The sequence below is a fragment of the Streptomyces sp. NPDC016677 genome, from assembly GCF_055562815.1.
In genome coordinates, this window is the sequence record NZ_JBVHEO010000002.1 from 1 (window position 1) to 222,558 (window position 222,558).

General features: G+C 73.4%; 204 protein-coding genes, 4 pseudogenes and 1 riboswitch (1 of these 209 only partly in view). Of the genes and pseudogenes, 100 read left to right on the forward strand and 108 right to left on the reverse strand.

The genetic code is table 11. The features are described 5' to 3' along the window. Positions 1-216, forward strand: a pseudogene (locus tag ACZ3IG_RS05275) (oxidoreductase); the annotation flags it as partial. A 70-nt stretch (positions 217-286) separates the two neighbouring features. Here ACZ3IG_RS05275 and ACZ3IG_RS05280 read toward each other — a convergent pair. Both ACZ3IG_RS05280 and ACZ3IG_RS05285 read right to left on the reverse strand, forming a co-directional pair. Next, positions 287-1,897 carry an MFS transporter gene (locus tag ACZ3IG_RS05280; RefSeq protein WP_467429226.1) on the reverse strand — a complete coding sequence of 537 codons (1,611 nt, stop codon included), beginning with the start codon at positions 1,895-1,897 and terminating at the stop codon, positions 287-289. After that, entirely contained in the window at positions 1,894-2,178 is a 285-nt protein-coding gene (locus tag ACZ3IG_RS05285) for a hypothetical protein (RefSeq protein WP_467429228.1), read from the reverse strand. The genes ACZ3IG_RS05280 and ACZ3IG_RS05285 overlap by 4 nt, the downstream gene beginning before the upstream one ends. An 844-nt stretch (positions 2,179-3,022) precedes the next feature. On the opposite strand from ACZ3IG_RS05285, the gene ACZ3IG_RS05290 reads away from it, so the two are divergent. Both ACZ3IG_RS05290 and ACZ3IG_RS05295 read left to right on the forward strand, forming a co-directional pair. Further along, positions 3,023-3,418: a peptidase inhibitor family I36 protein gene (locus ACZ3IG_RS05290; RefSeq protein ID WP_467430498.1), complete on the forward strand. Its 396-nt coding sequence runs from the start codon at positions 3,023-3,025 to the stop codon at positions 3,416-3,418. A gap of 209 nt (positions 3,419-3,627) precedes the next feature. Next, a complete protein-coding gene (locus tag ACZ3IG_RS05295) occupies positions 3,628-5,181 on the forward strand; it encodes a hypothetical protein (RefSeq protein WP_467429229.1) in 1,554 nt (517 codons plus the stop codon). A 4-nt stretch (positions 5,182-5,185) separates the two neighbouring features. On the opposite strand, the gene ACZ3IG_RS05300 is transcribed toward ACZ3IG_RS05295, so the two are convergent. Next, positions 5,186-6,637, reverse strand: a complete 1,452-nt coding sequence (locus ACZ3IG_RS05300) for a hypothetical protein (protein WP_467429231.1) — start codon at positions 6,635-6,637, stop codon at positions 5,186-5,188. Positions 6,638-6,932: 295 nt separating this feature from the next. Here ACZ3IG_RS05300 and ACZ3IG_RS05305 point away from each other — a divergent pair, with 295 nt between their 5' ends. Beyond that, positions 6,933-8,207 (forward strand): MFS transporter, encoded by a 1,275-nt coding sequence (locus ACZ3IG_RS05305; protein WP_467429232.1) that lies wholly within the window; start codon positions 6,933-6,935, stop codon positions 8,205-8,207. A gap of 37 nt (positions 8,208-8,244) precedes the next feature. Here the strand turns inward: ACZ3IG_RS05305 and ACZ3IG_RS05310 are convergent, their stop codons facing one another. Continuing rightward, complete coding sequence (locus tag ACZ3IG_RS05310) at positions 8,245-8,445, reverse strand: TetR family transcriptional regulator C-terminal domain-containing protein (RefSeq protein WP_467429235.1); 201 nt, start codon at positions 8,443-8,445, stop codon at positions 8,245-8,247. Between the two features lie 54 nt (positions 8,446-8,499). On the opposite strand from ACZ3IG_RS05310, the gene ACZ3IG_RS05315 reads away from it, so the two are divergent. Then, positions 8,500-8,775 (forward strand): hypothetical protein, encoded by a 276-nt coding sequence (locus ACZ3IG_RS05315; protein WP_467429236.1) that lies wholly within the window; start codon positions 8,500-8,502, stop codon positions 8,773-8,775. 60 nt (positions 8,776-8,835) lie between these two features. On the opposite strand, the gene ACZ3IG_RS05320 is transcribed toward ACZ3IG_RS05315, so the two are convergent. The 4 genes from ACZ3IG_RS05320 to ACZ3IG_RS05335 all read right to left on the reverse strand — a co-directional run bounded on the left by ACZ3IG_RS05320 (position 8,836) and on the right by ACZ3IG_RS05335 (position 11,900). Further along, positions 8,836-9,039 (reverse strand): cold-shock protein, encoded by a 204-nt coding sequence (locus tag ACZ3IG_RS05320; protein ID WP_037622929.1) that lies wholly within the window; start codon positions 9,037-9,039, stop codon positions 8,836-8,838. 304 nt (positions 9,040-9,343) lie between these two features. Next, positions 9,344-9,988 carry a dihydroxyacetone kinase subunit DhaL gene (dhaL, locus tag ACZ3IG_RS05325; RefSeq protein ID WP_467429238.1) on the reverse strand — a complete coding sequence of 215 codons (645 nt, stop codon included), beginning with the start codon at positions 9,986-9,988 and terminating at the stop codon, positions 9,344-9,346. Continuing rightward, complete coding sequence (locus ACZ3IG_RS05330) at positions 9,985-10,995, reverse strand: dihydroxyacetone kinase subunit DhaK (protein WP_467429240.1); 1,011 nt, start codon at positions 10,993-10,995, stop codon at positions 9,985-9,987. Before ACZ3IG_RS05330 ends, dhaL begins: the two co-directional genes overlap by 4 nt. 125 nt (positions 10,996-11,120) lie before the next feature. Further along, a complete protein-coding gene (locus tag ACZ3IG_RS05335) occupies positions 11,121-11,900 on the reverse strand; it encodes a class I SAM-dependent methyltransferase (RefSeq protein ID WP_467429242.1) in 780 nt (259 codons plus the stop codon). A 212-nt stretch (positions 11,901-12,112) separates the two neighbouring features. Between ACZ3IG_RS05335 and ACZ3IG_RS05340 the strand changes: the two genes are divergently transcribed. Both ACZ3IG_RS05340 and ACZ3IG_RS05345 read left to right on the forward strand, forming a co-directional pair. Then, positions 12,113-13,372, forward strand: coding sequence for a sensor histidine kinase (locus ACZ3IG_RS05340; protein WP_467429244.1), 1,260 nt, complete (start codon positions 12,113-12,115; stop codon positions 13,370-13,372). After that, the gene (locus tag ACZ3IG_RS05345; protein ID WP_467429246.1) at positions 13,369-13,998 is read left to right on the forward strand and encodes a response regulator; all 630 of its coding nucleotides are present in this window, start codon (positions 13,369-13,371) and stop codon (positions 13,996-13,998) included. Before ACZ3IG_RS05340 ends, ACZ3IG_RS05345 begins: the two co-directional genes overlap by 4 nt. A 22-nt stretch (positions 13,999-14,020) precedes the next feature. On the opposite strand, the gene ACZ3IG_RS05350 is transcribed toward ACZ3IG_RS05345, so the two are convergent. The 3 genes and pseudogenes from ACZ3IG_RS05350 to ACZ3IG_RS05360 form a co-directional block, all read right to left on the reverse strand. Then, positions 14,021-15,253: a Gfo/Idh/MocA family protein gene (locus ACZ3IG_RS05350; protein ID WP_467429247.1), complete on the reverse strand. Its 1,233-nt coding sequence runs from the start codon at positions 15,251-15,253 to the stop codon at positions 14,021-14,023. A gap of 144 nt (positions 15,254-15,397) precedes the next feature. Further along, positions 15,398-16,795 (reverse strand): annotated as a pseudogene (locus ACZ3IG_RS05355) (glycoside hydrolase domain-containing protein); the annotation flags it as partial. A 617-nt stretch (positions 16,796-17,412) separates the two neighbouring features. Then, positions 17,413-17,901: a 5-carboxymethyl-2-hydroxymuconate Delta-isomerase gene (locus ACZ3IG_RS05360; RefSeq protein WP_467429248.1), complete on the reverse strand. Its 489-nt coding sequence runs from the start codon at positions 17,899-17,901 to the stop codon at positions 17,413-17,415. 326 nt (positions 17,902-18,227) lie between these two features. Here ACZ3IG_RS05360 and ACZ3IG_RS05365 point away from each other — a divergent pair, with 326 nt between their 5' ends. Further along, positions 18,228-19,796: a hypothetical protein gene (locus ACZ3IG_RS05365; protein ID WP_467429251.1), complete on the forward strand. Its 1,569-nt coding sequence runs from the start codon at positions 18,228-18,230 to the stop codon at positions 19,794-19,796. Between the two features lie 120 nt (positions 19,797-19,916). Beyond that, positions 19,917-20,384 (forward strand): SRPBCC family protein, encoded by a 468-nt coding sequence (locus ACZ3IG_RS05370; RefSeq protein ID WP_467429252.1) that lies wholly within the window; start codon positions 19,917-19,919, stop codon positions 20,382-20,384. A 212-nt stretch (positions 20,385-20,596) separates the two neighbouring features. Here the strand turns inward: ACZ3IG_RS05370 and ACZ3IG_RS05375 are convergent, their stop codons facing one another. Continuing rightward, complete coding sequence (locus ACZ3IG_RS05375; protein ID WP_467429253.1) at positions 20,597-21,562, reverse strand: DMT family transporter; 966 nt, start codon at positions 21,560-21,562, stop codon at positions 20,597-20,599. 73 nt (positions 21,563-21,635) lie between these two features. Here ACZ3IG_RS05375 and ACZ3IG_RS05380 point away from each other — a divergent pair, with 73 nt between their 5' ends. Further along, a complete protein-coding gene (locus ACZ3IG_RS05380) occupies positions 21,636-22,130 on the forward strand; it encodes an Lrp/AsnC family transcriptional regulator (RefSeq protein ID WP_467429255.1) in 495 nt (164 codons plus the stop codon). Between the two features lie 19 nt (positions 22,131-22,149). On the opposite strand, the gene ACZ3IG_RS05385 is transcribed toward ACZ3IG_RS05380, so the two are convergent. Then, positions 22,150-22,944 (reverse strand): SDR family oxidoreductase, encoded by a 795-nt coding sequence (locus ACZ3IG_RS05385; protein ID WP_467429256.1) that lies wholly within the window; start codon positions 22,942-22,944, stop codon positions 22,150-22,152. Positions 22,945-23,060: 116 nt separating this feature from the next. Between ACZ3IG_RS05385 and ACZ3IG_RS05390 the strand changes: the two genes are divergently transcribed. Next, positions 23,061-23,948 (forward strand): helix-turn-helix domain-containing protein, encoded by an 888-nt coding sequence (locus ACZ3IG_RS05390; RefSeq protein ID WP_467429257.1) that lies wholly within the window; start codon positions 23,061-23,063, stop codon positions 23,946-23,948. 79 nt (positions 23,949-24,027) lie between these two features. Here ACZ3IG_RS05390 and ACZ3IG_RS05395 read toward each other — a convergent pair whose 3' ends face one another. From ACZ3IG_RS05395 to ACZ3IG_RS05405, 3 genes are read right to left on the reverse strand one after another with little or no spacing between them, the layout of a single operon-like run. Beyond that, positions 24,028-24,702, reverse strand: a complete 675-nt coding sequence (locus ACZ3IG_RS05395; protein WP_467429259.1) for a 3-oxoacid CoA-transferase subunit B — start codon at positions 24,700-24,702, stop codon at positions 24,028-24,030. Beyond that, positions 24,699-25,367 carry a 3-oxoacid CoA-transferase subunit A gene (locus ACZ3IG_RS05400; protein WP_467429261.1) on the reverse strand — a complete coding sequence of 223 codons (669 nt, stop codon included), beginning with the start codon at positions 25,365-25,367 and terminating at the stop codon, positions 24,699-24,701. The genes ACZ3IG_RS05395 and ACZ3IG_RS05400 overlap by 4 nt, the downstream gene beginning before the upstream one ends. Next, positions 25,364-26,569, reverse strand: coding sequence for a thiolase family protein (locus tag ACZ3IG_RS05405; RefSeq protein WP_467429264.1), 1,206 nt, complete (start codon positions 26,567-26,569; stop codon positions 25,364-25,366). The genes ACZ3IG_RS05400 and ACZ3IG_RS05405 overlap by 4 nt, the downstream gene beginning before the upstream one ends. A gap of 83 nt (positions 26,570-26,652) precedes the next feature. On the opposite strand from ACZ3IG_RS05405, the gene ACZ3IG_RS05410 reads away from it, so the two are divergent. Continuing rightward, the gene (locus ACZ3IG_RS05410; RefSeq protein WP_467429266.1) at positions 26,653-27,540 is read left to right on the forward strand and encodes a LysR substrate-binding domain-containing protein; all 888 of its coding nucleotides are present in this window, start codon (positions 26,653-26,655) and stop codon (positions 27,538-27,540) included. Between the two features lie 457 nt (positions 27,541-27,997). Here the strand turns inward: ACZ3IG_RS05410 and ACZ3IG_RS05415 are convergent, their stop codons facing one another. From ACZ3IG_RS05415 to ACZ3IG_RS05425, 3 genes are read right to left on the reverse strand one after another with little or no spacing between them, the layout of a single operon-like run. Beyond that, the gene (locus ACZ3IG_RS05415) at positions 27,998-30,538 is read right to left on the reverse strand and encodes an ABC transporter permease (RefSeq protein WP_467429269.1); all 2,541 of its coding nucleotides are present in this window, start codon (positions 30,536-30,538) and stop codon (positions 27,998-28,000) included. A 3-nt stretch (positions 30,539-30,541) separates the two neighbouring features. Next, positions 30,542-31,294, reverse strand: coding sequence for an ABC transporter ATP-binding protein (locus ACZ3IG_RS05420; protein ID WP_467429271.1), 753 nt, complete (start codon positions 31,292-31,294; stop codon positions 30,542-30,544). Next, on the reverse strand, positions 31,291-31,584 hold the full coding sequence (locus ACZ3IG_RS05425; RefSeq protein WP_467429273.1) for a hypothetical protein: 294 nt from the start codon (positions 31,582-31,584) through the stop codon (positions 31,291-31,293). Before ACZ3IG_RS05425 ends, ACZ3IG_RS05420 begins: the two co-directional genes overlap by 4 nt. A gap of 144 nt (positions 31,585-31,728) precedes the next feature. Between ACZ3IG_RS05425 and ACZ3IG_RS05430 the strand changes: the two genes are divergently transcribed. The 6 genes from ACZ3IG_RS05430 to ACZ3IG_RS05455 all read left to right on the forward strand — a co-directional run bounded on the left by ACZ3IG_RS05430 (position 31,729) and on the right by ACZ3IG_RS05455 (position 35,767). Further along, a complete protein-coding gene (locus ACZ3IG_RS05430) occupies positions 31,729-32,994 on the forward strand; it encodes a sensor histidine kinase (RefSeq protein ID WP_467429275.1) in 1,266 nt (421 codons plus the stop codon). Positions 32,995-33,015: 21 nt separating this feature from the next. Continuing rightward, a complete protein-coding gene (locus ACZ3IG_RS05435) occupies positions 33,016-33,675 on the forward strand; it encodes a response regulator (RefSeq protein ID WP_467429277.1) in 660 nt (219 codons plus the stop codon). Positions 33,676-33,798: 123 nt separating this feature from the next. Continuing rightward, complete coding sequence (locus ACZ3IG_RS05440; protein ID WP_467429278.1) at positions 33,799-34,185, forward strand: sortase-dependent protein; 387 nt, start codon at positions 33,799-33,801, stop codon at positions 34,183-34,185. Further along, positions 34,182-34,814, forward strand: coding sequence for a class F sortase (locus ACZ3IG_RS05445; RefSeq protein ID WP_467429279.1), 633 nt, complete (start codon positions 34,182-34,184; stop codon positions 34,812-34,814). The genes ACZ3IG_RS05440 and ACZ3IG_RS05445 overlap by 4 nt, the downstream gene beginning before the upstream one ends. A 49-nt stretch (positions 34,815-34,863) precedes the next feature. After that, positions 34,864-35,355 carry an RNA polymerase sigma factor gene (locus ACZ3IG_RS05450; protein WP_215166423.1) on the forward strand — a complete coding sequence of 164 codons (492 nt, stop codon included), beginning with the start codon at positions 34,864-34,866 and terminating at the stop codon, positions 35,353-35,355. Next, complete coding sequence (locus tag ACZ3IG_RS05455) at positions 35,339-35,767, forward strand: hypothetical protein (protein WP_467429282.1); 429 nt, start codon at positions 35,339-35,341, stop codon at positions 35,765-35,767. The genes ACZ3IG_RS05450 and ACZ3IG_RS05455 overlap by 17 nt, the downstream gene beginning before the upstream one ends. Positions 35,768-35,800: 33 nt before the next feature. On the opposite strand, the gene ACZ3IG_RS05460 is transcribed toward ACZ3IG_RS05455, so the two are convergent. Beyond that, positions 35,801-36,514: a GntR family transcriptional regulator gene (locus ACZ3IG_RS05460; RefSeq protein ID WP_467429283.1), complete on the reverse strand. Its 714-nt coding sequence runs from the start codon at positions 36,512-36,514 to the stop codon at positions 35,801-35,803. 79 nt (positions 36,515-36,593) lie between these two features. On the opposite strand from ACZ3IG_RS05460, the gene manD reads away from it, so the two are divergent. From manD to ACZ3IG_RS05485, 5 genes are read left to right on the forward strand one after another with little or no spacing between them, the layout of a single operon-like run. Further along, positions 36,594-37,814 carry a D-mannonate dehydratase ManD gene (gene manD, locus ACZ3IG_RS05465; protein ID WP_467429284.1) on the forward strand — a complete coding sequence of 407 codons (1,221 nt, stop codon included), beginning with the start codon at positions 36,594-36,596 and terminating at the stop codon, positions 37,812-37,814. 5 nt (positions 37,815-37,819) lie between these two features. Next, positions 37,820-39,265 (forward strand): mannitol dehydrogenase family protein, encoded by a 1,446-nt coding sequence (locus ACZ3IG_RS05470; RefSeq protein ID WP_467429286.1) that lies wholly within the window; start codon positions 37,820-37,822, stop codon positions 39,263-39,265. Between the two features lie 54 nt (positions 39,266-39,319). Further along, positions 39,320-40,714, forward strand: a complete 1,395-nt coding sequence (locus tag ACZ3IG_RS05475) for an MFS transporter (RefSeq protein WP_467429287.1) — start codon at positions 39,320-39,322, stop codon at positions 40,712-40,714. Then, positions 40,711-41,787 (forward strand): L-idonate 5-dehydrogenase, encoded by a 1,077-nt coding sequence (locus tag ACZ3IG_RS05480; protein WP_467429290.1) that lies wholly within the window; start codon positions 40,711-40,713, stop codon positions 41,785-41,787. The genes ACZ3IG_RS05475 and ACZ3IG_RS05480 overlap by 4 nt, the downstream gene beginning before the upstream one ends. A gap of 32 nt (positions 41,788-41,819) precedes the next feature. After that, positions 41,820-42,806 (forward strand): sugar kinase, encoded by a 987-nt coding sequence (locus ACZ3IG_RS05485; RefSeq protein ID WP_467429292.1) that lies wholly within the window; start codon positions 41,820-41,822, stop codon positions 42,804-42,806. An 11-nt stretch (positions 42,807-42,817) separates the two neighbouring features. Here ACZ3IG_RS05485 and ACZ3IG_RS05490 read toward each other — a convergent pair whose 3' ends face one another. Beyond that, on the reverse strand, positions 42,818-43,693 hold the full coding sequence (locus ACZ3IG_RS05490) for a helix-turn-helix domain-containing protein (RefSeq protein ID WP_467429294.1): 876 nt from the start codon (positions 43,691-43,693) through the stop codon (positions 42,818-42,820). A 120-nt stretch (positions 43,694-43,813) separates the two neighbouring features. Here ACZ3IG_RS05490 and ACZ3IG_RS05495 point away from each other — a divergent pair, with 120 nt between their 5' ends. The 5 genes from ACZ3IG_RS05495 to gap all read left to right on the forward strand — a co-directional run bounded on the left by ACZ3IG_RS05495 (position 43,814) and on the right by gap (position 48,222). Beyond that, complete coding sequence (locus ACZ3IG_RS05495; RefSeq protein WP_467429296.1) at positions 43,814-44,395, forward strand: non-oxidative hydroxyarylic acid decarboxylases subunit B; 582 nt, start codon at positions 43,814-43,816, stop codon at positions 44,393-44,395. Positions 44,396-44,427: 32 nt separating this feature from the next. After that, entirely contained in the window at positions 44,428-45,852 is a 1,425-nt protein-coding gene (locus tag ACZ3IG_RS05500) for a non-oxidative hydroxyarylic acid decarboxylases subunit C (protein WP_467429298.1), read from the forward strand. 28 nt (positions 45,853-45,880) lie between these two features. Next, positions 45,881-46,117 carry a non-oxidative hydroxyarylic acid decarboxylases subunit D gene (locus ACZ3IG_RS05505; RefSeq protein WP_467429301.1) on the forward strand — a complete coding sequence of 79 codons (237 nt, stop codon included), beginning with the start codon at positions 45,881-45,883 and terminating at the stop codon, positions 46,115-46,117. Between the two features lie 9 nt (positions 46,118-46,126). Then, complete coding sequence (locus tag ACZ3IG_RS05510; RefSeq protein WP_467429302.1) at positions 46,127-47,083, forward strand: GlxA family transcriptional regulator; 957 nt, start codon at positions 46,127-46,129, stop codon at positions 47,081-47,083. A 140-nt stretch (positions 47,084-47,223) separates the two neighbouring features. Then, positions 47,224-48,222 carry a type I glyceraldehyde-3-phosphate dehydrogenase gene (gene gap / locus ACZ3IG_RS05515; RefSeq protein ID WP_467429304.1) on the forward strand — a complete coding sequence of 333 codons (999 nt, stop codon included), beginning with the start codon at positions 47,224-47,226 and terminating at the stop codon, positions 48,220-48,222. 163 nt (positions 48,223-48,385) lie between these two features. On the opposite strand, the gene ACZ3IG_RS05520 is transcribed toward gap, so the two are convergent. Continuing rightward, entirely contained in the window at positions 48,386-49,189 is an 804-nt protein-coding gene (locus tag ACZ3IG_RS05520; RefSeq protein ID WP_467429305.1) for a sulfite exporter TauE/SafE family protein, read from the reverse strand. Positions 49,190-49,274: 85 nt separating this feature from the next. Here ACZ3IG_RS05520 and ACZ3IG_RS05525 point away from each other — a divergent pair, with 85 nt between their 5' ends. Continuing rightward, a complete protein-coding gene (locus ACZ3IG_RS05525; RefSeq protein ID WP_467429307.1) occupies positions 49,275-50,060 on the forward strand; it encodes an AraC family transcriptional regulator in 786 nt (261 codons plus the stop codon). Between the two features lie 191 nt (positions 50,061-50,251). Here the strand turns inward: ACZ3IG_RS05525 and ACZ3IG_RS05530 are convergent, their stop codons facing one another. Then, positions 50,252-50,848 carry a TetR/AcrR family transcriptional regulator gene (locus ACZ3IG_RS05530; protein WP_467429310.1) on the reverse strand — a complete coding sequence of 199 codons (597 nt, stop codon included), beginning with the start codon at positions 50,846-50,848 and terminating at the stop codon, positions 50,252-50,254. A 151-nt stretch (positions 50,849-50,999) separates the two neighbouring features. On the opposite strand from ACZ3IG_RS05530, the gene ACZ3IG_RS05535 reads away from it, so the two are divergent. Further along, positions 51,000-52,238, forward strand: coding sequence for an FAD-dependent monooxygenase (locus ACZ3IG_RS05535; RefSeq protein WP_467429312.1), 1,239 nt, complete (start codon positions 51,000-51,002; stop codon positions 52,236-52,238). Between the two features lie 18 nt (positions 52,239-52,256). Here the strand turns inward: ACZ3IG_RS05535 and ACZ3IG_RS05540 are convergent, their stop codons facing one another. From ACZ3IG_RS05540 to ACZ3IG_RS05550, 3 genes are read right to left on the reverse strand one after another with little or no spacing between them, the layout of a single operon-like run. Next, positions 52,257-52,877: a TOPRIM nucleotidyl transferase/hydrolase domain-containing protein gene (locus ACZ3IG_RS05540; protein ID WP_467429314.1), complete on the reverse strand. Its 621-nt coding sequence runs from the start codon at positions 52,875-52,877 to the stop codon at positions 52,257-52,259. Between the two features lie 58 nt (positions 52,878-52,935). Continuing rightward, positions 52,936-53,952, reverse strand: a complete 1,017-nt coding sequence (locus tag ACZ3IG_RS05545) for a DUF4832 domain-containing protein (RefSeq protein ID WP_467429316.1) — start codon at positions 53,950-53,952, stop codon at positions 52,936-52,938. Positions 53,953-53,964: 12 nt separating this feature from the next. Further along, on the reverse strand, positions 53,965-54,939 hold the full coding sequence (locus ACZ3IG_RS05550) for a hypothetical protein (protein ID WP_467429318.1): 975 nt from the start codon (positions 54,937-54,939) through the stop codon (positions 53,965-53,967). Between the two features lie 137 nt (positions 54,940-55,076). Between ACZ3IG_RS05550 and ACZ3IG_RS05555 the strand changes: the two genes are divergently transcribed. The 6 genes from ACZ3IG_RS05555 (at position 55,077) to ACZ3IG_RS05580 (ending at position 61,975) form a co-directional block, all read left to right on the forward strand. After that, the gene (locus tag ACZ3IG_RS05555) at positions 55,077-56,030 is read left to right on the forward strand and encodes a carbohydrate ABC transporter permease (protein WP_467429319.1); all 954 of its coding nucleotides are present in this window, start codon (positions 55,077-55,079) and stop codon (positions 56,028-56,030) included. Between the two features lie 10 nt (positions 56,031-56,040). Further along, complete coding sequence (locus ACZ3IG_RS05560) at positions 56,041-56,979, forward strand: carbohydrate ABC transporter permease (RefSeq protein WP_467429322.1); 939 nt, start codon at positions 56,041-56,043, stop codon at positions 56,977-56,979. A gap of 32 nt (positions 56,980-57,011) precedes the next feature. Beyond that, positions 57,012-58,361 (forward strand): ABC transporter substrate-binding protein, encoded by a 1,350-nt coding sequence (locus ACZ3IG_RS05565; protein ID WP_467429324.1) that lies wholly within the window; start codon positions 57,012-57,014, stop codon positions 58,359-58,361. Between the two features lie 52 nt (positions 58,362-58,413). Then, the gene (locus tag ACZ3IG_RS05570; RefSeq protein WP_467429326.1) at positions 58,414-59,913 is read left to right on the forward strand and encodes a glycoside hydrolase family 36 protein; all 1,500 of its coding nucleotides are present in this window, start codon (positions 58,414-58,416) and stop codon (positions 59,911-59,913) included. 99 nt (positions 59,914-60,012) lie between these two features. Further along, a complete protein-coding gene (locus tag ACZ3IG_RS05575; RefSeq protein WP_467429328.1) occupies positions 60,013-61,170 on the forward strand; it encodes an ROK family transcriptional regulator in 1,158 nt (385 codons plus the stop codon). 115 nt (positions 61,171-61,285) lie between these two features. Beyond that, a complete protein-coding gene (locus ACZ3IG_RS05580) occupies positions 61,286-61,975 on the forward strand; it encodes a GntR family transcriptional regulator (protein ID WP_467429330.1) in 690 nt (229 codons plus the stop codon). Positions 61,976-62,048: 73 nt separating this feature from the next. Here the strand turns inward: ACZ3IG_RS05580 and ACZ3IG_RS05585 are convergent, their stop codons facing one another. Continuing rightward, the gene (locus ACZ3IG_RS05585; RefSeq protein ID WP_467429333.1) at positions 62,049-63,170 is read right to left on the reverse strand and encodes a lipid II:glycine glycyltransferase FemX; all 1,122 of its coding nucleotides are present in this window, start codon (positions 63,168-63,170) and stop codon (positions 62,049-62,051) included. A gap of 150 nt (positions 63,171-63,320) precedes the next feature. On the opposite strand from ACZ3IG_RS05585, the gene ACZ3IG_RS05590 reads away from it, so the two are divergent. Then, positions 63,321-64,175 carry an SCO6745 family protein gene (locus tag ACZ3IG_RS05590; protein ID WP_467429335.1) on the forward strand — a complete coding sequence of 285 codons (855 nt, stop codon included), beginning with the start codon at positions 63,321-63,323 and terminating at the stop codon, positions 64,173-64,175. A gap of 24 nt (positions 64,176-64,199) precedes the next feature. On the opposite strand, the gene ACZ3IG_RS05595 is transcribed toward ACZ3IG_RS05590, so the two are convergent. The 7 genes from ACZ3IG_RS05595 to ACZ3IG_RS05625 all read right to left on the reverse strand — a co-directional run bounded on the left by ACZ3IG_RS05595 (position 64,200) and on the right by ACZ3IG_RS05625 (position 73,016). Next, positions 64,200-65,996, reverse strand: coding sequence for an FAD-binding dehydrogenase (locus tag ACZ3IG_RS05595; RefSeq protein ID WP_467430499.1), 1,797 nt, complete (start codon positions 65,994-65,996; stop codon positions 64,200-64,202). 249 nt (positions 65,997-66,245) lie between these two features. Then, positions 66,246-67,703, reverse strand: a complete 1,458-nt coding sequence (locus ACZ3IG_RS05600) for a coagulation factor 5/8 type domain-containing protein (RefSeq protein ID WP_467429337.1) — start codon at positions 67,701-67,703, stop codon at positions 66,246-66,248. A gap of 81 nt (positions 67,704-67,784) precedes the next feature. After that, positions 67,785-68,630 carry an alpha/beta fold hydrolase gene (locus ACZ3IG_RS05605; RefSeq protein WP_467429339.1) on the reverse strand — a complete coding sequence of 282 codons (846 nt, stop codon included), beginning with the start codon at positions 68,628-68,630 and terminating at the stop codon, positions 67,785-67,787. Positions 68,631-68,656: 26 nt separating this feature from the next. Next, positions 68,657-69,001, reverse strand: coding sequence for a DUF2218 domain-containing protein (locus ACZ3IG_RS05610; RefSeq protein ID WP_467429341.1), 345 nt, complete (start codon positions 68,999-69,001; stop codon positions 68,657-68,659). Between the two features lie 147 nt (positions 69,002-69,148). Continuing rightward, on the reverse strand, positions 69,149-70,348 hold the full coding sequence (locus ACZ3IG_RS05615; protein WP_467429343.1) for an NAD(P)/FAD-dependent oxidoreductase: 1,200 nt from the start codon (positions 70,346-70,348) through the stop codon (positions 69,149-69,151). A 202-nt stretch (positions 70,349-70,550) separates the two neighbouring features. Then, positions 70,551-71,495 carry an RNA polymerase sigma-70 factor gene (locus ACZ3IG_RS05620; RefSeq protein WP_467429346.1) on the reverse strand — a complete coding sequence of 315 codons (945 nt, stop codon included), beginning with the start codon at positions 71,493-71,495 and terminating at the stop codon, positions 70,551-70,553. Positions 71,496-71,549: 54 nt separating this feature from the next. Further along, a complete protein-coding gene (locus ACZ3IG_RS05625) occupies positions 71,550-73,016 on the reverse strand; it encodes an FAD-dependent monooxygenase (RefSeq protein ID WP_467429347.1) in 1,467 nt (488 codons plus the stop codon). Between the two features lie 80 nt (positions 73,017-73,096). Here ACZ3IG_RS05625 and ACZ3IG_RS05630 point away from each other — a divergent pair, with 80 nt between their 5' ends. Then, complete coding sequence (locus tag ACZ3IG_RS05630) at positions 73,097-73,708, forward strand: TetR/AcrR family transcriptional regulator C-terminal domain-containing protein (RefSeq protein ID WP_467429348.1); 612 nt, start codon at positions 73,097-73,099, stop codon at positions 73,706-73,708. A 30-nt stretch (positions 73,709-73,738) separates the two neighbouring features. On the opposite strand, the gene bla is transcribed toward ACZ3IG_RS05630, so the two are convergent. Then, on the reverse strand, positions 73,739-74,683 hold the full coding sequence (bla, locus tag ACZ3IG_RS05635) for a class A beta-lactamase (protein WP_467429349.1): 945 nt from the start codon (positions 74,681-74,683) through the stop codon (positions 73,739-73,741). Between the two features lie 84 nt (positions 74,684-74,767). Between bla and ACZ3IG_RS05640 the strand changes: the two genes are divergently transcribed. Together ACZ3IG_RS05640 and ACZ3IG_RS05645 are read left to right on the forward strand one after the other, a co-directional pair. Continuing rightward, a complete protein-coding gene (locus ACZ3IG_RS05640; RefSeq protein ID WP_467429350.1) occupies positions 74,768-75,742 on the forward strand; it encodes a LysR family transcriptional regulator in 975 nt (324 codons plus the stop codon). Further along, positions 75,739-76,641 (forward strand): serine hydrolase, encoded by a 903-nt coding sequence (locus ACZ3IG_RS05645; protein WP_467429352.1) that lies wholly within the window; start codon positions 75,739-75,741, stop codon positions 76,639-76,641. The genes ACZ3IG_RS05640 and ACZ3IG_RS05645 overlap by 4 nt, the downstream gene beginning before the upstream one ends. Positions 76,642-77,206: 565 nt before the next feature. On the opposite strand, the gene ACZ3IG_RS05650 is transcribed toward ACZ3IG_RS05645, so the two are convergent. The 3 genes from ACZ3IG_RS05650 to ACZ3IG_RS05660 form a co-directional block, all read right to left on the reverse strand. After that, positions 77,207-77,398, reverse strand: coding sequence for a hypothetical protein (locus tag ACZ3IG_RS05650; RefSeq protein ID WP_467429353.1), 192 nt, complete (start codon positions 77,396-77,398; stop codon positions 77,207-77,209). A 332-nt stretch (positions 77,399-77,730) separates the two neighbouring features. Further along, positions 77,731-78,633 carry an alpha/beta fold hydrolase gene (locus tag ACZ3IG_RS05655; protein ID WP_467429355.1) on the reverse strand — a complete coding sequence of 301 codons (903 nt, stop codon included), beginning with the start codon at positions 78,631-78,633 and terminating at the stop codon, positions 77,731-77,733. A 498-nt stretch (positions 78,634-79,131) separates the two neighbouring features. Continuing rightward, positions 79,132-79,506, reverse strand: coding sequence for a VOC family protein (locus ACZ3IG_RS05660; RefSeq protein WP_467429357.1), 375 nt, complete (start codon positions 79,504-79,506; stop codon positions 79,132-79,134). A gap of 88 nt (positions 79,507-79,594) precedes the next feature. Between ACZ3IG_RS05660 and ACZ3IG_RS05665 the strand changes: the two genes are divergently transcribed. Both ACZ3IG_RS05665 and ACZ3IG_RS05670 read left to right on the forward strand, forming a co-directional pair. After that, on the forward strand, positions 79,595-80,056 hold the full coding sequence (locus ACZ3IG_RS05665) for a MarR family winged helix-turn-helix transcriptional regulator (protein WP_467429359.1): 462 nt from the start codon (positions 79,595-79,597) through the stop codon (positions 80,054-80,056). A gap of 141 nt (positions 80,057-80,197) precedes the next feature. Continuing rightward, the gene (locus ACZ3IG_RS05670; RefSeq protein ID WP_467429361.1) at positions 80,198-80,461 is read left to right on the forward strand and encodes an HU family DNA-binding protein; all 264 of its coding nucleotides are present in this window, start codon (positions 80,198-80,200) and stop codon (positions 80,459-80,461) included. A gap of 135 nt (positions 80,462-80,596) precedes the next feature. Here the strand turns inward: ACZ3IG_RS05670 and ACZ3IG_RS05675 are convergent, their stop codons facing one another. The 4 genes from ACZ3IG_RS05675 to ACZ3IG_RS05690 form a co-directional block, all read right to left on the reverse strand. Further along, positions 80,597-80,797 carry a hypothetical protein gene (locus ACZ3IG_RS05675; RefSeq protein WP_467429363.1) on the reverse strand — a complete coding sequence of 67 codons (201 nt, stop codon included), beginning with the start codon at positions 80,795-80,797 and terminating at the stop codon, positions 80,597-80,599. Between the two features lie 136 nt (positions 80,798-80,933). Next, positions 80,934-82,832 carry a molecular chaperone HtpG gene (gene htpG, locus ACZ3IG_RS05680; RefSeq protein WP_467429364.1) on the reverse strand — a complete coding sequence of 633 codons (1,899 nt, stop codon included), beginning with the start codon at positions 82,830-82,832 and terminating at the stop codon, positions 80,934-80,936. An 88-nt stretch (positions 82,833-82,920) separates the two neighbouring features. After that, a complete protein-coding gene (locus ACZ3IG_RS05685) occupies positions 82,921-83,454 on the reverse strand; it encodes a hypothetical protein (RefSeq protein WP_467429366.1) in 534 nt (177 codons plus the stop codon). 63 nt (positions 83,455-83,517) lie between these two features. Then, entirely contained in the window at positions 83,518-84,615 is a 1,098-nt protein-coding gene (locus tag ACZ3IG_RS05690) for a LacI family DNA-binding transcriptional regulator (protein ID WP_467429368.1), read from the reverse strand. Between the two features lie 272 nt (positions 84,616-84,887). On the opposite strand from ACZ3IG_RS05690, the gene ACZ3IG_RS05695 reads away from it, so the two are divergent. From ACZ3IG_RS05695 to ACZ3IG_RS05710, 4 genes are read left to right on the forward strand one after another with little or no spacing between them, the layout of a single operon-like run. Continuing rightward, entirely contained in the window at positions 84,888-86,255 is a 1,368-nt protein-coding gene (locus ACZ3IG_RS05695; RefSeq protein WP_467429369.1) for an extracellular solute-binding protein, read from the forward strand. A gap of 21 nt (positions 86,256-86,276) precedes the next feature. Next, positions 86,277-87,227, forward strand: coding sequence for a carbohydrate ABC transporter permease (locus ACZ3IG_RS05700; RefSeq protein WP_467429371.1), 951 nt, complete (start codon positions 86,277-86,279; stop codon positions 87,225-87,227). Between the two features lie 2 nt (positions 87,228-87,229). Continuing rightward, on the forward strand, positions 87,230-88,123 hold the full coding sequence (locus ACZ3IG_RS05705; RefSeq protein ID WP_467429372.1) for a carbohydrate ABC transporter permease: 894 nt from the start codon (positions 87,230-87,232) through the stop codon (positions 88,121-88,123). 43 nt (positions 88,124-88,166) lie between these two features. After that, a complete protein-coding gene (locus ACZ3IG_RS05710; protein WP_467429374.1) occupies positions 88,167-89,984 on the forward strand; it encodes a glycoside hydrolase family 2 protein in 1,818 nt (605 codons plus the stop codon). Positions 89,985-90,033: 49 nt separating this feature from the next. Here ACZ3IG_RS05710 and ACZ3IG_RS05715 read toward each other — a convergent pair whose 3' ends face one another. Next, the gene (locus ACZ3IG_RS05715) at positions 90,034-91,707 is read right to left on the reverse strand and encodes an RICIN domain-containing protein (protein WP_467429377.1); all 1,674 of its coding nucleotides are present in this window, start codon (positions 91,705-91,707) and stop codon (positions 90,034-90,036) included. A gap of 129 nt (positions 91,708-91,836) precedes the next feature. On the opposite strand from ACZ3IG_RS05715, the gene ACZ3IG_RS05720 reads away from it, so the two are divergent. Beyond that, positions 91,837-92,376, forward strand: coding sequence for an AAA family ATPase (locus ACZ3IG_RS05720; protein WP_467429378.1), 540 nt, complete (start codon positions 91,837-91,839; stop codon positions 92,374-92,376). On the opposite strand, the gene ACZ3IG_RS05725 is transcribed toward ACZ3IG_RS05720, so the two are convergent. From ACZ3IG_RS05725 to ACZ3IG_RS05735, 3 genes are all read right to left on the reverse strand, one after another. After that, entirely contained in the window at positions 92,377-93,519 is a 1,143-nt protein-coding gene (locus ACZ3IG_RS05725) for a winged helix DNA-binding domain-containing protein (protein ID WP_467429380.1), read from the reverse strand. It lies immediately after the preceding gene. A gap of 4 nt (positions 93,520-93,523) precedes the next feature. Continuing rightward, complete coding sequence (locus ACZ3IG_RS05730) at positions 93,524-94,555, reverse strand: aldo/keto reductase (RefSeq protein ID WP_467429381.1); 1,032 nt, start codon at positions 94,553-94,555, stop codon at positions 93,524-93,526. 84 nt (positions 94,556-94,639) lie between these two features. Continuing rightward, complete coding sequence (locus ACZ3IG_RS05735; RefSeq protein ID WP_403534410.1) at positions 94,640-95,062, reverse strand: VOC family protein; 423 nt, start codon at positions 95,060-95,062, stop codon at positions 94,640-94,642. Positions 95,063-95,211: 149 nt separating this feature from the next. On the opposite strand from ACZ3IG_RS05735, the gene ACZ3IG_RS05740 reads away from it, so the two are divergent. From ACZ3IG_RS05740 to ACZ3IG_RS05755, 4 genes are all read left to right on the forward strand, one after another. Continuing rightward, positions 95,212-96,222, forward strand: a complete 1,011-nt coding sequence (locus tag ACZ3IG_RS05740; RefSeq protein WP_467429385.1) for a helix-turn-helix transcriptional regulator — start codon at positions 95,212-95,214, stop codon at positions 96,220-96,222. Positions 96,223-96,308: 86 nt separating this feature from the next. Continuing rightward, positions 96,309-96,857 carry a DinB family protein gene (locus ACZ3IG_RS05745; protein ID WP_467429387.1) on the forward strand — a complete coding sequence of 183 codons (549 nt, stop codon included), beginning with the start codon at positions 96,309-96,311 and terminating at the stop codon, positions 96,855-96,857. A gap of 279 nt (positions 96,858-97,136) precedes the next feature. Then, complete coding sequence (dacB, locus tag ACZ3IG_RS05750) at positions 97,137-98,495, forward strand: D-alanyl-D-alanine carboxypeptidase/D-alanyl-D-alanine endopeptidase (RefSeq protein WP_467429390.1); 1,359 nt, start codon at positions 97,137-97,139, stop codon at positions 98,493-98,495. 177 nt (positions 98,496-98,672) lie between these two features. Further along, positions 98,673-99,443, forward strand: coding sequence for a GNAT family N-acetyltransferase (locus ACZ3IG_RS05755; protein WP_467430501.1), 771 nt, complete (start codon positions 98,673-98,675; stop codon positions 99,441-99,443). A 4-nt stretch (positions 99,444-99,447) separates the two neighbouring features. On the opposite strand, the gene ACZ3IG_RS05760 is transcribed toward ACZ3IG_RS05755, so the two are convergent. The 3 genes from ACZ3IG_RS05760 to ACZ3IG_RS05770 form a co-directional block, all read right to left on the reverse strand. Next, a complete protein-coding gene (locus ACZ3IG_RS05760) occupies positions 99,448-100,500 on the reverse strand; it encodes a YncE family protein (protein WP_467429392.1) in 1,053 nt (350 codons plus the stop codon). Positions 100,501-100,608: 108 nt separating this feature from the next. Then, positions 100,609-102,642, reverse strand: coding sequence for a CocE/NonD family hydrolase (locus tag ACZ3IG_RS05765; RefSeq protein WP_467429394.1), 2,034 nt, complete (start codon positions 102,640-102,642; stop codon positions 100,609-100,611). Positions 102,643-102,654: 12 nt separating this feature from the next. After that, entirely contained in the window at positions 102,655-103,959 is a 1,305-nt protein-coding gene (locus ACZ3IG_RS05770; protein ID WP_467429396.1) for an ATP-grasp domain-containing protein, read from the reverse strand. 77 nt (positions 103,960-104,036) lie between these two features. Between ACZ3IG_RS05770 and ACZ3IG_RS05775 the strand changes: the two genes are divergently transcribed. From ACZ3IG_RS05775 to ACZ3IG_RS05795, 5 genes are all read left to right on the forward strand, one after another. Next, positions 104,037-105,209, forward strand: a complete 1,173-nt coding sequence (locus ACZ3IG_RS05775; protein ID WP_467429398.1) for a glycoside hydrolase family 16 protein — start codon at positions 104,037-104,039, stop codon at positions 105,207-105,209. An 88-nt stretch (positions 105,210-105,297) separates the two neighbouring features. Next, positions 105,298-105,783: an SRPBCC family protein gene (locus ACZ3IG_RS05780; RefSeq protein ID WP_467429400.1), complete on the forward strand. Its 486-nt coding sequence runs from the start codon at positions 105,298-105,300 to the stop codon at positions 105,781-105,783. A 31-nt stretch (positions 105,784-105,814) separates the two neighbouring features. Continuing rightward, the gene (locus ACZ3IG_RS05785) at positions 105,815-108,121 is read left to right on the forward strand and encodes an FdhF/YdeP family oxidoreductase (protein ID WP_467429402.1); all 2,307 of its coding nucleotides are present in this window, start codon (positions 105,815-105,817) and stop codon (positions 108,119-108,121) included. Between the two features lie 140 nt (positions 108,122-108,261). After that, positions 108,262-109,113: an endo alpha-1,4 polygalactosaminidase gene (locus ACZ3IG_RS05790; protein WP_467429403.1), complete on the forward strand. Its 852-nt coding sequence runs from the start codon at positions 108,262-108,264 to the stop codon at positions 109,111-109,113. A gap of 6 nt (positions 109,114-109,119) precedes the next feature. Next, on the forward strand, positions 109,120-109,905 hold the full coding sequence (locus tag ACZ3IG_RS05795; RefSeq protein ID WP_467429405.1) for an alpha/beta fold hydrolase: 786 nt from the start codon (positions 109,120-109,122) through the stop codon (positions 109,903-109,905). A gap of 4 nt (positions 109,906-109,909) precedes the next feature. On the opposite strand, the gene ACZ3IG_RS05800 is transcribed toward ACZ3IG_RS05795, so the two are convergent. The 3 genes from ACZ3IG_RS05800 to ACZ3IG_RS05810 all read right to left on the reverse strand — a co-directional run bounded on the left by ACZ3IG_RS05800 (position 109,910) and on the right by ACZ3IG_RS05810 (position 113,655). Continuing rightward, complete coding sequence (locus tag ACZ3IG_RS05800; RefSeq protein ID WP_467429408.1) at positions 109,910-111,244, reverse strand: enolase C-terminal domain-like protein; 1,335 nt, start codon at positions 111,242-111,244, stop codon at positions 109,910-109,912. Positions 111,245-111,276: 32 nt separating this feature from the next. Further along, positions 111,277-112,614, reverse strand: coding sequence for a gluconate:H+ symporter (locus ACZ3IG_RS05805; RefSeq protein ID WP_467429409.1), 1,338 nt, complete (start codon positions 112,612-112,614; stop codon positions 111,277-111,279). Between the two features lie 165 nt (positions 112,615-112,779). Further along, a complete protein-coding gene (locus ACZ3IG_RS05810; protein WP_467429412.1) occupies positions 112,780-113,655 on the reverse strand; it encodes a LysR substrate-binding domain-containing protein in 876 nt (291 codons plus the stop codon). Between the two features lie 74 nt (positions 113,656-113,729). Here ACZ3IG_RS05810 and ACZ3IG_RS05815 point away from each other — a divergent pair, with 74 nt between their 5' ends. Then, entirely contained in the window at positions 113,730-114,902 is a 1,173-nt protein-coding gene (locus tag ACZ3IG_RS05815; protein ID WP_467429413.1) for an L-talarate/galactarate dehydratase, read from the forward strand. 88 nt (positions 114,903-114,990) lie between these two features. Then, positions 114,991-115,917 carry a 5-dehydro-4-deoxyglucarate dehydratase gene (gene kdgD / locus ACZ3IG_RS05820; protein WP_467429414.1) on the forward strand — a complete coding sequence of 309 codons (927 nt, stop codon included), beginning with the start codon at positions 114,991-114,993 and terminating at the stop codon, positions 115,915-115,917. A 210-nt stretch (positions 115,918-116,127) separates the two neighbouring features. On the opposite strand, the gene ACZ3IG_RS05825 is transcribed toward kdgD, so the two are convergent. The 5 genes from ACZ3IG_RS05825 to ACZ3IG_RS05845 all read right to left on the reverse strand — a co-directional run bounded on the left by ACZ3IG_RS05825 (position 116,128) and on the right by ACZ3IG_RS05845 (position 121,135). Continuing rightward, entirely contained in the window at positions 116,128-117,120 is a 993-nt protein-coding gene (locus ACZ3IG_RS05825; RefSeq protein WP_467430504.1) for an endonuclease/exonuclease/phosphatase family protein, read from the reverse strand. A gap of 144 nt (positions 117,121-117,264) precedes the next feature. Continuing rightward, positions 117,265-117,564, reverse strand: coding sequence for a hypothetical protein (locus ACZ3IG_RS05830; protein ID WP_467429416.1), 300 nt, complete (start codon positions 117,562-117,564; stop codon positions 117,265-117,267). Between the two features lie 73 nt (positions 117,565-117,637). Beyond that, a complete protein-coding gene (locus ACZ3IG_RS05835; protein WP_467429418.1) occupies positions 117,638-119,233 on the reverse strand; it encodes an MFS transporter in 1,596 nt (531 codons plus the stop codon). Between the two features lie 171 nt (positions 119,234-119,404). After that, complete coding sequence (locus ACZ3IG_RS05840) at positions 119,405-119,875, reverse strand: MarR family winged helix-turn-helix transcriptional regulator (RefSeq protein ID WP_467429419.1); 471 nt, start codon at positions 119,873-119,875, stop codon at positions 119,405-119,407. A gap of 183 nt (positions 119,876-120,058) precedes the next feature. Beyond that, on the reverse strand, positions 120,059-121,135 hold the full coding sequence (locus tag ACZ3IG_RS05845; RefSeq protein WP_467429421.1) for a GlxA family transcriptional regulator: 1,077 nt from the start codon (positions 121,133-121,135) through the stop codon (positions 120,059-120,061). Between the two features lie 69 nt (positions 121,136-121,204). On the opposite strand from ACZ3IG_RS05845, the gene ACZ3IG_RS05850 reads away from it, so the two are divergent. After that, a complete protein-coding gene (locus tag ACZ3IG_RS05850) occupies positions 121,205-122,212 on the forward strand; it encodes an NADP-dependent oxidoreductase (RefSeq protein WP_467429423.1) in 1,008 nt (335 codons plus the stop codon). A 102-nt stretch (positions 122,213-122,314) separates the two neighbouring features. Here ACZ3IG_RS05850 and ACZ3IG_RS05855 read toward each other — a convergent pair whose 3' ends face one another. Beyond that, positions 122,315-123,652, reverse strand: a complete 1,338-nt coding sequence (locus ACZ3IG_RS05855; protein ID WP_467429424.1) for a family 43 glycosylhydrolase — start codon at positions 123,650-123,652, stop codon at positions 122,315-122,317. Between the two features lie 405 nt (positions 123,653-124,057). On the opposite strand from ACZ3IG_RS05855, the gene ACZ3IG_RS05860 reads away from it, so the two are divergent. Continuing rightward, positions 124,058-124,432, forward strand: a complete 375-nt coding sequence (locus tag ACZ3IG_RS05860) for a VOC family protein (RefSeq protein WP_215166462.1) — start codon at positions 124,058-124,060, stop codon at positions 124,430-124,432. Here the strand turns inward: ACZ3IG_RS05860 and ACZ3IG_RS05865 are convergent. Continuing rightward, positions 124,413-125,459 carry a LacI family DNA-binding transcriptional regulator gene (locus tag ACZ3IG_RS05865; protein ID WP_467429426.1) on the reverse strand — a complete coding sequence of 349 codons (1,047 nt, stop codon included), beginning with the start codon at positions 125,457-125,459 and terminating at the stop codon, positions 124,413-124,415. The two genes, ACZ3IG_RS05860 and ACZ3IG_RS05865, sit on opposite strands and share 20 nt — an antisense overlap. Before the next feature lie 147 nt (positions 125,460-125,606). Between ACZ3IG_RS05865 and ACZ3IG_RS05870 the strand changes: the two genes are divergently transcribed. Beyond that, positions 125,607-126,122 (forward strand): GNAT family N-acetyltransferase, encoded by a 516-nt coding sequence (locus tag ACZ3IG_RS05870; protein ID WP_467429427.1) that lies wholly within the window; start codon positions 125,607-125,609, stop codon positions 126,120-126,122. A 33-nt stretch (positions 126,123-126,155) separates the two neighbouring features. On the opposite strand, the pseudogene ACZ3IG_RS05875 reads toward ACZ3IG_RS05870, so the two are convergent. Continuing rightward, a pseudogene (locus tag ACZ3IG_RS05875) lies at positions 126,156-126,895 on the reverse strand (sulfotransferase family protein). 530 nt (positions 126,896-127,425) lie between these two features. Here ACZ3IG_RS05875 and ACZ3IG_RS05880 point away from each other — a divergent pair. Beyond that, on the forward strand, positions 127,426-128,520 hold the full coding sequence (locus tag ACZ3IG_RS05880) for an AI-2E family transporter (protein ID WP_467429429.1): 1,095 nt from the start codon (positions 127,426-127,428) through the stop codon (positions 128,518-128,520). Positions 128,521-128,545: 25 nt separating this feature from the next. On the opposite strand, the gene ACZ3IG_RS05885 is transcribed toward ACZ3IG_RS05880, so the two are convergent. The 5 genes and pseudogenes from ACZ3IG_RS05885 to ACZ3IG_RS05905 all read right to left on the reverse strand — a co-directional run. Continuing rightward, the gene (locus ACZ3IG_RS05885; protein ID WP_467429430.1) at positions 128,546-128,878 is read right to left on the reverse strand and encodes a DUF3140 domain-containing protein; all 333 of its coding nucleotides are present in this window, start codon (positions 128,876-128,878) and stop codon (positions 128,546-128,548) included. Positions 128,879-128,884: 6 nt separating this feature from the next. Then, on the reverse strand, positions 128,885-129,127 hold the full coding sequence (locus ACZ3IG_RS05890; protein WP_467429431.1) for a hypervirulence associated TUDOR domain-containing protein: 243 nt from the start codon (positions 129,125-129,127) through the stop codon (positions 128,885-128,887). Between the two features lie 97 nt (positions 129,128-129,224). After that, positions 129,225-130,418, reverse strand: coding sequence for a cytochrome P450 family protein (locus ACZ3IG_RS05895; protein ID WP_467429433.1), 1,194 nt, complete (start codon positions 130,416-130,418; stop codon positions 129,225-129,227). 213 nt (positions 130,419-130,631) lie between these two features. Then, entirely contained in the window at positions 130,632-131,924 is a 1,293-nt protein-coding gene (locus tag ACZ3IG_RS05900; protein WP_467429435.1) for a YeeE/YedE family protein, read from the reverse strand. A 298-nt stretch (positions 131,925-132,222) separates the two neighbouring features. Continuing rightward, a pseudogene (locus ACZ3IG_RS05905) lies at positions 132,223-132,618 on the reverse strand (MOSC domain-containing protein); the annotation flags it as partial. A 175-nt stretch (positions 132,619-132,793) separates the two neighbouring features. On the opposite strand from ACZ3IG_RS05905, the gene ACZ3IG_RS05910 reads away from it, so the two are divergent. Both ACZ3IG_RS05910 and ACZ3IG_RS05915 read left to right on the forward strand, forming a co-directional pair. Next, positions 132,794-133,027 carry a hypothetical protein gene (locus tag ACZ3IG_RS05910; protein ID WP_215166335.1) on the forward strand — a complete coding sequence of 78 codons (234 nt, stop codon included), beginning with the start codon at positions 132,794-132,796 and terminating at the stop codon, positions 133,025-133,027. A gap of 61 nt (positions 133,028-133,088) precedes the next feature. Then, the gene (locus tag ACZ3IG_RS05915) at positions 133,089-133,595 is read left to right on the forward strand and encodes an NUDIX hydrolase (protein WP_467429436.1); all 507 of its coding nucleotides are present in this window, start codon (positions 133,089-133,091) and stop codon (positions 133,593-133,595) included. A gap of 58 nt (positions 133,596-133,653) precedes the next feature. On the opposite strand, the gene ACZ3IG_RS05920 is transcribed toward ACZ3IG_RS05915, so the two are convergent. From ACZ3IG_RS05920 to ACZ3IG_RS05930, 3 genes are all read right to left on the reverse strand, one after another. Next, the gene (locus ACZ3IG_RS05920; RefSeq protein WP_467429438.1) at positions 133,654-134,277 is read right to left on the reverse strand and encodes a DUF998 domain-containing protein; all 624 of its coding nucleotides are present in this window, start codon (positions 134,275-134,277) and stop codon (positions 133,654-133,656) included. Positions 134,278-134,326: 49 nt separating this feature from the next. After that, positions 134,327-135,403: an NADH:flavin oxidoreductase/NADH oxidase gene (locus ACZ3IG_RS05925; RefSeq protein ID WP_467429439.1), complete on the reverse strand. Its 1,077-nt coding sequence runs from the start codon at positions 135,401-135,403 to the stop codon at positions 134,327-134,329. A gap of 81 nt (positions 135,404-135,484) precedes the next feature. Beyond that, positions 135,485-136,393, reverse strand: a complete 909-nt coding sequence (locus ACZ3IG_RS05930; RefSeq protein WP_467429441.1) for an NADP-dependent oxidoreductase — start codon at positions 136,391-136,393, stop codon at positions 135,485-135,487. A 433-nt stretch (positions 136,394-136,826) separates the two neighbouring features. Here ACZ3IG_RS05930 and ACZ3IG_RS05935 point away from each other — a divergent pair, with 433 nt between their 5' ends. Continuing rightward, a complete protein-coding gene (locus ACZ3IG_RS05935) occupies positions 136,827-137,483 on the forward strand; it encodes a response regulator (protein ID WP_467429442.1) in 657 nt (218 codons plus the stop codon). Positions 137,484-137,717: 234 nt separating this feature from the next. Next, positions 137,718-139,250 (forward strand): amidohydrolase, encoded by a 1,533-nt coding sequence (locus tag ACZ3IG_RS05940; protein WP_467429444.1) that lies wholly within the window; start codon positions 137,718-137,720, stop codon positions 139,248-139,250. 96 nt (positions 139,251-139,346) lie between these two features. On the opposite strand, the gene ACZ3IG_RS05945 is transcribed toward ACZ3IG_RS05940, so the two are convergent. Next, complete coding sequence (locus tag ACZ3IG_RS05945) at positions 139,347-140,183, reverse strand: alpha/beta fold hydrolase (protein WP_467429445.1); 837 nt, start codon at positions 140,181-140,183, stop codon at positions 139,347-139,349. 434 nt (positions 140,184-140,617) lie between these two features. On the opposite strand from ACZ3IG_RS05945, the gene ACZ3IG_RS05950 reads away from it, so the two are divergent. From ACZ3IG_RS05950 to ACZ3IG_RS05965, 4 genes are all read left to right on the forward strand, one after another. Further along, complete coding sequence (locus ACZ3IG_RS05950) at positions 140,618-143,362, forward strand: helix-turn-helix transcriptional regulator (protein WP_467429448.1); 2,745 nt, start codon at positions 140,618-140,620, stop codon at positions 143,360-143,362. 88 nt (positions 143,363-143,450) lie between these two features. Next, on the forward strand, positions 143,451-144,182 hold the full coding sequence (locus ACZ3IG_RS05955) for an alpha/beta hydrolase (protein ID WP_467429450.1): 732 nt from the start codon (positions 143,451-143,453) through the stop codon (positions 144,180-144,182). 143 nt (positions 144,183-144,325) lie between these two features. Beyond that, on the forward strand, positions 144,326-145,585 hold the full coding sequence (locus tag ACZ3IG_RS05960; RefSeq protein ID WP_467429453.1) for an ABC transporter substrate-binding protein: 1,260 nt from the start codon (positions 144,326-144,328) through the stop codon (positions 145,583-145,585). Positions 145,586-145,721: 136 nt separating this feature from the next. Beyond that, positions 145,722-146,750: a helix-turn-helix domain-containing protein gene (locus ACZ3IG_RS05965; protein ID WP_467429454.1), complete on the forward strand. Its 1,029-nt coding sequence runs from the start codon at positions 145,722-145,724 to the stop codon at positions 146,748-146,750. Between the two features lie 187 nt (positions 146,751-146,937). Here ACZ3IG_RS05965 and ACZ3IG_RS05970 read toward each other — a convergent pair whose 3' ends face one another. Further along, the gene (locus ACZ3IG_RS05970; RefSeq protein WP_467429456.1) at positions 146,938-147,846 is read right to left on the reverse strand and encodes an SDR family oxidoreductase; all 909 of its coding nucleotides are present in this window, start codon (positions 147,844-147,846) and stop codon (positions 146,938-146,940) included. A gap of 275 nt (positions 147,847-148,121) precedes the next feature. Between ACZ3IG_RS05970 and ACZ3IG_RS05975 the strand changes: the two genes are divergently transcribed. The 3 genes from ACZ3IG_RS05975 (at position 148,122) to ACZ3IG_RS05985 (ending at position 151,029) form a co-directional block, all read left to right on the forward strand. Continuing rightward, positions 148,122-148,754, forward strand: a complete 633-nt coding sequence (locus ACZ3IG_RS05975) for a CBS domain-containing protein (protein ID WP_467429458.1) — start codon at positions 148,122-148,124, stop codon at positions 148,752-148,754. Between the two features lie 80 nt (positions 148,755-148,834). Continuing rightward, the gene (locus ACZ3IG_RS05980; protein WP_467429459.1) at positions 148,835-149,662 is read left to right on the forward strand and encodes a lysozyme; all 828 of its coding nucleotides are present in this window, start codon (positions 148,835-148,837) and stop codon (positions 149,660-149,662) included. A 140-nt stretch (positions 149,663-149,802) separates the two neighbouring features. Continuing rightward, the gene (locus tag ACZ3IG_RS05985) at positions 149,803-151,029 is read left to right on the forward strand and encodes a cytochrome P450 (RefSeq protein ID WP_467429460.1); all 1,227 of its coding nucleotides are present in this window, start codon (positions 149,803-149,805) and stop codon (positions 151,027-151,029) included. A 67-nt stretch (positions 151,030-151,096) separates the two neighbouring features. Here ACZ3IG_RS05985 and ACZ3IG_RS05990 read toward each other — a convergent pair whose 3' ends face one another. The 6 genes from ACZ3IG_RS05990 to ACZ3IG_RS06015 all read right to left on the reverse strand — a co-directional run bounded on the left by ACZ3IG_RS05990 (position 151,097) and on the right by ACZ3IG_RS06015 (position 156,919). Continuing rightward, positions 151,097-152,365: a cytochrome P450 gene (locus ACZ3IG_RS05990; RefSeq protein ID WP_467429462.1), complete on the reverse strand. Its 1,269-nt coding sequence runs from the start codon at positions 152,363-152,365 to the stop codon at positions 151,097-151,099. Then, a complete protein-coding gene (locus ACZ3IG_RS05995) occupies positions 152,362-152,976 on the reverse strand; it encodes a GTP-binding protein (protein WP_467429464.1) in 615 nt (204 codons plus the stop codon). Before ACZ3IG_RS05995 ends, ACZ3IG_RS05990 begins: the two co-directional genes overlap by 4 nt. Then, the gene (locus tag ACZ3IG_RS06000) at positions 152,957-153,319 is read right to left on the reverse strand and encodes a DUF742 domain-containing protein (protein ID WP_462705174.1); all 363 of its coding nucleotides are present in this window, start codon (positions 153,317-153,319) and stop codon (positions 152,957-152,959) included. Before ACZ3IG_RS06000 ends, ACZ3IG_RS05995 begins: the two co-directional genes overlap by 20 nt. Continuing rightward, positions 153,316-153,735 carry a roadblock/LC7 domain-containing protein gene (locus ACZ3IG_RS06005; protein ID WP_403535436.1) on the reverse strand — a complete coding sequence of 140 codons (420 nt, stop codon included), beginning with the start codon at positions 153,733-153,735 and terminating at the stop codon, positions 153,316-153,318. Before ACZ3IG_RS06005 ends, ACZ3IG_RS06000 begins: the two co-directional genes overlap by 4 nt. A 107-nt stretch (positions 153,736-153,842) precedes the next feature. Then, entirely contained in the window at positions 153,843-155,603 is a 1,761-nt protein-coding gene (locus ACZ3IG_RS06010; RefSeq protein ID WP_467429466.1) for an ATP-binding protein, read from the reverse strand. 410 nt (positions 155,604-156,013) lie between these two features. After that, positions 156,014-156,919 carry a LysR family transcriptional regulator gene (locus ACZ3IG_RS06015; RefSeq protein ID WP_467429469.1) on the reverse strand — a complete coding sequence of 302 codons (906 nt, stop codon included), beginning with the start codon at positions 156,917-156,919 and terminating at the stop codon, positions 156,014-156,016. 145 nt (positions 156,920-157,064) lie between these two features. Here ACZ3IG_RS06015 and ACZ3IG_RS06020 point away from each other — a divergent pair, with 145 nt between their 5' ends. Both ACZ3IG_RS06020 and ACZ3IG_RS06025 read left to right on the forward strand, forming a co-directional pair. Continuing rightward, the gene (locus ACZ3IG_RS06020) at positions 157,065-157,415 is read left to right on the forward strand and encodes a YybH family protein (protein WP_467430505.1); all 351 of its coding nucleotides are present in this window, start codon (positions 157,065-157,067) and stop codon (positions 157,413-157,415) included. A 132-nt stretch (positions 157,416-157,547) separates the two neighbouring features. After that, positions 157,548-158,435, forward strand: coding sequence for an NAD-dependent protein deacetylase (locus ACZ3IG_RS06025; protein ID WP_467429470.1), 888 nt, complete (start codon positions 157,548-157,550; stop codon positions 158,433-158,435). Here the strand turns inward: ACZ3IG_RS06025 and ACZ3IG_RS06030 are convergent. Further along, positions 158,432-161,821 (reverse strand): pyruvate carboxylase, encoded by a 3,390-nt coding sequence (locus tag ACZ3IG_RS06030; RefSeq protein ID WP_467429472.1) that lies wholly within the window; start codon positions 161,819-161,821, stop codon positions 158,432-158,434. The genes ACZ3IG_RS06025 and ACZ3IG_RS06030 overlap by 4 nt on opposite strands. Before the next feature lie 145 nt (positions 161,822-161,966). Here ACZ3IG_RS06030 and ACZ3IG_RS06035 point away from each other — a divergent pair, with 145 nt between their 5' ends. The 3 genes from ACZ3IG_RS06035 to ACZ3IG_RS06045 all read left to right on the forward strand — a co-directional run bounded on the left by ACZ3IG_RS06035 (position 161,967) and on the right by ACZ3IG_RS06045 (position 164,485). Further along, a complete protein-coding gene (locus tag ACZ3IG_RS06035; protein WP_467429474.1) occupies positions 161,967-162,572 on the forward strand; it encodes a flavodoxin family protein in 606 nt (201 codons plus the stop codon). A 172-nt stretch (positions 162,573-162,744) separates the two neighbouring features. Further along, positions 162,745-163,521, forward strand: a complete 777-nt coding sequence (locus ACZ3IG_RS06040) for an SDR family NAD(P)-dependent oxidoreductase (RefSeq protein WP_467429476.1) — start codon at positions 162,745-162,747, stop codon at positions 163,519-163,521. Between the two features lie 229 nt (positions 163,522-163,750). Further along, complete coding sequence (locus tag ACZ3IG_RS06045; protein ID WP_467429477.1) at positions 163,751-164,485, forward strand: L,D-transpeptidase family protein; 735 nt, start codon at positions 163,751-163,753, stop codon at positions 164,483-164,485. Here ACZ3IG_RS06045 and ACZ3IG_RS06050 read toward each other — a convergent pair. From ACZ3IG_RS06050 to ACZ3IG_RS06085, 8 genes are all read right to left on the reverse strand, one after another. Beyond that, complete coding sequence (locus ACZ3IG_RS06050; protein WP_467429480.1) at positions 164,454-165,686, reverse strand: MFS transporter; 1,233 nt, start codon at positions 165,684-165,686, stop codon at positions 164,454-164,456. The genes ACZ3IG_RS06045 and ACZ3IG_RS06050 overlap by 32 nt on opposite strands. Before the next feature lie 5 nt (positions 165,687-165,691). Next, positions 165,692-166,210, reverse strand: coding sequence for a GNAT family N-acetyltransferase (locus ACZ3IG_RS06055; protein WP_467429481.1), 519 nt, complete (start codon positions 166,208-166,210; stop codon positions 165,692-165,694). Then, positions 166,203-167,393, reverse strand: coding sequence for an alanine racemase (locus ACZ3IG_RS06060; RefSeq protein ID WP_467430506.1), 1,191 nt, complete (start codon positions 167,391-167,393; stop codon positions 166,203-166,205). Before ACZ3IG_RS06060 ends, ACZ3IG_RS06055 begins: the two co-directional genes overlap by 8 nt. 5 nt (positions 167,394-167,398) lie before the next feature. Further along, positions 167,399-168,715 carry a DUF6271 family protein gene (locus ACZ3IG_RS06065; protein WP_467429483.1) on the reverse strand — a complete coding sequence of 439 codons (1,317 nt, stop codon included), beginning with the start codon at positions 168,713-168,715 and terminating at the stop codon, positions 167,399-167,401. Beyond that, complete coding sequence (locus ACZ3IG_RS06070) at positions 168,697-169,764, reverse strand: phytanoyl-CoA dioxygenase family protein (protein ID WP_467429485.1); 1,068 nt, start codon at positions 169,762-169,764, stop codon at positions 168,697-168,699. The genes ACZ3IG_RS06065 and ACZ3IG_RS06070 overlap by 19 nt, the downstream gene beginning before the upstream one ends. Positions 169,765-170,187: 423 nt before the next feature. Beyond that, positions 170,188-170,991 carry a siderophore-interacting protein gene (locus tag ACZ3IG_RS06075; protein ID WP_467429488.1) on the reverse strand — a complete coding sequence of 268 codons (804 nt, stop codon included), beginning with the start codon at positions 170,989-170,991 and terminating at the stop codon, positions 170,188-170,190. 39 nt (positions 170,992-171,030) lie between these two features. Further along, on the reverse strand, positions 171,031-171,918 hold the full coding sequence (locus tag ACZ3IG_RS06080; protein ID WP_467429489.1) for a PDR/VanB family oxidoreductase: 888 nt from the start codon (positions 171,916-171,918) through the stop codon (positions 171,031-171,033). 154 nt (positions 171,919-172,072) lie between these two features. Continuing rightward, positions 172,073-172,702 (reverse strand): MSMEG_1061 family FMN-dependent PPOX-type flavoprotein, encoded by a 630-nt coding sequence (locus tag ACZ3IG_RS06085; RefSeq protein WP_467429491.1) that lies wholly within the window; start codon positions 172,700-172,702, stop codon positions 172,073-172,075. 127 nt (positions 172,703-172,829) lie between these two features. Here ACZ3IG_RS06085 and ACZ3IG_RS06090 point away from each other — a divergent pair, with 127 nt between their 5' ends. Then, on the forward strand, positions 172,830-173,453 hold the full coding sequence (locus ACZ3IG_RS06090) for a TetR/AcrR family transcriptional regulator (protein WP_467429493.1): 624 nt from the start codon (positions 172,830-172,832) through the stop codon (positions 173,451-173,453). Positions 173,454-173,456: 3 nt separating this feature from the next. On the opposite strand, the gene ACZ3IG_RS06095 is transcribed toward ACZ3IG_RS06090, so the two are convergent. From ACZ3IG_RS06095 to ACZ3IG_RS06125, 7 genes are all read right to left on the reverse strand, one after another. Next, positions 173,457-174,245, reverse strand: a complete 789-nt coding sequence (locus tag ACZ3IG_RS06095; RefSeq protein ID WP_467430509.1) for an ABC transporter ATP-binding protein — start codon at positions 174,243-174,245, stop codon at positions 173,457-173,459. A 218-nt stretch (positions 174,246-174,463) separates the two neighbouring features. Then, positions 174,464-175,480, reverse strand: a complete 1,017-nt coding sequence (locus tag ACZ3IG_RS06100; protein ID WP_467429495.1) for a FecCD family ABC transporter permease — start codon at positions 175,478-175,480, stop codon at positions 174,464-174,466. After that, positions 175,477-176,523: an ABC transporter substrate-binding protein gene (locus tag ACZ3IG_RS06105; protein WP_467429497.1), complete on the reverse strand. Its 1,047-nt coding sequence runs from the start codon at positions 176,521-176,523 to the stop codon at positions 175,477-175,479. The genes ACZ3IG_RS06100 and ACZ3IG_RS06105 overlap by 4 nt, the downstream gene beginning before the upstream one ends. 54 nt (positions 176,524-176,577) lie before the next feature. Continuing rightward, positions 176,578-176,780, reverse strand: a riboswitch (cobalamin riboswitch). After that, positions 176,775-177,878 carry an ACP S-malonyltransferase gene (locus ACZ3IG_RS06110; RefSeq protein WP_467429498.1) on the reverse strand — a complete coding sequence of 368 codons (1,104 nt, stop codon included), beginning with the start codon at positions 177,876-177,878 and terminating at the stop codon, positions 176,775-176,777. It overlaps the preceding riboswitch by 6 nt. A gap of 47 nt (positions 177,879-177,925) precedes the next feature. After that, entirely contained in the window at positions 177,926-179,209 is a 1,284-nt protein-coding gene (locus tag ACZ3IG_RS06115; RefSeq protein WP_467429500.1) for a beta-ketoacyl-[acyl-carrier-protein] synthase family protein, read from the reverse strand. Next, positions 179,206-179,484 (reverse strand): acyl carrier protein, encoded by a 279-nt coding sequence (locus ACZ3IG_RS06120; RefSeq protein WP_467429502.1) that lies wholly within the window; start codon positions 179,482-179,484, stop codon positions 179,206-179,208. Before ACZ3IG_RS06120 ends, ACZ3IG_RS06115 begins: the two co-directional genes overlap by 4 nt. A 318-nt stretch (positions 179,485-179,802) precedes the next feature. After that, on the reverse strand, positions 179,803-180,795 hold the full coding sequence (locus ACZ3IG_RS06125) for a sporulation protein (protein WP_467429504.1): 993 nt from the start codon (positions 180,793-180,795) through the stop codon (positions 179,803-179,805). A 299-nt stretch (positions 180,796-181,094) separates the two neighbouring features. Here ACZ3IG_RS06125 and ACZ3IG_RS06130 point away from each other — a divergent pair, with 299 nt between their 5' ends. The 3 genes from ACZ3IG_RS06130 (at position 181,095) to ACZ3IG_RS06140 (ending at position 183,398) form a co-directional block, all read left to right on the forward strand. Continuing rightward, the gene (locus tag ACZ3IG_RS06130; RefSeq protein WP_467430510.1) at positions 181,095-181,730 is read left to right on the forward strand and encodes a tellurite resistance TerB family protein; all 636 of its coding nucleotides are present in this window, start codon (positions 181,095-181,097) and stop codon (positions 181,728-181,730) included. 100 nt (positions 181,731-181,830) lie between these two features. Beyond that, positions 181,831-182,334, forward strand: coding sequence for a lamin tail domain-containing protein (locus ACZ3IG_RS06135; RefSeq protein WP_467429505.1), 504 nt, complete (start codon positions 181,831-181,833; stop codon positions 182,332-182,334). A gap of 269 nt (positions 182,335-182,603) precedes the next feature. After that, positions 182,604-183,398 carry a CAP domain-containing protein gene (locus ACZ3IG_RS06140; protein ID WP_467430512.1) on the forward strand — a complete coding sequence of 265 codons (795 nt, stop codon included), beginning with the start codon at positions 182,604-182,606 and terminating at the stop codon, positions 183,396-183,398. A 228-nt stretch (positions 183,399-183,626) separates the two neighbouring features. Here ACZ3IG_RS06140 and ACZ3IG_RS06145 read toward each other — a convergent pair whose 3' ends face one another. Next, entirely contained in the window at positions 183,627-184,616 is a 990-nt protein-coding gene (locus ACZ3IG_RS06145; protein WP_467429506.1) for a MerR family transcriptional regulator, read from the reverse strand. Positions 184,617-184,709: 93 nt separating this feature from the next. Here ACZ3IG_RS06145 and ACZ3IG_RS06150 point away from each other — a divergent pair, with 93 nt between their 5' ends. Next, entirely contained in the window at positions 184,710-186,311 is a 1,602-nt protein-coding gene (locus ACZ3IG_RS06150; protein WP_467429508.1) for an alpha/beta hydrolase family protein, read from the forward strand. 117 nt (positions 186,312-186,428) lie between these two features. Here the strand turns inward: ACZ3IG_RS06150 and katG are convergent, their stop codons facing one another. Together katG and ACZ3IG_RS06160 are read right to left on the reverse strand one after the other, a co-directional pair. Further along, complete coding sequence (gene katG, locus ACZ3IG_RS06155) at positions 186,429-188,654, reverse strand: catalase/peroxidase HPI (RefSeq protein ID WP_467429509.1); 2,226 nt, start codon at positions 188,652-188,654, stop codon at positions 186,429-186,431. 37 nt (positions 188,655-188,691) lie between these two features. Next, positions 188,692-189,123, reverse strand: coding sequence for a Fur family transcriptional regulator (locus ACZ3IG_RS06160; protein WP_467429510.1), 432 nt, complete (start codon positions 189,121-189,123; stop codon positions 188,692-188,694). Positions 189,124-189,315: 192 nt separating this feature from the next. Here ACZ3IG_RS06160 and ACZ3IG_RS06165 point away from each other — a divergent pair, with 192 nt between their 5' ends. Beyond that, entirely contained in the window at positions 189,316-189,738 is a 423-nt protein-coding gene (locus ACZ3IG_RS06165) for a DUF350 domain-containing protein (protein ID WP_215166278.1), read from the forward strand. A gap of 99 nt (positions 189,739-189,837) precedes the next feature. Here ACZ3IG_RS06165 and ACZ3IG_RS06170 read toward each other — a convergent pair whose 3' ends face one another. After that, positions 189,838-191,271, reverse strand: coding sequence for a WGR domain-containing protein (locus tag ACZ3IG_RS06170; RefSeq protein WP_467429514.1), 1,434 nt, complete (start codon positions 191,269-191,271; stop codon positions 189,838-189,840). A gap of 96 nt (positions 191,272-191,367) precedes the next feature. Then, positions 191,368-192,126, reverse strand: a complete 759-nt coding sequence (locus ACZ3IG_RS06175) for a DUF3152 domain-containing protein (protein ID WP_467430514.1) — start codon at positions 192,124-192,126, stop codon at positions 191,368-191,370. Between the two features lie 239 nt (positions 192,127-192,365). On the opposite strand from ACZ3IG_RS06175, the gene ACZ3IG_RS06180 reads away from it, so the two are divergent. The 4 genes from ACZ3IG_RS06180 to ACZ3IG_RS06195 all read left to right on the forward strand — a co-directional run bounded on the left by ACZ3IG_RS06180 (position 192,366) and on the right by ACZ3IG_RS06195 (position 195,645). After that, positions 192,366-193,067 carry a response regulator gene (locus ACZ3IG_RS06180; RefSeq protein WP_467429515.1) on the forward strand — a complete coding sequence of 234 codons (702 nt, stop codon included), beginning with the start codon at positions 192,366-192,368 and terminating at the stop codon, positions 193,065-193,067. Between the two features lie 23 nt (positions 193,068-193,090). Further along, positions 193,091-194,656, forward strand: coding sequence for an ATP-binding protein (locus ACZ3IG_RS06185; RefSeq protein WP_467430517.1), 1,566 nt, complete (start codon positions 193,091-193,093; stop codon positions 194,654-194,656). After that, on the forward strand, positions 194,653-195,321 hold the full coding sequence (locus ACZ3IG_RS06190) for a GerMN domain-containing protein (RefSeq protein ID WP_467429516.1): 669 nt from the start codon (positions 194,653-194,655) through the stop codon (positions 195,319-195,321). The genes ACZ3IG_RS06185 and ACZ3IG_RS06190 overlap by 4 nt, the downstream gene beginning before the upstream one ends. Positions 195,322-195,384: 63 nt before the next feature. Continuing rightward, positions 195,385-195,645, forward strand: a complete 261-nt coding sequence (locus tag ACZ3IG_RS06195; RefSeq protein WP_467429519.1) for a zinc-ribbon domain-containing protein — start codon at positions 195,385-195,387, stop codon at positions 195,643-195,645. On the opposite strand, the gene ACZ3IG_RS06200 is transcribed toward ACZ3IG_RS06195, so the two are convergent. After that, positions 195,629-196,558: a hypothetical protein gene (locus ACZ3IG_RS06200; RefSeq protein ID WP_467429520.1), complete on the reverse strand. Its 930-nt coding sequence runs from the start codon at positions 196,556-196,558 to the stop codon at positions 195,629-195,631. The genes ACZ3IG_RS06195 and ACZ3IG_RS06200 overlap by 17 nt on opposite strands. Further along, positions 196,555-197,820, reverse strand: coding sequence for a glycosyltransferase family 4 protein (locus ACZ3IG_RS06205; RefSeq protein ID WP_467429521.1), 1,266 nt, complete (start codon positions 197,818-197,820; stop codon positions 196,555-196,557). The genes ACZ3IG_RS06200 and ACZ3IG_RS06205 overlap by 4 nt, the downstream gene beginning before the upstream one ends. Before the next feature lie 369 nt (positions 197,821-198,189). Here ACZ3IG_RS06205 and ACZ3IG_RS06210 point away from each other — a divergent pair, with 369 nt between their 5' ends. The 6 genes from ACZ3IG_RS06210 (at position 198,190) to melA (ending at position 205,391) form a co-directional block, all read left to right on the forward strand. After that, the gene (locus ACZ3IG_RS06210; RefSeq protein WP_467429522.1) at positions 198,190-199,407 is read left to right on the forward strand and encodes a S8 family peptidase; all 1,218 of its coding nucleotides are present in this window, start codon (positions 198,190-198,192) and stop codon (positions 199,405-199,407) included. 465 nt (positions 199,408-199,872) lie between these two features. Then, positions 199,873-201,201 (forward strand): ABC transporter substrate-binding protein, encoded by a 1,329-nt coding sequence (locus tag ACZ3IG_RS06215; protein ID WP_467429524.1) that lies wholly within the window; start codon positions 199,873-199,875, stop codon positions 201,199-201,201. A gap of 14 nt (positions 201,202-201,215) precedes the next feature. Then, a complete protein-coding gene (locus ACZ3IG_RS06220; protein ID WP_467429526.1) occupies positions 201,216-202,169 on the forward strand; it encodes a carbohydrate ABC transporter permease in 954 nt (317 codons plus the stop codon). After that, positions 202,166-203,059 (forward strand): carbohydrate ABC transporter permease, encoded by an 894-nt coding sequence (locus tag ACZ3IG_RS06225; RefSeq protein ID WP_467429527.1) that lies wholly within the window; start codon positions 202,166-202,168, stop codon positions 203,057-203,059. The genes ACZ3IG_RS06220 and ACZ3IG_RS06225 overlap by 4 nt, the downstream gene beginning before the upstream one ends. 20 nt (positions 203,060-203,079) lie before the next feature. After that, positions 203,080-204,069 (forward strand): carbohydrate kinase family protein, encoded by a 990-nt coding sequence (locus ACZ3IG_RS06230; protein WP_467429529.1) that lies wholly within the window; start codon positions 203,080-203,082, stop codon positions 204,067-204,069. Further along, positions 204,066-205,391, forward strand: a complete 1,326-nt coding sequence (gene melA / locus ACZ3IG_RS06235; protein WP_467429530.1) for an alpha-galactosidase — start codon at positions 204,066-204,068, stop codon at positions 205,389-205,391. The genes ACZ3IG_RS06230 and melA overlap by 4 nt, the downstream gene beginning before the upstream one ends. A 10-nt stretch (positions 205,392-205,401) precedes the next feature. Here the strand turns inward: melA and ACZ3IG_RS06240 are convergent, their stop codons facing one another. Continuing rightward, positions 205,402-206,496: a DUF4037 domain-containing protein gene (locus ACZ3IG_RS06240; RefSeq protein ID WP_467429532.1), complete on the reverse strand. Its 1,095-nt coding sequence runs from the start codon at positions 206,494-206,496 to the stop codon at positions 205,402-205,404. 368 nt (positions 206,497-206,864) lie between these two features. On the opposite strand from ACZ3IG_RS06240, the gene ACZ3IG_RS06245 reads away from it, so the two are divergent. From ACZ3IG_RS06245 to ACZ3IG_RS06255, 3 genes are all read left to right on the forward strand, one after another. After that, entirely contained in the window at positions 206,865-207,605 is a 741-nt protein-coding gene (locus tag ACZ3IG_RS06245; RefSeq protein ID WP_467429534.1) for a class I SAM-dependent DNA methyltransferase, read from the forward strand. A gap of 116 nt (positions 207,606-207,721) precedes the next feature. After that, positions 207,722-209,092: a M23 family metallopeptidase gene (locus ACZ3IG_RS06250; RefSeq protein WP_467429536.1), complete on the forward strand. Its 1,371-nt coding sequence runs from the start codon at positions 207,722-207,724 to the stop codon at positions 209,090-209,092. Between the two features lie 21 nt (positions 209,093-209,113). Then, positions 209,114-210,067, forward strand: a complete 954-nt coding sequence (locus ACZ3IG_RS06255) for a GlxA family transcriptional regulator (protein ID WP_467429537.1) — start codon at positions 209,114-209,116, stop codon at positions 210,065-210,067. Here ACZ3IG_RS06255 and ACZ3IG_RS06260 read toward each other — a convergent pair. The 5 genes from ACZ3IG_RS06260 to ACZ3IG_RS06280 form a co-directional block, all read right to left on the reverse strand. Then, positions 210,050-211,159: a GNAT family N-acetyltransferase gene (locus tag ACZ3IG_RS06260; protein WP_467429539.1), complete on the reverse strand. Its 1,110-nt coding sequence runs from the start codon at positions 211,157-211,159 to the stop codon at positions 210,050-210,052. The two genes, ACZ3IG_RS06255 and ACZ3IG_RS06260, sit on opposite strands and share 18 nt — an antisense overlap. A gap of 115 nt (positions 211,160-211,274) precedes the next feature. Continuing rightward, complete coding sequence (locus tag ACZ3IG_RS06265) at positions 211,275-211,670, reverse strand: hypothetical protein (protein WP_467429540.1); 396 nt, start codon at positions 211,668-211,670, stop codon at positions 211,275-211,277. A 208-nt stretch (positions 211,671-211,878) separates the two neighbouring features. Next, positions 211,879-212,601, reverse strand: a complete 723-nt coding sequence (locus ACZ3IG_RS06270; RefSeq protein WP_467429542.1) for an FAD binding domain-containing protein — start codon at positions 212,599-212,601, stop codon at positions 211,879-211,881. A 196-nt stretch (positions 212,602-212,797) separates the two neighbouring features. Then, on the reverse strand, positions 212,798-213,127 hold the full coding sequence (locus tag ACZ3IG_RS06275; RefSeq protein ID WP_467429544.1) for a hypothetical protein: 330 nt from the start codon (positions 213,125-213,127) through the stop codon (positions 212,798-212,800). Positions 213,128-213,191: 64 nt separating this feature from the next. Continuing rightward, entirely contained in the window at positions 213,192-213,638 is a 447-nt protein-coding gene (locus ACZ3IG_RS06280) for a DNA-binding protein (protein WP_467429546.1), read from the reverse strand. Positions 213,639-213,785: 147 nt separating this feature from the next. On the opposite strand from ACZ3IG_RS06280, the gene ACZ3IG_RS06285 reads away from it, so the two are divergent. After that, a complete protein-coding gene (locus ACZ3IG_RS06285; RefSeq protein ID WP_467429547.1) occupies positions 213,786-215,240 on the forward strand; it encodes a benzaldehyde dehydrogenase in 1,455 nt (484 codons plus the stop codon). A gap of 56 nt (positions 215,241-215,296) precedes the next feature. After that, positions 215,297-216,160, forward strand: a complete 864-nt coding sequence (locus ACZ3IG_RS06290) for a DMT family transporter (RefSeq protein ID WP_467429550.1) — start codon at positions 215,297-215,299, stop codon at positions 216,158-216,160. A 401-nt stretch (positions 216,161-216,561) separates the two neighbouring features. On the opposite strand, the gene ACZ3IG_RS06295 is transcribed toward ACZ3IG_RS06290, so the two are convergent. Further along, a complete protein-coding gene (locus tag ACZ3IG_RS06295) occupies positions 216,562-217,494 on the reverse strand; it encodes an SDR family NAD(P)-dependent oxidoreductase (protein ID WP_467430518.1) in 933 nt (310 codons plus the stop codon). A gap of 286 nt (positions 217,495-217,780) precedes the next feature. On the opposite strand from ACZ3IG_RS06295, the gene ACZ3IG_RS06300 reads away from it, so the two are divergent. Continuing rightward, the gene (locus ACZ3IG_RS06300) at positions 217,781-218,236 is read left to right on the forward strand and encodes a hypothetical protein (protein WP_467429552.1); all 456 of its coding nucleotides are present in this window, start codon (positions 217,781-217,783) and stop codon (positions 218,234-218,236) included. On the opposite strand, the gene ACZ3IG_RS06305 is transcribed toward ACZ3IG_RS06300, so the two are convergent. Together ACZ3IG_RS06305 and ACZ3IG_RS06310 are read right to left on the reverse strand one after the other, a co-directional pair. Beyond that, on the reverse strand, positions 218,218-220,629 hold the full coding sequence (locus ACZ3IG_RS06305) for a glycoside hydrolase family 65 protein (protein WP_467429554.1): 2,412 nt from the start codon (positions 220,627-220,629) through the stop codon (positions 218,218-218,220). The genes ACZ3IG_RS06300 and ACZ3IG_RS06305 overlap by 19 nt on opposite strands. A 21-nt stretch (positions 220,630-220,650) precedes the next feature. Continuing rightward, on the reverse strand, positions 220,651-222,558 hold the 3' portion of the coding sequence (locus ACZ3IG_RS06310) for a phosphoketolase family protein (protein ID WP_467429556.1). 522 nt of this gene lie beyond the right edge of the window; only the last 1,908 of its 2,430 coding nucleotides appear in the window; its start codon lies off the right edge, out of view; it ends in the stop codon at positions 220,651-220,653.

Below are 222,558 nucleotides of genomic sequence, written 5' to 3' on the forward strand. Positions count from 1 at the left end.
GCCCACCTCAAGGCCGTCGTCGTCCCCACCGGCGTCTACGCCGCCTCCGAGGACTGGGGCGCCGAGGGCCTGGACGGGCGGATCGCGCGGGCCGGACGGGAACTCGCGGAGCTGATGACCGGACTGTCCCACGCGGTGCCGCAGCCCCGGCGGGACTCCTTCGACGAGGTCACCCCCTTCACGCAACGCCTCGCCGCACTGCGGACCCACGAATGAGACGCCCGAGGGCCGGTGGCCGGGCTGCGGCACCCGGCCCCCGGCCCCCACACGTGGTCCGGCCGGGACGTCACGGCCCTCCGCCCGCGGCCACCGGTCCGGTGGCCGCGTCGAAGGCATGGGTCACCTCGGGCGCGGTTCCCGGCACGAGCAGCCGGCGGGCGTCCTCCTCGAAGCGGCGGTCGGTGGCCGTGAGCCGGCCGTGGTGCTGGGCCAGGTGCTCCGACCAGGACGCGACCAGATAGTTCTCGACGAACCGGCCGGGATCAGCGCCGTCCTGGTAGAGACCCCAGGTGAGGGCGCCCGTGCGGCGTCGGGAACGGGCGACGTGCCGCATGGCACCGGTGAAGGCGGCCCGGTCCTCCGGGGCGACCCGGTAGGTGACCGAGACGAGCACCGGACCGTCGTCCGGGCCGGGCTCGAACACCAGGGGCGGGGCGGGCCAGTGATCGGACAGGCTCGGGCCCGCCGCGTCGGTGGCGTACAGCGGCCAGCGGCGCACGCACAGCGCACCCGCCAGCAGCAGGGCGCCGCCGAGCAGCAGGGCCCCGGTCAGCCCCAGCCGGTCGGCGAGGAGGCCCCACAGCGGAGCAGTGAGCGCCTGCCCGCCCTGGAACACCACGAGGTACACGGCGAGTCCCCGGGCCCTGACCCAGCCGGGCAGCCGTTGCTGGACAGCGGCGTTGAGGGTCGACAGTACGCCGATCCAGGCCAGGCCCGCGGGCAGCAGCGCGGCGGCCGCGAGCCAGGGGATCCGGACCGTGGCCAGCACCACCAGCGTCACGGCGAAGACGGCCGCGCCCGCGGCGAGGATGCCGTTGGCGCCGAGCGCGCGCCGGATCGCCGGGAGCGCGAAGGCGCCGCCCACCGCGCCGATGCCCACCACGCCGAGCAGCAGTCCGTACCCGCCCGAGCCGAGCCCCAGGGAACGGCTGGCGACCAGCGGGAGCAGCGACCACATGGCGGCCCCGCCGGGAATGAACAGGGCCGTGCGCAGCAGGACACGGCGGACGCCAGGGGCGTGCCGGACGTAGCGGCGGCCCGCCTGCACGGCCGCCAGCAGCCCCTCGCCCCGGCCGGCGGGCCGGGGTGCGACGGGCCGTCGCCACAGCAGCAGGACGGCCGCGATGCCGAGGTAGGACAGGGCGTTGAAGGCGAAGACCCAGCCCGCTCCCGCCGCCGCGACCACCAGGCCGCCGACGGCGGGGCCCACCGCGCGGGCCAGGTTCATGTTCACGGCACCCAGCGCGGCCGCCTGTCCGAGTTGCTCGCGCTCCACCAGCTCCGGCTGGATCGCCTGCCAGGCCGGGCCCATCAGCGCGGTGCCGCAGCCCAGCAGGAAGGTGAGGGCGAGCAGGAGGTACGGGGTGAGGGCCTCCTGGAAGGCGAGCACCGTCAGCACACCGGACACGGCGAGCATGGCGAACTGCGCCGCCAGGAGCACCGTACGGCGGTCGTAGCGGTCGGCCAGCACGCCGGAGGGCAGGGCCAGGAGCACGACCGGCAGGCTGGCGGCGGTCTGCACGAGGGTCACCAGCGAGGCGCTGTGTCCGACCAGCAGCCACTGGGCGCCGACCGTCTGCATCCAGCTGCCGGTGTTCGACACCAGTTGCGCGATCCACAGGGCACGGAAGACACGTGCCGCCAGCGGCGCCCAGGCCGAGGTGTCCGGCGCCCTCATGACCGCGGCCCCGTCCGGGCGGGCACGGCGGACGACAGCCGGCGGTCGGCCGGAGACGTCCCCACGAGCGGTACGGCCAGGGCCCGTACGAGGAGGCGTGCGCCCGCGAGGGCCCCGACGAACATGGCCGGGACGGTCGGGACGAGGCCGCGGCCGGCGGCGATCACCTCGGCCCTCGGGGGGCGGGGGTCGCGGGTGTGGGTCTCGGCGTTGCGGACGACCAGGTCCGCCGCGTCGACGGTGGCGCGGGGAATCAGCCCGCCGACCGGCATCGTGGACACCTTTCGACAACCTCCTGCGGGGCGTACGGCATGGCGGTGGCGTGCGGGCCGCGTCCGCGTTCGGGTCCGGCTCGGGATCCGAGTCCCGCGAAGCGGCGCGCCGCGGTCACTTCGCCGTCACGCTAGGCCGCCCCGTTCGTCCCCGGTCTCCCCTCAGCGCACCGGATCTTGTCCCGCAGCGCATCGTGCGCCGCCGTCCGCTGTGCCACCGGCCGACTGCGTGCCGCCGGTCGGGAGGTGCGACATCGCCGCCTGCTGGGCGGCGGCGTCATGCCAGGTGGACGAGGCGGCTCTGGTAAGCGAAGATCACGGCCTGTACCCGGTCGCGGAGTGCGAGCTTGTGCGGGATCCGCCCCAGATGGGACTGGTCGCCTCCGCGAGGTGCGGGGCGGCCGCGATCCCGGTGTCGGACAGGCCGCGGCCCGATGGACGAGTACCTCGCGCTCGCGGACGCCGAGCCGGCTCAGCCGGTCCGTCGTGGCCGGCGCGGCTGCCGCCGGGGACGTGCGGGCGGAGGTTCTCCAGCAGGCGGCGGGTGGTCCGCGGGGAGACCACCGCGTCGCCGCCGGCCACGCTGCGGATGGCGGTGAGCGGTTGCTCGGGCCTGGTGTTCTTGCCGTACGCGGTGTACCCCGCCGCGTACGGCACAGTTAAGGGACGCCCGTCCTCCCGGAAGCGTCTTCTGTGGTCAGGCGGTGTTCCCGGGCCCCGGCCCGCTCGATCACCTCCGTCGTCGGGCCGGTGGAATGCCTGGGCCTTCCAGTTCGGGTGAGTCCTCCGCTGGAGTGAACGCGGACGCGAGCCGCCCCCGGCCGCCGCCGTCACCCCGTATCAGTAGAGCGTGATGACCAACCTGATGCGTGCCGCGGCCGCCGCCGCCCTCACGCTTGCCCCCCTGGCCGTTCCGGCGTCCGCCGCCGGCGACCCGCCCTCGACGCACATCGCGATCGACTGTCCTTCCGGCTACGTCTGCGTCTACCCCGAGATCAACTTCGGCGGGCAGCCCTGGGTACGCCGCGCCGTCGACGGCAGCGTGAAGGACCTGCCCTCATCGATCCGCAATCGCGGCAGCTCCCTCCGCAACAACTCCGACCGCACCGCCCGCGTCTACGAGAGGCGTGACTACGCCGGCCGGTGGGTGTGCGTCACCCGCAGCGGCGGCTCCATCCACGACCTGCGCGGCTACAACCTCAACGACCAGACCCGCTCCCTGAAGATCAACCGGAACAACTGCGGCTGATCCCGCACCGCCCCGTCTCGTCGGCGGGCAGGCGACACGACCGTCCGGATCGTCGTGACAGCACGGCGCCCCGAGTTCGGTCCGACCTGCCCGGCCCGACGAGGCACCGGTCCACGGCACGCCCCCCTTCCGGCCGGGCGGACGTCTCCCGGCCTGCTCAGCGGCCGGGTTCCGGTCGCAGCGCGGCCGCTCGGTGTTCCCGTTGCGGGATGCGCCGGACGGGTGAAGAGTGGATCTGTATCGGCTTGGGCGTTCCTTTGGCTCCGCCATCTTCGGGAGCCGCAGTCAGTCGCTCTCACCACGGACGGAACAGCCCGGCGTCCAGCGCATCGGGAACCATCATGGCCAGAACTCTCGGAGTTCCCCGGAAACACATGGTTCACGCGGCCCACGCGTCCCTTCTCGTCGCGGCGCTCGCGCTGCCGGCCGGTACGACGATTTCCTCGGCGGACGCCCAGAGCGCGAACGGTGACCGAGCCGGGGCAGTGGCTCAGACCACGGACCCTCCGGAGCCTCCTCCCTCTGAGCCGAGCGGTCCGGCGGAAGGCGGGACGCCCCCTCCCCCGCCACCGGACTCCGATCCCGCCGGTCCGACGGATACCACGGCGCCTCCCTCCTCCACGCCGGGCGAGACACCTGACACCACGGAACCGCCGGACCCCGGCGACACGGACGACCAGGCGTCCGAACCCCCGCCGGAGCAGGAAGAGGAAATCGACGAGGCGACGACGGCCCTGAACGAGGAGAAGCGACGAGTCCCCGAAGAACTCGTGCCGACCGTGGAAACACTGATCACCCTCGTCGGCACGGTCGAGGCACCCGGGACGATGCCGCAGGACAGGCAGGGAGTCGTCGAGAGTGCGAAGAACCTGTCCACCGCGCTGGCAGCCATCAGCGACCCCAGGACACCCCCCGGGTTGCGTGAGGAATTGACCACGGTCGTGGAGCAGGTGACTACGGCGCTCAAGACGGTCAGCGAGCCCCGGGTACCGGCCGAGAAGAGGTCCACGCTCATCCTGGTGGTCAAGCGGGCCACCTCCACCCTGGACATGGTCTGCGATCCCGAGACGCCGCGGGGCCTGCGGGGTCAGATGATCACGACCATGAGGAACACGGCCTACGCCGTGGAGCGGAGCAACGGGCCGGAGGCCGCGCCGACTCTCGTGCCGGTGGGATCGTCTCAGGACATCGTGCAGGACCCGAGGACGCCGTCGAGGGAGCGGGAGCAGCTCTCGGACATCACTCAGCAGGTCAGTTCGCTGCTGAGGAAGATCAGCGACCCCGGGACGTCGCAGGAGGAGCGGTCCGAAGCCGCGAAAGAGCTGGACGAGAAATCCGCTCGCATGAAGAAACAACAGGAACAAGCCGCTTCCGCCCAGGAACGCCCGGAGGAATCCCTCGGCAAGGCCGCCGCGTTCTGCAGCAGCGCCGTTTTCGAGTCCACGCCCGAGTCCGACCTCGTACGAGGGCTGGAGAAGCTGGTTCCGGCGCAGTGGGAGGAGGAAGGGGTCAAGGACTTCTGGAAGGCGGAGGAGAAGAGCAACGACACGCTCGACGTCCTCGCCCAGTTGAGGAACGACGAGCACACCCACGGCCCGTTCAAGGTCGCACCGCTCATCACCGAACTCGCTCAGCTCGTGCCGCACGACAGGCTGTTCGGGACCCTGGGAGCCGCGGCCCTGTCCTGCGAGCAGACTGCCACGTACCTGGAGGAGGAGTTCGGGGTCACGGTGGGCAGTTGGCTCACGAAGAACGGCGGGTGACCGGTCAGCCGGCGGATATCAGCAGTTCGGCCACGGCGATCTCTGAGTCCGCCCGCGCCGTGGCGGCTCCGTATCTTTCCAGCTCTCTCCTTTCTTCGGCATAGTCACCGAGTACGGAGAAACTGAAAGGGAAGGAAGAAATCGAAGAGATGAACCGGCCTCTAGGGGACCAGACAGCAGTCACATAACGCGGCTTGCGTGTCACATTGATGAGATTGTTGTTGTGCCGTACCCTTGCGCGGTATATGAGCTGACTTCCACACATCGCCGGCTCGCAGTAATAGGATCGATCACGTTCGTTCCATGACGGATGAGCGGACCTGAACTCCTTCACATCGATCTTCCCGCGATCCTTCCTCATGTACGAGATCTGCAGCTCGACACTCACGGTGTCGTACTCGACAGCCCTGGGCAGCTGGAACACACGCGTCAGAACGTACTCCTGCCCGACGTCGAGAGAATTGCCGGACTCAGAGAATCGCCCACTGCTTATGGTGGTGTAGGTAAGCTGGTCGACATAGAGTTCGGCCTCCCCTTCGCGCGCCCCCTGTTGTCCGACACTCTCCCTCCACTCGGCCATCAGGTCTTCCTCCCCCAGAGAATACGAGGCTCCCCTGCCGCGGACCGTGTAGATATCATTGAGGATGTACACCGGGATTCCTCCGGTGTTTTTCATGTGCAGTGTCAGCGGAACGTGCACGAAGGGAAGTCGGGTGTCCTCCCGAGCCTTCCCGAACTCGGCTTTCAGGGTGAAGTGCATAGGGGCGGCCGCAGGCTGGTACATGGTGGAGTAAGCAAGACTGATGGCCGTCAGAAGCGCTGTGACAACCACCCCGGCCGCGAATTTTTTGGGCTGCGGTACCCCTTTCCACGATTTTTGGCGCACTAGAATCCAGAGTGCCCATATGGACCAGCAGAAGGCGGGCAGATAGACCAGCAGATGACGCGTGTACTCCTGCTCCTCGAACCAGAGGAGAAGAAGGAGTCCGTCAGTGGCCAGTACAATGAACGCGCCGAGCAGGACAATCGCCCCGGACGCCTTGAACTGCTGCCTTCCCCAGTGGTCGAGTGCCGATATCGCCGCGATGCCGAGCAGCACGCCCGAGAGGACGAACAGCACTCCGGTGATCCGTTGCGCGAACGTCAGGGCACCCGATGCGTCCGGCCATCCGATGACCACGTTGAAAACCATGGAAACAAGCAGCCCGGCCACCATGAGTGACATGACCGAGCGCCGTCTCCAGGGCCGGTCGGGCCAGTCCCCGCCGTCACCCCCGCGCCAACACACGGATGCCGGATCGTCCAGGTCGACGTTCTCCGCGTAGCCCCGGCGGCGGAGCATTCTGGCCAGCTCGGCCCGTGACCACGCGCTGCCGACCGTCTGTCCGTCGACGGTGACCCGGCGAAGACCGCGGCTGTCCGGCGGCTCCACGACGACCCATGGACGGATGTTCATGACCACAGACTCGAACCTGGTCCGGCACCGTGCACGCGGAGCTACCCCGTTCAGGCCGGCCGAGGGCCGGGCCCTCCGGCAGCGCGGGAGCAGACCGCCACCGCCCCGCGGCCCGCCCCACCAGGCGTGACACAGTTCACCGCGAAAGCGGCTTGATCTTGGAATGTCCATGGCCTCGTCACCGCTGCACTCCGAGGGGCTCGGGCCGATCAGGTCCGCCGGATGGCGGCGGTGCTTGACAGAACCGCCCGCGCCCCCGTTCCCGTACCGCACTTCCCGAAAGGTCGCCCGCACCATGCCCCTGGCCCTGCTGGCCCTCGCCGTCGTCGCGTTCGGCATCGGCACGACCGAGTTCGCCACAATGGGGCTGCTGCCCCAGATAGCCGACGGCGTCGGTGTCTCCGTACCGCAGGCCGGCAACCTCGTCTCGGCCTACGCGCTCGGTGTCGTCGTGGGTGCCCCCGTCCTCACGGGCGTCGGAGCGCGCATACCGCACAAGCGGCTGCTGCTGCTCCTGACCGGACTGTTCGTGGTCGGCAACGTCGCCTCCGCGGTTGCTCCCGGCTTCGGCTCGCTCTTCGCCGCGCGGTTCCTGGCGGGGCTGCCGCACGGCGCGCTCTTCGGTGTCGGCGCCGTGGTGGCCTCCCGGCTGGTGGCGCCCGAGCGCGCGGCACGGGCCGTCTCCAAGATGTTCCTCGGACTCACCGTCGCCAACATCGTCGGTGTCCCGGCCGGCACGGCCCTCGGACAGCAGCTGGGCTGGCGGTTCGCCTACGGCGCGGTCGCCGTCATCGGCCTGGTCGCCCTGGCCTCGCTGGCCCTCTTCGTTCCGCACCAGCCGCGCGGCGGCCAGTCCGGCGTCCGGCACGAACTGCGGGCGATGGGCAACCGGCAGGTCGCCATCGGCCTGGCCACGGCCGTCGTGGGGTTCGGCGGATTCTTCGCCGTGTACAGCTATCTCGTGCCCATGCTGACCAACCTGACGGGCATCTCCGACTCCTCGACCACCCTGGTCCTCGCCCTCTACGGCGTCGGAATGACGCTGGGCACGCTGATCGCGGGCCCGTTCACCGACCGCGCGCTGCGGCCGACCCTGTACGTGGGTCTCGTCCTGCTCGCCGCCGCACTGGTGACGTTCTACTTCACGGTGCACAGCACGGTGCCCGCGCTCCTGACCATCGCCTTCCTCGGGGCTATGGGGTCCTTCATCACGACGCCCGTGCAGATGCTCCTCATGGCCAAGGCCAAGGACGCTCCGACGATGGCGGCGGCCTCCAACCACTCCGCCTTCAACCTGGCCAACGCGGGCGGTGCGTGGCTCGGCGGCCTCACCATCTCGGCCGGCTGGGGCTGGGCCTCACCCAACCTGGTCGGCGCGGCACTCGCCCTGGCCGGGCTCGGACTCGCCTTCACCGGGGGCCTCATCGACCGGGGCGGCAGGCGCTCCGACGTGATCCCGGCCCCCGGACAGGAGGCGTCGACCGCGCCCGGGGACGCCTCGGCCCACCGGCGCGAGGAGGAGTCGGCCGCCTCGCTCCTGCCTTCCGCCGGCCCTGGTGAGCGCGGCTAGCCGCCGGCACTCACCGCACGACCGAGGAGGGTGGCGATCAGCTGATCGACGATCGGCTCAGGCCGGCTTCCGCACGGGTCTCGCCGGCCTGCTGTGCGCTCGCGAGACGTTCGACGGCGAGGCGGCGGTGTGTGACGCAGTGCGTCGAGAGCGCCTCCGCCAGACCGGGGCCGCCCTGGGCGGCGCCGAGGATCCCGGCGATGACGGCGCCGTCGCGGTTCGGGAGGCCGACGAACACACGCGACCGCGTGGTCAGGTCGCACCTGGCGGCGGCCTTGGAGAAGGTCAGGGCGTGGGGGCTCCCTCGGCGAGCAGCAGCCCGGTCGCCGCGGTCAGCGCCGCACGGCGGACGTCCTCCGCCCGGCGGCGCTACGTCTCGTACGGGTGCGACCCGTCGGCGGGCGGGTCGGTGGTCGTGGTGCCGGTCGGGCTGTCGGTCCTGACCTGGTGTCCGGCACCGTGCCACGGGCTGCTGGCGGAGCTGGTCCGGCCGCCGGAGGGCACGGCCCCGGTCGTGGCCGGCCGCCGAGTCCCGTCCGGGAGTCCCGTCCGGCCGGGGCGCCGGTGACAGCGGGCCCCGCCGGCCTGACGGCCGGCGGGGCCTCGTGCTGCGGTCCTGCCGCGGCGGTCAGGCGGGGGTGATGTTCTCCGCCTGCGGGCCCTTCTGGCCCTGCGTGATGTCGAAGGTGACGGCCTGGCCTTCCTGGAGCTCACGGAAGCCCGTGGCGTTGATGTTGGAGTAGTGCGCGAAGACGTCGGGGCCGCCTCCGTCCTGGGCGATGAAGCCGAAGCCCTTTTCCGCGTTGAACCACTTGACGGTGCCGCTGGCCATGTTGGTGCCTTCCGATCGGTGACGGGTCCGCACGGTGCGTTCCCGGAGGTGGTCGTCCTGGTCCTCGGGCACACAGCAGAACGCCCGCGCCACGGCGCGGGCTGGTACGGCGAACCACGACATCTGCTGCTGACGCTACACGGCGGCACGGTGCCCTGCCAACGGGGAACGCCATTGTCACCAGCCGTAGTTAAGCCTGGTCATGGTCACGAGGGCTCGTTCCGGGCGACGCGGGCGAAACCGGGTGGCTCGCGGTACCGCGCGCCCCTCGGCGTCGCCGCCGTGCGCCTTTCGCCGGCGCGGGTCAGGACGCCGCCGGCCTCCCCGTCACGTCGGCCACCGTGCCCAGGTCCGCGTCCGGTTCGGCGGTCCGGGCGAGGGACCAGAAGAGCAGGGCGACGCCCGTCGCGCCGGGGTCGGGGGCGCCGAGGGCGCGTTCGCCGAGGTAGGAGGCCCGGCCGCGGCGGGCCTTGATGTCGGCGGTGGCACGTGCCCCGGCGAGGGCGGCCCGGGCCGCGTCGGCGAACCCCGCGCCGCCGACGAGGGCGTCGCGGGCGGGGGCGAGCGCGTCGACCATGGTCCGGTCGCCGGGCTCGGCCTCGCCGACGCGCTGGATGGCGGCGAGGCCCTCGCGCACGCCGGCCGCCCAGCCCTCGCGGCCGTCCCCGTGGGCGGCGAGCGCCCGGCCGATCTCCTGGAACAGCAGGCCGATCAGCGGGCCGCTGGTGCCGCCGACCTCGTCGAGGAAGACGCCGGCGGCCACGGTGAACGGGGCCTCGGCGGGACCTTCGTCGAGGGCGGCCGCCACGCCGTCGAGGCCGCCGCGGAGGTTGTCGCCGAAGTCTCCGTCGCCGGAGAGCTGGTCGAGGGCGGTCAGTGCGTCGTGGGCGGTGCGGGCGGCCTCCGCGTAGGTACGCAGGACCTTTTCCTGGTCGGCGGTCTGGGTCATCGGGCGGTCTCCGAAACGGGGAAGGCGGGGGTCAGGGCGGGCGCGTGCCACCAGTCGAGCCAGTGGTCGCGCAGCGCGGTCACGGTCACCGAGAACCCGCTCATGTCGAGCGCGGGCACGAAGGTGCCGACGAGTTGCCCGGCGATGTTCACACCGCGCTCGCCGAGGACGTGGCGGACCCGGTCGTGGACGGCGTACAGCTCCAGCAGGGTGGTCGCGCCCAGTCCGTTGACCAGCAGCAGTACGGTGTCCGGGGCGCCGTCGGGGAGCGCCGTGAGGACCTGCTCGGTCATGCGGTCGACGAGGTCGGCGAAGTCGGGGCGGGGCACGGTGCGGGCGGCTCGTTCGCCGTGGATGCCGACGCCGTACTCGATCTCCCCGTCGGCGAGCTGGAAGGCCTCGCCGCCGCGGCCGGGGGCGGTCTGGGCGCGGGCGGCGACGGCGATGCTGCGCGAGGCGGCCGCGAACTCCGCGCCCGCTTCGGCGAGTTCCTCCAGCCCCAGGCCCGCGTCGGCGGCGCCGCCGAGGAGCTTCTCCACCACGACCGTGGCGCCGGTGCCGCGGCGGCCGGTCGCCGTCTCCGTGTCGTCGGTGGCGAGGTCGTCGTCGACCAGGACGCGGCGTACGGGGATGCCGTCGGCGCGCAGGCGTTCGGCGGCGATGCCGAAGTTGATGCGGTCGCCGGTGTAGTTCTTGACCACGTGCAGCACACCGTCCGGGCCGGCGACGGCACGGGATGCCTCGTAGACCTGGCGGTTGTGCGGGGAGGCGAAGACGCGGCCCGGTACGGCGGCGTCGAGCATGCCGCGGCCGACGAACCCGCTGTGCAGGGGTTCGTGCCCGGAGCCGCCGCCGGACAGCAGGCCGACCCGGCGGCCGGGGTGGCGGTCGCGGGCGGTGACGTAGAGCGGGTCCTCGTGGAGGCGGACGAGGCCGGGGTGGGCGAGCGCGAAGCCGCGCAGGGCGGCGTCCACGGGCGCGTCGGCCGGCAGGAAGAGATGATTCACGGCGTTGCGTTCCTTTCGGGGGTGCGCCCGGCCACGGTATCCGCCCGCTCCGGGCCGGACTCACCCCGGTCCGGCCGTGTCGTGCGGGCGCGGCGGGGCGGCCGCGGCGCCGCCCGGGGTGGCGCCTACCCGTCCGTCCGGTGGGTGACACGGATCTTGGACTGGCCGTGGCCGAGTTCCTCCCAGTCGTCCATGAAGCGGGCCGCCAGGCCGTGGTCGGCGGCCAGGGCGGTCAGTGTCTCGGTGCGGTAGTAGAAGTCCTCCCGCAGGACGTGGTGTTCCTCGCCCTCCGTGCGGTCGAAGGTGAAGTCGAACCAGCCGCCGGGTGCCAGGACGCGGCCGATGTGGGCGAAGCACTCCTCGATCACCGGCAGCGGCGAGTGGGAGAACACGCTGTGCGCGTGCACCACGTCGAACCGGCCCTCCGGCAGGAATCCCAGGGTCAGGTCGCGTACCGGTGTCAGCGTCGGCAGCCGGTCCTGGAGGCCCTGGTCGCGGAGGGTGTCCTGCGCGGCGAACAGGATGTCGGGCGAGATGTCCACGCCGTAGTAGTGGCCGGGGCGCAGGTACTCGATGAACCGCCAGCCCGCCCGCAGATTGCCGCAGCCGATCTCCAGCATCCGGTGCTCCGGGCGCAGTCCGTGGCCCAGCAGGTAGTCGAACTGCATCGCGCCCAGCGCCAGCCAGCGCTCGCGGCTGCGGCTGCCCACGGCGGCGTCCGGGTCGCGGCGGGTGTCCGAGCGCATGACCGCGCGGTAGTAGGCGACGTGGTCCGGCGAGCGGTGGCGCAGCCAGGCGTCGCGGGCGGTGCGGCGCAGGTGCCGGGGTATCCGGGCGGGGTGGCGCAGCGCGTAGGAGAGGCGGTGGCCGAGGGCGGCGCGGTTGGCGGTGAGGTCCTTGGGCATGGCGGTGCTCGTTCTCCGTAGGGTTCCCCGGGGTGCGGCCGGGGCCGGTCCCCGCAGTCTCGCGGGCGGGGCCGTCGGGGTCGTCCCACGTCCAGTCATCCCCGGGGAGCCGCGGAGGGCCATGCCATGTCGGCCGTTCGGATGATGTGCCTTGTGGGGCCGGCGTGTATACGTGGTGGGGCAGGCACGGGCGAGGCGATGGGAACGCGGCGGTGGAGCGAGACGGCACGGAGCCGGACCCCGACGCGCGCTGGCTGACGGCGGCCGTGCGCACCGCCTTCGTCCTGCTGCTGGGCGGCGCGGTGGCCCGGCTGCTGACCCACGGCCTCTCCGGCGGCGCGCGCACCGCGGGGGTCCTCGCCCTGTTCCTGGCCTTCGGGGCCCTCTGCCTGTTCGGGCAGGTGCGGGCGCCCGCGCCCCGGCCCGGCGAGCGTCCCGCCGTCCGGCACCTGCTCTGGCTGGGTGCGGTGCTCGCGCTCTGGCTGGCGCTGCTCGCCCTGGAGCCCAGTGCCACCTGGTGCACCATGCCGCTGCTGTTCACCGGGCCGCACCGGCTGCCGGTACGGCTCGCGGTGCCGCTCGCCGCCGTACTCGTCGTCCTCGTCGTCGTCACCGAGGTGCGGATCGCGGAGGGCGGGGTCAACCCGAATCTGGTGATCGCCCCGGTCGCCGTCGGCATCGTCGCCACGGCCGTCCTGGTGCACAGCCGGCGGCTGACCGCCCGGCAGCGGGTGCTCATCGACGACCTGGTGCGTGCCCGCGACGAGCTGGCCGCCACCGAGCGGCGCGCGGGCGTCCTGGCCGAGCGCCAGCGGCTGTCGGCGGACATCCACGACATCCTGGCCCAGAGCCTGTCCAGCCAGCAGATGCTGCTGCAGGCCGCGCGGCGTCACTGGCACACCGCCCCGGACACCGCGTACGGGCACGTCCGGGACGCCGCCGCGAGCGCGGACCGGGCGCTCGCGGAGGTCCGCCGGTTCGTCCGCGATCTGGCGCCGCTCGACCTGGCGGAGAACTCGCTCGCGCAGGCGCTGCGCGATGCCGTCGGACGGGACGGCGGGGCGCCGGGGCCGGCCGTCGAGTTCCGCCTGGACAACGGCGCCCCGGGGGCCGTCGGTCCGCTGCCCGGGCCGGCCGAGGCGGCGGTGCTGCGGGTGACCCAGCAGGCGCTGGCCAACGCGCGGGAGCACGCCGCGGCCGGCCGGGCCGTGGTCACCCTGACCTGTCTGGAGGACCGGATCACCGTGGACATCGCCGACGACGGACGTGGCTTCGACCCGCGCGCCCTCGGGCGGGGCCGGCCGCCCCGCAGCGACCGGGCCGCCGGCCGTGGCCACGGTCTCGCGCTGATGCGGATGCGGGCCCGGCAGGCGGGCGGCACGCTCACCGTCGAGTCGGCGCCCGGTGAGGGGACGGTGGTGACGATGTCCGTGCCGCTCGCGGCGGACGGTGCCGGGGCGGGGGCGCCATGACCGTGCGGGTGCTGCTCTGCGACGACCACGCCGTCGTCCGTGCCGGGCTGCGCGCCCTGCTCTCCAGCACCGAGGGGATCGACGTCGTCGGGGAGGCCGGCAGCGGCGAGGAGGCCCTCGGCATGGTGGCGGGGCTGCGGCCGGACGTGGTGCTGATGGACCTGCACCTGGGCGCCGGCCTGGACGGGGTGACCGCCACCCGCCGGCTGACCGGGCCGGGCGGCGGTCATGTCCCGCGCGTGCTGGTTTTGACGATGTTCGACACCGACGCCGACATCGCCCGGGCCGTCGCCGCGGGCGCCACCGGGTACCTCCTCAAGGCGGAGCCGCCGGAGCGGCTGTTCGCGGCGGTGCGGGACGCCGCGGCCGGACGCGCCGTGCTGTCGGGGTCGGTCGCCGACCGGGTGGTCTCCCGTCTGCGCGCCCCCGGCCCGGCTCTCACCCCGCGCGAGCGCGACGTCCTCGGCCGTCTCGTCCAAGGGCTCGGCAACCGGGAGATCGCCCGGACCCTGTTCCTGAGCGAGGCCACCGTCAAGACCCACCTGAGCCGTGTCTACGCCAAGCTGGGTGTGCGCACCCGGGCCGGGGCCGTGGCCGCCGCGGCCCGCCACCGTCTGCTGCCGTGACCGGTCCCGGGGTTCCCCCGGACTACGGGCAGGATCCTCCGCCGGAGGCGGCCGACTGGTGGGCGGCGAACCAGGCGGCGGTGTGCGGGTCCAGGGGCGGGACGTCGACGGGGACGCCTCCGGAGCGCAGTGACGCGGTGGCGGCCAGTCCCGCGGCGACCGCCTCGCGGGCGGCGACCGGCGAGGTGTCGGTGGCTCCGCCGTGGGCGGCGAAACGCAGGAACTCCGCGACGATCGCCCCGTCCGCGCCGCCGTGGTCTCCGCTCCCCTCCTCGGTGACCGTCAGGCTCAGGTCGGCGTCGGGCCGGTAGCCGGAGCGCCGCCGGTTCCAGACCCTGATCACCGGGTCGTCGCCCTCGATGCCGTCGCCGAAGTTCTCCAGGCGGCCCTCGTCACCGATGACCGTGTAGTTGCGCCAGTAGTCGGGGGTGAAGTGGCACTGCTGGTAGCTGGCGAGCACCCCGTTGTCGAGGCGGGCGAGCATCATGCTGATGTCCTCCACGTCGATGACGGGGTTGAGGTCGCGCAGGGCGGACGGCGGCCATGCGCCGGCGTCGAACCAGTCCTGGACGCGCTGCGCTCCCTGCGGCCGGGTGCGCCGGTGCGGGTTGCCGCCGTAGACGGCGAGGTCGCCCAGGGCGGTCACCGAGCGGGACCAGCCGCCCGCCAGCCAGTGGATGGCGTCGAGGTCGTGCGCCCCCTTCTGCAGCAGCAGGCTTTGGGTACGGGCGCGTTCGGCGTGCCAGTCCTTGAAGTAGTAGTCGCCGCCGTGGCCGACGAAGTGCCGGCACCACACCGCGCGCACCTCGCCGATGGCGCCCTCGTCGATGAGGCGCCGCATGCGCCGCAGGACCGGCAGGTGGCGCAGGTTGTGTCCGACGTACAGGCGGGTGCGGGTGCGGGCGGCGGTGGTCAGGACGCGGTCGCAGTCGGCGAGGTCGACCGTCAGGGGTTTCTCGACGAACACGGCGACGCCGGCTTCGAGGAAGAAGAGGGCCGGCGCGGTGTGCGCGTCGTCGGGGGTGAGCACGAACACCGCGTCGAGGCCGTCGGTGAGCATGTCCTCGTACCGCTCGTGGAGGCGGACGTCGTCCCCGAAGAGCTTCCGCGCGTCGTCCCGGCCGCGCCGGGCCGGGTCGGCGCAGGAGACCACCCGGGCGGTTCCCGGGCGGTCGGCGAGGGTGGCCAACTGGGCGCGCTGGCCGACGCCGACGACGCCGACGCGCAGTTCGGACGCGGCTGTGGCTTCCGGCATGGTCATCCCTTCTGCGGACAGGGCGATCACGTCTGACGATAGATGCTTGAAAGTGCTCGATCAATGGCCGCAATGAGCACATCTGAGCAGAGCCGCTCCGCGGTGGCGGGGCAGTCGATCCCCTGCCCCGCCCGGGGCGTCAGCTCACCGCAGGGTGAAGACGTGCAGGTTCGCGTTGCCGGGCGGCCGTACGCCGCTCACCCGCTTGCCGTCCGGCGCGGTGAACGGCTCGGTGGCGAACACGTACGTCGCCACCGGGTCCTTGTCCGCGCCCGTTACGTTGCGGTACGCGGCCTCGGCGACGGTCCGGTTGCCGTACTGGACGCCCCCGCCCCGCCGCCGACGGTCCAGTCGGTGAAGGCGAGGCCGACGGTGGCGGTGGTGCCGTCGGTGCAGGCGACGGTGGCCTCGGACGCCTGGTTGCCGTTGACGGCGCTGCCGATGAACGACAACCGGGCCGCCGGGTCGGTGAGTTGGATGGTCTGGCCGGTGGCGGAGGCGTTGTCCGGGCGGCCCGGCGGGGAGTTCGGCCAGGTGAAGGTGAGGCCGTCGAACCGTGCCCCGCTCCCCCGGCGTCGGGCCCGCCGCCGCCAGTGCCTGGCGCGAGTAGCTCCAGCCGCCGCCGTCGTAGTCGGCCTCGTCGTGTTCGCCCTCGTCGTCGGAGACGCCGGTGTTGTCGTAGGCGGCGAGGAGGGTGCCGGGGGCGGCGACGGTGAGGGAGACGGGCTGCGCGTAGGCACTGTCGCCGGAGGTGACGGTGACCCGCACGTCGTAGAAGCCCTGGGCGGTGCCGTCGGCGGCGGTGAGTCCGATCCGCTGGGCGCCGTCCGTGACGGTGCCCTCGGCGGGGCTCGCCGTGATGCCGTCGGGGGTGGCGACCCGGAAGCGCACGTCGGGGCCCTTGCCGCCGCTGACCGCGAGGGCGCGGATGCCGACCGCGGTGCTGTCGCCGGGGGCGAGGGTCGCGGCGGTCGGTGCGACGCCGATCTGGTGGGGCTGCTGCTCGCCGTCGCGGAAGGACGGCGGGGCCTGGTCCGCTCCCCAGGTGGTGTCGGGGGTGGCGGAGAGGGTGTGGTCGAGCCGGCCGCCGTGCTCGACGACGGAGGCGGCCAGCCACGGGCGGTCGCTGGTGCGCCCGTCGGCCTTGAGGGAGTGGATGTACGGCGCGTCGGCCGCCGCGCCGGCCGCGCGGATGGAGATGTCCTTGCCGCCCGGCCGGTCGGTCTCCACCCGGGGGAACAGCCGTGAGGTGAGGGCGAGTTCGGCGCGCGAGGGCACCTGCGGGTACATGCCGAGCGCGGAGAAGACGTACCAGGACGACATGGCGCCGAGGTCGTCGTTGCCCGGGATGCCGTCCGGCTCGGTCGACCGGAGCGCGCTCATCGCCGCGCGGACGGTCTCCTGCGCCTTGCACGGGGCGCCCGCGTAGTCGTACAGGTAGGGCACATGGATCGACGGCTCGTTGTCCATGCCGGACTTGTCACCACCGCCGCCGCTGAGGACCCAGCCGCCGTCGGCGTCGTGGAAGAAGGCGTCCAGTCGCCGGCCACGCCTCGGTCAGAGCCTCGGCGGCCGCGCCGGCCGTCCGGACCGCCAGCACCACGGCGGCCAGTGCCACCACGGCGGCCGAGGCCAGCTCGACCGGGCCGTGCGGGAGGCGCGGAAGACGCGGAAGGCCCAGGCGGCGCGCACGGCCCGCACGGCCCGGGCGTGATGGCCGCCTCGCCGTCACCGCCGCCTCACCGCCCTCGGCCGGTGCGCCGGCGGCCGGGTTCGGGTTCGCCGGGGCCACGGGCGCGGCCTCTCCGAAGCCGAACAGCTGCCCCCACAGCCAGACCCCCGCCAGCAGACCGGCGATCGTCCATCCACTCCACCGCTTGGCGCTCCGAGGCCTCGGATCGCGGCGGATGGGCGCGCGTACGGTGTGGAACCCGTCCGGTACCTTCGCTGTGCTTCCCCTCCCGGTCGCGGCCGCCGGGCGCGGCCCGTCCTGAGGAACGGGTCCGGCAGCGGGCACTGACAACACCCCGGGGTGCCGCCCTCGGGCGGGAAGCCGTCCGGACACGGGCCACGGGCCGCCGCGCCGGGCCCGGGAGGTCCGGGGCACGGTGACCGCGAGGGGCATCGGCCGAGGTCGGCCGCGCGCGACCGGCGGCGCGTCACCCGCGTGAACGGGATACTTCACGGCACAGGCCACCCCGTGGGACATGGCCGGATACGGCGGGCGTGTTCGACGGCCGTCCGGAGCCGGCGGGCGACGACGCCGACGGCGCCGGACGGGTCCGCCGGCGTCGCCCGCGGGGCGCGGCGGGCGACAGGCGGTAGGAGCCGGCCAGTTCCCGCACCTCCGCCGACAGGACCACGCCGTCCGCCCGCAGATGCTTGCCGACCAGGGCCAGGACGCTCTCGGCCAGGTGCCCCTTCAGCGCCTCGGACCGCCCCGGCTTGAGACCGACCTCCACGTGCACGAAGGCGAGCCCCTCCCCCGCTCCGTCACCGACGTACGTCTCGGCCTGACGCACCAGCGTCTTGCACACGCCCGCCGACCCGCTCTCCTCGAGGACGAGCGGGTGCAGTTCCCTGACCAGGGCCGCGCGGTCGAACACATCGGCCAGGTGTGCGGAGTAGTCGATGGTGAGGTGGGGCATGGAGGACCTTTCACGCGACCTGGTTTCTACAGGCAACTATTTTCTCGCATCGGGAGACACCTCCTCCCACCGGCCACTTCATTCGCCTCACGTCAACAGCGCGCCGGGCTGGTCACCCGTACGAGATCCGGTGCGGGACGGCGGGACCGGCCGCGTCACCGGGGTGCCTCCCAGGGGTGACGCGGTGGCGCGGACACCGAGGGGCCTGCCGGCCGGCCACCCTGCGGTGATCGGCCGGTTCCAGACCGTAACGTGACTGCGGCACACTGCTCTGCCGCGCAGCGACGAGATCACCGCGTGCGGCGACGCGAGGGAAGGGGACGAGGATGGAGTTGGAGGCCCACACGGCGGCGGGCCGGCCGGTCGAGAGGGTGCCGGGGCGGGCCTGGATGGTGCGTCTCGATCCCGTCGGTCGCGGCAGCACGGCGGTGCGGTTCTCCTGCACCCGTCCGGCGTGCCCGGCTCAGCGCCTGCCCTCCGCCGCCGCCGGCCGGTCCTTCGCCGTCGCGCACCTCACCGCGCATCTGCGGGCCGCCGCGGGCCCGCGGGGCGAGGCGTACTGCGCGTGCCGGGCCGATGGGTGCCCCGGACACGGCGACACCGCCGCCGGTGGCCGGCAGACCGGCACCGCGGCGTGGCGGTGCGGCGGCGGGGTCGTGTTCGCGGTCGTCGCGGACCGGGCGGGGCGCTGGTGGCAGGCGCTCGAGTGCTGTGCGCGCTGCGCGGCCGCTCGTCCCGGCGCCCGGGTCGTGGCCACCGCTCCGGCGCCGGCCGGCCCGGTGCGGCCCCCGGTCGGCGCCCGGCCCGCCCGCGCCGCGGCGGGACCGAGCTTCTCCCACGCTCCCGCGCCCCCGACCGAGCCCGGCGGTACCTCGCGGGCCGGACTGCCCGCCCCGCGTCCTTCCGGGAACCGGCCGCACGGCAAGCAAGGGAAGATCGCGCAGCGCATCGTGCCGCACCATCTGCGGCCGACCAGCCTGCGCGACGAACTCATCGAACTGGGCAACCAGTTCCGCGCCTACCAGAAGCGCGCCGAGCCCGACCTGTCGCTCCTCGCCGACCTGCACACCCGCAAGGCCCGCGCCTTCCACGAGTGGGCCGACGTCATCGGCGACGTCCAGTTGCGCGCGGACGCGGTGCGCGCGGAACAGGCCGCGGCCACCGCCCGCAGCCAGCACCAGCAGCGCACCGGACACACCGTCGACGGCCAGGAACCCGCCGTTCCGCGCGTGCTGTCCGGACCGCAGCTGTGGGAGCACGCCCGAACCGTCCTCGCCTACGCGCGCGACCACGCCCCGCTGCCCGGCCCGGAGGCCCGCCTGCTCACCTTGCTGCTCGTCCTGCGGACCGCCCGCACCGGTGCCGGCAATCTGACCGGGCAGGATCTGACCGCCCTGCCCCTGGAGGAACCCGAACAGCTCATCAGCCGGCTGACGGAGTGCGGATGGCTGCTGATCCCCGGTTCCCCCGCCGACGTGCTCGCCTCCCGGCCCGAGAACCCCACTCCGGTCACCGTGCCCTCCCTCGTACCCGGTCCGGACGGCAGCCGTCCGCTCCCGTTCGGGAAGAACACCCGGGCCAAGCTGAGCGGCTGGACACAGCGCGTCGTCACCGAGCGGAAGCTGCGCAAGTCGCGGACGAGTGCCGGAGCCCGGCTGCTGGCCCTCTCCCTCGCCACGCGCACCGGCCTGGACGGGCAGACGCTCGGCCGCGCCGGGGAGGGGGTGGAGGTCGGCGCGCTCGCCGCCCTGTGTGCCGGTGATCCCGGCGCGCTGCGGCCGCTGGTCGACCAGTTGACGGCGGCGGGATGGCTCACCGACGCGGAGCTGTCCGGCGAGCGCCTCACCGGACGGCTGTCCGAGCGGGTGTGGCCGCTGAGCTGCCCGGTGTCCTGAGCCCCGTCCGGGGCGCACGGACCCGGCGCACGAACCCGGGGCACGGACGCGGGACACGGACGCGGGACACGGAGCCGTTCACGGGTGCGGGGAGGCGGGCGGTGCCTGATCATCGTGCCTGTGCAGAGACTCGAACTCACCCGGCCCCCGGCCGCCTCCGCTTCCATGATCGTCCGCAGGCCCCCGGCGGAGGTCTTCGAAGCCTTCGCCGATCCGTCCGTCACCACGCGGTTCTGGTACAGCGAGAGCAGCGGGAGGATGGTCCCGGGGGCCGAGCTGCGCTGGGAGTGGGCGGTCTACGGGGTGTCCGTCCAGGTGCGGGTCGAGGCGGTGGAGGCCGGCCGGCTGATCCGGTTCGAGTGGGGCGACCAGGATCAGCCGACGCTGGTCGAGATGACGTTCGCACCGCACGCGGCGGACGCCACGCTCGTGCGGGTCACCGAGACCGGTTTCCAGGGTTCCGGGGACGACGTCGTCGCCTGGCTCAACGACACCGTCGGCGGATTCACCACCGTGCTGTGCGCGCTGAAAGCCCTCCTCGAACACGGCATCGAACTCGGCGTGGTCGCCGACCACCACCCGGCCTGACGCCTGACGGCGCGGCCGGGGCGCTCGCACCGGGAGACCACGCTCGCCGAGCTGCCGGAGAGACCGGGTGCGTCGGGCCAGGGCCGGCGTACGAACCCGCCGGCGGCAGCGGAACAGCGCCGGCACCACCGGCCGGAACCGTGCGGCGGGGGCCGGGCCCCGTACGGCGCCCGGCCCCCGCCAGCCGGGCCCCGTACGGTGCCGGGACCGGCTCAGACCCTGACCTCACGGGGCTCGGCGCGGTCCCCGCTCGGAGCCGCCGCAGCCTCCGTCGTCGGTGCGGTGGATCGACGGCCCGGCCGTGGTGGCAGGCAGGTGATGATCATCCCGGTGAGGATCAGGGCGCAGCCCGTCCATGCCGAGGGGGTGAGACGCTCGTGCAGGAGGAGCACGCCGATCAGGGCGGCGGCGAGGGGCTCGGCGAGACTGAGCGTCCCGGCCGTGGTCGCCCGTACGCGGCTGAGCCCGGTGGTGAACAGCCAGTAGGCGACAGCGGTGGTGGCCACGCCCAGCCAGGCGATCAGGGCCAGGGTGCCGCCGTCCCGCAGCGGGGCGGTGTCCTGGAGCATCCAGGGCAGCAGCGGTACGGAACCCACCAGCAGGGTGAGCGCGGAGAGGGTGGGCAGATGGGCGCCGGGATGCGCGTCGGCCGTGCGCTTGGCGACGACGGTGTACAGGCCGTAGCAGGTGCCGGCGGCCACCGCCAGGAGCAGGCCGAGCGGGTCCACGCGGGCGGTGCCCGGTGCCAGCAGCAGGGCGCAGCCGGCCACGGCCGCGACGGTGCCGGCCAGCCAGACCGGGCCCGTCCGCTCGCCGGTGAGCCAGCGGGCGCACACCCCGGTCGCCGCGGGGGCGAAGCCCAGGGCGATCACCGTGGCCAGCGCCGCGCCGGTCCGCGCCACGGAGGAGAGGAACGCCGCCTGGTAGAGGCCGGTCGAGAACGCGCAGATCAGCAGCGGTCCCACGGTCCCGCGCGAGACGACATCGCGGAGCTGCCGCGGGCGGACGGTGAACGCCGCGAGGACCAGCCCTCCGGCGACCAGCCGCCAGCCGCCGAGGGCCGCCGGTGTCATGGGACCGGCCACCAGGACCTGGGCGGGCCCGACGGTGCCCCACAGCACCGCCGCCGCCAGCACCAGGTACACACCGGAACGGGGACCGTTCTTTCGTACATTCATGACCGGGGAGGCTAAGCAGAGATGCGCGGCCCAGTCGGCTCGGCCGAACTTCGTGCGGCATACAGTGGGTTTCATGGAACTTGATGCGCTGGACCGGGCTCTGCTGCGGGAGTTGCAGAACGATGCACGGCAGACCAACCGCGACCTGGCGGCCAAGACCGGGGTCTCGCCGTCCACCTCGTTGGAACGGGTGAGGCTGCTGCGCGAGCGCGGCGTGCTCACCGGCTTCCACGCGGCCCTGGATCTGGACGCGGCCGGCCGCCCCGTCCAGGCGCTGATCTCCGTACGCATCCGGCCGCCGGCCCGGCCCGTCATCGAAGGCTTCCGGGAATGGGCGGCGCGGCTGCCCGAGGTGATCGGCCTGTTCGTCACCTCGGGCAGCCACGACTTCCTGATCCACGTGGCCGTCCCGAACGTGGACAGCGTGTACGCCTTCGTGATCGACCGTCTCACCGAGCGCCGTGAGGTCGCCGACGTACAGACCACGATGGTCTACGAGCACGTCCGGTCCCGCTGCATCGAGCCGGCCGCCCCCGACCGCCCCCGTTCCTCGCGCACGGCCCGCTGACGGCCGGCCGCGGCCCCCGTCAGCCCTGCTGCACCGGGACCACCACCACCTCGGCGATGTTCACGTTGGCCGGTGCCGCCGCGGTGAAGGCCACCGTCTCGGCGATGTCCTCGGCGGCCAGCGGCCGCAGGTCGGTGCGCATCCGGGCCAGGGCGGTGCGCAGGTTGTCGTCGAGCATGTCCGCGCCCAGTTCGGTGACGGTGACGCCGGGCTCGATATTGCGTACCCGGACGTTGCGGGGGCCCAGTTCGGCCCGCAGGTTGCGGGTCAGGTGGGCCACGGCGGCCTTGGTCGCGCAGTAGACCGACCAGTCGGGGTACAGGCTGTGGCCGCCGACGGACCCGACGAACGTTAGGTCGGCCGGACCGGTCCGGGCGGCGGCGAGCAGGTCGTCGACGAAGGCGCGGCCGGTGAGCAGCAGTCCGCGCAGGTTGACGTCGAGCATGCGGTCCCACTCGGCGGTGTCGGCGCTCTCGAACGGTGCGCCCAGCATCACGCCGGCGTTGGCCACGACCAGGTCGGCCCGGCCGAGCACGTCGCGTACCGAGGCCGCGGCCTCGGCGAGGGCGGCGGAGTCGGTGATGTCCACGGCCACCGGCAGGATCTTGCCCGCGGTGGTGGGGCTCAGTTCCCCGGCGAGGCCGGTGAGCCGGTCCTCCCGGCGCCCGAGCAGGGCGACGGAGGCACCGTCGCGGGCCAGTCGGCGGGCGGTGGCGGCACCGATACCGCTGGTGGCGCCGGTGACGACGGCCACCCGCCCGGCGAGCGGACCGTCAGGGGTGGCCTGGGAAGGGGAAGTGATCGAAGAAGTCATGTCCCCACCGTCGCGCCGGTCCGGCGGCCGCTCCAGGCAGGGGCTCACCGGGGACCGCGCATCGTAGGAGTGGCACGGCCACCCTCGCGGGCTCCGCCCGTTCTACGCTCGTGTGCATGGACCGCGTGGACAGTGACAACCCGATCGGGCAGTACCTGCGGGCCCGCCGTCAGCTCGTGCGCCCGGAGGACCTCGGGCTCGCCCCGGGTGTCCGGCGCCGGGTGCCGGGCCTGCGGCGCGAAGAGGTGGCGATGCTGGCGGGGGTGAGCACCGACTACTACGTGCGCCTGGAGCAGGGCCGGGAACGCCGTCCCTCCGCGCAGGTCGTCGACGCGATCGCCCGGGCGCTGGTGCTCGACGAGGAGGCGGCCGCGTATCTGCGGCGGCTCGCCGGCCCGGCTCCGCGCCGCCGGCGCCGGGCGGGGCGGAATCAACGGGTGAGCGAGGGACTGCTGCGGATCATGGCCGGCTGGCAGCACCTCCCGGCGGTGGTCCTCGGTCCGTATCTCGACGTACTGGCCCGCAACGACCTCGGCAGGGCCCTGTTCGCCGGTCACACGCACAGCGACGACCTGATGCGGCTGGTCTTCCTGGACCCGGACGCCCGCGAGTTCTACGTCGACTGGGACCGGGCGGCACTGAGCGCCGTGGCCGCGCTGCGGGCGGCGGCCGGGGACGCCGACGATCCGTCCCTGACCCGGCTCGTCGGCGAACTGAGCCTGCGCAGTGAGCCCTTCCGGCGTCTGTGGGCCCGTCACGACATCGGGCACAAGACGCACGAGACCAAGCGCCTGCGGCACCCGCTCGTCGGCGAACTCACCCTGTCCTACGAGACCCTGACCGTGAACGGCACCCCCGACCAGCAGCTCGTCGTCTATCACGCCGAACCCGGCAGCCCTTCCGCCGAGGCCCTCGCCCTCCTCGGCAGCCTGGCGGCGGAGTCCTCGCCGGACGCCGGGCAGCCGCGGCACCCGGCCGGGCGGCCGCCGCTTCCGCGCGGGTAGCGGAACCGGCCGGGCCGGTTGCCGGGCGGCCGCCTCCCGCGGTCCCGGCACCGTGCCGGGACCGCGGGAGGCGGGCGCGTCAGCCGCCCGCGGACAGCAGCGGCAGGTCCAGGCGGCCGGCGAGTTCGTCGACGGTGGTGCCGAAGGTCTCCCGCACCGAGACGCCCCGCTCGGTGATGTCGAAGACGGCGAGGTCGGTGTAGACCCGGTCGACACAGGCCGGCCCGGTCAGCGGGTAGGTGCACTCGGGAACCAGCTTGGGCGCCCCGGTCTTGGTGAACAGCGTCATCATCACGAAGACCTTCTTCGCCCCGATCGCCAGGTCCATGGCCCCGCCGACGGCGGGTATGGCGTCCGGCGCGCCGGTGTGCCAGTTGGCGAGGTCACCGGCGGCCGAGACCTGGAAGGCGCCCAGGACGCAGATGTCCAGGTGGCCGCCGCGCATCATGGCGAAGGAGTCGGCGTGGTGGAAGTACGCCGCGCCGGGCAGCTCGGTCACGGGGACCTTGCCGGCGTTGGTGAGGTCGGGGTCGATCTCGTCGCCCCGTGCGGCCGGCCCCATGTGGAGCATGCCGTTCTCGGTGTGGAGGACCACGCCGGAGTCGGCCGGCAGATGGTCGGCGACCAGGGTGGGCTGGCCGATGCCGAGGTTGACGAAGGCGCCGTGGGGGATGTCGCGGGCCACGAGGGCGGCCATGTCGTGCTTGCCGAGCGGACCGCGCCCGGTGTCCGTGACGAGGGAGTCGGTGCTCATGCGGTCGCCTCCTGAACGACGCGGTCGACATAGATGCCCGGCGTGATCACGGTCTCGGGGTCGATGGTGCCGGTGTCGACGATCTCGCGGACCTGGGCGATCACGGTGGTCGCGGCGGTGGCCATGACCGGTCCGAAGTTGCGGGCGGTCTTGCGGTAGACGAGGTTGCCCATCCGGTCGGCCCGGTGGGCTCCGATCAGCGCCACATCGCCCTTGATCGGGTACTCCAGGACGTAGGTGCGCCCGTCGATGACGCGGGTCTCCTTGCCCTCGGCCAGCAGGGTGCCGGCGCCGGTGGGGCAGTAGAAGGCGCCGATGCCGGCCCCGGCCGCCCGCATCCGCTCGGCGAGGTTGCCCTGCGGCACGACCTCCAGCTCGATCCTCCCGGTCCGGTACAGCTCGTCGAAGACGTGGCTGTCGGCCTGCCGGGGGAAGGAGCAGACGACCTTGCGGACCCGTCCCTTCGCCAGCAGCGCGGCCAGGCCGGTGTCGCCGTTGCCGGCGTTGTTGGACACGACGGTCAGGTCGGTGGCGCCCTGCCGGATGAGGGCGTCGATCAGGTCGACCGGCATGCCGGCCATGCCGAAGCCGCCGACCAGTACCGTCGAGCCGTCGTCGATCCCGGCGACCGCCTCGTCGGCGTCGGCGCACACCAGCGTGCTCATCCCTTGGCCTCCGTCACGTTCTCCAGGACCACGGCGAGCGCCTGGCCCACCCCGATGCAGATCGCGGCGACGCCCCACCGCTCGCCGGACGTCTTGAGCCGGTGGGCGAGGGTGCCGAGGATGCGGCCGCCGGAGGCGCCCAGCGGGTGGCCGAGCGCGATGGCGCCGCCCTTGGTGTTGACGATGTCCGGGTCGATCCCCCAGGCGTCCACGCAGGCCAGCGACTGCACGGCGAACGCCTCGTTGAGTTCGACCGCCGCCACGTCGGACCAGGTGATGCCCGCGCGCTCCAGGGCCCGGCCGGCCGCCTCGACCGGCGCGAACCCGAAGTCCTGCGGATCGAGGGCGAAGACGCCGCGCCCGGCGACGCGGGCCAGCGGGGCGGTGCCGATACGGGCCGCGGCGGCCCCCGAGCCGAGCAGGACCGCCGAGGCGCCGTCGCTCAGCGGTGAGGCGTTGCCCGCCGTGATCACGCCGTCGGGCCGGAAGGCCGGCTTGAGCCCGGCGAGCTTCTCGGGTGTGGAGCCGGGCCGGATGCCCTCGTCCCGGGTGAGGGTGGTGCCCTCGGCGCCGGTCTCCACCGGCACCACCAGGTCGTCGTAGAAGCCGTCCGTCCAGGCGGCGTCGGCGAGCCGGTGGGACCGGGCGGCGAACTCGTCCTGCCGCTCGCGGGGGATGGTGAACCGCTCGGCGAGCTGCTCGTTGGCCTCGCCCAGGGAGACCGTCCACTCCTTCGGCATGTTCTTGTTGACCAGGCGCCAGCCGAGGGTGGTGGAGACGGCGGTCAAGTCTCCGGCGGGGAACGCGCGGGAGGGCTTGGGCAGGACCCAGGGGGCCCGGGTCATCGACTCCACGCCGCCGGTGAGCACGATGTCCGCGTCGCCGGTCTCGATGGCGCGGGAGGCGATGATCGCCGCGTCCAGCGAGGATCCGCACAGCCGGTTGACCGTCGTGGCGGGCACCGAGGTGGGCAGCCCGGCCAGCAGGACGGCCATCCGGCCCACGTTGCGGTTGTCCTCGCCCGCGCCGTTGGCGTTGCCCCAGACGACGTCAGCGATCCCGCCCGGGTCCAGCTCCGGAGCCTTGGCCAGGACGCCCCGCACGGCGAGCGCCGCGAGGTCGTCGGGCCGGACGCCGGCGAGGGCACCGGAGAACCGTCCGAAGGGTGTTCTTGCCGCTGCGTACACGTAACTGTCGGTCACGTCCTCACGCTAGGCCCGCCGCCTTCATCGCGTCCAAGACCTAATCCGGATCAATTGATAAATCTCTCTTATAAACTGTGGGTATGGAGCTTCGTCAGGTCCGCTACTTCCTCGCGCTCGCGGAGGAGTGCCACTTCGGGCGGGCGGCGGCCCGGCTGCACGTCGCCCAGCCCGCCCTGTCCCAGCAGATCAAGCAGCTGGAACACGAGCTGGGCACGACGCTGTTCCACCGCTCCACCCGGCACGTCGAACTCACCGAGGCCGGCCGGCACCTGACCGGGTACGCGCGCACACTGGTCGCCGAGGCCGAGCGCGCCCGCGTGCACATGGCGGAACTCGCCAGCGGCCACACCGGCCGGGTCTCCGTCGGCTTCATCGGCACCGCCACGTACGACGTCCTGCCCCGGGTCGCCCGCACGGTGCGGTCGCGGCTGCCGCACATCACCCTGGACCTGCGCGGCGAACTGCTCACCCCGCAGCTGGTGGAGGGCCTGCTCACCGGCGCCTACGACCTCGCCGTGTCACGGGCCGGCGCGGCCGGCACCGAGGGGGTGAGCATCACGGCGCTGCGGGCCGAGCCGCTGGTCGCCGTCGTCCCGGCCCACCACCCGCTGGCGGCCGGCCGGGAGATCCCCCTGGCGGCGCTGGCGGACGAGACGTTCGTCATCCATCCCTCGCAGCCGCGGTCCGCCATGTACGACCGGGTGCTGGCCGCCTGCGACCGGGCCGGGTTCCGGCCCTCGGCCCTCGTCGAGGTCGGCGAGACCGCGACGCTCGTCGTCCTCGTGGCCGCCGGGCACGGTGTCGCGCTCGTGCCGCGGTCGGTGCAGAGCCTTCGGCTGGACGGCGTGACGTACGTGCCGCTCGCCGAGACGGAGACCATCGACCTGGTACTGGCCCGCCGCGCGCACCGCAACTCGCCGGCGACGCAGCAGGTCGCCTCGGTCATCGAGGAGTGCGTGCGCGGCTGACGGCGGCGGGTCCGGCTCGTGGCGCGGGGCGCGATACGGCGTGGCGTGCTCCGGCCGGGCGATCTCGCGCGGGGCGGTCGTCGGCGGGGACGCCGGGTTCCTCATCGCTTCCGAGGAGGAGCTGGACGCCGCCGCCTCGCCGCGCGGCACGGCCGCGCGCCGCCGGACGACCGTGCCGCTGCCCGGTGCGGTCGCCTTCGCCGTCCGGTTCTTCCGGACGCGCCGCGCCACCGGGCCGCTCGCGCCCGGCCGGTTCCGCGACGGTGCCGGCCGGGCCGTCGCCGGCCGGCTCGTTCCGGTGGCGAACCCGCGGATGCCGTACCGCGTCGGCGTGCGGAGCGCGGCCGCGGTGCCGCCGTACGACAGCGGCTGCCCCGACGCGGCCGTGGCCGGTCAGCCTGTGGTGAGGGCTGTTCGTCGCGGGCGTCCTGTCCGGCCGGTGCGCGGGGAACGGTCCTCACACCGCCCGTACCACCTCCGCCGGTGCCGTCCGCAGGGCCCGTCGGGTGGGCAGTTCCACCGTCAGGAAGGACGTCAGCGCCACCGTCGCCGCGGCCGCCGGCAGCAGCCAGGCCGGGCCGGCCGGCCAGGGGCGGCCGAGGAACCCCTGGCCGAGGAGGGCGAGGGGGAGCGCGGAGAGGGCCAGGCCCGCGGCGAGGGCGGCGACGGTCGTCACCGCCGACTCGCGGCGCGTCATCGCCAGGATCTGCCGCGGGGTCGTGCCGACCAGGCGGAGCGCGGCGATCTCGGTGCGGCGCTGGGCCGTGGCGGCGACCAGCTTGTTGGCGATGCTGAGCAGCAGGTAGCCGAGGAGGACGACGATGACGACGAGGTTGATCCACACCTCGGGCGGTGTGTCCCGCCCGGCCGTACGGTCCGCGCCGGTGCCGGTCAGGGTGAGGCCGGGGCGGGCGGCGGCGAACGCGGCCAGCCGCTGGCCGGCGGCGGCCGTGCCGTCGGTGCGTACGAGGACGCCGCCCGCCGCCGGGCCGGCCGTGGTGTGGCCGGCGGCCAGGTCCCGGGAGAGGACCACGGGGCCGAAGCCGAGCCCGCGCGCGTACACGGCGACGACCTCGGCGGTGACCCGCGCCCCGTCGCCCAGCACCAGCCGCACCCGCCGGCCCGGCCGCGCGTCGCGCTGCCCCGCGACCTCGCCGCTGACGGCGACCGTGGCCCCGGTGAGCCGGTCCAGGGAACCCTGCTCCACCCCGAGGTCGAGGACGTCCGCCGCCCGCCCGCCGAGGATCATGGCCGAGGACGCCTCGGTCTCCGTCTCGCCGAACAGCCGGTACGGCCACACCACCGTCGTCGCGGCGACCGGCTCGGCCGCCCGGACGCCCGGCAGGGCACGCACCCGGGCCGGGGTGTCGGCCGGGAGGCCGCCCAGGGCGGGCGCGGTCAGCCGGTACTGGGCGAGGGTGCCCGCGCGGGTGTCGGCGGCGGTGGCGGCGAGCACGGTGGTCTGGGCGAGGGTGTACGTCAGGACGAACACGACGCCCATCGCCAGCGGGCTGATGACTCCGGAGAGCCGCTGCGCGTAGGCGCGTACGTGGGACAGCGCGAGCCAGGTCGGGGCCGACGCCCCGGGCCGCAGCCGCCGCAGCGCCGTCCGCCCCGCCGCCCGGACGAGGGCCGGGCCGGCCAGGGCCAGGCCGATCGCGGCGACGATGCCCGCCATCGAGGTGGCCGAGGCGCCGAGCGCGGTACGGGAGAACAGGGGGGCGGTGGAGAGCGCGCTCGCGCCGAGGATCAGCAGCAGGCCGGCCCGGGTGCGTACGCGGGACGGTGTCCGGGGTTCGGTGCGGGACTCGGCGACCGCCTCGGTGGCCGGCATCCGGGAGGTGCGCCAGGCCGCGCAGCGCGCCGCGAGCTGGACCGCGCCGGCGGTGAGGAGGAGCGTGGCGAGGGCCGGGAGGGGGCTCAGCGTCAACGGCAGGCCTGCGGGCAGGACGTCACGGTCGACGAGGATGTCACGGAACGCGTCCGCCAGCAGGTAGCCGAGGGCCACGCCCGGGACCAGGGCCACCGCCGCGACGAGGGTCGACTGAGCGGCGGCCAGGCGGCGGATCTGCTTCGGTGTCGCTCCCACGGCCCGCATCAGCGCCAGGTCGCGGCGCTGTCCGGCGACGGCGATGCCGAGCGCGCCCGCCGTGACGAACCCGGTGATCAGCAGGACGACGCCGCCGAGCGAACCGGCGAGCAGGACGAGCAGGGAGCGCGCCGAGCCGATGCCCGGCTCCACGGCCTCGCCCCGGCCGGCGCCCGTGAGGACCTCCAGCCCGGTGCCGGCCAGGCGGTTGCGGACCGCCGAGGCGAGCCAGGCCCCGGCGCCTGGTTCGGCCCGCAGGCCGATCAGGTCGACGGTGCCAGCCCGCGGTCCGTCGCCGCCGTCCGCCCGGCCCGCCAGCCGCGCGGCCGTGGGGTCGGCGAGGTAGACGCCCGCCTCCGGGGCGTCGACCACGGCCGTGACCCGGTAGGGGGCGGCGGTCCGGCCGTTCACGACGGCCCGGACCCGGTCGCCGGTCTGCAGACCGGTCCCCGCCGGTACGGCGATCTCGTCCGCGCCGGCCGGTGCGCGGCCCTCGACGCGTGGTGCGGCCAGCAGTGCGGTGGAGGACCAGCCGTGGCCCGCGGCGGCGGGGTCGGCGGCGGACGCGAGGGGGCGGCCCGCGTCGTCGAGCAGGGCGGCCGGGAAGGTGATGTCACCGACCACCGCGATGACGCCCGGCAGTCCGGCCAGGCGGTCGGTGAGCCGGGCCGGGACAGCGGCCCGCTCGGGCAGCGCGACCGGCAGGTCAGCGGCCGGACGGTGCTCCTGGCCGGCGGCGACCACGACGTCCGCGCCGCCGAGCCGGCCGGGCGGCGGCTGGGAGCGCAGGCCGGTGTCGGCCAGGACGCCGGCGCCGGTGATCAGCACGGCGCCGCCGAGGACGGCGCAGGCCACCGCGAGCAAGGCGGTGATCCGGTGCCGGGCCGTGCGCAGGGCGAGGTACAGCATCGGCTACCTCTCCCCCAACGTGACCAGCCGCTCGGCGAGTTCGGGCGCGGCCGGTGAGTCGAGGGACTCCACCACCCGGCCGTCGGCCATCACCAGGACCCGGTGCGCGCGGGCCGCGGCGGCCGGGTCGTGGGTGACCATCACCACCGTCTGGCCGAGGTCGTCGACGAGGTCGCGCAGCAGGTCCAGCACCTGGTGGGCGCTGCGCAGGTCCAGTGCCCCGGTGGGTTCGTCCGCGAAGACGACGGCGGGCCGGGCCACCAGTGCCCGTACCAGCGCGGCGCGCTGCTGCTGGCCGCCGGAGAGTTCGGCGGGGCGGTGCGCGAGCCGGTCGGTGAGGCCGACCCGCTCGACGAGGGTGCGCAGCCACGGGCGGTCCGGTGCGCGGCCCGCCAGCCGCAGCGGCAGCGTGATGTTGTCCTCGACGCTGAGCGACGGGATCAGGTTGTACGCCTGGAAGACGAAGCCGACGTGTTCGCGGCGCAGTTCGGTGCGGCGGGCCTCGCTCAGCCCGGTGATCTCCCGGCCGCCGACGCGGACGCTGCCCGAGGTGGCGCGGTCCAGTCCGGCGGCGCAGTGCATCAGGGTGCTCTTGCCGGAGCCCGAGGGACCCATCACGGCGAGGAACGTGCCGTGTTCCACGGTCAGCGACACGTCGTCCAGGGCGCGTACGCCGCCGGGGTACGTCTTGCCGACGCCGGTCAGCGCGATGGCGGGTGCGGTGCGCGCGGTGTCCGGCGCGACGGCGGTGCTCATCGGCGCCCGCGCAGGGCGCGTACGGCCAGGGCGCCGGCGGCGAGCAGGGTGACGAAGCCGCAGGCCAGATTGACCAGGACGGGGGTGTCGCCGTAGGAGACCGCCATGTTGGCGACGGCGCTGAGCACCACCACGGCCCACAGCAGGGTCCGTACGATGTCCGAGCGGCTGACGCCGTCCGTACGGTCGCCGTCGCCGGTCTCGCTCAGCCGGTAGGGGTCGGTGTGCGTCATGGCGGCTGCCTCCAGGGGTTCGTGGCGGCCGGTCTCCACGGCCGTCTGTGATGCCACCGACGCTAGGGACCGGCACCCCTCGCGGCCGATCCAGCGGTCCGCCCGGTCGGAGGTACAGCAGGCTGTACCTTTCCGGCCCCCGGCTGACGGTCGCACCGCGGGCGGCCTAGGGTCGGTGCGCGACACAGTGGAGGAGGGCGGATGACGATCCGCGACACGGCGGCCGGGACCGCCGGCTTCAAGGACATCGCGGTACGGGCCCTCAGGGACGCCCGCGCCGCGATCGCGCAGCTCGCCGGCGGGCTCGGCACCGCCGTCCCCGCCCTCGGGCTGCTGCTGCTGACGACGGTGGCGGCGGTGACGGCGCCGCTCGGCGTGGGCCTGCTGATCGGACAGCCGGTGCCGCGCGCCCTGCACGCCCTGGCCCGCCGGGAACGCGCGCGGCTCGGCCGCTGTGGGCCCGAGGTGATCGCCCCCGAGCCGCCGCCCGTCCGGCTGCGGGCGGCGCTCGCCGATCCCGTCACCCGCCGGGAGCTGCGCTGGCTGGCCCGGCACGCCACCCTGGGGTTCGTCCTCGGGCTGCTCGGTGTGCTGTTGCCGATCGCCGCCGTCCGGGACTGTGTCTTCCCGCTGCTGTGGCCGCTGGCGCCCCCGGACGCCACCAGCACCTCCATCGGGATCGGCACCGCGCACACCTGGCCGGAGGCCGCGGCCGTGACCCTGCTCGGACTGGGCTGGACCGCCATCATCCTGGGCCTGTTCCCCGCCCTGGCCCGCGTCCAGTCCGCGCCCGGACGGCTGCTGCTGGCGGCCGGTCCCGAGACCGACCTGTCGCTGCGGGTCGCCGAGCTGACCGCCACCCGCGCCGCCGCCCTGGACGCCCACGCCACCGAACTGCGGCGCATCGAGCGTTCGTTGCACGACGGCACGCAGAACCGCATCGTCACCGTCACGGTGCTGCTGGGTGCCGCCCGCCGTATGGTGGCCCGCGACCCGGAGGGCGCCGGGGAGTTGCTGGAGCGCGCCCAGTCGGCCGCCGAACAGGCCCTGGCGGAACTGCGCACCGTGGCCCGCGGCATCCTGCCCCCGGTGCTGGCCGACCGGGGGCTGGCGGGGGCGCTGGCCGGTCTGGCCGCGCACTGCGCGGTGCCCTGCCGGACCGACGTCGACGTGCCCGAGCGGTGCGCCGCCTCCGTCGAGGCGACCGCCTACTTCGTGGTCGCCGAGGCACTGACCAACATCGCCAAGCACAGCGGCGCGGGGGCGGCCACCGTCACCGCGCGCGCCCGGGGCGGCCGGCTGCGCCTGCGGATCGAGGACGACGGGCGGGGCGGGGCCGACGAGCGGGGCGGTTCCGGGCTCGCCGGCATCCGGGACCGCGTCGCGGCCCACGACGGTACGCTCACCCTGGCCAGCCCGCCGGGCGGCCCCACGGCCCTGGACGTGGACCTGCCGTGCGGAACGTGAACTCGAACTGCGGAACGTGACATGCGCATCGTGATAGCCGAGGACGACCCGTTGCTGCGCGAGGGACTCGCCCTCCTGCTGCGCGCCGAGTCCCTCGACGTGGTCGCCACCAGCGGCACCCCCGACGGCGTCCTCGACGCCATCGACGAACACCGGCCGGACGTCGCCATCCTCGACGTGCGGATGCCGCCCAGCCACACCGACGAGGGCATCCGCGCCGCCGTCGAGGCCCGGCGACGCCACCCCGGACTCGCGGTGCTGGTGCTGTCCGCGTACGTCGAGCAGTCCTTCGCCACCGACCTGCTCACCGGCGGGGTGACCGGCCTGGGGTATCTGCTCAAGGAACGGGTGGGCCGGGTCGAGGAGTTCCTGGACGCGCTGCGCCGGGTGGCGTCCGGCGGCACCGCCATCGACCCCGAGGTGGTCGCCCAGCTGTTCACCCGCTCCCGTCAGGACACCCGGCTGGAACGGCTCAGCCCGCGGGAACGGGAGGTGCTGGCGCTGATGGCGGAAGGGCTCGGCAACACCGCGATCGCGCGCCGGCTGGTCGTCACCGACGGCGCGGTGCACAAGCACATCCGCTCCATCTTCGCCAAGCTCGACCTCTCGCCCGCCGACCAGGTCGACCGGCGGGTCGCCGCGGTCCTGCGCTACCTGGAGGACGCCCGCCGCCACGACTGACGGCACCGCCCGCGCGACTTTGCCAGTTCTTTACAACCGGCCCTGCCGCTGTCTCGTCTCTCCGGTCGATTCCCGCCCCGCCCCGTCACGCCGACGGGGCGGACCGACGAAAGAGAGCGATCGATGCGCCGGACCACCCTCAGTTCCCTGGCCCTCGCGGGCACCGCCGTACTGGCGACCGCCGTGCCCGCGTTCGCCTCCTCGCCGAGCCCCGTCCCCGCCGAGAGCAAGCCGCCGACCCCGGTGCCGTCCTCCCCCGACACGCCCGCCCCCGCCCAGGAGCCGACCGAGGCGCCGTCCGCGCGCGAGGTGCCCGCCGAGGAGCGGGTCCCCTCCCCGGGGCAGGTCTCCGTCGTCCCGTCCGGCGCCGCCGACACCGGAGTGAGCACGGCCGACTCCACGTCGTCCGGACCGGGCGGGGCGCTGATCGGCGGGGGTGCCGCCGCGGTGGCCCTCGCGGGCGGCGCGACGGTCCTCGTCGTCCGCCGCCGTCGGGCGAACGGGGCGTGAGTACGTTCTCCAGGCGGGCGTTCGTGACCGCGGCGGCGGCCACGCTGCTCGCGGGCTGCGGCGACGGCGGTACCGGCCTTCGCGCCAGTACGGCCGGCCGCACGCCGCGGCCGCCCTCGCCCGCCTCCCCCGGCGCGTCGGCTCCACCCGGCAACCCGGGGCGGGCGGTGGCCCGTTCGGCCCCGGTGCGGCTGCGAATCCCGGCGATCGGCGTGGACACGCCGATCGTCCGGCTGGGGCTGGCCCCGGACGGCAGCGTGCGGGTCCCGCCGGTCAGGGCGCACGACCCGGCGGGCTGGTACGAGCACTCGCCCACCCCGGGCCAGGTCGGCCCCTGCGTCGTCCTCGGTCACGTCACCGTGGGCGAGTACGGTGACGGGGTCTTCCGGCGCCTGGCCGAACTGCGCCGGGGCGACCGGGCGGTGGCCCTCCTGGAGAACGGCACGGCCGTCACGTTCGAGGTCACCGCCGTGCGCACGGTGGCGAAGTCCGACTTCCCGACCGAGGAGGTCTACGGGGACGTGGACCGCCCGGAGCTGCGGCTGATCACGTGCGGCGGCGCCCGCACCGGCGACGGCTACGCCGACAACGTCATCGTCTTCGCGGCCCGGGTCCCCGCCGGCCGCTGACCCCCAGCCCCCAGCCCCCTGCCCCCTGCCCCCACGACCCTGGAGTACGTTGAAACGCTCCCGTGACAGGGCGGCGTCCGAACTGTTCGCCGCCCTCTACCCGCGCCTGGCCGGCTGGTGCCGCCGGCTCGTCGACGACGACGAGACGGCCCACGAGATCGCCTCCGAGGCGTTCACCCGGCTCTGGGCCCGGTGGACATCGGTGGAGGAGCCGCGCGGCTTCCTCTACGTCACCGCCGCCAACCTGGTCCGGGACCACTGGCGGAAACTGGAGCGCGAGCGCCGGGCCGTGCGCCGGGCCGGCACGGAGGCCGCCGTGCGCCCGCACGCCGAACAGGACGACCCTTCCGTACGCCTGCTGGTGCAGTCGCTGCCCGAACGGCTGCGGGTGCCGATCCTGCTGCACTACTACGCTGACATGCCGATCCGGGAGGTGTCCGCGCTGACCGGACGGAAGGAAGGGACCGTCAAGGCCGATCTGCACGCGGCCCGGGAACTGCTCCGTGTCCATCTGAGGAGAAGCCTTGACCACACGCGTTGACGAAGGCGAGGGCGAGGGCCCGGAGTCCGGCCCCGACGACCCGTTCCTGGTGGTCCTGCGCCCCGCCCCCGGGCACCTCTCCGCGCCCCCCGGCCGCTACGAGCAGATCCGCCGCGCCGCGTCCCGCCGCCGCCTGCTGCGCACCGCCGCGGGCGCCGGTCTGACCGTCGCCGTGGCCGGCCTGGTCGCGCTGCCGTTCCTGCGGGCGGCGCCCGAGCGGCCCGCGTCCCCGACGGTGCCGATGGCGCCGCCCTCCGCGACGGCCTCGTGGCCCTCTCCCCCGGCCACCGGCAAGCCGCCCACGCCGGTGCCCTCCGATCCGGGGCAGACCGTGTCCGCCCCCTCCGAGGCGCCGTCGGCCTCGCCCACCGCCAGTGCCCCGCCGACCGTGAGCGAGAGCCGCCGGCCGTGACCGGCGCCCCCGGAGCCGGCCGGCGGCCCGGGGCTACTCCCAGACCACCACACTGCGCCGCACCGGCACCGTCGAGGAGTCCGAGGCGAACAGCTCGGGCGCGTGGTCGCGGATGCGCTCGATGTCGTTGAAGACGGCCCGCAGGTGGTCGCGCATGCGCGCGCGGGCCAGCGGCACGTCACCGCTCTCGACCGCCGCGAAGATCTCCTGGTGCTGGTCGGCGAAGACGGCCGGGGACTCGTGCCCGTGCAGCCCGAGCCGGCGCGCCCGGTCCAGGTGGCCCTTGGCGGCGGCGACGGTGGTCCACGCGTTGCCGTGGCCGCTCAGCCGCAGCAGGCCCTGGTGGAAGGCCTCGTCCAGGGCGAAGAACTCCTCCAGGCCGAGCCCGGCGGCACGCTGACGCCCCAGGTTGTCCCGCAGTTCCGCGACGATCCCCGCGTCGAGCCGCTCGGGCAGGTCCTCCAGAGAGGCGAGTTCCACGGCCTCGCGCAGGAACTGGGCGTCGGCGACCTGTGCCGGGTCCACCCGGGACACGAAGGACCCGATCTTCGGGAACACCTGCACCAGCCCTTCCTGGCCGAGCAGGATCAGGCTCTCCCGCACCGGGGTCCTGCTCACCCCCAGCGACGCGGCCAGCTCGTTCTCCGACAGGGCGGCGCCCGGGGCGAGTTCCAGGGTCAGGACCATCTGACGCAGCTTCAGGTAGATGTCGCGCCGACTGGTCCGCCGCCCGTTCGATTGAGGCATGGGCCCATCCTACGTACCTGCGGAAAGGGTATTGCACCACTGCGCGACAGATGCTTGTATACAAGCACTGCACGACAGGATGGAGCCGCAAGTGAGCACAATCGAGCGGGCCGAGGTGTTCGTCTCCTCTCCGGGGCGCACGTTCGTCACGCTGCGCGTCACCACCAGCGACGGGGTGACCGGGCTGGGCGACGCCACGCTCAACGGCCGGGAACTGGCCGTCGCCGCCTATCTGCGCGACCACGTGGTGCCGCTGCTCATCGGCCGGGACCCGGCCCGCGTCGAGGACATGTGGCAGTACCTCTACAAGGGCGCGTACTGGCGTCGCGGCCCGGTGACGATGACGGCGGTGTCGGCCGTCGACACGGCGCTGTGGGACATCAAGGGCAAGGTCGCGGGCCTGCCCGTGTACCAGCTCCTCGGCGGCCGGTCCCGCGACGGGGTCCTGGTCTACTCGCACGCCAGCGGCACCGACGTCCCCTCCCTCCTGGACGACGTCCAGCGCCACCTGGAGCTGGGCTACAAGGCGGTGCGGGCACAGGCCGCCGTGCCGGACGTCGGCGGCACGTACGGGGTGCGCGAGGGCAAGATCTACGAGCCGGCCGCGACCGACCTGCCGCAGGAGCAGCCCTGGGACACGGAGGCGTACCTCGGTTTCGCGCCCGCCTATCTGGAAGCGGTCCGCGAGCGGTTCGGCTTCGGCTTCCACCTGCTGCACGACGTGCACCACCGCCTGACCCCCATCGAGGCGGCCCGCTTCGGCAAGAGCGTCGAGGCGTGCCGGCTGTTCTGGATGGAGGACCCGACCCCGGCGGAGAACCAGGAGGCGTTCCGGCTCATCCGGCAGCACACCACCACGCCGATCGCGGTCGGCGAGGTGATGAACTCCGTCTGGGACGTCCAGCACCTCATCACCGAGCAGCTCGTCGACTACGTACGCACCACGGTCGTGCACGCGGGCGGCATCACCCATCTGCGGCGGATCTTCGACCTGGCGGCCCTGTACCACGTACGGACCGGCTCGCACGGCGCGACGGACCTCTCCCCCGTCTCCATGGCCGCCGCCGTGCACCTGGACGTGACGGTGCCGAACTTCGGCATCCAGGAGTACATGGGACACGCGGAGGAGACCTTCGAGGTGTTCCGCAGCGGTGTCACCTTCGCCGACGGGTACCTCAACCCGTCGGACGCTCCCGGACTCGGCGTCGAGTACGACGAGAAGGCGGCCGAGCGCTTCCCGTACCAGCGGCGTTATCTGCCCGTGGCGCGCCGCCTCGACGGCTCGGTGCACGACTGGTGAGCGCCGTGGCACCTCCCCGTCTGGACCGTACGGCGCTGTCCCGGCTGGCGCCGGGGCTGCGGCCCGCCGTGGACCCGGCCGGGCTGCGCCCGCGCGTCCTGCACTTCGGGCTCGGCGCCTTCCACCGGGCGCACCAGGCGCTGTACACCGAGAACGCCGCCGCCCTGTCCGGTGAGCCGTGGGGCATCACCGCGGTGGCTCCCCGCTCGGCCGGCACGGTGCGCGCCCTGCGGGAGCAGGACTGTCTGTACGCGCTCGTCGAGCGCCGTCCCGACGGGAACGCCTGCCGGGTCGTGGGTTCGGTCGTCGGCGCCCTGGCGATGGGCCCGGACGCCGGGGCCGTGGACGCGCTGCTCGCCGATCCCGAGGTGACGGTGGTGACCTTGACGGTGACCGAGAAGGGGTACCACCGGTCGGCCGTGACGGGCGGGCTGGACACGGCCGCGGCGCCGGTCGCCGCCGACCTCGCGGCGGGCCCGGACGGCCCGCTGACCACGGTGGTGGGCCGGCTGGCCGCCGGCCTGGCCGCCCGGATGCGGGCCGGGGCGCCCCCGGTCACCGTCGTGTCCTGCGACAACATGGCGGACAACGGCGCCGTGCTGGGCCGGGTCGTGGCCGACTTCGTGCGGACCTGCCCCTGGCCGGACCGCGACCTGGTGCTGGACCGGATGAGCGGGGCCGTGGCCTTCCCGTCGACGGTCGTCGACCGGATCGTGCCCGCGGCGGGCGAGGACGACCGGGCCACCGCACGCGCCGCGCTCGGCCTGGCGGACGCCCTGACGGTGGCCGGCGAGCCCTACCGCCAGTGGGTGCTGGAGGACTCCTTCGCCGCGCCCCGGCCGCCCTGGGAGCGGGACGGCGCGCTGTTCGTACCGGACGCGAGCCCGTACCAGCTCACCAAATTGCGGCTGCTGAACGGCTCCCACTCGGCCCTGGCCCACCTGGGCCTGGCCACGGGCCGCGAGACCGTCGCCGACGCGATGGCGACGGACTGGGGCGAGCGGCTCGTCCGGGCCCTGTGCGCGGAGGTCGCCCCGACCCTGCCGGCGGGCGGCCCCGACGCGGGCGGGTACGCCGACGACCTCGTCGTGCGCTTCCGCAACCCGGCGATGCGCCACCGGCTGGAGCAGATCGGCTCCGACGCCTCGCTGAAGATCACCGAACGCTGGCTGCCCGCCCTGCGCGAACTGCGCGCGGCCGGCGCGGACACCCCGGTCCTCGCCCTCGCCGTCGCCGCCTGGGCGTACGGCACCCGGCCCGGCGCGCCCGGCCGGTCCGACCCCGCGGCCGAGACGCTCGCCGCCTGCTGGGAGGCCGGAGCCCGGCCCGCCGGGACGGTGGCCGCGCTGCTGCGGGCCGTCGGCGCGGCCGACCTGGCCGACGACACCGCCCTCGTCGCGGCCGTCGCGGACCGGCTGCCGGCGCTGCGCGCGGGCCGCGTCGAGATCTGACGCCCCCTCCCCTCCCGTTCCACCGCTCCCGTCCCCCGAACAACGGAGTTCACGATGAAGGACAGTGCCACCGCCGCGGAGCAGACCCGCCCCGCGGAGCGCACCACGGGCGACCTGGCCAGAGCCGCCGTCTCCGGCTGGCTGGGCACGGCCATGGAGTTCATGGACTTCCAGCTGTACTCGCTGGCCGCCGCGATCGTCTTCAACAAGCTCTTCTTCCCGGACGTCAGCCCCGCCATCGGCCTTATCGCCGCGATGGCCACCTACGGCGTGGGCTACGTCGCCCGGCTCGCCGGCGCCGTCTACTTCGGGCGGATGGGCGACCGGATCGGCCGCAAGAAGGTCCTGTACCTGACCATCCTGCTGATGGGCGCCTCCACCACCCTGATCGGCGTGCTGCCCACCTACGCCACGATCGGCATCATGGCGCCGGTCCTGCTGGTCGTGCTGCGGCTGGTCCAGGGGTTCGGCGCGGGCGCCGAGATCGCCGGCGCGACGGTGCTGCTCGCCGAGTACGCCCCGGTGAAGCGGCGCGGTCTGATCTCCTCGCTGGTGTCGCTCGGCACCAACTCCGGGACGCTCGCCGCCTCCGGGCTGTGGGCCGTGCTGCTCGCCGTACTCAGCGAGGAGCAGTTGCTGTCCTGGGGCTGGCGGTTGCCGTTCCTGCTCAGCTTCGGCCTGATGATCTTCGCCGTCTGGCTGCGCCGGGGCCTGAAGGAGAGCCCCGTCTTCGAGGAACGCCCCGACGTGGTGGACGGCGTGGCGCTGGCCCGCGACGAGGTGGAGGCCGCGATCGCCGGCCCCGGCGGGGGAACGGAGAACGTGCTCGCGGCCGGCATCCGGCAGCGCAAGGGCAAGGCGTTCTTCCTCGCCCTCGGGCTGCGCTTCGGCCAGGCGGGCAACTCCGGGGTGATCCAGACGTTCCTGGTCGGGTACATCGCCACCAACCTCGCCGTCGGCCGGTCCGTGCCCACCGACGCCATCGTGTACGGCTCGCTGCTCGGCTTCGCCACCGTGCCGCTGGTCGGGCTGCTCGGCGACCGGCTCGGACGCCGGGTGGTCTACCTGGCGCTGACGCTGCTGACCGCGGTCATCGCCTTCCCGGTGATGCTGCTGATCACGTCCGGCTCGACGCCCGGAGTGATGATCGGGATGGTGCTCGGCCTCAACGTCGGTGTGCTGGGGCTGTTCTCGCTGGAGAGCGTGACGATGGCCGAACTCTTCGGCGCCCGCACCCGGTTCACGCAGCTGGCCCTGGCCAAGGAGATCGGCGGCATCCTCGCCACCGCGATCGGCCCCGTCCTCGCCGCCACCCTCACCGCCGTCACCGGCAGTTGGACGCCCATCGCCGCGATGCTCGTCGTCTACTCGCTCATCACCTTCGTCAGCGCGTACCTCGCGCCCGAGACCCGCGGACGCGACCTGGTCCGCCTGGAGGATGCCGTATGACCGCCGTGACCGAAGAACGCGCCGCCACCGAGGGGCGCACCATGCGGGCGGTCGTGGTGCACGGCCCCGGTGACGTACGGATCGACGCGCGGCCCCGCCCGGTGCCGGGTGCCGGGGAGGTGCTGCTGGCCCTGGAGTGGGGCGGGATCTGCGGCTCCGACATCGCGTACTGGAAGAACGGCGCGTCCGGCACGGCCGCGCTCGCCCATCCGCTGGTGCTCGGGCACGAGGTCGCGGGCCGGGTCGCCGCGCTCGGTCCGGGCGTCACCGGCCTGGCCCAGGGGCTGCCGGTGACCGTGCACCCGGCCCGGCTGGTCGGCGACGGCGTCCTGCCGGACCGGATCGCCGGCCGCACCAACCTCTACCCGCACGTCCGCTACTTCGGTTCGGCGGCGTTCACCCCGCACACCGACGGCGGGTTCAGCGAGTACCGGGTGGTCGACGCCGACCAGGTCAGGCCGCTGCCGGACGGTGTGGACACCGAACAGGGCGCGCTCGCCGAACCGCTGGCGGTGGCCCTGCACGCGGTCGGCCGGGTACCGGACCTGCGCGGCCGGACCGTCCTGGTGAACGGCGCCGGGCCGATCGGCTCCCTGGTGGTGGCCGCCGCCCGCCACCGCGGCGCTGACACCGTGATCGCCGCCGACCTGTCGGCGCACGCCCTCGCCGTCGCCCGCGCGATGGGCGCCGCCGAGACCCGTGACCTCTCCCGCGGCGAGGCCCTGCCCGAGGACGTGGAGGTCGTCTTCGAGGCGTCCGGCGCCCCCGCGGCGCTCGGCGCGGTGCTGCGGGCCACCGCCCGGGGCGGCACCCTGGTCCAGGTCGGCAACCTGCCCGGTACGGCCGTCAGCGCCGTCCTCGGTGACCTGGTGACCCGGGAGATCACCTGGACGGGCTCGTACCGTTTCGTCGAGGAGATCGACGACGCGCTGCTCGCCCTGCGGGACGGCCTGGACGTACGCCCGCTGATCACCCACCGGTTCCCGCTGGACCGGGCCGAGGAGGCGCTGTCGGCCGCCGCGGACCCGGACAGCGGCAGCAGCAAGGTCATGCTGCGCCTGTCCGGCGCGTGAGCCCGCGCGACACCGACCCCCAGGAGGTTCCCGTGGCCCTGCCCACCCCGCCGCCCGCCCCCGACGCCGTGTGCGTCGGCGAGACGATGGCCGTCCTCGGCCCGTCGGACGACCGGCCGCTCGCCGAGCAGGCGCGGCTCAGGCTGGGCATCGGCGGCGCCGAGTCCAACGTGGCCTGCGCGCTGGCCGGGCTCGGCCACCGGGCCGCCTGGCTCAGCCGGCTGGGAGACGACCCGTTCGGGCGCCGCGTCCGCGCCGAACTCACCGCGCGCGGCGTCGACGTGGGCGCGGTCGAGACCGACCCGGACCGGCCGACCGGCGTCTACTTCAAGGACCCGGGGCCGGACGGCACCCGCACGCACTACTACCGCCGGGAGTCGGCCGCCGCCGGCATGGGCCCGGAGCTGGCCCGGCTGCCGCTGCTGCGCCGGGCCCGGCTGACGCACCTGACGGGCATCACCGCGGCGCTCTCGGACGGCTGCGCCCGGCTGCTCGACGCGCTGCTGGTGGACCGGGTCACCGGGACGGGCCCGGTCGTCTCCTTCGACGTCAACCACCGTCCGGCCCTGTGGCGCGGCGGCCGGGACGAGGCGGCGCCCCGGCTGCTGGCCCTCGCCCGCGCCGCCGACCTGGTGTTCGTCGGCCGGGACGAGGCCGAGGGGCTGTGGGCCACGCCCCGCGCGCGGGACGTGGCCGCGCTGCTCGGGCCGGCGCCGGCCGTGGTGGTCAAGGACGCGGAGCACGGGGCCACCTCCTACGTCGGGGGTGTCCGGACGTTCGTGCCGTCGCTGCCGGTCAAGGTGGTCGAACCGGTCGGCGCGGGCGACGCGTTCGCGGCCGGTTACCTCTCCGGCGTCCTGGACGGCCGTGACGAGCGCTCCCGGCTGCGGCTGGGGCATCTCGCCGCCGCGGCGGCCCTGCGTACCCGGGACGACGTGCCGGTGATGCCGTCACGCGCCCGGGCGGAGGAGTTCCTCGCGCTGGACGACGACGCCTGGGCGGCCCTGCCGCCGCGCTGAACCGCGCGGCGTCAGACCGTCCCCCGGGCCGCCGCCCGGAACTCCAGCGGGGTGCGCCCGTCGTGCCGGCGGAAGAACGCGCCGAAGTCGCTCGGGTCGGCGAAGCCGAGGTGGCGGGCCACGTCGGCGGCGGTCCGGTCGGTGTGCACCAGCAGGCGTTTGGCCTCCAGCACGATGCGGGCGTCGAGGTACGCCTTGGCGGTCGTCCCGGTCGCGGCGTGGACGGCGCGGGTGAGGGTGCGCACGCTGTAGCCGAGGGCGCTGGCGTAGTCGGCGACGCGGTGGGTGCGGGTGAAGTCCCGTTCCACGGCGGCCCGGAAGCGGGGGAAGGGCCCGTCCCCGGCCGTCTCGGCGCCGGTGGTCTGCGGCGGCGCGGCGTGGGCCAGCCGCAGCAGCAGGACCGTCAGCAGCATCCGCAGCGCCTTGTTGTGCGCCTCCAGGGGCATCGTGCCCAGGTCCGCGTACTCGGCGGCCAGGTGCCGGCGGGCGAGTTCCACCGACCGGGCGTGCGGGGCCGCCGGAACGACGGGGCCCGCTGTGTCCGGGGGGTCGTCCGGGACGAAACCGGGGCGCCAGATCACGATGTCCCCGGTCGCGACGGCCCAGGGCCCCTCGGGTCCGGCGCCGTACTGGTGGACCTGGCCGGGCCGCACCCACAGCCAGCCGCCGGCCGGGACGACGTACCGGGTGAAGTCCACCGTGTGCGGCAGCGGCGCGGAGTCCGGGTGGACGTGGATGAGGTGGTGGAAGTCCGGGCGCTGCGGGCTGGACAGGTCGATGCCGCGGCGCCGGCCGCGGGCCCGCAGCTCGGCGAAGTCGACGACGTCCATGCCGATCGGCGCGCTCAGCGCGGGCCGGTACGCCACGTCGGTGATCGCGGAAGCCATATCGCGCACCTGTCCGTTTTTCCCCATCAGCTGTCCTCAGCATACCGGCCCACGCCAGGAGCGGCTTCTAGCGTGGACGGAGAACAGACCGGAAGCTGACCGAAAAGGAACAGGTGTGCCGTGCGGGTGATCGTGGCGATGACAGGGGCCACCGGCGCGCCCTTCGGGGTGCGGCTGCTGGAACGCCTCGCCGAACTGCCGGACGTGGAGACCCACTTCGTCGCGAGCCGCTGGGCGCGGGCCACCGTCGAGCTGGAGACCGGCCGCACCATGCGGGAGGTGGCCGCGCTGGCCGATGTGGCGCACCCGCCCGAGGACCAGGGCGCCACCATCTCCTCCGGTTCGTTCCGGACGGACGGCATGGTCGTGATCCCGTGCTCGATGAAGACGCTGGCCGGCATCCGCGCCGGTTACGCGGACGGCCTGGTGGGCCGGGCGGCGGACGTGACGCTGAAGGAGCGCCGGCCGCTGGTGCTGGTCCCCCGCGAGACGCCGCTGAGCGAGATCCACCTGGAGAACATGCTGGCGCTGGCCCGCATGGGGGTCCGCGTCGTCCCGCCCGTGCCCGCCTTCTACAACCAGCCGGAGACGGTCGACGACATCGTGGAGCACATCGTCTCCCGCGTCCTGGACCAGCTGGACCTGCCCGCCGCCGGCGCCCGCCGCTGGACCGGCCTGCGCGACGCCCGCCGCGCTTCCTGACCCCCACCGCCCCACCCGAGGAGAAGACTCCCATGCCCTACGACGACCTGCGCGCGTTCCTCGACACGCTGGAGAAGGAGGGACAGCTGCTGCGGATCACGGACGAGGTCCTGCCGGAGCCCGACATCGCGGCGGCGGCCAATGCCGCGGGCCGTATCGGCGAGGGGGCGCCGGCCCTGTGGTTCGACCGGGTCAAGGGCTTCACCGACGCCCGGATCGCCATGAACGTGCACGGCTCCTGGCGCAACCACGCCCTCGCCCTCGGCCTGCCGAAGGAGACCTCCCCGCGCGAGCAGGTCGAGGAGTTCGCCCGCCGCTGGGACGCGTTCCCGATCGCCCCGGAGCGGCGCGCGGACGCGCCCTGGACGGAGAACACCGTCACCGGTGACGACGTCGACCTGTTCGACGTACTGCCGCTGTTCCGCCTCAACGACGGCGACGGCGGGTTCTACCTCGACAAGGCCGCCGTGGTCTCCCGGGACCCCGCCGACCCGGACCACTTCGGCAAGCAGAACCTGGGCACGTACCGCATGGAGGTCATCGGCCGCGACCGGCTCGCGCTCCAGCCGGTGCCCGTGCACGACATCGCCCAGCACCTGCGCACCGCCGAGGAGCGCGGCGAGGACCTGCCGGTCGCGATCACCCTCGGCAACGACCCGGTGATCCCGATCGTCGCCGGCATGCCGCTGCGCTACGACCAGTCCGAGTACGAGATGGCCGGCGCCCTGCGCGGCGCTCCGATGCCCATCGCCACCGCCCCGCACACCGGCCTGGACGTCCCCTGGGGCGCCGAGGTCGTGATCGAGGGCGTCGTCGAGTCCCGGGTACGGCAGATCGAGGGCCCCTTCGGCGAGTTCACCGGACACTACTCGGGCGGCCGGCGCATGCCCGTCATCCGGATCGAGCGGATCTCGTACCGCACCCGGCCCGTCTTCGAATCCCTCTATCTCGGCATGCCCTGGACCGAGTGCGACTACCTCGTCGGCCCCAACACCAGTGTTCCGCTGCTGAAGCAGCTGCGCGCCGAGTTCCCGGAGGTGCGCGCGGTCAACGCCATGTACACCCACGGCCTGCTGGTGATCATCTCCACGGCCAAGCGGTACGGCGGTTTCGCCAAGGCGGTCGGCATGCGCGCCATGACCACACCGCACGGCCTCGGTTACGTCTCCCAGGTCATCCTCGTCGACGAGGACGTCGACCCGTTCGACCTGCCGCAGGTGATGTGGGCCCAGTCGGCCAAGGTGAACCCGAGGGAGGACGTCCTCGTCCTGCCGAACCTGTCGGTGGTGGAGCTGGCTCCCGCCTCCCAGCCGGCCGGTGTCACCAGCAAGATGATCATCGACGCGACGACCCCGGTCGCCCCCGACGTACGCGGCAACTTCAGCACGCCCGTCAAGGACCTGCCCGAGACCGCCGAGTGGACCGCGCGGCTGCGCACCCTGCTCGCCACCCGTTGAGCGACTCCCCGGAAAGGAACACCCTCCGATGTCCGACCTCTGCCCCCGCTGCGCCGACCCGGCCGTGCGTACCGTCGCCCACTCCCCCGTGCCCGGTGTCTGGCAGGTGCTCCAGTGCGCCCGCTGCCTGTACATGTGGCGCACCACCGAACCCGCCCGCCGTACCAGCCGCGACGCCTACCCCGAGCGGTTCCGGCTGACCGCCGAGGACATCGCCTCGGCGTCGGAGGTGCCGGCCGTCCCGCCGCTGCTCGGGTCCGCATAATCTGTCCCCGTGTCAGCTTCCCGTCTGCGCCGCGTGGCCGTCCTGGTCCTGGAGGGCGCGAAGCCGCTCGACGTCGGCATCCCCGCCCAGGTGTTCGCGACCCGCGCGAGCATGCCGTACGAGGTACGGGTGTGCGGTGCGCGGCCCGGTCTCGTCTCCGGCGGCGAGGGACTGTCGTACCACGTCGCCGACGGCCTCGACGCGCTCGCCTGGGCGGAGACCGTCTTCGTCCCCGGGTACCGGTTCCCGGACCGGGAGGACCCGCCGGAGGCGGTCGTCGAGGCGCTGGTGGCGGCGCACGAGCGGGGCGCGCGGCTGGCGGCCATCTCCACGGGCGCCTTCGCCCTCGCCGCCACCGGGCTGCTGGACGGCAGGCGGGCCACCACCCACTGGCACTACTCGCGGGCGCTGGCGGCCCGGTACCCGCGGGTGCGGGTCGACGAGAACGTCCTCTTCGTCGACGAGGGCAGCGTGCTGACGTCGGCGGGCGCCGCTTCCGGCATCGACCTGTGCCTGCACATGCTCCGCGGCGACCTCGGGGTCGCCGCGTCCAACCACGCGGCCCGGCGGCTGGTGGCGGCGCCCTACCGCAGCGGCGGGCAGGCGCAGTACGTGCCGCGCAGTGTGCCCGAGCCGCTCGGCGAGCGGTTCGCCGCCACCCGGGAGTGGGCGCTGCACCGGCTCGGCGAGCCCCTCACCCTGGAGATACTCGCCCGTCACGCGGCGGTGTCGCCGCGCACGTTCTCCCGGCGGTTCGCCGAGGACACCGGGTACACGCCGATGCAGTGGGTGATGCGGGCCCGCCTCGACCTGGCCCGTGAGCTGCTGGAGCGCTCCCAGCGCAGCGTCGAGCAGATCGCGGCCGACGTCGGACTGGGCACCGGCACCAACCTGCGGCTGCACTTCCAGCGGGTTCTGGGCACCACGCCCAGCGAGTACCGGCGCACCTTCACCAGGGGCGAGTGACCCGGTCGGCCGCGGGTGGCGGGGGGGGGGGGTGGCGCGAGGGGTGGCGCGATACTTTCGAACCCTGGCTCTCGCGCCGCTGTCGACAACCGGCGCCCCGCGCGAACCTGGTGGCGAACCGACGGAAAGGGACACCCTTCATGACCCGCATCGCCATCAACGGATTCGGCCGCATCGGACGCAACGTGCTGCGCGCGCTGCTGGAGCGCGACAGCTCGCTGGAGGTGGTCGCCGTCAACGACCTCACGGAGCCCGCCGGTCTGGCCCGTCTGCTCGCCTACGACTCGACGGCCGGCCGCCTCGGCCGTCCGGTGACCGTCGACGGGGACACCCTGGTGGTCGACGGCCGGCGGATCAAGGTGCTCGCCGAGCGGGAGCCGGCCCGGCTGCCCTGGGCCGAACTCGGCGTCGACGTCGTCCTGGAGGCGACCGGCCGCTTCACCTCCGCCAAGGCCGCCCGCGCCCACCTCGACGCGGGCGCGCGGAAGGTGCTCGTCAGCGCCCCGTCGGACGGCGCCGACGTCACCCTGGCCTACGGCGTCAACACCGACGCCTACGACGCGGAACTGCACACGATCGTCTCCAACGCCTCCTGCACCACCAACGCGCTGGCGCCGCTCGCCAAGGTCCTGGACGACCTGGCCGGCATCGAGCACGGGTTCATGACGACGGTGCACGCCTACACCCAGGAGCAGAACCTCCAGGACGGCCCGCACCGCGACGCCCGCCGGGCCCGCGCCGCCGCCGTCAACATCGTGCCGACCACCACGGGTGCCGCGAAGGCGATCGGCCTGGTCCTGCCGGGCCTGGACGGCAAGCTGTCCGGCGACTCGATCCGGGTGCCGGTGCCGGTGGGCTCGATCGTCGAGCTGAACACCACTGTCGCCCGCGACGTGTCCCGCGACGAGGTGCTGGCGGCGTACCGCGCGGCGGCCGAGGGCCCGCTCGCCGGTGTCCTGGAGTACTCGGAGGAGGCGCTGGTCTCCTCCGACATCACCGGCAACCCGGCCTCGTCGATCTTCGACTCGGCGCTCACCCGGGTCGACGGCCGGCACATCAAGGTGGTCGCCTGGTACGACAACGAGTGGGGCTTCTCCAACCGTGTGATCGACACGCTGGAGCTGCTCGCCCGCGGCTGACCCTCGCCCGCGGCAGTGGCCGGCGCGGCCGGCTGAAGAAGAACCCGGTGATGCCCCGGGCGGGCAGGCCGGGTTCTCGGTCTCGGTGGCGCGGCGGACGCGGTGCCGCGCCACCGGCCCGGGAGGCGCCGCCGGAGGGATGCGGGCGGCGTGGGGGCCGCCCTCAGCCCAGGGCCGGCATCGCGACCGCCACCAGGGCGAGCAGGCCGATGTACGCCCAGGAGTGGACCCGGTCCGGGATCCGCGGCGGGCGCCGCCGCAGGACGGCGATCACCGGCAGCGCGCCCAGCAGCAGCGCCGCAGCGGCCACGGGGTCGACCAGGCCGACCAGGCGCTGGTGCGTCTCCGGGACCGCCGTGAGCGCGGGTGCTGACAGGGAGACCGCGGTCGCCGGGAGCGCGATGGCGAAGGTGAGCGGATTGGCCAGCGCGGTCGCCACCCGCATGGGGTGCCCGGCCCGGCGCATCGCGGGGACGGTCATCACACTGCCGCCCACCCCGAGGAAGGCGGCGACCGCTCCGGCCGGGGCGCCCAGCACGGGCGGCAGCGGACGCGGTCCGCCGCACGCGCCCCCGTGCTCCGCGCGCGGGCGCAGGAAGCCGGGGCGCAGGAGCAGGTCCACGACGGTCAGGGCGACGTAACCGACGAACGCCCACCTGACCGGGCCCGGCGGGGCGACCCGGCCGGCGAGCGCGCCGGCCACCGCACCGGCGGCGAGCAGGAACAGCAGGGCTCCGCTGCCGCGCAGGGCCGCGAGCACCCGCCGCGGGGTGACGGCCGTCGCGAACCCCGCGTTCACCACCATCACCAGGGCGGAGGTGGCCGTCGCCACCCGCATCGCGTCCGCGCCCAGCGCGGCGTCGGCCCACACCACGACCGGCACCGCGACGAACCCGCCGCCGAACCCGAACAGCACCGTGGTCAGCCCGGTGAGGACCCCGATCCCGGCCAACACCACAAGACTCATGGGACCACCCCACCAGGTGCCCCGGCCGTCCCGCATGCGAAAGTCGGCACGTTTCCTTCGCGACTCGGCCTGTACCGTGGCGGAGGTGAGAAACGTCCCCCTGGCCGGCGTCGACCACATCGGCCGGGCCGTCCTGCCGATCGCCACCGACTACCCGCCCGGCCACCTGCTGGACTGGCACGAGCACCGGCGGGCGCAGTTCCTGCACGGCGCCACCGGCGTCATGGTCGTCGACACCTCCGAGGGCACCTGGACGGTGCCGCCCGACCGCGCGGTCCTGATCCCGCCCGCCACCCGGCACCGGGTACGCATGCTGGGCGTGAGCACCCGGAGCCTGTACGTCGAACCGGGCGCCGTCCCCTGGTGGCCGACGGCCTGCACGGTCGTGGACGTACCGCCCCTGCTGCGCGAACTGCTGCTGGCCAGTGCCGAGTTCGAGCCCGACTACAGCATGGCGGGGCGGGCGGGAACCATCGCCGCGCTCCTCCTGCACGAGATCGCCGCCCTCGCTCCGCTCCCGTTCCACGTCCCGGTCCCCGCCTCCCCGGACCTGGCCGCGCTGTGCCGTGCGTATCTGGACACGCCGGACGCGGGGATCGGCAACGCCGTGTGGGCGGCGCGGGTGGCCATGAGCGAGCGGGCCTTCACCCGGCGCTTCCGCGCCGAGACCGGCGTCAGTCCCGCCGTGTGGCGGTCCCGCGCCCGGCTGCTCGCCGCCGTTCCGCTGCTGCGCACGGCGTCGGTCAGCGAGGTCGCGGGCCGCCTGGGCTACTCCTCCCCCGCCGCGTTCACAGCCGCGTTCACGCGCACCTTCGGCACGCCGCCCTCCCGGTTCACCGCGAGCCGGGCCGGCGGCGGCCCGCGGCCCTGACCTGCCCGGCGCAGGCCGCCCGGGAGGCCGACAGCGGGTACAGGGCCGGCGGGCTCACCCTGGCGCCGCGCGGCCGCGCCGCGTTCACCCGCTGCCGCCAGGCGGCGGGGTTCACCAGCGGGATCCGCACCGGGGTGACCCGGAAGCAATAGCCGGGCCCACGGCGCCAGGACGGCCTGCGCCGGACGCGGTCAGTCCGGCGCGGACGAGGCGCGCGACCGGCGGTGGGCCACTACGGCGAGGACGTTGTCCACCAGGCGTTCGGCGTCCGTGTCGGGAGTGAGCGGCTCGCCCAGCAGGGCGTGCGCGTAGGCCGGGGCCAGGACCAGTTCCCCGATGTCGGGGAAGCCGATCTCGGTGGTACCACTCGCGGCGAGGACCGCCTCGACCTGGCGTACGCGGGGCTCGGCGAAGTCGGCCAGGCCGCTGAGGCCGTCGGTGCGGGCCGCGGCGGCGATCGCCCTGACGAAGACCCGGTTGGCGGGGGCCTGAAGGTCCGCCAGCATCCCGCGTGTGTACGTGAGCAGGTCGCCGCGCAGGTCCCCGGTGACCGGCAGGGGCGAGCTGCGGCTCAGCTCCTCGAAGAGGGTGTCCAGGACCAGACCCTCGGGTCCGCGCCAGCGCCGGTAGATCGTGGCGGTGTGCACGCCGGACCGCTGGGCGACCTCCGCGACCGTCACCGTGCCGTCCGCCGACTCGTCCAGCAGCGACCGCACGGCGGCGTGCACCGCCGCGCGGGTCCTGGCCGATCTGCCGCCGGGACGGGTCACTCCCACCGCCTGTGTCATGGCATCAGTCTATCGCGAGTAAGTCGCGTTAGTGGGGCGGGCGGGTGTAGCGTCTAACGCGAGACTTTCGCGTCAGCGCGTCAGCGCGTCAGCGCGTCAGCAGGTCGGTGGGTCGGTGGGTCGGTGGGTCAATGGTGGGGAAGGAACGGACATGGCACGTGTTCTGGTGGTCGGGGCCGGTATCGCCGGTGACACCGTCGCGCTTCTGCTGGGCAGGGCCGGCTGGGAGGTCACGGTGGTGGAGATCGCGCCGGACCTGCGCACCGGCGGGCAGACCGTCGACCTGCGCGGGGACAGCCGTGACGTCCTGGAGCGGCTCGGCCTGCTGGACGAGGTGCTCGGCCGGCTCGTCCCGCAGCGCGGCGCCGCCTGGATCGACCGCACCGGCCGCCCCCTGGCCACGATGCCGGTCGAGGCGTTCGACGGGAACGGGTACGTGTCGAAGGAGGAACTGCTGCGCGAGGACCTCGCCCGGGTGCTGCACGACGCGGCCGGCCCCACCGTCACGCACCGCTTCGGCGAGACCGTCGAGAAGCTCACGGACACCCCGCACGGGGTGCTCGCACACTTCCGCGGCGCACCGCCCGAGAAGTTCGACCTCGTCGTCGGAGCGGACGGCGCGCATTCACGGGTCAGACGGCTGCGCTTCGGCCCCGAGGCGTCCTTCCGCCGCCCGCTGGGCCTCGCCCACGCCTGGTTCACCCTCACCGAGACCCCGTCGACGCCCGGTCTCGACGGCTGGTTCCTGACCCACAACGCGCCCGGTCGACGGTCCGTGGAGGCGCGGCCCGGTCATCCGGGCACGCAGGAGGTGGGGCTGACCTTCGCCGCCGCCGAGCTGCCGCCGCGGCACGACCGGGCCGCTCGGTTCGCCCTGCTCGACGAGGTCTTCGCGGACGTGGGCTGGCGTGCGGCGGAGTTCCTCGCCGCCGCGCGCGTCGCGCCCGACTTCGCCCTCGACACCTTCGACCAGGTCCAGGTGCCGAGGTGGCACGACGGCCGGGTGGTCCTGCTCGGCGACAGCGCCTGGTGCGCCAGCCCGTTGAGCGGGCTCGGTACGGCCCTCGCCCTGCGCGGCGCCGCCGAACTGGCCGACGCCCTCGGCTCGGCGGCGGTGACCGGGCACCCGGACCGGCTGACCGGCGCCCTCGCGGCGTTCGAACGGTCGATGCGGCCCCGTACCCGCGCCGCGCAGCGGCTGTTCCCGGGCCGGGTGCGGCAGGCGGCGCCGGTCACGGAGCGCGGTATCCGGGTCAACGCCTGGATCATCCGGCAGTTGCAGTCCCGGCCCGTGCAGAAGGCCGTCGGCCGCCTCGCGGCCCGGCACGGACGGGACCCTTCCGCCGACGGCCCGGGCACCGCTCCCGCCGGGCGGGCGGCGGCGCGCTGACGCGGCGTCACCCGCCGGTCAGAGGCAGGCGAGCAGGCCGTCGAGCGGGGCGGGTACGCGGTCGGCGTCGCATGCCTCGACCAGGACACGGCCGTAGTGGATCTTGCGGCCCTTCTTCGTGCCGAGGAAGCGGCGCAGTTGCTGTCGCGGGGTGCGGTCCCGCTGGGCGGGCTGGCGCAGGAAGGACTCCAGGGCGCGCTGGTCGCCCTCCGCCCGGACGAGTTCGGCCACCCGGCTCACGCCGAGCGCGCGGATCAGCTCGTCCTCCAGGTCCGCCGCGCAGACGAAGAAGCCCCGCCGGGCCGCACCGGCCCGTTCCAGGCCGCGGGCGTAATAGGGGTGTTCCCGCTCGTCGCACAGGCCCGCGAGGCGCAGGCCCAGGCCGGGCGGGCCGAGGAGGCGGGCGAAGCGGCCGATGTTCATCGCGCCGCCCATGGACAGGACGCAGACTCCTTCGGCGTCCAGGTTCCGCCGGCGCCGCGCGGCCAGCGCGCGGACCGCGGCGACGTCGCTCGGGCCTTCCAGCAGGACGGCCGCCCGGACGGGCAGCCGCGCGGCCAGCTCCCGCGCGGGGTCGCCGGACCCGCCGGCCGCCCACACGGCGACCGCCTGCCGGAAGGTCCCCATGTCGTCGGTCATGGGGCAAGTCTGCGTCGTCCGCCGCCACCGCGGTAGCGGATTACGGCACGGAGCGGGGTCAGGTCACCGTGATCCGGTCGATGTCGGGTGCCCATCCGGAGTCGTTGCCGAGGGTGACGCTGTTGCCCGTGCCGCTGTCCAGGGCGAGGCTCAGCGTGACCGAGCCCGGGGTCGTCCAGTCGGCGGTGGGGGCGAAGTCGACGGTGCGCGGGGTGCCGCCGTTGACCTGGACGGTGGCCGAGCGGGCGACCGCGGTGGCGTAGTGGACCGTCACCTGCCGGGTACCGCCGTCGCCGCCGTCGACCCGGGGGAAGGTGAGGGTCGCGCCGTTGCCGAGGTAGCCGACCTTGGCGCCGCCGGAGCAGCCGGCGCAGCCGGCGACCACGGCGGTGCCGGTGAGGGTGTTGCCGCCGGCCTCCGCCTCGTAGCCGGCCGGGTCGGCGCCGCCGCCGGAGCCGACGGTCATGGCGCCCAGGTCGAGCCAGCCGTCCGCGTTCTGGCCGGTGTTGGCGAACCGCAGCTTCTTGGCGTCGGAGCTGATGTCCTCCAACGGGTTCTTGGCCTTCATGACGAGCCGGTAGCCGCCGGCGGTGACGCCGGTCAGGTCGATGTCCGCGTCGAAGTACCGGGCGTGGCCGTAGGCGAGGTAGGTGGGGTCGGAGCCCACGCCCCAGTCGGGGAAGGCCCGGATCTTCTCGGGCATGACCTCGCGCAGGTCCCAGGGCGTGTCCCAGCTCTTGACGACGTTGCCGGCGGAGTCCTTGAGGCCCAGGCTGACGGTCCAGGGGTAGTAGAACGGGGCGACCCCGTTGTTGCTGACGCGCACCCCGACGGTGGTGCTGCCCGCGGCGGTGTCGTGGAAGTAGGCGTCGTCGACGGTGAGGTCGTAGCCCATGAGCCGGACCGCCGCCGCCACGTTGGGGTCGGAGGAGGAGTAGCCGGCGCTGCCCTCGTTCATCTTCCAGGTGGTGTGCTCCAGTTCGAGGCACGCCCGCATGTCGTCCACGTCGCCGGAGCCGGCGGGCCAGTGGGCGAAGGCCCTGGACTGGATCTCGGGGCGGATCTCACCGCCCATGGAGGCGGTGGTCTAGCGGTTCTCCACCCCGCGTTCGACGGCCCGCTGCAGCTGGGAGTACGAGGCTCCGCCCATCGACGCGGGCAGGGTGACACCGGCGAGCGGGCTGCCCTCGCGGAAGCAGAAGGAGTCGTCGTGGAAGCCGACCGACGGCAGGCCGGCGGCGGCGCCGCCCGCCGAGTCCGGGTAGCGCACCTCGACCTTGGTGTGGGTGAAGGCGCTGGTGTAGGCGCGCATGATCTCGGCGCCGTGGGCGTCGGTGGGCATGTGGTCCGGGTAGCCGTCGCCGGTGTCGGTGTCGTAGGGGTAGGTGTGCCACTCGCCCCAGAGACCGATCAGGCCCATGTGGATGAAGCCGATGCGCGGGTCGCCGTCGTAGCGTGCGCCGAACGCGGCGATGAAGTCCTTCAGCCCGTCCAGCAGGTAGGCGTTGTCGTAGTCGGGGCGGGTGGTGCCGTTCACGGCGTCGGTGCGGTAGTCGACGTGGCCGTCGAAGCAGTGCGGGATGGCGTTGGAGGGGTGGCTGCCGCCGGGGTTGCCGGGGTACTCCAGGTAGAAGCGCAGCGCCATCTGGTTGCCGTGGGAGGCGGACTCGTCCAGCGCCTCGTCCAGCACGCTCCAGTCGTAACTGCCGCAGTCCGAGGCGTTGGTCATGACCTCGGAGAGACCGAAGTAGCTCCAGGTCAGCGCGTGCGGGTAGCCGGTGTTCTGGTCGGCGCCGGGCTGGTAGAAGCGGGCGAAGCCCTTGAGCGGGTTGTCCAGCGGCGCGTCGGCGCGGGTGAGGGTGTGGACCGGGAGCGAGGGGTCCGGGCCGGGGCCGGGTGCCGGGCGCTCGGGCACGCCCTGGGCGGTGGCCGAAGCGGTCGCGGTGCCGGCGGCCGGTGCGGCCTGGGCGGTGAGCGGCAGCACGGCCAGTGACAGGGCCAGCGCGGAGGAACAGAGCGCGGCCAGCAGTTCTCTGCCGCGTCGTGGTGCGAAGGTGCGCATGGTGATGGCCTCCGGGGATCGAGAGGGAAGCGACGTTATGCGACAGCATTGACAAAGTTTCGCTGTTGCTCATCAATATGTTGTCCACGGTGCCCCACTGGCAAGAGGTGCGGCGCGAATCCCTTCGGAGGGGAACCATGGGCGCGGAGACCGCAGTTGCGCCACCGCACAAGAGCGTCGGCCCGCCCTCGGACGGGGCCCCGGCGCCGGGCGGGGCACGCCGGCCCCGCGACGACCGGAAGGCGGCGTGGCTGTTCCTGGCCCCCGCGCTGCTGGGGTTCGCGCTGTTCTACGCGTATCCGACCCTGCGCGGCGTCTACTACTCACTCACCGACTACAGCCTGCTGGCCGCACCGGACTTCGTCGGCACGGACAACTACCGTGAGCTGATCGGTGACGAACAGTTCTGGAACGCGCTGGAGGTCACCGGCTCCTACGTGGTCCTCAACATCGTCTCGCAGACCGTGCTGGCGCTGCTCCTGGCGACGCTCATGCACCGTCTGACCCGGTCGGTGGCGCTGCGCGCGATGCTGCTGGTGCCCTGGCTGGTGCCGAACGTCACCGTCGGCCTGCTGTGGATGTGGCTGCTGGACGCCAACCTGGGCCTGGTCAACCACGTCCTCGGCGCCTTCGGCAGGGAACCCAACGGCTTCTTCACCTCGCCGGACTGGGCGATGCCGTCCGTCGCCGCGGCCAACACCTGGGCGTACACGGGCTACACGGCGCTGCTGCTGTACGCGGGGATGCTCCAGGTCCCGCGGTACCTGTACGAGAGCGCCTCACTGGACGGCGCCGGCGAGTGGCGGATGTTCACGAAGGTCACGCTGCCGCTGCTGCGGCCGGTGCTCTCCCTCGTCCTGGTGGTGTCGCTGATCGGCTCGTTCCAGATCTTCGACACGATCGCGGTGACCACCCAGGGCGGTCCGGTCAGCGCCACGCGCGTCATCTACTTCTACATCTACGAACAGGCCTTCACCTACTTCCACATGGGCTACGCCTCCGCCGTCGCCGTGGTGCTCGCGCTGATCCTCGGCGTGCTGACCGCCGTACAGATGCGCCTGCTGCGTGCCTCCCGTTCGGACCTGGCCTGAGGAGCACATCATGACCCGTATCGGCACGAAGGTCCGTACGCAGGCCCGTCCGCAGGCCCGTGTGAAGGCCCGTGTGACGGTCTCGCCCGGCCGGATCGCCGCGTGGGCGGTGCTCGTCGGCGCGCTGTTCCTGACCGTCTTCCCGTTCTACTGGATGGTCCGCACCGCCCTGACCCCGGCGGCCGACCTGTACACCGACTCCACCGGGCTCGTCCCGGACCACCCCACGATGATCAACTTTCTGCGGGTGCTGGGGCTGACCAGCCAGGAGGAGGCGGTGGCCGCCGGGGGTTCGGGCGCGCAGGTGGACTTTCTGCGGTACCTGCTCAACTCCGTCGTCTACAGCGGGCTGATCGCCGTGCTGCAGACGCTGTTCTGCGCGATGGCCGGGTACGCCTTCGCCCGGCTGCGCTTCCCCGGGCGGGACGTGGTGTTCGGGGTGCTGATCGCCGCGCTGATGGTGCCGCCGATCTTCACCGTGCTGCCCAACTTCGTCCTGGTGAAGGATCTGGGCTGGCTGAACACCTTCGCCGGCATGGTCGCGCCGAGTGTGCTGATGACCCCGTTCGCGGTCTTCTTCCTGCGGCAGTTCTTCCTGTCGATCCCCCGCGAGGTGGAGGAGGCGGCCGTCCTGGACGGGGTGGGCCCCTGGGGTCTGTTCTGGCGGGTGGTGATGCCCATGACCCGCGGACCGCTGCTCACCATCGGCCTCACCACCACGGTGTGGGCCTGGAAGGACTACCTGTGGCCGCTGCTGTCCGGCCGTGAGGAGCAGACCCGGGTACTCACCGTCGCCCTCGGCATCTTCCAGCAGCAGTCGCCGAACGCCCAGCCCGACTGGACCGGGCTGATGGCCGGGTCCGCCCTGTCGGTGCTGCCCGTGCTGGTGCTGCTGGCCCTGCTCGGCCGCCGGCTGGTCGAGTCCCTCGACTTCACCGGCGTGAAGTGACCGCCCGCACGTCCCGAAAGAGGCCCCTTGCGATGAGCCCCAGACCCTCGCGCGTCGGCGCGGCCCTGCTGTGCCTGACCGCCACCGCCACCCTCGTCTCCTGCGCGGGCTCGGACACCGAGGCCGGGGGGCGGACGACCCTGGACTACTGGCTGTGGGACGACCTGCAACTGCCCGCCTACCAGGAGTGCGCCGACGTCTTCCAGAAGGCCAACCCCGACATCACCATCAAGATCACCCAGACCGCCTGGGCCCAGTACTGGCAGAACCTCACCACCGAGATCGTCTCCGGTGAGGCCCCGGACGTCTGGACCGACCAGAGCACCTACTACCCGACGTACGCCGACGGACAGCAGCTCCTGGACCTCCAGCCCTACGTCGAGCGGGACGGGGTCGACCTGTCCGGCTACCAGTCCGGGCTGACCGACGTCTGGGTGAAGGACGGCAAGCGGTACGGCCTGCCGAAGGACTGGGACACCATCGCGATCGTCTACAACACCGACCTGCTGAAGAAGCAGGGCGTGGACGCCGCCGACCTCGCCGGCCTCACCTGGAACCCGTCCGACGGCGGCACCCTGGAGCAGACGATCGCCAAGGCCACCGTCGACACCGCGGGCCGCAACGGCCTCGACCCCGCCTTCGACAAGGACCATGTGAAGACCTACGGGTTCCTGCCCGAGTGGAAGGACGGCAGCACGGGCCAGAACGGCTGGGGCCCGCTCGCCGCCGCCAACGGCTTCTCCTACCTCGACAAGAACCCGTGGGGCACCCACTACCAGTACGACGACCCCAAGCTGGCCGAGACCATCGCCTGGTTCAAGCGCCTGACCGACAAGGGGTACGCGCCCCGCCTGGACCAGAAGTCGAGCCTCTACAACGCCGAGCTGCTCATGGCGGGCAAGGGCGCCATGACCCTCGCGGGCTCCTTCACCGTCTCCACCTACCTCGACCCGGAGCTGAAGGGGAAGTTCGCCTACGCCCCGCTGCCCACCGGCCCGGCCGGCCGCAAGACCTCCATCAACGGTCTGTCGGACGCCATCTGGGCCGGCACCGACCACAAGGAGGAGGCGTGGAAGTGGGTCAAGTTCCTCGCCTCCGCCGGCTGCCAGGACATCGTCGCCGAGCACGGCGTCGTCTTCCCCGCCCTGAGGACCTCCACCGACAAGGCGCTCGCCGGGCACCAGGCCAAGGGCGAGGACGTACACGTCTTCACCGACGCCGCCGCGGACGAGGACGGCACCTTCCTGCTTCCCGTCACCGAACGCGGCACCGAGATCGGCCCCATCGTCCAGGACGCCATCCAGTCGGCGATCCTCGGCCAGACCACGCCGAAGGCCGCCCTGAAGTCGGCCAACGACAAGGTCAACGGCCTCCTCGACTGACCACCCGGGCACACCCTCCGGTACCCGGAAACCCTCATACGCAAGGAGATCCATGGCCCAGCTCGCGGAACTCGGCGGGCGCGCGTTCGCCGTCGAGCTCGAAGGCGACGCCCCGCCCCAGGCCGTCGACGGTGGTCTGCTGCTGCCACCCGGCCGGACGGCCGTGCTGCACGGGCTCGGTGACGCCCTCTTCTACCGGCACGGACACAACTCGTGGAGCCCGTGCGGCTGGCGCCGGCTCTCCGACGCCCCGCTGCGCATCGAGAGCGCCGAACGCCGCCTCACCGCCGACGACACCGTGTGGGACGACCCCGCCCGCCACCACTCCTCCGCCGTCGCCGCGCTGGAGGGCCCCGACGGACGGGTGCTGCTGCTCGGCGCGCTCGGCCTCGACATCCCCCGCCTCACCGCGGACCGGGACACCCTCGCCGGCTGGTACGAACGCGACGGGGCCCCCTGGTTCCTCGCCTACGGCGACGAGGAGGAGGTGTTCGCCGCCTACACCCGGCACCTCGGTGAGCGGCTGGGGCTCAGCCGCGAGCGGGCGGGGAACGTGTGGTGCAGCTGGTACGCGTACTACGAGAACATCACCGAGGAACAGCTCACCAAGGACATCACCGCCCTGCGCGGCCTGCCCTTCGACGTCGTCCAGGTCGACGACGGCTGGGAGCGGGCGGTGGGCGACTGGGAGGCCAACGACAAGTTCCCCTCCGGCATGCGGGCACTTGCCGACCGGATCACGGACGCGGGGCTGCGGCCGGGCCTGTGGATCGCCCCGTTCATCGTCCTGCCCGACTCCCGCACCGCCCGGGAACGGCCCGAACTGCTGCTGCGGGACGCCGCCGGCGAGCCGGTGGTGGCCGGACACAACTGGGGCACCGGCTACTGGGCGCTGGACCTCACCCTGCCCGCGGCGCGGGAGCACCTGCGGGAGATGATCCACCGGGTCAGCCGGGAGTGGGGGTACACCTACCTCAAGCTCGACTTCATCGGGGCCGGCGCGGTGACCGGCGTCCGGTCGGTGGACACCGGCCGCGAGGAGGCCTACCGGGCCGGCCTGAGCGTCATCCGGGAGGCCGCGGGACCGGACGCCTACCTGCTCGGCAGCGGCGCCCCGCTGCTGCCCTCCCTCGGACTGGTCGACGGCATCCGCAGCGGCCCCGACGTCGCGCCGCTGTGGGAGCACTACGCCACCCAGGACCCCTCGGACGCGCTGGCCCGCAACGCCGTCGTCAACACCGTGCACCGGCTGTGGCAGGCGCCGCTCCTGGAGGTCGACCCGGACGTCGTGTACTTCCGCAGCCGCCTCAACCTGCTCACCGAGCCGCAGCAGGGCCTGCTGCGCGACCTGGCCGACGTCTGCGGCTTCCGGGCGGTGTCCGATCCGCCGGGCTGGCTGCGCCCCGACGAACTGGAGTCGATGACGGCGTACTTGACCGCCCGGCCGGACGTACGCAGGCTCGGCCGGTACCGGTTCGCGCTGGACGGACGGGAGGTGGACTTCGGCCCGGCGGTGACCCCCGAGTCGGAACAGCGGTATCCGATCGCGTGACGCCTTCGACGGACGGCATGGCCACCGCCGGTAATTAGTAAACTGCTCAGCATTATCCGGCGGTGGCCACCGACCGCGACGCCTCCAGGGAGCACCAGCATGCCGACGACCGGAACAGACATGTCCCGGATGCGCGAGATGAACCAGCTGTCCATCGTGAGCGCGCTGCGCGGCAACCCGCCGTCGACGGTCACCGAGCTGGCGGGCCGGGCCGGGCTGTCCCGGCCCGCGGTCGACGTGCTGGTGCGGGGTCTGGTCGCCGACGGATGGGCGGAGGTCGAGGAGCCGGGGGCCAGCAGTGTGGTGGGGCGTCCGGCGCGCCGCTACCGGTTCCGGGCCACCGCCGGCCATGTGCTGGGCATCGACGTCGGCGTGCACAAGATCCTCGTCATGCTGAGCGACCTGGAAGGCCGGCTCGTGCGGACGGTACGCCGCCCGGCCGATCCCGAGGCGCCGCCCGAGGCACGCCTGGCGGCGGTCGACGGTGTCATCGACGAGGCGCTGCGGGGCGCGGACATGACCCCGGCCGACATCTGGGCGGTGACGGTCGGGGTGACCGGCCCGGTCGACGCCTCCGGCCGCACCACCCTGTTCACCCCGCTGCCCGGCTGGCACACCACCGATCCGGCCGCCCACCTCGCGGCCCGCTTCTCCTGCCCGATCCAGGTGGAGAACGACTGCAAGCTCGCCGCCGTGGCCGAACGCTGGAACGGCGTCGCCCAGGACGCCGACGACATCGTCTACCTCCTGGCCGGCCTGCGCACCGGCGCCGGCCTCATCCTCGACGGCACTCTGCGCCGGGGCCACGGCGGTGCCGCCGGAGAGATCGGCGCCCTCAAGGCGGTGCGCTGGCTCTCGGCTCCCGAGCATCTCCAGAACTGCCCCGGCGTACCGGCGACGGCCGCGCCGGGCGAGGCGGCGGCCTGGGTGTTCCAGGCTGCCCGCGAGGGCGACCGGGACGCGAGGGCGGCCGTCCGCCGCTACACCCGCGACCTGGCCGTCGGGGTCGCCGCGCTGGTCCTCGCCCTGGACCCGCAGGTCGTCGTCTACGGCGGCGGCTTCTCCCGCTCCGCCGACGTGGTCCTCGACCCGCTGCGCCGTGAACTCACCAAGCACTGCCTGCGCATGCCGGAACTGCGTGCCTCCACCCTCGGCGACGAGAGCGTGGCCCTGGGGGCGGTACGGCTGGCCCTGGACGAGGTCGACAGCCGCCTGCTCAGCGACGGACTGGCGGCCCCGGCAGCGCCACGGCGCTGACACGCGCCGGCGCGTCGACGTATCGACGTACCGGCACATCAGCACGTCGACGCATCGACGCATCGACACAACGGGCAGATAATCGATTTTGTCGTCGGCCGTCTATGCTGCCCCCATGACGCAGACGGCCCCCACCCCTTCCCCGCCGGGAAAGCGGATGCTCTCCGAGCAGGTCCACGCGCATCTGCGGGACGCGATCATGCGCGGTCACCACGCGCCGGGCGACGCCCTCAAGCCGCAGGACCTCGCCAAGGAGCAGGGGGTCAGTCTGGCCGTGGTGCGCGAGGCGCTGGTGCGGCTGGTCGGCGAGGGCTTCGCGGACCGGCTGCCCAATCGCGGCTTCGCCGTCCCGGCCTTCTCCGACCGTCGCTGGCAGGAGATCGCCGAGGCCCGCCGGACCATCGAACCGGTGATGCTGCGGATGTCCGTCGAGCGCGGCGACGTCGACTGGGAGGCCCGGGTACGCGCCGCCCACCACCGGCTGGCCCGCACCCCGGCGTATGTGCCGCAGGAGGGCGAGTACTACAGCGCCGCCTGGGCCGAGGCCCACCGGGTCTTCCACCGGACGCTGCTGGAGGGGTGCGGCAACCCCGTCCTCCTGGAGACCTTCGACCGGATGTGGACCGCGAGCGAGCTGGCACGCCGCTGGTCGGCGTACCGCAATCCGGGCCGGGACGGCGTCGAGGAGCACCGCCGGCTGGAGGAGGCGGCGCTCGCCCGCGACCCCGACGCGGCGGCCGAGGTGCTGGTCCAGCACCTCACCCGGACCGCGGCCGACCTGAAGGACGGTTCCGCGCCCGGCTGAGGGAGCCGTCGGCCACCGTACGGGTACTGCGGTACGGATGGCGAGCAACGTACGGGCGGAGTTCGCGGGGGTGTCAGCGCCGGGACAGATAGAGGCCGACGGCCCTGTGCAGGACCTTGTTGAGCGGGTACTCCCACTCGCCGAGGTACTCGACGGCCTCGCCGCCGGCGCCGGCCTTGAAGCGGAGCAGCCCGAGGAGATGGTTGCTCTCCTCCAGGGTGTCGGTGATGCCGCGGAAGTCGTAGACGGCCGCCCCCTGTTCATGGGCGTCGGACATCATGCGCCACTGGAGGGCGTTGTTCGGCTGCACCTCGCGCTTGCGGCCGGTGGAGGCGCCGTAGGAGTACCAGACGTGCTCGCCGACGGTCAGCATCGTGGCGGCGGCGAGTGTGTCGCCGTCGTGGTGGGCGAGGTAGAGGCGCATGCGGCGGGGGTCCTCCGCCGTCAGGGCGGTCCACATCCGCTGGAAGTAGGGCAGCGGGCGGGGGGCGAAGCGGTCCCGTTCGGCCGTCTCGGTGTAGAGGGTGTGGAAGACCGGCAGGTCGTCGTACCCGCCCTCGACCACCTTGACCCCGGCCTTCTCCGCCTTCTTGATGTTGCGGCGCCACTGCTGGTTCAGGCCCCGCTCGATCTCGTCCAGTGACCGGCCGGCGAGGGGGACCTGGAACACGTACTTCGGCTGTCCGGCGGCGAAGCCGTCCTCCGTGCCCGGCTCGGTCCGCCGCCAGCCCGCCCGGCGCAGCCGGCCGGCGATCTCGTCGGCCGGCTGCTCCCGCGTGGTGGCCTCCACGTCCCCGAGCCGCTCGGCCGCCGGGTCGGCGATCGCCGCCTTGACCACGTCGGCGCTCCAGCGGCGGGCGACGACGGGCGGCCCCATCCGCACGGAGAAGGCACCGCGCTCCTTCAGGTGGGCGAGCATCGGTGTGAGCCACTGCTCCAGATCCGGCGCGGCCCAGTCGACGACCGGCCCCTCGGGCAGGTACGCGAAGTACCGCCGCACCCTCGGCAGCGGCCGCAGGAGCACCAGCCCGGCCCCGACGAGCCGGCCGTCCCCGTCGAACCACCCCAGGCTCTCCGCCCGCCAGTCCGGCTTCACGTCCCCCCACGAGGGGACCTGCATGTGGCTCACCGAGGGCCGGGCCGCGGCGAAGGCCAGGTGTTCCTGACGGGTGATCACCTTCAGGCGGTAGCTCATGCGCAGCGCTCCTTTGTCGGGCGCACCAGCCTAATGAGCGGCGATCCCGCTTCCGCGCAGCACACGGCCGCGCTCTTGTGTTCCCCTCCTATGGGTGCTTATGATCGATCAAGTAAGCAATAATCGATTATCTGGAGAAGAGAGATGGGCATGGATGCGACCACCGGCCGTCGCTGTCACAACGCCGTCGGCCCCCTGCACTCGGTCGTCTACTTCGCACCGGAGTACCGGGACGAACTCGCCGCCCTCGGCCTGGAGCCCGGGACCATGTCCTACCTCGCCGGGCGCGCGGCCCCGCTCGGGGCGGTCGGGGCGGGTGCGGTCACGGCGACCTTCTACAACTTCGACCACGCGCACGTGGCCCGGTACATGCCCGCGGCCTGGACGGTCACGACACCGGACGCGGTGCTCGCCGCGCGGCTGCGCGGCGCGGACAGGACGCTGCGCAGGCTGCTCGGAGAGAAGGTGCTCGTGTCCGAGGAGATGGCGGAGGCGGCCCGCCTGACGTTGCGCGCCGCCGGGGCGGGCCGCCGCGAGGGACGGCCGCTGTACGCCGCCAACGCCGCCCTGCCCGTGCCCGCGGAACCGCATCTGGCGCTGTGGCACGCCGCGACGCTGCTGCGCGAACACCGGGGCGACGGTCACCTCGCCGCGCTGGCGGTCGCCGGGCTCTCCGGGATCGAGGCGCTGGTCCTGCACAACGCCACCGGTGAGACGGTGACATCGGCCGTGCTCAAGCAGACCCGCGGCTGGTCCGCGGCGCAGTGGGCCGCCGCCGAGGACCGGTTGCGGGAGCGTGGCCTGCTGGACGACGCGGGAGACCTCACCGAGGCGGGCGCCGCCCTGCGCGGCGACGCCGAGACACTCACCGACCGCCTCGACGCCGCCCCGTACGACCACCTGGGCCCGGCCGCCACCGCGCGGCTGACCGAGCTGGCCGGCGGCTTCACCCGGATGGTGCGGGCGGCGGGCGCCTTTCCCCCGGAGCTGTTCGGCAAGGGCTGACCGGCGGCCGGGGAGCGGCTGTTCTCAGGCGGTTTCCGCGGCGGCGGCGCGGCCGGCCTGACGTCCGGAGAAGAGACAGCCGCCGAGGAAGGTGCCCTCCAGCGACCGGTATCCGTGCACGCCGCCGCCGCCGAAACCGGCGGCCTCACCGGCGGCGTAGAGGCCGGGGACCGGGGCGCCGTCGGCGTCGAGGACGCGGCCGGAGAGGTCGGTCTGGAGCCCGCCGAGGGTCTTGCGGCTGAGCAGGTTCAGCCGGACCGCGATCAGGGGTCCGGCGGCGGGGTCGAGGATCTTGTGCAGGTCGACCGTACGGGAGAGGTCGTCGCCCACGTACGCCAAGGAGTTGCGGATGCCCATGATCTGGACGTCCTTGCCGAACCGGTTGTCCACCTCGCGGTCGCGCGCGGTGATCTGCCGGCCGAGTTCCGCGGCGTCGACGAGGTTCTCACCGGTCAGCTTGTTCATCCCCGCGACCAGCTTCTCCAGGGTGTCCGCGACGACGAAGTCCTCGCCCTTGTCGAGGAACTTCTGGACCGGTGCCGGGGTCTGGTTGAGGAGCCGGTTGGCGAGGTAGGCGACCAGGTTCTTGTCGGTGAGCTCGGGGTTCTGCTCCGATCCCGAGAGGGTGAACTCCTTCTTGATGATGCGCAGGTTGAGCACGAACCACGAGTAGTCGTACCCCGTGTCTTTGATCATCTTCAGGGTGCCGAGGGTGTCGTAACCGGGGATGGCGGGCGTCGGGAAGCGCCGGCCCTTGGCGTCGAACCACAGGGAGGAGGGGGCGGGCAGGATGCGGATGCCGTGGCCCGGCCAGATGGGCGTGTGGTTCTTCAGTCCCTCGGTGTAGTGCCACATCCGGTCCCGGTTCACCAGCCGGCCCCCGGCCCGTTCGGCGATGGCCAGCATCCGGCCGTCCACGTGCGCGGGGACACCGGTGACCATGGTGCGCGGGGCGGGCCCCAGGCGGCTGGGCCAGTTCTGCCGGACCAGGTCCAGATTGCCGCCGATACCACCCGAGGCGACGATCACGAGGGGCGCGCGCAGTTCGAAGGAACCGACCACGGTGCGCGAACTTGCGGTGCCCCGTGGCGCGTCGCTGGCCTCCAGCACGGACCCGCGCACCCCGTTCACCACACCGCCGGTGGTGAGCAGTTCGTCCACCTGGTGGCGGAACTTGAAGGTGACCAGGCCCTTCCGCGCGGCCGCGCGCACCCGCTTCTCGAACGGTTCCATCACGGCCGGTCCGGTGCCCAGGGTCACGTGGAAGCGGGGCACGGAGTTGCCGGGCCCGGTGGCGAGCTGGCCGCCGCGCTCCGCCCAGCCCACGACCGGGACCCAGGTCATGCCCATCCCCGCCAGCCAGGAGCGCTTCTCGCCCGCGGCGAACTCCAGGTACGCGTCGGCCCATCTGCGGGCCCAGTAGTCCTCGCCGAGCCTGTCGTCCACCCCTCGGTCGAAGCCCGCCGTGCCGAGCCAGTCCTGCCGGGCCAGTTCGAGGGAGTCCTTGATGCCGCACAGCCGCTGCTCGACGGAGTCGATCAGGAACAGACCGCCGAACGACCAGTACGCCTGACCACCCAGGCTCGCCTCCGGTTCCTGGTCGAGCAGGAGCACCTTGCGGCCCGCCGCGGCCAGTTCGGAGGTGGCGACGAGACCGGCCAGGCCGCCTCCTACGACGATGACGTCCGCGTCCGCGGCGGCGGCGGACGCGGACAGTGGCGCGGCGGCGGCACGGGACGCTCCCGTGACCGTACCGGCGGCCACCACACCGCCCGCCACCTGCAGCGCGTGGCGACGGGTGAGCGGGGTGCGGTGCTGGATCTCTTCCACGGTCGTACCCCTTCGGTAGGCGAGAGGCCGCCTGTAATTTGATGCGGCCACGTCAACGATGCGCGACTGCGACGCAACGACGGCAGCGCGGAGTTACTCGAAAGTAAGCATGCGACGTGGGGTGCGCAAGACTTCTGGGTCGGCGGGCTTCGGAGCCGAGGCCGCGACGCCCCGGCCGCCACGACGCCGTAGCGGCCGGGGCACGACGCCGGCACGGCGCGTCCGCTGCCCGGCGAGGGGTCAGCCCAGGGACAGGACGGCGCTCCCCCGGTAGCCGACGGCGGGACCGTGGCCGTGCCGGAGGACACCGGAGAACTGCCCGTAGGCGGGGGCCGGGTGGCTGTCCTTCCTCAGCAACTGCACCCTGTTGAGCTGGATCTCGCCCACACCCTCCGCGTTGGCGGTGATGCGCAGCCGGTAGCGGGCGTAGGGCGCCGCGTCGGCCACGGTGAACTCCCGTACCAGGAAGCGTCCGGGGAACATCTCGCCGGTGCGGCGGTCCAGGGTCACCCAGGTGCGGCCGTCGTCGGAGCCCTCCAGCCGCCAGTCCCTGGGGTCCCGTGAGCAGTGGTCGTCGGCCGAGGTCAGCGCGTAGTCCGTGACGGTGGCCGGGGCGGGCAGCACGAAATCCAGCCGGGCGGTCCCGGAGAAGACGAGCCATTTGCCGGCGCCGGCGCCGAGCAGGTTGGCCGCGACCTCACCGGCGCCCCTGTGCTCGCCGCTGGCCTCGATCCGGGAGACGGGGACGGGGGTGCCGACCAGACCGGGGTCGGCGTCGGTGAGGAGCTCCACCCGGTTCAGCTGTGTCTCGGGCACCCGCCCCCAGTTGCGGTCGATGTCGAGCCGGTACAGGGGGTAGGCCGTGGAGTTGGCCACGGCGTACTGACGGCTCTGGTCGCGCCGGGGGAACGCCTGGTCCACGCGTGAGTCGAGGGTGTACCAGGTGGTGCCGTCCTCCGATCCCCGCAGCCGCCAGTCGCGGGGGTCGCGGTCCCGGTAGTCGTTGGCCGAGGTGAGCCGGTAGGCGGTGACGGCGGCCGGGGCGGGCAGGGCGAAGTCGAGGGTCGCGGCGTCCTCGGGCGTCAGCCACTTGCCGGGCCCGGGGACGAGCAGGTTCGCGGCGACTTCGCCGGCCGCCCGGTGTTCGTCGCTGGCCACGACCTCCTTCACCGCCACCGGTACGGTGTTCCGGGCGGGCGCGGGGCGCAGGGTCACGGTCCCGAAGGTGCCGTTCCCCGTACGCCAGGTGACCCGTTCCACGGGGCCCTGGCCGTCGTCCAGCACCAGGTGCAGCCGCCCGGCCGACGGCCGGGCGTCGTCCCCGTCCCTGTCCCCGGCCCCGTCCTCCTCGGTGTCGAAGACGTGCGCCGGGACGGCGGATGTCTTCCCCTCGACCGCTCGGCGTCCGCGCCCGGTTCCGCGGTACTCCCTCGTCACGCCGTCGGCGGTGCGCCGCTGTCCGCGGAAGGCCGTCATCGCGTCGTCGAACACGATCACGGCCTCGGCCCCGTTCGCGGACCGCCAGGCCAGCTCCGTCAGCTCACCACCGGGCTCGCCCCGGTCCAGCCGGACCGTCAGCCGGGGGCCCCGGTGCCACCACCGGTCACCGGCCCGCACCTCGGTGTCGTAGACGAGGACGGGGGCGCCGGGGGACTCCCCGGTGCGTCCGGTCGGTCGCGCGTCGGTCCGGTCCCGCATGGAGATGCTCCGCTTCAGTCGCTGGACGAGTTGGCGTGAAGCACTCTTCCACAGAGGTCTGACAACGGAGTTGACGCCGAGTCAGAGGCCGTGGTCGCGCAGGAAGGCGCGGAGCAGGTCGTCGTACCGCACGGGGTCCTCCAGGAACGCCGCGTGGCGCCGGCCCTCCAGTACCGTCGGCGTTCCGCGCCACAGGGCGGCGTACGGGAGGGACGCCACGTAGGCGTGGTCGACGAACGGGTCGTCGCGTCCGTCGATGATCGCGAGCGGTACCGGGGACTGCGCGACGAGCGCCTTCTGGTCCGAGTCCCGCCCGGCGCCGAACGACTCGAACATGAGGCGCCGGGACCGCCCGTCCGTCCGTACCACGTCGTCCACGACCCAGGCGGGGGGCGGGGAGAGCGTGATCTGTCCGGCGAACTCGGCCGCCTGGGCGAGCGTGATGTCCTCGGTGCCGGCGTACGCCAGGCCCGGACGGAAACCCTCCATGAGGGTGTCCCGGTTGACGGGCGGGGTGCCGGTGACGACGAGCCCCGCGAGGCCGGGGAAGCGGGGGATGAGTTCCAGGCCGATGTGCCCGCCGAGCGACCAGCCGACGACCACGGCCCGGTCGATGCCCAGGGCGCCGAGGAACTCGACGATCGCGGCGGCGTAGCCGCGCTGCGTGTACGCCGCCCCGGGGTCCGTCGCGTCGTCCGACTCCCCGTGGCCCGGCAGGTCGAGGGCCAGCAGCCGCCGCCCGCCGAAGTCGTCGGCGAGCTGGGCGTGGAAGACCTTGCGGGAGGACGAGTTGCCGTGCACGAACAGCAGCGGCGGCGCGGCGGGGGAACCTGACGGGCCGGTGTCCGTGTAGGCGATCCGTCCGTACCGTGTCCCGGCGTACCGGGTGGCGCCGGGCAGTCGCGGCGGCTCGTGCTCTGCTTCCATGACGGCATGGTAGCCAGGGGGTCCGGTCAGGCGCCGGGGGTGCCGGGGTCACCGGCGCCGCGCCGGTCGGTGCCGGGTTCGCCCGTGTCCCGGTGCCAGGCCACCACCGGTTCGTCCCTGGCGCCGAAGCGCACCAGGTGACCACCGGCGACGTCCTCCAGCCTGGCCGGCCGGTCGTCCGGCGCCTCCACGGTCAGCAGCAGCGCCCCGTCGGTGGCGGCGAGGGGCCCGGTCCCGTCCTGGAAGACGAGGCGGCCCTCGGCGGCCTCCTCGTCCCAGCCGGTACGGGCCAGCCCGCCGAGGTGGGCGGCGAGCTGCCGGGCACAGCGGTGCGGGCGGTCGGTGACGACACGGGCCTGTGAGCGGGGCACGGGCGACTCCCGCGGAAACGGCCGGTGGGGGTGCGTCGGCGGCGGCACGCGCCGACCGCTCCTGCCCACCAGGCCCCGGCCCGCCCCGCGCCGCGCCCGCCGCGAGCTGTGCGTGCGTCCTGTCCGCACCCGACAGGACGCCGCGCGTCAGGCCGCCGCCTCGACGGCCGCCTCCGCCCGGTCGACGTCCCGCACGACGCGGCGGCGGCGCACCGGCAGGCCGAGCGTCGGGTGGGCGACGCCCCAGGCCGCGCCCTTGCAGACCAGTTCCTTGTAGCGGGCGGCGAGCCGGCCGGTCAGGGCCGCGCCGACGGACCGGTCGTCGGCGGTGACGTACTGGATCAGGCCGTCACCGCGGCCCAGGGAGACGCACTGGTTGAAGTAGCGGATCGTCAGGTCCGGGAGCTTCCCGCCGGTCAGGCGGGCCGCGATGGCGTCGGCGGCCTGCCACGCGGTGGGGCCGCCCGAGGCGCACGACATGCGCAGCGGCTTGTCGCCGGGGCCCATCGCCCAGGCCGCGTCGCCGACGGCGTACACGTCGGGGTGGGAGACCGAGCGCATGGTCCGGTCGACCACGATCTGGCCCGTGCCGGAGACCTCCAGGGCGGTGGCCCGCGCGATCGGGTGGGTCGCGAAGCCGGTGGTCCACACGGTGGCCGCGGCCGGTACGGCCGTGCCGTCGGCGGTGACGACGCGGCCGGCCTCGACGGCGGTGACGGCGGTGTGCTCGTGCACGGTGACGCCGAGCCGGTCGACGACCTTCCGCAGGTGCCGGCGGCCCTTGTCGGAGAGCCAGTCGCCGAGGGCGCCGCGGGTCACCAGGCCGACGGCGAGGTCCGGGCGGGCCTCGGCGATCTCGGTCGCGGCCTCCAGGCCGGTGAGGCCGCCGCCGACGACGACCACGGGCTGCCCGGCGGCCAGGCCGGCCAGCCGCTCGCGCAGCCGGAGGGCGCCGGGCCGGCTCGCGACCTCGAAGGCGTGCTCGGCGGCGCCGGGGACGCCCTGGTCGTGCCGGCCGCTGCCGAGGGCGTGGACGAGGGTGTCGTAGGCCAGTGACCCGGTGACGCCGTCCGGGTCCGCGACGGTGACGGTCCGGCGGTCGACGTCGACGCCGGTGACCCGGGCGATCCGCAGCCGCACGCCGGTGCCGGCGAACATCTCGCGCAACGGCCGGGGCCTGAGGTCCTGGCCGGCCGCGAGCTGGTGCAGCCGCACGCGTTCGACGAAGTCGGGCTCGGCGTTGACGAGGGTGATGGTCACGTCGTCGCGGTGCAGCCGCTTGGCGAGGCGGCCGGCCGCGACGGTTCCGGCGTAGCCGGCGCCGAGGACGATGATGCGGTGCTGCATGGTCCTGCTCCTGTCTGCGCGGGTCCCGCACATGTCGTGCGTGCTTCCGCCCCTTGAACCGGGCGGCCGGCCCTTTCCTGACAGGAACGCGATGTGAAGCACCTCACATCACGAGTGACCGGCCTGAAGTGTTCCGGATCCTGAGTGTTCTGAGGTGTTCTGAGGTGTTGTTGTGCGGTGTTCTGCGGTGTTCTGAAGTGTTTCAGAAGGCGTGGAAGAGGGGCTCCCCGTGCTCGGTGGCCGCCCACACCTCGGTCGCGCGCCGGAGCTTGTCGGGATTGGCCTGGCTGCGGAACGCGGCGATGCCGTCGGCGGTGACCTCCAGGCACATGATGCCGACGACCCGGCCGTCGAGGACCGCCACGACCGCGGGGCCGCCGTTGGCGCTCGTGAGGTGGATCTCCGGCGAGCCGCCGACCAGAGCGCGCTTGGAGCGGGCGGGTTTGAACAGGCCCCGCAGGAACTTCGCGACCGCGAGCGCGCCTTCGAACGGCTTGGTCCGGGCCGGCACCTTGCCGCCGCCGTCACCGACCGCGACGGCGTCGGCGGTGAGCAGTTCCACGAGCGCCTCGGTCCGCCCGCTGGTGGCGGCCGCCAGGAACTCCTCGGCCACCCGCCGCGCGGCGGCCTCGTCGACCTCGCCGCGGGCCCTGCCCTCGGCGAGGTGCTTCTTGGCCCGGTGGAAGAGCTGCTGGCCGGCCGCCTCGGTGACGTCGAGGAGCGCGGCGATCTCCCGGTGGGAGTAGTCGAAGGCCTCCCGCAGCACGTACACGGCCCGCTCCCTCGGGGACAGCCGCTCCATGAGAGTGAGGACCGCGTACGAGACCGACTCGCGCCGCTCGGCGGTGTCGGCCGGGCCGAGCATCGGGTCCCGGGCGAGCAGCGGCTCCGGCAGCCACTGGCCCACGTAGGTTTCGCGCCGCGCGCGGGCCGACGTGAGCTGGTTGAGGCACAGGTTGGTGAGCACCTTGGTCAGCCAGGCCTCGGGGACCTCGATGCGCTCGACGTCGGCGTTCTGCCAGCGCAGGAAGGTCTCCTGGACAGCGTCCTCGGCATCGCTCGCTGAGCCGAGGAGGCGGTAGGCGATGGCCTCCATACGGGGCCTGGCGGCCTCGAACCGGTCCACGTCCTGCACGGTGAGCGGCATGCCCCGGATCCTAACCGGCAGGGGTTGCGCGCGCTGCGCGGCAGGGGCGCCCCGTCACCGGCGGCCGGTGACGAACCTGTCCACGGTCAGGGCCGCGTCGTCCTGGCCGGTGCCGGCCCAGGCGACATGTCCGTCGGGGCGGACGAGGGCGGCGCGCACCTCGGCCCAGGGGGCGGGGGGCCGGTCGAGCGTCCCGGTGCGGACGGCGAGCCCCGGCCGGGCGAGACCGCCGAGCGCGCCGCCGGCCGTGAGGTCGAGCAGCAGGTACGCGTCGGGCCGCAGCAGGCCGAACAGGCCGGTGTCCGTGCCGGTGAGGGACAGGTCGGGGGCGCGGGTGCCGGTGAGCGGGTGGGCCGCGGGGTCGGCGGCGGGGTAGCGCACGGCGAGCGCGGTGAGCCGTTCGGCGAGTGCGCGGGCGAACGCCGGCTGGTCGGCGATCATGCCGCTGAGCAGGGAGCGCAGGTCGAGGGCCTCGGGGGTGAAGGTGGCCATGAGGGAGGTCTGGGCGCGGCTGTGCTCCGCCAACTGGGCGCCCACCGGCCACCGTTCCGCGTGGTAGGTGTCCAGCAGGCCGTCCGGGGCCCAGCCGTTCAGCGTCGCGGCCAGCTTCCAGCCGAGGTTGTGGGCGTCCTGGATGCCGACGTTCATGCCGACTCCCCCGGCGGGGAAGTGCTGGTGGGCGGCGTCGCCGGCCAGCAGGACACGGCCCCGCCGGTACTCGGCGGCCAGCCGGGTGGCGTTGCCGAAGCGGGAGAGCCAGGACGGGGCGCGCATGCCGAAGTCGTTCCCGGTGACGGCGCTGACCTTCTGCCGCAGTTCCTCGAAGGTGAGGTCGCCGGGCCACTCGGTGGTGAGGCTGTCGGGGCTGACCCCGACGACGCGGAACCGTCCGCCGGGCAGCGGCGCGACCATCACCCCGCCGCGGGTGTTCAGTGAACTGAAGCCGGGCCGGGGCGGGTTGTCGAGGGTGACGTCGCCGAGCCAGCCGAGGACGGTGGAGGGCGTGCCGGGGAAGCCGATGCCGGCGGCGCTGCGCACGGTGCTGCGGGTGCCGTCGCAGCCGACGACGTACGCCGCCTCGATCTCGTACGCGCCCTGCACCCCGGTCACCTGGACGGTCACCGACTCCGCGCGCTCGGTGAAGGCGGTGACGCGGTGCCCGCGGCGGATCGTCGCCCCCAGCCCGAGCGCGTGCTTCTGGAGCAGTTCCTCGGTGCGGGCCTGCGGCAGGGCGAGGGTGTACGGGAACGGGGTGTCCAGGTCCCGGAAGTCGAGCCGGTCGTCGAGCATCGCGAAATGGCCCGTGGGGATCGGCAGTCCCTCGGCGAGGAACGGCCGGTGGACCCCGCGTGCGGCCAGGACCTCGATGGTGCGCGGGTGGATGGTGAGCGCCTTGGAGCGCTCGTCGACCTCCGTGCGCCGCTCGACGACGGTGACGGGGATCCCGCCCAGCCGCAGTTCGGCGGCGAGCCAGAGTCCGACGGGGCCGCCGCCGGCGATGACGACATGGTGTGCCTGCATGACTGGGCCTTCCGGGTCGTGTTCCGGCGAACACTTCTTGGTCACTGACCAATGCGCCTTGCCCGCAGTAAACTAGGTCAATGACCAATAAGCAAACGGCCGAGCGGCTCGAACCCGCCACCGTGATCCGCGCCGCGCTGGAACTGCTGGACGAGAACGGCCTGGACGCGCTCTCCACCCGCGCGGTCGCCCACCGGCTCGGCGTCCGGATGAACACCGTGCTGTGGCACGTGAAGACCAAGACCCGGATGCTGGAGCTGATGGCGGACGCGGTCGTCGGGGAGATCCCGCTGGACGGCCTGCCCAGCGCCCCGGACCCGCGCGTCCGTGAGCTGGCCCGCCGCTACCGCCGCGCCCTGCTCGGCCACCGCGACGGCGCGGCGCTCGTCGTCGGCACCTACGCCGCCGAACCGCACACCCTGCGGTTCGCGGAGACGTTCGTCGCCGCGCTCCTGGACTGCGGCCTGGACGAGCGCCGGGCCGCCTGGACCACCTGGACGGTCCTGTACTTCACCCTCGGTCTCACCCAGGAGGAACAGGCAGCCCAGCGCCAGTCCCTGGGCGACCGGCTGCGGGACGCGGTCACCGAGGCCACCCACCCGGCCCTGCACCGGGTGGGCGATCACCTCAGCCCGGGCTCCTTCGAGGAGCGCTTCGAGTTCGGTCTCACCGCGATCCTCGCGCGACGCTGAACCGGACCGGACCGGACCGGACGACGACGCTCAGCGCAGCGCGGCGACGACCGTCTTCGTCGCGTCCGCGATCAGCGCGTCGTCGGACGCGGCGTCCTTCGTGCGACGGTCGGACAGGACGGCGACGACGATCGGGGCGCCGTCCGGCGGGCGGACGACGGCGATGTCGTTACGGGTGCCGTAGCCGCAGCCGCCGGTCTTGTCCTGGACCTTCCAGCCGGAGGGGACACCGGCCCGGATGTAGGGGTCGCCGGTCGTGTTCCGCGCCATCCAGTCCCCGAGCATCTTCCGCCGGGCCTCGGGGAGATGGTCCTCCAGCAGCAGCCGGCGCAGGTCGGTGGCGAGGGCGCGCGGGGTGCTGGTGTCCCGGTCGTCGCCGGGCGTCGCCTTGTTCAGCAACGGTTCGACGCGGTCGATCCTGGTCGTGGTGTCGCCCAGGTCACGCAGCGCCGCCTCCAGCTTCCCGGGGCCGCCGAGTTCCTCCAGGATCAGGTTGGCGGCCGTGTTGTCGCTGTAGCGCAGCGCGGCGTCGACGAGGGCGCTCAGCTTCATCCCGGTGTCCACGTGCTCGGAGGTGACCGGCGCGTACTCCAGCAGGTCGGAGGATTCGTAGGAGACCATCCGGTCGAGCTGGTCGTCGGTGGCGCGCTTCAGCAGGACGCCGGCGGCCAGGGCCTTGAACGTCGAGCAGTGCGCGAACCGCTCGTCCGCCCGGTACGTCACGGTGCCGCCCGTGCCGGTGTCCAGCGCGTACACACCCAGCCGGGCGTCGTCGTACCGCTTCTCGACCTCGGCGAGAGCACGGGTCGCCGCCGGGCGGGCGGACGACGGGGCGGAGGCGGAAGCGGAGGGGGCGGAAGCGTCGGGGGCCGGGGCGGCCTGGTCGCCGGTGGCGTCGGCGCAGCCGGTCAGCAGGCCCGGTACGAGCAGGAAGGGCGCCGCGAGCAGCGCCGCCCGGTTCTTCGGAGTAGGCATGTGAGGAGCCTGTCAGCGGCCCGCTCATGCGGGCAAAGACAGAAATGAGGGTTCCCATGCGTTTGTGGCATAGGCTCGGGTGCCGTGGATCTTGTCAGTGCCTGCCGGGTGTTCGTGCATGTCAGTGAGCGCGGCAGCTTCACGCTGGGTGCGGCGGCGGCCCGGGTGCCGCAGTCCGTGGCGAGCCGGCGGATCGCGGCGCTGGAACGGCACTTCGGGGAGCGGCTCTTCGACCGCACGACGCGGCGCGCCACGCTGACCGTGTTCGGGCGGGACATGCTGCCGTCCGCGAAGCGGCTGGTGCGGCTCGCGGAGGCGATGGAGTACGACGCCGAGCGGGCCAGGCTGCGGCCGTTCGGTCTCGCGGTGCCCCGGACCTGCCCGGTGCGGCGGCTCGCGCTGCTCGACGCGGCCGCCCGGGACCAGGGCACCGTCCTGGACCTGCGCCCCGCGGGGCCGGCGGAACGCGCGGAGCTGCTCCGCTCCCACGACGTGCGCGCCGCGCTCCTCGCGCTGCCCCGGGACGAGGCCGACTGGACCGTGCCGCTCGGCGTCGCGTCCCGGGCCTGTGGAGACGCGCCGGGAAAGCCGCTGCGGCTGGAGACCCTGCGCCCCGGGCGGGCGCAGCACGGGTTCCGGCGGCTGCGGATCCAGCCGGAGGACGACGTGCCGCACATCCGGGACCGGCTGGAGCAGCTCGGCCACCGGGCCGCGCTCGTCCCGGCCCAGATCACCGTCGCCGCGTCCCTGGTCGAGGCGGTGTCGGAGACGCTGCGTACGGACGACCTCCTGCTCTGCCCCCGGTCGCAGGCGGCGGAACTGGGGCTGCGGTGGCGTCCGCTCGCGGGCGAGGCCGTCGTGCGCGGGTACGGGGTCGCGGCGCTGACGGGCGACGACGCGGAACGGGTGCGCCAGGGTCTGGGGGCACAGGTGGCGCGGGCCCTCGGCGCGGCAGAGGACGGCTCGGCAGAGGACGGCTCGGCGGCGGACGGCGCGGAGCGGAACGGCGCGGAAGAGGTCCGCGCGGAGCGGAACGGCGCACAGGAGGGCGGCGGTTGAGTACCGAACGCGTGGTCAGGCAGGCGCGGGCGATGCTCGCCGACGCCGGTCTGTCGGGCTCCTTCCTGGTCCGGGACCTGTCGACGGGCGAGGAGATCGGCGTCGACGCGGACCGGGAGTTCCCCATCGCGTCCCTGGTGAAGGTGGCCCTCGCCGTCGCCGTGCTGGAACGGGTCCACCGCGGCGCGCTCGACGGCGCCACGACGGTGGAGGTGGCCCCCGGACAGGTCACCTCTCCGGGGCCGACCGGGCTCAGCCGGTTCCGGCACCCCGCCCGGGTCGCCGTGGACGACCTGCTCTACCTGTCCACGTCCGTCAGCGACAACGCCGCCGCGGACGCCCTGTTCGACCTGGTACCGCCCGCCGAGGTCCACCGGACCGTACGGGAGGCGGGCGTCACCGGTCTCGCGGTCCGGCGCCGCATGCGCGACCTGATGGAGACCCCCGCCGAGCGGCTCGGGCCCGGTTACGCGCACCTCGCCCACTCCCTGGCGATCGGGTCCCGGACGGCGGGCGGCGGGCATCCGGTCCCGCAGCTCGACGTGAGCCGGGCCAACTCCGGTTCCGCGCGGGCCTTCGCCGACCTGCTCCAGGCGCTGTGGACGCCTTCGCGCATCCCGGCCGAGGTGGCCGGCCGGGTGCGCGCCCTGATGGGCCAGAACGTCATCCGGCACCGGCTGGCACCCGACTTCTCCTCCGACGCCTCGACGTGGTCGTCCAAGACCGGCACCCTGCTGAACCTCCGGCACGAGGCGGGCGTGGTCGAGCACGACGACGGCGACACGCTCGCCGTGGTCGCGCTGACCGAGTCCACGGTCCCGGCCGTGCTCCAGCCGGCCGCCGAGGCGCTGATGGCCCGGGTGGCGCGCACCCTCCACGACCACCTGCGCGGCGGATGAGGGCAGTGCCCTGCCCCGGCCGGCCGGTGACCGCCTCAGGACGCCGGGCCGGGTGACGCGGTCCAGCGCGGCGTCGTGCCGGGCGGATTCCCCGTGGTCCGGCTGCCGTCGCTCGTGTCGAGGACACGGGAGCCATGACGCTCCTGGAACGCGCGTGCCTCGGTGTTCCGCCGGCAGACGTACAGGGACAGGCGTGCGCATGTCCCCTTCGAGGGGGTGTGGCCGACGGGGGGCGTTGCCGGAACCAGGGACGTGGCCTTGTCCGTCTGACGGTGAGACCAAGGAGGCGGCAGGTGTTCACGTGGCTCCTGCTCTGGCTGGTGCTGGTGGTGTTGCTGACCGCCGGGGTTGCCGGTCACGCGCGGTGGAAGCGCCGCAGGCGTCCCCCACGGCACCTGAGCCGGTGGGTGCCGGGCGCGTGCCTGGTCGCCCTCGGGTACGCCCCTACGCTCGCCTACGGGTTGGCGCCGGCCCGGCCCGCGGAGATCTGCGGGCAGCGGACCCTCGACGACGACTACCCGCTGCGGCAGGCCCGTGCCGAGGTGTTCCCCCCTGGCCTGTCCTGCTACTGGTCGGACTCATCGGCGTACGGACCTAGCCATCCGACGGCCGCCGGCACCTGGCTGGTGTGGTGGGGCGCGGCGCTCCTGGTGGCGGGGACGGTCGCCTGGGCGACCGCCCTGCCGTCCCGCGCGCCGCGCTGGGCCAGAGCGGGACTGGTGACGGCGCCCGCGGTGGCCGCCGTCCTGTGGGTCACTCAAGTGGCGCCGCTCATGGGGATGCCGGCCACCGGTCTGCACGAGGCGTGCTTCCGGTGGCAGGTGGGCCATCCGCACGCGGCACCGTCCGGTGACATCGCGGCGACCGACCGCGGTGTGCTGCCTCCGCACGTCGACCGCGTCTTCGCCGACGGCACGGCGAGCCTCGTCCCTCTCACTTCTCTCAGGCTGTGGTCCTGCTGCGCCGCGTTCCTCGGCTGCTGTGCGGCGCTCCGGCTCCTCAGGTCTCCGCTCGGGTCTCCGCCCTCCCGGGCCGGTGAAGCGGGCGCGCGCCGCGCCGCAGGGCAGCGTCGAGGGCCGGCCCGCCCCGTCACACCCGCACGGGCGTCTTCCCCTCGTCCGCCGCCGGTACGTGCTCCAGCGTGGTCAGACTGGGATGTCCCGCCAGTTCCCGGTCGGTCAGGAAGCGCGCCAGCACATCGCTGAAGTCCTTGGGCCGCTCCAGGTGGACGACGTGTCCGCTGCCCTTCATCGTGGTGAACACCGCGCCGGGGATGCTCCGAGCCACCGCGCGGGCGCGCTGCGGCGGACACAGCCGGTCGTGCTCGCCGCTCACACACAGCGCCCGCACCCCCCGGATGCCTTCCGGGTGGTCGAAGGGGTGCCGCAGCAGGCGGTCGTTGGCGGCGGCGTAGCGCTCCACGTCGTGCGGGTCGGCGGCCTCCAGGACCCGGCGCAGCACCTCGGCCGCGCTGTGCGGATGCGCGGCGAGGCACTCCGGGCGCCGGCACACCAGCAGGTCGACCGCGCGCCGCGCGAACTCGGCCATGTCGCCGGCCCGCAGCAGCCGGCTCATGGCCTCCACCGTGGCCCGCGCGTCCCCCGGCAACGAGGGCGTGGCCCCCACCAGGGCCAGCCGGGCCACCCGCTCGGCGTTGCGGTGGGCGTAGCGGTAGGCGATGGCGGTGCCGTAGGACACGGCGATGATGTTGACGCGTTCCAGGCCGAGTTCGTCCAGGAGGTGTCCCAGCGCGTCGCCCATGAAGTCGAAGCCGTACTCGGCCGGCAGGTCGTCCGCGGTGCCCAGTCCCGGCAGTTCCACGTTGACCAGGGTCGCCGCCCGCGCCCACGGCCGCTCGGAGCGCCGGTTGGAATGCATGGTCTGATAGGCCCCGCCCAGGACCACGACCGGTTCCGTCTCGGCGGCCGACTGCTCCACCACCCGGCAGCCGAAACGGAACCCTTCGAAGACACTGTGATGGATGAACTCCACGTCTGCTCCCGCACCTGGTCGTCACGCTTTACCGGCGGTCAACGAGCCCGGGCCCGTCTCGGTCACTGCGACTGGCCCTACCGCGCGGGAAGCGGGGCGCAAGTCGCCCTCGGGGTGACATACCGGGCCGGGTCCGGACCTGGCGTGACACCACAGGCAGGAAAACCGCCCGAACACGGGGAAAGCCGCCATCGCGGCGCGGTTCCTCGGGGCGGCGGCGATCGTCGTCGAGTCCACCGGCGGAGCCGACCACCCGCCGGCACCCGACAGACCGGACCCTCACCCCCGCCGGGCCGTCGCGGCACTGGTGGCGTTCCGGCCGCGGCGGCCGGCGACCGTCCACGCCGCCGCCCTGTACGGGGAGTCGCAGCCCGACGGAGACCGCGCGCGTGCGGCCAGGACCGGACCGGCGACCCGCCGTCGTCGGCGTCCGGGAGAGGGCGCGGCGGACGCCACTCCCCTCGCCCGTCCGCCCCTGCCGCGCGGTGGCGCCCGCGGTCAGCCGCCGTGCACGGTGAGCCGGTAGCCCTCGGGGCCGGTGAAGGAGAACATCGGACCGAACGGGCTGTCCTGCAGGGGGCCGACGTCCGGCGTGTCCGCCGCCAGGAGCCGCTCGCGCACCGCGCCGGCGTCCGGGGTGCGCAGCCACAGCGCGACGCCCAGGCCGGGGCGCGCGTCGCCGGTGAGGTCGACGCCCGGCAGCGGCTCGCGGACGGCGAACGCGATCGGGCTGGTGGCGAAGACGACCGCGCCGGGCGGCGAGGCGGGGGCCCGGCGCAGTCCGAGGCGCTCCTCGAAGAACGCGGCCGCGGCGGGCACGTCCCTCACCTGGAGGGCGACGAAATCGGGACCTTCGACGGCGGTGGTGGGCATGGTTCCTCCGAGGGAATACCGAAACGGCAATGTCAGGACTTTGACATGCCCGACTGTAGGCACCCCCCCCTCATGTCAAAATGCTGACATGGAAGACCACGCACCCGTACCCTCGCCCCATCCGGCCGAGGACATCACCGAACACGTGGGTTACCGCCTCAAGCGGGCCGCCGCGGCCCTGCGCGGTGCCCTGGACCGGGCCCTGCGCGAACACGACCTCACCGTGCCGCAGTACTCCTGCCTGGAACTCCTCGACGAACAGCCGGGCCTGTCCAACGCCGACCTGGCCCGCGGCACCTTCGTCACCCGGCAGTCGGCCAACGTGGTCCTGCGCGGCCTCATGGACGCGGGTCTCATCACCCGGGCGGCCGGCGCCGGGCACGGCCGGGCCCTGCCCGTCCACCTCACCCCGGCCGGGCGGCAGCGCCTGCACGCGGCGCGCGGCGCCGTCTACGCCATCGAGGAACGCATGATCGAAGCCATCCCCGGGCAACGCCTCGCGGCCCTCCTGGCCGACCTCGACACCATGGCGGCGGCACTCGGCGAGTGAGCCGGGCCCGACGTGCGCCCGGGGCGGACTGCCCGGATGCTGGGGGGAGTGTCGGCCACGGTCGCCCGCCGTGGTTCTCCACCGCTCAGGAAACGCCAGGAAACGCCAGGAAACGGCTACGGGAACGGACGGGTACGGCTCATGGACAAGGCGCGTCTGGTCGCAGCGGCCTCCGAGGCGACCGCCGGGCACGGCGGCGAACGGCCGCTGGCACCGGAGGAGGTCGGCAGGGTCCTGGACGCCGTCTTCGGCACCGTGGAGCGGCCCGGCGCCATCGCCCAGGCCCTGCGCCGCGGCGAGACGGTGTCCCTGGGCAGTTTCGGCGGCTTCCACAGCGAGGACGGCACCGCGGCCTTCCGGCCGGGCACCGCCCTCAGCGAGTATCTGCGCGACAGGGTCCGCTGACCCGGCCGGCCGTGCGCCAGGGCGGACGCCCGCGTACTGGTCGCACTCGGGTGTGCGCCCGGTGCGGCGAGTGGGGGGTACTCCCTCCGGGGGAGCGTGCCGGGCGTCGCGGGACAGGCGCGACTTCGCGGAACCCTAGGACCGGTCGGCGTACCCGCCCGCGGCGCCCCGTGCCCGGTGCGCCGGGCGGTGCGCCCCGGCCTCCCACAAGCACCAGGTGGACCACAGCAACAGGACCAGGAAGGCGGCCAGCAGGGCCAGCAGCAGGACCGTCTGCCGCGCCGACCCGTCCCCCGTGACCACGCCGAACAGCAGGCAGAAGGACCAAGCGGCCACCCCGCCCGTGTACACAGCCCTGAGCTGCCGCAACTGAGCCACCGAACCCATCGTCACCCTTCCGGCCGTCCCGTCACCGTCGCCCTCCCGGTACCCCCGATCCGCGCACCGCAACGCGCGTACGACAACGTCCGTGCTACAGCGTGCGTTCCAGGCGGTCCGTCATCAGCTTGACGAAGCGCGCGGGCTCCTTCGGCTGGCCGCCCTCGGCGAGCACCGCCAGGCCGTGCAGCAGTTCCGCGGTCTCCACGAGGGACGTCCGGTCCTCGCGCTCGGTGTACGCCTCGTTCAGGCCCTTGACGACCGGGTGGTCGGGGTTGAGCTCCAGGATGCGCTTGGTCTCCGGCACCTCCTGGCCCATCGCCCGGTACATCTGCTCGAGCGCCGGGGTCATCTCGTGCGCGTCGGAGACGACGCAGGCCGGGGAGACGGTGAGCCGGGACGACAGCCGTACGTCCTTGACCTCCGCGCCGAGCTGCTCCTTCAGCCAGCCGAGCAGGTCCGCGTAGTCGGCGGTCTGCTTCTCGCGCTCCTCCTCGGACTTGCCGTCGCCGTCCGCGCCGAGGTCGATGTCGCCCTTGGCGACGGACTTCAGCTGCTTGCCCTCGTACTCCCCCACCGCGTCGGCCCACACCTCGTCGACGGGGTCGGTGAGCAGCAGCACCTCGATGCCGCGGTCCCGGAACGCCTCCATGTGCGGGGAGTTCTCGATGGCCTGCCGGGACTCGCCGGTCATGTAGTAGATGGCGTCCTGGCCGTCCTTCATCCGCTCCACGTAGTTCTTCAGCGTGGTCGGCTCGTCCTCGGAGCCGGTGGTGGCGAAGGAGGCGACGGCGAGGAGGGCGTCCCGGTTGTCGGAGTCGGTGACCAGCCCCTCCTTCAGGACCGCCCCGAACTCCCGCCAGAACGTGGCGTACTTGTCCGGGGAGCCGGTCATCAGCTCCTTGACCGAGGACAGGACCTTCTTGGTCAGCCGGCGCTGCATCAGCTGGATGTGCCGGTCCTGCTGGAGGATCTCGCGGGAGACGTTGAGCGACAGGTCGGCCGCGTCGACGACGCCCTTGACGAAGCGGAGGTAGGGCGGCAGCAGCGCCTCGCAGTCGTCCATGATGAAGACGCGCTTGACGTAGAGCTGGACCCCGCGCCGGTAGTTCTGGGTGAACAGGTCGTGCGGGGCGTGGGAGGGGAGGAACAGCAGGGCCTGGTACTCGAAGGTGCCCTCGGCCTGGAGGCGGATCGTCTCCAGCGGTTCGCGCCAGTCGTGGCTAAGGTGCTTGTAGAGCTCCTGGTACTCCTCGTCGGACACCTCGTCCCGCGAGCGGGCCCACAGGGCCTTCATGGAGTTCAGCGTCTCGGGCTCCGGCGTCGCGCCGTCCTCACCGGCCTCCGGCACCATCCGGATCGGCCAGGTGATGAAGTCCGAGTACCGCTTGACGATCTCGCGGATCTTCCAGGGGGAGGTGTAGTCGTGCAGCGCGTCCTCGGAGTCGGCCGGCTTCAGGTGCAGGGTGACCGAGGTGCCCTGCGGCGCGTCCTCGACCGTGTCCAGGGTGTACGTGCCCTCACCGCGCGACGACCAGCGGGTGCCCTGGGTCTCGCCGGCCCGCCGGGTCACCAGGGTCATCTCGTCGGCGACCATGAACCCGGAGTAGAAGCCCACGCCGAACTGGCCGATCAGACCCTCGGCGTTGCTCTCGTCCTTGGCCTCCCGCAGCTCCTGGAGGAACTTGGCCGTACCCGAGTTGGCGATCGTGCCGATGAGCTGCCCGACCTCGTCGTACGACATCCCGATGCCGTTGTCCCGCACCGTGAGGGTACGGGCGTCCTTGTCGGTTTCGATCTCGATGTGCAGGTCCGACACATCGGCGTCGAGGGTGTCGTCCCGCAGCGCCTCGAGGCGCAGTTTGTCCAGCGCGTCGGACGCGTTGGAGACGATCTCACGCAGGAAGACGTCTTTGTTCGAGTAGACCGAGTGGATCATCAGCTGCAACAGCTGACGGGCTTCTACCTGGAACTCAAACGTTGCGGCCGGCATGGTTGCTGGGCACCTCACAGGTCACTGCTCCGAGAACTGACGGAGACACTGTAAAGCAGCCGGTCACGCCGTACGTACCCCGTGGGCCTCAGGCGGCCAGCGGCCGGGGTACCGCGCGCGCCGGGGAGCGGGGCGGCACCGGCGTCCGCACCGGCGCGGCCGGGAGACGGGAGGGCGGCGCCGGGGCGCCGGCGGGGCGGACACGGAACGTCGTCTTGCCGGGGTCCACCAGCGGCCCGTCGAGCGCGATGCGGCCCTGGGCGTACAGCTCCTCGCAGACCGCGGTCGGCAGAGCGACGTAGCAGCCGCCCCGCTTGGTCCGGGAGTCGTACGGCTGCCAGTAGCCGTAGCGGCGGCGCCCGCTGGTGTGCACGGTGACGAAGACCGGGGTGCGGGGGTCGGCGATGACGCGGAGCACGCCGGCGCCGTCCGCCTCGAACGGCACGGCGGGGTACGGGGCGTCGGGCCGGTAGCTGGGCGTGGCGACCCGCAGGGTGCCCTGGTGCCTGGCCGGGAAACGGTCCGCGGTCCTGCCGCCGCGCACGGGCGCACCGGTATGGTCCGTCGACGCGCGCGGGGCGGGCGGAACGACGGTCGGGGCCTGGGCGAGGACGGAAGACATCAGCGAGCGCCTTTCACGGACAGGAACGCGAGTTCACCTGCCCAATCCAATCAGATGTTGATCTCATTTACCCAACTTTCCGTTCCCGATGTTCTGTTGATCGCGCGGCGTGCGCCGCGCGGCTCCCTCGGTGCTCTCCCGGAGCACGAGCCGGTGGGCCACGACCAGGTCCTGGGGCGACCGGACGCCGGCTTCGGCGGCGTCCGCCGGGGCCGGGTCCGCGGCCTCGTCCATCCGGCGCAGCAGCAGGTCGACGGCGATCCGGGCCACCGCCGCCTTGTCGGGCGCCACGGTGCTCAGCGTCGGCGTGCTGAACCGTCCGCCCTCCACGTCGTCGAAGCCGATGACGGCGATGTCCTCGGGGACCCGCAGCCCGTACTCGTACAGGGTGCGCAACGCGCCCAGCGCCAGCTGGTCGTTGAGGCAGAGCAGCGCGTCGGGACGGCTGCCCGCGCCGAGCGCCCGGGCCACGGCATCGGCTCCGTCGGGCATCCGGAAGGAGGGCACGGGCAGCAGCGCGGCCGGGTCGAAGGCGAGGCCGGCCGCGGCGAGGGCGGCGCGGTAGCCGCGGGTGCGGGCCTCCGCGGTGCCCAGGCCCGCGTCGTCCCGGCCGCCGACGGCCCAGATCACCCGGCGCCCCAGGCCGATGAGGTGCTCGGTCGCCTCCCGCGCGGCCCGCTCGTTGTCGATGGCCACGTGGTCCGCGCCCTCCTCCAGCAGCTCGCCGAGCAGCACGGTCGGCGGGGCGCCGGCCCGGTCGCGCAGATCGTCGGCGGTCAGCGCGAGCGGGCTGAGGATGACCCCGTCGACGAAGGTGGAGCCGAATCCGGCCAGCGCCGCCAGTTCGTGGTCGCGGTCGGCGCCGGTCTGGTGGATCAGGACCGTCAGGGAGCGCTGCTCGGCCTCGCGGATGACGTGCCGGGCGAGTTCGGCGAAGTAGGGGACGTCGAGTTCGGGGACGACCAGGGCGATGATGCCGGTGCGGCCCTTGCGCAGATGACGGCCGGCCAGGTTGACCTTGTAGCCGAGCTGGTCGATGGCCTCCTGGACCACGCGCCGGGTGCGCTCCGAGACATGGACGTAGTCGTTGATCACGTTGGACACCGTCTTCTCGGACACCCCGGCGTGCCGGGCGACGTCCTTGATCCTGGGCCGTACCACCGCAACCTCCCCGTCCCTCGTCGGCCCCGAGTGTAGATCGCGGCAGGCCGAGGACCGGCGGGGCGGTCGCCCGTCCCCTCTCGCCCGCCGGGCGGGCCCCCGCCTCCGGCCATCGGTCGCAGACTCTTTACAGCCAATGTACATCGATGTAAAAACGTGCCACCGCACCGCGTCAGCCGGTGCGCGCCCCGCCTGCCGGACCCGGCGGGGGCCACGCGGCCCGTGGTCCCCCACCGCTCCGGCACGCGTGTCCGGCCGTCGAAAGGTCAATGATGACTGCGCGATCCCCTGTCCCCGCACCGCCCGCGGCGGCGTCCGATCCGGCCCGCGGCCTGACCCGCCGCCGTCTGCTGGGCACCGGCCTGGCCGGGGCGGGCGCGCTGCTCGCCGCGGGCGCGCTGTCCGGCTGCGCCTCCCCCGCCTCGGCCTCCGGCGCCTCCGCGCTGAGCGTCTGGGACCTGTTCCAGGGCGGCGACGGTCTGCTGATGGACGACATGATCAAGGCCGTGTCGGGCGGTCCCCGGGGTTTCGACGTCGACCGGACGATCCTCGACTGGGGTCCGTCGTACTACACCAAACTGGCCATGTCGGCGGCCGGCGGACGGGCCAGTGACGTGGCCGTCCTGCATCTGTCCCGGCTGGCCGGCTACGCGCCCGGCGGCCTGCTCGACCCCTTCGACCTGGACGTGCTCGCCGAGTTCGGGGTCACCGAGCGGGACTTCACCCAGGCGGTGTGGAGCCGGACCCGGCACGACGGCACCGTCTACGCGATCCCGCTGGACATCCACCCGTTCATCGTCTTCTACGACAAGGACGCCGCCGACAAGGCGGGACTGCTCGACTCCTCGGGCGAACTGGCGCCGATGGGGTCCCCGGAGGCGATGCTGGACGCGGGCAAGGCGCTCGCCGAGGCGACCGGCCAGGCCGGCATCGTGTTCGGCCATGTCAACGACACCGCGCAGAACTGGCGGCTGTTCGCGGGCCTCTACGCCCAGACCGGAGCCGAGTTCTCCCTCCCGGACGGCGGCCCGCCGCAGATCGACGTCGACGCCGCGATCCGGGTCGTGTCGTTCCTGCAGCAGCTGTTCGACGGCAGGACCAGTCCCAACGACCTGGACTACTACGCGGGCCTCACCATGTTCACCGGCCGCCGCGGCGGCATGGCCATGCTCGGCGAGTGGGAGCTGCCGACGCTGAAGAAGTCCGGCTTCCCGCTCGGTGCCGCGCCCTTCCCGCAGGTCTTCGACCAGCCCGCCGTGTACACCGACAGCCACAGCTTCGTCCTTCCGCACCAGGACGACCCCGACCCGGCCCGGCGGCGCGAGGCCCACCGGTACGTCGCGTCGGTCATCAAGCAGAGCCTGACCTGGGCGAGCGCCGGTCACATCCCCGCGTACCAGCCCGTCCTCGCCGAGCCGGAGTACGCCGCCCTGAAGCCGCAGTCCTCGTACGCGGACGCCGGGAAGGTGGCGGTGCTCGATCCGCCGAACTGGTTCGCCGGGGCCGCCTCCAACTTCCAGATCCGGATGTGCCAGCCGCTCCAGTCGGCGCTGCTGGGCGACACCACCGCCGAGAAGGCGGTGCGGCAGATGGTCCGCGAGGCCGACACGCTGCTGAAGCAGCCCGACCCGGTGGCCTGACCGGCAGAAGGAGTGACCCACGTGACCACCACCGCACCCCCCGGCGGCGACCTGCGCACCGGCTCGGGCCCGAGCCGCACGGACGGCCCCCGCCGCACCGGCCGGCGCCGCGGCGTCGGCTCTCCCGGCTCCGGCCTGGTCTTCGTCCTGCCGTTCCTGCTGCTGTTCGCGCTCTTCCTGGTCTGGCCCCTGGTACAGGGCCTGTGGATGAGCTTCACCGACTCCTCGCTGACGCTGCGCGAGACGTCCTTCGTCGGCTTCGACAACTACGCCGAGGCGTTCGGCGACCCGGACGTGTGGAGCAGCCTCGGCAACACCGCCTTCTTCACCGTGATCTCCAGCGTCCCGCTGGCGGTGATCGCGCTGGCGATGGCCCTGCTGGTGCACAGCGGGATCGCCGGGCAGTGGGCCTGGCGGCTGGCGTTCTTCGCCCCCTATCTGCTGCCCGTGACCGTGGTGACCCTGATCTGGACCTGGCTGTACCAGCCGGACCTGGGCTTCGCCAACCAGCTCCTGGACACGCTCGGCATGGAGCCCGTCGGCTGGCTGTCCGACGAGTCGGTCGCCATGTGGTCGATCGCCGCCCTGACCGTGTGGTGGACGGTCGGCTTCAACTTCCTGCTCTACCTGTCCGCCCTCCAGTCCCTGCCGACGACCTTCGACGAGGCCGCGGCGCTGGACGGCGCGGGCGCGTGGCGCCGGCTGTGGTCCATCACCCTGCCGCAACTGCGCCGGACCACCGCGCTGGTGGCCATGCTCCAGGTCCTCGCCTCGCTCAAGGTGTTCGACCAGATCTACATCATGACCAAGGGCGGGCCGGGCGGCTCGACCCGTCCCGTCCTGGAGTACGTGTACGACGTCGGCTTCACCGGTTACCGGCTCGGTTACGCCTCGGCGGTCTCGTACCTCTTCTTCGCGCTGATCGTCGTCGTCTCGCTCGTGCAGCTCCGCCTCTTCCGCCAGGAGGACTGACCGTGTCCGCTACCGCAACGCCCCTGAGCCCCCGGCGCCCCCGGGAGGCGGCCGGCTCTCCGCTGCTCCTCGGCCACGGCCGGCTGCCGCGCGTGCTGGCCGGGACCGCGCTCGTCGTCCTGGCGGCGGTCTGGCTGCTGCCGTTCGTGTGGGCGATCGCCACGTCCGTGCAGAGCGAACAGGACGTCTCCGAGCCGGGACTCTCCCCGTTCAAGGGCGCCTTCACGCTCGACGCGTACCGGCAGATCCTGGAACGCGGGGACGTGCCGGTCTGGGCGTTCAACAGCTTCCTGATCGCCGGCCTGGTCACCCTCATCACCGTGGCCGTCTCCACCCTCGCGGCGTACGGCTTCTCGCGGGGCACGTTCCGCGGGCGCCGGGCGCTGCTCGCCGTGACCGTGGCCGCCATCATGGTCCCGCCGCAGTTGCTCATCGTGCCGCTGTTCCAGCAGATGCTGCTGTTCGGCCTGGTCGACACCTACGCGGCGGTCATCCTGCCGCAGGTGGTCGCGCCCATGATGGTGTTCATCCTCAAGCGCTTCTTCGACGGCATCCCCCGGGAGCTGGAGGAGGCGGCCCGGATCGACGGCGCCTCCGAGTTCCGGGTGTTCCGGTCGGTCGTCCTGCCGCTGTCGCGGCCGATCGTGGCCGCGGTGTCGATCTTCGTCTTCATCGGGGCGTGGAACAACTTCCTGTGGCCGTTCATCGTGACCAACGACTCGGACCTGATGACCCTGCCGGTCGGACTGGCCACGGTGCGCGACTCCCACGGCGTCCAGTACGTGCCGGGGATGGCGTCCGCCCTGCTGGCCGCGCTGCCGCTGATCGTGGTGTTCCTGTTCTTCCAGCGCCGCATCGTCGACTCCGTGGCCACCACCGGCCTCGGCGGTTCCTGAACCCTTTCCCTCCGCTCTGCCCGATCGATCCACTGGAGCATGTGTGCCCACTCACTCCGTACCGCGCCCGGAGTACCCGCGACCGCAGTTCACGCGCCGCGACTGGCTCAATCTGAACGGCGCCTGGCAGTTCGAGACCGACCGGGGGGACAGCGGCCTGGAACGCGGTCTGCTCGGCCGGGAACTGCGCGGCGAGATCCTCGTGCCCTTCCCGCCCGAGTCCGAGCTGTCGGGCATCGGTGACACCGACTTCCTGCACGCCGTCTGGTACCGGCGGGCCCTGACCCTGCCCGCGCAGTGGGCGGGACGCCGGGTGCTGCTGCACTTCGGCGCGGTCGACCACGACACCACCGTGTGGGTGAACGGCGAGGAGGTCGCCCGGCACCGCGGCGGCTTCACGCCGTTCACCGCCGACCTCGGCGACATCGCCGGTGCGGGCGAGGAGGTCGTCATCACCGTCCGGGCCCGCGACCCCAAGTCCGGGCCGCAGGCCCGCGGCAAGCAGGCCGTCCAGTACGCCAACCACGACTGCAACTACACCCGGGTGACCGGCATCTGGCAGACCGTGTGGCTGGAGCCGGTACCCGACGTTCATCTGCGCCGTCCCCGGATCACCCCGGACCTGGCCGGCAGCGCCTTCCACCTCGAACTGCCGCTGTCCGCCAACCGTCCCGGCCACCGCGTACGGGCCGTGCTGACCGACGGCGACGGCGAGGTGAGCCGCGCCGAGGCCCGCGCCGACCTCGACCTCGCTCCGCGCCTGCGCCTGCCGGTGCCCGAGGACCGGCGCCGCGAGTGGGGCCCGGGCGACCCGCACCTGTACGGGCTGCGGCTCGAACTCCTCGACGCGCGGGGGGAGACCGTCGACACCGCCGAGAGCTACGCCGGTCTGCGCGCCGTCGGCCTGCGCGGCAAGGCCGTCCTCCTCAACGGCCGCCCGGTCTTCCAGCGCCTCGTCCTCGACCAGGGCTGGTACCCGGACGGGCTGATGACCGCGCCGACCGACGAGGCACTGGTCCGCGACATCGAACTGGCCCTTCAGGCCGGCTTCAACGGCGCCCGGCTGCACCAGAAGGTCTTCGAGGAGCGCTTCCTCTACCACGCCGACCGCCTCGGCTACCTGGTCTGGGGCGAGTTCGGCGACTGGGGCTGCGAGACCGGCGGCTCCTCGGGCGACAACCAGAAACCCGACGCCTCCTACGTCGCCCAGTGGCTGGAGGCCCTGGAACGGGACTACTCCCACCCCTCGATCATCGGCTGGTGCCCGCTCAACGAGACGTACCAGAAGCTGCACGACCGCATCACCCAGCTCGACGACGTCACCCGCGCGATGTTCCTGGCCACCAAGGCGATGGACACCACCCGGCCGGTGATCGACGCCTCCGGCTACGCGCACCGGGTGGCCGAGACGGACGTCTACGACTCGCACAGCTACGAGCAGGACCCGGCCGCCTTCCGGCAGCAGATGTCGGGGCTGGCGAAGGACGAGCCGTTCGTCAACGCCTACGAGAACGGCGCCGCCTACTCGCAGCCGTACCGGGGACAGCCGTACTTCGTCAGCGAGTTCGGCGGCATCTGGTGGGACCCCGAGGCGGCGGCCGAGCTGTCCGGCGAGGACCGCACCCAGTCCTGGGGTTACGGCGAACGGGTCCGGGACGAGGACGAGTTCCACGCCCGGTTCAGCGGCCTGACCGAGGTGCTGCTGAGCGACCCGAACATGTTCGGCTACTGCTACACCCAGTTGACGGACGTCTTCCAGGAGCAGAACGGCGTCTACCGCTTCGACCGCTCCACCAAGCTGGACATCGCGCGGGTGCGCGCCGCGCAGCTGCGGCCGGCGGCCATCGAGGAGCAGGCGTAAGAGCGTGAGAAAGGGGGGGCGGGGCCGCGCGGCCCCGCCCCCCCCTTTCTCACGCCCGCACCAGCCGCCAGATCTGCGGCTGGAGCCCGTTGCAGGTGTACTGCTGGACGTTGGCACCAGCCGTCCGCGAGCCCTGGGCCACGTCCAGGCACTGCCCGCTGGAGCGGACGACCGCGCGGTAGTAACCCCGGCCGACGTTCTCCAGCTTCCAGTCCTGGGCGGCGGCCGCGTTGCAGTACCACTGGCGGACGTTGGCGCCGGCGGTGGCGGAGCCGTTCTCCACGTCCAGGCAGTGGCCGCTGTTGCGGCCGGTGAGCGTGAAGTACCCGCCGGTGCGCGCCTTGACGGTCCAGTCCTGCGGGCCCAGGCCGTTGCACGTCCACTGCTGGACGTTGCCGCCGGCCGCGCGGGAGTCGGCGGCGACGTCCAGGCACTGCCCGCTGCCCGCGTTGACCAGCCGGTACACCGCCCCGTCGACGACTCCGGCTCCGTCACCGGTGCCGGTGACCGAGCCGGTGGCGTAGTACGGCTTGCAGACCGTGCCGTCGAAGTCGGTGGCGATCTGCAGGACGGTGCGGCCGTCGGCCGAGGGCAGCAGCGGGGAGCTGTAGTTCTGGCAGTAGTTGATCTGCGGGTCGGGCACGTCGACCGGCGCCTCGATCTCGTACCAGGGGCCGCTGCCGTTCTCGGTGTTGGCGAGGATCGTCCGGCCGCTCCCGGCGGCGACGCTGCCGTCCTTGTTCAGCAGGCGCTGCCCGATCAGCAGCAGCCGGCCGTCGGCGCCGCCGTTCGGGTCCGGGGCCCAGGCGATGGTCGGCGTGGCACGGAAGTACTTGCCGTCGACCGTCTCGGGGCGGACGCCGAGGCCGGTGACGCTCCCCCAGTTCCAGCCGTCGGCGGAGGTGCGGTAGTGCACCACGCACTGGTACTGGCCGCCGGGGGTGCAGATCTCGTAGCTCATGAAGTAGGTGCCGTCGGGGAGTTCGCGCACCACCGGCATACCGGGCCGGTCCGTCTGCAGGGAGCTGGCGACGGTGTCGTGGCGGCCCTGCCAGGTGACGCCGTCGTAGCTGCGTACGGCGACGAGTTTCTGGCTGTGCGCGGAGTCCGTCTCGTCGGAGTAGTGGCAGACCAGCGCGCCGTCCGAGGCGATGGAGAACTCCGGTTCCCACAGGCCGCCGGTGCCGGTGGCGACGGCGCACGCGGAGAGGTAGGACCAGGTGCGGCCCACGTCGTCGCTCCGCCAGACGCGCAGCGCCATCCGGCGGTCGGTCTCGTCCTGTCCGGCCGAGGAGGCCCAGAGCAGGGTGCCGGCCGGCAACGCGCCGACCTGCCGGGGCAGTTCGAAGAGGGTGGTGCAGCAGAGCCCCTGGCCGGACGCCGACTCGGGGTCGGAGACCCGGCCGACCTCGCGGAAGGTGGCGCCGTTGTCGGTGCTCTCGTGGATGGCGCCGACGCCGTTGTCGCCGTCGAAGGTGACGACACTGGCGAGGATCCGGCCGTCGGCGGCGCCGTTGTGGGCGAGGCGGACGGCGCGCGGGTACAGGCCGGTGCCGTCGCGCAACGGGGTGTCGGTGGCCGTTGCGGAGACGGCGTCCGTCGTGGAGGTGGCGGGGGCCGCCTCGGCGGGCGCGGCGAGCACCAGGCTCGTCAACGCGACGGCGAGGGCGAGCAGCAGGGCGTGGGGGCGGCGGCGTCCGAGGGCGTGGAACAGGCGGAGCATCAGCGGGTTCTCCTCTCCTGCGGGCTTCCCGGGACCTTCTGGGAAGCGGAATGCGCGCCAGGCTAGAGCCGCATGTACATCGATGTAAACAGGCGTGCACAGGGGGAAGCCTTGTGACAGGCTGCGCCGGTGGATGACGCGGAAGTGCTGCTCGTCGGAGGACGGGCCGGTGTCGGGAAGACGACGGTGGCGTGGGAGGTGTCCGTGCTGCTGCGCGCCGCCGGGGTCGCGCACGCGGTCATCGAGGGTGACTTCATGGGGCAGGCGCATCCGGCCCCGCGGGGCGACCCGCACCGCGCGGAGATCACCGAGGCCAACCTGGCCGCGGTGTGGGGGAACTACGCCCGGCGCGGCTACCGGCGCCTGGTCTACACGAACACGCTGTGCGTCCTGCCCGGTACCGCGGGCATGTTCGAGCGGGCGATGGGCGCCGGGGTGCGGATCGTACGGGTCCTGCTCACCGCCTCCGACGCCACCGCCCGCGAGCGGCTGACGGGCCGTGAACTCGGCTCGGAGCTGGACCAGGAGCTGCGCGGCAGCCTGCGCAAGGCGCGGCTCCTCGACGAGCGGGCCCCGGCGGACACCGTGCGGGTGGTGACGGACGGCCGCCGGGTCACCGACATCGCCCGGGAGGTGGTGGCCGCCACCGGCTGGGCCGCCGGGCCCTGATCAGCCGTGCCGCTCCAGCCGTACGCGGCCGGCGGTGTCGTCGCTGTGGTCCTCGGTACCGCCGTCGGCGTCATCGGTGTCATCGGTCAGGAAGGCGGCCAGTGCCCGGCCCTCCTCGGTGACGTCGGCGCGCTCCGCCGGGGAGAGGGTCCTGAGCGGGGTGACGACGAGGGTGCCGAGGTCCATGGTCCAGGTGGCGGAGACCCGGCCGTCGACCAGGACGACCCGTTCGCCGGCGACCGACAGGCCGCGGTGGGCGTCGTCGATGACACGGGTGCGGTCGTGGTAGCCGAGGATCGCGTTGTCGAACGCCGGCAGGAACCGGACGGGTGCGGGGGTGTCCGGGTCGGGGCGCGGCGCGTCCGGCAGGTCGAGGAGTTCGCGTCCTCGCTCGTCGCGGAAGGTGACGAGTTCGTCGCGCACGGCCTTGACGGCGGCGGGCAGTCCGGTCAGGCCGCACCAGGAGCGCAGGTCGGCGGAGGCGGCGGGTCCGTAGGCGGCCAGGTAGCGGCGGACCAGGGTCCGGCCCACGGGGTCGGAGCCGTCGGCGGGGAGCGGGTCGGGGTCCCTGCCGAGCCAGGTCGCCAGCGGCAGGTTGCGTACGCCCGCCTTGGCCCTCCACAGCCCGCGCGGCGGCAGCTGGGCCACGGGGACGAGGGCGGCGACGAGCAGTTCGCCCAGGACCCGGCGGGGAGGTCCGGGCCAGCGGCCGTCGAGGGCCTGGACCAGTTCGGCCATGGTGCGGGGCCGGCCGTCGGCCATCACCGCCCGCCCGGCCGCCGCGACCTCCTCCAGGTCGAGGCCGGCGAGTTCGGCGCGGTAGGTCGTCACGACCCGCTGCCGCAGCATGCTGTCGTGCCGGGCGCGCCAGGCCAGTGCGTCGTCGGCGGTCATGAGGTGGACGGTGCGGCGCATCAGGTGGGTGCGTACGGCCGTGCGCCGCGTCAGCAGCGTGTCCAGGTGCGGGGGCCGGAAGGCCCGTATCCGCGACCAGAGTCCGGTGAAGGGCTCCTGCGGCTCCTGGGCCTGCATGCCGCACAGGTGGGTGATGACGTCGAGGGCGGGGGCGGTGGTCCGGTCGAGCAGGAACTGCCGGGCGAGCATGGCGCGGTTCAGGGCGCGGGTGTCGAGGACGGTCGTCATGGTCTCAGGCCGCGGCCCGTTCGCCGGCCGGGCGCCTGCGCAGGGCGGGGCGGGTGAGGGACGGCGGAGTGTAGGACACGTCGATGGGGCCCACGTCGGTGCCGGGCGGGACGATCTCGTCGATCCGGTCGAGGACGTCGTCGCCGAGTGTGGTGGCCGCGCCCGCGAGGAGGTCGTCCAGCTGCTCGCGGGTGCGGGGGCCGATGATGGCCGAGCTGACGTCGGGGTGGGCGGTGGCGAAGGCCATGGCCAGGTGGGGCAGTGACAGACCGGCCTCCTCGGCGACGGTGGCGAGCCGCTGCACGGCGTCGAGTTTGCGCTCGTCGGTCAGGTGCGCGGGCACCCAGCGCATCCTCTGGTTGTCCGGCCGCGGAGCGCCCTTGCGGTACTTCCCCGTCAGCAGTCCCATGGCCAGCGGGCTCCACACCAGGACGCCCATGCCGTACGTCCGGCAGACCGGCAGCACCTCGCGTTCGATGCCGCGGTTGAGGAGGGAGTACGGGGGCTGCTCGGTGCGCGGCCGGTGCAGTGCGCACCGCTGCGCCGTCCACTGTGCCTCGACGATCTGCGAGGGCGGCAGGTTGGAGGTGCCGATCGCGCGGACCTTGCCGGCGCGCACCAGGTCGGTCAGCGCGGACAGGGTCTCCTCGATGTCGGTCGTGGGGTCGGGGTGGTGGAGCTGGTAGAGGTCGATGTGGTCGGTCCGCAGGCGGCGCAGCGACTGTTCCACCCCGGCGATGATCCAGCGCCGGGAGCTGCCGCCGCGGTTGGGGCCCTCCCCCATCCGGCCGTTGACCTTGGTGGCCAGCACCACGTCGTCACGCCGGCCCTTCAGCGCCTTGCCGACGATCTCCTCGGTCTCGCTGTAGCCGTAGACGTCGGCGGTGTCGATGAAGTTGATCCCGGCGTCCAGTGCCCGGTGCACCATCCGGGCACAGTCCTCGTGGTCGGGGTTGCCCAGCTTGCCGAACATCATCGTGCCCAGGCAGTAGGCGCTGACCTGGATGCCGGTGCGGCCCAGCTCACGCGTTCTCACAGCGGTGGTTCCCTTGGTTCGCGGCGGAAGGGCGGAGGGGCGGGGTGCGGCCGGCCGGCCGCACCCCGCTGGAGGAGGGGGAGGTCAGCCGTTGTACGGGGCGGCGACGTCCAGCACCCAGACGACGCCGAAGCTGTCCTTGAGCATCCCGTACAGCGGTGCCCAGGCGGAGGGTGCCAGCGGCTGCACGACGGTCGCGCCGGCGGACAGCTTCTCCCACAGGCCGGTGATCTCGTCGGCGTCGTCACCGCGCACCGAGACGAAGACGGGGTTCTCGCCCGGGTGGTACGGCATCGCGGACGGCACGTCGTAGGCCATGACGTGGAAGCCGTTGTCCGCGGTCACCTGGCCCCACATCACCCAGTCCGCCTCGGCCTGGACGGGGACGTTCCCGGTGTCCTTGTAGGTCACGGCGACGACCTGGCCGCCGAAGACGGAGGAGTAGAAGTCGAGCGCGGCGCGGGCGTCGCCCCGGAAGTTGAGGTGGGTCGTGGTCTTGATGGACATGGGGGCTCCTGGCCTGTGGTTCCGCGTGCGGTTTCGGGTCGGACGCCGGCCGGTGACGGTCCTTGTCGGACCCCGGCCGGCGTCGGTGACCTCACACTCGCAGGGGTAGCGGACAGGGTGTGTCCGCTACCGGGAGGAGGATGTGTCCCATGCCGAAAACGTCCGCACGACTGCTCGCGCTGCTCTCGCTCCTCCAGACCCGCCGCGACTGGTCCGGAGAGGAACTGGCCGACCGGCTCGACGTGAGCGCGCGCACGGTCCGCCGCGACGTGGACCGGCTGCGGGAACTCGGCTACCCCGTCACGGCGGTCAGAGGACCCGACGGCGGCTACCGCCTCGACGCCGGATCGCAGCTGCCCCCGCTGCTGTTCGACGACGAGCAGGCCGTCGCCCTCGCGGTGGCGCTCCGGACGGCCACCGTGACCGGCGCGGGGATCGCGGAGGACGCCGCCCGCGCCCTCACCACCCTCCGGCAGGTACTGCCGGCCCGGCTGCGGCACCGGATCGCCGCGCTCCAGGTGACCGTGGTCGCTCCGCCCGAGGCCGAGCCGGTGCAGGCGGACAGCGGGGTGCTGATGGAGATCAGCGGCGCGATCCACGCCCGTGAGGAACTGCGCTTCGACTACGCCACCGCCTCCACCGCCGCCCCGGGCCCGGAGGACACCGGCGTCGCACGGCGCCGGGTGCAGCCCCACCACCTGATCGCCTGGCGGGGCCGCTGGTACCTCCTCGCCTGGGATCTGGACCGTGCGGACTGGCGCACCTTCCGCGTGGACCGCGTCTCCCCGCGCACGCCCACCGGCCCCCGCTTCACCCCGCGCGAGGTGCCGGGCGGTGACGTGGCCGCCTTCGTCGCCGGGCGGTTCCGCGGCTCCGACGGCCCGGCCGGCCGGCCCTGCCGGGGCGAGGCGGTCCTGGACGTGCCCGCGGCCTCCGTCGCTCCCTACGTACAGGACGGAATGGTGGAGGCGCTGGGCCCCGGCCGCTGCCGGGTGGTGCTCGGCTCCTGGTCGTGGATGGGGCTGGCCTCGGCGATGGGCCGGTTCGACGCCGGTCTCCACGACGTCCGGCCCGCCGAGCTGCGCGAGGCGTTCGCGCAGCTGGCCCGCCGCTGCGCCGTCGCGGCCGGCGAGGAGCCGGACGCGTCCCCGGCGGGGTGAGCGTGTGGCCGGGCGATGTCAGTGGTGCCTGCCAGACTCCACGGGACCCCGGCCGACCCCCGGGGCCCCGGACCGGAAGGCGGACCATGAGCGACACGCCCGTACCCCAGCACTACGCGCCCCGTTGGGCCGCCGGCGCCCGCCCCGCACTGCCCTCCGTCGGCACCGAACGCGAGACCCTCGGCGCGTTCCTGGACTGGCACCGGGCGACGTTCGAGCAGAAGTGCTCCGGCTTGTCCGCCGAGCAGTTGTCCACGCCGGCGGTGCCGCCGTCCGGGATCTCCCTGCACGGCCTGGTACGGCACCTGGCCGGTGCCGAACGGTGGTGGTTCCGTATGCAGTTCGCCGGTGAGGACGTCCCGATGCTGCACTACTCCGACGACGACCCGTCCCAGGATTTCGAGCGGCTCGACGGTGATCCCGAGGAGGCCTTCGCCGTCTGGCGCGCGGAGTGCGAACGGTCGCGGCGGATCGTCGCCGCTGCGGCGACGCTGGACGAGACGGGCATCCGTGCGCGTACGGGAGAGCCGGTGTCGCTGCGCTGGATCATGGTGAACATGATCGCGGAGTACGCCCGGCACAACGGTCACGCCGATCTGCTGCGCGAACGCCTCGACGGTGCCGTCGGGATGTGACACGGCCGGTACCGCCGCGACCTCTTGCACCAAAGGGCAGGAGAACCTGCCCGACAACACCTGAAGGAAGCCTTCAAGAGGGCGTCCCGGAAAACGCCTCCGCACTTTACTTCTCGTCAAAAGGACGGCTTTCTGGCTCACGCCGTCACGAACCGGTCATGGTTCGTTGCAGTTCGTTCACACACAATCATTCTGCATCTCAGTTGCTCATCTGACGGCTGGTAACGTGCCCGCCGTTCCACCCCACAGAACGATGTACCCGATCTCTGGATTTCGTTTATGACTGGCACGCCAGAAGAAACCCCCACGAACACCTTCTCCCCCGGCGGTCACCGCCGGCACCGCAAGGCGAGAGTGAGCCGCGTCGGCGCGCGCCGGGCCCTCGTGCTCGCGATGGCCGTGCCGGTGGCCTCGGCCACCCTGGCCGGCACGTCGGCGTTCGCCGCCGACAGCACCTCCACGACGGCGACGCAGGGCATCTCGGTCGACGGCCTCGACGCCGACGACGCGCAGTTGGTGAAGAACCTCACCGAGCGCGTCACCGACGAACGCCTGGGCTCCGACGTCAGCGGCGTGGTCCTCGACGCCGACTCGGACACCGCCCTGTGGGACCACAACGGTTCCACCGCGCTCATGCCGGCCTCCAACGCCAAGCTCGCCACGGCGACCACCGCCCTGACGCTGCTCGGCGCGAACCACGAGTTCACCACCAAGGTCGTCTACGGCGACGGCACCCTCACCCTGATCGGCGGCGGCGACCGCACTCTCACCAGCGACGACCTGGCCGAGATGGCGAAGACGGCGGTCGACGGCCTCAAGGCCGCGGGCGTCACCGACGTCAAGGTCCGCGTGGACGACAGCCTGTTCGCCGAGCCGACCCTCGCCAACGGCTGGAACGAGGGCTACTACCCCACCGAGGTGGCCCCGGTCCGTTCCCTCGTCGTCGACGGCGCCGCGGTGAACGACACCTCCATCGACGCCGGCAACGTCTTCGCCGAGCAGCTCGCGGCGCAGGGCGTCACCGTCGACGGCGAGGTCAGCCGGGCGACGGCGAAGCAGTCCGACGTGCCGGTGGCGCAGCACAAGTCGGCACCGCTGTCGTCGATCGTCAAGCAGATGCTCAAGACCAGCGACAACAACATCGCCGAGACCCTGCTGCGGATGACCGCCGTGGAGATGGGCAAGCCCGCCACCTTCGAGGGCGGCGTCGAGCTGGTGCGCCAGGTGCTCAGCTCGTACGGCATCTCGCTCGACAACTTCGAGATGTACGACGGCAGCGGTCTCTCCCGTGCCGACCGCATCCCGGCGGCCACCCTCGCGCAGCTCCTCGACTCGATCACCGAGGCCCCCGCCCTCAGCTCGATCCTGGACGGCCTGCCGGTCGCCGGCGAGGCCGGTGCCAGCCTCGGCCCGGAGTGGGGACGCTTCGACGACGCCAACTCCGAGTGCGCCGTCGGCAAGGTGCAGGCGAAGACCGGCACCCTCACCGGGGCCATCGCGCTGAGCGGTGTGACGCAGACCGAGGACGGCGAGTGGCGGATCTTCTCGTTCATCGAGAACAACTCCACGGCCGCCCCGGCCGACATCAAGGACGCCATGGACGGCCTCGCCGCCACGGTGAACGGCTGCTGGGCCTGAGCCGCCGCACCTGAGAGGGACACCTCACCTCGCACGGCCCGTCTGCGCGTCGCCCACCGGCGGCGCGCAGACGCGTGAACCCGGGGCCCCTTTTGCTCGTTGACTTTGCGACAGCTCTCCACGCACACGACCGTTTGAGGAGTTTCGGTGAAGGATCTCGCGGACTCGACCGAATCGATGGAGCAGCTCGCCACGGTGTGGCGGGTCATGGTCCTCGACCGCGACCCGGGGGCAGACGTACGTGACCTGCCGGGCATCGCCGTCCGCTGGGCGGACAGCCGCTTCGCCTTCTGGAACTGCGTCACGCTGACCGAGGTGAAGGCCGACGCCGCCCTCCTGGCCCGGCGGCTGGCCCAGGCCGCCGACGTCATGCGGTCCAAGCGGCACCCCGGTTTCCTCTGGCTCTTCGAGGACCTCCTGGACGACGCGGCCCGCGCGGCCCTGGACGACGCAGCCGGACGGGCGGGACTCCGGCTCGCCTTCCCCGGCACCGGCATGGCCGGGGACCTGCTGCCCGTGCCCGACCCCGTCCACCCCGACCTGACCTTCACGCGGGTCCGCACCGACGACCACCTGACGGCCTACGCGGACCTCAACTCCCGCGCGTACGGCTTCCCGCTCGACGAGGGCCGCGACGGGCTGGCCGGCTCCGCGCTCTGGAAGAACGACGTGTACGCCTATCTTGCCCTGCGGGACGGGGTCCCGGTGGCGTGCGCCGGAGCCGTGCCGGCCGACGGCCGTCTCTTCGTGGCCCTCGTCGCCACGGACCCCCGCTGGCAGCGCCGGGGCTACGGCGAGGCCGTGACCAGGAAGGCGCTGCACGAGGGCGCGCGGGCCACCGGGCTGACGCGGGCGACGCTGCACGCCACGGAAGCCGGCGCGCCCGTGTACCCGCGCATCGGCTTCCGGCCGAACTCGCCGATCCGCTTCTACGCGCTCGGCGGCTGACCCCTCAGCGGGCGGCGAGGGTGATGCGCGTGACGCGGTCCTCGCCGCCCGGCCCCGAGGCCGACTTGTCCAGGACGTAGGCGGTGCCGTCGTGGCGCACGTGAACGTGGTTGGGGAGCGCCGCGGTGGCGATGGTCTCCGTGACGGTGCCCGGCCGCGGGGCGACGACGGAGACGGTCGCGGCCAGCCGGTTGACGACCAGGACCCGGCCGGAACACGGGTCGGTCGCCACGGACTTGGCGCCCTCGCCGGTCGTTATGGACCGGGTGACCGCGCCCTTGCGCAGATCGACGACCGACACCGTGCCCGCGCCCTGGTCGGCGGTGTAGGCGGTGCGGCCGTCGGCGGAGAGCGCGACCGAGAGGGGGCCGTCCCCGGTGGGGGCGGTCCGGGGGACGTCGGACCGGGGGGTGATGCTCAGGACGCGGTCGTGGGCGAAGTCGGCGGCGTGGACGGTGCCGGTCCGCGCGTCCAGCGCCAGTCCCGTCGGACCGGCCCCCGCCACGGTGACGCGCCTGACCTCCCGGTACGTACGGCTGTCGAAGGCGACGACCGAGCCGCTGCCGTAGGCGCTCGCCCACACCAGGTCGCGCTCCTCGTCCACGACGACCTCCCGCGCGTGTTCGACGCCGGGCACGGTCGCCAGGTGCCGGCCGGTGCGCTGGCTGTAGACGGCGACGCTGTCGTTGCGGGTGTTGGTGACCCACACCGTGTTGTGCTCGTCGTCGACGTCGATGCCGTAGACCGCCTCGATGGTGCCGTCGGTCTCGTCGAGCGGGGCGTCGAAGGCCGCCTCCACCTCCAGGGTGTCCGGGTCGAGCCGCACCAGCCGCGACCGGATGACCGCCGCCGGGGGCTGCCCGACCGACGCCGTCGCCCACAGCACGTCGTTGCGCTCCGAGTACGCGGACTGGTAAAGCCCCTGGACGAGCGGTGCGGAGGTGACGGACGAGGCGGGCGCCGCGGCCTCGGCGTTCGCCGGCACGAGTGCGCCGGCCAGCGCGAGGGCCACGGCGCCCGCGGCGGTCAGGGGGACACGTCGGTGGAGGGTAGGCATGGGTGCGGTCTTTCTGCGGGTGCCCCACTGACGAGGGCAGGCTGAAGGTGTTCCCGAGGTAAAGCTTAGGTAAGCCTAAGCCAATGGGATCTTCAGCGGAGGGGCGCCCTACAGCAGATCGCGTCGGACCGTCTCGTTCCAGGTGCGGGAGAAGACCCGGCGGTCGCCTTCGTAGCCGTCGAGCGTGGCGTCGACGTGGAAGTCTCGTTCGTCGCAGGTGAGCCGGGTGTGCGTGACGACGCGGACGTCCCAGTCCGCGCGCCGGAACGTCATGGTCCAGGTCGACTCCCCGCTGACGGAGGTGAAGTCGTCGGCGACCGCCGCGTAGCGCTCGTGGGCGCGGCGGCCCACGTCCAGGCCGATCTCCTCGAAGCGGACCGTGCCGCGGTCCTTCACGATGTCCAGTGCGGCGTGGTAGTCGATCAGGTCGCGCCTCACCTCCCAGCGTTCCTCGGGCGGGGTGAGCTGCGTGGTGGCGAGCGGCTCGGTGCCCTCCGGTTCGCCGAACGGGGCGGCCGGTGTGCCGTCGGGCGCGTCCGCCGGGCGGACCGGCAGCGTGAGCGTGCTGGAGTGCTCGCGGACACCCAGGCGGGCCGGCTTCGGCGGCGGCCAGGCCAGCGGCCAGTAGGACGTCGACAGGGACAGCCGTACGCGGTGGCCGGGCGGGAAGGTCTGCGCCACTCCGTTGAGGTGGACGGTGGCGCGGTAACGGCGGCCGGGCTCCAGGGGTTCGGGGTGCTCGGTGCTCTCGTGCCGGGTGAGGTTGAGCAGGCCGTACGTCACCCGGGTCGCGGCCCCGTCGGGGCGGACGTCGGAGAGCCGGGCGGCCACCATGGCGACCGGCTGGTCGACGCAGAGGTCGAGGTCCACGGTCGGCGAGCCGAGGATCTCCAGCGGCTCGGTGAGCGGATCGGTCTCGAAGACGAGGGAGCCGCCGTCCTCCTCCCGCTGGTCGTAGGGCAGGTCGGGGGGCGCGTTGTACGAGGCCCATTTTCCGCCGAACTGACCGACGGACAGCGGCGACTGCACGGTGAGCACCTCACCGTCCCCGTCGGCCGCGGGCTCACCGGGCGGCGCGATCCGGTGCCGTACCAGGGGGTGGGCGACGGGGTGGACGTTGGGTGAGGGCCAGGACGGCTCCGCCACCCAGCGGCCGGGCCGTTCCTCGTAGGCGGTGGACGGCGGCACGCTGTCCTGCATCCAGGTGTGCAGCATCGGGCCGTCCATGACGCCGTTCTCGGCGCCCTTGAGCCAGTGGTCCCACCAGCGCACCACCTCCTGGAGGTAGCCGATGGCGGGGCCGGGCTCACCCAGGTGGGGGTACTTGTGCGACCAGGGCCCGATCAGTCCCTTGCGGGGGACGTCGAGGCGGGCCAGGAGCCGGGTGACGGCGTTGGAGTAGCCGTCCGCCCAGCCGCTGGAGGCGAGCACCGGGCAGCGGACGTCCTCGGGCCGCTCCCCGACGGAGGCGTGCCGCCAGTAGTCGTCGCGGCGCTGGTGGCGCAGCCACGGCAGGACCCAGGGCTCGGTGTGCTCCAGGCGCTCCCGCCACATCTCGCGCCAGCTCTCGCCGACCACGGCCGGGTCGGGCGGGCAGGTGGCGTAGGCGAACATGGTGCCCGCCTCGGCCAGGTTGTCGGAGAGCATCGCCCCGCCCATGTAGTGCATGTCGTCGGCGTGCCGGTCGTCGGTGAAGGAGGCGATGACGATCGCCTTGAGCCCGGGCGGCTGCCGGGCCGCCACCTGGAGGGCCGCGAAGGCGCCCCAGGAGATGCCCATCATCCCCAGGGAGCCGTCGCACCAGGGCTGCTCGGCGAGCCAGGCCAGCACCTCCTCCGCGTCGCGCTGTTCCCGCTCCAGGTACTCGTCCTTCAGGACACCTTCCGACTCTCCGGTGCCGCGCAGGTCGACGCGGACGCAGGCGTAGCCGTGGCCGGCCAGGTAGGGGTGGTGGACGGAGTCGCGGACGGCGGTCAGGTCGCGTTTGCGGTAGGGGATGTACTCCAGGACCGCCGGCACGGGGTCGTGGTCGGAGGAGGTGGGGCGCCAGATCCGCGCCGACAGGCGGACGCCGTCGGACAGGGGGACGACGACGTGTTCCTCTTCCTTCGTCGCGTACGGCAGATGGGTCACGTGGCGCATGCGGCGGCCTCCTTACGCGCGCGGTCCCGCTCCGGGCTCGTCGATCACGAGCCCGAGGGCCGCCACGCACTGGTCGAACTTGCGGCGCAGGTCTTCCTCGTCGTCACCGCCGGTGAAGATGTGCGCCACCTCGTAGCTGTAACTGTCCTGCTGGGACAGGTCCGAGAGCCGCTGCCCCCGTTCCGGTATGACGTGGACGCGCACACCCGGTATCTCGCGTTCGATCCGCGCGACCTCCTCGGGCGAGGGCACCTCGCGCACCACGCCGTCCGTGAACCAGCGGTAGTACCACTTGGCGGCCATGGCGTACTCGCCCTGCCGGTACGGCATCGTGGGATCGGTCCCGAGGGCGAGGGCGACCATGCAGTGGTGGTTGGGCACCCCGTCCACGTACTCGAACAGCTCGGCGTGCGACTGGGAGTGGCGGGGGTTGATCTCCAGCAGGCTGACCTCCTGCGTCTTCGGGTCGTAGAAGTACTCCACGCTGAAGGTCGCCGAGTCGAAGCCGATCCGGGTCATCACGCGCCGGGTGACGTCGTGCAGCCGGTCGATCACCGGGGGCGGCAGGGTGGAGGGGTACTGGTGGCGCAGGAAGCACGGCGAGTCGGGGTAGTCGATGGAGTCCAGGGTGCCGTACACGGTCACCTCGCCCTGGTGGACGTAGCCCTCCACCGCGACCTGGATGCCCGTCAGCGCCTCTTCCGCCAGGCACACCCGGCCGCCGACGCCGTCCATCTCGGGCGGCAGGTCGACCCGGTCGAGGACGTGCTCGAAGGGGCGGCCGACCCGGGAGATGCCCTCCCGTATCGCGGCGGCGGCCTTGCGGAACTCCTGCTCGTCCTTGACGCCGAAGGCGAGTTCGGAGGAGTAGGACAGGGCGGGTTTGAGCCACATCGGGAAGCGCAGGCCCTCCGGGACCGGCGGCGGATCGGCCTCCAGGTCGACCCGGCCGAAGCGCGGCAGCGCGTCGGTGACCTTGCGCTGTTCCACCCGGCTCCAGTATTTGTGCTCGCACTTGACGATCGACGCGAGGCTGGTGCCGCGGGTGCCATAGCGTTCGCCCAGGATCGGCACGAGGGTGCTCACCGGGAAATCCCAGTAGCCGACGATCGCGTCGACGCGTCCGTCGAAAGCGTCGAGCACGCTCTCCGCTTTCTTGATCACTTCCGGTAGCGACACCTCTCCGTCCTGCAGTTCCCCGACGGTCAACAGGCCGTGGAAGCGCAGTGATTCGGCGCCCGGTACGGCCTGGAGCGTCGGCAGATTGGCCTCGTCCAGGCCGATCACGAAAATGTTCTTCTTTTCCTCAGCAGACAACGGCTCTCCCTTCCAGAATGGGCGGAGTACCCTGCCTTGTCCCGGCCAACCTCGCCGTACCGGAGGGGAATCACGCGATGCGGACAACACGCCGGCACGCCAGGCCGAAGCCGCGCTCACTGCGTATCGGCATCCTCGTCACCGCCGGGGCCGTCGCGACGGCGGCCCTTTCCCTCGCCACCGCGGCCAGTGGCGACCCCTCAGGTCCTCGCGTCACCCAACTCGGCCTCGGACCGGGGCACCTCACCGCCGGGCAGCGCGCGTCGGCGCGGCTGGAGATCACCGCGGACCGGTGCGTCACCGCGGACCGGGTCACGGTCGCCGTACGCGACGACGCCGGCCGCAACCTCGACTTCCCGGGCGCGGAGTCCGGCGTACGGCTGTGCCCGTCGGGCCACACCTTCACCTCGGGGGCGCGGGAGTTCCCCGCGGGCTCGTACACGATGTTCGGCTCGTGGCGGGACACCGACGGGGTGTGGCATCCGCTGCCGTCGATCACCTTGAACGTCGGTGCGACGCCGAAGACGGAGCCGACGCCGGAACCTGAGCCGGCGCGGGAGCCGGGCGGCGGCGGTCCGTCGTGGGATTCGTCCGGCGCGTGGAAGCTCCGGTTCTCCGACGAGTTCGAGGGGGACTCGCTGGACACCTCGAAGTGGAACACCGGCTGGTTCGGCACCGGCGTCACCGGCCCGGTGAACAGCGCCGAGGACGCCTGCTACGACGCGCGGAACGTCGGCGTGTCCGGCGGGGCGCTGCACCTGAGGCTGACCGGTGAGGACGCCTCGTGCAAGGGGAAGGCACGCCGGCACACCGGGGCCCATGTGAACACGATGGGCACGTTCTCCTACAGCTACGGCGCCGTCGAGTACCGGGCCCGCGTCCCGTCGACGGACGGCGAGGTCGCGAACTGGCCGGCGCTGTGGGACACCGGCGAGTTCTGGCCCCGGGACGGCGAGACCGACACCATGGAGGGCCTGTCCGGCGAGGTCTGCTCGTACTGGCACGCCACGGACACCGACCGGGGGCACTGCCCGTCCGGCGATCTCACCGGCTGGCACACCTTCGGGCACCGGTGGGAGCCCGGGAAGATCACCTGGTTCTACGACGGGAAGCCGGTGCACACCCAGACGTCGGGCGTCGTCGGCTCCCCGCACTATCTGGTCATGCAGAACACCCAGGGCTCCTTCGGCGGCCCGACGCTCGTGCCGGCCGACCTACAGGTCGACCGGGTCCGTGTCTGGACGGGATGACGGTCACGCGGCAGGACCAGGACATGTGGCGGCCCCTCGGGGGGCACCCGAGACTGGGAGAGGACGAGCGCTCGGAGACAGGCGGGTCATGGGCACCATCGAAGAGACCATCGAGATCGCGGTGCCGGTGCGCACCGCCTACAACCAGTGGACCCAGTTCAAGGTCTTCCCGCGGTTCGTGTCCGTGGTGCGCGGCGCCGAGCAGATCAAACCCACGCTCGTCCGCTGGCGGGTCGGGCTCGGTCCGGTGCACCGCGACTTCCTGACGGAGATCGTCGAACAGCGGCCGGACACGGTGATGCGCTGGCGGGTCCTGGGTACGCGGGTGCGCGGCGAGGCGGTGTTCGCCGCGCTCGCACCGGACCGGACGTCGGTCACGGTACGGACGGGTCCCGCCGACTCCCTCGGGATCACGCGGCGTGTCCTCGGGTCCGGGCTCGCGCACTTCAAGGAGTTCATCGAGGGACTGGGGGAAGAGTCAGGGGCCTGGCGGGGCACGATCCGCGACGGTCATGTCCTGCCGGCCGAGGCCGTGCCGGCCAGGAGCCTGGTCCCGCACTGGCCGCACGGCTGACCCGACCCGGAGAGAGCGAGAGACCCGCCTGATGCCGAAGCCGCAGAAGTCGCCGGGCGACGAGCCCGCGGAGAACCTCACCGTCGAACCGCCCAAGACCTGGGCCACGGGCGCCCCCGCCGTGGCGCACGCGCTGCGGTACTCCCTGGAGGAGACCTCGCTGCGGCGCACCGGCACGACGCTGCTGACCATGAACCAGGTCGGCGGCATCGACTGCCCCGGCTGCGCCTGGGCCGACCCGGCCCCCGGCCACCGGCACGTCAACGAGTACTGCGAGAACGGCGCCAAGCACATCAACGACGAGGCGACCACGCGCCGGATCACTGCCGACTTCTTCCGCCGGCACTCCGTCTCCGAACTGGGCCGGCGCTCCGACCTGTGGCTCAACCAGCAGGGCCGGCTCACCGAGCCGATGGTGAAGCGGCCGGGCTCGGACCACTACGAGCCCATCGGCTGGCAGGACGCCCTCGGGCTGCTCGCCGAGCAGCTCCGGGGACTGGACTCGCCCGACGAGGCGGTCTTCTACACCTCGGGCCGGGTCAGCAACGAGGCCGCGTTCGTCCTCCAGCTCTTCGCCCGGGCCTTCGGCACCAACAACCTCCCCGACTGCAGCAACATGTGCCACGAGTCCAGCGGCTTCGCCCTGCACGAGACGCTGGGCACCGGCAAGGGCACGGTGAGCCTGGAGGACCTGCACCACGCCGACCTGATCTTCGTGGTGGGCCAGAACCCCGGGTCCAACCATCCGCGTCAGCTCAGTGCCCTGGAGGCGGCCAAGCGGGGCGGGGCCCGGATCATCGCGGTCAATCCACTGCCGGAGGCGGGACTGCTGCGGTTCAAGAACCCGCAGAAGCCGCGCGGCGTGATCGGACGCGGCGTCGAGATCGCCGACCGGTTCCTGCGCATCCGCGTCGGCGGCGACCTCGCGCTGTTCCAGGGGCTGAACCGGCTCCTGCTGGAGGCGGAGGACGCCCGGCCGGGCACCGTGCTCGACCACGAGTTCATCCGGTCCAGTACCACCGGTTTCGACGAGTTCTCCCGGCACGCCCGCTCGGTGGCCTGGGAGGACATCCTCCGCGCGACCGGACTGACCCGGGCGGAGATCGAGCAGGTGCGCGACGACGTGCTGGCGAGCGAGCGGGTCATCGTCTGCTGGGCCATGGGCGTCACCCAGCACCGGCACGGCGTCCCCACCATCAGGGAGATCGTCAACTTCCTGCTGCTGCGCGGAAACCTCGGCCGGGCCGGCGCCGGGGCCTGCCCGGTGCGCGGGCACAGCAATGTGCAGGGCGACCGCACGGTGGGCATCTGGGAGCAGATGCCCGACTCCTTCCTCGACGCGCTGCGCGACGAGTTCGGCTTCGAGCCGCCCCGGCACCACGGCCTCGACTCGGTGAACTCGATCAGGGCGATGCGCGAGGGGCGGGTCAAGGTCTTCCTCGGGGTGGCGGGCAACTTCGTGCGGGCCGCCCCGGACAGCGAGGTCACCGAGGAGGCCATGCGGCGGTGCCGCCTCACCGCGCACGTCTCCACCAAGCTCAACCGGTCGCACACCGTGTGCGGCGAGACGGCGCTGATCCTGCCGACGCTGGGCCGCACCGAGCGGGACGTGCAGGCCACCGGCGAACAGTTCGTCACGGTGGAGGACTCCATGAGCGAGGTGCACGCCTCGCGCGGACGGCTGGAACCCGCCTCCCGGCTGCTGCTCAGCGAGGTGGCGATCCTGTGCCGGCTGGCCCGCCACACCCTGGACGGCGGGACCCGGATCCCCTGGGACCGGTTCGAGGCCGACTACGGGGCGATCCGCGACCGGATCTCCCGCATCGTGCCGGGGCTGCACGACTACAACCGGCGGGTCGCCCGGCCCGGCGGCATCAGGCTGCCCAACCCGGTCAACGAAGGGGTGTTCGGCACGGCCTCGGGCAAGGCCCGGTTCACCCCCAACGACTGGCGGATGCCCGAGGTCCCCGAGGGGCACCTGCTGCTGCAGACGCTGCGCTCCCACGACCAGTGGAACACGGTCCCGTACACCAACGACGACCGGTACCGGGGCATCCACGGCAGCCGTCGGGTGGTCATGGTCAACCCGGACGACCTCACGGCGCTCGGGCTGGCCGACGGGGCGCGGGTGGACCTGGTGAGTGTGGGGCCCGACGGTACGGAGCGGCGCGCCGCCGGTTTCACCGTGGTCGCCTACCCCAGCGCCCGCGGGTGCGCCGCCGCGTACTACCCCGAGACCAACGTCCTGGTGCCGCTGGACAGCGTGGCCGAGTTCAGCAACCAACCGGCGTCCAAGGGGCTGGTGGTGCGCCTGGAGACCGCCGCGGCCCCGGTTTGACGTGCGATTTCGGCGTCGCTTAGGTTTCTGTGAGACATGCCCAGCCGGTGTGCGGCCCCGTGCCGCGAGCCCGGACCGAGTCGCCAGGACCACTGCCGGTCCGAGGCGGGGACGTGTCCGCCAGATGGAGCCCGTCAGTCATGCGCAGCCACCGCGTCCGCACCCGTCCGTCCGCCGCCGTCCTCGCCGTGACGACCGCCCTGACCGCGCTGCTGGCCACGGCGTGTTCGAGCGGCGCCGAGGGCGACCCGAAGGCCACGGCTGCCACGACGGTGACACCGCCTCCCGCGCACACCGGCTTCGACTACCAGCTCGGCGGCCCGTACTCGCCGCCCGACGGCGTGCGGGTCGTCGTACGCGACCACACGGTGCGGCCCGCCGCCGGCCTCTACAACATCTGCTACGTCAACGCCTTCCAGGCCCAGCCCGGCGCCGAACGGGACTGGGACTCCGACCTCCTGCTGCGCGACGAGGACGGTGAGGTCGTCATGGACGAGGACTGGGGCGAGGCCATGCTGGACATCGGCACCGCCGGCAAGCGCGAGCGGATCGCCGAGAAGGTGAACGGCTGGATCGACGGCTGTGCGGACCGGGGCTACGACGCGGTCGAGCCGGACAACTACGACAGCTACACCCGGGCCCCCGAGGGGCTGCTGAGCGCGGGCGACGCCGAGGCGTTCCTCACGCTGCTCGCCGCGCACGCCCACGACCGGGGCCTGGCCATCGGCCAGAAGAACACCCCGCAGCTCGCCGGGGACCGCGAGAAGGTCGGTCTGGACTTCGCCGTGGCGGAGGAGTGCGGGAAGTACGACGAGTGCCAGGAGTACGTCGGCGCCTTCGGTGACGCGGTGCTGGTGATCGAGTACGACGAGAAGGGCCTGGAGAAGGCTTGCGCCGGCTGGGGCGAGGACGTCAGCATCGTCCGACGCGACCTGGACGTGCTGCCCGGCGGCCGCTCAGGTCATGTCCGGGAGACCTGCGACGACGTGTGAGGCGGCATGGCCGACGTGCACTGCACGGTGTGGGACGAGACGGGGGCGGCGGGAGCCACCGCCGTGCTGGTGCACTCCATCTTCACCTGGGGTGACGACGACGCCTACGGGTTCGCGGCGCAGCGTCCGCTGGCCGGGCGCCACCGGCTGCTGCTGATGGACCGCCGGGGCTACGGGCGCAGCCCCGGCACCGGCCGCAGTGACTTCGACACCGACGCCGCCGACCTGGTGGAGGTGCTGGCGCGGCAGGACGGCGGGGCGCACCTGGTCGGTCACGGCAACGGCGGCCTCGCCGCCATGCTCGCCGCGGGGCAGCGGCCCGACCTGGTGCGGTCCCTGACCCTGATCCAGCCCTCGGCGTTCTCCGCCGCGCCGGACCACCCCGTGGTGCGGGACATGCTGCGGCGGGTGGCGGACAGCGCCGGGGTGCCGGATTCGGTCACCCCGGAGCAGTATCTGCGGGCCTCCACCGAGGGGCTCGGGCTGCCGATGCCCGAGCCGACCGGGAAGCGGCTGCGGGCGGTGGCCACCTCGATGCGGGAACGCCCGGTCTGGGAGGCACGAGTGGAACTGGAGCCGCTGCGCGACGCGCCGTGGCCGACGCTGGTGATCTGCGGGACCTGGCAGGACGCGCCCGAACTGTACCGCCGTTACGCCGGTGAGCCGCTGATCGCGTGCGCCGAGGCGGTGGCTCGGGCGGTCGGCGCTCGTCTGCTGCGGGTGGACGGCTACTACCCGCACACCCAGCAGCCGGGCGCCGTCAACGCGGCGCTGCGCGCGCTGTGGGGCTGACCGGTCAGCGCACGAGGCAGGGCCGCTTGGCGTCGAACTTCCAGTCCGGCACCAGGTAGCGCATCCCGACGGCGTCATCCCGAGCGCCGAGCGCCTTCTCCAGGTACAGCTCGTGGGCGGCGAGGAGACGGTCCATGTCGAGCCGGACGCCGAGGCCCGGGGCATCGGGCACGGCTATCTCACCGTCGACGATGCGGGGCGGGGCGACGGTGAGCCGCTCCAGGCCCTCCTGCCAGATCCAGTGCGTGTCCAGGGCGTTGTACTCGCCGGGCGCGGCGGCCCCGCAGTGCGTGACCATCGCCAGGGAGATGTCGAAATGGTTGTTGGAGTGGCAGCCCCAGGTCAGTCCCATCGCGTTGCACAGCTGCGCCACCCGCACCGAGCCCTGCATGGTCCAGAAGTGCGGGTCGGCCAGCGGGATGGACACCGACTGCAGGGCGAGGGCATGAGTGAGCTGCCGCCAGTCGGTGGCGATCATGTTGGTGGCGGTGGGCAGGCCGGTGGCCCGGCGGAACTCCGCGAGCACCTCCCGGCCGGAGTAGCCGCCCTCGGCTCCGCAGGGGTCCTCGGCGTAGGCGAGGGTCCCGACGAGGGGCGCGCAGAGTTCGACGGCCTCGCGCAGTGACCAGGCGCCGTTGGGGTCGAGGGTGATCCGGGCCTCGGGGAAGCGCTCCTTGAGCGCGCGTACGGCCTTGACCTCCTCCGCGCCGTCCAGGACGCCGCCCTTCAGCTTGAAGTCGCGGAACCCGTAGCGGGCGTAGGCGGCCTCGGCCTGTCGGACGATGGCCTCGGGGGTGAGGGCCTCCTCGTGGCGGACGCGGTGCCAGGGGTCGTCGGCGTCGGGTTCGCGGACGTACTCCAGGTCGGTGCGGTCGGGGTCCCCGACGTAGAAGAGGTAGCCCAGGACCCGGACCGAGTCGCGCTGCTGTCCGTCGCCGAGGAGGGCCGCGACCGGCACGTCCAGGTGCTGTCCCAGCAGGTCGAGCAGGGCGGACTCGACGGCGGTGACCGCGTGGACGGTGGTGCGCAGGTCGAAGGTCTGCGCGCCGCGTCCGCCGGAGTCCCGGTCGGCGAACCGGTCGCCGATCTCGCGCAGCACCCGCTTGTAGTCACCGACCTTCGCGCCGAGCACCAGGGACTCGGCGTCCCTGAGCGTCTGGGTGATCTTCTCTCCGCCGGGTACCTCACCGAGCCCGGTGCGTCCCTCGGAGTCGGTCAGGACGACGATGTTGCGGGTGAAGTAGGGGCCGTGGGCGCCGGAGAGGTTCAGCTCCATGCTGTCCCGGCCGGCCACGGGGTAGACGGAGAAGGCGGTGACGGTCGGCTGGCTCGTGGTCATGTGGTGTCGGGTTCCTTGGGGTGGAGGGGTGGTCACAGGCTGAGGATGTCGAGGGCCCACTCGCCGGCCAGGACGCCGGCGAGGCCGAGGACCGACAGCACCGTGGTGTAGCTGGTGCGGACCTTGATGGCCTGGATGACGGAGAGGTTGAAGTACTCCTTGAAGAGCCAGAATCCGGGGTCGTTGACGTGGGAGAAGGCGATGGAGCCGCAGGAGACGGCGAGCACCATCATCTCGGCGTGCGTGCCGCTGCCGGCGAGCAGGGGCAGCACGACCCCGGAGGCCGTGACGACGGCGACCGTCGCCGAGCCGAGGGCGATGCGGAGGATGACCGCGATGAGCCAGGCCAGGACAAGGGGAGAGATGGACCAGGTGTCGGTGACGTCCTGGATGTAGTCGGAGATGCCGCCTTCGACGAGGACGTTCTTGAACGCGCCGCCCGCGCCGATCACCAGCAGGATCATCGCCATCGCCTGCGCCGCCGAGCCGCACGAGGCGCCGACGTCCGCGAGACTCCGGCCGATCCGCGGGCCGAACGCCCAGATGGCCAGGCACAGGGTCAGCAGCAGGGCGATCGGCGCGGAGCCGATGAACGCGACGGTGTGCAGGAGCGGGGTCTCGCCGGAGGCGGCCATGTCGGTCACCGCGGCGCCGGCGATCAGGACGACGGGGAACAGCGCCACGGACAGCGACCAGCCGAGGCCGGGCATCTCCTCGTCGGTGAACTCGCGCTCGGAGACGAGGCCCTTGGGAATGGCGGGGCTGATGGCCTTCACGAACGGCAGGCGCGGCCAGAGCAGGGCGATGAAGGCGCCGACGGGGACCGCGATGAACAGGCCGTAGAAGAGGGTCAGTCCGACGGAGGCGTGGAAGGTGGCGGCGACGGCGGTGGGGCCGGGGTGCGGGGGGAGGAAGCTGTGCATGGTGGACAGGGCGATCGACATCGGCAGACCGACCCAGAGCAGGTTCGCCCGGGTGACCCTGACCAGGGTGAAGGCGATCGGCACGATGATGATGAACGCGACCTCGTAGAACATGGTCACGCCGATGAGCATCGAGGTGACGACCATGGCGACCTGGACCCCGCGGGGCCCGAAGGCGTCGAGGAGTTTGCCGGCTATGCGCTGGGCGGCGCCGGAGTCCCCCATGACCCGGCCGACCATGGCACCGAGCCCGATGGTGAGCATGGTGTCACCGATCTGGCCCCCGATGCCCTCCGAGAGGATGTCGGGAATGTCCTGCACCGGTATGCCCTGCACCAGGGCGACACCGACCGCCACCAACAGGAGGGCCGCGAAACCGTTCAGCTTCAGTCTGGTCATGAGCAGCAGCAGGACCAGAACGCTGATGCCGACTACGACAAGTGGCATGTCAGTTCCCCTTTGAACTGTGGGACAAGTGACCGCCGAACGGCACCGAACTGCGGTTACCGGCTGACCGTAGAGATCGTTCCGATTCCCGTCCATGTCGAATTTTGTTGGTTGCGATACCTTGCGCGCATGACTGGCGTGTGACGCCTATGCGTCATGTATGTGTCACAGGTGGCGCAGGAGGGCGTCCAGGGCCGGGTTGTCGTTGTTCTTGCGCCACACCAGCTTCAGTTCCACCGGCCGCGGGTCCGGCAGGACCACCTGCCGGAAGACGATCCCGCCGTAGCGCATGTGTGCCGCGGTCTCCGGTACGAGGGCGATGCCCCAGCCGCCGTTGACGAGGGCCAGGATGCTGTGCACCTGGGTGAGGTACTGGGTGAAGACGGGCCGCACCTGGGCCGCCCGGAAGATGCTGATCAGCAGTTCGTGGAAGTAACGGGCCTCGATGGGCGAGTACATGAGGAAGTCCTGCCCGGCGAAGTCCTCGATCGGCACCGGTCCGTCCGGGACGGCCATCGGATGTCCTTCCGGCAGGGCGGCCACCAGTGCTTCCCGGACGGCGGTGCGGGAGCACAGGTCGGCCCCGGTGGCCGAGGGCCGGATCAGCCCGAGGTCGAGGGAGCCCGCGCTCAGGGCCTCCAGCTGACGGCGGGTGACGAGCTCCTGCAACAGGATCTCCACGCCGGGCAGGGCCGCCCGCGCGGTGTCCAGGAGGCCGCCGAGCGCGGAGTAGGCGCTGGCGGCCGTGAACCCGACCGCGATCGTCCCCGCCTCGCCGCTGGAGACCCGGCGTACGGCGAGGGCGGCGTGCTCGGACTGGCGCAGGATGCGGCGGGCCTCGACCAGGAAGGCACGGCCCGCCGGGGTGAGCCGCACGGTGCGGTTGGTCCGGTCCAGCAACTGGACGCGCAGTTCGTTCTCCAGCAGCTGGATCTGCCGGCTGAGCGGTGGCTGGGTCATGTTGAGCCGCTCCGCGGCCCGGGTGAAGTGCAGTTCTTCGGCGACGGCCACGAAGCTCGTCAACTGGGCAAGGGTGAACATCGATGCGCTCCAGGTATCAGTACATCCAATATCTATGTTGGACGTGCATTAAAGCCGACCGTAGCGTCGGGGCCATGACCACCATGAACGTCGGGCCCATGAACCCCGTCAGTGAGGTCGCGCAGGACCGGATCGCCTGGGTGCGGCTGTCCTCGGTGACCCTTCCGCTGGCCACGCCGGTCAGCGACGCGAAGGTGTTCACCGGTCGGCAGAAACCGATGACAGAAGTGGCCCTGCTGTTCGCGGAGATCTCAACTGAGCGGGGTCATGAGGGCATCGGCTTCAGCTACTCGAAGCGGGCCGGCGGCCCCGGGCAGTTCGCGCACGCCAAGGAGATCGCCGGGGAGCTGATCGGCGAGGACCCCAGCGACATCGGCAGGATCTGGACCAAGCTGGTGTGGGCCGGCGCCTCGGTGGGCCGCGGCGGACTGGCCACCCAGGCCGTGGCCGCCTTCGACATCGCCCTGTGGGACCTCAAGGCCAAGCGGGCCGGCCTGCCGCTGGCCAAGCTGCTGGGCGCGCACCGCGACTCGGTGCGCTGCTACAACACCTCCGGCGGTTTCCTGCACACCCCGATCGAGCAGGTCCTCGACAACGCCACAGCCTCCCTGGCCAGCGGCATCGGCGGCATCAAGCTCAAGGTCGGCCACCCCGACGGGAAGCACGACCTGGCCCGCCTCACCGCCGTACGCGAACACATCGGCGACGACGTGCCGCTGATGGTCGACGCCAACCAGCAGTGGGACCGGCCCACCGCGCGGCGCATGGGCCGCGCCATGGAGGAGTTCGGCCTGGTCTGGATCGAGGAACCGCTCGACGCCTACGACGCGGCCGGGCACGCGGCGCTCGCCGCCTCCCTGGACACCCCCGTCGCCACCGGCGAGATGCTCGCCGGCGTCGCCGAACACGCCGAACTGATCCGGCACGGCGCGGCCGACGTCATCCAGCCCGACGCGCCCCGCATCGGCGGCATCACCCAGTTCCTCAAGCTCGCCGCCCTCGCCGAACACCACCAGCTCCAGCTGGCCCCGCACTTCGCGATGGAGATCCACCTCCACCTCGCCGCCGCCTACCCGATCGAGCCCTGGGTGGAGCACTTCGACTGGCTGGAGCCCCTGTTCGACGAGCGCATGGAGACCCGTGACGGACGCATGCTCGTGCCTTCCCGTCCTGGTCTCGGCATCACCCTCAGCGACCGGGCCCGTGCCTGGACGGTCGCCGGACACGAAGTGGGCTCCCGGCCCTGACCCCGGCCCCGGTGCGGGCGGCACCGGAACGGACAGCCGCGCCGCCCGCACCGGCCCCTCCCTTTCCCGACACTCACTGGAGCCTCCCATGACGTCCTTCACCCCCGCAGCACTCGGCCGCCGCATCGGCTCGGGCCTGCTGTCCTTCCCGGTGACCCACTTCCGCGACGACCTCTCCTTCGACGAGGACGCCTACCGGGAGAACATCGTCCGCCTCGCCGAGTACGACGTGGGCGGTCTCTTCGCCGCGGGCGGCACGGGCGAGTTCTTCTCGCTGACGCCCGCCGAGGTGGAGCGGGTCGTCACCGCCGCCGTCGAGAGCGCCCCCGACGGCACGCCGATCCTGGCCCCCGCGGGCTACGGCACCGCCACCGCCGTCGAGTTCGCCGCCGCGGCCGAACGGGCCGGCGCCGACGGCATCCTGCTCTTCCCGCCCTACCTCACCGAGGCCTCGCAGGAGGGCCTGGCCCAGCACGTGGAGGCCGTGTGCCGCGCCACGTCCCTCGGTGTGGTCGTCTACAGCCGCGCCAACGCCGTGTACTCCGCCGACACCGTCGCCCGTCTCGCCGAGACCTGCCCCAACCTCATCGGGTACAAGGACGGCGTCGGCGACATCGACACGGTGACCCGGATCGTCGCCGGGCTCGGCGACCGCCTCACCTACATCGGCGGCCTGCCCACCGCCGAGACGTACGCCCTGCCCTACCTCCAGCTCGGGGTGACGACGTACTCCTCGGCCATCTTCAACTTCCTGCCCGAGTTCGCCCTCGCCTTCTACGCCGCCGTCCGCGAGCACCGGCAGGCCGACGTCACCCGGATGCTGTCGGACTTCGTGCTGCCGTACACCGGGATCCGCAACCGCCGGGCCGGTTACGCGGTCAGCATCGTCAAGGCCGGTATGACGGCCACCGGTCACAGCGCGGGCCCGGTCCGCCCGCCGCTCACCGACCTGTCCCCGGCGGAATTCGACGAGCTGTCGGCCCTGATCGCCAAGCTCCCCGCCACCACCGCCTGATCCGCCGCCTCCCGTCCGGTCCGGCCGACCACGGTCGCCGCGGCCCGAGGGCGAGAGGACTTCGACACCCCGCTGCTCCTGTGCCCCTGCCCGCGGACAGGCAGCGGCGGTGGCTCGCCGAGGCGGTCACCGAGACGTCCGGCCCCCGCCCGTGGGCCGGGCGCCCCGGCACATGAACCGGCCCGCGTCCCGCCGCCCTCTGCCCCTCCGTCAGCCGAGCATGATCCGGGCGGCCACCGGCAGGTGGTCGCTGCCGGTGGCGGGGAGGGTGCGTATGGGGCCGACGGTGGCCGAGGCGGCCATGATCTGGTCGATGCGGGCCAGCGGGAAGCCGGCGGGGAAGCTGAAGGCGAAGCCGCCGTCGGGTACGTCCAGGCGCGAGGTCAGCGGGGAGAGTCCGCGGTCGTCGACGGTGCCGTTGAGGTCGCCCAGCAGCAGTATCCGGTCCAGGTCGTCGGCAGCGATCGCCGCGCCCAGCAGGCCGGCGCTCTCGTCGCGCCGCGTGGAGGCGAGACCGGTCGCGCCGAGGCGGACCGAGGGCAGGTGGGCGACGTAGGCGGCGAGGTCGCCGTGCGGTGTGCGGACCACGGTGCGCAGGCCGCGGTTCCAGGAACCGGTGATCCCCTCGGGTCTGATGTCGACCTGCCGGGTGCCGGTGAGCGGGTGCTTCGACCAGATTCCGACGGTGCCCCGGACCGCGTGGTACGGGAAGTCGGGGGCGAGGACCTCCTCGTAGTCCCGCAGCGCCGGGGCGACCAGTTCCTCCAGGGCTATGAGATCGGGGTCCGCGCCGGCCAGGGCGCGGGCCGTGCCGGCCGGGTCGGTGTTGTCGTCGCCGACGTTGTGCTGCACCACGAGGAGGCCGCGGGCACCGGGTTCCACGCCGGGCCGGAGCAGCCCGCCGAAGTGGGCAGCCCAGGCCACCACCGGCAGCAGTACGGCGATCGACGCGGTGGCCGACCGGCGCAGCAGGGACAGCGCGAGCAGAACCACGGTCACGAGACCGAGCCACGGCAGGAAACTCTCCAGCAGACTGCCGAGGCGGCCCACGGAGTTGGGCACGGCCCGGTGGAACAGCAGGAGCGCGGCGGTCAGCACCGCGAGTGCGGCGAGCAGCCGCCCCCGGCTCCAGACGGTGCCGCGCCGCCCGGCGCCTTCCGCCCGGCCGGCCGGGGCACGCCGCGCCGCCCGCCACCGGAGCACCGCGGCGCCGGCCCTCTCCCCCACCACGTGGACCCCTCCCCCACTTCCCGGACGGACCTCCGGACGGCGGTCCCTGTTCCCGGTCAACGCGTGGTCCGGCCGGAAGAGTTCCTGGTCGTCGCGGCGGTCCTCAGCGGCGCCGTGTCACCGCAGGGCCACCGGCCGTCCGGTCCCGTGCCGCCTGCCGGAGAGGTCGCGGCCGGTGCGCCGGTAGGTGACGAACGCGTACACGGACAGGCCGGCCCACAGGAAGGCGCTCAGCAGGGGCCACCAGCGGTCCGAGCCCTGTGCGCCCGTGATCAGACTGTTCACCCAGGAAAGGACCCAACTGACCGTCAGCAGCGAGGCGACCCACCGGAACCAGCGCATGAGACTCATGGTCCCTTTCGCCCGCGCCACGGCCGGGTCCCGGTCGTCGTCGGAGCGTGCTCGTTCATTCTTCATGCATATCGGGTACCCCGTTTCGCCGCGCCCGCGCCCGCCGATGGGCGGGCGCGGGCGCGGCGGTGCGGCATGCTCAGGCGGCGGGCTGCTCCGAGGCGGTGCGGCGCACGCCGACGGCGGCCACCACGGCGCCGAGGACGCACAGCACGCCGGCGACGAGCGCGGCGGTGTGCACGCCGTTCATGAACGCCTGGTGGCTGCCCTCGACGACGGCGTCCCGGAGCCGGGCGGGCATACCGTCGGAGACGGGCGCGACGCCCATGGCCACCGCGTCCTTGGCCTCCTCCAGCCCGGCGGCAGCGGTCGCGGGCACGCCGGCGGAGGTGAGTTCGCCGGTGAGGGTGGAGCCGACGCGGCTGCTGATCAGCGACACGAGGACCGAGGTGCCGAGCGCGCCGCCGACCTGCAGGGCGGTCGCCTGGAGGCCGCCCGCGACTCCGCCGTCCCTGACCGGCGCGTTGCCGACGATGGCGTCCGAGGAGGACGACATCACCATGCCGACGCCCAGGCCGAGGGCGATGAACGGCGGCCACATCGTGGCGTACGAGGAGTCGGCGCTCCAGCCGAGCATCACGAAGCAGGCGACCGCCTGGAGGGCCATGCCGAGCGGCATCGTCAGCCGCGGTCCGAACCGGTCGGTGAGCGCCGCGCCGAGCGGGGAGGCGACGACCGAGGCGAGGCTCAGCGGCAGGGTGCGCACCCCGGCCTCGACGGGGGTGAAGCCGCGCACGCTCTGCAGGTAGAGCATGACGAAGAAGATCACGCCGAGCAGGACGAAGAAGTTCAGCGCGGTGACGCCCGTGCCGATGGTCAGCGCGCGGCTGCGGAACAGCCGCATGGGCAGCAGGGGCGAGGCGACCCGGTTCTCCCAGAAGCCGAAGACCAGCAGGATCACCACGCCGGCCGCGATGGCGCCGAGCGTGCCGCCCGAGGTCCAGCCCCAGGTCTCGCCCTTGACGACGCCGAAGACGACGGCGAGCAGTCCGAGGGCGAGCAGGACGACGCCGAGGATGTCGAACTTCTCGTCCGCGGCGGCGCTGTTCCTGGTCTGCGGCAGGACGACGATGCTGAAGACCAGCGCGATGACGCCGATGGGGGCGTTGATGTAGAAGACGGACTCCCAGTTGACGTGCTGGACGAGCAGTCCGCCGACGATGGGGCCGAGCGCGGTGGAGACCGAGGAGACCATGGCCCAGATGCCGACCGCCATGCCGAACTTCTTCGGCGGGAAGACGGCTCGCAGCATGCCCAGGGTGTTGGGCATCAGCAGGGCGCCGAAGAAGCCCTGGACGGCGCGGAAGGCGATGACGCCCTCGATGGAGCCGGCCAGTCCGATGGCGACGGAGGCGACGGTGAAGCCCGCGACGCCGATCAGGTAGAAGGTGCGGCGCCCGAACCGGTCGCCGAGCTTGCCGCCGAGGATCAGGGCCGCGGCGAGGGCCAGCAGATAGGAGTTGGTGACCCACTGGAGGTCGGAGGTGGAGGCGCCCAGGTCCCGGCCGATCTCGGGGTTGGCGATGGAGACGACGGAGCCGTCCAGGCCGACCATGAAGAGGCCGAAGGCGACGGCGATCAGCGTCAGCCACGGGTTGGCCCGCCGTCCGCGCGGGCGGTCCGCGGCCGGGGCGTGGGTCGGTGGGGCGGAGGATGCGGTGGGGGCGGAGGGCATGACTGTGCGTGTCCTTCGATCGTGCGTTGAGTGACACCGCACGGCGGATCCGGCCACGGAACGTGACGGAACGGCCGACGGCTCGGGGAAAGGTGCGGAAAGGAGAAGGCCTCGACGAGCGAGCGCGCCACGCCCTGACGGCCCCGGTCCGCGCGGGACCGGAGCGGGTGGTCAGCGGCGGGAGCGCAGCTGCCCTTCGAGTGCCGAGAGCGAGCCCAGGGCCGAGCCCAGGGCGTCCAGCTCGCCTTCGGTCAGCGCCCGCAGGGCGCTGCTCAGGTGGGCGCCCATCAGGCGTTCGACCTCGGCGAGCTGCCGCCGGGCCAGCGGGGTGCGGTGCAGGTGCGCGACCCTCTTGTCGGCCGCGTCCTGGCGACGCTCCAGCAGCCCCTGCTCGGTCAGCTGGGTGACCAGCGCGCTGACGTTGTTGGGTTTCATCAGCAGGGCTTCGGCCGCCGCGCGGACGGTGGTGCCGTCGTTCTCCTCGACGTGCCGCAACAGCGCGAGCTGCGCCTCGGGCGGCTTGGGGTGCGCGTAGTCCTGCGCGACCTGGCGGTCGAGGGCCCGGGTCAGCCTGGGCAGGCACGCCACGAGCCGAGCGGCCACGTGGTCGATGTCCTGCGCGGACGTGTTCTCCTCGGGCATACACCGCATTTAACTATGCCGTCATACCTATGTCAAGGCAGCTGTTCGCGCCGTCGAAGTCCGATCAGCGCGCCGGACGGAGCACGGAGCGGAAACCGCGGTACACCCCGTCTCGTTCGCCGGCCGCGGGGGAAGGACGGGTGCCGGAGCCGGCGGGCCGTCGGGTCCGATCCTCCTCAGCCCTCAGGTCCCGGCTCGCGTGGCGTTGCCCCCGGCCGGGCCGGAGGCGCGGAAAGTGCGCCGGTACGCCGACGGGGCGACCCCCGTCTCCGCCGCCAGGTGCCGCCGCAGCGAGGTGGCGGTGGCGAAGCCGACCTCGTGGGCGACGCGTTCCACCGGCAGGTCGCTGGACTCCAGCAGGTGCCGCGCCCGCCGCAACCGTTGCCGGGTCAGCCAGCGCCCGGGGCTCATACCGGTCTCCTCCCGGAAGCGCCGGGAGAAGGTACGGGTGCTCATCGCCGCGTGCGCGGCCATCTCGTCCAGCGACAGCGGCAGGTCCAGCCGGTGCAGCGCCCAGTCGCGGGTCGGCCCGGTGCCGGTCCCACTCGCCGGCGGCAGCGGCCGCTCGATGTACTGCGCCTGCCCGCCGTCCCGGTAGGGCGGCATGACGCAGCTCCGGGCCACCTGGTTGGCCACCTCGCTGCCGTGGTCCTGGCGCACCAGGTGCAGGCAGACGTCGACACCGCTCGTCGCCCCCGCGGAGGTCAGGACGTCACCGTGGTCGACGAAGAGCACACCGGGGTCGAACTCGACCCGGGGAAACAGCTCCTGGAAGTAGTCGGTGAGCGCCCAGTGGGTGGTGGCCCGGCGCCCGTCCAGGAGACCGGCGGCCGCCAGGAGGAAGGCGCCGGTGCAGATGGACACCAGGCGGGTGCCGGGGCGGACGCGGGACAGGGCGGCGAGGGCCGGCGGGTCCGGGGCGGCCGAGGCCGGGGAGATCTCGTACGGAGGGATGACCACGGTGTCCGCCTCGGCCAGCGCCTCCGGACCGTGCCCGGGGGTGACGGTCAGGTCCGCGTCGGTACGCACGGGCCGCCCGTCCACGCTCGCGGACAGCACCTCGTAGCGGCCGTCGGCGGACCCCAGGACCCGGTGGGGGATGCCGAGTTCGAACGGGTAGACGCCGTCGAGGGCAAGGACGACGACCTTGTGGGCGCCGGGCCGCGGGTCCGGGCGCAGCCGGCCGTCCAGTTCGTCGGCGAGGTCACGGGCCCGGGACGGCACGGCGGACCAGGGAGGAGCGGAAAGGTCGAGAGACATGGCAGGAATGTATCGGAGGATGACCTTCTCGCCATCGCCCGGGCCGGACCGTACGGCCAGGATCGGGGCATGACTTCGACGGACACCCCTGAGAACATCGCCTCCCCGGCCCTGACGGCTGCCCCGGACGGGGAGGGCGCCCCCGTGATGCTCGCCCTGCACCAGACGGCCCTCGGCGGCCCCGAGGTCCTGCGGCTGACCGAGCTCCCCCGTCCCGTCCCGGGCCCCGGGCAGATCCTCGTCGCCGTGCACGCGGCCGGACTCAATCCCACGGACTTCAAGCACCGTGCCCTGAGCATCTTCCTGCCGCCCCCGCCGCTGACCCTCGGCTGGGACGTCTCCGGCACCGTGGTGGAGACCGGAATGGGCGTCACCCTGTTCCGGCCCGGTGACGAGGTGTTCGGCATGCTGCCCTACCCGTACGGGGCCGGCTCCCACGCCGAGTACGTGACCGGCCCCGCCCGCGCGTTCGCCGCCAAGCCCGCCGGGATCGACCACGTCCAGGCGGCCGCCCTGCCGCTGGCCGCGCTCACCGCCTGGCAGGCCCTCGTCGACACCGCGGACCTCCGGGCCGGGCAACGCGTACTGATCCACGCCGCGGCCGGCGGCGTCGGCCATCTCGCCGTACAGATCGCCAAGGAGCGCGGCGCACACGTCACCGGGACGGCGAGCGCCTCCAAACACGGCTTCCTGCGCGAACTCGGCGCGGACAGGTGCGTCGACTACCGCTCCGAGGACTTCACCGACACCGAAGAACCCTACGACGTCGTCCTCGACACTCTCGGCGGGACGACCGCCACCCGTTCCGTGAGCGTGCTCCGCCCCGGCGGCGTGCTCGTCTCCCTGGTCCCGGGCGGCGAGGACACCCGGGCCGTGGCGGAGCGGGCACAGGTCCGCGCCGTCACCCTGATCGTCGAGCACGACCAGGCCGGGATGCGCGCCATCGCCGGACTCGTCGACCGGGGCAGTCTCCGCGCCCACGTCTCCGGCACCTTCCCCCTCGCCGAAGGCGCCCGGGCGCACGCCCTGGGGGAGACGGGCCGCACCACGGGCAAGCTCGTCATCACCGTGCGCTGAGACGGACCGGCCGGGCACTGGCAAGGCCGCGGTGCCGTCGGACCGCGTGAACGCGGCCCACCCGTGGAGCCGGCGGAGCATGACGCCCCGTCCGGCGGCGGACTACTTCCGGCGCCGGACGTACAGCCGGTTGCCCCCGGGGCCGGTCCACTCCAGCCGTACGACACCGGGCACGGCGGCCTCGTCGGCGCGCGAGGCGTTGGACCAGTAGCCGGCGGCCGGGTTGAGGAAGTACGTCGCCCACAGGTCGCCCGTGTGATCGACGAAGAAGTTGTTGTGCCCGGCGCCGACACCGGCGGTGTACCGCTTCGAGTACGGGCCCTCGAAGGTGTCGGACACGGCGACGATCGCGTCGTACTGGTACTGCACGCGCCCCGTGGCGGCCACGTCGTAGGCGTGCCGGGTGGTGCCGTCGGCGTTGAGGGACGCCCGGTTCCAGGCGGCGTGGACCAGGTGGTACGTGCCCTTGTACTTGAACACGTACGCGCCCTCCAGGTACGGCTCGGGCGCGTACGGCTGCTGCTGGAACGTCGGCAGGTTCGTCGGCGTGACGAGGTCCTCCATGTCGTCCCGGAACTTGGCGTACAGGTTGTTGTGCAGGACGAGCCACGCGTCGTCGCCCTCGGTGTAGAGGCCGCCGTCGATGTGGTGGTAGGCGCCGGGTTCGATGAAGCTCGGCCCGCCGATGAACGAGTCGCCGAAGGGCTTCTCCAGGTTGCCCTCGACCAGCCGGTACGGACCCTCGACACCACCCTCGCTGACCAGCATGAACGAGCCGACCTTCTGGGCGTAGTCACCGGTGCAGGCGACGATGTACCACTTGCCGCGGAAGCGGTGCACTTCGGGCGCCCAGGCGTGGCCGCGCTTGCCGTACGTGTCGTCGTACCAGTACTCCTGCCAGGGGGCGACGACCGTGCGTCCGTCGGTGTTCTCGTCGACGAACTCCGGCGACCAGACCTTGCCCTTCTCCGCGCCGGGCCGGATGCCGGTGGTGTCGGCCAGTCTCCAGGGTCCCTGGAGCGAGCGGGCCGTCCAGACGAAGATGCCGTCGTTCCAGGGAGCGGCCACGTCGAGCCCCGGCACCCGGGTGGTGCCGGTGGCGACATACAGCGGACGGCCGTCGACGACGAAGCAGTTGACGTAGGTGTCCCGGATCCACACCACGCCGCGCTCCTCGTCGCGGGGGCGCAACTCCAGGGGGAGGACGAAGGAGTTGTCCTCCCGCGGCCACAGGTCCAGCCGGGCGTCGGCCAGACCGTAAGGTTCGGGGTCGGGCCAGTTCGCCGGGTACCGCCGCCCTGCCGCCGCCTCGGCCGGTACGGAGGCGGCCGGTTCCGCCCGCGCGCCGGCCGCCGGGAGCACGGCGCCCGCGCCCGCGCCGGCGACTCCCGCCAGCAGGGAGCGGCGGCCGACGGTGAACCTCTTCTCGGTGTGGCTCATCAGTCACGTTCTCCTTCGTCGTCGGGAACGCCGGTGGCCCGGCCGTGACGTGCGGAAAAGGCCCCCTCGGAGGGGACGTGCTCAGCATGCGAACGCGCTGCGAATTACGTCAACACTCCGGATAATTAATCCGGGGCCGCGCTGCCGCGCGGCGCGGTGCGCCGGCCCGTTCCCGCTGGCAGGGCGGATTTGTGAAGTCATGAACATCTCGTGACACGCGAGGTAGGGTGGTCCACCGTGAACACCGGACCGGCGATGAAACGCCAGACACGGAACGGCAATCCGGTGGAGCACTGACCGCACGGCGGGCGCGCACGACGCGCCCCGCGCACCGGCCACGTGGTCCTCCCCGTGCTCGCCCGCATGAGTTTTCTTCCCATGTCGAGCGAGAGCGAGATCAGCCGTATGACCGTCACGTTCAACCACACCATCATCGCCGCCGTGGACCGCGCCGAGTCGGCGCGTTTCTTCCGGGAGCTGCTGGAGCTACCTGAGGCACCGTCCTGGGGGCCGTTCACCAACATCCAGCTCAGCGACGGCGTACTGCTCCAGTTCGCCGAACCGCCGGTGGAGATCCAGATGCAGCACTACGCGTTCCTGGTCGACGACGAGTTGTTCGACCGGGCGTACCGGCGGCTGTGCGAGCGCGGCGTCGAGCACTGGGCCGATCCGCAGATGCGGCGCCCGGGCGAGACCAACGACGAGCACGGCGGTCGCGGGGTCTACTTCAAGGACCCCGCCGGGCACGCGATCGAGCTGATCACCCGTCCGTACCTGTGACGTGACCGGTCCGGCCTCCGCCCGCGCGCCCCAGGGTGCTCTCGCGTGCGGCCAGGCGGTAGCCCGCCCGGATGCGGCGGGGCTCGACGGCCCCGCCGCCGAGCCGGGCCAGTACCGACTCCACCGCCAGCCGGCCGATGGCCGCCTTGTCCGGTGACACGGAGGTGAGGCTCACCGCGCCGAACCGGCCCTCGACCACGTCGTCGAAGCCGACGACCGCGATGTCCTCGGGGACCCGGACTCCGCGCGCGTGCAGCACCCGCATGGCACCGATGGCCATCGGGTCGTTGTAGGCGAAGACCGCGTCGGGGCGGCGGCCGGAGTCCAGGAGGCGGACCATCGCCGCCTCGCCGTCCGCGTGCCCCCAGCCGTCGGTGGCGGCCACGAGGCCGTCGTCGGCGGCCAGTCCGGCTGCGGTCAGTTCCTCGCGCCAGCCGTGCACCCGCAGTTGGGCCGGTTCGCTGCCGCCGCGCCGGGCGCCGATGAACGCCACCTCCCGGCGCCCCACTTCGACCAGGTGCCGGACGGCGGCGCGGGCGGCGGCGACGTTGTCGATGGCGATGTGGTCCCAGGGCAGGTCGTACTCGCGCTCGCCGAGCAGCACCAGCGGCACGTTCTCCGCGCGGTCGCGCAGGTCCTCGGTCTCCAGCTCGATGGGGCTGAGGATCAGTCCGTCGATCACCCGGGCCCGGAAGCCCTGACTGACCAGGAGTTCCTGTTCACGGCGTCCGCCGGTGTGGTCGAGCAGCACGATGTAGTCGTGCTCGGCGGCGCTGTCGATCACGGCGGCGGCCAGTTCGGCGAAGTACGGGTTGCCCAGCTCGGGCAGGGCGAGGGCGATGATGCCCGTGCGTCCCTTGCGCAGGTGCCGGGCGGCCAGGTTGGGCCGGTAGCCGAGGGCGTCGATGGACCGCTGGACGCGTGCGCGCATGGCGGGGGTGACGTGCTGGTAGTCGTTCACCACGTTGGAGACGGTCTTGATGGAGACCCCCGCGTGCGCGGCGACGTCCTTGAGACTGACCCGCACGGCATTCCCTTCCGGAGCGATCGACCCGGGCGCCACGCTGGAGCACCGCTTCCGTGACACTGACACGGCGATCGTACGGCGTGCCGTCGTCGGCGTCCGGGGAATATCCTCTCGCCTCCTGCCCGTGAACCCACCCTGGAGGAACCGATGCCCGGCGTCGTCCGCCCCGCCCTCGCCGACGACCGACCGGCCGTGGAGCGGCTGTGGCTGATGTTCCGTCATGACCTGTCGGAGCTGGACGGTTCGCTGCCCGGCGGGGACGGGGCCTTCCGCAGCGACCGGCTGCACTCGGCCTTCACGGACGCCGACTGGGCACCGTACCTCTTGCTGAGCGGTGACAGTCCGGCCGGTTTCGCGTTCGTCCGCGCGCTGCGCGGTCCGGCGCGGATCATGAACAGTTTCTTCGTCGTTCGGGGTGCTCGTCGGACCGGGATCGGGCTGCGGGGTGTTCAGGAGGTCGTCGCCAGGCATCCGGGGCCGTGGGAGATCCCCTTCCAGGACGCCAACGCGCCCGCGGTCGCGTTCTGGCGCCGCGCCGCCACGGAGATCGCCGGGGCCGCCTGGACCGAGGAGCGCAGGCCGGTGCCGCACCGGCCCCAGGTGAAGCCGGACGTGTGGATCTCGTTCACCACGGCCCCGGCCACGACCGCGGACCGCGGCTGACCGGCACGGCGGCGGGCCGCTCGGCGCGGCTTCTCAACAGGGGTAGTCCCAGGCGCGCGCGATGCCGCGCAGCGGCGCCGGCAGGTCCTCGGGGAGCGGCAGCGGGCGGGCCTGCTGGACCGACCCGGACTTGAGGTTGTCGCTCCGGTCGCCGATGCACGGCACGAACGGCCCGTGATCGCCCCTGCGGTACTCCAGCATGCCGGGCGTCCGCCGGACGCCGAGGAAGGCGCAGAGCTCGCGGGTGGTCCGCTCCGGCTGTTCGGTCAGTTCCTCGTGGCGGACGGTCAGCCCCGGCAGCGCGGTGCGCGCCGCCTGCACGGCTTCGGCATAGCCGCGCACCTCCCGGGCGGTGGCGTCGAGGTCGCGGTCCGGACGGTTGTTGATCAGGGAGCTGACCATCGAGGCCGGGTGGCGCAGCAGGAAGACGTAACGGGCCCGCGGCCAGCCCTCGTGGAGCCGCTCCCAGACACCCGCGTTCCCGGGTGTCTTGTCGACGATGATCTTCTTGCCGCTGCGCACCAGCTCGCGGTGAGGGACCCGGTCCCACAGCAGGTACTCCAACTTCCGCTGGTCCAGCTGGAGTTCCGCCATCGCTTTCTTGGTGTACGGCTTGGCCAGGTCGACCGTGAGGGTCCGCAGATGCATCTCGTGCGGGGCCCGGATCTCCGGGGGTGGTTGTCGAGGAGCACCCGCAGCAGGGTGGAGCCGGAACGCACGGAGGAGATCACGAACACCGGTTCCGGTACGAGCCGCCGGGCCGACTCGGGCACGGGGGGGTTCCGCGAGTCTGCGCAGCCGCCGCCGTATGCCGCGCGCCACCCGGCGCATGTCCGTTCCCGTACCGTTCGACATCGGCACCGCGCTTCCTGCCCTCGACCTGCGGTTCTGGACCCCCCCTGTTGGCCGCTCGACCACAACGCGGGTCACCCCCGGGACCGCAGGGGCGAGAGATGAATCCGATGAAACACGGGCGTGCCGTGGGACCACCTCACCCTGCGGGCCGCTGCGGCCCTCGATTCCGGCTCTTGGCGGCGATCCGCTCCCGCAAGGGTCTCCCGTACCGTCGGCCACTCGTCCGCGAGCAGGCTGTAGTACAGCGAGTCGCGGCGGGTGCCGTCCTGGCGGCGCATGTGGCCACGGAGCGCGCCCTCGTGGACCGGGCCGAGACGGGTCAGGGCGCGCTGGGAACGCTCGTTGAGGTTGCCCGTGCGCGGCGCGAGCCGGGCGAGCCCCAGGTCCGGCTCCGTCTCCGGGCACTCGCCGGCTGAATCGTGGTGGCGGGAGCCATAGGGTGAACCCCATGTCTGTCACGTTGAGTTCCGCGAGAACCCGCGCCGCGCTCCGTACCGGGGCTCGCATCTCCGTCGACCTGTTGCTGCTTCTCGCGATGCTCGCGGTGACCCTCTGGCTCCTCGGCCGGATGTGGTCGGTCGTGTGGCCGCTGGTCGTCGGGCTGCTGCTCACCACGCTCACCTGGCCCCCGGCCCGCTTCCTGCGCCGGCACGGCTGGCACCCGGCCCTGGCCGCGTCCACCGTGACCGTGATGTTCCTGCTGGCCGCCGCCGGGGTGGTGGCCTTGATCGCGGTACCGATGGCCTCGCAGACCGACGAGTTGACCGACGGCGTCGTCGAGGGCATCCAGCGGCTGCGCGAGTGGGCCGCGGGACCGCCGCTGAACATCGGTGACGCCCAGATCACCAGTGCCGTGGACTCCGCGATGGCCCGTATCCAGGACAGTGTCGGCAGTGTGGTCGACACCGTCGCCACGGGTGTGGGCACCGTCGTCAACGGACTGGTCACCGCCGTGCTCGCGGTCTTCCTGATGTTCTTCTTCCTCAAGGACGGGCCGCGGTTCCTGCCCTGGCTCACCCGCCAGTTGCCCGGCCGGCTCGCCACCGACATCCCGGCCGTCGCGTCCCGCAGCTGGAACACCCTGGGGTCCTTCGTGCGCTCCCAGGCGCTCGTGGGGGTGCTGGACGGCGTCTTCATCGGCCTCGGCCTGTGGATCCTCGGGGTGCCGCTGGTGCTGCCGCTCGTGGTGCTGACGTTCGTGTCCGCGTTCGTACCGATCATCGGCGCGCTCTTCGCCGGTTTCGTCGCGGTCCTCATCGCGCTGGTGTCCAACGGGCCGACGGACGCGCTGATCGCGCTGGCCATCATCATCGTGGTGCAGCAGTTGGAGGGGAACGTGTTCCAGCCGATCATCCAGAGCCGCGGGCTGGGGCTGCACGCCGCGGTGATCCTGCTGGCGGTGACGCTGGGCGGCAGTCTGGCCGGCATCGTGGGCAGCCTGCTGGCCGTGCCGGTCGCCGCGCTGATCGCGGTGGTGTGGAACTACCTGCGCGAGCAGCTGACCGACCCGCCCCGCGAGCCGGAGACAGCGGCGACCGGGTGAGCACGGAGGCGGCCGTCCGCCGGGGTCACGCCAGCGGGTCGTGGCCCCAGTTCATCAGCGAGTACCGCCACCTGGTGTCCGAGACGTCGCCCGACGGCCGCTGGGCCAGATGCCGGTGGACGTAGCCGACGACCTTGCGCATGTGGGCGTAGTCGTCGTCGGTGAGGTCGGCCTTCCTGGCGCGCAGGATCTTCACGATCCGACGGCCGGAGGCGTGGCCGGTGGACTCTCCCCCGTCCTTGTGCTGCCCCGCGTCCTTCGACTCCTCGGTGGACAGCCATCTCTCCAGGTCGGCCGGTGTCATGTTCACCAGGTCACGGAAGTCGTGCCAGGTCTCCTCGTGCTCATCGCCGCCCACGCCGGTTCACTTCTTCCTCTTGAGAGCGGACGGCTTGTGCACGGCGGCCTTGCCCGACTTCTCGCTGCGCACCTGGTACTGCGGGTCGTCCGGGGAGGCGTCCACCGTGCGGCCGGCCGCCTCCGTCCGCTCGGTGATCCTCTTCTCCACCTCGCCCTCGGCCTCACCGCCGTGGCTGCTCCAGGCGACCTTGTCGCCCTTCCTCAGCCTCTTGTCCTCGCCGTCGCCCTTGTCCCGGCTCTTGGCCATGGCCCGCTCCTTCGTGGCTCCCGCGTACCGGACCGCTCCCGGCCGTCGCCCTTCCAGCGTGGGCCGTCGCGGTCCGTCCCGCACCCGCGCGGCCCCGCTACGGGGTGACCCGCACCGGCAGGCTGTGCGGGCCGCGGATCAGCATGCCGGCGCGCCAGGTGATCGCGGCCGGATGGATGTCCAGGTCCAGGCCGCCGCAGCGGTCCAGCAGCGTACCGATGGCGATACGGGCCTCCAGACGGGCCAGCGGCGCGCCCAGGCAGTAGTGGATGCCGTGACCGAACGCGATGTGGCCGCGGGCGTCCCGGGTGATGTCGAAGCGGTCGGGTTCCGGGAAACGGTCCGGGTCGCGGTTGGCGTCGGCCAGGGCGACGAGGACGAGTTCGCCGCCGCCGGGCACGGTGGTGCCGCCGATGGTCATCGGCTCGGTGGTGAAGCGGTACGTCGGGGTCTCCACCGGTGAGTCGAAGCGGAGCATCTCCTCGATCGCGTTGCCCATGAGGCCCGGGTCCGCGCGCAGGGCGGCCAGTTGCTCCGGATGGGTGAGCAGGGCGAGGACGCCGTTGGAGATGAGGTTGACGGTCGTCTCGTGACCGGCGACGAGCAGCAGCCAGGCCATGCCGAGGAGTTCCCTCGGCGAGAGGGAGTCGCCGTCCTCGTCCGAGCCGTGGATCAGGGCGCTCATCAGGTCGTCGCCGAGGTGCCGGCGCTTGTCCTCGATCAGCTCGGCCAGGTAGCCGACCATGGCGGTGGCGGCGGCCGCGCGCTGCGCCGGGTCGGTGGCGCCCAGTGCGTCGTTCGACCAGGTGCGAAAGGACCTGCGGTCCAGGTCCGGGACGCCGAGCAGATCGCAGATGACGGAGATCGGCAGTGGGAAGGACAGCGCCTCGACCAGGTCGACGCGTCCGCCGGGGGCGGCGAGCATGGCGTCGACGAGTTCGTCGGTGGTCTTCTGGACGCGCGGCGCGAGCTGCTCCACGCGCCGTGCGGTGAACTCCCGGGCGACCAGCTTCCGCAGCCGGGTGTGGTCGGGCGGGTCCGCGCGGAGCATGTGCGGGCCGGCGGAGATCGCGCCGTGCCGGAAGGAGGGCGCCGCGTTGTCCCAGTTCTTGGAGAGCCTGGGGTCCGTCAGCGCGGCGCGTCCGGCCTCGTGGCCGACGACGAGCCAGGCGTCCATGCCCTCCGGCATCCGAATGCGGTGGACGGGGCCCCGGGCCCGTAAGCGCGCGTAGACGGGATACGGGTCGCGGGTGAAGGACTCACCGAGCGCGGCGAGATCGACGACGGTCATACTGCTGCACCTCACTGGGGGCCGGTTGCGAGAACGGCGCTCACCAGGATGGTGGCCGCCCGGCACCCGGTCCAGAGGGAGTCCCCCGGGCGGCGGGCACGGCGGCCGGCTCGGTCGGCGGCCGTCCACCGAAGCGGGGGTGGTACGGACCGTCGTCCGTACCGTCCGTACCACCCCCGCTACCGTCTCACTCCTCGGACGGATGCCGTCCGTTCAGCAGACGCCGTCGCCCGGCTTGGGATTGCCCAGACCGAACAGCGGACGCAGCTTGAGACCGACCCAGGTGCCGGCCAGCGCGACGGCGCCCCACACCCAGCCGCTGAGGCTGCCCGAGGCGATGCCCGCGAGATAGGCACCGATGTTGCAGCCGCCGGCCAGGCGCGCGCCGATGCCCATCAGCACACCGCCGAGCACCGACGCGACCGCCGTGCGCCAGGGGATGCCGCGGTGCAGGGCCCAGCTGCCGCCGAGGGCCGCGGCCACGGCCGCGCCGATCATGATGCCGATGTCGGTGAGGCTGGTCTTGTCGGCGAGGACCGGGCCGGCGAGCATGCCGGCGTTGCCGGGCTGCTTCCACCACGTCCAGTTCTCCGGGTGACCGCCCAGCGCTCCCACCAGTTCCGATCCCCACAGACTGAAGGCGCTGGTGACGCCCCAGGCACCGCCGGAGACCAGCAGCACGCCCGCGCCCAGCACGGCCAGCGCCAGGGCGCCGGCGGCCAGCGGCCACGAGCCGCGCAGCACTCGGACGGCCGCGCCGCGCGCCGAGGGGACGGGGCCGAGCGGCGGCGGGTTGCGGCGGGCCTGGACACGGCGCGAGACGAACACCACCAGCAGCAGCGCGGCGATGGTCACCGCCCAGGAGCCGAACCAGCCGATGTGGTCGGACAGCACGACCGGGTCCCAGGCCGGCAGGTCCTTCCACAGGTCGAACTGCCAGGCGGCGAGCGTGGCGCCGGCGACGAACCCGGCGAGGGTCAGCACCACCGAGGTCTGTCCCGAGCCGACGGCGAAGAGCGTGCCGGAGGCGCAGGCGCCGCCGAGCTGCATGCCGACCGCGAAGAGCGCCGAGCCGACGACGAGGCCGACGCCGAGCGAGCCGCCCGAGGGGGCCGGCTGGGAGCCGAACAGCCCCGTACCGGTGCCGATGATCACCGCGAACAGGGTGGCGGTGGTGCCGAGCAGCAGCGTGTGCGCCCGCAGTCCGGTGCCGTTGCCGACCGCGACCAGCTGGCGCCAGGCCGAGGTGAAGCCGAAACGGGAGTGGAAGAGGGCGACGCCGAGGCCGAGCCCCAGCAGGAGCAGTACGCCGGGCTTGGCGCCGTGCGCGGACCACACGTAGGCGGTCAGGGCCGCGGCCAGCAGCCCGGCCACGACGAGGGGCGTGCGCCGGACCGGGGGCAGGGGCGGTGCGTCCGGCCGGGCCGAGGAGGTGGGGGAAGGGGTGAACAGGCCGGCGGGCACGCGCGGCGGCGCGGCCGGCCCGGCGGGCGGGGCGGTGGTCACGGATGGTCTCCGGGGGGTGCACGGGGGCGACGGGCGGGGGCACGGGGCGCCCGACGGCGCGGGTGGCGCGGACGGGACGGGTCTCAGGGGCGACAGAGACCGTCGTCGACGCACCACGCGGAGTTCGCGAACAGCGCGAGGCACAGCAGGGGAGCCGATACAGACATGCGTGCGAATATACGGAACCTAAGCCTCCGGAAGCCACGTCGTCTCGCTATGCGGTCAGCCTTCTGAGACGGACGAGACGACGGAGGCGACAGAGACGACAGAGACGACGGGGCCGTACCGGGCCGGGTGGTCAGACGCGGTCCAGCGGCCGGTGCGGCCCGGGGGGCAGTTCCGCGGTGATCGGGTCGCCGGGGCGGACCACGCCGCCCTCCCGCACGACGGTCATGATCCCGGCCTTGCGCACGATCCTGCCCTCCTCGTCCCGGCCCACCACCCGCTTGAGCAGGCCGTCCTGGAACGCGTCGATCTGCAGACAGGGGTCGCGCAGGCCGGTCACCTCCAGCACCGCCGTGCCACCGAGGCGCGGCAGTGCGCCGACCGGCAGGCCGAGGAGGTCGAGGCCGCGAGTGGTGACGTTCTCGCCGAGTTGGCCGGGCGCGGCCTGGAAACCTTCTTCGCCGACCTCGGTGAACAGTTCCTCGTGGATGAGGTGGACCTGGCACGGGTTCGGCCGGGTGGGGTCCTGCTGCTGACCGCTGCCACTGTCCCGCGCATACTCCGCGTCCCCCTCCGCGTCGACAAGACGGTGACGACCCTGACCCTCGTGCGCACACCTGCGGCAGAGGATCTGCCCTCAGGAGCCGCTCCGCGGGCCCCGCGTTCCGCGTGCGTACCGTCGCCGCCACCCGCACGCTGGTGACATGGCTGCGACGCACCCGGTGACCGTGTACCCGCCCGACGACGACGGAGCCCGGCGTGTGCGGGTGGACGGCGAGATCCTCGGCCGGGCGTACAGCGTGCGGGACATCGCCCGTTTCCTGCAGGAGGCCGGGCTGCAGGGCTGGGACGAGATGGACGTGGTCCGTTCGCGGCTGATCGACTGGCGCGGCGGCGGGCCGGGCGAGTGGACGGCGGGCGGGACGAGCGGGTCGTGACCCCCACGGTCTCCCTCAGACCTCTGACCCGGCGCGGTGCCCGGTCTCCTGGCATGACGCGGTGCCCGATCAGGAAACGTACCGCCGCCGCTCCGCCCGTGTCGTGCTCGTCGTCGAGACGGGCCGGGTCCTGCCGCTCGGGTCCCGCACCGACCCGGACGCTCCCGGCAGGGGCCACGACCGGTCCGCTCCCGGAGGGGGCGTGGAGGAGGGCGAGACCCTCGCGCAGGCCGCCGCGCGGGAGCTGTTCGAGGAGACGGGGCTGTCCGTCATGCCGGAGGCGCTCGGCTCCCCCGTGGCCCAGACGTCCGGCCACGCCGACCTGGGCTGGGCCAAGGGGCACTTCCTGGACGTCTTCTTCCACCTCCGGGTCGGGGACCACCAGGTCGACACCGCCGGTCAGGAGGAGCACGAGGCCCGCCACCACGCGGGGTACCGCTGGTGGACCGTGGACGAACTGAGCGTCGGCTCCGAGGCCGTTCACCCGCTCGGCCTCGGTGACCTGGTCGCCGATCTGCCCGCCGGACGGATCCCTGCCGAGCCGCGCCGGTTGCCCTGGCGCCACTGACGGGCCGACGCCCTTGCACCACAGGCACCACAGGCACCACCGGCACCACCGGCACGATCTACGGATGCCCGGCGGGCTGCTCGTCCCGCTGCCGGGAGCGGCTCCCGGCACGGGCGAGGCACGAGCTGACCACGACGAACGGCCACACGGACTGGACGGACGTCACGACCCGTTCAGCCAGCCCCGCGGCACCCTGCCGCTGCATCTCGATCATGAACCAGACCCCGCCCACCGCCATCAGCGCGGTCGCGGCGATGGCGGGCCCGGGCCGCAGGGCCCAGGGAGCCGCGCCGCCGCCCCACGCGGCCAGCACCGGCCACACCGCGAGGAGCGTGAAGCCGATCACGGTCGCGGTGCCGTGGCGCAGGGAACCCCCGCTGCTCGGCGCGGGCAGCGCCACCACGACGAACGCCGCCACCCCGCCGCCGCCGAGTGCCAGGCGGCCGGCGTTGGCGGCGGCCCGCAGCCCCCAGGCGGTCAGCAGATGGCAGACGCCCAGGGCGGCCAGCGCCCCGTTCATCACCCAGTACCCGGGCGCTCCGTAGGCCGCCAGGACACTGATCGTCCGGGTGAGGGGGTCGTAGCCGGGCCCTTCCAGGGCCGCCGCGATCGTCCAGCCCGCGATGAGCAGGACGGGCGCACACCCGGAGGAGAGCAGGGCCCAGCGGGGAACAATTCGCACCGGACCACCATAAAACGCACAGGTCCGGTCAGCGCCCGGTCAGGGTCGGTCAGGGACGCCAGCCGTACTGCGGGGGGATCCGCACGTCGCCGCCGAGTTCCCGGGCGGCGCGCCGGGCCCAGGTGGGCTCGCGCAGCAGCTGCCGGCCGATCAGGACCGCGTCGGCCTCACCGGCGGCGAGGATCTTCTCCGCCTGGCCGGGGTCGGAGATCTCGCCGACGGCGGCCACCGGCATGTCCGTCTCCCGCTTGATCCGGGCGGCGAACGGCACCTGGTAGTTCGGGCCGACCGGGATGGTCACGCCTCCGGCGTTGCCGCCGGTGGAGACGTCCATCAGGTCCACGCCGTGCTCGGTCAGGACCCGGGCCAGGGCGACCGACTCGTCCGGGGTCCAGCCGCCCTCGTCCAGCCAGTCGGTGGCCGACAGACGGAAGAAGAGCGGGAGGTCGTCCGGCCAGACCTCGCGCACGGCGTCGACGACCTCGACGGCGTAGCGGATGCGGTTGTCGAAGTCGCCGCCGTACTGGTCGGTGCGCCGGTTGCTGTGCGGGGAGAGGAAGTTGCCGATCAGGTAGCCGTGGGCGCCGTGGATCTCGACGACCTGGAAGCCGGCGGCGAGGGCGAGCCGGGCGGAGGCACGCCACTGGTCGAGGGTCTCGCGGATCTCCTCGACGGTGAGCTCGTGCGGGACCTTCAGGCCGGGGTACGGCTCGGCGCTCGGGCCGACCGGGGTCCAGCCGTGCTCGTCCGGCCCGACCGGGCGGTCGCCCTTCCAGGGCTGGCTGGTGGAGGCCTTGCGGCCGGCGTGGGCGAGCTGGATGCCCGCGACGGTGCCCTGGCTCTTGAGGAAGTCGGTGATGCGGCGCAGTCCGCCGGCCTGTGTCTCGTTCCACAGGCCGAGGTCGTGGGGCGAGATGCGGCCCTCGGGCGAGATGCCGGTGGCCTCCAGGATGACGAGGCCCGTGCCGCCCGCCGCGCGGGCGCCGTAGTGCTGGAAGTGCCAGTCGTTGGCCACACCTTCGGCCAGGCCGTCGGGGGCGGCGGAGTACTGGCACATCGGCGGCATCCAGACCCGGTTGGGGATGGTCACCGAGCGCAGGGTGTAGGGCTCGAACAGAGAACTCACAGAAAACTCCTGGTAGGGGTAAGGGAGAACATCAAGCGTCGTACGGCCTTCCGGGGCCGGACCTCGCCGGAACCGGCGCCGTCAGCCGACCCGGAGGACGATCTTTCCCCGGGTGTGGCCTTCCTGGCTGAGCCGCCAGGCCTCCGCGGCCCGGGCGAGCGGCAGCACGCGGGCGATCGGGACCCGCAGCTCCCCCGCGTCCGCCAGGGCCCCGAGCTCGGCCAGGCCGGCACTGTCCGGACGCACCCACACGTAGTGGCCGCCCTTGGAGAGCACCGCGTCGTCGACGATCGACGCGAGCCGCCGCGGGCTGCCGAGCAGACGGAGGGAGAGGTCGGCGGCGTCACCGCCGATGAAGTCCAGCGCGGCGTCGACCCCTCCGGGGGCCAGGGCGCGGACCCGGTCGACGAGTCCGGGTCCGTAGGTCACCGGCTCGGCGCCCAGTTCCCTGAGGAAGGGGTGGTTGGCCTCGCTCGCCGTGCCGATGACGCGGGCGCCCAGCGCCTTCGCGATCTGCACGCCGAGCGATCCCACGCCGCCGGCCGCCGCGTGCACCAGCACGGTGTCGCCCGCGGTCACGCCGACGCGCCGGACCGCCTGGTGGGCGGTGAGTCCGGCCAGCGGCAGAGCTGCGGCCTCCTCCCAGCTCAGGGCGGCCGGCTTGGGGGCGAGCAGACGTACGTGGGCCGAGACCAGCTCGGCGTACGCGCCCGACTGGACCTGGTCCTTGCGGAGGTAGCCGACCACCTCGTCGCCCACCGCGTACTCGTCGACGTCGAACCCGACGGCCTCGACGACCCCGGCCACGTCCCATCCGGGGACGAGGGGGAAGCGCACCTCCATGAGCGCGTCGAGGTGACCCGCGGCCAGCTTCCAGTCGACCGGGTTGACCCCGGCGGCCTTCACCCGGACCAGGACCTCACCCGGCGCGACCTTGGGATCGGGAATTTCGGCCCGCTCCAGAACGTCTGCCGATCCGTATCGGCGCATCACAACAGCTTGCACACATCGACATTACCACTTCGCAGATACCCGCATTCGCAATATACGGCGTACGCAAGCATCTCTGAGGGTGCGCCCGACCGGCACCGGGCGGGCTCCCTACGTCACATTCGCGTCGCACCCGCACCCCGCCACGGAGAGCGCGGGAGAGCGCACCGGAGAACCCACCCGTCCGATGAGCAACTGATTCAGCAGACACTTCTACGACAAGCAGACCGCACAGGTCACAGCCCTCGTACACCGAAGCCGATCCACTACTCGCGTTCGATTTACCTGGCCTTGTTCCGACCCGGAAGCACCCTTGAACTGCCGCACAACCGACCGGAAATGACTTTCCGGGCGGAGGGGCGAGAGATCTAGCCTTGTTCGCAGCATGCACAAAAGGGGGACTTGTGGCCACACTTGGCGAAAAGGTTTCAGAATGACCGTGGGGGTGTTGATCGTCGACGACCACCCTCTGTTCCTCCAGGGTCTGCGGGTCGCTCTGGACCCCGAAGACGACTTGAGAGTGGTCGGGGAGGCGGGCAGCGGTGAGGAGGCGGTGGAGACCGTCGCCCGCCTCGGACCCGCCGTGCAGGTGGTCCTCATGGACCTGCGGCTGCCCCGGATGCCGGGAGTGGAGGCGATCCGCGCGATCACCTCGAACGCCGCCGGCCACCGGCCGCGGGTGCTCGTCGTCTCCCAGTACGAGGACGACGACGAGGTGGTGGCGGCGCTGCGCGCGGGCGCCCACGGCTATGTGGCCAAGGAGGCGTCCCGGGACGAACTGCTGCGGGCGGTACGGACGGTGGCCGAGGGCGGCGCGGTCTTCAGCGCCTCCATCGCCGAACGGCTGGGCACGTACTTCTCCGCCCTCCACGAGTTCCCCGGCCGGCTCGCCTTTCCCCAGCTCACCAACCGGGAGCGGGAGATCCTCGACCTGCTGGCCCGCGGGCACACCAACCGGCGGATCGCCCGACACCTGGTCCTGTCGGACAAGACGGTACGCAACCACGTGTCCCACATCTTCGCCAAGCTCCAGGTCACCAACCGCGACGACGCCATGATCCGGGCGCGGGACGCCGGCCTGGGCACATGACGCCGCCCGGGAATCCCCTGGCGCGAGCGGTCAGCCCGTACCGCCCGGGCGCCGCTCGTGGGCCGGTTCGGCGACCAGCGCGGTCAGGCGGGGCCGGCGTCGTCGGCGCGTTCCGGCTGTCACCGCCTCGACACGCGTCGCTGGAATCCGACCAGCCCCTTGCCCAGCCCGGCCGGCCCGGCCATGCGTGACATGCGTGACATGCGTGACATGCGTGACATCAGGAGGACACCCGTGACGACGCCCACCACGACCACCACCACGACCACCACAGCCGCCACGTTCACCGCGCCGCCGGTCACCCTGGCGCGGGTCCGCCTCGGGGCGGGCGGACCGCTGAGCGACGTACGGGTCGAGAAAGGGCTGGTCACCGCCGTGTACCCGGCGGGCGGCGCGCCTCGCGCCCCGGGCGAGCGCCTCGATCTGGACGGCCGTACCCTGCTTCCCGGTCTCTGGGACGCGCATGTGCACATGGTGCAGTGGGCCGGGGTGCGCCGTCGGCTCGACCTGTCCGGTGCCGGGTCGGCCCGGGCGGCGGCCGACGCGGCGGGCCGAAGGGCCGTCGCCCTGCCGCCCGGTGAGATCCTCGTCGGCTACGGCTTCCGCGACGGGCTGTGGCCGGACACCCCCGGCAAGGAACTCCTGGACGCGGTCGCCGGGGACCGGCCCGTACTGCTGATCAGCGCCGACCTGCACTGCGCCTGGCTGAACTCGGCCGCCCTCGCCGCCCTCGGGCACGGCGACCATCCGACGGGGCTGCTGCGGGAGGGCGCGGGCATGCGGGCGACAGCCGACCTGACCGCCGTGTCCGACGAGGTGACGGACCGGTGGGTGCACGAGGCGTGCGCCGCGGCTGCCGCCCGCGGTGTCACCGGGGTCATCGACTTCGAGTACGCCGACAACATCACCCACTGGACCCGGCGGGCCCGCACCGCCCCGATGCCGCTGCGGGTGGCGGCGTCCATCTGGCTGCCGCACCTCGACGCGGCGATCGAACGGGGGCTGCGCACCGGGCAGGTGCTGGACACGCCGGGCGGCCTGCTCCAGGTCGGGCCGTTCAAGCTGCTCACCGACGGCTCGCTCAACACCCGTACCGCGCTGTGCCACGACGCCTATCCGGGCCTGGACCCCGGTACGCCCGGCGCGCACGGGCTGGAGGAGGTGTCGCCGGCCGACCTGGTGGCACTGCTGCGGCACGCGTCCTGCCACGGCATCCAACCGGCCGTGCACGCCATCGGGGACCGCGCCAACGAGATGGCGCTGGACGCCTTCGAGGCGGTGCGCTGCCACGGCCGCGTCGAGCACGGTCAGTTGCTGGCCACCAAGGACATCCCGCGCTTCGCCGAGCTGGGCGTCACCGTCGGGGTGCAGCCGACTCACGCGGTGGACGACCGGGACGTGGCCGACCGGCACTGGAGCGGCCGTACCCACCGGGCGTACGCCTTCGCCGATCTGCTGCGGGCCGGGGCCGTCCTGGAGCTGGGGTCCGACGCGCCGGTCGCGCCGCTCGACCCGTGGCTGACCATCGCCTCCGCCGTGGCCCGGACGGACGGTGAGCGGGAGCCGTTCCACCCCGAGCAGCGCATCCCGGTGGCCGACGCGCTCGCGGGGTCCACGCGGGGCAGGCGGCTGATCCGGGTCGGTGACCCGGCCGACCTGGTGGTGACCGACGCCGACCCGCTCGACGCGGACGCGCGCACGCTGCGGGAGATGCCGGTGCACGCGACGATGCTGGCCGGCGCCTGGACCCACCGCGGACCGTCCTGACCCCGGCCGCCGCTCGGGGTGCGCCCCGAGGAGGGGTCCTCGTCCCCGAGCGGTGCGGAGCCGACCGCGGTGTGGATCAGCGGACCCCCTGCGGGCTCACTTCCCCAGGAAGGCCAGGAGCGCGTCGTTGACCTCCTGCGCGTGGGTCCACAGCAGTCCGTGCGGGGCGCCCTCGATCTCCACGTACTCGGCGGACGGCAGCGCCTCGTGGAACCGCCGCCCCGTCGCCTCGACCGGCAGGATCCGGTCGCCCGTGCCGTGCAGGATCAGGGCCGGCACGTCGATGGCCGGGATGTCGGCCCGGAAGTCGGTGTACCAGGTCGAGGGCGCGGCAGCCGCGGCGAAGAAGCCGCCGGCCGCCGCGACGTTCCAGCTGTTGCGCACGGCCTCCTCGCTGATCCGGGAGCCGAGGTTCTCGTCGAGGTTGTAGAAGTCCTTGTAGAAGTCCGTGTAGTACGCGTAGCGGTCCGCCTTGACGGCCGTGACGACACCGTCGAAGAACTCCTGCGGAGCGGCACCGTCGGGGTTGTCGTCGGTCTTGAGCAGCCAGGGCTCCAGCGACGCCAGGAAGGCGACCTTGGAGATCCGGGCGGAGCCGTAGGCGGACACGTACCGGGCGACCTCGCCGGTGCCCATGGAGAAGCCGACCAGGACGGCGTCCCGCAGGTCGAGGGTCTCCAGCACGGTGTTCAGGTCGGCCGCGAAGGTGTCGTAGTCGTACCCGGTCGTCGGCCGGCTGGACTGCCCGAAGCCGCGGCGGTCGTACGTGATGACGCGGTGGCCCGCGTCCAGCAGGGCGGCGCTCTGGCGTTCCCAGGAGTGTCCGTCGAGCGGGAAGCCGTGGATGAGGACGACCGGCTGTCCGGTGCCGTGGTCCTCGTAGTAGAGGTCGATGGTGGTGGAGTTCTCCCGACCCACGGTGATGTAAGGCAAGGTCTCTTCCTTCGTTCGGTGTGACTGGTGCGCGCGCGGACGCGCTCCGGCTGCGACGAGACGGGGCGCCGCGTGGACCGGCTCGGCTGTCCGGCGGCCGGCGCCCGCGGTCCGTGTCATGCGCGGCACGGGACGGCAGCACGCTAGGGCGGACGTCTCGCCCTGTGTTGTCCTGGAGCGCATCGCTTCTTGCCTGGCAGCGCCAGGTGAGGTGCGCGACATCCCCCGGCGCACCGCGTCCGCCGCTCCCCCGCCGGAAGGCGGCGTGCTCACGGGTCCTGCCGCTGAAGGGGCGGGCCACGGCCGGGCGGCCGTCCGGGTGCGCGCAGGGAACAGTTAGAGTGCGTGGAGAGACAAGGCCCCCAGAAGGGTGGTGCCCGGCGCGGTGGGAGACCGGCCTCGGCGGGCGAGTGCGCATGGGGTGGATCGTAGGAATGTCAGGAGCAGGCGGTCCGCTGTCCCGCAGCGGTCTGCGAGGCCGGGAGGCCGAGCTCGGCGAGCTGGAGGCGCTGATCGCCTCCGTGGCCCGCACCGGAAGCGGCGGGTTGGCGCTCCTTCAGGGCGAACCGGGCATCGGCAAGACCACGCTGCTCGCCGAAGCCGTCTCCAAAGCCAGGTCGGCGGGGTTCTCCGCCGGCGTCGGCAAGGCCGATGAGCTGCATCACCTCGTGCCGCTGTCGTCACTGGCGGCCTGCGTCCTGCAAGGTGATCGGCCTCTGCTGTCCGGTGATGCCTTCGCCGATCTGGCCCGCAATCACGACCAGCGGATCTGGCTGGTGGAACGCCTGGCCGAAGTGATCGAGGCCAGAGCGGGCGGCGTGCCGGTACTGATCGGCCTGGATGACGTGCAATGGGCCGATCCGCTGAGCCGCTTCGCCCTGCAGCAGCTGCCGGCACGGCTGCGGACCTCGCCGGTGCTGTGGGTGCTGGCCGGACGACGGGAGCCGGCGGGCCCGTCGGAGGAGATCGTCGCGGCCGCGGCCGGACACCTCACGACCGTCACCGTGCCCCTGGGTCCCCTGACCGGCGCGGCCATCGCCCAACTGGCCGGAGACGCGCTCGGGACGGCGGCCGACGCGCGGGTACGGGAACTGCTCGACGGAGCGGGCGGGAACCCGTTCCTGGCCGTCGAGATGCTCGCGGGTCTGCGCACCGCCGAGGCCCCGGACACCCTCGTACCCCCGGGGCTCGTGGTGGGCGTGCGCGGCAGGCTGAGGTCCCTGAAGCCCGACACCCTGCGCTTCCTCCAGATGGGCGCGGTCCTGGGACGCAGGTTCGGCTTCGACGACGCCGCCGCGCTCTGCGGCCGGCCGGCCGCCACCCTCATCGCGGCGCTGGAGGAGGCCGTGCGCGCGGGGCTCCTGGACGACGACGGTGATCACCTGGTCTTCCGGCACGACCTCCTGCGCCAGGCGGTCTACGCCGACATCCTGCCGTCGGCCCGCAAAGCACTGCACCGGGAGGCCGCGCGCGGCCTGGTCGCCGCCGGCCACCGGCCGATCGACGCGGTGCCGCACATCCTGCGGGGCGCCCTGCCCGGAGACGAGGAAGCCGTGGCTCTGCTGCGGCGCGCGGCCGACGACGTGCTGCCGGTCACCCCGGACCTCGCGGCCGACCTCATGACGCGCGCTCTGGAACTGGTGCCGTCGGCACGGCCGTCGAGGTTCGCGGTGGGGGAACAGGCGATCCTGTGCCTGACCCGGGCCGGCCGGAGCCGAGACGCCCTGTCCACGGGCGACGGGCTGCTGGCCGGCCGGCCACCGCTGGAGGTGTTCAGCCGGCTGCAGGCCGCCCTCGGCGGGACGCTGTGGAACATGGACCTCGCCGGGGAACTGCGCCGCCGGACCGAAACCGCCCTCGCCACGGGAGGCGCCGCCCCGGAGATCGCGGCGAGGCTGGCCGCCCTGCGCGCCCTGGCCCTGTCCCGGGAGCACGATCTGGCCGCGGCGCGCGAGGCGGGCGAGGAAGCGCTGCGTGCCGCCACCGACACCGGTGACCGGGAGGCACACGTCCTGGCCCTGTCCGGGCTCGGTGAGACCGCGCAGAACGCGGGTGAGAACGCCGTCGCCCTGGAGCGCTTCACCGCGCTGAGCGCCATCGACCCCGCCTTCCTGCCCGAAGAGATCGTCGCGCACCTGCATGTGGACGACTTCGCGTCCGGGCAGCGGCTGCTCCCGCGGGCGACGGAGGCCGGGACGACGCGTCAGGCGATGCTGCTGTGGGCCCAGGGCCAGCACGATCTGGGCCTCGGCCGGCTCGATGACGCCGACGCCGACTTCGCGACCATGGAACACCTGGAGGACGAGGTGCGGGTACCCGTCCAGCAGGTGAACGGCCGCGTGATCCGCTCCCGGATCGCTCTGCTGCGCGGCGACCGGGAAGCGGCACGGGAGCATCTGCACGCGGCGCGGGAGAGGCTGGCGGCCAGACCGAACCCGGGCAACACGGCCGCGGTGCGGTTCCTGGAAGCCGTCCACGCGGAGGCGGACGGCGACATCGGCCTCGCCGTCGTCAAGGTCCGGCAGGTGCAGCGGGAGGGGGCCTTCATGCGCTGGCGGCTCCTGCGCGACTGGGTCGACTCCGCGATACGCATGGCCCTGGGCGGGGCGGACCACGAGCTCGCCGAGGACCTCGCCGCACAGGCCGGCGCCCACGCCGGACGCAACCCCGCCGTGCCGACCGCCACGGGCGTCGCGGCCCAGGCCCTCGGACTCGTACGGAACGATCTCGCCCTGCTCGAACGCTCCGTGGAACTGCTCGACGCGAGCCCCCGCCCGCTGGTCCGGGCGGCCGCGTCCGCGGATCTCGGACAGGCCCTCCTGGCGGCGGGCCGGAAGCAGCGGGCGGTGGCCGCGCTGACCCGCGCCCGTGACACGTTCGCCGAGTCGGGCGCCCACGCCGCGGCGGCACGGGCCCAGGGGGCGCTGCGGGACGCGGGGGCCGCCGGCCGCGGGACAGGGCCCGTGCAGCGCCCCGTGCAGGGTTGGGGTGCGCTCACGGCCTCGGAGAGGAAGATCGCGCGCCTGATCGCCCAGGGCCACACCAACCGGTCGGCCGCGGACCTGCTCGTGGTGTCCCCGCACACGGTCAACACCCACCTGACGTCCGTCTTCCGCAAACTGTCGGTCAACTCCCGGGTTCAACTGGCCAACGTGGTCATGGCCCTGCCCGACAGCTGAGGGAGTCCATTGGTACGTTCACGCGATGCCGTACCGGACTCGGCCGCGTACGACTGGGACGTTCCCACACCGTCGGAGGTCACCAGGCATGCACGGACCCAGCTCCGCACCGCCGACCATCGTGCTGGTGCACGGCGCGTTCACGGGCGCCTCGTCCTGGGCGGAGGTCATCGGTGTGCTGCACGCCGACGGACTGACCGTGCGCGCCCCGGCGAATCCGCTGCGCGGTCTGGCACAGGACGCCGCCTACCTGCGGAGCATGCTGCGTGGCATCGACGCGCCGGTCGTCCTGGTCGGCCACGACTACGGTGGCGCGGTCATCACCCAAGCCGCCGCCGACGCCGACAACGTCGTGGCCCTGTGCTACGTCGCGGCGTTCGGCCTCGACGCCGGCGAGTGCGTCCTGGACATCCTGAACCGCTTCGCCCCCGCGCCGGCCGCCGACGCGACTCGCACCGTCGCTCTGCCCGCTCGGTTGCCCGGCGGTCCGGGCAGCGAGCTGTACCTCCGCGCGGAGCTGTTCGCGCAGGTCTACGCCGCCGACCTGTCGCCCGCCGTCAAGGAGCTGCTGTCCGTGGCCCAACGCCCGATCGCCTGCGACGCGCTGACCGGTCGAGCGGGACCGCCGGCCTGGGCCTCCATGCCGTCCTGGTACGCCATCGCGACCGCCGACCGGATGCTCAACCCCACCGCCCAGCGCTTCATGGCACAGCGCATGGCGGCCATCGAGCACGTGCTGGACGGGTCGCACGCCGTGGTGCTGTCGCGGCCCGATGCCGTGGCGGCGATGATCCGGGAAGCCGCCGGACAGGGACGATGACCGCAGCGGCGAGCGGGCCTCACGAGTGCCACGTGTCATGAGGCCATCGAGGGCGTTTAAGATGCGTTCGAACAGAAAACACCCATCTGGATGCCCTGACGGCTCGTGGAGTCCGCAGGCCGTCACTCCGCAAAGGCACTCGCATGATGTCACCGGCCGGACGGCCGACGCGGCGCACCGCCGTCCGCCGGGCCGGAGCCCTGGCGCTGGCACTGGCACTGGCGACCGCCGGGTGCGCCGGTGGAACCGGTGCCGGATCCGCCACCGGCGAGGTCACCTCCATCACCGTGCTCGACTACTACACCCAGCGGTCCGAGCACACCCAGTGGAACCAGGTGCTCACCGCGTGCGGCAGGACCGCCGGCGTCCGGGTCGAGCACACGAGCGTCCCGCCGGCGTCCCTCGTCCCCAGGGTCCTGCGGCAGGCCTCGTCGCGGACCCTTCCCGACCTGCTGATGCTGGACAACGCCGACCTCCAGCAGGTCGCGCAGACCGGCGCGCTGACCCCGCTGGACCAGTACGGCGTGGACACCGGCGGCTTCGCCGAGGGCATCCTGTCGGCGGGCACGTACGACGGAAAGGTGTACGGGCTGGCCCCCTACGTCAGCACGGTCGCCCTCTTCTACAACAAGGACATGCTCGCCGAGGCCGGTGTCGCCGTACCGAGGACCTGGGACGAGCTGAAGGAGGCGGCCGCGGAGCTGACCCGGCCCGGGCGCCACGGCATGGCGGTCGACGCGAGCGCCACGTTCGAGAGCAGCTGGCAGTTCCTGCCCTTCCTGTGGTCCAACGGCGGGCACGAGAAGCAGCTGGACACCCCGCAGGCCGCACAGGCCCTCCAGCTGTGGGTCGACCTGGTGAAGAGCGGGTCCATGTCGAGGTCGGTGCTCAACTGGACGCAGGCCGACGTCCACGACCAGTTCGCCGCCGGCCGCACGGCCATGATGATCAACGGGCCGTGGCGGATCGCCGCCCTGAACGACGACGCGGACCTGCGCTGGGGAGTGGCCCCGGTGCCCGTCCCCCGGGCGGGGCAGGCCCCGGTCACGCCGCTCGGCGGTGAGGTGTGGACCGTCCCGCAGAGCTCCTCCGAGGAGCGGCAGAAGAAGGCCGCCGAGGTCCTCACCTGCCTGAACAGCGCGTCCAACACGCTCACCCTGGCCAAGCAGCACTTCACCGTGCCGTCCCGCACCGCGGTCGCCGCCCGGTATGCCGCACAGGACCCGACGATGGCCGTCTTCGTCGAGAGCACGCGAGGAGCGCGCGTCCGTACCGGCGAACTCGGCGTCCGGTGGCCCAAGGCGGCGACCGGGATCTACACCGCGATCCAGTCCGCGCTGACAGAAGAGCAGACACCGCAGGAAGCTCTCCGGCGTGCGCAGCGGATCGCGACCAGTGACTGAGCGGTCTCCCGATGGCGCCGGTGTGTCGGTGTTCGCCCTGGTCCGCCGTTGATCTAGCGGGTTCACGCGATGTGCCGCCCCCGGCCCGGCTGGCACGGTGTCGCTGAAGGCAGACACCAGTCGAAGGGCGAAGATCATGGCGCCGGATGTCCAGGAGAGAAGCGCCCCCGGCAGCTTCCCCACCACCGATCCGCTGTCCGCCCTGGGCAGACGGGCCTACTCGCGCGAGGCCCCGTACCGGACATCCGGCGCCGTGGACATCGTCGTCCCCGACGAGATGTACTCCGGCATGATCCGTGCGACGCCGCTCGGTCCTCTCCAGGCCGTCACCATGGACGGCGACAGCCTGTCCGCCCGGCGCACGCGCCGGCTCGTCGCGCAGTACGGCCAGGACGAGGACGTGGTGGTCAATCTGCTGGTCACAGGAGTCGGCCGGCTGGAGCAGGACGGCCGTGACGCGCTGCTCGGGCCCGGGGACATCTTCGTCTACGACCTGGCACGCCCCCTCCACCTCGAATTCCCCCAGTCGTTCCGGACCAAGTCCCTCGTCGTGCCCAGAGACGTCCTGGGCCTGAGCGGGTCCGACGTGGCGCACATCACCGCCTGCCCGCTCGGCTCCGACACGCCTCTCGGTGGTCTGCTTTCGCCCTTCATCTCCGCGATCGTGGACGGCGCCGGCGACTGCCTGTCGCGCACCAGCGGGCTGATGGCGCGCAACGTCGTGGATCTGCTGGGTGTGCTGGCCGCCGAAGTCATGGGCCGGACCGGCGGCCGGACGACCGGGAACACGCCCGGTGGGAACCTGGCGCTGCTGCTGCGGATCCAGGCGTTCATCGACCGGCATCTCGCGGATCCCGACATGACTCCGCAGACCATCGCCCAGGCCCATTTCATATCCCCGCGCTATCTGCACAAGCTGTTCGAGAGCGAGGAGGTCACGGTCGGCCGGTGGATCCAGCGGCGCCGTCTGGAGGCGTGCCGACGCGACCTGGCACTCCACGGGAACGCCACGATCGCCGCGGTGGCACACCGATGGGGCTTCGCCAGTGCCGCGCATTTCAGCCGCGTGTTCCGGGCCGCCTACGGGATGTCCCCCCGCGAGTGGCGCGGTGCCCAGGACGGGACACCGCAGGTCCCGTCGTCCGCACGGCTCATCGACGCGTGACGCCGGTGGCCGGCACCCGGCGGACCTGAAGCGGTCCGTCACTTCTCGGTCGACGGTCGACGCCCTGCGCCGCGCACCGGGCCGGTGGCCGTTCGAAGGACGTCCCGGCCACCGCCCGAACCCCGCGCACGGCCTGGCCTGCTCCCGGCTCCCACCGCAAGGCCGTCGGGCCGGTCGGACCGCCGCCTCACCCCTCCGGCTCGCCGAGCCGCCCGAGCGCCCGGGGCTCGGCGAGCGCGGCCCGGCCGCCCGTGCCCAGCAGCCCTGTCGGCTCCAACGGCTCCTCGGCGGCCAGGCGGGACAGTTCCCGTCGGGAGACCGCGGTGACGACGGGCGGCATGGCAGCGCGCACCAGTTGGGCCGCGCGCAGCCAGCCGGGTACGTACACGGCCGGCCGGCGCCGTTCGACCGCGTCGGCCAGCCGGCCGGCCACGTGGGCCACCGGGTGGACCTTGCGGGCGGGCGGCGGCAGGTGGCCGCGCAGTTCGCGCAGTACCGCGGACCGGTCGGCGTCGCGGATCATGTCGGTGTCGGTCCAGTTGATGTAGGCGATGCCGACGCCCACCCGCCGGTGGGCCACCTCGGCCCGCAGCGACTGGGCGAACGACTCCACACCGGCCTTCGAGGCGCAGTACGCGCTCATCATGGGCGCCGCTCCGATGGAGGCGAGCGAGGCCACCTGGAGGTAGTAGCCGCGGGTGGTGAACAGGTCGGGCAGGAAGGTCCGCGCGGTCACGGCGCTGCCGACGAGGTTCACCTCGACGACGCGGCGCCAGGTCGCGGGGTCGGACTGGGCGAACGGTCCGCCCTCGGCCACGCCCGCGTTGGCCACCAGCACGGACGGCGCCCCGAGCCGCTCCCGGACCCCGGCGGCGGCCCGGGCCATCGCGGCGTCGTCCGTGACGTCGGCCTCCCAGCACCAGGCTTCCCCGGGCAGCGCGTCCCGCACCCGGACCAGCGTCGCCTCCTCACGGCCCAGCAGGGCCAGCCTCATGCCCCGCCGGGACAGCTCGTGGGCCAGGGCCTCGCCGACACCCCGCGCCGCACCGGTCACGACGGCCGTCCTGCCGTCGAGCGGGCTCACTTTCACCGGCATGCGACCACTCCTCGTGCGCAGTGGGCTCACCGGGTACCTCGTCCGGGCCCCGGTACGCACTCGGCCGAGGTAGGGCAAACTGGTCAGTCCGGGCTGTACAGGCAAGGCTGTCCGAATCGACGGCGGACACGTGAACGGCTGCTCGGACCCCGCGCCGGGGCCGGGTGGCCCTTCCGCGTGACACCGGGGCACCCCTGGGCCCCGCCGGACGTTCTCACCTGCGGAAGGTCGGATGCCGGCCGCAGGGGGCCGGCAGCGGAGAGGAAGATCCTTAAATGAACCACCTGAGGGTGCGCGATCTGATGAGCGACGCCGTCGTCCGCGTCCAGCGCGGCACGCCGTTCAAGGAGATCGCGCACCTGCTGCAGGAGTACGACATCACCGCCGTGCCCGTCGTGGACGCGGACGACCGTCCCGTGGGGGTGGTGTCGGAGGCGGACCTCCTGCAGAAGATCTGGGGCGGGGACACCGCGCCGCCCGGTGGCGCCAAGGCGTCGGCCACGGACGCGGCGGGGCTGATGACCTCGCCGCCGGTCTGCGCCCGGGAGGACTGGAGCGTCGTGGACGCCGCCCGGGTGATGGCCCGTCACGGCATCAAGCGGCTGCTGGTGGTCGACGCGGAGGAGCGGCTGATCGGGGTGGTCAGCCGCAGCGACCTGCTGCGGGTCTTCCTGCGCAAGGACCGGGAGATCCGCACCGAGATCATCGAGGAGGCGCTGGTCCAGACGCTCGGGCTGGCTCCCTCGGCCCTCCAGGTGGACGTGACGCACGGACATGTCGTGCTCACCGGCCGGCTCCCGGAGCACGTGCCGGTCTCCGTGCTGGAGGAGCTGTGCGGGGGTGTGGACGGGGTGGTGGCCGTGGAGTTCAGGGCCGCGGGCGACATGGACGCCGAAGTGACGCGCTGACACCGGCCGCCGTCCGCCGGGGACAGCCGTCCGGACGCGCGCGGGATGCGGCCGGGCGGCCCGGACGGTCGGATGGAGGCGTGCGCAGACCCATAGCCGTGGCGGACGGCCGTTTCCGCCTGCTCGCGTCGGGCAGCCTGCTCGCCGCCCTGTCGATCCTGTTCCCTCCGGCCGCCGTCCCGTCGGCGGCCGACGACACCCCGGTCCGCGGCTCCGCCTACATGGGCATGGGCGTCCTGGCCCACGACGGCGTGGCCGCAAGCCCCGCCGGGACCCGCGCCGTCCAGACGGAAGGCGTGGACGTCTCCAGCCATCAGGGGGACGTCGCCTGGCAGAGCCTGTGGGACAGCGGGGTCAAGTGGGCCTACGTGAAGGCCACCGAGGGCACGTCCTACGTCAACCCCAAGTACGGGCAGCAGTACAACGGTTCGTACGACGTCGGCATGGTCCGCGGGGCCTACCACTTCGCGACGCCGGACACCTCAGGCGGCGGCGCGCAGGCGGACTGGTTCGTCGACCACGGCGGCGCCTGGTCGGCGGACGGCCGGACGCTGCCGGGTGTGCTGGACATCGAGTGGAACCCGTACGGTTCCTCCTGCTACGGCAAGACGCCGGGGCAGATGGTGTCCTGGATCCGTGACTTCGTCGACCGGTACCGGGCGCGGACCGGACGGCACGCGGTGATCTACACCTCCACCAGCTGGTGGAAGCAGTGCACTGGCGACGCCGACGGGTTCGGCGCCGCCAACCCGCTGTGGATCGCCCGGTACGCCGCGACTCCCGGGACCCTCCCGGCCGGCTGGTCCCGGTACACGATGTGGCAGTACACCTCGACCGGTCCGATCGTCGGCGACCACGACCGGTTCGACGGGACCCTGGACCAACTGGCCGCCCTGGCCAGGGGCTGAGCGGGGCGCGTCCGGCGCGGGGCGGCTCTTTTCGGCCAACGAACGCCCGGGACCGAACAGCCGTCCAAGACCCCCTGTCGTGCCCGGGAGATGATCAATAGCCTTGGGGCGTACGCCCGTTACCGCCCCCAGGGAGCCCCATGTCCACGGCTCAGCAGGTCCCCGACATCCTCTCGCCCGAGTTCGCGGCGGACCCCTACCCCGCCTACCGCGTGATGCGGGAGAGCGCGCCGCTCATCTGGCACGAGGCGACGCAGAGCTACATCATCTCCCGCTACGAGGACGTCGAGCGCGTCTTCAAGGACAAGGCCGGTCAGTTCACCACCGACAACTACGACTGGCAGCTCGAACCGGTGCACGGCAAGACCATCCTCCAGCTCAGCGGCCGGGAGCACGCCGTGCGCCGGGCCCTGGTCGCGCCGGCGTTCCGCGGCGCCGACCTCCAGGAGAAGTTCCTGCCCGTCATCGAGCGCAACTCCCGCGAGCTGATCGACGCCTTCCGGCACACCGGCTCCGCCGACCTGGTCAGCGACTACGCCACCCGTTTCCCCGTCAACGTGATAGCCGACATGCTCGGTCTGGACAAGGCCGACCACGAACAGTTCCACCGCTGGTACACGGCCGTCATCGCCTTCCTCGGCAACCTGTCCGGCGACCCGGAGGTCACCGCGGCCGGGGAGCGGACCCGGGCCGAGTTCGCCGAGTACATGCTGCCGATCATCCGGGAGCGGCGCGACCGCCTCGGTGACGACCTGCTGTCCACGCTGTGCGCCGCCGAGGTCGACGGCGTGAGGATGAGCGACGAGGACATCAAGGCGTTCTGCAGCCTGCTGCTCGCCGCCGGCGGCGAGACCACCGACAAGGCGATCGCCGGCATCTTCGTCAACCTGCTGCTCAACCCCGAGCAGCTCACGGCCGTCCGCGAGGACCGCTCCCTGATCACGCGCGCCTTCGCCGAGACTCTGCGCTTCACCCCGCCGGTCCAGATGATCATGCGGCAGTCGGCGACCGAGGTGGAGCTGACCGGCGGGACCGTCCCCGCGGGTGCCACCGTGACCTGCCTGATCGGCGCGGCCAACCGGGACGGCGACCGCTACCGGGACCCGGACCGCTTCGACATCTTCCGCGACGACCTGACCACGACGACCGCGTTCTCCGCCGCCGCCGACCACCTCGCCTTCGCGCTGGGCCGGCACTTCTGCGTCGGCGCCCTGCTGGCCAAGGCGGAGGTCGAGATCGGCGTGAACCAGCTCCTGGACGCCATGCCCGGCCTACGGCTCGCCGAGGGCTACGACCCAGTGGAGCAGGGCGTGTTCACCCGGGGCCCGCAGTCGGTCCCGGTGCGCTTCACCCCTGCCTCGGCCTGAGCGGGACACGGGGGTACGGGGGCATGGGACGCACGGGGGCTCGGGGCCCCGCGAGGGGCTCCGCCGGTCACTGCACGACCGGCGTGAACCGCACCGGGAGCGCCGTGAGGCCCCGCATCCAGATCGAGTCCCGCCAGGTCAGCTCCTCCGGCTCGACCGACAGCACCAGGTCCGGCAGCCGCTCCAGCAGCGTCTCCACCGCCGTACGCGCCATCACGTCCGCGAGCAGCGGCGCCGGGTAGGGGCAGCGGTGCTCGCCGTTGCTGAACGACAGGTGCGCCGAGTTCTCGGCGCCGACGTGCGACTCCGGCCAGATCTGCGGGTCGGTGTTGGCCGCGGCGATGCCGAGCACCACGCAGTCGCCGGCCCGGATCAGCCGGCCGCCGAGCTGGGTGTCACGCACCGCCCAGCGGCCGATGAAGTTCTGCGTCGGCGTGTCCAGCCACAGCACCTCGTTGAGCGCCTCGCCGACGCTGAGCCGGCCGCCGGAGACGTTGATGGCGAACCGCTCGTCGGTGAGCAGCAGCCTGAGGGTGTTGCAGATCCAGTTGGCCGTCGGCTGCTGGGCCGCGGCGATGATGGAGATCAGGTCCTGCACGATCTCCTCGTCGGTCAGCCCTGCCGGGTGCAGCAGCATCCGCGAGGTGATGTCCGGACCGGGCCGCTCCCGCTTCTCCTTCACCAGCTGCGCGATCCGCTCGCCCACGCGCGCGTACGCGGCCACCGGGTCGTCGCCCTCGGCCGCGTCCAGGGAGATCCGCAGATCGTCCACGAGCCGCTCGGTGTCGGTGCCCGAGTGCGGCATGCCGCACATCTGGACCACGGCGATCATCGGCAGGGCGTGCGCGTAGGTGCTCATCAGCTCGGCCTCGCCGCTGCCCGCGAAGGCGGCGATGAGCCCGTCGGCGATCTCCCGGCACTGGCGGGCCAGTTCGAACTGGTCGACGCCCTCCAGCGCCTCGGTGATCACCCCGGCCCGCCGCTGGTGCTCCTCGCCCTCGGTGAACAGCACCGACGGCTGGTACCCGACGAACGGCATCAGCGGCCAGTCCGGGGGGATGTTGGGCCACTGGTTCCAGCGGCGGCAGTCCCGCGCGAACAGCTCGTCGTGGTTGGTCACGTAGCTCAGCTCGGAGTAGCCGAGGACCAGCCAGGCGGGGATGTCCCCGTCCAGCAGCACCGGCGCCACCGCGCCGTGCTCCCGGCGCAGCGTCCGGTACAGCTGCGACGGCGTCTGCTGGTACTCCAGCCCGGCCAGGCGCAGCGCGCCGCCGCCGCCGTGGGCGGGGCAGCCCGGGGGCGGCCCGTCGGGCGTGGGGGATCCTGTCTCGGTCACGGTGTGGTCTCCCGGGCCATGGCGAGTTCGTACAGGTGGTCCACGAGGGTGATCAGCACGTCCTTCCCGGAGCGTCTGACCCGCGCGTCGCACTCGATCAGCGGCACGTGCTGCGGCAGCGCGAGCGCCTGGCGGATCTCCTCCAGGGAGTGCCCGGAGTCGTCGTCGAAGCGGTTGACTGCCACCACGAACGGAGTTCCGTGGTGTTCCAGCCGGTCGATGGCGTACCAGGAGTCGTTCATGCGGCGGGTGTCGACGAGGACGACCGCGCCGAGCGTGCCGGAGAACAGCCGGTCCCACAGGAACCAGAAGCGCTCCTGTCCGGGCGCGCCGAACAAGTAGAGCACCATGCGCTCGTTGAGGCTGATCCGGCCGAAGTCGAACGCCACCGTGGTGGTGGTCTTCCCGGCCACGCCGCTGGTCTCGTCGACCCCGACGCCGGCCTGGGTCATCACCTCCTCGGTGTTGAGGGGGCGGATCTCGCTGACCGAGCGGACCAGGGTGGTCTTGCCGACCCCGAACCCGCCCACGATGACTATCTTCAGGCCGGTCTCGGCGGCGTCGGCCAAGGGCGTACGGCCGACGGGCAGTTCAGAGGTTGCGGAGCCCATGGAGCACCTCCTTGAGAAGGGCGGAGTCGGGGAGCGAGGCGACGGACTCGGCCGCGCGCGGGTGCCGGGCGGTGATCCGGCCCATGGCGAGGAGGTCGCCGAGCAGGATGCGTACCACCGTGATCGGCAGCCTCAGTTCCGCGGCGATCTCGACCACGGCGGTCGGGTGCCGGCACATCTCCAGGATGCGGACGTGTTCCGACTGCATCCCGGCCGACGGTTCGCTCTCGCTGACCACCAGGGTGACCAGGTCGAAGGCGTCGTCGGCGCGGCTGCGACCGCCGGTGACCGTGTAGAGCCGGTCGGGGTCGCCGGTGTCCACGGGCTTGCGGGGCGGCGTCATGAGGCGGCGCCTCCTGGGAGGGGCTGGCGGGGCTCGGCTCGCAGGTGTTCGCCGATCTGCTCGACCAGTTCGGTCATCTGGTGGCCGACCACGCCGGGGTCGGCGTTCTCCTCGGCGACGACCGCGAGGTGGGCGCCCTCCCCGGCCTCGACGATGAAGAGCAGGCCGCCGTGGAACTCGGTCATGGAGTGGCGTACTCCCCCGGTTCCGTCGCCGAACTCCACGGAGGCGCCCTGGGCGAGCGCCTGGATGCCCGAACAGATCGCCGCCAGCTGGTCCGCCCGGTCCAGGGTGAGGTGGTCGGACCAGCACAGCTTCAGCCCGTCCCGGGACAGGACGAGGGCGTGCCGGGTTCCCGGGGTGCGCTCCAGAAGGTTCTGCAGAAGCCAGGTGAGGCTGTTGTCGGTGGTCTGCATGGTGGTGATGGGACGGTGGGTGCCCGGCTGACCGGTCACCGGCCCGTTCCTCCAATCTCACGTGCTCAAGCGGGGGGGGTAAAGGGAGCCGAGGCCTGGAGCGGGCGCTACGGGGCGGCCGGTGGCTCGGGCCGGTCATCGGGTCCGGCGGCCTCCCGGCCGGACCGGCGGGCGCGGTGGAAGGCGCCGAAGCGGGAACCGGCGTCGCGTACGGCGGGACGCTCCCGGTCCGGTGCGCCGTCCTCGGTGCTGTCGCCGCCGCGGCGCTGCTCCCGCTCGCGTTCGGCCTCCGCCATGGTGCGGCCGGGGGTGCGGACGGGCAGTCCGTTCGGCGTGTTGTCGGGCGCGTTCGCCGGTCCGGGAAGGCCGGCGCGGGGTGCGGCGGGCTCGGCGGGGGCGAGGCGGGGCGCCGGGGGCTCGACGGGGGCCGGTGCCGCGGGAGCCGGTGCCGCGGGAGCCAGGGCCGCAGGAGCGGGGGCCGGCGCGGCGGGGCGGCCCTGGGCGCCGACGGGGGCCGGTTCGCGCTGCTGGGCGAGGAGCTGGCGGGGCAGCAGGACGACGACGCCGGTGCCGCCGCGGGAGGAGGGGCGGTAGTTGACGCTGATGCCGTACTTGACGGCCAGCCGCCCCACGACCGCGAGGCCGAGCCGGGTGCCCTGGAGGGAGGCGAGGTCGGTCATGCGGCCGGCCACCGACTCCTCGGCCCGGCGCATGGCCGCGGCGGCCATCTTCAGGCCGCTGTCCTCGATGGTGACGACGATGCCGGCGCTGCGCTCCTCGACGTAGACGTTGACCTCGTCGATCGGCGGCGAGAAGTTGGCGGCGTTGTCCATCAGTTCGGCGAGCAGGTGCATCACGCCCTCGGCCGCGAACCCGGTGACGGCGGCCGTGGTGGAGCAGTGCAGGCGCACCCGCTGGTAGGCGGCGATCCGGCCGACCGCGCCGCGCAGGATGGACTCCATCACGATGGGCTTGTTCCAGGCGCGGCTGGAACGGCCGCCCATGAGCAGGGCCAGCCGGTCGGTCATCAGGCCGAGCTGCGAGGTGCTGTGGTCCAGCTTCAGCAGGTCGCCGAAGACCTCCTCGCCGTGCCGCTCCTGCATCTCGCGGAGGTCGGCGAGCATGCTGACCGCCTTGGCCTGGACCCGGCTGAGCGCCTTCGCGGAGGCCGCCTGGGCGGCGGCTGCGCGGCGCTCGCTGTGGGCGAGTTCACGGACGAACGATTCAGCGGGTGCCCGCACCGCCGGGGTGCGCGGCCAGTCGAGCTCGCCGAGCACGGTGTCGGCGGACTGTCCCTCGCGCAGCCTGGTCACGGCGGCGGGCAGCAACTCGTCGGCCAGCCGCACCAGTTCGGCGGCCATGCGCCCCGACTCGTCGGCGGCCTGCCGCCGTTCGGTGTCGTAGGCGACGGCGAGCCGTACGGCCTCCTCCACCTCGGCGACGAAGGTGTGCGCGAGCTGGCGCAGCTGCGGATCGGAGGGGCTGGTCACCTGGGCCAGGGCGTCCTGCGCGGTCGTTCCGTCCCGCAGCCGCTTGGCGACGGCGGGGAGGGTGACGCTGACCAGGTGCGCGGACTCGGCGGCGATCTGCGCCAACTGCGCCCTGGCCTGGGTGACGTCGTCGCTCTGCCGCAGGCCGGCCCGGCGGGCGCGCCGGATCGACAGCGCGCTGACCACGACCGTGACGGCGAGGCAGAGCCAGGCGCCGAGCATCGCGGCCAGCGACCAGGTGCCGGCTCCGGCCGGCGCCGCGGCGACGGCCGCGCCGGCGGCCGCCGCGCTCACCACCAGGACGGCCGCGGGTACGACCGGGACGGCTCGGGGGGCCTTCGCCGACCGGCGCTGGCTGGATGGTGCAGGCACTGACATTCCGCGGTCCCTCGGGATGGAGAGCAGGAGAAACGGTCGACCGACACACACGGCGGTCACGGGTCAGGAAGCGGGCCCCCAAGAGGACGGCGATCTTCCGGACCAGGTACGGGCACATGGTAGTCAACCCGTCGTGTTCCGAGATCTGACTATCCACGCACTCCGCCCAGCAGTCGATTTCGGCCCGAAGGTGCGGTCGGCCGAACGCGCCGTGGTAGTGAACGGGACACTCAGAATCCTTGCGCTGTCTGGCTGTTCAGCGGCGTGGGCGGGCGAGCCGGCGGTGACAGAGCGCAAGGATGACCGTTTCTTCAGAACACAGGAACGGCGAACAGATGAGCAGTTTCCGGCCAACTCATGGCGCTCCCGCCGCCCGATCACCCCAAGACCTCCACATCACAACCGCACATTCATACGATTGAGTCCTGGCCGGACCCCGGTCCGGTGAAAGCGCGTCGGCCGTGCGCCACCATCTCCCGCACCGCGGGGTGGGGCGCGTCCTTCCAGACCAGGGCGAGCAGTGCCGGTGTGTCGAGGCCGTCCACGGCGCGGGCGGTGAGCCGGGCACGGTGCCCCTCGGCCATCGATGCGCCGAGCACGGCGACGCCCAGTCCGCGGGCGGCGAGGTCGGCGATGGCGTCGGCGGCGCCCGCCTCCAGCACGATGGAGGGCTCCAGGCGGTGCGCGGCACAGGCCCGGTCGAACGCGGTGCGCAGGCCCGTGCCGGGCGGCATGCAGACGATCGGATGGGCGACCAGGTCGTCCAGCGTGACCCGGTCGCGGCCCGCGAGGGGGTGTCCGGCCGGGACCGCCGCGACGAGCCGCTCGCTGAGGATCGTCAGGGCCTCCAGTCCCTCCGGGGTGGCGGTCGCGGTGCCGACGAGCGCCAGGTCGAGGCGGCCGTCGCGCACCCCCTCGACGAGCCGGTCGGAGTTGTCCTCCAGGAGCGAGAGCTCCACCCCCGGGTGGGCCCGGTGGAACGCGGCGAGCGCGTCGAACAGCGGGGTGAGGGTGCAGCCGATGACCATGCCGACGGTCAGCCGGCCCCGGACCACACCGGTCACCTCCCCCACCGCGCGGCCGACCGCCCCGGCCGCGGCGAGTGCGGCGCGGGCGTGCTCCAGCGCCGCCTGCCCCGCGACGGTGAGGGTGGCGGTACGCGCGGACCGGTCGAACAGCTCGGCGCCGAGTTCCCGTTCCAGCCGGCGGATCTGGGCGCTGACACCGGACTGGCTGATGTGCACGCGCTCGGCGGCCCGGGTGAAGTTCCGCTCCTCGGCGACGGCGACGAAGTACTCCAACTGCCTCAGTTCCATGAGCGCTGATTCTAGTTCCGAGAAGAACCATCTGTTGGACTTCTGATCTGCGGTCGGACAGCCTGGACAGCACGGAATTCGAGGTCAGGAGGAAGTCGTGGCGGAGTACGAGGCATACGAGACGTACGAGGCGTACGAGAAGGCCATGCGGCCCGAGGACATCACCCGGCTGTTCGTCGAGCGGTCCAACGCCGGTGACGCCGCCGGGGTCGCCGCGCTCTATGAGGAGGACGCGGTGCTGGCCTACCCGCCCGGTGAGGTGACCGTGGGGCGGGAGGCGATCCGCGCGCTGTGGGAGAAGGTGCTGTCCGGCCGTCCCCGCTTCGAGCCGGAGCCGCCGCTGCCGACCCTGGTCAGCGTCGACGGCGGCACCGCCCTCACCGCCACGCCGCCGAAGGACGGGACCGGTGCCCGCGCGCAGGTCGTCCGGCGGCAGCCCGACGGGAGCTGGCTGCGGCTGCTGGACCAGCCGGAGTTCGTCCCGCCCGCCCGCTGACCCGGTCGCCGGTCCCACCCGCACGCTCACCCCGTCGCCCGCTGTGACCGGGCGGCCGCGTCCTCGTCGGGGCCCGGGCCGGAGCCGTCCGGGCGGCATCGCGTGTCCGCGCCGGTTCCGTACCCTTGCGGCATGCGCATGCGCCCCACTCTGAGCTGGACCCCGACCGAGGACCTGCCGCCGGGCACCACCGACCCGGAGCCGGTCGCCGAGGCGCTGAGGGCCGGGGGTGTGCTGGTGCTCAGCGGGGCGGGGATCTCCACGGAGTCGGGCATCCCCGACTACCGGGGCGAGGGCGGGAGCCTGAGCCGGCACACCCCGATGACCTACCAGGACTTCACCGGCGACGCTCAGGCCAGGCGCCGGTACTGGGCCCGCAGCCACCTGGGCTGGCGCACCTTCGGCCGGGCCCGCCCCAACGCCGGGCACCGGGCCGTGGCCGCGTTCGGGCGGCGGGGCCTGCTGTCGGGCGTGATCACCCAGAACGTCGACGGGCTGCACCAGGCCGCCGGCAGCGAGGGGGTCGTGGAGCTCCACGGCAGCCTGGACCGGGTCGTCTGCCTGTCCTGCGGCCGCCTCGGCCCGCGCCGGGAACTCGCCCGGCGGCTGGCCGCGGCCAACCCGGACTTCGCGCCGGTGGCCGCGCACCTCAACCCCGACGGGGACGCCGACCTCAGCGACGAGCAGGTCGGGGACTTCCGGGTGGTGCCGTGCGCGGTCTGCGGCGGCGTCCTCAAGCCCGACGTGGTGTTCTTCGGGGAGGCGGTACCGCCGCGGCGGGTCGAGCACTGCCGTGCGCTGGTCCGCTCGGCGGCCTCCCTGCTGGTGCTGGGCTCCTCCCTGACGGTGATGTCCGGGCTGCGGTTCGTCCGGCAGGCGGCCGAGGCCGGCACACCGGTGCTGATCGTCAACCTGGACCCGACCCGGGGCGACCGGCACGCCGTCACCCGGGTCGCGCTCCCGCTGGGCGGGACCCTCACCGCCGTGGCGGACCGGCTGGGCGTACCCGTCGACGCCTAACCGCGGGGCTCCTGCCCCAGCTGGACCAGCAGATCGCCGCCCTCGACCTGCTGGACGCGGTTGACGGCCAGCCTGGTCACCGTGCCCGCCCGGGGAGCGGTGATCGCCGCTTCCATCTTCATCGCCTCGATGGTGGCCACCGTGGCCCCGGCCGCCACCCGGTCGCCCTCGGCGACCGCGAGGGTCACCACACCGGCGAACGGCGCCGCGACCTGCCCGGGGTCGCTCCGGTCGGCCTTCTCGGTCACCGGGACGTGGGAGGCCGCCGCCCGGTCCCGGACCTGGATCGGCCGCAACTGCCCGTTGAGACCGGCCATCACGGTCCGCATGCCCCGCTCGTCGGCCTCGCCGACCGCCTGGAGTTCGATGAGCAGCCGTACGCCGGGTTCGAGGTCGACGGCGTACTCCGTGCCCGGCCGCAGTCCGTAGAAGAAGTCCCTGCTGTCCAGGACGCCGGTGTCGCCGTACGTCTGCCGGTGGGTCCGGAACTCGCGGGACGGGCCGGGGAACAGCAGCCGGTTGAGGGTGGTGCGCCGGTCCTCGGCGAGGCCGGTGCGGTCCTCGGCGGACAGTTCCGTGACCGGCGCGGCCTCGGCGCGGCCCCGCAGCGCCTTGCTGCGGAACGGCTCGGGCCAGCCGCCGGGCGGGGTGCCCAGCTCGCCGCGGAGGAAGCCGATGACGGAGTCGGGGATGTCGTACCGGTCCGGGTCCGCCTCGAACCGCGCCGGGTCGGCTCCGGCGCCCACCAGGTGCAGGGCCAGGTCGCCGACCACCTTCGACGACGGGGTGACCTTGACCAGGCGGCCGAGCATCCGGTCGGCGGCGGCGTACATCGCCTCGATGTCCTCGAAGCGGTCGCCGAGGCCGAGGGCGATGGCCTGGGCGCGCAGGTTGGAGAGCTGACCGCCGGGGATCTCGTGGTGGTAGACGCGGCCGGTCGGCGCGGCCAGGCCCGCCTCGAAGGGGGCGTAGACCTTGCGGACGCTCTCCCAGTACGGCTCCAGGTCGCCGACGGCCTTCAGGTCCAGGCCGGTGGGCCGCTCGGAGTGGTCGGTGGCGGCGACGATCGCGGACAGGGACGGCTGCGAGGTGGTGCCGGCCATGGACGCCACGGCGCCGTCGACCGCGTCCGCCCCGGCCCGTACGGCGGCCAGGTAGGTGGCGAGCTGGCCGCCCGCCGTGTCGTGGGTGTGCAGGTGCACCGGCAGGTCGAACTCCCGGCGCAGGGCCGACACCAGCGTCTCGGCGGCCGGGGCGCGCAGCAGGCCCGCCATGTCCTTGACGGCCAGGACATGGGCGCCGGCGGCGACGATCCTCTCGGCCAGGCGGAGGTAGTAGTCGAGGGTGTAGAGCTTCTCGGACGGGTCGGAGAGGTCGGCGGTGTAGCAGAGGGCGACCTCGGCGACGGCCGTGCCGGTGGCGCGTACGGCCTCGATGGCGGGGCGCATCTGGTCGACGTCGTTGAGCGCGTCGAAGACGCGGAAGATGTCGATGCCGGTGGCCGCCGCCTCCTCGACGAACGCGTCGGTCACCTCGGTCGGGTACGGGGTGTAGCCCACGGTGTTGCGACCGCGCAGCAGCATCTGGAGGCAGATGTTGGGCACCGCCTCGCGCAGCGCGGCCAGCCGCTCCCAGGGGTCCTCGGCGAGGAAGCGCAGGGCGACGTCGTAGGTGGCGCCGCCCCAGCACTCCAGGGAGAGCAGTCCGGGCAGGGTGCGGGCCACCACCGGGGCGACGGCGAGCATGTCCTTGGTGCGGACCCGGGTGGCCAGCAGGGACTGGTGGGCGTCGCGGAAGGTGGTGTCGGTGACGCCGAGGGCGGGTGACTCGCGCAGCCGGCGGGCGAAGCCCTCGGGGCCCAGTTCGGTGAGCAACTGGCGGGAACCGGCCGGGGGTTCGCCCGAGGGCAGCGGCGGGAGCTTGGTCAGCGGGTCGGTCAGGGCGGGACGTTCGCCGTGCGGTTTGTTGACCGTCACGTCGGCGAGGTAGGTGAGCAGTTTGGTGCCGCGGTCGGCGGAGTGCCGGGACGTCAGCAGATGGGGGCGCTGTTCGATGAAGGACGTGGTGACGCGGCCGGCCCGGAAGTCGGGGTCGTCCAGGACCGCTTGCAGGAACGGGATGTTGGTGGCCACGCCGCGGATGCGGAACTCGGCCACCGCACGCCGGGCCCGGCCCACCGCGGTGGCGAAGTCCCGCCCCCGGCAGGTGAGTTTGACCAGCATCGAGTCGAAGTGCGCGCTGATCTCCGTACCGGCGTGGGTGGTGCCGCCGTCCAGGCGGATGCCGGAGCCGCCGGGTGAGCGGTAGGCGCTGATGCGGCCGGTGTCCGGGCGGAAGCCGTTGGCCGGGTCCTCGGTGGTGATCCGGCACTGGAGGGCCGCGCCGCGCAGGGTCACCGTCTCCTGGGAGAGGCCGAGGTCGGCCAGGGTCTCGCCGGCGGCGACGCGCATCTGGGCCTGGACCAGGTCGACGTCGGTGACCTCCTCGGTGACCGTGTGCTCGACCTGGATGCGGGGGTTTATCTCGATGAAGACGTGGTTGCCGTCGCGGTCGAGGAGGAACTCCACGGTGCCGGCGTTGCGGTAGCCGATCCGCCGGGCGAAGCGCACCGCGTCGGCGCAGATCCGCTCGCGCAGGGCCGGGTCCAGGTTCGGGGCGGGGGCGAGTTCGATGACCTTCTGGTGGCGGCGCTGGACCGAGCAGTCGCGTTCGTAGAGGTGGATGACGTCGCCGTGGCCGTCGGCGAGGATCTGCACCTCGATGTGGCGGGGCTCGACCACCGCCTTCTCCAGGAAGACGGTGGCGTCGCCGAACGCGGACGCCGCCTCCCGGGACGCCGCCTCGATGGCCTCCCGCAGGTGCGCGGGGTCCTCGACGCGGCGCATGCCGCGCCCGCCGCCGCCCGCGACCGCCTTGACGAACACGGGGAAGCCGACGTCGTCGGCGGCGCGGACGAGTTCGTCCACGTCGGTGGAGGGCGCCGAGGAGCCCAGCACGGGTACGCCGGCCTCCCGGGCGGCGGCCACGGCGCGGGCCTTGTTGCCGGTCAGTTCCAGGATGCCGGCGCTCGGGCCGACGAAGGTGATGCCGGCCTCCTCGCAGGCCCGCGCGAGGCCGGGGTTCTCGGAGAGGAACCCGTAGCCCGGGTAGACGGCGTCGGCGCCCGCGTCGCGCGCCGCCCGCACGATCTCCTCGACGGAGAGGTAGGCCCGCACCGGGTGGCCCGGCTCACCGATCTCGTAGGCCTCGTCGGCCTTCAGCCGGTGCAGGGAGCCCCGGTCCTCGTGCGGGAAGACGGCGACCGTCCGCGCGCCCAGTTCGTAGCCCGCGCGGAACGCGCGGATGGCGATCTCACCGCGGTTGGCGACCAGCACCTTGCGGAACATCGACGATCCCTTCAGCCGGCCCGTGACGAGACCATGGTGGCGGCGGTATCCGGGTTACGCCATGTGAGGCGGGCCACTCGCCGGGGCGGGTGAGGGTGGGAAGCGCACCCGTCTGTGACGCCCCGTCGGGGGAAGGCTCCCGCACATGCGCGCACTCGTCGTCAACTGCACTCTCAAGCCCTCGCCCGAGCCGTCCAACACCGAAGCCCTCGCCGCCACCGTCATCTCCTCGCTCCAGGGACACGGCGTGACGGTGGACACCGTGCGGGCCGTCGACCTGAACCTGAAGCCCGGCGTACGGACCGACATGGGGGACGGTGACGACTGGCCCGCCGTGCACGACAAGCTCCTCGCCGCCGAGATCCTCGTCATCGCCTCCCCCACCTGGCTGGGCCGGCCCTCCTCCGTCGCCCAGCGGGTGCTGGAGCGGATGGACGCCATGCTGAGCGAGACCGACGCCCAGGAACGGCCGGTCGCCTACAACCGGGTGGCCGGGGTGGTCGTCACCGGCAACGAGGACGGCGCCCACCACGTCATCAGCGAGATCAACGGCGCCCTGGTCGACATCGGCTACACCGTCCCCGGCCAGTCGTGGACGTACTGGCACCTCGGTCCCGGCCCCGGGCCCGACTTCCTCGACGACGACCGCGGCCACGACTGGTCGGTGTCGACCGGCAAGGCCATGGCGTCCAACCTCGTGCACGCCGCCCGCGCCCTGGCCGCGCTGCCGCTGCCGGCTCCGCCGTCCTGACCGCGCGGGGCCGGCGCCGTGGGTACGTGGGGCAGGGACGGCCGCCGGCCGTCCTGGCACCGGCGGTACCAGGACGGCGGGGGCGATGGCTGCCCGCGGGCGGCTGGGCCACCGTGGAGTCGGCCGCCCGCCGGAAGGCGCGGCCCCTCGCACCTCGTACACAGGAGCAGTCATGCGCAAGCTCGCACTCGTCACCGGCGCCTCGTCGGGCATCGGCCGGGCCTTCGCCCGGCGGCTGGCCGGACAGGGCCACGCCGTGGTGGCCGTCGGCCGCCGCGCCGACCGGCTGGAGGCGCTCGCCGCCGAGTTCCCCGGCGTCGAGGTCCGCCCCCTGGTCGCCGACCTGTCCACCGACGCGGGGGTGGACGCGGTCGCGGAGGTGTGTGCCACCGAGCCCCTGACGATGCTCGTCAACAACGCGGGCGTGGCCCACTACATGCCGCTCGCCGACCTGCCCGCGGCCAAGGCCCGGGAACTGGTGCAGGTCAAGGTGGCCGCCCCGACCCTGCTGACGCGCGCCGCCGTCCCCGGCATGCTGGCCCGCGGCGCGGGCGCGATCGTCAACGTGGCCGGCATGATCGCCTTCAGCGGCCCGGCCACGGCGTCCCAGCTGCCCCGGCGCGCGGTCTACGCCGGTGCGCTGGCCCATCTGGTCGCGATGTCCCAGGTGCTGGCCGCCGAGCTGTCCGGTACCGGGGTCGCGGTGCAGGTGCTGTGTCCCGGTGTGGTGGCGACGGAGTTCCACGAGCGGCAGGGCCTGGACCTGAGCACGGTGCCCCGGATGTCCGCCGAGGACGTGGTCACCGCCGGTCTGCGCGGCCTGGAGCTGGGGGAGACGGTCTGCGCCCCCGGTGTCGCGGACGCGAGTCTGCTCCAGCGGGTCTTCGACGCCGACCTCGCCGCGTTCGGCGCGCAGGGCGTCGAACTGGCCGGGCGGTACCGGTCCTGACCGGCCGGCAGGACGGTCCCGGCCTGCTCACCGGGTGCCACAGGCGGGTACCTCCTCCCGGTGCGGTGTCCGGCGGCCGGACGGGTGGCTCCGGTCCCGGCCGGGTGAAACTCTTCCCGCCACCGGGGCACCGTCTGCGCCGAACGGGGGAGGAGGGGCGGCCCGCGGGAAACCCGTACCGGAAGTGGTCAAGCAATGACCAGGTCCACGTACGGAGGCGGAGTTCGGTATGACGCTGAGGAAAGTGCTGGTGTGCGCGTTCGGCGCCGTGGTGTGCACCGGCCTGCTGGGAACCGGCTGTACCCCGGAGCCGCGCGGCTCCTCCTCGCAGAGCACGCCCGTGCCCGGTGCTCCTCCGGCGAGAGCCACCCCCCGCCCGCTCCCCGGGGTCGGGCCCGCCCTGCGCGACCGGGTCCCGGCCGCCTCCCGGCAGGCCGTGGTGGTGCGGGGCACGACGGAAGACGGCAACCGGGCCCGGGTCGTGCTGTACGAGCGGGACGCCGAGCACGGCTGGCGGGCCGTCGCCGGGCCGTGGCCGGCGCACAACGGGCTGCGCGGCTGGACCCGCGACCACGAGGCCGGGGACCTGCGCACCCCCATCGGCGTGTTCACGCTCAGCGACGCCGGGGGACGGCTGCCCGCCCCGTGGGCCCGGCTCCCCTACGACCAGGACCCGGACTTCTCCGCCGAGGGCACCGGACATCTCGGTGAGTCGCTGGAGGGCTCGTTCGACTACGTCGTCGCCATCGACTACAACCGGGTGCCCGGCACGACCCCGCTGGACAACACCCGGCCGCTGGGCGAGGACAAGGGCGGTGGGGTGTGGATCCACGTCGACCACGACGGGCCGACCAACGCCTGTGTCTCCCTGCGCGAGGAGCACATGCGGGTGCTGCTCAAGGCGCTGGACCCGGCCCGGAAACCGGTCGTCGTCATGGGACCCGAGGCGGCTCTGGAGGAGTGACCGCGACGGCTGCGGGGGCCGCGGCGCCCACCGGCTCCCAGCTGATCCGCGTACCGCACAGGGCCACCACGGCCGCCGACCCGGCGACGGCGCCCATGCCCCACGCCAGTGAGGCGGCGTCCGCGACGAAGCCGATGAGCGGCGGTCCGGCCAGCAGGCCGGTGGTGCCCATGGCGGCGACGAGGGTGAGCGCGTCCGAGCCCTGGCGGGCCGCCGCCGCGTACACGCACGGCGTCACGGCGGCGATGCCGAGGCCGACGCAGGCGAAGCCGACCAGGGCCGGCAGCACCCCGCCGCTCAGCAGGGCGCCGGTCAGGGCGGTGGCGGCCAGCGCGCTGCCGAGCAGGACGACCCGCCGGTCGCCCCAGCGGTCGCGCCAGCCGTCGGCGAAGAGCCGGGCGATCACCATGGCGCCCGACACCACGGCGATGCCGAGCGGCGCGAGCCCGGCCGACGCCCCGGCGACGTCCTTCAGGTAGAGGGCGGACCAGTCGTTCATCGCGCCCTCGGCGACCGTGCCGAAGACCATGGCGCAGCACATCCACAGGGTGAGCGCGGTGGGTACGGTCCAGCTCCGGCGGCGTTTGTCCGTCACGGGCGCGTCCGTCGCCTCGCCGCGCCCGTCGTGGATCTCATCCTCGTCCAGCAGTCCGGTGCGTGCGGTGGCGCCCAGGGCCAGCAGGAGGGCGACGGCCACGCCGAAGTGCGCGCCGACCGACTCGGTCAGCGTGGTCATGGCGGAGGCGACCAGGGCGGCGAGCAGTGATCCGGCGCTGAACGTGGCGTGCAGCCGGGCCATGGTGGTGCGCTCGAACCTGGCCTCCAGAGCCGCTCCCTGCGCGTTCATGGCGACGTTCAGACAGCCCACGAGCACGCCGTCGACGCACATGACCAGCAGGGCCACGTGGTAGTTCGGCGCCGCCGCCAGGGCGAGCAGGAGCAGGGCCAGACAGAGCTGGGAGAGCAGGGCGAGCCGCCGGGAGCCCAGGCGCCGCATCAGCCAGGCCACCAGCGGGAACGACACCGCCGCGCCGACGCCGGCGGCCATCAGCAGCACCCCGACCTCGGCCGTGCTCAGCCCCAGGTCCGCCTTCAGGGCCGGTATCCGCGCCGCCCAGGTGGCGTACTGGAACCCGAGGGAGCAGAACAGCGCGGCGGCTGCCAACTGGCCGCGGCGGTACGGGTCTTGGAGCAGGGGCATGCGGATCAGCTCACTTCACGCGGGGCCGGCACCGGCCGGGACATGTAGACGGCGTCGGGGCCGTAGCCGCCGGGCGGGGTGACGTCCGGGTGCGGTACGAAGCCGCGGGCCGTCCAGAACCGGTCGCTGCCGCCCACGGCGACCAGGGAGATCCGTTCGTCGCCGCGGAGGCGGGCGGTCCCGGCGAGCCGGCGCAGCAGGTGCCGCGCCAGTCCCCGGCGGCGCAGGGCGGGCGCGACGACGAGGTCGTGCAGGTGGAGGTTGCCGGGCGGCGCGGTGGCGGGCCGCCCGGTCCGGCCGAGGGCGGGGACGCTCAGCGCCGGGTACGGCAGGGCCAGCAGGTAGCCGGCCGTCCGGCCGCCGACGTCGAGGACGAAGCAGGTCTCCGGCGAGGCGGCCGCCCGGGACTGGAGCGCGGCCCGCCCCTCGGACAGGCCGAGCGGGGCGTAGGCGTCGCGCTCCAGTGCCGCGACGGCGTCCCAGTCGGCGTCGGCGATACGGCGGACCCGGACGGGTTCAGTCATCGGCGCCGCCGGTGACGGCGTAGGCCAGTGGGGGAAAGCCGTTGAAGCCGCGGGTGGTGTAGCTGAGGGCGTACGCGCCGCTGGACAGTACCCAGACGGGGTCGCCGGACGCCAGGTCCGCCGGCACCCGGACGTGCCCGTCCTCGTGGGAGTAGGCGTCGTCGCTGTCGCAGGTGGGTCCGGCGACCACGGCCGGGACGGTGGGGCCGCCGGTGCGGCCGGGGAAGACCAGCCGGTACTGGAGCGCGTCCATCTCGTAGAGACCGTTGAACTTGCCGCAGCTCAGGTACAGCCAGTACCGGTCCGTCCCGCCCGGTTCCCGGCGCCGGGCGAGCCGGGCGACGTGGGCGCGGACGGCGCCGTGGTCGGCGACGAGGTACCGGCCGGGTTCGACGACGAAGTCCAGGGGCCCGCCGTGGGCCCGGCGCAGGGTGTCCATGCCTTCCCGGAGGACCGCGAAGATCTTGTCCAGCGGCGGGTCGAGGGGGTGGCCGTGCCGGTCGAGGTAGCCCACCGCCGGGAGGCCGCCGCCGAGGTTGACGTGGTCGGGGGTGATGCCGCGCGGGCGCAGGGCGCGCAGCACCTCGGCGAGGTCCTCCACGGCGACGCGCCACGCCTCGGCCGTCATCTGCTGGGAGCCGACGTGCACGGAGAGGCCGGACGGCACCAGCCCCGCCTGTCGGGCCCGTTCCAGGACGCGGACCGCGTCTTGGGGCGCGCACCCGAACTTGTGGCCGAGGCCCCACACCGCGCCCTCTCCCCCGGCCGCCACCCGGCAGAAGACCCGGGCGCCGGGCGCGTGCGCGGCGAGCGCGGCCACGTCCTCCAGGCTGTCGGTGGCGAAGGTGCGGACGCCGAGCCGGTGGGCGGCGGCGATGTCGCGGTCGGACTTGACGGTGTTGCCGTAGTGGACGCGGCCGGCCGGCACACCCGCCCGCAGGGCCTGTTCGATCTCGGCGGGGCTCGCCGCGTCGGCTCCGGCGCCGGCCCGGGCCAGCGTGCCGATGACCTCGTCCACCGGGCACGCCTTCAGGGCGAACCTGACGTGGACGCCGGGCAGTTCGCGGCGCAGGGTGGCGTGGGCGCGGGCGATGTCGCCGAGGTCCAGGACGAGGCGGTCCGGGCCGGCGTCGGCGAGGGCCGCGGCGAGCGACGCGCTGAGCGCCGGGGCGGTCCTGGTCAGCGCGCTCACGCGGGCTGCCCGGGCGGTGCGGCCGGTTCGGTCGATCTGGCCGCGGACACCAGCGGTTCCCACGCCTCGGTCAGCAGCGCGAAGTCCGCCATGTCGTCACGGGCCTCGTCCAGGAGGCGTTCGCGGCGGGCGGCCACCAGGTCGGCCACGTCGGCGTACCGGCCGCCCAGGCGCCGGTAGGCGGCGTCGACCGCGTCCAGCCGCCGGATGTTCTCCGTCCGGTCGAGGCCCGTGCTCTCCCGGGCGAACGCCGCGATCCCGGCGGGACGTACCCGGCCGGTGTCGTCCAGCAGGGCGTCTCCGGCGTGTGCCATCCGGTCGTAGACGTGGTGGAAGTGGAGCATCGACAGCAGGAACTTGACGAAGCGCAGCTGATAGGCGCGGAAGCCGTCGTCGGTGCGGCGTTCGCCGGTGTGGTAGTTGACGATGTGCCGGTTGTGCAGGACGCCGGGCAGCCGGGCGTCGTGGACCAGGTGGATCAGGAAGTAGTCGCTGCCGATGGTGTCCCGGGCGGGTGGCAGCGGCACGCGTTCGTGCACGCCGTGGAAGGCGATGTTGCACATGTCGACGCGCATCGGGTCGACGAGGGTCAGCAGTGAGCGGTCCCCGGTGAACGGCTCGGTGCCCGCGCCCCGGAAGGACTCCTCGGCCAGTTCGTGCTTGCGTGCGGCGGACCAGTGGGCCGGTGCCCACAGGCCGACCACGTCGCGGTAGACGTCGGGGTCGGCCCGGCGCAGGTGGGCGAGGTCGACGGAGAGTTCGCCGACGAAGGAGCCGCCCACCATCGCCACCGTCCGCTCCGCGTACGCCGCCGGCAGGTCGGTGTCGGTGACCTCGGCTTGCCCGGCGGGTCTGCCCAGGGCGGCCAGTTCGTGGTGGACGGGGAAGACCGTACGGCCGTCCAGGCGCTGGTAGCGGCTGTCGGAGTCGCGGCGGTGGACGGACTCGCAGCCGAGCGCCGCGGCGATCAGGAAGGCGCGGTTCGTGCAGGCGCCGTAGGAGATGCCGTCGGGCAGGAGCAGGTCGAGGAGGAGGTCGGGTTTGGCGCTGCCGGAGCGGGTGACGACGCGGGTGAGGAAGGCGCGCTGGGCGGCCTCGTCGAGGTGGTGGACGGTGATGCGCGGGTGGGCGGGCAGGCGCCGGACGGCCGCGGTGTGGGCGGTGCGCACGGCGGGGTCGCAGGAGTCGAGGATCAGCACCTGGACTTCGACGTCGGTGTGCCGCTCGACGGCGTAGGCCGCCTCCGCGCCGAGGGCGGTGATGGTCTCGGGGCAGGCCCGGTTCGTGGGCAGGGTCAGGCAGACGCGGCGCATGCGGTGTCCCCGGTGGGCTGGTCGGTGTCGCTCCCGTCGTGCCAGGACTTCAGGCCGAGCAGGCGGGCGCCCAGGTCGTTCAGTTCGGCGGTCGGGTACCGCTCGGACTCGGGCCGGCAAGCGTCGCCGAGCAGGGTGGCGTTCCACTCGGGGGTGGCGAGGGTGCGCCAGGACTCGACGCGGGAGCGGCGCAGTTCCTCGTGCTCCTCCAGCGCGGGCATCATCGACAGGTACTGCACGGCGCGCACCCCGCCGCCCGAGGTGTTGGGGGCGACACCGTGGGCGAGCAGCCCGTTCCAGATCAGCAGGTCGCCGGCGCTCAGGTCGGGCCGTACGACGGGCAGTTCGGCGCGGTCGATGGCGGGCCGGATGGGGTCGCGGCCGGCGGGCTGGAGGGCCTTCCAGCTGTCGAAGCGGCGGAAGAGTTCGGGGCAGCACTGGAAGCCGCCGTGGTCCGGCTCGGTGTCGTTGAGGGCGATGATGCCCTGGACCCGCTGGGGCAGGACGCCGAGGGTGGTGTCGACGTCCCAGTGGAGTTCGATGTCGAAGCCGCGCTCGCGCCGCTCGATCAGGGCGCGGTCGCGGTTCTTGACGTTGGGCGGGTTGAGGTTGAGGCGGTCCAGCGTGACCCAGAGTTCCGCGCAGTCCCATACGTCGGCGAAGGCGTCGTAGACCCGCCGGCTCTGGCGGCTGTCCCAGATGAGCTGGTGGTGGTAGGCCTCGACGAAGCCGTAGACGTGCAGTTCGCGGTCGAGGTCGGAGCGGTAGGCGCGCTCCTCGTACCAGGTCTCCGGGCGGTCGGGGTCCAGGCCCTGGAACTCCCAGGCGAAGTCCAGCAGGCGCCGGGCGGACTCGGCGGGTATGGCCTGCTCGACGACGGTGTAGCCGTACGTCTGCCAGTGGGCGAACTGCTCCTCGGTCAGCACCCGCAGGGGGCGGGTCTTCTCCAGGTCGCGCAGTGGGGTGCGGGCGAGGTAGGTGTCCGCGTCCGCGCTGAAGTAGGGGATGTCCGAGGCGGCTCGGTACAGGTAGGGGTCGGGTGTGGCCATGTGGTGCTCCAAGTCGTCGCCGTCGCACCTGCCGTGGACGGCGGTCTGTGCGGAGGGCGTGCCACTGTGCGCACGCGGGAGGGGCTACGGGTTCCGCTCGGGGCCGGGTGGCGGAGCGGGGCGGGGCGGCGGACACCGGTCTCCTGTGCCACTCGCCGAACGAGGCCTCACAATGGACTAGACCAAGTAGCGGTGTCAACACCCTTGGAGCGGCGGCGCGTTGACCTCGATTCAAGAATTTCCCGTCGTCGCCCGACCCTTGACACACCTGGTCGGCCTGGGTGCATCGTGTTCCTGGTCTGTACCAATGAGCAGGGGGTGGCGTGGGTGTCGTGCCCGTCCACCGGAAGGCGCGGCCGGTGTCCTCCGGCGAGCGCGGCCTCCGGGGTGGCCGCGCCCTCCGGTGCCGGGCTCGGCCGGGGCTCAGCCGGGGCTGGGCCGGCCCTGGCGCCAGTAGCCGTGGAAGGCGATGTCCGACTTGGGCACGGCCCGGTCCCGCACCAGGTGACGGCGTACACCGGTGGCCAGCCGGGACTCCCCCGCCGCCCAGACGTACCCCCGGCCCGGCCGTGGCTCGGCGCGCCGCACCGCGTCGAGTGCAGCCGCGCCGGGCGCGGCGCCGTCGCGGGCCAGCCAGTGCACCGTGACGCCCTCGGGAACGGCGAGGTCCGTACGGAAGTCGGCCCTGTCCGGCACCTCCAGGAACACGTCCCCGGCGAGGGAGGCGGGCGCCCCGTCCAGGATGGCCAGGATCGCCGGCAGCGCGCTCTCGTCACCGACCAGCAACTGCCACGCGGCGCCCTCGGGCGGCAGGTAGGTGATGCCCATGTCGAATATGCCGGCCGGATCACCGGGCCGGGCGCCCCGCGCCCAGGCGGAGGCCGGGCTGTCGCCGTGCAGGGCGAACTCGATGTCCAGTTCCCCGAGTCCGGGCCGGATGCGGCGAATGGTGTAGTTGCGCACCCACGGCCTGCTCGCCTTCGGCATCAGCAGCACCTCGGCCATCCACGCCTCGCTGTCGCGGCGCGGCATCCGCAGGCGCTCCTGGCCCGCGCGGGGGAAGAACAGCCGTACGGTCTGGTCGTGTCCCATGGGTTCCAGGTGGGCCAGTTCGGGACCGCCGAGCGTGACGGTCAGGAAGGTGGGGCTCAGCCGCTCGGTCGCCCGCACCTCCAGCGTGATCATGCGCCGGGTCCGGGGCATGCGCGTCTTGGGCAGCAGACTCATCGCTGTCTCGCTCTCGTCGTGGTGGTTCGGCGGCAGGGCTCACAGGTCCACGACGAGCCGGGCCGACCGTGCGCGGGAGACGCACGGGTACATACGGCCCGCCGGGGCGCCGATGTCGTCGCGGTGATCGGGTTCGCCGTCCAGGACGGCGAGTTCACAGCTTCCGCAGACGCCCTCCCGGCAGCCGGCGGGCACCGTCCGGCCGCTGTGCGCCAGGGCGTCGAGCATCGGCTTTCCCTCCGGCACGTGCACGGTGCCGCCCGACCGGGCGCACACCACCTCGAAGGCGGTGTCGGGGCCGAACTCCCGCCGCAGCGGCCGGAACCGCTCCGCGTGCAGGCGCCCGGCGGGGAAGACGGCCTCGGCGGCGGACAGCAGGGGCGCGGGGCCGCAGCAGTAGACCAGGGTGCCGTCGTCCAGCTCCGCGGCCAGGGCGCGCAGGTCGGGCCTGCCCTGTTCCCGGGTGGCGACCAGGCGCACCCGGTCCCCGTACTCCGCGCGCAGGTCGTCGGCGAACGGCATGGTGTCCGTCGACGGTCCCACGTACACCAGCCGGGCGGGCACTCCGGCCGCCGTCGCCGCCCGCAGCATCGGCAGGACGGGGGTGATGCCGATGCCGCCGGCCAGGAAGAGGTAGCCCGGCGCGGGCAGCAGCGGGAAGTGGTTGCGCGGCGCCGACACCTCCAGGCCGCGCCCGGCGCGCAGGAAGCGGTGGATGTACTCCGATCCGCCCCGGCTGAGCCGGTCGAGGCGCACGGCGATCCGGTAGGCGTCCCGGTCGGCGGGGTCTCCGCACAGCGAGTACTGCCGGGTCAGCCAGTTGGGCAGGGAGACGTCGATGTGGGCGCCCGGCTCCCAGGGGGCGAGCGGGCGGCCTCCGGCGCCCTTGAGGGTGAGGGAGACGACGTCCCCGGTGAGGGGTGCCATGCGGTCGACGACGACGGTCTGCCGGGGCGGTGGGGACGGGGGCTGTGGTGACAGGGGCGATGGGGCCTGGGGTGGAGGGGCTTGGGGTGGTGGGGCTTGGGGTGGTGGTGTCACGGGGTGGTCTCCTTCGGCGAGGGGCGGTGTCCGGACCGGGTCAGTACAGCTCGCGGTAGCCCTCTTCGAGGCGGTTCTCGATGATCTCCGGGTCGATGTCGAGGCCGAGCTGCGCGACGGCGACCTCGCCGGCCGAGGGCATCTCGTCGGCGAGGGCCTGGGTGGCGGGGTCCCACAGGCGGGACCGGATGAGCGCGCGGCCGCAGTGGAAGTACACCTCGTCCACCTCGACCAGGAGGGCCAGCACCGGCCGCCTGGCCTCGGTCTCCATGCGGGCCAGGACGTCGGGCTCGTCGGTGGGCCGGGCGCGGCCGTTGACGCGCAGGGTCTCGCGCATACCGGGGACGAGGAAGAGCAGGCCGATGCCGTCGTTCTCGGCGAGGTTGCGGAAGGAGTCGGCGATCCGGTTGCCGGGGCGGTCGGGGATGGCGAGCGTCCGGTCGTCGAGGACCTTCACGAAGCCGGGGTAGTCGCCCCGGGGCGAGCAGTCGGCGCGGCCCCGGGCGTCGGCCGTGGCCATGGTGAGGAAGGGCGAGTGCGCGATGAACCGGCGAAAGCAGTCGTCGAGGCGGTCGGTCTTCTTCGCCGCGGTCATGGCGTCGGGTTCGCCGAGCCGGGCCCGGACCTCGTCCGGGGGAACGCTCCGGTAAGGGGTGGCGACATGCGTCATGAAGGGTCCTTCCCAGGAGGAGGATCGGCAGCCGTCCTTGACGGCTCCGCCGCAGGTCATGCCACTATTGTGAGCAATTACTCAGGTCGTTCGCCACTCGCTTTCGCGGGCCTGGCCAGGAGGTTCCATGACATCCGGCAAACGCGCCATCGCCCCACGTAAACAGCCCCGTCAGGTCCGCGCCGAGCTGACCCGGCAGCGCATCCTGGACGCGGCTGCTCACATTTTCGAGGAGTACGGCTACGCGGCGGGCACCACCAACCGGATCGCCGAACGGGCGCGGGTCTCGATCGGTTCGCTCTACCAGTACTACCCGAACAAGGACGCGATCCTGGTGGAGTTGGTGACCCGGCACCTGGAAGCCGGGGCGGCCAGTGTCGCCCGCTACCTGGCCGAGGGGCTGCCCGCATCGCTGGAGGACACCCTCCGGGTGTTCGTGCGGGCCGCCATCGAGAACCACGTCGACGATCCGCGGCTGCTGCGCATCATGGCCGAGGAGGCACCGCGGTCGCCGGAGCTGCTGGCGAAGGTGAACGACTACGAGGCAGAACGCTTCCGGCACACCCAGGAGTTGTTCGAGAACCACCCCGAGGTCCGGGTGGCCGACACCGAGGCCGCCGCCCGGCTCGCCGTGACCACGGTGGAGCTGGTGGTCCACAAGGTCTGCTCGGCTCCCGACCCGCTGGGCACCCGGCGTCTGGAGGACGAACTCGTCGCCATGCTCCACCGGTACCTCACCGGCCCGGAGTGAGCGTCAGGCCGGGGCCAGGGGCGGGGACAGCCGGCCGGTGCGGCGCAGGAAGCGGATGACCGGGCGGCCGTGGCCGCCGTCGGTTACCTCGGCGCGGACGCCGTAGACCCGTTCGATCAGGGAGGGGGTCAGGACGTCGCCCGGGGTGCCTTCGGCGACGGCCCGGCCCTCGCCGAGTACGAGGACGCGGTCGCAGTACATCGCCGCGAGGTTGAGGTCGTGCAGGGCGACGACCGTGGTGACGGGCAGGCTCACGACCAGTTCCAGCAGGTCGAGCTGGTGCTGGATGTCGAGGTGGTTGGTGGGTTCGTCCAGCAGCAGTTCGCGCGGTTCCTGCGCGAGGGCGCGGGCTATCTGGGCGCGCTGGCGTTCGCCGCCGGACAGGGTGTGCCAGGACTGGTCCGCCCGGTCGGTGAGGCCGGTGCGGTCGAGGGCGGCCGCGACGGCCCGGCCGTCCGCGGCCGATCCGGCCGCCCAGGGGCGGCGGTGCGGGATGCGGCCGAGGGCGACGACGTCGCGGACGGTCAGTTCGGTCTGGGTGTGGGCGTGCTGTTCGACGGTGGCGATTCGGCGGGCCGCGGTCCGGCGGCCGACGCCGGTCAGGGGCCTGCCGTCGAGGGTGACGACGCCTGCGGCGGGCTGGAGCACGCCCGCGAGCAGTCTGAGCAGAGTGGACTTTCCCGACCCGTTGGGGCCGAGCAGGCCGACCGTCTCGCCCGGGCGGGGGGCGAGGGTGACGCCGTCCACGACGAGCCGGCCGCCCGCGCGCCTGCCCACACGGTCGGCCCGCAGTCCTCCGGCTCCGGGAGCGGCCGTCCCGGAGCCGGCCGGCTCGCGAGTCGTCTCGGGACCGGCCGTCTCATGTGCCGTCCCGAAGCCGGCCGTCTCGCCGGCCGTTTCGGGACCGGCCGTTTCGGCACCGGCCGCTTCGGAACCAGCCGCTTCGGCACCGGCCGCTTCGAGGCCGATCGTCTCGCCGGCCGTCTCGGGGCCGACGGTCTCGGGCTCGTTCACGCCCGCCTCCGGCCCCGGTAGAGGACTGCCACGAAGGCGGGCACGCCGATGAGGGACGTCACCACTCCCACCGGGATCTCCTGCGGGTCGAGGACGGTACGGGCCAGGGTGTCCACCCACACCAGGAACACGGCCCCGGTCAGCACGGTGACCGGCAGCAGCCGGGCGTGGGCGGCGCCGGTCAGCACGCGGGTGGCGTGCGGCAGGACCAGCCCGACGAAGCCGATCGCCCCGGCGCAGCTGACCAGGGCGGCGGTGAGCAGGGCGGTGGCGCAGAGCAGGACGAGGCGGGTACGGGCCACGCGCACACCGAGGCTCGCGGCGGCCTCCTCGCCGAAGGTGAACGCGTCCAGGGTGGCGGAGTGGACCAGGCAGACCACGAGTACGGCGGCCAGCACCCCGGCGCACAGCAGCACCTCGGTCCAGCCGGCGCCGGTGAGCGAACCCAGCAGCCAGAACATCACGCCCCGGGTGGTCTCCGCGTCCGCCGAGGTCAGCACGGTGAACGAGGTGAGCGCGGAGAACAGCTGCATGGCGGCCACCCCGGACAGCACCACCCGGTCGACGCTGCCGCCGAGGCTGTGACTGAGCAGCAGGACCAGCCCGAAGGAGAACAGCGCGCCGAGGAACGCGCCGGCGGACAGCGACACCGCTCCCCCGCCCACGCCGAGCACGATCACGGCGACCGCCCCGGTCGAGGCCCCGGAGGAGACCCCCAGCACGAACGGGTCGGCCAGCGGATTGCGCAGCAGGGACTGCATGACCGCCCCGCACAGCGCGAGGCCGGCGCCGCACACCGCGGCCAGCGTCGTGCGCGGCATGCGCAGGTCCCACACGATGCCGTCGCGCAGCGGCGCGAGGTCGGTCCGGCCCAGCCCGAGGTGGGCGGCGACCGAGGCCCACACATCGGCGGTGGAGATGTCGGCCGGCCCGATGGTCACCGCGACGGCGACCGACACCGCCAGCGCGGCCAGTCCGGCCACGGTGAGCAAGGGGGTCCGTATGCCGGTCACTTGGCGAACCCGAGGTCCCGCAGGCCGGCCGCCACCTTCTCGATGCCCTCCACCGTGCGGATGGACGGGTTCATCGCCTGTCCGCTGAGCAGGACGTACCGCTTCTTCCGCACGGCTGTGAGATTGCGGGTGGCCGGGTTGGTCTCCAGGAACTCGATCTTGGCCTTGGCGGTCTCGGCGGTCTGGGACTCGCGGGTCAGGTCGCCGAGGACGATGACGTCGGGGTCGCGGTCGGCCACGGTCTCCCAGTTGATCTGGGGCCACTCGTCGTGGGTGTCGGAGAAGACGTTCCGCGCGCCGAGGGCGCGGGTGATGGCGCCGGGGGCGCCGCAGCATCCGGCGAGGTAGGGCGACTGGGAGTTGGCGAACCAGTACATGAGGGAGACGTCGGAGACCTGGAGGCCGTCGGTGGCCTCGCGGACCCGCGTCCTGAGCTGCCGCACCAGTCGGTCACCGCGCTCGTCCACACGGAAGGCGTGCGCCAGGTCGCGTATCTCGCCGTACACCGTGTCGAGGGTGAGCGGCGTACCGCGGGAGCCGTCGCCGCCGCTGTCGTTGTCCTTGCCCGCCTCGCAGTCGGACGGGGAGACATAGGTGGGCACGCCCAGTTTCTCGAACTGTTCACGGGTGGCGACACCGCCCGTGCCGAGTGTGGAGACGAACGAGGCGGTGACGAAGTCGGGTCCGGCGTCCAGGACCTTCTCGAAGGAGGGGGCGTTGTCGGCGAGCCGGGGCACCCGGGCGTTCGCCTTCTCCAGGCCCTTCATCACGGGGTCGGTCCAGGTCGCGGTGGCGACCAGGCGGTCCGCGAGCCCGAGGGAGAGGAGGATCTCGGTGCTGCCCTGGTTGAGGGAGACGGCGTGCCGCGGCGCCGACTCCAGGGTGACGCGGTGTCCGCAGTTCTCGATGGTGACCGGCCGGCCGGCGGACGGGGAGCCGTCCGTGGCCGTGTCCTCGCCGTCGGAGGTGCCGCAGGCGGTGAGCAGCAGGACGGAGGTGAGCAGCAAGGCCGCGGAACGGGGGACGGAACGGAACACGGGCATGCCTCGGGTGTCGGGGCTCTGGACGCGGAGCCTGGCCTACGGTCGCCCTCCGCACGGGGTGCGGAGGTGCCAGCAGGTCTTCGGACTCGGGTTCGTCCGGACGAGGCGCCTTCCCAGGACCGTTCCCGCCGTCGCGCGGTTCCCGTCCCAGTGGCGTCAGTGCCCCGCCCGTCCCCCTCACCGCTGCGCGTCAGTTCCGGATTCCCACCGGATTCCCTGACCACCGAGGTGGCGTGACTGGCCTCGGCAGACTACCAAGCACCCCGACCGGGGCGGTGCGGCGGGGCGACGGCGGTGAGACGCCGGCGTATCCGCTCGACGCCGGCGGGGGTGCGCAGCGGCGCGGCGGTGGCACAGCCGGGCAGGCCGGCCTTGACCAGGGCGCTGAGCAGGGCCCGGGGGCCGCTGTCGAGGTAGGTGGTGAAGCCTCCTTGGCGCAGGGCGCGCAGGGTGTGGTGCAGGGCCATGGGTTCGGTGAGGTGGGCGGCGGCCACGGTGCGCAGTTGGGCGGGGGTCCGCGCCCAGTGGCCGGCGGTGGTGTGCACGGCGAGGGCGGGGCGGGCGATCGGCTGGGCCCGCAGCAGACGGCGGAAGGAGCGGTGGACCTCCCCGAGCAGCGGATGGTGGAAGGCGGTGCGGCTGGTCAGCCGGGTCACCCGGTGCCCGTCGTCCAGCAGCGCCCGCTGGAGGCGGGCGAGCTGGCCGTCGGGACCGGCGAGGACCGTCTGGGCGGGCGCGTTGCGGGCGGCGATCCGTACCCGCTCCGTACCGCAGGTACGGATCAGGTCCGCCGCCCGGTCGGCGCCGGCGTCGGTGGCCACCATGCCGGCCGCCGGCAGTCCGGCGGTCCTCAGCAGCCGGTCCCGTACGCACAGCAGTTGGACGCCCTGGCGCACGGTGACGGCCCCGGCGACGGTGAGAGCCGCCAGGTCCCCGACGCTGTGGCCGAGGACCGCGTCGATCCAGGGGCCGGCGAGGTCGAGCAGGACGGTGGCGGCGGCGACCACCGCGGCGTAGGTGGCCAGGTCGAAGCCGAGCGGGTCCGCGCTCAGGAGTTCCTCGGGGCCCGGGGCGTCCGCCTCGGTGAGGAGCCGGCCGACCGGCACGGCGGCGGGGCCGCGGTCCGGCGCGTGCGCGTCCACGGTCGCCAGCACCTCGGCGACCGCGGGCACTTCGCGCAGGTGCCGCAGGGCGCCTGGGAGGTAGGCGCCCTGCCCGGGACACATCAGGACGGTGCGCGGCCGGTCCCCCGCCCGCGCCGGGGGGCCGTCGGCGCTCGCGGAGCGGGGATCGACGGGACTGGCGTCGACAGGGCCGGCATCGACGGGACGGGGGTCCACGGAACGGGGGCTCATGGCGCGGGGGTTGACGGGACGGTGGTCCGTGAGGCGTCGGTGGTGGCTCACGGGACGGTGGTGAAGGCCAGCGCGACGTTGTGCCCGCCGAAACCCATGCTCGTACTGACCGCCGCCAGCGGTCCGGCGGGCAGCGGTTCGGGACGGCGGCCGACCACGTTCAGACCGATCGCCGGGTCCACGCGTTCGAGGCTGCGGGTGGGCGGCGCCGTTCTGTCCCGCAGGGCGAGGACGGTGGTGACGGCCTCGATGGCTCCGGCGGCGCCCAGGGTGTGCCCGAGGGCCGCCTTGGTCGCGCTGACCGCCACGTCGTCCAGCACCTTCCCGAACGCCGTGTGCAGGGCCTGGGCCTCGCTGAGGTCGCCGACGGGCGTGGAGGTGGCGTGCGCGTTGATGTGCCGGACCTCCTCCGGTAAGAGACCGGCGTCGTCGAGGGCGGCGGTCACGGCGGCTGCGCAGCCCGTGCCGCCGGGCGCCGGCTGGGCGACGTGGTGGCTGTCGTTGGTGATGCCCGCCCCGGTCAGGCGGCCGTGCACCCGGGCACCGCGGGCCGCGGCGTGCCCGGCGCTCTCCACCACCAGCATGCCGGCGCCCTCCCCCATCACGAAGCCGTCGCGGTCGGCGTCGAACGGACGGGACGCCCGCTCGGGGTCGTCGCACCGCCGGGACAGGGCGCGCAGCCGGGCGAACCCGGCGAAGACCAGGGGGTGCAGGCCGGCCTCCGCGCCGCCCGCGATCACCACGTCGGCACGGTCCTCCCGGATCAGGGCGAGGGCCTGGGCGAGGGCCTCGGCACCGGACGCGCAGGCGCTGACCGGGGTGTGCACACCGGCCGTGGCGCCGACCATCAGGCCCACCTCGGCGGCGGCGTGGTTGGGCAGCATGACCGGGATGGCCCGGGGGCTGACCCGGCCGGGACCGCCGGCCTCCAGCCTGCGGTTCTGCTCCAGGATGCTGAGGAGCCCGCCCAGCCCCACACCGACGATGACGACGACCCGGGAGCCGCCTCCCGCCAGGGACGTCCCCTCCAGGCCGGCGTCGCGCAGCGCCTCCCGCGCCGCGACCAGGGCGAACTGCGCGGAACGGTCGCAGTGCGCGGCCTTGGCGGGCGACAGCTCCGAGCCGGGGTCCACGGCGGCGGGCGCCGCCGGATACACCTGGGGCGGGCCGTCCGGGGCACCGAGGTCGAGGCTCTCGACCCCGCAGGCGCCGTCCAGCAGGGCCGCCCAGGTGGACGGGACGTCACCGCCCAGGGCCGTGGTCATGCCCAGCCCCGTGACGACGGCGGCGGTCTCGTCACGGGCCCGCGCGGCCCGGTCCCGTGGGCTCACGCGGCGCCACCGGCCGGAGCGGGGGCCACGGAGAGAAGATGGTCGACGATCTCGCGGACCGTGGTCAGTCCCGCCGCGTCGTCCACCGGGACCTGGACCTGCCAGCGGTCCTCGATCGCGGCGATCAGTTCCAGCAGGGCCAGCGAGTCGACACCGAGGTCGTCCTTCAGGTCGCTGTCGAGGCCGACTTCCTCGACGGACACGTCCTCGACGGTGGCGGCCAGCAGTTCACGCAGTTCGTCGAAGAGCGCGCGGTCGTCGGCTGTGGGCGGCATGGGAGGTCCTCCTTGGTCGTGGCGTGCGGCGCGCCCGGGAACGGTCCGGTGGGCACCGTCCGTCCCGAGCGCTCCGACACGGCACCGGCGTCCGCCGGATGCACGCCGACAGCCTTTCCGACCGTCCCGAACGGTAAGCGCCGCTTCACGGAAGACCCCGGGGCAGCCGGAGCACGCCAGGGGCGCTCCACAACTGCCGTGCGAGCCACGTGCGTTCGGGCGCCCCATGGCGCGCTCAGGGTGAAGGGCGCCCCGTGCGTAAAGGGGCCGCCGAGCGCCCTTCAGTCCCTTCGTTCCGTCCGTCGCCGGCCGGTGGGCTCAGCCCTCGTCCTCCTCGTCCCCTTCGTCGTCGCCCTCGAAGAAGTCGCCGACCTCGTCGACGACTTCGGCCGCGACCATCCCGCCGACGACGCCCACGGCCAGGCCCGCGGCACCGGCGGCGACGGCGGTGCCGATGCCCGGGCCGGAGCGGTGACCGTCGTGGTGGCCGCCGTGGTGCTCCTCGTGCCCGTGGTGCCCGTACGAGGCGTGCGAACCGTAGGAGGCCCGGTGGTCGATCAGCTCCCGGATCCAGCCGTCGACCTCGGCGTTCCAGTCGCGCACGTCGTGGTGGCCGACGGTGAAGCGGGTGAGGGCGTCGTGCCCCTCGGTGAAGAACCCGCCGCGCTTGTCGGCCTCCAGGACGACCTCCAGGCCGCCGGGGTGGGCGAGGAAGGTCAGTTCGATCTCGTTGACCTGGTGGGCGTACCGCGGGGCCGGGACCAGCTCGATCTCCTGGTAGAACGGCAGCTGCTGCCCGGTGCCGCCGATCCGGCCGTACTCCAGGTCGGCGGAGCGGAAACCGAAGCCGAGCTGGCCGAGCGCCTCCAGGATCGCCTCCTGGGCGGGCAGCGGTGCCACGGTGAGCTGGTCCAGGTCGCCCTTGTCGCGGGCGCCCGCCACCGACAGTTCGGTGCGCACGCCGAGCACGATGCCCAGGCCCTGCCCGTACAGCTCGGTGACCGGGGTCTCCCACGGCAGCGGCACGCTGAACGGCACGGCGCGCTCCTCGCCCTCGGCGAGCCGGAATCCGCCGCCGACGAGGAACCGGTCGAAGACGACCGCGCCCTCGCTCTCGCCCTCGGCGTGCTCGGCCTCGACCCGCGCCACCAGTTCCAGCGCGATGTGCTCGACGTCGAAGTCGGCGGTGCCGCCCTTGAGCCGGACCTCACCGGTGAGCGCCGCACCGGGGCGGGCAGCGCCCGGGGCGAGGACCGTGTCGACCGTGGGTCCGCCCACGCCGAGCGAGCCGAGCAGTCGTTTGAACACCATCGTGGCGTCCACTCCTTCATGAGACAGGTGTTTCTACGTGCATGTAGAAGAGTAGAGGCAGAAGGGCGGTCGCCGGCACGCGAGTTGGGCCCGTGTCCCGTGCGGCCGTCCCGGTGGCGGAACGCCGGCGGTTTTGCTTTTCCTTTGCCCACGGGAACCGCGTGCCGTCCGGAGACGTTTGATCGGATGGGCACGCAGTAGCGTGCTCGACGGCATGCGCACAGCACGCCTCGCACGAACAGCAGACCTCGTGCGACAGCAGACGTACACGACAGCGGCAGAAGGTGGCACCAGTGGCGATGTGGGACCGGATCAAGGACCAGGCCAAGAACCTCCAGCAGTCCCAGAGCGCGCGCGGCACAGGCAGTGGCCACGGCCAGGGGCAGAGCCCGTACGGCGGTCAGGGGCAGAGCCCGTACGGCGGTCAGGGGCAGGGCGCCCACGGTGCTCACGGCCAGGGTCAGGGTCACGGCTCGGGGTCGTCCTCCGGCGGCACCAAGGCGCAGCTCATCGGTCTGTTCAAGTCGCAGCTGGCGTCGGTCAAGACGGAGCTGAAGAGCGGTGCCTACCGGGACGCGAGCATGGCGATGTGCGCGCTGGTGGCCGCGGCGGACGGACAGGTGGAGCCGGCCGAGCGGCAGCGGGTGGAGGAGCTGATCGTCACCAACGACGTTCTGCAGAACTTCCCCGCCGACCAGCTCCGCCAGCGGTTCAACCAGCATGTGGACCGGCTGCTCACCGACTTCCACGCGGGCAAGGCGGAGGCTCTCCAGGTGATCGCCAAGGCCGCCAAGAAGCCCGCCGAGGCCCGCGCGGTCATCCAGACCGGCATCGTGGTCGCCGGGGCGGACGGCGTCTTCGAACCGGCCGAGCAGCAGGCCGTCCGCGAGGCGTGCACCGCCCTCGGCCTGCCGCCGACCGAGTTCGCCGTCTGAGCGGACCCGGCACACACTTTCTTCACCTCTCCGTCACCTCCGCGTCACCCCCTCGGTATGCTCCGGTCGTTCCGTTCGCTCCACTGAGGGGGATTTCCTCATGCGTATACGCCCTGCCCTGACGGCGACCGCCGCCGTCGCCGCGGTCGGCACCCTCGGCCTCGCCGCCGCCGTACCGGCCCAGGCTGCCGAGTACTCCTCGGCGCTGAAGGTCGAGGGGATCCAGTACGACGCTCCCGGCAAGGACTCCAACAAATGCTCCGGGGGCAACACGAAGAACGAGTACCTGACGATCAGGAACTACTCGCGCACGAAGACCGTGAACCTGAAGGGGTACCTGGTCAAGGACGGCGCGGGCAACAAGTTCACGTTCAAGACGACGCACAAGCTGGAGCCCGGCGACTCGGTGAAGCTGCGCGGCGGGCGCGGCACCGACTCCGACGCCAAGAACGTCGTCTACCGGCAGAACTGCAACTTCATGTGGAACAACGACAAGGACACGATCTACCTGGTCAAGCCCACCGGCAGCCGGGCAGACGTCCACTCGTACACCAAGAAGGCCGATGACCGGGACGGCAACGGCTACATCACGTACCACGGCTGACGCGGCGGCCCGGTCCGGGCCCGGTTCCTCAAGGGAGTCCGATCGCTTCCTCAAGGCTTCCTGAAGTCGGCCTTCCGGGGCCCGTGTTCCGTACCGGGCCGCCCTAGGCTCTCGGCACCCCCCACACAGTCCCGGTGGCCGCGGTCGCGTCCGCCGGGCCCTGTCCGCCGATCGACCAGCCGAGGTGCACCGCGCATGGGTTCCCGCCGAGCCGTCCGTCCCGCTCCCACGCCCGCCCGTCCGGGGGACGACGGGCGCGCGGCACCGCTCTGGTGCTCGGCGCCGTCACCGTCACGGCCGGCGTCGGGATCACGCTGGTGACCGTCGGGGGCGAGGACGACGGACGGTCGGACCACGTCGCCGCGAGCGCCGCCGACGGCTCCACCGCCGCCGCCGACCCGACGAGCACGTCGTCCACCGCGTCGCCGTCGGCCACCGCGAGCGCCTCGGTGAGCCCCTCGCCGAGTAAGAGCGCCACCCCCTCCGCGGCGAAGAAGAAGGCGAGCCCGGCCAGGACGGCCGAGCCCGCCGCCGAGACGTCCTCCCGGGCGGCGACGGGCGGCGGCACCGGCGACCGGCCGTCCGTCAGTGGTGGCAGCGGCGACACGGGTACGGACTCGCGGGCGGGTTCGGGGCCGGGTTCGGACGCCGACACGGGGGCGGGCACCGCGTCCGTCTCCGGCGGTCCCGAGGCGCGGGTCCTCGCGCTGGCCAACGGGGAACGGGCGGCGGCCGGATGCTCCCCGCTCACCGAGAACGCCCGGCTGACCGAGGCCGCGGACGACTACAGCGACGTGATGGCCGCGAGCGGCGTGATGTCCCACACCGGTCCCGACGGCTCCACGATGGCCTCCCGCGTCGAGGCGACCGGATACCAGTGGTCGGCGCTGGGCGAGAACATCGCGCGCGGCCAGGCCGACGCCGAGGCCGTGACGGATGCCTGGATGAACAGCTCCGGTCACCGCGCGAACATACTCGACTGCGACTTCGAGGAGATGGGCATCGGCGTCCACACCGGTGACGGCGGCCCCTGGTGGACGCAGGACTTCGGCGCCGGCCGCTGACCCGGCGCCTCCTCGGCCCCCGCCCACCACGGCGAGCGACACCCGTACCCGCGCGCCGCCCAGCGGTGCCCCGGCCGATCGCCGGCCCCCGTCCGTGGCCCGGACGGCCCGCGCCACGACGTCCAGGCCGAGCCCCGTGGAACGCCCGTGGAACACCCACGCCGACGCCCCGGATGAGCGCCGCCCCGGAGTCCGCGGCACCCGGGCCGGCGCCGTCGCCGGGGCGGCTCAGGCCGCCGTGCCGGCCGTCTGGCCGGTCAGCGCCGTGAGCAGCCAGTCGTGCGCGGAGCCCGGGGTCGGTTCCGGACGGGCGCCCGGTGCGGTGATCACCTCGGTGACCAGGTCCCAGTAGCGGTCGATGCGCGGGTCGGCCGTGAGCTGCCCGGCCAGCAGGCGGCGGAAGCCCGGGGTGTCCCGGGTGCCGTACGCGGCCGTGTACGCGCTGACGAAGCAGTCCAGTGCCTCACCCGGACGCGGCGCGTGGTCCCGGCGCAGGTGCACCCCGGCCAGGTCGTACGCCTCGGCCAGGGCCGCGTACAGGACGGCCGCGCCGCGGGCGCCCGCCGTGCGGTGTGCCTCGGGCTGGGGCCGGGCGGAGGGCGTACACGGGGCGGTGGTCAGGGCGTTGAGCCGGGCGAACGCCAGTACCTGCGCCGGTGCCGGGTCGTCGGGCGGCTGCGGGACCGCCGCCTCCAGGAAGGCGGTGACGGAACGCGGCGGCATCCGCGGCGGCAGCCAGCCACGCCAGAAACGGGCCAGCGGCGCGGTGCTCGGCGGGGCGGTCACCGCGCCGACCAGGCGGAGCCGGTCGGCCCGTTCGTCCGGCGGGCACTCCTGGACCAGCCGCAGCGCCGCCTCCCGCCAGCGCAACGCCATGAGCTGGGAGCCCAGGGAGCGCAGGTGCCCGGCGACGGCGCCCTCCAGCACGCGGCCCGCGTCGCCTTCGTCCCCCTCGTCGAGGACGCGGCGGATCTCGGGGACGCCGAGGCCGAGGGAGCGCAGGGAGCGGATCAGCCGTAGCCGGTCGAGTGCCTCGGCACCGTAGCGGCGGTGGCCGCCCAAGGTGCGGGAGGTCTCCGGCAGCAGGCCGCGGTCGGAGTAGAAGCGGACGGTCTTGACGGTGACGCCCGCCCGCTCGGCCAGTTCGCCGATGCCGAGCCGACCGTCGGGCGCGCGGTCGTGCGCGCTGCCGTGCGGGCCGTCGTGCGGTGCGAGCACTTGAACCTCCCTCTGGGGGAGTTTCTACGGTACCGGCGAGCGCGGGCCGGTCAGCGGCCGGACCGCGGTGTCACCACTGCCGAGGAGAGGGTCATGACCGTATTCGTTCTGGTGCCGGGCTGGTTCACCGGCGCGTGGGTGTGGGAGGAGACGGCCGCGCGGCTGGCCGAGGCGGGCGCCGAGGCCCGTCCGGTGGCCCTGACCGGGCTCGACGGGCCACCAGGCGTCGGCGGTGCCGGCGATGTCGGCGGTGTCGGCGGTGTCGACCTGGAGACGCACATCGCGGACGTCCTCGCGGTGATCGACTCGGTCGGAGCCGGGTCCGGCGGGTCCGGCGGGTCCGGCGGGTCCGGCGGGTCCGGCGGGTCCGGCGGGTCCGGCCGGGAGATCGTGCTCGTCGGTCACGACTACGGCATCCATCCGGCGCTGGGGGCCGCCGCCCGGCGCGTCGAACGGGTCGCGCGGGTCGTGTACCTGGACGCGGGGATGCCGCGGGACGGGGTGCCGGCGCTGGCCGCGGTGCCCGACCCGGCGCTGCGGGAGAAGGCGGCTGCGCGGGGGACGGAAGCAGGGGACGGCTTCGAGGGGGTGCTGCTGCCGCCGGGCCGGGACGAGTGGCCGCGCTGGGGCAGTACCGCCGGCGTCCCGGACGCCGTGCTGGAGCGGCTCACCGCGCGCGCCGCGCCGCAGCCCCTGGGCACGCTGCTCCAGCCGCTGCGGCTGACCGCGGCGGTGGCCTCGGTGCCCGCCACCGGAGTGCTGTGCACCGGCAACGGGGCGGGCATCGGGATGCTCCAGCTCCAGGTCGACTTCGGTGACCCCGCGCTGGGCGCCCTGGCCGAAGCGGGGGTGCCGTTCTTCGAACTGCCCACCGGGCACTGGCCGATGCTGTCCTGCCCCGCCGAACTGGCCCGGGTCCTGCTGCGGGCCGCGGCCGGCGGGGGACACCGGCTCGCCCCGTTCGACGCCGCACGGCCGCCCGCGCATCTGCGGCCGTTCCCCTTGGACGTCCCGGAGCGGGAGCGCGAGCGGACCGGGCACGTCGATCTGTACCCGCCGGACGCCGAAGGCCCGCGCCCCGCGGTGCTGTTCGTGCACGGCGGTCCGCTGCCCGCCGGTGCGCGGCCGGGGCCGCGGGACTGGCCGCTGTTCCAGGGGTACGCCGGGTACGCCGCCGCCCGGGGCGTGGTGGCCGCCACCGTCGAGCACCGGCTGCACGGGATCGCCGACTACCCGGCCGCCGCCGCCGACGTGGCCGCGGCGGTGGAGGCGGTGCGGGCCGATCCACGGGTGGACCCGGACCGGGTGGCGCTGTGGTTCTTCTCCGGCGGCGGGCCGCTCGCGGCGGAGTGGCTGAGCGCTCCCCCGCCCTGGCTGCGCTGTCTGGCCGCCACGTACCCGATCCTCGCCCCGCTGCCGAACTGGGGCCTGCCCGGCGGCCGTTTCCGTCCGGCCGAGGCGGTGGCGGGCGCGGGCGGACTGCCCGTGGTCCTGACCCGGGTCGGGCTGGAGCTGCCCGAGATCGCCGCCACCGTCGAGGAGTTCCTCACCGCGGCCCGGGCGGCCGGGACCGACGTCGAGGTGATCGACGTACCGCACGGACACCACGGGTTCGAGACCCTCGATCTGACCGAGGAGTCACGCGCGGCGGTGCGGCGCGCGGCGCGGGCGGTGCTCGGCCATCTGACCGGGTGACGGGCGCCCCGCCGCGGCGGTGCCGGGCGGGGCGCCCCCGGTCCCTCCTGGACCAGGCCGGCCTCTCCGGGACCGGAGCAGGCCGGCCTTTTCGGGGCGAGGCCGGTCCCTCCGGGGTCAGACCAGGTCGAACCGGTCCAGGTTCATGACCTTGACCCACGCGGCGACGAAGTCGCGCACGAACTTCTCCTTGGCGTCGTCGCTCGCGTACACCTCGGCGAGCGCCCGCAGTTCGGAGTTGGAGCCGAAGACGAGGTCGGCGCGGCTGCCCGCCCACTTGACCTCGCCGGTGGCGGCGTCCCGGCCCTCGAAGGTGGTCTGGTCCTCGGACGTCGCCTTCCACGTCGTGCCCAGGTCGAGCAGGTTGACGAAGAAGTCGTTGGTCAGGGCCCCGGGGGTCGTGGTGAGGACACCGAGCCGGGACTGCTGGTGGCTCACGCCGAGCACGCGCAGACCGCCGACGAGGACCGTCATCTCCGGGGCGCTGAGGGTCAGCAGGCTGGCCCGGTCGAGCAGCAGGTACTCGGCGGGCAGCCGGTTGCCCTTGCCCAGGTAGTTGCGGAACCCGTCGGCGGTCGGCTCCAGCGCGGCGAACGACTCGGCGTCCGTCTCCTCCTGCGAGGCGTCCACCCGGCCCGGGGCGAACGAGACCTCGATCTGGAAGCCCGCCTCCTTGGCGGCCCGTTCGACGGCTGCCGAGCCGCCGAGGACGATCAGGTCGGCCAGCGACACCTGCCGGGTGCTGCCCGCGTTGAAGTCCCGCTGGACGCTCTCCAGCGTGCTCAGCACGGTGGCGAGCCGGTCGGGCTCGTTGACCTCCCAGGTGCGCTGCGGCTCCAGGCGGACGCGGGCGCCGTTGGCGCCGCCGCGCTTGTCGCTGCCGCGGAAGGTGGACGCCGACGCCCAGGCGGTGAAGACCAGGTCGGAGACGGTCAGGCCGGAGTCGAGGAGTTTCGTCTTGAGGACCTCGACGTCGGCGGCGCCGATCGGCTCGCCCTCGGCCTCCGGCAGCGGGTCCTGCCACAGCAGCGTCTCCTGGGGGACCTCGGGGCCGAGGAAGAGGGACTTCGGGCCCATGTCGCGGTGGGTCAGCTTGTACCAGGCGCGGGCGAAGGCGGCCTGGAACTCCTCGGGGTTCTCGTGGAAGCGGCGGGAGATCGGCTCGTAGACCGGGTCGAAACGGAGCGCCAGGTCGGTGGTGAGCATGTTCGGCGCGATCTTCTTGGTGGCGTCGTGGGCGTGCGGGACCGTGCCCTCGCCCGCGCCGTCCTTCGGCTTCCACTGGTGGGCGCCCGCCGGGCTCTTGGTCAGTTCCCACTCGTAGCCGAAGAGGTTGTCGAAGAAGCCGTTGCTCCACCGGGTGGGCGTCGAGGTCCAGGTGACCTCCAGGCCGGAGGTGATGGCGTCCGCGCCCTTGCCGGTGCCGTAGGTGCTGCGCCAGCCCAGGCCCTGCTCCTCCATGGAGGCGGCCTCGGGGTCGGCGCCGACGGCGTCCGCCGGCCCGGCGCCGTGGGTCTTGCCGAAGGTGTGGCCGCCGGCGATCAGTGCGACGGTCTCCTCGTCGTTCATCGCCATCCGGCCGAACGTCTCACGGATGTCGCGGGCCGCGGCCAGCGGGTCCGGGGTGCCGTTGGGGCCCTCGGGGTTGACGTAGATCAGGCCCATCTGGACAGCGCCGAGCGGGTTCTCCAGCTCGCGGTCGCCGGTGTAGCGCCGGTCGTCGAGCCAGGTGGTCTCGGGGCCCCAGTACACGTCTTCCTCGGGCTCCCAGACGTCCTCGCGTCCGCCGCCGAAGCCGAAGGTCTTGACGCCCATCGACTCCAGGGCGACGTTGCCCGCGAGGATCAGCAGGTCGGCCCAGGACAGGCTCTGGCCGTACTTCTTCTTCACCGGCCACAGCAGACGGCGGGCCTTGTCCAGGTTGGCGTTGTCCGGCCAGCTGTTGAGGGGGGCGAAGCGCTGCTGGCCGGCGCCGGCGCCGCCGCGGCCGTCGCTGATCCGGTAGGTGCCCGCGCTGTGCCACGCCATCCGGATGATGAACGGGCCGTAGTGGCCGAAGTCGGCGGGCCACCAGTCCTGCGAGGTGGTCAGTACGTCGGCGATGTCCCGTTTGACGGCCGGCAGGTCCAGGCTCTTGAACGCCTCGGCGTAGTCGAAGTCCGGGTCGAGCGGGTTGGACACCGGGGGGTTCTTCGCGAGGATCTTCACATTGAGCCGCTCCGGCCACCACTGGCGGTTCCCGCCGCCCTGCGTCGGGTGGGCGGCGCGCCCGTGCGCGACCGGGCAGCCGCCTTCACCCTCGGCCTTCGGGTCGGTGACGATCGCGTCGTGGTTCTCGGTCATGGGGGTCCTTCCGGGCATGGATCTCGGTGCTCAGGAATCACTCATGGGAGGAACAGGCGGGGCACAGGCCCCAGTAGGTGACCTCGGCCTCGTCGACCGTGAAACCGTGGTCGTCGGAGGCTGTCAGACAGGGTGCGTGGCCGACCGCGCAGTCCACGTCGGCGACGGCGCCGCACGCACGGCACACCACGTGGTGGTGGTTGTCGCCGACCCGCCCCTCGAAGCGGGCCGGGCTGCCGGCCGGTTCGACGCGGCGGACCAGTCCGGCCCTGGTGAGCGCGTGCAGTGCTTCGTACACGGCCGGTACGGAGATGTGGCCCACGCGGTCGCGCACTCCGGCGGTGATGGCCTCGACGTCGAGGTGGTCGCCGTGGCGGACCGTTTCGAGCAGCGCGACGCGAGCGGCCGTCACCCGCAGACCGGCGCCGCGCAGTTCCTCGGCGGTGGTCGGGGGCCGGGAGGCGGTCATGCCGGTGAACCTACGCCCCAAACCTGAACTGTTGAAGAGAACGAACGGTTCAAGTTCGGTTGCGCGCAGGGGGATTGCCGGTGCCCTCCGTTCCCGCTGCCGCTCTCACCTGACCTCGGCACGCCCGAACAGGTGCGCTACATTTTGCATCTCTTTGCATTGACTTCTCTCACCTACGGAGCCGGCACACCCATGAGCGACATCGTCAACGGACTCGGCCGGGCCACCGCCTACGGCGCCCTCGGTCTGGTCCTGCTGGTCCTCGGCATCGTCCTGGTCGACGTGCTGACGCCCGGGAAGCTCGGCCGGCAGATCTGGGAGCAGCGCAACCGCAACGCCGCCACGGTGCTCAGCTCGGCGTTGCTGGGCATCGGCGCGATCGTGTTCACCTCGATCTGGACGACGTACGAGGACTTCGGCAAGGGGCTGGTGTCCACCGCGCTGTTCGGGCTGCTGGGGCTGGTGATGATGGCCGTGGCGTTCCTGGTGGTGGACCTGATCACGCCCGGGCGGCTGGGCGCGACGCTGGTCGAGCCGGAGCCGCACCCGGCGGTCTGGGTCACGGCCTCCTGCAACCTGGCGGTGTCCGCCGTCATCTCGGCGTCCATCGCCTGAGGGCGCGTCGCCGCCCGGGGGGGGCGGGGCGCGGCCTGGGCGGACAGGTCACCGCCTGGCCGGTCGCCGCCCTGGCCCGTCACCACCCGGCCGGTCCGGTCACACGAGCCTCCTGATGTCGCCGCGGACCCGGTAGAACCCGCCGGCGGAGGCGTGCACCGCGTCGACGACGTACCGGGCGCCCGGTTCCCTGATCGCCCTCGGGAACTGCACGTTCCACGACGAGTCGTAGCCGTCCGAGACCACGTGGATCCGCGTCCGGCCGCCGTCCCGCACACACTCCACGACCACCGACCCGGCCGGGGCCGCGGCGACCGTGGTCACCGACTCGGCCGCCGTCGCCGCCGCGTAGGTCGGCAGCGCCGCGGCGAGCTTGACGTCCCGGGCGACCGGCACCGAGCCCTGCTGAGCGGCCGTCACCGCCGCCTCGCTCGCGTCCACGCACACCAGGGAGCCGTCCGTGGTCACCAGGTAGAGCCGCTCGTCGCGGTACTGCATGGACAGCGCCGAACCGCCGCCCGTGCCCAGCTTCCACAGCCGGGTGCCGTCCCGGTCGAAGCAGTACACCGAGGAGGCGGCGTCCCCGGCGAACACGAACCGCCCGCCGGGCGAGGTGGCGCACGAGTACACGGAACTGTCGCAGCGGTACGTCGCCTCGACGTCGCCGGTCTCCTTGGACAGCCGGTGGACGACGCGGTCGGCCGTGCCGGCGTACACCGCGTCGTCCTCCTGCCAGCCGAAGAGCACCGCGCCCCGGGTCCGCGTGTGCCACAACTCGGCGCCGCCGTCCGGGGTGTGGGCCGTCACACCGCCGCTGTCACCGTGGTACACGGCGCGGTCGTCGGCGCGGACCATCCAGGCGTGCTCGCCGTGGCCGCCGCGTGCCCACTGGTGCTCGTCCTCGTGGTCGATGACGGTGAGCCGGCCGGCGCGGTCCGCGACGTTCAGCACGCCCTCGTGGATGTCGAGCCAGAAGATGTCGACGTCGGCCGCGATGTCGTAGGCCGCGAAGGGCAGTTTGGACGACAGGTCGTAGACCCGGCCGTCGTCGCAGCCGGCGTAGATCCAGAAGTCGTCGGCGACCAGGCACTTGACGCCGTCGGGCAGCCGGTAGTGGGAGAGGACCTCACCGCCGTGCGCCAGGGTGTAGACGTCACCGGCCTGGTTGCCCACCCAGCAGTGCTCCTCGTCGATGTGGATGCCGAACGCCGCGGAGCCCGTCCGGAACCGCCACAGCACCGGGGCGACCGAACGCACCGTGGACGGCGCCGAGGTGATCTGCCGGCGGGTGACCGGCCGCGGCGCGCGCTGCCCGCGCACCGCCGGGGCGTACCCCTTGCGCACCTTCTCGCCTATCTTCCTGGCCGCCGCGGCCTGCGCCTTCTCGGCCGTGGGGAACGCCGACGTCTGGGTCTGCCCGCCGGTGCCGATCCGCCCGTAGCTCACGGTGACGGCCGTGCCCTCCACCGTCACCTCGTAGAACTTGTGCGCTCCCCCGCCGTCCTGTGACAGCTCCAGGTACGTCCTCGACATGGCAGACCTCTCCCCAGGCCAGGGCCCGAGGCGTGTCCGCGGACCCCACTGACTGAACCGTAGATCCAGGCACTGACATCGGCCCTGGCGCTCGGGTCACGGGACGCTCGGCCCGGTGATGGGCCGGCCCTCGCTGTCGTAGGGCCAGACGTTGGTCTTGCAGCCGTGCAGTCCCTTGATCTGCTGCATCATCGCCGGGGCGAGCTGTCCTTCGCCGGGACAGGTCTCGTGGCCGTGGCCGAGGAAGTGGCCGACCTCGTGGTTGATGATCAGGGCGCGGTACGACGGCACGTCGTCCGCGTAGTACTTCGTGGCCAGTTCCCACCGCTTGAGGTTGACCATGACGTCCTGGCCGACGCGGCAGTTGACCTCGCCGCCGGTGTCCAGTCCGTACTGGCCGCAGATGTCGTCGACCGTGCCCGGGGTGGCGAGCCGTACCCGGAAGTCGGAGCTGTCACCGGACACCCTCCGGAACCCCACCTTGCCGTCGGCCGTCCAGCCGCGCGGGTCGGCGAGTATCTTCTCGACCTCGGCGGCGACCGCGTCCGTCGGCCGTCCGATGCCGTCCTCGACCTGGACCCGGTAGGTCAGCAACCGCTGGTCACCGCCGACGGGTTCGCTTTCGCCGCCGGCCGTGGTGAACGTGCCGGGTCCCGTGGCCGGGATCGAGGGCCGCTCCTTCTTCTCCGTGGCCTTTCCGGTGGCCTCGTCGGCGGACGCCTCGTCCATGGCCTCCTTCGCGGCGGACGGCTCCTCCTCCACCGTCGCAATCGGCGCCGCCGCCCCGGTCGGACCGTCGGAACCGCCGGACGGGCCGGTCAGCCCCCTCACGACCAGCACACCGAGGACCGACAGCACGACGGCCGCCGCGAGCCCCGCCCAGAGTCTCCTCGGTTTTCGGCCGCGTCCGCGGGCATGGCGCGAGCGCCGGGGCACGGGTCGCGCGACGGACGGACGGGGTGTCGTTCGGTGTGCGTTCATGATCCTTCAGCATGCGTGGGCTGTGTGATCGCCCGGGGACCGCTTTTGGACCGCTCTGTAACAGCCGCCCCCGCCGGAACGGCCCGGGCCCGCACCCACGCATACTGAGCCCCATGCCACGCGTCCTGATCATCGAAGACGACCGCGCCGTGCGGGAGGGCCTGCGGCTCGCCCTGCGGCGCCAGGGACACGAGGTGGCCGCCGCCCCGACGGGTGAGGACGGGCTGGAGCAGGTGCGGTCGTTCCGGCCCGACGCGGTGGTCCTTGACCTGATGCTGCCCGGCATGTCCGGCCTGGAGGTGTGCCGCCGTATCCGCGACCGGGACCAGATACCCATCATCATGGCCACCGCGCGCGGTGACGACACCGACGTGGTCGTCGGGCTGGAGGCCGGAGCCGACGACTACGTGGTCAAACCGGTCCGCGCCCGGGTGCTGGACGCCCGTATCCGCGCCGTGCTGCGCCGCGTGGGCGGACCGCCCGCCGCGTACGGCCCGCCGGCCACCGAGCACCACGGCGACCTCGTCCTGGACCGGGCCGGACTGACCGTCACCCACCAGGGCGAACCCGTCCCCCTGGGCCCCTCCGAACTGCGCCTGCTGCTCACCCTGTCCGCCGCTCCCGGCCAGGTCTTCAGCCGCCAGCAACTGCTGGAGGCCGTGTGGGAGCACAGCTACCACGGTGACGCCCGGCTGGTGGACGCCTGTGTCAAGCGGCTGCGCGCGAAGCTCGGTGAGACCTCGGACCGGCCGCGGTACGTCCAGACCGTGCGCGGCTTCGGCTACCGCTTCGCCTCCCGCCGGGAGTCCCGGTGACCGTCCCGGCGCGAGTCCGGCGGCTGCCGCGGCCACTGGGCGGACTGCGGGTGCGGCTGGTGGTGGCCTTCGCCGTCGTCGCCGCCGCGGCCACGCTGACCACCGGCGCGCTGACCTTCCGCGAGGCGCGGACCGGCGTACTCCAGCAGAGCCAGGACACGGTGATCGAGGACTTCCGGGAACGGGTCGACGCGCTCGCGCCCAACTACCCGTTCCCGCCCGCCCGGCCGGACCTGGCCTCGCTCGCCGCGGACGTGGCGCGCGGCGGGCGCGCGGACAACTGGCGGGTGCTGGCCGCCTACCGGGAGCTGAGCGCCACCTCCTCGCCCGGGGACACGTTCGAGGAGCTGTCCCCGGCGATGCGTGCGGCCGTGGGCTCCGGTCCCGCCACGGTGTTCCAGCGGGTGTCACGGGACGGCCGCTCCTCACTGGTCGTCGGCATGCCCGTCCTCTACGCCGGACCGCGGTACAGCTGGGAGAGGTCCGGCCTGGAGCTGTACCTGACCGTGTCGCAGCAGGAGGAACAGGGGTACGTGGAGGCCCTGGTCAGCGCCATCGAACGGGCCATCGTGGTCGCGCTCGCCCTGGCCGTCGTACTCGCCCTGCTGGCCGCGCGCGGGGTGCTGCGGCCGGTGCGGGAGCTGCGGCGGGCGACCCGCGACATCGCGCAGGGCCGGCTGGACACCCGGCTCGCCGTGCGCGGCTCCGACGAACTCGCCGACCTGTCGCACAGTTTCAACGAGACCGCCGCCGCGCTGGAGGAGTCGGTGGCCGAGTTGCGGCGCATGGAGGCCGGGGCCCGGCGGTTCGCCGCGGACGTCTCGCACGAGCTGCGCACACCACTGGCCGCGATGTCGGCGGTGACCGACGTGCTGGACGAGGACGCGGTCCGCCTCGACGACGACACCGCCATGGCCGTACGGCTGATCAGCGAGGAGACGACGAAACTGACCGGTCTGGTGAACGACCTGATGGAGATCTCCCGGTTCGACGCGGGCGCCGCCGACCTGCACCTGGACGAGATCGACCTCGCCGAGTCGGTGCGGCGCACCCTGTCCGCCCGCGGCTGGCAGGAGGCGGTGGAGACCGAGCTGCCGGAGCCCGGGGCGCTGCGCGGCCGGGTCGATCCGCGCCGCCTCGACGTGATCGTCGCCAACCTCGTCGCCAACGCCCTGCGGCACGGCGGGCCGCCGGTCCGGGTGCGTCTGCGCGGCGAGGGCGGCCGGTCCGCGGTCATCGAGGTCAGGGACGGCGGGGAGGGCATCGACGGCACGGTGCTGCCGCACGTCTTCGACCGGTTCTACAAGTCGGACACCGCGCGCTCCCGCAGCGAGGGCAGCGGGCTCGGGCTGGCGATCACCGCGGAGAACGCGCGCCTGCACGGCGGCACCGTGCGGGCCGGCAACCATCCGGACGGCGGCGCCGTCTTCACGGTCGTCCTCCCGCTGCGGCGGGACGGCGCGCCGGGGCCGGCGACCGGCCGGGAGAAAGCGATCCCGGCCGTGCACGGCGGGACGGAGAAAGCCGGGAAGACAGCCGGGAAGAAGAGAGCCGGCCGTGCACGGCCGGGAGGAAGAGGTCGGCCGTGAACCCCGCCCCGAGTCAGCCGGTGTCCCGCCCCTCCCGGCCGGTCCGCCGCGCGCTGCCCCTTCTGTTGGCCCTGCTCGGTGCCGCCAGTCCGATCACCGCCTGCGGCATCCCCGCGACCGGGGTGATCGAGGCGGGAGCGCCCGCGAGCGGGGTCCGGGAGCCGGTGACCGCCGCCACCTGGCCGACGGCCCCGGTGCCGGAAACCGCCACCGTCGCGATGCCGCTGTACTTCGTGAAGAAGGGGACTCTGGTGCCCGTCATCCGTACCGCGGCCGTCCCCGCCGAGCCCGCGAGCGCCGTGTCGCTGCTGTTGCGGGGCCCGGACAGCGAGGAACGCGCACTGGGCCTCACGACCGAACTGCCGCGCGGGGTCGCGGTGCCGGCCATCCGGACCGACGGGGCGACGGTCGCCATCGAGCTGCCGGCCCGGGCCGCGGCGCTGAGCGACACGGCCGTCGCTCAGCTGGCCTGCACGGCCGCCGCCGCACGGCTGCGCCAGGACCCGGAGCTGGGGACGGCGCTGGTGACCGTGGAGCGGCCCGACGGCCTGCCGGCGGGCCGCTCCAGTGACGACTGCCCGGGCCTGCCCCGGGTCGTGGAAATGGCAAGATCCACCGAACTTCCGGTCCAGAGCTCGGGCCCCGCCCCTGTGCAGCCCCGCTGACGGAGGCACGCCCCCGCGTCGTCTGGCACCCTGGCGGCAGGAACCGCACGGGGAAGGACCGTCATGATCATTTTTGGCACCAAGGGGTACCTCTACCAGCTGGCGGTACTGACGCTGGTGTGCGGCCACTGCGGCAATCCCGCCGCCCACACGCTCCGCAAGCGGGTCACCAAGTTCACCCTGTTCTTCGTGCCGCTGTTCCCGGTGTCGACGAAGTACACGACCCAGTGCACGTTCTGCGGCGCGGAGCGGAAGCTGACCGGCCAGGAGGCGGAGCGGCTGCGGGCGCAGGGCGCGAGCGGCACCGTCAGCCCGCCGGTGTGACCGCCACGGCGAGGTCGTTGTCGACGGTGTAGTAGGGGCGTACGACCGTTTCACCGACGGCGACCGCGGGCTGGACGTGGATGTCCTTGCGGTCCGCGATGTCGTCCAGGAGACGGGCCACGCGGACCTGCGGTGCGGACCGGGCGGGCCGGACGAAGACGTCCCAGACGCGCTGCCCGGTGCCGGTCCCGGTGTCCGTCTCCGTGCCGGTGCCGGCGACCAGGTCGGCGAGGCCGACGGTGAAGGTGAAGTCCCGGCGGTCGTCGGCGAGCCGGGGTGCGACGGACCGTTCGGTGCGGGTGCCGCGCAGCCGCAGCCGTACGGCGGCCCCCTCCCCGAACACCGCGCCGTGCAGCCGGGCCGCGACCGTGAGCGTTCCCTCGGCGGCCGTGATGCCGCCGGCCTCGGCGTGGGCGTCGCGCAGCCAGGCCCGTATCGCCAGGAACCCGTCCTTGGTGGCGTACGGGATCCGGACCGCCACCGGCGCGGAACGGTCACGGGTGTGGCCGTCCACGAGGGCGCGCAGGTCGCGCAGGCCGGGGCGCAGGCGGCGCCGTTCGCCGTCCGGTCCGTCGAGCAGGTACACGTCCCACCGGCCCTCCGCCAGTGCCGTCCCGGCCGGCAGTACGGCGGTGTGGTGGCCGTCCTCCGTCGCGTCGAGGGCGAGGCAGTGGTGGATCTCCGCGGGCTGTCCCTTCTCGGACTTCCCCTTCTTGGGCCGCAGCCGGATCAGCAGCCGTGCGTCCGCGGTGGCCGGGGGAAGGCGCAGGCCGAAGGTGATCCGGCCGTCCGTCTCCACCGTGCAGCCGACGCGCGGTTCCACGCCGTGCTCCGCGCCGTGTCCCGTGGCGCGTTCCGTGCCGTGCCCCGTGCCCCGCTCCGTGAGGCGCTCCGTGAGGCGCTCCGTGGTCATCGCCGTCCCCTTCGTATCGTGTGCAGCGCGCTGCTGCCCGTGGCGTGCACGGCGTCCCGTGCCGCGTAGCCCTGACCGATCAGGACCTGGCGCACCGGGTCGCGGCCCTGGGTGACGGGCCGTCCGGAGCGCCGGGCCGCGCACGCCTCCTCGAACAGGCGCTCGGCGTGGCGCACCACGGGGTCCGGGGCGAACCGTCGCGCGTTCTCCAGCGCCGCCCGGCCCATACGGCGGCGCCGTTCGTCGTCCCGGACCAGTTCGAGGAGCGCGTCACCGAAGGCCGCGGGGTCGCCGACGGGGACCAGCCGGCCGTCGACGCCGTCCTGGATGATCTCGCCGGGGCCGTAGGGGCAGTCGGTGCTGACCACCGGCAGCCCGCACCGCATGGCCTCCACGATGGTCATGCCGAACGGCTCGAAGTTGGAGGCGGCGGCCCCGATCGAGCCCTTGACCCACTCGGCCTCCATGGGGGCGGCGGCGCCCATCAGGAAGACGTTGTCCGTCAGGCCGAGCCGTTCGACGAGGGCGCGCAGCCGGTCGTGCTCCTCGCCCTTGCCGTAGATGCGCAGGGACCAGTCGGGGTGTTCGGCGGCGACCCGGGCGAACGCCTCGATCAGCAGGTCGTACCGCTTGACCGGGACCAGCCGGCCGGCCGCGATCACCAGCTTGGCGCCGCCGTCCGCGGGCGGCAGCACGGGGTCGGGGACGCTGTTGGGCAGGGCCTCGACCCGGACGCCGGGCAGCCGCATCTTGCGCCGGTAGGCGGCGGCGTCCGCCTCCGTGACCGTGGTGAGCACGTCGAGCCGGCGGTAGGCGCGGCGCAGCGCGGTGCGCAGCCGGGAGGGGTGGTTGTCCAGGGTGAGGTGTTCCTGTCCGACGCGGGCGACGCGCTCGGGTGCCTGGAGCGCGAGGTGGACGTTGAGTCCGGGGCGGGTGCCTACGACGACGTCGGCGTCGATGTCCGCCAGGCAGGCGCCGATCCGCTCGTCGGTGAGCTCGCTGTACTGGTGGTGGCGGTACTCGGCGGCCGGGAAGACCTTCGCCGGCCGCAGGTGCTGCGGATGCTCCTTCTCCTGCCGCAGGTCCACCAGGGGTCTCAGCGACACCCGGGGGTCCAGGGTGAAGTTGGGGCGCTCCCGGTGCCGCAGCACGGAGACGATCTCCACGGTGTGCCGCTCGGCCAGGGCCTGGGCCAGGTTGAACGTCGTGGTGATCGTGCCTCCGATCCCGTAGGCGTTGTGCAGGAGGAAAGAGATCTTCATGAGGGACTAGACCGGATGCGCGTACGAACGGTTGTCCGCCGTTATCACTTCGTGGTCCACCTGTTCACCAGGCGTTTCCCGAGCGGCGCGACGCGGCGCGCCGCTCGGCGCCATCGGACCCGACCGCGCCCGCCCCGCCTTCACCAACTCTCCCCGACCCTTCGACGACCTTGACATATTTCGTGCTCATGACAGATTCGTTGACAGGTGTTCAACTCCCTTGTCGGGCACCGGTGGTTGGTCGAGGCTGTACCCCGGTCCGGAGCGGAACACGACGCTCCCCGGGCCGTGTGCGCGATCCCGCGCACACCCCCCACAGACGCGTGCCCCACCCCGGGCGCGCGCCGCCCAGAGGAGGACTCCCTCGTCATGGCACACCTGCGGAGCAAGAGACTCAAGTTCGCCGCGACCGTCGGCGTCGTGGCCGCCGCCCTGACCGGCGGGCTCACCGCGATACCCGCCCAGGCCGCCCAGGCCGCCCGGGCCGAGGGCACCGTCCTCGCGGCCGGCTCCCCCACGGCGGTCAAGGACAGCTACATCGTCACGCTCAAGAAGGACAGCGGGCTCAAGGCGTCCTCGGCGGCCGGCAAGGACGTCGTCGAGGAGTACGGCGGCACGGTGAAGAAGACGTTCAGGAGCGCGCTGAACGGCTACACCGCGACCCTCTCTGCCACCGAGGCCAAGCGCCTCGCCGCCGACCCGGCCGTCGCCTCCGTCGAGCAGGACCAGCGCGTCACGCTCGCCGACACCACGCAGTCCAGCGCCCCGTGGGGCCTGGACCGCGTCGACCAGACCTCCCTGCCGCTCTCCGGCACGTACACCTACCCGGACACCGCGGGCAGCGGCGTGACGGCGTACGTCATCGACACCGGCGTCCGCATCACCCACGGCGACATCAGCGGGCGGGCCTCCTACGGTTACGACGCCGTCGACGGCGACACCACCGCGTCCGACGGCAACGGCCACGGCACGCACGTGGCCACCACGATCGCGGGCAGCACCTACGGCGTCGCCAAGAAGGCGAAGATCGTCGCGGTCCGTGTGCTCAACAACAGCGGTTCGGGCACCACGGCCGGCGTCATCGCGGGCATCGACTGGGTGACCGCCAACCACTCGGGCCCCTCGGTCGCCAACCTGTCGCTCGGCGGCGGCGCCTCCACCACCCTGGACACGGCCGTCCGCAACTCCATCGCCAGCGGCGTCACCTACGCGATCGCCGCGGGCAACAGCGCCGCCAACGCCTCCTCGTACTCCCCCGCCCGGGTCACCGAGGCCATCACCGTCGGCGCCACCACCAGCGCGGACGCCCGGGCCAGCTACTCCAACTACGGTTCCGTACTGGACATCTTCGCGCCCGGCTCCTCCATCACGGCCGGCTGGTACACCAGCGACACGGCGACCAACACCATCTCCGGTACGTCCATGGCCACGCCGCACGTGGCGGGCGCCGCCGCGGTCTACCTGGCGGGCCACACCTCCGCCACCCCCGCGCAGGTGTCCTCGGCCCTGACGAGCGGCGCGACGACCGGCAAGGTCACCAGCGCGGGCACCGGCTCGCCGAACCTGCTCCTGAAGATCGTTCCCTGATGACGCGGTGATCCCGTGATGTGATCCGTCCGGCACGAAATGCCCCCGGAGGCCACCCGCCTCCGGGGGCATTTCGTATGCTCCGAGCCCGACGGATTGCTCGAACCTGCTTGAAACTGCACCCTCTCAATCAGCCCCGATCACCAACTCAGGCGTTTCGGACCCTTGACACGGTCGGGATCCGGTCGATTTACTCCCGGTCAGCGCCGACGTCGTCACCCGGCCGGCGCCAGAGGTACGCCCAGCCGGTAGCTGGCCCCGCGCCAGGAGTCCGGCCCGAGTCGCCAGGACCGCCCACGGTGTCCGAGGCGGGGCCGTGCCCACCAGATCGGGAGCTCGTGCCATGAGCCGTCCGCGGGTCCCTCCCCCCTGACACCGTCACTCCCACCCTCACCGCCTGACACCGGGTCGCGGCCGCCGGCCGTCGCGCCCCGCCGAGCGACAAGCACCTGCCTGGAGGTACAGATGGACACGGTCCGACGCGGTGTCCGGCCCTCGCGCCGCGGGGTGCTGCGGGCCGGCGGGGGCGCCCTGCTCGCCGGGGCCGCCGGGGCGGCCGTCTCCGGGTGCGGGGCCGGGACGGACGACGGAGTCGCCGCCGACGGCACGGTCACCATCGAGGTGTGGCACGGCCAGGCCGACACGGCCAAGAAGGTCCTGCAGAGGCTCGTCGCCGACTTCGAGCGCGAGCACCCGAGGATCCGGGTCGACCTGGGCGGCGGGGTGCTGTCGGACGTGATGCTGCAGAAGGTGACCGCCGCCCTCGCCGCCGGCTCCTACCCCGACATCGCGTACGTCTTCGGCTCGGACCTGGCCCGGGTCGCCCGCGGCCCGCAGGTCGTCGACCTCACCGACACGGTGGACTCCGGTCCCCTGCCGTGGAAGAACTACTGGGCCGCCGCCCGGGACGCCGTCACCGTCAACGGCCGGGTCAGGGCGGCGCCCGCGGTGCTCGACGCGCTCGCCGTCGTCTGCAACGAGCGGCTGTTCCGCGAGGCGGGCGTGGACCTGCCCGAGACCGGCTGGACCTGGGGGGACTTCACCGAGACCGCGCGGCGGCTGACCGACAAGGCCGCGGGCCGGTTCGGCACCGGCTGGCCCGGCACCGGCGACGAGGACACCGTCTGGCGGCTGTGGCCGATGATCTGGGACCTCGGCGGCGATGTCGTCGACGGCAGCGGCAAGGGCATCGGCTTCGCCGACAGCGGGGTCCGCGCCCTGGAGGTGGTGGCCGGCCTGGTCCGCGACCGGAGCGTGTACGTCGACCCCAAGCCCGGCAGCGAGCAGATGTACCAGGTCTTCCAGTCCGGCCGGATGGGCATGGTGGTCACCGGTCCCTGGCAACTGCCCGACATCCGGCAGGCGGGGATCGACCACCACGTCGTCCCGCTGCCCAGCTTCAGCGGCAGGCCGGTCACCATCTCCGGCCCCGACACCTGGACCCTGTTCGACAACGGCGCCGCCCGCTCCCGGGCCGCCCGCACCTTCGTCACCTGGCTCACCCGGCCGGCCCAGGACGTCCGCTGGGCCGTCGGCGCCGGCAGCCTCCCGCTCAGCCGCCGCGCCGAGGCCCAGCCGGCCTGGCGGCGCGAGGTCGAGGAGACCGCGGGCCTGTCGGTGTTCACCAAGGCCCTCGACAGCGCGCGCGTCCGTCCCGTCCACCCGGCCTACCCGGAGGTCTCGCAGGCGCTCGGCCGGGCCATCGTCTCCGTGCTGCTCGGCCGCAGCAGTCCCGAGGCCGCCCTGCGGTCCTGCGCCGACGAAGCCGACGCCGCCCTGCTCATACCGCGTTGAGGAGCCATCACGCCATGGAGCGACTGCCCCGAGCCATCACCCTCGCGGACCCGCCGGACGGCCGGCGCCGGGCCCTCGTACGCAAACGCCGCGCCGAGACGGCCACCGCCTGGGCCTACGTCTCCCCCGCGGTCCTGATCGTCCTGGGCCTCAGCGTCGTCCCGGTCGTCTGGTCGCTGCTGCTGTCCTTCCAGGCCAGCGACCTGGTCACGCCCAGCCGTTGGGTCGGCCTGGACAACTACCGCGCCCTCGCCCAGGACCCGCACTTCGGCCAGGCCGTGCGCAACACCCTGCTCTACACGGTGCTGTACGTGCCACTGAGCCTGCTCGGCGGCCTGCTGCTCGCCCTGGTGCTGAACCGCCGCATCCGGCTCGTCGGCCTCTACCGCACCCTGATCTTCGTACCGTTCGTGCTGTCGGCCACCGCGCAGGGCGTACTGTTCTCCTTCGTCCTGGACCCGGAGTTCGGCGCCGCCAACTCCGTCCTGCACCGGCTCGGTGTCTCCCCGCAGGGGTTCCTCACCGACCCCGGGCAGGCCCTGCCGGTGCTGGTGGCGATCACGCTGTGGAGCGGCACCGGTTTCTGCGTCGTGGTCTACCTCGCCGCCCTCCAGGACGTCCCGCAGTCCCTGGTGGAGGCCGCCCGGCTGGACGGCGCGGGCCGGCTGCACCTGCTGCGCCACGTCACCCTGCCCACGCTCACCCCGGTCACCGTCTTCCTGGTGCTGTGGCAGACCATCCAGTCCCTCCAGGTGTTCGACCTGGTGTACGTCACCACCAAGGGCGGGCCGCTGGGTTCCACCACCGTGATCGTCTACTTCATCTGGGAGCAGGCGTTCAAGAACGCCACCGCCGGCTACGGCGCGTCGGCCGCCTACGTCCTGGCCGTCGCCCTGGGCCTCGCCGCCGGGACCGTACGCCTCGCCCGGCGCCGTGAGCGCCACCGTCCGGAAGGGGCCCGCTCATGACGGCGACCACCACCGCCCGGCCCGGCACCGCCCCCGCCCGCCCGGCCCGGCCCGCCGAGTCCGAACGGCGCCGCCGACGGCTGCCGTTCAGCCCCTGGCACCTGCTGCTGGCGCCGCTCGCGCTGACCTTCGCGGTGCCGCTGGTGTGGCTGCTGCTCAGCTCCCTGATGAGCGACGCGGAGATCAACCGCTTCCCGCCCGCGCTGTGGCCCTCCGGCATCGACCTCGGCGGCTACCGCTATGTGCTCGGCAACGCGATGTTCCCGCGCTGGTTCGCCAACTCGCTGATCGTCTCCGCCGTCACCGTCGCCGCCAACCTGCTGTTCGGCGCGCTCGCCGGATACGCCTTCGCCCGGATGCGGTTCGCGGGGTCGCGGGTGCTGCTGGGGCTGATGCTGGCCACGATGGCCGTGCCGTTCCAGCTGACCATGATCCCGACGTTCCTGGTGATGAGGAAGCTGGGTCTGATCGACACCCTCGGCGCGCTCATCGTGCCGTCGCTGGTCACCCCGTTCGCGGTGTTCCTGCTGCGGCAGTTCTTCCTCTCGCTGCCCCGGGAGCTGGAGGAGGCCGCCTGGATCGACGGGTGTTCGCGGCTGCGGGTGCTGTTCCGCATCGTGCTGCCGCTGTCCCGCCCGGCGCTGAGCACGGTGGCCGTCCTGACCTTCCTGACCACCTGGAACGACCTGACCTGGCCGCTGATCGCCATCAACCACGACACGCAGTACACGCTGCAACTGGGGCTGACCACCTTCCAGGGACAGCACCACACCAGGTGGTCCGCGGTGATGGCCGGCAACGTGCTCACCGTGCTGCCCGTGCTGCTCGCCTTCCTCGGCGCGCAGAAGACCTTCATCCAGTCCATCACCTCCAGCGGCCTCAAAGGCTAGTGACTCCCAGGGAAAGGCCCATGCCGCACACCTTCGACCTGCTCGTCGTCGGGGACGCCAACCCCGACGTCGTCCTCGGTCCCCTCGACGCCCCGCTCGCCTTCGGCCAGCACGAACAGCTCGTGCCCGGCGGCGCCCTCACCCTCGGCGGCTCGGCCGCGATCATGGCCTGCGGGGCGGCCCGCCTCGGTCTGCGGGTCGCGTTCGCCGGCCGGGTCGGCGACGACGACGCCGGGCGCTACGTACGGGACACCCTCACCGCGCGCGGGGTGGACACCCGGGGGCTGCGCACCGACCCGGAGCTGCCGACGCCGCTCACCGTCGTCCTGACCCGCGACGGGGCCCGGTCCGACCGGGCCATCGTCACCGCGCCGGGCACCCTGCGCGCCACCACCCCGGCCGACATACCGGCCGAGCTGCCGGCCACCGCCCGGCACGTCCACTTCGCCTCCTACTTCCTGCTGCCGCGACTCGCCGCCGGGCTGCCCGAACTGATGCGCGCCGCGCGCGCCCACGGCGCGACGACCTCCCTCGACACCAACGACGACCCGGCCGGCCACTGGGACCCGCCGGGCCTGGCCGCCGTCCTCCCGCACACCGACTACCTGCTGCCCAACGCCGCCGAGGCCCGGAAGCTGGGCGGCGCCGAGGACCTCGTGGCAGCCGCCGCCGCGCTCGCCGGGCGCGGCCCCGTGACCGTCGTCAAGGACGGCGCCGAGGGTGCGCTCTGCCACGACGGGCACACCGTCACCCGCACCCCCGCCTTCCCGGTCCGGCCGGTGGACACGGTGGGCGCCGGTGACAGCTTCGACGCCGGTTTCGTGGCCGGGCTGCTCGCCGGGCTGCCGCTGCCCGAGGCGCTCCGGCTCGCCGCCGTCTGCGGCGCGCTGTCCACCCGCGCGCCCGGCGGCACCACCGCACAGCCCACCTGGGACGAGGCCCTCGCCCAGGTCACCCGCGACCTCACCCCCACCCGCAACCTCGTCCGCGAACGGAAGAACTCCGCATGAGCACCGCTCACCCCGCCGCCCCCAAGATCACCTTCATCGGGGCCGGCAGTGTCGTCTTCACCCAGGGACTGCTCGCCGACCTGTTCGCGTTCGACGAGCTGAAGACCGCGCACATCTCGCTGCACGACATCGACGCCGAGCGCCTGGCCACGGCCGAGGCGGCGGCCCGGTACATCGCCGGCGTGCGCGGTGCCCGTCCGACGGTCACCGCGCACGCCGACCGCCGCGAGGCACTGGTGGACGCCGACTTCGTCATCAACATCGTGCAGGTCGGCATGGGCGAGGCCACCCGCACCGACTTCGAGGTGCCGGCCCGCTACGGGCTGCGCCAGACCATCGGCGACACCCTCGGCGTCGGCGGCGTCTTCCGCGCGCTGCGCACCTTCCCGCTGCTGAAGGCGCTCGGCCAGGACATCGCCGAGGTGTGCCCCGACGCCTGGCTGCTCAACTACACCAACCCGATGGCGATGAACGTGCAGTACCTGGCCGAGGCGACCGGCCTGACCCGGGTGGTCGGCCTGTGCCACTCGGTGTACTGGACGATGCGGGGCCTGTGCGACCTCGTCGACGTCCCCTACGAGGAGGTCACTTACCACGCGGCGGGCGTCAACCACCAGGCGTGGGTGCTGCGCTGGGAGCACGAGGGCCGCGACCTGTACCCCCGCCTCGACGCTCTCATCGCCGGGGACGAGCAGTTGCGCCGGCGGGTCCGGGTCGACATGTACCGGCGCCTGGGCCACTACCCGACCGAGACCAGCGAGCACTCCGCCGAGTACGTGCCGTGGTTCCTGCACCACCCCGGCGAGGTCGACCGGCTGCGGCTGCCCATCGGGGCCTACCTCGGCATCGTGGACGACAACGTGGCCGAGTACGAGCGGACCCGGGACGCGCTGGCCTGCGGGGCGCCGCTCACCGTCGAGGGCACCATGGAGTACGCGCCGCAGATCATCCACAGCATCGTGACCGGGACGCCGCGCACGGTGTACGGCAACGTGCCGAACCGGGGCCTGATCGACAACCTCCCCGCCCGCGGCGCGGTCGAGGTCCCGTGCCTGGTCGACTCCGCCGGTGTGCAGCCCACCCGGACCGGTCCGCTGCCGCCGCAGCTCGCCGCCCTGAACCGGACCTACCTCAGCACCACCGACCTGGTGGTGCGCGCGGCGACCGAGGACGACCCGAAGCACATCCGGCACGCGGCGATGACCGACCCGGCGACGGCGGCGGCACTGCCCGTCGAGGAGATCTGGCGGCTGTGCGACGACATGGTCCGCGCGCACGAGGACCGGCTCCAGCCGTCGCTGCGGGCGGTGCTGGGCGCCTGAGGGAGGCCGCTCAGCCCGTGCACGGCCGGGTCACCGCACGGGCCGCCGCGGGCCGGGTGAGGACCTCGGTGCTGTCGACGAACTGGTCGACGGCACCGGCCGGCGGCAGGGCCCGGACGGCCGGGTCGGTGATCCGGGCGGTGAGCGCGTCGGCGAACCGTTCGGCGCGCAGCACCCGGAAGGGCCTGCCGTGGTAGGGACGGGTGGCCGGGTCCACCGGGTCGGTGAGGCCGAGCCGGTTGTGCTCGGCCGCGACGGTCTCGTACGCCGTGGCCAGGTGCTGCTCCCGGGTGTCCGGGTCGGTGGCGGCGAGGACCGCGCGGAGCACCGGGGCGAGCCCGGCCGCGCCGGGGACGCGGGCGAAGGCGCTGCCGAGCCACTTGGCGTACGGCGGATAGCGGCGGTCCATCAGCAGGCTGAGCCGCATCAGGTCGCGGACCAGGCGGGCGGCGACGACGGCGGCACCGAGTTTGTCGCCCACCTCGCCGCAGCGGCCCACGAAGGCCTCCTCCTGGGAGAGACGGCGCCACTGGCAGGCCAGCACGTGGAGCCAGAGGTCGTGCGGGTACCAGTCGAGCCGGGCCCGGGCGGTGGTCAGGGCGCCGAGCCCGTCGTGGAAGACGTCGCCGGAGGTCACCTCGGCGAGCCGTTGCGCCGGGGCGGAGAGCCGGTCCCGAAGGGTCACGCCCCGGCACGGGTCGAAGCCGAGGCGCCCGGTGAACCAGGTGCCGGGGTCGGTGATGTCGACCGCGTGGCGGACCGGACCGTCGGTCGCGGCCATGACGCGGATGCCCGCCTCGTCGGTGGGGACCAGGTGGGTCGGGTGGCCGAGGAAGGTCTTGGGCAGTCCCGCGGCGAGCCGTTCGCTGATCGCCGTGGCGTACCGGGCGACGTCCGCGGGCCGCAGGAAGAGTTCCAGCCGAGGTCCCCACTCGTGGTCGCGGGAGCGGGCGGTGTCGAATCCGAGCACCTCCGAGCCGCTGCCGAGCCGGGCGGCGGAGTACGCGATCCCAGGGGCGGCCTCCGCGACCAGGGGCCGCACGGCCTCGTGGAAGAAGCGGCGGGAGAGTTCGAGACCGGGGACGAAAGGCGGCGGTGTGGTCATGCGGGAAGGGTGCCGGAGGGGCGGTCGGCCGGGCGAGCGCATTTCCCCGGGTGCCGTACTTCCACCTCGGTACGCCGGGTCGCTCCCGCCGCCGGACGACCTCGCGGCGCCCGACCGGGCACCGTGGGCCGTACGGAACTCGACCGCCCGGCCCGGCGGGCCGCTCTCGGTTTCCCTGTCGTCTCCTCCGCGGGCCGGCTGCCGCTGCCCGTCGCGCTCCCCACCCTGCTCGGCGAAGTGCCGCTCACCCTGGGCACCCCTCGGGGGCCGGCCCGCCACCGCTGGGTATGGACGCGACCGTGCCCACCGCGACCGCACCGGAAAAAAATGGGAGGCGCCCGCTGCGGGAGCGGCGGTAGCGTCCCCGGATGGTCGATGACGACGGATACTTCTCGGAACCCATCGCGGCCGGCTACGACGAGTCGGCGGCGGACCTGTTCCGGCCCGAGGCCGTGGACCCGGTGGTCGACGTGCTGGCCGGACTCGCCGGGGACGGAAGGGCGTTGGAGTTCGGCGTGGGCACCGGGCGGCTGGCGCTGCCGCTGGCCGCGCGCGGCGTCGCGGTGCACGGCATCGACGTGTCCCGGGCGATGCTGGCCCGGCTGCGCGCCAAGCCCGGCGGTGACACCGTCGACGTGACGGTCGGTGACTTCGCGACGACCCGGGTGGCGGGCACCTTCTCCCTCGTCTACCTGGTGTTCAACACCATCAACAACCTGACCACGCAGGACGCCCAGGTGGACTGCTTCCGCAACGCCGCGCGGCACCTGCGGCCCGGTGGCCACTTCGTGATCGAGGTGGGGGTGCCCGCCCTGCGTCTCCTGCCGCCCGGGCAGAGCGCCGTACCGTTCCACATCTCCGGCACGCGCTGGGCGTTCGACACCTACGACGTCGTGAACCAGGCCATGAGCTCCCACTACGTCACCGTCGTCGACGGCCGCGCCGAGCACTGGTCCATTCCGTTCCGGTACGTGTGGCCGGCCGAACTCGACCTGATGGCGCGGCTCGCCGGACTGCGGCCGCGCGACCGCTGGGACGGGTGGTCGCGGGCGCCGTTCACCAGCGAGAGCACCGGGCACGTGTCGGTGTGGGAGAAGCCGGCGGGCTGACGGCGGGCGCCGGCGTGCCCCGTCGCCCCGGCGCGGGGGCCGGCTGAGCTGCCCTTCCGGGCAGCCGGTCCTGCCTCGGTGTCTCCTGACGCCGCCGGGGCGGGACGGTACCGTCCGTGCGTGAGCATCACGTCTTCCCGGCCGCCGTACCCGGCGTGCCGTTCCACACCCGTCGCAGCGACGGTCCGGCCACCGCGCGAGGGCGCCGTCACTCCCGTGGCGGGCGGCCGGTGAACGACGAGCGTACGACGGGGGCACCGGCCGTGCCCGGCCCCCGGGTCCCCGCCGAGGAGGGGCACCTCGCCCCTCCCCCGCCGGCGCACCCGCGGCCTCCCGGCCCGTCGGCACCCCTTGGTCCGCAAGCCCCTTCCGACACGCCCGCGCCTCTCGACCCGTCGGCGCCCGTACCCGACGAGCAGCCGTCCGGGCAGCCGCCCGAGCAGAAGGAACGGCGTAAGCGCCGGGGGCCCGGGCCGGTCGTCGTGCTGGTCCTGCCGGGCCTGCTGACCCTGTCCGGAGTGGCGGGCTTCTTCGCGCTGAACGGTGGCTTCCCCGTCGACTCGGAGCAGGAGGCCGGCCCGGAGCAGGCCGCGTCGGCCGGTGTCGACGCCTCCTACGTCCCGTGGCTGCGCAAGGCGGCCGACGGCTGCGAGGTCGTCACCCCCTCCCTGCTCGCCGCGCAGATCGACCAGCTCTCCGGCTGGAGCGACGACACGGGCGAACTCTCCGGCCAGAAGGGCATCGCCGCCTTCACCGACGACCAGTGGAAACGCTGGGGCAAGGACGCCGACGGCAACAAGCGCTCCTCGCCCCGCGACCCGGCGGACGCCATCATGGCCCTCGGCCGGCAGGACTGCTCCGTGGCCGCCGAGGTGACCGACCTGCGCACCGAGGGCCTGGTCAACGGCGACCTCGTCGACCTCACGCTCGCCGCCTACGCCGCCGGCGTCGACCAGGTGGCCGGGGCCGGCAAGGTGCCCGACGACGCGCGGACCTACCTCACCGAGATCAAGGCGCTGCTGCCGCGGTACGAGGCGCTGGACCGGGAGAGCTCGGGCGGGGCCCCCGCCGCGGCGGGCGCGATCCTGGCCGCGCCCGTGAGCGGCCTCACCGTCACCTCGCCCTACGGTTCCCGGCAGCACCCGCTGACCGGGGTGACCAAGCTGCACACCGGGATCGACTTCGCCGCCCCGCAGGGCGCCCCGGTGTTCGCCGCGCGCGGCGGCCAGGTCGTGTTCGCCGCGGCGACCAGCGCCTACGGCAACCGTGTCGTGATCGACCACGGCACCATCGAGGGCAAGCGGCTGCAGACGACGTACAGTCATCTGTCCGCGACCGACGTGGCCGTGGGCCAGACGGTGGAGACGGGGACACAGATCGGGCGGGCCGGTTCCACGGGCCTGTCCACCGGCCCGCACCTGCACTTCGAGGTCATCTACGACGGCTACTACTCCAATCCCCAGCCCTGGCTCGCCCCCTCGGGCTGACGACCCTCCGGTGATCCCGCCATGCACACCATCGCCGTACTCGCCCTGGACCGGGTGATCCCGTTCGACCTGTCCACGCCGGTCGAGGTGTTCACCCGCACCCGGCTGCCGGACGGGCGTCCCGGTTACCGGATCCGGGTGTGCGCGCAGGAGCCGGAGGTGGACGCGGGGGTGTTCACCCTGCGCGCCCCCTGGGGACTGGAGGGGCTCCAGGGGGCCGACACGATCATCGTGCCCGGTACGGCCGACGTCTCGGTCCCGCTGCCCGCGGCCGTCCGGGACGCGCTGCGGGCGGCGGCCGAGGGCGGCACGCGGATCGCCTCCATCTGCTCGGGCGCCTTCCCGCTGGCCGCCACCGGCCTCCTCGACGGCATGCGGGCCACCACGCACTGGGCCGCGGCCGGCGCCCTGGCCGCCCGGTATCCCGAGGTCGAGGTGGACCCGGACGTGCTGTACGTGGACAACGGGCAGATCCTCACCTCGGCCGGTGCCGCCGCGGGCCTCGACCTGTGCCTGCACCTGATCCGGCGCGACTACGGCTCGGCCGTCGCCGCCGACGCCGCCCGGCTGTCCGTCATGCCGCTGGAACGGGAGGGCGGGCAGGCGCAGTTCATCGTCCACGAGTACGCGCCCCGGCCCCAGGGCTCCGTACTGGAACCGCTGCTCACCTGGCTCCAGGAGAACCTGGACCGCGAACTCACCCTGAACGACATCGCCGCCCAGGCCGGGACCAGCACCCGCACCCTGATCCGGCGCTTCCGCGAACAGACCGGCACCACACCGCTCCAGTGGCTGCACCGGGCCCGCGTCCGGCAGGCCCAGCACCTGCTGGAGACCACGCGCCACCCCGTCGAACGCATCGCCGCGCAGGTCGGCTTCGGCTCCCCCACCGCCTTCCGGGAGCGGTTCAAGCGCACCACGGGCGTCAGCCCGCACGCCTACCGCCGTACCTTCGCCTCATCCCCCGCCGGCTGACCCCCGTACCCGGTCGCGCAGGCTGCCCGCCTCCGCCAGGGTGCGCGCCGCGGCGGCCGCCAGCCGGGGCCGGGCGCGCACGAACCGCCGGGCGGCGCGGGCCGGTTCCCGCGCCAGCAGGTGGGCGGCGCCGCCCGGCACCGGACGTACCACCGCGCCCTCGTACATCCGCAGGTCGCGGGTCTTGAACGACTCCTTGTAGCGGGCCGGTCCGGTCCCGAGGTCGACCATCCGGACCCCGTCGGCCGCGGCGGCCTCCAGCATCCGCAGATGCAGCACGAGGCCGGGTGAGTACTTGCCGTAGGCGCGGTCGTACGCCGGGAACCACCAGGAGAGCACCGTGGCCGAGCGCAGCCCGAAGTGGGCGGCGACGGGGCGGCCGGCGGCGTAGAGGACGGAGAGCAGTCCGCGGCACTCCGGTTCGCCGCTCTGCGCGAGCAGGCCCACCAGGGCGTTGATCCACTCCTGCGCGAAGCGGTCCCGCCGGCCCGTGCGGCGGTACTGGGCCGACTTCCACCGCATGAGTTCCCGCAGCACGGCCGGGTCCCGGGAGTCCAGGACGAACCGGACCTCGCCGACCTGCCGGGCGAGCTTGCGTTCCTTGGCGAGGGTCTGTCTGAGGAACCCGGGGGCGTCCCGGCGCAGTCTCTCCAGGTAGCGGTCGTAGCCGGCTTCGATGTCGACGACCGGGGAGGCGAGTTCCTCGACGGCGTGCGCGGCGAAGGCGTCCTGGCCGTCCTCCAGGTTGTCGAACTCCCAGGACGCCAGGGAGCAGGCCCGCAGCAGCCGGCGCGGCTCGATCCTGATCCCAGGGCGCAGGACGGCCCCCTGGCAGTCCGAGACGCCGAGTCCGATGGCCCGCCCCCGGCCCAAGGGGCCCTTCTCGTAGGGAAAGTAGCCGACCGGCGTGCCGTCCTGCTGGAGGACCGCGACGCGGGCGCCGGGCCGTACCCGGCCGACGGCCGCGGTGAACACCGGATCGAGGAAGGGATTGGCCGGTGCCCCGGTCAGGGCGCGGATCTCCCGCCACATCTTGATGTCGTCCGGTCCCAGTTCGTCCGGCCGCAGAATGAGAATGCGCTGTCCCGGCATGGCTGATGCCTCCCGTGTGGTCGAATCGAGGACACACCCGGGCCTGTTCGTCACCGCGTCCCGGCTCAGGAGTCGGCGGGCCGTACGGCGCAGGCCCCGTTACCGCTCGCGCCGCTCAGCAGCGGTACGTCCGCAGGAGATCGGCGCCCGGGGACGGGCCGAGGGGGGCCGGCCGTACGGCGGTGGACGCGCCCCTGGGTTCCGTGGCGTCGCGGTCCGCCGCGGACGCCCGCACGGGGGCGCCGTCGGCCGCGCATCCGGCGCCGGCCGCGCCCGCGGTCCTCGCGGGGCGCGGCGCGGCGCGGCGGACGGCCGTGCCGTCCTCGCACGGGCCCGGTTCGGTGAGGCTCTCGTCCTGGGCGTCCGCCGCCCCGTCACCCGGCGGGGCGGCCACGCCCGCCGCGGCCACGGCGGGGGCGGCCCCGTCCGGTGACGGCTCGGGCGCGCAGAGGTTCAGCAGCACCGAGGCGAGCAGCAGCACCAAGGCCATTGCCCATCGACGCCGCACCATCGGACTCCTGCCCCTGCGTCTCGGCGGGGGTCGGCCGACGGCTCGGCGGCGGACGGCTCCCCCGGACGCGCCCGACCGCGCCTTCCAGTAGGCCGAGCGCGTCCCGGCCCGTCAAGTCCCGCGCGCCGAATCGGCGCGCTGCCGCCGGACGTTGGCGTCCGCGCGCCCGTCCGGGACCGTGTGCCGTCTGCCGGGGAGGCGGGAGGGCTCAGTGCTCGGCGGCGCGGTCCAGGATCTCGGTGACCTGCTCGCGGAGCACGGCCCGGGCCTCGGCGGGGAGGGAGCCGAGGGCGGAGGCGTCCAGCGTGTCGGCGGTCCGGGCGGAGTCCGGGCCGCAGTCGGTGCTCTCGCTGAAGACGTCGTAGCCGTCGCGGACGGCGACCCGCAGCCGCCTGTGTCCGTTCTCGTCGGCGTGCACGGCGGTGGCGACGACCAGGGGCGGCGGGCCGCCCGCCTCGGCGGGCATCTTGCGGTACCCGCTGACCAGGGGCGACCGCCAGTGCAGGGAGAGCAACAGCGGTCGCTTGGCGACCAGTTCGGTGAGGTCGGTCTCGTAGACGCGGTCCTGGGACAGCACCGTGGCCCGGGCGTCCAGCACCAGCGCGGCGGGCAGCAGGCAGCGCAGGCTGCTGCCCACTATGTTGCCGCCGACCGTGGCCGCGCGCCGCACGGCTCCGGTGCCCACCGTGCCGGCCGCGCGCCGCAGGACCTCGGGCACCCGTTCGTCGACCTGGTGCAGCAGCACGGCCGCGCCCAGCGTCTCGCGGCCCGTCTCGTTCGCCTCCGGCAGGTTCCGCAGCGACATGGCCAGTTCGGGGAAGCCGTCCCGTTGCCAGCCCGCCCAGACGAGCGTCGCCCCGCCTATGGGAACCGCTCCCTGGGCGAGGTACTCCTGAGCTTCGGACACGGACGTGGGCAGACGCAACAGCACGGCGGCCGACCTGCCTTCCTCGGAACTCGGTGGCCGAGGTTCGGCACCTTCAGCCACATGATCGATGGCATGGCGCATTGTGCCCCACCCCCGCGGGGGCGCGTACAGGGCTCATGTCGGAGGTTCGTGCGCCGCTTCTACGCCGGGCGCACGACCCGACGGCAGGGAAACGGTACGGCCGCGACGCCCGGCGGCGCTACGGCCGGTGCGCCGCCGCTTCCTTCGTCAACTGGACGGCCGAGGCCAGCCCGAGGCCCGGTGCCGACATCCGCAGGGCCTTGATCGCGCGCACCGAGTCGACGGGGCCCTGGTGGCCGGCGGCGGTGAGCCGTTCATGGACCCAGCGGGCGCGCAGCGCGGCGTCCGGTACGGCCGCCGCCCGCTCCACCAGTTCGGCGGCACGCTCCAGTCCGGGCCGCTGCTCCGGCGTGGCGTCGGCCAGCGCCGTGCGCAGCGCGGCGGCGAGCACGTCCGCGTCCCGCAGTACCAGGACGTTGAGTTCCAGGGGCTTGCTCCGTCCGAACATGCCGCCATGGTCGACGCCGTACGCCGTACCGGGCAAGCCACTTGAGCCACTTCTGAGCTGCGCCTCAGTCCGAGCCCACGGGGTCGGTGTCGACGCGGCCGGACAGGCGCTCGTAGCGCTGGCGGGCGGCCTGCGGGGTGCCCAGGCCCAGGCCGAAGGCGATCTCGTGCCAGGTCATGTCGCGGCCCCGGGCCATCTTCAGGAGGCCGGCTTCCAGTTCGTCCAGCTCACCGCGGACCAGCGGGACCAGGCTCAGCGCGGCGGTGATGTCGGCCCGGTCCACCTCGGGTTCGCCGTCGTCCGGCACGGCCGCCCCGCTGAGCAGGAACGAGACGAGCCGGACGGCCTCGTGCGGGCCGATGAGCGAGGGGTGGGTCTGGCGGCGGCGCTGGGCGTCGGTGGCCGCGTGCCGTTCGGCGATGCGCAGCAGGGAGGCGTACACCCGCTGTGCGCGGGCCTGCTCCGGCTGCGGAGGGGAGAACACGTCGGAGGAGGGCGGGTTGGAGGACATGACGGTCAGCATGCCCGATGAACGACGAGAGTTCAACTGATTACGGTGAACAAGTCGTTCAAACACACTCGTACCTTGGCGTCCGGGGTGTCGCTGCCTAGCGTGTCCCAGGTGACCGGCCCGGCTACGACGAGAGGAAGCAGCGCGATGACCCTTCTGGACAGCGAGGTCTGGGGCAAGAGGTTCCTCAGCGACGGCTGGCGGGACGCCTCCGCGACGCGGCCGGTGATCGAGCCGGCCACCGGCGACCGGCTCGGCACGGTCGGACTGGCCACGCCCGAGGACGCCGGCCGCGCCGCCGCCCGGGCCGCCGAGGCGCAGCGGGCCTGGGCGGCGACCCCGCCGCAGCGGCGGGCCGCGGTGCTGCGCCGCGCGGGCGAGCTGCTGACCGGGCACGCCGCCGAGGCCGAGGACTGGCTGGTGCGCGAGGCGGGGTCGGTGCGGGCCAAGGCGGCCTTCGAGGTGGGGCTGGCCATCGACGAGTTCTTCGAGTGCGCGGGACTGCCGAGCCACCCGCAGGGCGAGGTGCTCGCCTCCGGGACCGCCCGCTGGTCGCTGGCCCGGCGCCGCCCCGCCGGGGTCGTCAGCGTCATCGCCCCCTTCAACTTCCCGCTCGTCCTCGGCCTGCGGTCGGTGGCGCCCGCGCTCGCCCTGGGCAACGCGGTCCTGCTGAAGCCGGACCCGCGCACGGCGGTCAGCGGCGGCGTCGTCATAGCGCGCCTGCTGGAGGAGGCCGGGCTGCCCGAGGGTGTGCTGCACCTGCTGCCCGGCGACGGCGCGGTGGGACAGGCGGTGGTCGAGGCGCCCGAGGTCCGGGTCGTCTCCTTCACCGGCTCCACGCCGGTCGGCCGGGCCATCGGGGAGCGGGCGGGCCGCCTGCTGAAGCGCGCCCATCTGGAACTGGGCGGGAACAACGCCCTGGTGGTGCTGCCCGGCGCGGACGTGGCGAAGGCGGCCTCGGCGGGCGCGTTCGGCTCCTACCTGCACCAGGGCCAGATCTGCATGACGACCGGCCGGCACATCGTGCACGAGTCGCTGCTGGCGGAGTACACCGCCGCGCTCGCCGCGAAGGCGAAGGCGCTGCCGGTCGGTGACCCGGCCCGCCAGGACGTGGCGCTCGGTCCGATCATCGACCGGCGTCAGCTGGAGCGGGTGCACTCGATCGTCACCGAGAGTGTCGCGGCGGGCGCGACCGTGGCCGCGGGCGGCGAGATCGACGGCGCCTGCTACCGCGCCACCGTCCTGACGGACCTGACGACCGACATGCCGGCCTGGCGGGAGGAGATCTTCGGGCCGGTCGCGCCGGTCATCGGCTTCGCGACGCCCGAGGAGGCCGCGCGGATCGTCAACGACTGCGAGTACGGGCTGTCCGTCGGCATCCTCGGCGACGTCGGCACCGCGATGAAACTCGCCGACCTGGTCGACTCCGGGAAGGTGCACATCAACGGGCAGACCGTCGACGACGAGCCGAACGCGCCGTTCGGCGGGGTCAAGGCGTCCGGCACCGGGTCGCGGTTCGGCGGGGCGGCCGCCAATGTGGAGGCGTTCACCGAGACCCAGTGGGTCACGGTCAGCCCGGACATCGCCGACTACCCCTTCTGACCCCGGGGTTCCGGTCCCGGCGCGCGCCCGGCGCCGGGCACGGCGAGGATCGGTGGATGGGCTTCCTCCTGCCGGTCCTCTTCGCGCTCCTCGCCGCGCTCAGCAACGCCACGGCCACCGTGCTGCAGCGCAGGGCCGCGCTGACCGTGCCGCAGTCCCAGGGGTTCCGCCTCTCACTCGTCCTCGACCTGCTGCGGCGGCCCGTCTGGCTCGCCGGGATGCTCGCCGTGGTGGTCGCCGGGGCGGGCCAGGCGGCGGCGCTGGCGACCGGTCCGCTCTCGCTCGTCCAGCCCCTGTTCGTCCTGGAGCTGCCGCTGGCGCTGCTGCTGGCCTCGCTGTCGACCGGGCGCCGGATGCCGCCGGTGATGTGGGCCGGGGTGGCCGCCGTGGTGGCCGGACTCGGCATCGCCCTGGGAGCGGCGTCGCCGTACGGCGGCCAGGGCGAGGTGTCCGCCCCGCGCTGGGCGTTCGGGCTGGCGGCCGGCGCGGCGGCGGCCCTGCTGCTGGCCGGGGCCGGGCTGCGGCGGCCCGTCGGCAAGGCCCGGGCCGGCTGCCTGGGCGCGGCCACCGCGGTGTGCTACGCGCTGACGGCGGCGCTGATGAAGGACTCCATGCGGGTGCTGGACACGGGCGGCGTGTCCGGCTTCCTGACCGCGTGGCAGACGTACGCGTTCGCCGCGGCCGGGGTGGGCGCCGTCCTGCTGCTGGAGCACTCCATGCAGGGCGGTCCGCTGGTCGCCTCGCAGCCCGCCCTCACCCTCGGGGACGCGACGGTCAGCCTGCTGCTCGGCGTGTTCCTCTACCTCGAACACCTGCGGACCGGCTGGTGGCTGCTGCCGCAGGCGCTCGGCGTCGCCCTGGTCGTGCTGGGCGTGCTGTCCCTGGCCCGGCACGGGATCGACCTGCGCCCCGGACACTGACGTCCCCGCCGCCGACCGGACCCCCCGCAGCGACGCTCTGCCGGCCGGCCGACGTCGCGGTGATCACGGTCGTGGGCGCGACTGTGGGACCGGACCGGGGCCGGGTGGTGCGACGGCTGCGGCTGTCTGTGGGGGCCGGCGCCGAGACAGCAGTGCGACGGCCGCGCCCAGGGACCGGTGCCGGCACCGCGCCGCCGGCCCCGCGGCAGCCCGCACCGCCCTGCGCCGGCACCGGACGTCCAGGCCCCCGCGGCCCGACCGGCGGGCAGGTCACGCGGCGGCCGGCGCCCCGGTCCCGGCCCGGACGCCCCTCGCACCGCCCACCCCCGGACCGTCCCGGGCCGCCCCCGGCGTCCGGTACGCCCGGCGCTCGCCGCGTCGCGCCGCGGGCCGGGCGGAGGTCACGGGTGGCGAGCGGGCCGGGCCGGGCCGAGGGCGGTGGCCGGGTCGACTCCGGTGAGGCGGACGCTCGCCGCCCACAGCCGGGCCGCGACGGCGGTGTCCGTCAGGTGGCTCCACACCGGTTCGGGCCGCGGCCTGCCTTGCAGGCCGAACACGCGCGGCCCCCGGAGCTGCCCGCCGCGCACGGCCGGGTCGAGCACCGCCCGGACGGCCGGCCAGGCACCGGCGTGCTTGCCCCGCACCAGGACGGCGGCCGGCGCCGAGCCCAGCCGGGAGTCCAGGCCCGGCTCGTGGACCGGCGGACGCGCGGGCGTCAGGCCGTCCAGGGCGCCGCCCGGATGGACCACCACGCTCGTCACCGCACTGGCGGCGGCGCGCAGCCGCCGGTCGAGTTCGAGGCCGAAGTACATCTGCGCCAGCTTGGACCGCCCGTACGTACGTTTGGGCCGGTAGCCGGTCCGGGACTGGAGGTCGTCCAGGTCCAGCCGCTCGGTCTTGGCCGCGAAGCTGCCCGTGGTCACGACCCGGCCCGCGGGCGCCGCCGAGAGCAGGGGCAGCAGCCACCGGGTCAGCGCGAAGTGGCCGAGGTGGTTCGTGCCGAACATCAGCTCGTGCCCGTCGCCGGTCTCCTCGCGGGGCGGATCGTCGAGCGCGACCCCGGCGTTGAGCACCACGGCGTCCAGCCGCTCCGACCCGAGGGCGTCCGCCGCGCCGCAGAGCGGGGCAGGATCGGCGAGGTCCAGACGCAGGGCCCGGACCCGCGCGCCGGGGACCCGGAAGCGGAGGGCGTCCAGGGCGACGGTGGCCCTGGCCGGGTTCCTGCTGCCGAGCACCACGGTGGCCCCGGTCGCGGCGAGCTGTTCGGCGGTGAAGTAGCCGATGCCCGCGTGGCCCCCGGTGACGAGGAACAGCCGGCCGTCGGCCCGGGGCAGCCGGGGGACGTCCCAGGGGGCGGGGCGGAGGGAACGGCGGGCATGACGGGAGACTCCCCCGCGTCGGCGGCACGGACGTACGCCCACCGGTGGCGGCGGACGGGCCCCACCCTCGCGGGCCCGGCCGACAGATCGCCCGCACTCCGCCGACGCCGGTGCGCGCCGCGCCGTACTCCGTCCGAGTGGTGCGTCGGCGGGCCCCGCCGTAGCGTCGTATCGGACGACGGACCGTGACCCGCAGCACGACGGTCCTCGGTCGAACGGAAGTCGAACGGCAGGAGCGGACATGCGCGGACATGCGATGAGGGCGGCCGTCACACTCGGTGCCGCCGCGGCGCTCGCGGCGCCCCTGGGAGCGGCTTCGGCCACCACCCCGTCCCCGGAGCCGGACCGGCATCGGACCGGCGGCCCCGTCCTGGCCGACTGCCAGGGCCGCGGCGAGGTGCGTCCCGGTGACTACCTGCTCGCCTGCGGCGACGGCAACAGCAGGCTGGACTCCCTGCACTGGGCGCGCTGGGACGCCGACGCGGCGGTGGGCCGGGGGGTCAACCTGGTCAACGACTGCGACCCGTACTGCGCGGCGGGCACGTTCCGCGCGTACCCGGTGACCGTGCGCCTCGAAGCGCCCGTGGCGGACGGGAAGAACCCGGGCGAGCCCCGCTACACCCGGATCAGCGTGACGTACACCGACGGGCGGCCGGACGGCGCCCCGCGCGTGGTGAGTTATCCGCTGCCGGGCTGAGCCCCGCCCCGCGGGCGGTCCGGGAGGACCAGGCGGCAGATGTCGCCGGGCTGGACCTGGACCGTCCGGCCGGGCAGCCGGACGTCGATCGGCAGCCGGTCGGAGGCCGGTACGGCGATCTCCAGCAGCTCGTGCTCCAGCCGCAGCCGTACGCCCCAGTGGCCCTGGTAGCGCAGCGAGAAACCGTACGCCGACAGCTCCGGCAGCGGCACCGGGTCCAGCCACAGCGCGCCGGCGCGGGTCTCCAGCCCGGTCAGTCCGCGCTGGACGAGGTCGAGGGTGCCGGCCATGGCGCCGAGGTGGATGCCCTCGCCGGTGGTGCCGCCCTGGAGGTCGGCGACGTCGCCCTTGAGGGCGTCCTGGACATAGGCCCATGCCCCGGCGCGCCGGGCGCGGGCCAGGACCCAGCCGTGCACCAGGCCGCTGAGGGTGGAGCCGTGGCTGGTGCGGGCCAGGTAGTAGTCGACCGTGCGGTGCCAGGTGTCGTCGTCCAGTCGGTGGCCGAGCCGGGCGAACAGGGAGCGGAGTTCGGCCGGGGAGAAGAGGTAGCCGAGCATGAGGACGTCGGCCTGTTTGGACGCCTGGTAACGGTTGACGGTGTCGCCCTCGGCCTCCAGGACCCGGTCGAGCCGGCGGATGTCGCCGTGCCGCTCGCGCAGCCCTCGCCAGTCGAGTTCGGCGAGGTCGCCGTAGCCCTCGAACTGGCTGATCACGCCCCGGTGGAAGGGGACGTGGAGGGTGCGGGAGACGTCCTCCCACTGCTGGACTTCGCCGTCGTCCAGCTCGGTGCGTTCGACGAGTTCGCGGCGGCGCGGCTCGGGCAGGGCGCGCAGCACCTCCAGGGTGCGGGTGAGGACCCAGGCGGCGGTGACGTTGGTGTAGGCGTTGTCGTCCAGGCCGGGCCGGTCCGCGTCCGGGTACGCCTCGTGGTACTCGTCGGGGCCGACCACGCCCCGGATCCGGTGCCGGCCCAGGCCGCCGTCCCAGACCGCCGAGTCGGCCCAGAAGCGGGCGATCTGGAGGAGCATCTCGGCGCCCTTGGTGTGCAGGAACTCGGTGTCGCCGCTGGCCTCGCAGTACTGCCACACGTTGTACGCGATCGCCGAGCCGACGTGGTGCTGGAGGTGGGAGTGGTCCGGCAGCCAGCGGCCCGAGCGCGGGTTGAGGTGGAGCTGCTGGGTCTCCTCCCGTCCGTCGCTGCCGCTCTGCCACGGGTACAGCGCGCCCCGCCTGCCGATCGCGCGGGCCGCCGCCCGGGCCCGGTCCAGCCGGCGGTGCCGGTAGTGCAGCAGCGCCCGGGACACCTCGGGGAAGTGCAGGTTGAGGTAGGGCAGCACGAACAGTTCGTCCCAGAAGACGTGGCCCCGGTACGCCTCCCCGTGCAGGCCCCGGGCCGGGACGCCGACGTCGAGGTCGGCGGTGTGCGGGGAGAGGGTCTGCAGGACGTGGAAGAGGTGCAGGCGCAGGATGCTGCCCGCCTCCCCCGGCACGTCCAGTTCGGCGCGGCGCCACAGCTGTGCCCAGGCGGTGCCGTGGCTGCGCAGCAGCGCGTCGAAGCGGGGCGCGGACGCCACCCGGTCGACGGCGGCCTGGAGCGGGTCGCTGATCGCCGGGTCGCGTGAGGTGTGCAGGGCGACGGTCTTGTCGACGACGGCGGTACGGCCGGGGCGCAGCGGCAGCCGCAGCCGCTGGACGGCCCTCGGTCGTGCCGCTTCCGGTTCCACCGGTACGTCGGCCGTCACCCGGGAGGCCAGGCCGATCCGGATGTCCGAGGTACGGGTGCGGCAGCGCAGCCACACCGTGCCGGGTCCGGCCTCGCCGGTGTGCACGTGGGTGAGGTGGCGGCCCTCCAGGTCCCGGTAGCGCGGCACCCCGGAGTTGGTGACGCCGCCGTCGAGCGCGGCCTCCACGTCCAGGTCGACGGCGGCGGTCTCGGCCGTGAACTCGGTGCGCAGACAGGCCAGATGGGGGTCGGCCATGTGCACCAGACGCAGCTGCCGCACGGCGAGCACGCCCGAGTCGCCGAGCCGGAACCGGGTGTGCCGCTCCAGCAGCCCGGTGTCCAGGTGCACCGCCTGCCGGTGGGTGAGCACCTCGGCGGTGTCGGGCGTGAGCCACGCGCCGCCCGCCGTACGGAACCGCAGCGGCAGCCAGTCGGGCAGGTTGACCATGTCCTCGTTCTCGACCTCGCGCCCGGCGACGGAGGAGGTGAGCCGGTTGTAGCAGCCGGCGACGTACGTGCCCGGATAGTGCACGTCGTCCGCGGCGCACTCGGGCAGCGCGCCGCGGGTGGCGAAGTAGCCGTTGCCGAGCGTGCACAGCGACTCCCGCAGCCGCTCCTCGGCGGGGTCGTAGCCGTCGTACTCCCAGGTCGAGGCGGCGGTCGCGGTCACGGGGCGCTCCTTTCGCGCGGGTCAGGCTTCCCAGGACCAGTCGGCGACCTCCGGCAGGTCGACGCCGTGTTCCCGGATGTACGCGTGGTGGCGCAGCCGGACGTCCGCCATCCGCTGGCGGACGGCGGCGGCCCGCACGACGAGGCCGGGCACCCGGTCGATGACGTCCATGACGAGGCGGTAGCGGTCCATGTCGTTGCCGACGACCATGTCGAACGGGGTGGTCGTGGTGCCGATCTCCTTGTAGCCGCGCACATGCAGGTGCTGGTGGCCGCTCCGCCGGTAGGCCAGCCGGTGGATGAGCCAGGGGTAGCCGTGGTAGGCGAAGACGACCGGCTTGTCGGCGGTGAACAGGCCGTCGTACTCGAAGTCGCTCATGCCGTGCGGGTGTTCGCCGCTGGGCAGCAGCCGGGCGATGTCGACGACGTTGACCACACGGACGGCGAGTCCGGGCAGGTGCCGGCGGAGCAACTGGGCGGCGGCCAGCACCTCCTGGGTGGGGACGTCGCCGGCGCAGGCGAGCACCACGTCGGGTTCGCGGCTGCCGTCCTCGGTGCCCGCCCACTCCCAGATGCCGGCGCCGCGCGCGCAGTGGGTGCGGGCCTGGTCCAGGGTCAGCCAGTCGAAGCAGGGCTGTTTGCCGGCGACGACGACGTTGACGTAGTCGCGGCTGCGCAGGGCGTGGTCGGCGACGGAGAGCAGGGTGTTGGCGTCCGGCGGCAGGTAGACCCGTACGGCCTCGGGGCTCTTGTTGAGGATGTGGTCGACGAAGCCGGGGTCCTGGTGGGAGAACCCGTTGTGGTCCTGGCGCCACACGTGCGAGGTGAGCAGGTAGTTGAGGGAGGCGATGGGCGCGCGCCAGGGCAGCCGGCGGGTGACGCGCAGCCACTTGATGTGCTGGTTGACCATGGAGTCGACGATGTGGACGAACGCCTCGTAGCAGGAGAACAGGCCGTGCCGGCCGGTGAGGAGGTAGCCCTCCAGCCAGCCCTGGCAGGTGTGCTCGGAGAGGATCTCCATGACGCGGCCGTGCGGGTCGAGGTCCTCGTCGACGGGCAGGACCGGCTCCTGCCAGGCCTTGCCGCTGGCGGCGTAGACGGCCTGGAGGCGGTTGGAGGCGGTCTCGTCGGGGCCCACGAGGCGGAAGTCGCGCCGGTCGGCGGTGGCGGCCATGACGTCGCGCAGCAGGTCACCGAGGACCCGGGTGGGTTCGTGGAGGGTGGCGCCGGGGCTGCCGACGGGGACGGCGTAGCGGTCCAGCGGCGGCAGCGGGAGTTCGCGCAGCAGCAGTCCCCCGTTGGCGTACGGGGTGGCACCCAGGCGGCGGGTGCCCTCGGGGACGCAGCGCAGGACGGCGGGGCGCGGGGCGCCGTCCGCGTCGAAGAGTTCCCCGGGCCGGTAGGAACGCAGCCAGCGCTCCAGCTGGCGCAGGTGGTCGGGGTTGTCCCGGACGGCGGCCATCGGGACCTGGTGGGCTCGCCAGGTGCCCTCGACGGGGAGGCCGTCGACCTCGGCGGGACCGGTCCAGCCCTTCGGGGTGCGCAGCACGATCACCGGCCAGCGGGGGCGCTCGGTGGCGCCGTCGTGGCGGGCGGCGCGCTGGATCGCGGCGATGCGGTCCAGGGCGGTGTCCAGGGCGCGGGCCATGGCGCGGTGGACGGCGGCCGGGTCGTCGCCGGTGACGTGGAGCGGGTCGTGGCCGTAGCCGCGCAGGAGTGCGTCGAGTTCGGCCTCGGGGAGCCGGGCGAGCACCGTCGGGTTGGCGATCTTGTAGCCGTTGAGGTGCAGGACCGGCAGGACGGCGCCGTCGTGCACGGGGTCGAGGAACTTGTTGGAGTGCCAGGAGGCGGCCAGCGGCCCGGTCTCCGCCTCGCCGTCGCCGATGACACAGGCGACCACCAGGTCCGGGTGGTCGAAGGCGGCGCCGTA

What these genes read in the sequence shown, in the direction of transcription:
- ACZ3IG_RS05280 (WP_467429226.1), bottom strand. Translation starts at nt 1,897, where the DNA reads ATGAGGGCGCCGGACACCTCGGCCTGGGCGCCGCTGGCGGCACGTGTC.
- ACZ3IG_RS05290 (WP_467430498.1), top strand. Translation starts at nt 3,023, where the DNA reads ATGACCAACCTGATGCGTGCCGCGGCCGCCGCCGCCCTCACGCTTGCC.
- ACZ3IG_RS05295 (WP_467429229.1), top strand. Translation starts at nt 3,628, where the DNA reads ATGCGCCGGACGGGTGAAGAGTGGATCTGTATCGGCTTGGGCGTTCCT.
- ACZ3IG_RS05300 (WP_467429231.1), bottom strand. Translation starts at nt 6,637, where the DNA reads ATGAACATCCGTCCATGGGTCGTCGTGGAGCCGCCGGACAGCCGCGGT.
- ACZ3IG_RS05305 (WP_467429232.1), top strand. Translation starts at nt 6,933, where the DNA reads ATGCCCCTGGCCCTGCTGGCCCTCGCCGTCGTCGCGTTCGGCATCGGC.
- ACZ3IG_RS05320 (WP_037622929.1), bottom strand. Translation starts at nt 9,039, where the DNA reads ATGGCCAGCGGCACCGTCAAGTGGTTCAACGCGGAAAAGGGCTTCGGC.
- dhaL (WP_467429238.1), bottom strand. Translation starts at nt 9,988, where the DNA reads ATGACCCAGACCGCCGACCAGGAAAAGGTCCTGCGTACCTACGCGGAG.
- ACZ3IG_RS05335 (WP_467429242.1), bottom strand. Translation starts at nt 11,900, where the DNA reads ATGCCCAAGGACCTCACCGCCAACCGCGCCGCCCTCGGCCACCGCCTC.
- ACZ3IG_RS05345 (WP_467429246.1), top strand. Translation starts at nt 13,369, where the DNA reads ATGACCGTGCGGGTGCTGCTCTGCGACGACCACGCCGTCGTCCGTGCC.
- ACZ3IG_RS05350 (WP_467429247.1), bottom strand. Translation starts at nt 15,253, where the DNA reads ATGCCGGAAGCCACAGCCGCGTCCGAACTGCGCGTCGGCGTCGTCGGC.
- ACZ3IG_RS05360 (WP_467429248.1), bottom strand. Translation starts at nt 17,901, where the DNA reads ATGCCCCACCTCACCATCGACTACTCCGCACACCTGGCCGATGTGTTC.
- ACZ3IG_RS05365 (WP_467429251.1), top strand. Translation starts at nt 18,228, where the DNA reads ATGGAGTTGGAGGCCCACACGGCGGCGGGCCGGCCGGTCGAGAGGGTG.
- ACZ3IG_RS05375 (WP_467429253.1), bottom strand. Translation starts at nt 21,562, where the DNA reads ATGAATGTACGAAAGAACGGTCCCCGTTCCGGTGTGTACCTGGTGCTG.
- ACZ3IG_RS05380 (WP_467429255.1), top strand. Translation starts at nt 21,636, where the DNA reads ATGGAACTTGATGCGCTGGACCGGGCTCTGCTGCGGGAGTTGCAGAAC.
- ACZ3IG_RS05385 (WP_467429256.1), bottom strand. Translation starts at nt 22,944, where the DNA reads ATGACTTCTTCGATCACTTCCCCTTCCCAGGCCACCCCTGACGGTCCG.
- ACZ3IG_RS05390 (WP_467429257.1), top strand. Translation starts at nt 23,061, where the DNA reads ATGGACCGCGTGGACAGTGACAACCCGATCGGGCAGTACCTGCGGGCC.
- ACZ3IG_RS05395 (WP_467429259.1), bottom strand. Translation starts at nt 24,702, where the DNA reads ATGAGCACCGACTCCCTCGTCACGGACACCGGGCGCGGTCCGCTCGGC.
- ACZ3IG_RS05400 (WP_467429261.1), bottom strand. Translation starts at nt 25,367, where the DNA reads ATGAGCACGCTGGTGTGCGCCGACGCCGACGAGGCGGTCGCCGGGATC.
- ACZ3IG_RS05410 (WP_467429266.1), top strand. Translation starts at nt 26,653, where the DNA reads ATGGAGCTTCGTCAGGTCCGCTACTTCCTCGCGCTCGCGGAGGAGTGC.
- ACZ3IG_RS05415 (WP_467429269.1), bottom strand. Translation starts at nt 30,538, where the DNA reads ATGCTGTACCTCGCCCTGCGCACGGCCCGGCACCGGATCACCGCCTTG.
- ACZ3IG_RS05420 (WP_467429271.1), bottom strand. Translation starts at nt 31,294, where the DNA reads ATGAGCACCGCCGTCGCGCCGGACACCGCGCGCACCGCACCCGCCATC.
- ACZ3IG_RS05430 (WP_467429275.1), top strand. Translation starts at nt 31,729, where the DNA reads ATGACGATCCGCGACACGGCGGCCGGGACCGCCGGCTTCAAGGACATC.
- ACZ3IG_RS05435 (WP_467429277.1), top strand. Translation starts at nt 33,016, where the DNA reads ATGCGCATCGTGATAGCCGAGGACGACCCGTTGCTGCGCGAGGGACTC.
- ACZ3IG_RS05440 (WP_467429278.1), top strand. Translation starts at nt 33,799, where the DNA reads ATGCGCCGGACCACCCTCAGTTCCCTGGCCCTCGCGGGCACCGCCGTA.
- ACZ3IG_RS05460 (WP_467429283.1), bottom strand. Translation starts at nt 36,514, where the DNA reads ATGCCTCAATCGAACGGGCGGCGGACCAGTCGGCGCGACATCTACCTG.
- manD (WP_467429284.1), top strand. Translation starts at nt 36,594, where the DNA reads ATGGAGCCGCAAGTGAGCACAATCGAGCGGGCCGAGGTGTTCGTCTCC.
- ACZ3IG_RS05475 (WP_467429287.1), top strand. Translation starts at nt 39,320, where the DNA reads ATGAAGGACAGTGCCACCGCCGCGGAGCAGACCCGCCCCGCGGAGCGC.
- ACZ3IG_RS05480 (WP_467429290.1), top strand. Translation starts at nt 40,711, where the DNA reads ATGACCGCCGTGACCGAAGAACGCGCCGCCACCGAGGGGCGCACCATG.
- ACZ3IG_RS05490 (WP_467429294.1), bottom strand. Translation starts at nt 43,693, where the DNA reads ATGGCTTCCGCGATCACCGACGTGGCGTACCGGCCCGCGCTGAGCGCG.
- ACZ3IG_RS05500 (WP_467429298.1), top strand. Translation starts at nt 44,428, where the DNA reads ATGCCCTACGACGACCTGCGCGCGTTCCTCGACACGCTGGAGAAGGAG.
- ACZ3IG_RS05505 (WP_467429301.1), top strand. Translation starts at nt 45,881, where the DNA reads ATGTCCGACCTCTGCCCCCGCTGCGCCGACCCGGCCGTGCGTACCGTC.
- gap (WP_467429304.1), top strand. Translation starts at nt 47,224, where the DNA reads ATGACCCGCATCGCCATCAACGGATTCGGCCGCATCGGACGCAACGTG.
- ACZ3IG_RS05520 (WP_467429305.1), bottom strand. Translation starts at nt 49,189, where the DNA reads ATGAGTCTTGTGGTGTTGGCCGGGATCGGGGTCCTCACCGGGCTGACC.
- ACZ3IG_RS05530 (WP_467429310.1), bottom strand. Translation starts at nt 50,848, where the DNA reads ATGACACAGGCGGTGGGAGTGACCCGTCCCGGCGGCAGATCGGCCAGG.
- ACZ3IG_RS05535 (WP_467429312.1), top strand. Translation starts at nt 51,000, where the DNA reads ATGGCACGTGTTCTGGTGGTCGGGGCCGGTATCGCCGGTGACACCGTC.
- ACZ3IG_RS05540 (WP_467429314.1), bottom strand. Translation starts at nt 52,877, where the DNA reads ATGACCGACGACATGGGGACCTTCCGGCAGGCGGTCGCCGTGTGGGCG.
- ACZ3IG_RS05545 (WP_467429316.1), bottom strand. Translation starts at nt 53,952, where the DNA reads ATGGGCGGTGAGATCCGCCCCGAGATCCAGTCCAGGGCCTTCGCCCAC.
- ACZ3IG_RS05550 (WP_467429318.1), bottom strand. Translation starts at nt 54,939, where the DNA reads ATGCGCACCTTCGCACCACGACGCGGCAGAGAACTGCTGGCCGCGCTC.
- ACZ3IG_RS05555 (WP_467429319.1), top strand. Translation starts at nt 55,077, where the DNA reads ATGGGCGCGGAGACCGCAGTTGCGCCACCGCACAAGAGCGTCGGCCCG.
- ACZ3IG_RS05560 (WP_467429322.1), top strand. Translation starts at nt 56,041, where the DNA reads ATGACCCGTATCGGCACGAAGGTCCGTACGCAGGCCCGTCCGCAGGCC.
- ACZ3IG_RS05565 (WP_467429324.1), top strand. Translation starts at nt 57,012, where the DNA reads ATGAGCCCCAGACCCTCGCGCGTCGGCGCGGCCCTGCTGTGCCTGACC.
- ACZ3IG_RS05570 (WP_467429326.1), top strand. Translation starts at nt 58,414, where the DNA reads ATGGCCCAGCTCGCGGAACTCGGCGGGCGCGCGTTCGCCGTCGAGCTC.
- ACZ3IG_RS05575 (WP_467429328.1), top strand. Translation starts at nt 60,013, where the DNA reads ATGCCGACGACCGGAACAGACATGTCCCGGATGCGCGAGATGAACCAG.
- ACZ3IG_RS05580 (WP_467429330.1), top strand. Translation starts at nt 61,286, where the DNA reads ATGACGCAGACGGCCCCCACCCCTTCCCCGCCGGGAAAGCGGATGCTC.
- ACZ3IG_RS05585 (WP_467429333.1), bottom strand. Translation starts at nt 63,170, where the DNA reads ATGAGCTACCGCCTGAAGGTGATCACCCGTCAGGAACACCTGGCCTTC.
- ACZ3IG_RS05590 (WP_467429335.1), top strand. Translation starts at nt 63,321, where the DNA reads ATGGATGCGACCACCGGCCGTCGCTGTCACAACGCCGTCGGCCCCCTG.
- ACZ3IG_RS05600 (WP_467429337.1), bottom strand. Translation starts at nt 67,703, where the DNA reads ATGCGGGACCGGACCGACGCGCGACCGACCGGACGCACCGGGGAGTCC.
- ACZ3IG_RS05605 (WP_467429339.1), bottom strand. Translation starts at nt 68,630, where the DNA reads ATGGAAGCAGAGCACGAGCCGCCGCGACTGCCCGGCGCCACCCGGTAC.
- ACZ3IG_RS05615 (WP_467429343.1), bottom strand. Translation starts at nt 70,348, where the DNA reads ATGCAGCACCGCATCATCGTCCTCGGCGCCGGCTACGCCGGAACCGTC.
- ACZ3IG_RS05620 (WP_467429346.1), bottom strand. Translation starts at nt 71,495, where the DNA reads ATGCCGCTCACCGTGCAGGACGTGGACCGGTTCGAGGCCGCCAGGCCC.
- ACZ3IG_RS05625 (WP_467429347.1), bottom strand. Translation starts at nt 73,016, where the DNA reads ATGCAGGCACACCATGTCGTCATCGCCGGCGGCGGCCCCGTCGGACTC.
- ACZ3IG_RS05630 (WP_467429348.1), top strand. Translation starts at nt 73,097, where the DNA reads ATGACCAATAAGCAAACGGCCGAGCGGCTCGAACCCGCCACCGTGATC.
- bla (WP_467429349.1), bottom strand. Translation starts at nt 74,683, where the DNA reads ATGCCTACTCCGAAGAACCGGGCGGCGCTGCTCGCGGCGCCCTTCCTG.
- ACZ3IG_RS05660 (WP_467429357.1), bottom strand. Translation starts at nt 79,506, where the DNA reads ATGCCCACCACCGCCGTCGAAGGTCCCGATTTCGTCGCCCTCCAGGTG.
- ACZ3IG_RS05665 (WP_467429359.1), top strand. Translation starts at nt 79,595, where the DNA reads ATGGAAGACCACGCACCCGTACCCTCGCCCCATCCGGCCGAGGACATC.
- ACZ3IG_RS05670 (WP_467429361.1), top strand. Translation starts at nt 80,198, where the DNA reads ATGGACAAGGCGCGTCTGGTCGCAGCGGCCTCCGAGGCGACCGCCGGG.
- htpG (WP_467429364.1), bottom strand. Translation starts at nt 82,832, where the DNA reads ATGCCGGCCGCAACGTTTGAGTTCCAGGTAGAAGCCCGTCAGCTGTTG.
- ACZ3IG_RS05685 (WP_467429366.1), bottom strand. Translation starts at nt 83,454, where the DNA reads ATGTCTTCCGTCCTCGCCCAGGCCCCGACCGTCGTTCCGCCCGCCCCG.
- ACZ3IG_RS05695 (WP_467429369.1), top strand. Translation starts at nt 84,888, where the DNA reads ATGACTGCGCGATCCCCTGTCCCCGCACCGCCCGCGGCGGCGTCCGAT.
- ACZ3IG_RS05715 (WP_467429377.1), bottom strand. Translation starts at nt 91,707, where the DNA reads ATGCTCCGCCTGTTCCACGCCCTCGGACGCCGCCGCCCCCACGCCCTG.
- ACZ3IG_RS05725 (WP_467429380.1), bottom strand. Translation starts at nt 93,519, where the DNA reads ATGACGACCGTCCTCGACACCCGCGCCCTGAACCGCGCCATGCTCGCC.
- ACZ3IG_RS05735 (WP_403534410.1), bottom strand. Translation starts at nt 95,062, where the DNA reads ATGTCCATCAAGACCACGACCCACCTCAACTTCCGGGGCGACGCCCGC.
- ACZ3IG_RS05740 (WP_467429385.1), top strand. Translation starts at nt 95,212, where the DNA reads ATGCCGAAAACGTCCGCACGACTGCTCGCGCTGCTCTCGCTCCTCCAG.
- ACZ3IG_RS05745 (WP_467429387.1), top strand. Translation starts at nt 96,309, where the DNA reads ATGAGCGACACGCCCGTACCCCAGCACTACGCGCCCCGTTGGGCCGCC.
- dacB (WP_467429390.1), top strand. Translation starts at nt 97,137, where the DNA reads ATGACTGGCACGCCAGAAGAAACCCCCACGAACACCTTCTCCCCCGGC.
- ACZ3IG_RS05755 (WP_467430501.1), top strand. Translation starts at nt 98,673, where the DNA reads ATGGAGCAGCTCGCCACGGTGTGGCGGGTCATGGTCCTCGACCGCGAC.
- ACZ3IG_RS05760 (WP_467429392.1), bottom strand. Translation starts at nt 100,500, where the DNA reads ATGCCTACCCTCCACCGACGTGTCCCCCTGACCGCCGCGGGCGCCGTG.
- ACZ3IG_RS05765 (WP_467429394.1), bottom strand. Translation starts at nt 102,642, where the DNA reads ATGCGCCACGTGACCCATCTGCCGTACGCGACGAAGGAAGAGGAACAC.
- ACZ3IG_RS05775 (WP_467429398.1), top strand. Translation starts at nt 104,037, where the DNA reads ATGCGGACAACACGCCGGCACGCCAGGCCGAAGCCGCGCTCACTGCGT.
- ACZ3IG_RS05780 (WP_467429400.1), top strand. Translation starts at nt 105,298, where the DNA reads ATGGGCACCATCGAAGAGACCATCGAGATCGCGGTGCCGGTGCGCACC.
- ACZ3IG_RS05785 (WP_467429402.1), top strand. Translation starts at nt 105,815, where the DNA reads ATGCCGAAGCCGCAGAAGTCGCCGGGCGACGAGCCCGCGGAGAACCTC.
- ACZ3IG_RS05790 (WP_467429403.1), top strand. Translation starts at nt 108,262, where the DNA reads ATGCGCAGCCACCGCGTCCGCACCCGTCCGTCCGCCGCCGTCCTCGCC.
- ACZ3IG_RS05795 (WP_467429405.1), top strand. Translation starts at nt 109,120, where the DNA reads ATGGCCGACGTGCACTGCACGGTGTGGGACGAGACGGGGGCGGCGGGA.
- ACZ3IG_RS05800 (WP_467429408.1), bottom strand. Translation starts at nt 111,244, where the DNA reads ATGACCACGAGCCAGCCGACCGTCACCGCCTTCTCCGTCTACCCCGTG.
- ACZ3IG_RS05805 (WP_467429409.1), bottom strand. Translation starts at nt 112,614, where the DNA reads ATGCCACTTGTCGTAGTCGGCATCAGCGTTCTGGTCCTGCTGCTGCTC.
- ACZ3IG_RS05810 (WP_467429412.1), bottom strand. Translation starts at nt 113,655, where the DNA reads ATGTTCACCCTTGCCCAGTTGACGAGCTTCGTGGCCGTCGCCGAAGAA.
- ACZ3IG_RS05815 (WP_467429413.1), top strand. Translation starts at nt 113,730, where the DNA reads ATGACCACCATGAACGTCGGGCCCATGAACCCCGTCAGTGAGGTCGCG.
- kdgD (WP_467429414.1), top strand. Translation starts at nt 114,991, where the DNA reads ATGACGTCCTTCACCCCCGCAGCACTCGGCCGCCGCATCGGCTCGGGC.
- ACZ3IG_RS05830 (WP_467429416.1), bottom strand. Translation starts at nt 117,564, where the DNA reads ATGAAGAATGAACGAGCACGCTCCGACGACGACCGGGACCCGGCCGTG.
- ACZ3IG_RS05835 (WP_467429418.1), bottom strand. Translation starts at nt 119,233, where the DNA reads ATGCCCTCCGCCCCCACCGCATCCTCCGCCCCACCGACCCACGCCCCG.
- ACZ3IG_RS05840 (WP_467429419.1), bottom strand. Translation starts at nt 119,875, where the DNA reads ATGCCCGAGGAGAACACGTCCGCGCAGGACATCGACCACGTGGCCGCT.
- ACZ3IG_RS05845 (WP_467429421.1), bottom strand. Translation starts at nt 121,135, where the DNA reads ATGTCTCTCGACCTTTCCGCTCCTCCCTGGTCCGCCGTGCCGTCCCGG.
- ACZ3IG_RS05850 (WP_467429423.1), top strand. Translation starts at nt 121,205, where the DNA reads ATGACTTCGACGGACACCCCTGAGAACATCGCCTCCCCGGCCCTGACG.
- ACZ3IG_RS05855 (WP_467429424.1), bottom strand. Translation starts at nt 123,652, where the DNA reads ATGAGCCACACCGAGAAGAGGTTCACCGTCGGCCGCCGCTCCCTGCTG.
- ACZ3IG_RS05860 (WP_215166462.1), top strand. Translation starts at nt 124,058, where the DNA reads ATGACCGTCACGTTCAACCACACCATCATCGCCGCCGTGGACCGCGCC.
- ACZ3IG_RS05870 (WP_467429427.1), top strand. Translation starts at nt 125,607, where the DNA reads ATGCCCGGCGTCGTCCGCCCCGCCCTCGCCGACGACCGACCGGCCGTG.
- ACZ3IG_RS05880 (WP_467429429.1), top strand. Translation starts at nt 127,426, where the DNA reads ATGTCTGTCACGTTGAGTTCCGCGAGAACCCGCGCCGCGCTCCGTACC.
- ACZ3IG_RS05890 (WP_467429431.1), bottom strand. Translation starts at nt 129,127, where the DNA reads ATGGCCAAGAGCCGGGACAAGGGCGACGGCGAGGACAAGAGGCTGAGG.
- ACZ3IG_RS05895 (WP_467429433.1), bottom strand. Translation starts at nt 130,418, where the DNA reads ATGACCGTCGTCGATCTCGCCGCGCTCGGTGAGTCCTTCACCCGCGAC.
- ACZ3IG_RS05910 (WP_215166335.1), top strand. Translation starts at nt 132,794, where the DNA reads ATGGCTGCGACGCACCCGGTGACCGTGTACCCGCCCGACGACGACGGA.
- ACZ3IG_RS05930 (WP_467429441.1), bottom strand. Translation starts at nt 136,393, where the DNA reads ATGCGCCGATACGGATCGGCAGACGTTCTGGAGCGGGCCGAAATTCCC.
- ACZ3IG_RS05935 (WP_467429442.1), top strand. Translation starts at nt 136,827, where the DNA reads ATGACCGTGGGGGTGTTGATCGTCGACGACCACCCTCTGTTCCTCCAG.
- ACZ3IG_RS05950 (WP_467429448.1), top strand. Translation starts at nt 140,618, where the DNA reads ATGTCAGGAGCAGGCGGTCCGCTGTCCCGCAGCGGTCTGCGAGGCCGG.
- ACZ3IG_RS05955 (WP_467429450.1), top strand. Translation starts at nt 143,451, where the DNA reads ATGCACGGACCCAGCTCCGCACCGCCGACCATCGTGCTGGTGCACGGC.
- ACZ3IG_RS05960 (WP_467429453.1), top strand. Translation starts at nt 144,326, where the DNA reads ATGATGTCACCGGCCGGACGGCCGACGCGGCGCACCGCCGTCCGCCGG.
- ACZ3IG_RS05965 (WP_467429454.1), top strand. Translation starts at nt 145,722, where the DNA reads ATGGCGCCGGATGTCCAGGAGAGAAGCGCCCCCGGCAGCTTCCCCACC.
- ACZ3IG_RS05970 (WP_467429456.1), bottom strand. Translation starts at nt 147,846, where the DNA reads ATGCCGGTGAAAGTGAGCCCGCTCGACGGCAGGACGGCCGTCGTGACC.
- ACZ3IG_RS05975 (WP_467429458.1), top strand. Translation starts at nt 148,122, where the DNA reads ATGAACCACCTGAGGGTGCGCGATCTGATGAGCGACGCCGTCGTCCGC.
- ACZ3IG_RS05985 (WP_467429460.1), top strand. Translation starts at nt 149,803, where the DNA reads ATGTCCACGGCTCAGCAGGTCCCCGACATCCTCTCGCCCGAGTTCGCG.
- ACZ3IG_RS05995 (WP_467429464.1), bottom strand. Translation starts at nt 152,976, where the DNA reads ATGGGCTCCGCAACCTCTGAACTGCCCGTCGGCCGTACGCCCTTGGCC.
- ACZ3IG_RS06000 (WP_462705174.1), bottom strand. Translation starts at nt 153,319, where the DNA reads ATGACGCCGCCCCGCAAGCCCGTGGACACCGGCGACCCCGACCGGCTC.
- ACZ3IG_RS06005 (WP_403535436.1), bottom strand. Translation starts at nt 153,735, where the DNA reads ATGCAGACCACCGACAACAGCCTCACCTGGCTTCTGCAGAACCTTCTG.
- ACZ3IG_RS06010 (WP_467429466.1), bottom strand. Translation starts at nt 155,603, where the DNA reads ATGTCAGTGCCTGCACCATCCAGCCAGCGCCGGTCGGCGAAGGCCCCC.
- ACZ3IG_RS06015 (WP_467429469.1), bottom strand. Translation starts at nt 156,919, where the DNA reads ATGGAACTGAGGCAGTTGGAGTACTTCGTCGCCGTCGCCGAGGAGCGG.
- ACZ3IG_RS06020 (WP_467430505.1), top strand. Translation starts at nt 157,065, where the DNA reads ATGCGGCCCGAGGACATCACCCGGCTGTTCGTCGAGCGGTCCAACGCC.
- ACZ3IG_RS06025 (WP_467429470.1), top strand. Translation starts at nt 157,548, where the DNA reads ATGCGCATGCGCCCCACTCTGAGCTGGACCCCGACCGAGGACCTGCCG.
- ACZ3IG_RS06030 (WP_467429472.1), bottom strand. Translation starts at nt 161,821, where the DNA reads ATGTTCCGCAAGGTGCTGGTCGCCAACCGCGGTGAGATCGCCATCCGC.
- ACZ3IG_RS06035 (WP_467429474.1), top strand. Translation starts at nt 161,967, where the DNA reads ATGCGCGCACTCGTCGTCAACTGCACTCTCAAGCCCTCGCCCGAGCCG.
- ACZ3IG_RS06040 (WP_467429476.1), top strand. Translation starts at nt 162,745, where the DNA reads ATGCGCAAGCTCGCACTCGTCACCGGCGCCTCGTCGGGCATCGGCCGG.
- ACZ3IG_RS06045 (WP_467429477.1), top strand. Translation starts at nt 163,751, where the DNA reads ATGACGCTGAGGAAAGTGCTGGTGTGCGCGTTCGGCGCCGTGGTGTGC.
- ACZ3IG_RS06050 (WP_467429480.1), bottom strand. Translation starts at nt 165,686, where the DNA reads ATGCCCCTGCTCCAAGACCCGTACCGCCGCGGCCAGTTGGCAGCCGCC.
- ACZ3IG_RS06055 (WP_467429481.1), bottom strand. Translation starts at nt 166,210, where the DNA reads ATGACTGAACCCGTCCGGGTCCGCCGTATCGCCGACGCCGACTGGGAC.
- ACZ3IG_RS06065 (WP_467429483.1), bottom strand. Translation starts at nt 168,715, where the DNA reads ATGCGCCGCGTCTGCCTGACCCTGCCCACGAACCGGGCCTGCCCCGAG.
- ACZ3IG_RS06070 (WP_467429485.1), bottom strand. Translation starts at nt 169,764, where the DNA reads ATGGCCACACCCGACCCCTACCTGTACCGAGCCGCCTCGGACATCCCC.
- ACZ3IG_RS06075 (WP_467429488.1), bottom strand. Translation starts at nt 170,991, where the DNA reads ATGAGTCTGCTGCCCAAGACGCGCATGCCCCGGACCCGGCGCATGATC.
- ACZ3IG_RS06080 (WP_467429489.1), bottom strand. Translation starts at nt 171,918, where the DNA reads ATGGCACCCCTCACCGGGGACGTCGTCTCCCTCACCCTCAAGGGCGCC.
- ACZ3IG_RS06085 (WP_467429491.1), bottom strand. Translation starts at nt 172,702, where the DNA reads ATGACGCATGTCGCCACCCCTTACCGGAGCGTTCCCCCGGACGAGGTC.
- ACZ3IG_RS06090 (WP_467429493.1), top strand. Translation starts at nt 172,830, where the DNA reads ATGACATCCGGCAAACGCGCCATCGCCCCACGTAAACAGCCCCGTCAG.
- ACZ3IG_RS06105 (WP_467429497.1), bottom strand. Translation starts at nt 176,523, where the DNA reads ATGCCCGTGTTCCGTTCCGTCCCCCGTTCCGCGGCCTTGCTGCTCACC.
- ACZ3IG_RS06110 (WP_467429498.1), bottom strand. Translation starts at nt 177,878, where the DNA reads ATGAGCCCCCGTTCCGTGGACCCCCGTCCCGTCGATGCCGGCCCTGTC.
- ACZ3IG_RS06120 (WP_467429502.1), bottom strand. Translation starts at nt 179,484, where the DNA reads ATGCCGCCCACAGCCGACGACCGCGCGCTCTTCGACGAACTGCGTGAA.
- ACZ3IG_RS06125 (WP_467429504.1), bottom strand. Translation starts at nt 180,795, where the DNA reads ATGGTGTTCAAACGACTGCTCGGCTCGCTCGGCGTGGGCGGACCCACG.
- ACZ3IG_RS06130 (WP_467430510.1), top strand. Translation starts at nt 181,095, where the DNA reads ATGTGGGACCGGATCAAGGACCAGGCCAAGAACCTCCAGCAGTCCCAG.
- ACZ3IG_RS06135 (WP_467429505.1), top strand. Translation starts at nt 181,831, where the DNA reads ATGCGTATACGCCCTGCCCTGACGGCGACCGCCGCCGTCGCCGCGGTC.
- ACZ3IG_RS06150 (WP_467429508.1), top strand. Translation starts at nt 184,710, where the DNA reads ATGACCGTATTCGTTCTGGTGCCGGGCTGGTTCACCGGCGCGTGGGTG.
- katG (WP_467429509.1), bottom strand. Translation starts at nt 188,654, where the DNA reads ATGACCGAGAACCACGACGCGATCGTCACCGACCCGAAGGCCGAGGGT.
- ACZ3IG_RS06160 (WP_467429510.1), bottom strand. Translation starts at nt 189,123, where the DNA reads ATGACCGCCTCCCGGCCCCCGACCACCGCCGAGGAACTGCGCGGCGCC.
- ACZ3IG_RS06165 (WP_215166278.1), top strand. Translation starts at nt 189,316, where the DNA reads ATGAGCGACATCGTCAACGGACTCGGCCGGGCCACCGCCTACGGCGCC.
- ACZ3IG_RS06170 (WP_467429514.1), bottom strand. Translation starts at nt 191,271, where the DNA reads ATGTCGAGGACGTACCTGGAGCTGTCACAGGACGGCGGGGGAGCGCAC.
- ACZ3IG_RS06180 (WP_467429515.1), top strand. Translation starts at nt 192,366, where the DNA reads ATGCCACGCGTCCTGATCATCGAAGACGACCGCGCCGTGCGGGAGGGC.
- ACZ3IG_RS06195 (WP_467429519.1), top strand. Translation starts at nt 195,385, where the DNA reads ATGATCATTTTTGGCACCAAGGGGTACCTCTACCAGCTGGCGGTACTG.
- ACZ3IG_RS06200 (WP_467429520.1), bottom strand. Translation starts at nt 196,558, where the DNA reads ATGACCACGGAGCGCCTCACGGAGCGCCTCACGGAGCGGGGCACGGGG.
- ACZ3IG_RS06205 (WP_467429521.1), bottom strand. Translation starts at nt 197,820, where the DNA reads ATGAAGATCTCTTTCCTCCTGCACAACGCCTACGGGATCGGAGGCACG.
- ACZ3IG_RS06210 (WP_467429522.1), top strand. Translation starts at nt 198,190, where the DNA reads ATGGCACACCTGCGGAGCAAGAGACTCAAGTTCGCCGCGACCGTCGGC.
- ACZ3IG_RS06215 (WP_467429524.1), top strand. Translation starts at nt 199,873, where the DNA reads ATGGACACGGTCCGACGCGGTGTCCGGCCCTCGCGCCGCGGGGTGCTG.
- ACZ3IG_RS06220 (WP_467429526.1), top strand. Translation starts at nt 201,216, where the DNA reads ATGGAGCGACTGCCCCGAGCCATCACCCTCGCGGACCCGCCGGACGGC.
- ACZ3IG_RS06225 (WP_467429527.1), top strand. Translation starts at nt 202,166, where the DNA reads ATGACGGCGACCACCACCGCCCGGCCCGGCACCGCCCCCGCCCGCCCG.
- ACZ3IG_RS06230 (WP_467429529.1), top strand. Translation starts at nt 203,080, where the DNA reads ATGCCGCACACCTTCGACCTGCTCGTCGTCGGGGACGCCAACCCCGAC.
- melA (WP_467429530.1), top strand. Translation starts at nt 204,066, where the DNA reads ATGAGCACCGCTCACCCCGCCGCCCCCAAGATCACCTTCATCGGGGCC.
- ACZ3IG_RS06240 (WP_467429532.1), bottom strand. Translation starts at nt 206,496, where the DNA reads ATGACCACACCGCCGCCTTTCGTCCCCGGTCTCGAACTCTCCCGCCGC.
- ACZ3IG_RS06245 (WP_467429534.1), top strand. Translation starts at nt 206,865, where the DNA reads ATGGTCGATGACGACGGATACTTCTCGGAACCCATCGCGGCCGGCTAC.
- ACZ3IG_RS06255 (WP_467429537.1), top strand. Translation starts at nt 209,114, where the DNA reads ATGCACACCATCGCCGTACTCGCCCTGGACCGGGTGATCCCGTTCGAC.
- ACZ3IG_RS06260 (WP_467429539.1), bottom strand. Translation starts at nt 211,159, where the DNA reads ATGCCGGGACAGCGCATTCTCATTCTGCGGCCGGACGAACTGGGACCG.
- ACZ3IG_RS06265 (WP_467429540.1), bottom strand. Translation starts at nt 211,670, where the DNA reads ATGGTGCGGCGTCGATGGGCAATGGCCTTGGTGCTGCTGCTCGCCTCG.
- ACZ3IG_RS06275 (WP_467429544.1), bottom strand. Translation starts at nt 213,127, where the DNA reads ATGTTCGGACGGAGCAAGCCCCTGGAACTCAACGTCCTGGTACTGCGG.
- ACZ3IG_RS06280 (WP_467429546.1), bottom strand. Translation starts at nt 213,638, where the DNA reads ATGTCCTCCAACCCGCCCTCCTCCGACGTGTTCTCCCCTCCGCAGCCG.
- ACZ3IG_RS06285 (WP_467429547.1), top strand. Translation starts at nt 213,786, where the DNA reads ATGACCCTTCTGGACAGCGAGGTCTGGGGCAAGAGGTTCCTCAGCGAC.
- ACZ3IG_RS06290 (WP_467429550.1), top strand. Translation starts at nt 215,297, where the DNA reads ATGGGCTTCCTCCTGCCGGTCCTCTTCGCGCTCCTCGCCGCGCTCAGC.
- ACZ3IG_RS06300 (WP_467429552.1), top strand. Translation starts at nt 217,781, where the DNA reads ATGCGCGGACATGCGATGAGGGCGGCCGTCACACTCGGTGCCGCCGCG.